General features: G+C 48.7%; 234 protein-coding genes, 5 tRNA genes and 1 pseudogene (2 of these 240 only partly in view). 110 read left to right on the top strand and 130 right to left on the bottom strand.

The features are described 5' to 3' along the window. Both L0B52_RS07175 and tyrS read right to left on the bottom strand, forming a co-directional pair. On the bottom strand, window positions 1-437 hold the 5' portion of the coding sequence (locus L0B52_RS07175; RefSeq protein WP_235064050.1) for a serine protease. 895 nt of this gene lie to the left of the window's left edge; 437 of the gene's 1,332 nt are visible here — the first part of the coding sequence; its start codon is at window positions 435-437; its stop codon lies beyond the left edge, outside the window. Further along, window positions 434-1,630, bottom strand: a complete 1,197-nt coding sequence (gene tyrS / locus L0B52_RS07170; RefSeq protein ID WP_235064049.1) for a tyrosine--tRNA ligase — start codon at window positions 1,628-1,630, stop codon at window positions 434-436. Before tyrS ends, L0B52_RS07175 begins: the two co-directional genes overlap by 4 nt. Window positions 1,631-1,690: 60 nt before the next feature. On the opposite strand from tyrS, the gene L0B52_RS07165 reads away from it, so the two are divergent. Genes L0B52_RS07165 through L0B52_RS07155 form a run of 3 tightly spaced genes read left to right on the top strand, consistent with a single transcriptional unit; the run spans window position 1,691 to window position 4,398 of the window. Continuing rightward, a complete protein-coding gene (locus L0B52_RS07165; protein ID WP_235064048.1) occupies window positions 1,691-2,809 on the top strand; it encodes a M23 family metallopeptidase in 1,119 nt (372 codons plus the stop codon). Continuing rightward, a complete protein-coding gene (locus L0B52_RS07160; RefSeq protein ID WP_235064047.1) occupies window positions 2,806-3,888 on the top strand; it encodes an anhydro-N-acetylmuramic acid kinase in 1,083 nt (360 codons plus the stop codon). Before L0B52_RS07165 ends, L0B52_RS07160 begins: the two co-directional genes overlap by 4 nt. 9 nt (window positions 3,889-3,897) lie before the next feature. Then, window positions 3,898-4,398, top strand: a complete 501-nt coding sequence (locus tag L0B52_RS07155; protein WP_235064046.1) for a dihydrofolate reductase — start codon at window positions 3,898-3,900, stop codon at window positions 4,396-4,398. A gap of 10 nt (window positions 4,399-4,408) precedes the next feature. Here the strand turns inward: L0B52_RS07155 and L0B52_RS07150 are convergent, their stop codons facing one another. The 3 genes from L0B52_RS07150 to L0B52_RS07140 all read right to left on the bottom strand — a co-directional run bounded on the left by L0B52_RS07150 (window position 4,409) and on the right by L0B52_RS07140 (window position 6,346). Beyond that, entirely contained in the window at window positions 4,409-4,756 is a 348-nt protein-coding gene (locus L0B52_RS07150; protein WP_235064045.1) for a 5-carboxymethyl-2-hydroxymuconate Delta-isomerase, read from the bottom strand. A 9-nt stretch (window positions 4,757-4,765) separates the two neighbouring features. After that, entirely contained in the window at window positions 4,766-5,140 is a 375-nt protein-coding gene (locus tag L0B52_RS07145; protein WP_235064044.1) for a DsrE family protein, read from the bottom strand. Window positions 5,141-5,215: 75 nt separating this feature from the next. Next, a complete protein-coding gene (locus tag L0B52_RS07140) occupies window positions 5,216-6,346 on the bottom strand; it encodes a glycerate kinase (RefSeq protein WP_235064043.1) in 1,131 nt (376 codons plus the stop codon). Window positions 6,347-6,463: 117 nt separating this feature from the next. Between L0B52_RS07140 and L0B52_RS07135 the strand changes: the two genes are divergently transcribed. The 3 genes from L0B52_RS07135 to L0B52_RS07125 all read left to right on the top strand — a co-directional run bounded on the left by L0B52_RS07135 (window position 6,464) and on the right by L0B52_RS07125 (window position 9,457). Then, window positions 6,464-6,655, top strand: coding sequence for a DUF2892 domain-containing protein (locus L0B52_RS07135; RefSeq protein ID WP_235064042.1), 192 nt, complete (start codon window positions 6,464-6,466; stop codon window positions 6,653-6,655). 50 nt (window positions 6,656-6,705) lie between these two features. Then, window positions 6,706-7,023 (top strand): helix-turn-helix transcriptional regulator, encoded by a 318-nt coding sequence (locus tag L0B52_RS07130; protein WP_235064041.1) that lies wholly within the window; start codon window positions 6,706-6,708, stop codon window positions 7,021-7,023. Window positions 7,024-7,282: 259 nt separating this feature from the next. Beyond that, window positions 7,283-9,457, top strand: a complete 2,175-nt coding sequence (locus tag L0B52_RS07125) for a malate synthase G (protein ID WP_235064040.1) — start codon at window positions 7,283-7,285, stop codon at window positions 9,455-9,457. A gap of 103 nt (window positions 9,458-9,560) precedes the next feature. Here L0B52_RS07125 and L0B52_RS07120 read toward each other — a convergent pair whose 3' ends face one another. From L0B52_RS07120 to cysK, 25 genes are all read right to left on the bottom strand, one after another. After that, window positions 9,561-11,153 (bottom strand): DUF945 family protein, encoded by a 1,593-nt coding sequence (locus L0B52_RS07120; protein WP_235064039.1) that lies wholly within the window; start codon window positions 11,151-11,153, stop codon window positions 9,561-9,563. 171 nt (window positions 11,154-11,324) lie between these two features. Continuing rightward, a complete protein-coding gene (locus tag L0B52_RS07115) occupies window positions 11,325-12,905 on the bottom strand; it encodes a DUF945 family protein (protein WP_235064038.1) in 1,581 nt (526 codons plus the stop codon). Between the two features lie 61 nt (window positions 12,906-12,966). Continuing rightward, on the bottom strand, window positions 12,967-13,593 hold the full coding sequence (locus L0B52_RS07110) for a pseudouridine synthase (RefSeq protein ID WP_311195333.1): 627 nt from the start codon (window positions 13,591-13,593) through the stop codon (window positions 12,967-12,969). Beyond that, on the bottom strand, window positions 13,586-14,581 hold the full coding sequence (locus L0B52_RS07105) for an NAD(P)H-dependent glycerol-3-phosphate dehydrogenase (protein ID WP_235064037.1): 996 nt from the start codon (window positions 14,579-14,581) through the stop codon (window positions 13,586-13,588). The genes L0B52_RS07110 and L0B52_RS07105 overlap by 8 nt, the downstream gene beginning before the upstream one ends. A 1-nt stretch (window position 14,582) precedes the next feature. Further along, a complete protein-coding gene (secB, locus tag L0B52_RS07100; RefSeq protein WP_235064036.1) occupies window positions 14,583-15,068 on the bottom strand; it encodes a protein-export chaperone SecB in 486 nt (161 codons plus the stop codon). Between the two features lie 99 nt (window positions 15,069-15,167). Continuing rightward, window positions 15,168-15,254: transfer RNA gene (locus L0B52_RS07095), tRNA-Leu, on the bottom strand. Window positions 15,255-15,387: 133 nt separating this feature from the next. Then, window positions 15,388-15,660, bottom strand: coding sequence for an HU family DNA-binding protein (locus L0B52_RS07090; RefSeq protein WP_235064035.1), 273 nt, complete (start codon window positions 15,658-15,660; stop codon window positions 15,388-15,390). Between the two features lie 249 nt (window positions 15,661-15,909). After that, on the bottom strand, window positions 15,910-18,315 hold the full coding sequence (gene lon / locus L0B52_RS07085; protein ID WP_235064034.1) for an endopeptidase La: 2,406 nt from the start codon (window positions 18,313-18,315) through the stop codon (window positions 15,910-15,912). A gap of 8 nt (window positions 18,316-18,323) precedes the next feature. Further along, the gene (clpX, locus tag L0B52_RS07080) at window positions 18,324-19,619 is read right to left on the bottom strand and encodes an ATP-dependent protease ATP-binding subunit ClpX (protein ID WP_235064033.1); all 1,296 of its coding nucleotides are present in this window, start codon (window positions 19,617-19,619) and stop codon (window positions 18,324-18,326) included. 3 nt (window positions 19,620-19,622) lie between these two features. Beyond that, on the bottom strand, window positions 19,623-20,234 hold the full coding sequence (gene clpP / locus L0B52_RS07075) for an ATP-dependent Clp endopeptidase proteolytic subunit ClpP (protein WP_235064032.1): 612 nt from the start codon (window positions 20,232-20,234) through the stop codon (window positions 19,623-19,625). Window positions 20,235-20,463: 229 nt separating this feature from the next. Then, window positions 20,464-20,823, bottom strand: coding sequence for a PilZ domain-containing protein (locus L0B52_RS07070; protein WP_235064031.1), 360 nt, complete (start codon window positions 20,821-20,823; stop codon window positions 20,464-20,466). Beyond that, window positions 20,820-21,758, bottom strand: a complete 939-nt coding sequence (locus L0B52_RS07065; RefSeq protein ID WP_235064030.1) for a DNA polymerase III subunit delta' — start codon at window positions 21,756-21,758, stop codon at window positions 20,820-20,822. Before L0B52_RS07065 ends, L0B52_RS07070 begins: the two co-directional genes overlap by 4 nt. Further along, entirely contained in the window at window positions 21,755-22,363 is a 609-nt protein-coding gene (gene tmk / locus L0B52_RS07060) for a dTMP kinase (protein WP_235064029.1), read from the bottom strand. Before tmk ends, L0B52_RS07065 begins: the two co-directional genes overlap by 4 nt. Continuing rightward, complete coding sequence (mltG, locus tag L0B52_RS07055; protein ID WP_235064028.1) at window positions 22,360-23,397, bottom strand: endolytic transglycosylase MltG; 1,038 nt, start codon at window positions 23,395-23,397, stop codon at window positions 22,360-22,362. Before mltG ends, tmk begins: the two co-directional genes overlap by 4 nt. 2 nt (window positions 23,398-23,399) lie before the next feature. Then, window positions 23,400-24,662 (bottom strand): beta-ketoacyl-ACP synthase II, encoded by a 1,263-nt coding sequence (gene fabF / locus L0B52_RS07050; protein WP_235064027.1) that lies wholly within the window; start codon window positions 24,660-24,662, stop codon window positions 23,400-23,402. A gap of 89 nt (window positions 24,663-24,751) precedes the next feature. After that, window positions 24,752-24,988, bottom strand: a complete 237-nt coding sequence (acpP, locus tag L0B52_RS07045) for an acyl carrier protein (RefSeq protein ID WP_235064026.1) — start codon at window positions 24,986-24,988, stop codon at window positions 24,752-24,754. A gap of 93 nt (window positions 24,989-25,081) precedes the next feature. Continuing rightward, a complete protein-coding gene (gene fabG / locus L0B52_RS07040) occupies window positions 25,082-25,819 on the bottom strand; it encodes a 3-oxoacyl-ACP reductase FabG (RefSeq protein WP_235064025.1) in 738 nt (245 codons plus the stop codon). Further along, window positions 25,816-26,748: an ACP S-malonyltransferase gene (gene fabD / locus L0B52_RS07035; RefSeq protein ID WP_235064024.1), complete on the bottom strand. Its 933-nt coding sequence runs from the start codon at window positions 26,746-26,748 to the stop codon at window positions 25,816-25,818. Before fabD ends, fabG begins: the two co-directional genes overlap by 4 nt. Before the next feature lie 29 nt (window positions 26,749-26,777). Beyond that, window positions 26,778-27,746: a beta-ketoacyl-ACP synthase III gene (locus L0B52_RS07030; RefSeq protein WP_235064023.1), complete on the bottom strand. Its 969-nt coding sequence runs from the start codon at window positions 27,744-27,746 to the stop codon at window positions 26,778-26,780. Next, a complete protein-coding gene (gene plsX, locus L0B52_RS07025) occupies window positions 27,743-28,795 on the bottom strand; it encodes a phosphate acyltransferase PlsX (RefSeq protein WP_235064022.1) in 1,053 nt (350 codons plus the stop codon). The genes L0B52_RS07030 and plsX overlap by 4 nt, the downstream gene beginning before the upstream one ends. An 11-nt stretch (window positions 28,796-28,806) precedes the next feature. Further along, window positions 28,807-29,010, bottom strand: coding sequence for a 50S ribosomal protein L32 (gene rpmF, locus L0B52_RS07020; RefSeq protein ID WP_235064021.1), 204 nt, complete (start codon window positions 29,008-29,010; stop codon window positions 28,807-28,809). Beyond that, the gene (locus tag L0B52_RS07015) at window positions 29,010-29,537 is read right to left on the bottom strand and encodes a DUF177 domain-containing protein (RefSeq protein WP_235064020.1); all 528 of its coding nucleotides are present in this window, start codon (window positions 29,535-29,537) and stop codon (window positions 29,010-29,012) included. The genes rpmF and L0B52_RS07015 overlap by 1 nt, the downstream gene beginning before the upstream one ends. Window positions 29,538-29,613: 76 nt before the next feature. Then, window positions 29,614-30,492, bottom strand: coding sequence for a serine hydrolase (locus tag L0B52_RS07010; protein WP_235064019.1), 879 nt, complete (start codon window positions 30,490-30,492; stop codon window positions 29,614-29,616). A 33-nt stretch (window positions 30,493-30,525) separates the two neighbouring features. After that, window positions 30,526-31,125 (bottom strand): 1,6-anhydro-N-acetylmuramyl-L-alanine amidase AmpD, encoded by a 600-nt coding sequence (gene ampD / locus L0B52_RS07005; RefSeq protein ID WP_235064018.1) that lies wholly within the window; start codon window positions 31,123-31,125, stop codon window positions 30,526-30,528. A 413-nt stretch (window positions 31,126-31,538) separates the two neighbouring features. Further along, entirely contained in the window at window positions 31,539-32,486 is a 948-nt protein-coding gene (cysK, locus tag L0B52_RS07000; RefSeq protein WP_235064017.1) for a cysteine synthase A, read from the bottom strand. 160 nt (window positions 32,487-32,646) lie between these two features. Between cysK and L0B52_RS06995 the strand changes: the two genes are divergently transcribed. From L0B52_RS06995 to L0B52_RS06920, 16 genes and pseudogenes are all read left to right on the top strand, one after another. After that, the gene (locus tag L0B52_RS06995) at window positions 32,647-33,618 is read left to right on the top strand and encodes a LysR substrate-binding domain-containing protein (protein WP_235064016.1); all 972 of its coding nucleotides are present in this window, start codon (window positions 32,647-32,649) and stop codon (window positions 33,616-33,618) included. After that, a complete protein-coding gene (locus L0B52_RS06990; RefSeq protein WP_235064015.1) occupies window positions 33,606-34,184 on the top strand; it encodes a 5-formyltetrahydrofolate cyclo-ligase in 579 nt (192 codons plus the stop codon). The genes L0B52_RS06995 and L0B52_RS06990 overlap by 13 nt, the downstream gene beginning before the upstream one ends. A 6-nt stretch (window positions 34,185-34,190) precedes the next feature. Further along, window positions 34,191-35,648 (top strand): pyruvate kinase, encoded by a 1,458-nt coding sequence (gene pyk, locus L0B52_RS06985; RefSeq protein WP_409202330.1) that lies wholly within the window; start codon window positions 34,191-34,193, stop codon window positions 35,646-35,648. Next, complete coding sequence (locus tag L0B52_RS06980; RefSeq protein ID WP_235064013.1) at window positions 35,645-36,124, top strand: hypothetical protein; 480 nt, start codon at window positions 35,645-35,647, stop codon at window positions 36,122-36,124. Before pyk ends, L0B52_RS06980 begins: the two co-directional genes overlap by 4 nt. 111 nt (window positions 36,125-36,235) lie before the next feature. After that, complete coding sequence (gene putA, locus L0B52_RS06975) at window positions 36,236-39,952, top strand: bifunctional proline dehydrogenase/L-glutamate gamma-semialdehyde dehydrogenase PutA (protein WP_235064012.1); 3,717 nt, start codon at window positions 36,236-36,238, stop codon at window positions 39,950-39,952. A gap of 141 nt (window positions 39,953-40,093) precedes the next feature. Further along, entirely contained in the window at window positions 40,094-41,644 is a 1,551-nt protein-coding gene (locus L0B52_RS06970; RefSeq protein ID WP_235064011.1) for a TolC family protein, read from the top strand. Next, window positions 41,637-42,620: an HlyD family secretion protein gene (locus tag L0B52_RS06965; RefSeq protein WP_235064010.1), complete on the top strand. Its 984-nt coding sequence runs from the start codon at window positions 41,637-41,639 to the stop codon at window positions 42,618-42,620. The genes L0B52_RS06970 and L0B52_RS06965 overlap by 8 nt, the downstream gene beginning before the upstream one ends. Then, window positions 42,617-43,816 carry an ABC transporter permease gene (locus L0B52_RS06960; protein WP_235064009.1) on the top strand — a complete coding sequence of 400 codons (1,200 nt, stop codon included), beginning with the start codon at window positions 42,617-42,619 and terminating at the stop codon, window positions 43,814-43,816. The genes L0B52_RS06965 and L0B52_RS06960 overlap by 4 nt, the downstream gene beginning before the upstream one ends. Beyond that, window positions 43,816-44,979, top strand: a complete 1,164-nt coding sequence (locus L0B52_RS06955) for an ABC transporter permease (RefSeq protein WP_235064008.1) — start codon at window positions 43,816-43,818, stop codon at window positions 44,977-44,979. The genes L0B52_RS06960 and L0B52_RS06955 overlap by 1 nt, the downstream gene beginning before the upstream one ends. Before the next feature lie 113 nt (window positions 44,980-45,092). Next, the gene (locus L0B52_RS06950) at window positions 45,093-45,383 is read left to right on the top strand and encodes a hypothetical protein (RefSeq protein WP_235064007.1); all 291 of its coding nucleotides are present in this window, start codon (window positions 45,093-45,095) and stop codon (window positions 45,381-45,383) included. Between the two features lie 453 nt (window positions 45,384-45,836). Further along, window positions 45,837-47,408: a type I restriction-modification system subunit M gene (locus tag L0B52_RS06945; RefSeq protein ID WP_235064006.1), complete on the top strand. Its 1,572-nt coding sequence runs from the start codon at window positions 45,837-45,839 to the stop codon at window positions 47,406-47,408. Between the two features lie 2 nt (window positions 47,409-47,410). Next, window positions 47,411-48,631, top strand: a complete 1,221-nt coding sequence (locus tag L0B52_RS06940) for a restriction endonuclease subunit S (RefSeq protein WP_235064005.1) — start codon at window positions 47,411-47,413, stop codon at window positions 48,629-48,631. Between the two features lies 1 nt (window position 48,632). Beyond that, window positions 48,633-49,742 carry an AAA family ATPase gene (locus L0B52_RS06935; RefSeq protein ID WP_235064004.1) on the top strand — a complete coding sequence of 370 codons (1,110 nt, stop codon included), beginning with the start codon at window positions 48,633-48,635 and terminating at the stop codon, window positions 49,740-49,742. A 97-nt stretch (window positions 49,743-49,839) separates the two neighbouring features. After that, window positions 49,840-49,941 (top strand): annotated as a pseudogene (locus L0B52_RS09710) (restriction endonuclease subunit S); the annotation flags it as partial. A gap of 1 nt (window position 49,942) precedes the next feature. Then, window positions 49,943-50,950, top strand: a complete 1,008-nt coding sequence (rhuM, locus tag L0B52_RS06925) for a virulence protein RhuM/Fic/DOC family protein (protein ID WP_235064002.1) — start codon at window positions 49,943-49,945, stop codon at window positions 50,948-50,950. 9 nt (window positions 50,951-50,959) lie between these two features. After that, window positions 50,960-54,055 (top strand): type I restriction endonuclease subunit R, encoded by a 3,096-nt coding sequence (locus L0B52_RS06920; protein ID WP_235064001.1) that lies wholly within the window; start codon window positions 50,960-50,962, stop codon window positions 54,053-54,055. Window positions 54,056-54,232: 177 nt separating this feature from the next. Here L0B52_RS06920 and L0B52_RS06915 read toward each other — a convergent pair whose 3' ends face one another. From L0B52_RS06915 to L0B52_RS06900, 4 genes are all read right to left on the bottom strand, one after another. Further along, window positions 54,233-54,406 (bottom strand): hexameric tyrosine-coordinated heme protein, encoded by a 174-nt coding sequence (locus tag L0B52_RS06915; RefSeq protein ID WP_235064000.1) that lies wholly within the window; start codon window positions 54,404-54,406, stop codon window positions 54,233-54,235. A 55-nt stretch (window positions 54,407-54,461) separates the two neighbouring features. Then, window positions 54,462-55,163 (bottom strand): DUF6977 family protein, encoded by a 702-nt coding sequence (locus tag L0B52_RS06910; protein WP_235063999.1) that lies wholly within the window; start codon window positions 55,161-55,163, stop codon window positions 54,462-54,464. A gap of 96 nt (window positions 55,164-55,259) precedes the next feature. Next, complete coding sequence (locus tag L0B52_RS06905; RefSeq protein ID WP_235063998.1) at window positions 55,260-56,360, bottom strand: DarT ssDNA thymidine ADP-ribosyltransferase family protein; 1,101 nt, start codon at window positions 56,358-56,360, stop codon at window positions 55,260-55,262. Window positions 56,361-56,578: 218 nt separating this feature from the next. Next, complete coding sequence (locus tag L0B52_RS06900) at window positions 56,579-57,178, bottom strand: class I SAM-dependent methyltransferase (protein ID WP_235063997.1); 600 nt, start codon at window positions 57,176-57,178, stop codon at window positions 56,579-56,581. Between the two features lie 175 nt (window positions 57,179-57,353). Between L0B52_RS06900 and L0B52_RS06895 the strand changes: the two genes are divergently transcribed. Then, window positions 57,354-57,839: a DUF4442 domain-containing protein gene (locus L0B52_RS06895; RefSeq protein ID WP_235063996.1), complete on the top strand. Its 486-nt coding sequence runs from the start codon at window positions 57,354-57,356 to the stop codon at window positions 57,837-57,839. Window positions 57,840-57,844: 5 nt separating this feature from the next. Here L0B52_RS06895 and L0B52_RS06890 read toward each other — a convergent pair whose 3' ends face one another. Beyond that, the gene (locus L0B52_RS06890; RefSeq protein ID WP_235063995.1) at window positions 57,845-58,705 is read right to left on the bottom strand and encodes an alpha/beta fold hydrolase; all 861 of its coding nucleotides are present in this window, start codon (window positions 58,703-58,705) and stop codon (window positions 57,845-57,847) included. Between the two features lie 261 nt (window positions 58,706-58,966). On the opposite strand from L0B52_RS06890, the gene L0B52_RS06885 reads away from it, so the two are divergent. The 8 genes from L0B52_RS06885 to nagA are packed head-to-tail and all read left to right on the top strand — an operon-like array spanning window position 58,967 to window position 66,028. Further along, window positions 58,967-59,743: a DeoR/GlpR family DNA-binding transcription regulator gene (locus tag L0B52_RS06885; protein WP_235063994.1), complete on the top strand. Its 777-nt coding sequence runs from the start codon at window positions 58,967-58,969 to the stop codon at window positions 59,741-59,743. A gap of 4 nt (window positions 59,744-59,747) precedes the next feature. Then, window positions 59,748-61,034 (top strand): class II D-tagatose-bisphosphate aldolase, non-catalytic subunit, encoded by a 1,287-nt coding sequence (locus L0B52_RS06880; RefSeq protein ID WP_235063993.1) that lies wholly within the window; start codon window positions 59,748-59,750, stop codon window positions 61,032-61,034. Then, a complete protein-coding gene (locus tag L0B52_RS06875; RefSeq protein ID WP_235063992.1) occupies window positions 61,031-62,200 on the top strand; it encodes an SIS domain-containing protein in 1,170 nt (389 codons plus the stop codon). Before L0B52_RS06880 ends, L0B52_RS06875 begins: the two co-directional genes overlap by 4 nt. Window positions 62,201-62,213: 13 nt before the next feature. Next, complete coding sequence (gene agaV, locus L0B52_RS06870; protein WP_235063991.1) at window positions 62,214-62,696, top strand: PTS N-acetylgalactosamine transporter subunit IIB; 483 nt, start codon at window positions 62,214-62,216, stop codon at window positions 62,694-62,696. Window positions 62,697-62,698: 2 nt separating this feature from the next. Next, on the top strand, window positions 62,699-63,496 hold the full coding sequence (agaW, locus tag L0B52_RS06865) for a PTS N-acetylgalactosamine transporter subunit IIC (RefSeq protein ID WP_235063990.1): 798 nt from the start codon (window positions 62,699-62,701) through the stop codon (window positions 63,494-63,496). Further along, window positions 63,496-64,416, top strand: a complete 921-nt coding sequence (locus L0B52_RS06860; protein WP_235063989.1) for a PTS system mannose/fructose/sorbose family transporter subunit IID — start codon at window positions 63,496-63,498, stop codon at window positions 64,414-64,416. The genes agaW and L0B52_RS06860 overlap by 1 nt, the downstream gene beginning before the upstream one ends. Window positions 64,417-64,473: 57 nt before the next feature. Continuing rightward, on the top strand, window positions 64,474-64,905 hold the full coding sequence (agaF, locus tag L0B52_RS06855) for a PTS galactosamine/N-acetylgalactosamine transporter subunit IIA (protein WP_235063988.1): 432 nt from the start codon (window positions 64,474-64,476) through the stop codon (window positions 64,903-64,905). Continuing rightward, a complete protein-coding gene (gene nagA / locus L0B52_RS06850) occupies window positions 64,892-66,028 on the top strand; it encodes an N-acetylglucosamine-6-phosphate deacetylase (RefSeq protein WP_235063987.1) in 1,137 nt (378 codons plus the stop codon). The genes agaF and nagA overlap by 14 nt, the downstream gene beginning before the upstream one ends. 13 nt (window positions 66,029-66,041) lie before the next feature. On the opposite strand, the gene L0B52_RS06845 is transcribed toward nagA, so the two are convergent. Continuing rightward, entirely contained in the window at window positions 66,042-66,443 is a 402-nt protein-coding gene (locus tag L0B52_RS06845) for a methylglyoxal synthase (protein ID WP_235063986.1), read from the bottom strand. A gap of 249 nt (window positions 66,444-66,692) precedes the next feature. On the opposite strand from L0B52_RS06845, the gene L0B52_RS06840 reads away from it, so the two are divergent. The 4 genes from L0B52_RS06840 to betT all read left to right on the top strand — a co-directional run bounded on the left by L0B52_RS06840 (window position 66,693) and on the right by betT (window position 73,070). Continuing rightward, a complete protein-coding gene (locus tag L0B52_RS06840) occupies window positions 66,693-67,478 on the top strand; it encodes a class I SAM-dependent methyltransferase (RefSeq protein ID WP_235063985.1) in 786 nt (261 codons plus the stop codon). A 334-nt stretch (window positions 67,479-67,812) separates the two neighbouring features. Further along, entirely contained in the window at window positions 67,813-69,252 is a 1,440-nt protein-coding gene (betB, locus tag L0B52_RS06835) for a betaine-aldehyde dehydrogenase (protein WP_235063984.1), read from the top strand. 39 nt (window positions 69,253-69,291) lie between these two features. Then, window positions 69,292-70,950 carry a choline dehydrogenase gene (betA, locus tag L0B52_RS06830; protein WP_235063983.1) on the top strand — a complete coding sequence of 553 codons (1,659 nt, stop codon included), beginning with the start codon at window positions 69,292-69,294 and terminating at the stop codon, window positions 70,948-70,950. A 107-nt stretch (window positions 70,951-71,057) separates the two neighbouring features. Beyond that, the gene (gene betT / locus L0B52_RS06825; RefSeq protein WP_235063982.1) at window positions 71,058-73,070 is read left to right on the top strand and encodes a choline BCCT transporter BetT; all 2,013 of its coding nucleotides are present in this window, start codon (window positions 71,058-71,060) and stop codon (window positions 73,068-73,070) included. A gap of 79 nt (window positions 73,071-73,149) precedes the next feature. On the opposite strand, the gene hslU is transcribed toward betT, so the two are convergent. The 5 genes from hslU to L0B52_RS06800 form a co-directional block, all read right to left on the bottom strand. Next, entirely contained in the window at window positions 73,150-74,511 is a 1,362-nt protein-coding gene (hslU, locus tag L0B52_RS06820) for an ATP-dependent protease ATPase subunit HslU (protein ID WP_235063981.1), read from the bottom strand. Further along, window positions 74,508-75,053: an ATP-dependent protease subunit HslV gene (gene hslV, locus L0B52_RS06815; RefSeq protein ID WP_235063980.1), complete on the bottom strand. Its 546-nt coding sequence runs from the start codon at window positions 75,051-75,053 to the stop codon at window positions 74,508-74,510. Before hslV ends, hslU begins: the two co-directional genes overlap by 4 nt. A gap of 225 nt (window positions 75,054-75,278) precedes the next feature. After that, complete coding sequence (locus tag L0B52_RS06810) at window positions 75,279-75,593, bottom strand: YegP family protein (RefSeq protein ID WP_235063979.1); 315 nt, start codon at window positions 75,591-75,593, stop codon at window positions 75,279-75,281. A gap of 19 nt (window positions 75,594-75,612) precedes the next feature. Further along, window positions 75,613-76,401: an enoyl-ACP reductase gene (locus L0B52_RS06805; RefSeq protein WP_235063978.1), complete on the bottom strand. Its 789-nt coding sequence runs from the start codon at window positions 76,399-76,401 to the stop codon at window positions 75,613-75,615. A gap of 48 nt (window positions 76,402-76,449) precedes the next feature. Further along, entirely contained in the window at window positions 76,450-77,256 is an 807-nt protein-coding gene (locus tag L0B52_RS06800) for an undecaprenyl-diphosphate phosphatase (protein WP_235063977.1), read from the bottom strand. A 61-nt stretch (window positions 77,257-77,317) separates the two neighbouring features. Between L0B52_RS06800 and L0B52_RS06795 the strand changes: the two genes are divergently transcribed. Then, a complete protein-coding gene (locus L0B52_RS06795) occupies window positions 77,318-77,557 on the top strand; it encodes a glutaredoxin family protein (RefSeq protein ID WP_235063976.1) in 240 nt (79 codons plus the stop codon). A 45-nt stretch (window positions 77,558-77,602) separates the two neighbouring features. Here the strand turns inward: L0B52_RS06795 and azu are convergent, their stop codons facing one another. The 5 genes from azu to corA form a co-directional block, all read right to left on the bottom strand. Beyond that, the gene (gene azu, locus L0B52_RS06790; RefSeq protein ID WP_235063975.1) at window positions 77,603-78,052 is read right to left on the bottom strand and encodes an azurin; all 450 of its coding nucleotides are present in this window, start codon (window positions 78,050-78,052) and stop codon (window positions 77,603-77,605) included. Between the two features lie 85 nt (window positions 78,053-78,137). After that, window positions 78,138-79,046 (bottom strand): tyrosine-type recombinase/integrase, encoded by a 909-nt coding sequence (locus L0B52_RS06785; RefSeq protein WP_235063974.1) that lies wholly within the window; start codon window positions 79,044-79,046, stop codon window positions 78,138-78,140. Continuing rightward, window positions 79,043-79,855, bottom strand: coding sequence for a diaminopimelate epimerase (dapF, locus tag L0B52_RS06780; RefSeq protein ID WP_235065476.1), 813 nt, complete (start codon window positions 79,853-79,855; stop codon window positions 79,043-79,045). Before dapF ends, L0B52_RS06785 begins: the two co-directional genes overlap by 4 nt. Before the next feature lie 20 nt (window positions 79,856-79,875). Then, window positions 79,876-80,127, bottom strand: a complete 252-nt coding sequence (locus L0B52_RS06775; protein ID WP_235063973.1) for a GlsB/YeaQ/YmgE family stress response membrane protein — start codon at window positions 80,125-80,127, stop codon at window positions 79,876-79,878. Window positions 80,128-80,135: 8 nt separating this feature from the next. Then, complete coding sequence (corA, locus tag L0B52_RS06770; protein ID WP_235063972.1) at window positions 80,136-81,110, bottom strand: magnesium/cobalt transporter CorA; 975 nt, start codon at window positions 81,108-81,110, stop codon at window positions 80,136-80,138. 107 nt (window positions 81,111-81,217) lie between these two features. On the opposite strand from corA, the gene bioB reads away from it, so the two are divergent. From bioB to L0B52_RS06755, 3 genes are all read left to right on the top strand, one after another. Further along, the gene (bioB, locus tag L0B52_RS06765) at window positions 81,218-82,231 is read left to right on the top strand and encodes a biotin synthase BioB (protein ID WP_235063971.1); all 1,014 of its coding nucleotides are present in this window, start codon (window positions 81,218-81,220) and stop codon (window positions 82,229-82,231) included. Between the two features lie 68 nt (window positions 82,232-82,299). Beyond that, window positions 82,300-82,845, top strand: coding sequence for an isochorismatase family protein (locus L0B52_RS06760; protein WP_235063970.1), 546 nt, complete (start codon window positions 82,300-82,302; stop codon window positions 82,843-82,845). A gap of 26 nt (window positions 82,846-82,871) precedes the next feature. Then, window positions 82,872-83,840 (top strand): DUF2804 domain-containing protein, encoded by a 969-nt coding sequence (locus L0B52_RS06755; protein ID WP_235063969.1) that lies wholly within the window; start codon window positions 82,872-82,874, stop codon window positions 83,838-83,840. Between the two features lie 46 nt (window positions 83,841-83,886). Here L0B52_RS06755 and fbp read toward each other — a convergent pair whose 3' ends face one another. Further along, complete coding sequence (fbp, locus tag L0B52_RS06750) at window positions 83,887-84,906, bottom strand: class 1 fructose-bisphosphatase (RefSeq protein ID WP_235063968.1); 1,020 nt, start codon at window positions 84,904-84,906, stop codon at window positions 83,887-83,889. Window positions 84,907-85,030: 124 nt separating this feature from the next. Then, window positions 85,031-85,717 carry a YoaK family protein gene (locus L0B52_RS06745; RefSeq protein WP_235063967.1) on the bottom strand — a complete coding sequence of 229 codons (687 nt, stop codon included), beginning with the start codon at window positions 85,715-85,717 and terminating at the stop codon, window positions 85,031-85,033. A gap of 259 nt (window positions 85,718-85,976) precedes the next feature. Here L0B52_RS06745 and L0B52_RS06740 point away from each other — a divergent pair, with 259 nt between their 5' ends. The 4 genes from L0B52_RS06740 to L0B52_RS06725 all read left to right on the top strand — a co-directional run bounded on the left by L0B52_RS06740 (window position 85,977) and on the right by L0B52_RS06725 (window position 89,875). Then, the gene (locus tag L0B52_RS06740; protein WP_235063966.1) at window positions 85,977-86,762 is read left to right on the top strand and encodes a hypothetical protein; all 786 of its coding nucleotides are present in this window, start codon (window positions 85,977-85,979) and stop codon (window positions 86,760-86,762) included. A 208-nt stretch (window positions 86,763-86,970) separates the two neighbouring features. Then, window positions 86,971-88,092, top strand: coding sequence for a Re/Si-specific NAD(P)(+) transhydrogenase subunit alpha (locus tag L0B52_RS06735; protein WP_235063965.1), 1,122 nt, complete (start codon window positions 86,971-86,973; stop codon window positions 88,090-88,092). An 86-nt stretch (window positions 88,093-88,178) separates the two neighbouring features. Next, window positions 88,179-88,505, top strand: coding sequence for a proton-translocating transhydrogenase family protein (locus tag L0B52_RS06730; RefSeq protein WP_235065472.1), 327 nt, complete (start codon window positions 88,179-88,181; stop codon window positions 88,503-88,505). Beyond that, window positions 88,502-89,875, top strand: a complete 1,374-nt coding sequence (locus L0B52_RS06725; RefSeq protein WP_235063964.1) for an NAD(P)(+) transhydrogenase (Re/Si-specific) subunit beta — start codon at window positions 88,502-88,504, stop codon at window positions 89,873-89,875. The genes L0B52_RS06730 and L0B52_RS06725 overlap by 4 nt, the downstream gene beginning before the upstream one ends. Here the strand turns inward: L0B52_RS06725 and L0B52_RS06720 are convergent. Genes L0B52_RS06720 through mbhE form a run of 7 tightly spaced genes read right to left on the bottom strand, consistent with a single transcriptional unit; the run spans window position 89,872 to window position 95,572 of the window. Beyond that, on the bottom strand, window positions 89,872-90,255 hold the full coding sequence (locus L0B52_RS06720) for a monovalent cation/H(+) antiporter subunit G (protein WP_235063963.1): 384 nt from the start codon (window positions 90,253-90,255) through the stop codon (window positions 89,872-89,874). The two genes, L0B52_RS06725 and L0B52_RS06720, sit on opposite strands and share 4 nt — an antisense overlap. Next, window positions 90,255-90,518 carry a monovalent cation/H+ antiporter complex subunit F gene (locus L0B52_RS06715; RefSeq protein WP_235063962.1) on the bottom strand — a complete coding sequence of 88 codons (264 nt, stop codon included), beginning with the start codon at window positions 90,516-90,518 and terminating at the stop codon, window positions 90,255-90,257. Before L0B52_RS06715 ends, L0B52_RS06720 begins: the two co-directional genes overlap by 1 nt. 16 nt (window positions 90,519-90,534) lie before the next feature. Beyond that, entirely contained in the window at window positions 90,535-90,900 is a 366-nt protein-coding gene (locus tag L0B52_RS06710; protein WP_235063961.1) for a Na+/H+ antiporter subunit E, read from the bottom strand. Continuing rightward, window positions 90,900-92,363 carry a complex I subunit 5 family protein gene (locus tag L0B52_RS06705; protein ID WP_235063960.1) on the bottom strand — a complete coding sequence of 488 codons (1,464 nt, stop codon included), beginning with the start codon at window positions 92,361-92,363 and terminating at the stop codon, window positions 90,900-90,902. The genes L0B52_RS06710 and L0B52_RS06705 overlap by 1 nt, the downstream gene beginning before the upstream one ends. After that, a complete protein-coding gene (locus L0B52_RS06700) occupies window positions 92,356-92,787 on the bottom strand; it encodes an NADH-quinone oxidoreductase subunit K (RefSeq protein ID WP_235063959.1) in 432 nt (143 codons plus the stop codon). Before L0B52_RS06700 ends, L0B52_RS06705 begins: the two co-directional genes overlap by 8 nt. Next, window positions 92,784-93,230 carry an MnhB domain-containing protein gene (locus tag L0B52_RS06695; RefSeq protein ID WP_235063958.1) on the bottom strand — a complete coding sequence of 149 codons (447 nt, stop codon included), beginning with the start codon at window positions 93,228-93,230 and terminating at the stop codon, window positions 92,784-92,786. Before L0B52_RS06695 ends, L0B52_RS06700 begins: the two co-directional genes overlap by 4 nt. Further along, window positions 93,227-95,572: a hydrogen gas-evolving membrane-bound hydrogenase subunit E gene (gene mbhE, locus L0B52_RS06690; protein ID WP_235063957.1), complete on the bottom strand. Its 2,346-nt coding sequence runs from the start codon at window positions 95,570-95,572 to the stop codon at window positions 93,227-93,229. The genes L0B52_RS06695 and mbhE overlap by 4 nt, the downstream gene beginning before the upstream one ends. 170 nt (window positions 95,573-95,742) lie before the next feature. Here mbhE and dapD point away from each other — a divergent pair, with 170 nt between their 5' ends. The 4 genes from dapD to L0B52_RS06670 all read left to right on the top strand — a co-directional run bounded on the left by dapD (window position 95,743) and on the right by L0B52_RS06670 (window position 98,761). Further along, window positions 95,743-96,567: a 2,3,4,5-tetrahydropyridine-2,6-dicarboxylate N-succinyltransferase gene (gene dapD, locus L0B52_RS06685; protein WP_235063956.1), complete on the top strand. Its 825-nt coding sequence runs from the start codon at window positions 95,743-95,745 to the stop codon at window positions 96,565-96,567. A gap of 123 nt (window positions 96,568-96,690) precedes the next feature. Then, entirely contained in the window at window positions 96,691-97,635 is a 945-nt protein-coding gene (locus L0B52_RS06680) for a zinc ABC transporter substrate-binding protein (RefSeq protein WP_235063955.1), read from the top strand. A 50-nt stretch (window positions 97,636-97,685) separates the two neighbouring features. After that, window positions 97,686-98,345: a fumarylacetoacetate hydrolase family protein gene (locus tag L0B52_RS06675; protein WP_235063954.1), complete on the top strand. Its 660-nt coding sequence runs from the start codon at window positions 97,686-97,688 to the stop codon at window positions 98,343-98,345. Between the two features lie 86 nt (window positions 98,346-98,431). Beyond that, window positions 98,432-98,761 carry a zinc ribbon domain-containing protein YjdM gene (locus tag L0B52_RS06670; RefSeq protein ID WP_235063953.1) on the top strand — a complete coding sequence of 110 codons (330 nt, stop codon included), beginning with the start codon at window positions 98,432-98,434 and terminating at the stop codon, window positions 98,759-98,761. A gap of 10 nt (window positions 98,762-98,771) precedes the next feature. On the opposite strand, the gene L0B52_RS06665 is transcribed toward L0B52_RS06670, so the two are convergent. Together L0B52_RS06665 and L0B52_RS06660 are read right to left on the bottom strand one after the other, a co-directional pair. Further along, window positions 98,772-99,989, bottom strand: coding sequence for an aminoacetone oxidase family FAD-binding enzyme (locus tag L0B52_RS06665; protein WP_235063952.1), 1,218 nt, complete (start codon window positions 99,987-99,989; stop codon window positions 98,772-98,774). Further along, window positions 99,950-101,530, bottom strand: a complete 1,581-nt coding sequence (locus L0B52_RS06660; RefSeq protein ID WP_235063951.1) for a DUF945 family protein — start codon at window positions 101,528-101,530, stop codon at window positions 99,950-99,952. Before L0B52_RS06660 ends, L0B52_RS06665 begins: the two co-directional genes overlap by 40 nt. A 190-nt stretch (window positions 101,531-101,720) precedes the next feature. Between L0B52_RS06660 and L0B52_RS06655 the strand changes: the two genes are divergently transcribed. The 4 genes from L0B52_RS06655 to ptsP all read left to right on the top strand — a co-directional run bounded on the left by L0B52_RS06655 (window position 101,721) and on the right by ptsP (window position 105,071). After that, a complete protein-coding gene (locus L0B52_RS06655) occupies window positions 101,721-102,185 on the top strand; it encodes an S-ribosylhomocysteine lyase (protein WP_235063950.1) in 465 nt (154 codons plus the stop codon). Continuing rightward, complete coding sequence (locus L0B52_RS06650) at window positions 102,182-102,880, top strand: 5'-methylthioadenosine/adenosylhomocysteine nucleosidase (protein WP_235063949.1); 699 nt, start codon at window positions 102,182-102,184, stop codon at window positions 102,878-102,880. Before L0B52_RS06655 ends, L0B52_RS06650 begins: the two co-directional genes overlap by 4 nt. Before the next feature lie 118 nt (window positions 102,881-102,998). Further along, window positions 102,999-103,259, top strand: a complete 261-nt coding sequence (locus L0B52_RS06645) for an HPr family phosphocarrier protein (protein WP_235063948.1) — start codon at window positions 102,999-103,001, stop codon at window positions 103,257-103,259. Between the two features lie 93 nt (window positions 103,260-103,352). Next, on the top strand, window positions 103,353-105,071 hold the full coding sequence (gene ptsP, locus L0B52_RS06640; protein WP_235063947.1) for a phosphoenolpyruvate--protein phosphotransferase: 1,719 nt from the start codon (window positions 103,353-103,355) through the stop codon (window positions 105,069-105,071). Between the two features lie 72 nt (window positions 105,072-105,143). Here the strand turns inward: ptsP and L0B52_RS06635 are convergent, their stop codons facing one another. After that, window positions 105,144-105,887 (bottom strand): copper resistance protein NlpE, encoded by a 744-nt coding sequence (locus tag L0B52_RS06635; protein ID WP_235063946.1) that lies wholly within the window; start codon window positions 105,885-105,887, stop codon window positions 105,144-105,146. A 180-nt stretch (window positions 105,888-106,067) separates the two neighbouring features. On the opposite strand from L0B52_RS06635, the gene L0B52_RS06630 reads away from it, so the two are divergent. Together L0B52_RS06630 and L0B52_RS06625 are read left to right on the top strand one after the other, a co-directional pair. Beyond that, window positions 106,068-107,531, top strand: a complete 1,464-nt coding sequence (locus L0B52_RS06630; protein ID WP_235063945.1) for a sodium:alanine symporter family protein — start codon at window positions 106,068-106,070, stop codon at window positions 107,529-107,531. 173 nt (window positions 107,532-107,704) lie between these two features. Then, window positions 107,705-108,574 (top strand): DMT family transporter, encoded by an 870-nt coding sequence (locus L0B52_RS06625; protein ID WP_235063944.1) that lies wholly within the window; start codon window positions 107,705-107,707, stop codon window positions 108,572-108,574. 84 nt (window positions 108,575-108,658) lie between these two features. Here L0B52_RS06625 and L0B52_RS06620 read toward each other — a convergent pair whose 3' ends face one another. The 3 genes from L0B52_RS06620 to L0B52_RS06610 form a co-directional block, all read right to left on the bottom strand. Further along, the gene (locus tag L0B52_RS06620) at window positions 108,659-109,393 is read right to left on the bottom strand and encodes an FKBP-type peptidyl-prolyl cis-trans isomerase (protein ID WP_235063943.1); all 735 of its coding nucleotides are present in this window, start codon (window positions 109,391-109,393) and stop codon (window positions 108,659-108,661) included. 63 nt (window positions 109,394-109,456) lie between these two features. Further along, window positions 109,457-109,942 carry a hypothetical protein gene (locus L0B52_RS06615; protein ID WP_235063942.1) on the bottom strand — a complete coding sequence of 162 codons (486 nt, stop codon included), beginning with the start codon at window positions 109,940-109,942 and terminating at the stop codon, window positions 109,457-109,459. Then, window positions 109,939-110,400 carry a universal stress protein gene (locus L0B52_RS06610; protein ID WP_235063941.1) on the bottom strand — a complete coding sequence of 154 codons (462 nt, stop codon included), beginning with the start codon at window positions 110,398-110,400 and terminating at the stop codon, window positions 109,939-109,941. The genes L0B52_RS06615 and L0B52_RS06610 overlap by 4 nt, the downstream gene beginning before the upstream one ends. Window positions 110,401-110,493: 93 nt before the next feature. On the opposite strand from L0B52_RS06610, the gene L0B52_RS06605 reads away from it, so the two are divergent. Next, a complete protein-coding gene (locus tag L0B52_RS06605; RefSeq protein WP_235063940.1) occupies window positions 110,494-111,762 on the top strand; it encodes a YihY/virulence factor BrkB family protein in 1,269 nt (422 codons plus the stop codon). A 25-nt stretch (window positions 111,763-111,787) separates the two neighbouring features. Here the strand turns inward: L0B52_RS06605 and L0B52_RS06600 are convergent, their stop codons facing one another. From L0B52_RS06600 to cysS, 5 genes are read right to left on the bottom strand one after another with little or no spacing between them, the layout of a single operon-like run. Further along, the gene (locus L0B52_RS06600; RefSeq protein ID WP_235063939.1) at window positions 111,788-112,444 is read right to left on the bottom strand and encodes a thiamine diphosphokinase; all 657 of its coding nucleotides are present in this window, start codon (window positions 112,442-112,444) and stop codon (window positions 111,788-111,790) included. Continuing rightward, window positions 112,444-113,151 (bottom strand): class I SAM-dependent methyltransferase, encoded by a 708-nt coding sequence (locus L0B52_RS06595; RefSeq protein WP_235063938.1) that lies wholly within the window; start codon window positions 113,149-113,151, stop codon window positions 112,444-112,446. The genes L0B52_RS06600 and L0B52_RS06595 overlap by 1 nt, the downstream gene beginning before the upstream one ends. Continuing rightward, window positions 113,151-114,671 carry an amidophosphoribosyltransferase gene (purF, locus tag L0B52_RS06590; protein ID WP_235063937.1) on the bottom strand — a complete coding sequence of 507 codons (1,521 nt, stop codon included), beginning with the start codon at window positions 114,669-114,671 and terminating at the stop codon, window positions 113,151-113,153. The genes L0B52_RS06595 and purF overlap by 1 nt, the downstream gene beginning before the upstream one ends. A gap of 55 nt (window positions 114,672-114,726) precedes the next feature. Continuing rightward, the gene (locus tag L0B52_RS06585) at window positions 114,727-115,386 is read right to left on the bottom strand and encodes a nuclease-related domain-containing protein (RefSeq protein ID WP_235063936.1); all 660 of its coding nucleotides are present in this window, start codon (window positions 115,384-115,386) and stop codon (window positions 114,727-114,729) included. 18 nt (window positions 115,387-115,404) lie between these two features. After that, complete coding sequence (gene cysS / locus L0B52_RS06580) at window positions 115,405-116,790, bottom strand: cysteine--tRNA ligase (protein WP_235063935.1); 1,386 nt, start codon at window positions 116,788-116,790, stop codon at window positions 115,405-115,407. 66 nt (window positions 116,791-116,856) lie between these two features. On the opposite strand from cysS, the gene L0B52_RS06575 reads away from it, so the two are divergent. The 6 genes from L0B52_RS06575 to L0B52_RS06550 are packed head-to-tail and all read left to right on the top strand — an operon-like array spanning window position 116,857 to window position 121,057. Then, entirely contained in the window at window positions 116,857-117,435 is a 579-nt protein-coding gene (locus tag L0B52_RS06575; protein ID WP_409202291.1) for a peptidylprolyl isomerase, read from the top strand. After that, window positions 117,432-117,926, top strand: a complete 495-nt coding sequence (locus L0B52_RS06570) for a peptidylprolyl isomerase (protein WP_235063934.1) — start codon at window positions 117,432-117,434, stop codon at window positions 117,924-117,926. The genes L0B52_RS06575 and L0B52_RS06570 overlap by 4 nt, the downstream gene beginning before the upstream one ends. 54 nt (window positions 117,927-117,980) lie before the next feature. Next, entirely contained in the window at window positions 117,981-118,724 is a 744-nt protein-coding gene (locus tag L0B52_RS06565; protein WP_235063933.1) for a UDP-2,3-diacylglucosamine diphosphatase, read from the top strand. Then, window positions 118,724-119,197, top strand: coding sequence for a CBS domain-containing protein (locus tag L0B52_RS06560; RefSeq protein ID WP_235063932.1), 474 nt, complete (start codon window positions 118,724-118,726; stop codon window positions 119,195-119,197). Before L0B52_RS06565 ends, L0B52_RS06560 begins: the two co-directional genes overlap by 1 nt. 16 nt (window positions 119,198-119,213) lie before the next feature. After that, on the top strand, window positions 119,214-120,545 hold the full coding sequence (locus tag L0B52_RS06555) for an SLC13 family permease (RefSeq protein ID WP_235063931.1): 1,332 nt from the start codon (window positions 119,214-119,216) through the stop codon (window positions 120,543-120,545). An 8-nt stretch (window positions 120,546-120,553) separates the two neighbouring features. Further along, complete coding sequence (locus tag L0B52_RS06550) at window positions 120,554-121,057, top strand: hypothetical protein (protein WP_235063930.1); 504 nt, start codon at window positions 120,554-120,556, stop codon at window positions 121,055-121,057. Here L0B52_RS06550 and tatC read toward each other — a convergent pair. From tatC to L0B52_RS06515, 7 genes are read right to left on the bottom strand one after another with little or no spacing between them, the layout of a single operon-like run. Next, window positions 121,054-121,821, bottom strand: coding sequence for a twin-arginine translocase subunit TatC (gene tatC, locus L0B52_RS06545; RefSeq protein WP_235063929.1), 768 nt, complete (start codon window positions 121,819-121,821; stop codon window positions 121,054-121,056). The genes L0B52_RS06550 and tatC overlap by 4 nt on opposite strands. Next, window positions 121,818-122,234 carry a Sec-independent protein translocase protein TatB gene (gene tatB, locus L0B52_RS06540; RefSeq protein ID WP_235063928.1) on the bottom strand — a complete coding sequence of 139 codons (417 nt, stop codon included), beginning with the start codon at window positions 122,232-122,234 and terminating at the stop codon, window positions 121,818-121,820. Before tatB ends, tatC begins: the two co-directional genes overlap by 4 nt. Before the next feature lie 12 nt (window positions 122,235-122,246). After that, window positions 122,247-122,480 (bottom strand): twin-arginine translocase TatA/TatE family subunit, encoded by a 234-nt coding sequence (gene tatA / locus L0B52_RS09625; protein ID WP_260088284.1) that lies wholly within the window; start codon window positions 122,478-122,480, stop codon window positions 122,247-122,249. Between the two features lie 7 nt (window positions 122,481-122,487). Further along, window positions 122,488-122,814: a phosphoribosyl-ATP diphosphatase gene (locus tag L0B52_RS06530; protein WP_235063927.1), complete on the bottom strand. Its 327-nt coding sequence runs from the start codon at window positions 122,812-122,814 to the stop codon at window positions 122,488-122,490. Further along, on the bottom strand, window positions 122,804-123,190 hold the full coding sequence (hisI, locus tag L0B52_RS06525; protein WP_235063926.1) for a phosphoribosyl-AMP cyclohydrolase: 387 nt from the start codon (window positions 123,188-123,190) through the stop codon (window positions 122,804-122,806). Before hisI ends, L0B52_RS06530 begins: the two co-directional genes overlap by 11 nt. Continuing rightward, the gene (gene pta / locus L0B52_RS06520; RefSeq protein ID WP_235063925.1) at window positions 123,183-125,288 is read right to left on the bottom strand and encodes a phosphate acetyltransferase; all 2,106 of its coding nucleotides are present in this window, start codon (window positions 125,286-125,288) and stop codon (window positions 123,183-123,185) included. Before pta ends, hisI begins: the two co-directional genes overlap by 8 nt. A gap of 3 nt (window positions 125,289-125,291) precedes the next feature. Then, window positions 125,292-126,482: an acetate/propionate family kinase gene (locus tag L0B52_RS06515; RefSeq protein WP_235063924.1), complete on the bottom strand. Its 1,191-nt coding sequence runs from the start codon at window positions 126,480-126,482 to the stop codon at window positions 125,292-125,294. Between the two features lie 144 nt (window positions 126,483-126,626). Here L0B52_RS06515 and rlmH point away from each other — a divergent pair, with 144 nt between their 5' ends. Together rlmH and L0B52_RS06505 are read left to right on the top strand one after the other, a co-directional pair. Further along, the gene (gene rlmH, locus L0B52_RS06510) at window positions 126,627-127,097 is read left to right on the top strand and encodes a 23S rRNA (pseudouridine(1915)-N(3))-methyltransferase RlmH (protein WP_235063923.1); all 471 of its coding nucleotides are present in this window, start codon (window positions 126,627-126,629) and stop codon (window positions 127,095-127,097) included. A gap of 2 nt (window positions 127,098-127,099) precedes the next feature. After that, window positions 127,100-128,047, top strand: a complete 948-nt coding sequence (locus L0B52_RS06505) for a nucleoside recognition domain-containing protein (RefSeq protein ID WP_235063922.1) — start codon at window positions 127,100-127,102, stop codon at window positions 128,045-128,047. Here L0B52_RS06505 and L0B52_RS06500 read toward each other — a convergent pair. The 10 genes from L0B52_RS06500 to lptF all read right to left on the bottom strand — a co-directional run bounded on the left by L0B52_RS06500 (window position 128,044) and on the right by lptF (window position 138,781). Then, window positions 128,044-128,709: a sulfite exporter TauE/SafE family protein gene (locus L0B52_RS06500; RefSeq protein WP_235063921.1), complete on the bottom strand. Its 666-nt coding sequence runs from the start codon at window positions 128,707-128,709 to the stop codon at window positions 128,044-128,046. The genes L0B52_RS06505 and L0B52_RS06500 overlap by 4 nt on opposite strands. A 5-nt stretch (window positions 128,710-128,714) precedes the next feature. Then, entirely contained in the window at window positions 128,715-128,897 is a 183-nt protein-coding gene (gene ccoS, locus L0B52_RS06495; RefSeq protein ID WP_235063920.1) for a cbb3-type cytochrome oxidase assembly protein CcoS, read from the bottom strand. Continuing rightward, complete coding sequence (locus tag L0B52_RS06490) at window positions 128,894-131,278, bottom strand: heavy metal translocating P-type ATPase (protein ID WP_235063919.1); 2,385 nt, start codon at window positions 131,276-131,278, stop codon at window positions 128,894-128,896. The genes ccoS and L0B52_RS06490 overlap by 4 nt, the downstream gene beginning before the upstream one ends. Then, entirely contained in the window at window positions 131,275-131,769 is a 495-nt protein-coding gene (locus L0B52_RS06485) for a FixH family protein (protein ID WP_235063918.1), read from the bottom strand. The genes L0B52_RS06490 and L0B52_RS06485 overlap by 4 nt, the downstream gene beginning before the upstream one ends. 4 nt (window positions 131,770-131,773) lie before the next feature. Then, window positions 131,774-133,138: a cytochrome c oxidase accessory protein CcoG gene (gene ccoG, locus L0B52_RS06480; RefSeq protein WP_235063917.1), complete on the bottom strand. Its 1,365-nt coding sequence runs from the start codon at window positions 133,136-133,138 to the stop codon at window positions 131,774-131,776. A gap of 115 nt (window positions 133,139-133,253) precedes the next feature. After that, window positions 133,254-134,159, bottom strand: a complete 906-nt coding sequence (gene ccoP, locus L0B52_RS06475; protein WP_235063916.1) for a cytochrome-c oxidase, cbb3-type subunit III — start codon at window positions 134,157-134,159, stop codon at window positions 133,254-133,256. A gap of 186 nt (window positions 134,160-134,345) precedes the next feature. Further along, on the bottom strand, window positions 134,346-134,951 hold the full coding sequence (gene ccoO / locus L0B52_RS06470; RefSeq protein ID WP_235065469.1) for a cytochrome-c oxidase, cbb3-type subunit II: 606 nt from the start codon (window positions 134,949-134,951) through the stop codon (window positions 134,346-134,348). Window positions 134,952-134,977: 26 nt separating this feature from the next. Further along, on the bottom strand, window positions 134,978-136,444 hold the full coding sequence (gene ccoN, locus L0B52_RS06465; protein ID WP_235063915.1) for a cytochrome-c oxidase, cbb3-type subunit I: 1,467 nt from the start codon (window positions 136,442-136,444) through the stop codon (window positions 134,978-134,980). Between the two features lie 238 nt (window positions 136,445-136,682). Next, on the bottom strand, window positions 136,683-137,735 hold the full coding sequence (gene lptG, locus L0B52_RS06460; RefSeq protein WP_235063914.1) for an LPS export ABC transporter permease LptG: 1,053 nt from the start codon (window positions 137,733-137,735) through the stop codon (window positions 136,683-136,685). Further along, complete coding sequence (gene lptF / locus L0B52_RS06455; RefSeq protein WP_235063913.1) at window positions 137,732-138,781, bottom strand: LPS export ABC transporter permease LptF; 1,050 nt, start codon at window positions 138,779-138,781, stop codon at window positions 137,732-137,734. Before lptF ends, lptG begins: the two co-directional genes overlap by 4 nt. 170 nt (window positions 138,782-138,951) lie before the next feature. Between lptF and L0B52_RS06450 the strand changes: the two genes are divergently transcribed. From L0B52_RS06450 to glmU, 15 genes are all read left to right on the top strand, one after another. Continuing rightward, the gene (locus L0B52_RS06450) at window positions 138,952-140,427 is read left to right on the top strand and encodes a leucyl aminopeptidase (RefSeq protein ID WP_409202329.1); all 1,476 of its coding nucleotides are present in this window, start codon (window positions 138,952-138,954) and stop codon (window positions 140,425-140,427) included. Continuing rightward, on the top strand, window positions 140,427-140,825 hold the full coding sequence (locus L0B52_RS06445) for a 16S rRNA (guanine(527)-N(7))-methyltransferase RsmG (protein WP_235063911.1): 399 nt from the start codon (window positions 140,427-140,429) through the stop codon (window positions 140,823-140,825). Before L0B52_RS06450 ends, L0B52_RS06445 begins: the two co-directional genes overlap by 1 nt. Continuing rightward, window positions 140,809-141,063: an RsmG family class I SAM-dependent methyltransferase gene (locus tag L0B52_RS06440; protein WP_409202290.1), complete on the top strand. Its 255-nt coding sequence runs from the start codon at window positions 140,809-140,811 to the stop codon at window positions 141,061-141,063. Before L0B52_RS06445 ends, L0B52_RS06440 begins: the two co-directional genes overlap by 17 nt. Beyond that, the gene (locus tag L0B52_RS06435; RefSeq protein WP_235063909.1) at window positions 141,056-141,820 is read left to right on the top strand and encodes a ParA family protein; all 765 of its coding nucleotides are present in this window, start codon (window positions 141,056-141,058) and stop codon (window positions 141,818-141,820) included. Before L0B52_RS06440 ends, L0B52_RS06435 begins: the two co-directional genes overlap by 8 nt. Window positions 141,821-141,832: 12 nt before the next feature. Then, window positions 141,833-142,705 carry a ParB/RepB/Spo0J family partition protein gene (locus tag L0B52_RS06430; RefSeq protein ID WP_235063908.1) on the top strand — a complete coding sequence of 291 codons (873 nt, stop codon included), beginning with the start codon at window positions 141,833-141,835 and terminating at the stop codon, window positions 142,703-142,705. 61 nt (window positions 142,706-142,766) lie between these two features. Beyond that, window positions 142,767-143,126, top strand: a complete 360-nt coding sequence (locus L0B52_RS06425; protein ID WP_235063907.1) for a hypothetical protein — start codon at window positions 142,767-142,769, stop codon at window positions 143,124-143,126. A 9-nt stretch (window positions 143,127-143,135) separates the two neighbouring features. Then, complete coding sequence (gene atpB / locus L0B52_RS06420) at window positions 143,136-143,930, top strand: F0F1 ATP synthase subunit A (RefSeq protein WP_235063906.1); 795 nt, start codon at window positions 143,136-143,138, stop codon at window positions 143,928-143,930. Window positions 143,931-143,975: 45 nt separating this feature from the next. Next, window positions 143,976-144,254 (top strand): F0F1 ATP synthase subunit C, encoded by a 279-nt coding sequence (gene atpE / locus L0B52_RS06415; RefSeq protein ID WP_409202328.1) that lies wholly within the window; start codon window positions 143,976-143,978, stop codon window positions 144,252-144,254. Between the two features lie 31 nt (window positions 144,255-144,285). After that, complete coding sequence (locus L0B52_RS06410; protein ID WP_235063905.1) at window positions 144,286-144,756, top strand: F0F1 ATP synthase subunit B; 471 nt, start codon at window positions 144,286-144,288, stop codon at window positions 144,754-144,756. 3 nt (window positions 144,757-144,759) lie between these two features. Continuing rightward, on the top strand, window positions 144,760-145,308 hold the full coding sequence (locus tag L0B52_RS06405; RefSeq protein ID WP_235063904.1) for a F0F1 ATP synthase subunit delta: 549 nt from the start codon (window positions 144,760-144,762) through the stop codon (window positions 145,306-145,308). Window positions 145,309-145,318: 10 nt separating this feature from the next. Further along, the gene (gene atpA / locus L0B52_RS06400) at window positions 145,319-146,860 is read left to right on the top strand and encodes a F0F1 ATP synthase subunit alpha (protein ID WP_235063903.1); all 1,542 of its coding nucleotides are present in this window, start codon (window positions 145,319-145,321) and stop codon (window positions 146,858-146,860) included. A gap of 13 nt (window positions 146,861-146,873) precedes the next feature. After that, complete coding sequence (gene atpG, locus L0B52_RS06395; protein ID WP_235063902.1) at window positions 146,874-147,743, top strand: F0F1 ATP synthase subunit gamma; 870 nt, start codon at window positions 146,874-146,876, stop codon at window positions 147,741-147,743. A 19-nt stretch (window positions 147,744-147,762) separates the two neighbouring features. Beyond that, window positions 147,763-149,148, top strand: a complete 1,386-nt coding sequence (gene atpD / locus L0B52_RS06390; protein WP_235063901.1) for a F0F1 ATP synthase subunit beta — start codon at window positions 147,763-147,765, stop codon at window positions 149,146-149,148. 22 nt (window positions 149,149-149,170) lie between these two features. Beyond that, window positions 149,171-149,593, top strand: coding sequence for a F0F1 ATP synthase subunit epsilon (locus L0B52_RS06385; protein WP_235063900.1), 423 nt, complete (start codon window positions 149,171-149,173; stop codon window positions 149,591-149,593). 94 nt (window positions 149,594-149,687) lie between these two features. Then, the gene (gene glmU / locus L0B52_RS06380; RefSeq protein ID WP_235063899.1) at window positions 149,688-151,061 is read left to right on the top strand and encodes a bifunctional UDP-N-acetylglucosamine diphosphorylase/glucosamine-1-phosphate N-acetyltransferase GlmU; all 1,374 of its coding nucleotides are present in this window, start codon (window positions 149,688-149,690) and stop codon (window positions 151,059-151,061) included. A 161-nt stretch (window positions 151,062-151,222) separates the two neighbouring features. On the opposite strand, the gene L0B52_RS06375 is transcribed toward glmU, so the two are convergent. After that, on the bottom strand, window positions 151,223-152,638 hold the full coding sequence (locus L0B52_RS06375; RefSeq protein WP_235063898.1) for a surface lipoprotein assembly modifier: 1,416 nt from the start codon (window positions 152,636-152,638) through the stop codon (window positions 151,223-151,225). Between the two features lie 310 nt (window positions 152,639-152,948). Continuing rightward, window positions 152,949-154,886, bottom strand: a complete 1,938-nt coding sequence (locus L0B52_RS06370) for a transferrin-binding protein-like solute binding protein (protein ID WP_235063897.1) — start codon at window positions 154,884-154,886, stop codon at window positions 152,949-152,951. A 458-nt stretch (window positions 154,887-155,344) separates the two neighbouring features. Between L0B52_RS06370 and L0B52_RS06365 the strand changes: the two genes are divergently transcribed. After that, window positions 155,345-157,903 carry a TonB-dependent hemoglobin/transferrin/lactoferrin family receptor gene (locus L0B52_RS06365; protein ID WP_235063896.1) on the top strand — a complete coding sequence of 853 codons (2,559 nt, stop codon included), beginning with the start codon at window positions 155,345-155,347 and terminating at the stop codon, window positions 157,901-157,903. A gap of 126 nt (window positions 157,904-158,029) precedes the next feature. Here the strand turns inward: L0B52_RS06365 and L0B52_RS06360 are convergent, their stop codons facing one another. Beyond that, on the bottom strand, window positions 158,030-158,755 hold the full coding sequence (locus tag L0B52_RS06360; RefSeq protein WP_235063895.1) for a molybdopterin-binding protein: 726 nt from the start codon (window positions 158,753-158,755) through the stop codon (window positions 158,030-158,032). Window positions 158,756-158,870: 115 nt separating this feature from the next. On the opposite strand from L0B52_RS06360, the gene rmuC reads away from it, so the two are divergent. The 4 genes from rmuC to L0B52_RS06340 are packed head-to-tail and all read left to right on the top strand — an operon-like array spanning window position 158,871 to window position 162,412. Further along, window positions 158,871-160,319 carry a DNA recombination protein RmuC gene (gene rmuC / locus L0B52_RS06355; protein WP_235063894.1) on the top strand — a complete coding sequence of 483 codons (1,449 nt, stop codon included), beginning with the start codon at window positions 158,871-158,873 and terminating at the stop codon, window positions 160,317-160,319. 48 nt (window positions 160,320-160,367) lie between these two features. Further along, window positions 160,368-161,081, top strand: coding sequence for a (2Fe-2S)-binding protein (locus L0B52_RS06350; RefSeq protein WP_235063893.1), 714 nt, complete (start codon window positions 160,368-160,370; stop codon window positions 161,079-161,081). 57 nt (window positions 161,082-161,138) lie between these two features. Further along, entirely contained in the window at window positions 161,139-161,834 is a 696-nt protein-coding gene (locus tag L0B52_RS06345) for a YeeE/YedE thiosulfate transporter family protein (protein ID WP_235063892.1), read from the top strand. A 2-nt stretch (window positions 161,835-161,836) separates the two neighbouring features. Continuing rightward, entirely contained in the window at window positions 161,837-162,412 is a 576-nt protein-coding gene (locus L0B52_RS06340; RefSeq protein ID WP_235063891.1) for a DUF6691 family protein, read from the top strand. Window positions 162,413-162,517: 105 nt separating this feature from the next. On the opposite strand, the gene L0B52_RS06335 is transcribed toward L0B52_RS06340, so the two are convergent. From L0B52_RS06335 to L0B52_RS06310, 6 genes are all read right to left on the bottom strand, one after another. Continuing rightward, entirely contained in the window at window positions 162,518-163,378 is an 861-nt protein-coding gene (locus L0B52_RS06335) for an alpha/beta hydrolase family protein (protein WP_409202289.1), read from the bottom strand. Between the two features lie 201 nt (window positions 163,379-163,579). Then, window positions 163,580-165,292, bottom strand: coding sequence for a D-lactate dehydrogenase (gene dld, locus L0B52_RS06330; protein ID WP_235063889.1), 1,713 nt, complete (start codon window positions 165,290-165,292; stop codon window positions 163,580-163,582). An 88-nt stretch (window positions 165,293-165,380) separates the two neighbouring features. Further along, window positions 165,381-166,511, bottom strand: coding sequence for an NnrS family protein (locus L0B52_RS06325; protein WP_235063888.1), 1,131 nt, complete (start codon window positions 166,509-166,511; stop codon window positions 165,381-165,383). A gap of 83 nt (window positions 166,512-166,594) precedes the next feature. Continuing rightward, window positions 166,595-167,287: an ABC transporter ATP-binding protein gene (locus L0B52_RS06320; protein ID WP_235063887.1), complete on the bottom strand. Its 693-nt coding sequence runs from the start codon at window positions 167,285-167,287 to the stop codon at window positions 166,595-166,597. A gap of 3 nt (window positions 167,288-167,290) precedes the next feature. Further along, a complete protein-coding gene (locus L0B52_RS06315; RefSeq protein WP_235063886.1) occupies window positions 167,291-168,094 on the bottom strand; it encodes an ABC transporter permease in 804 nt (267 codons plus the stop codon). 6 nt (window positions 168,095-168,100) lie between these two features. Further along, window positions 168,101-169,087: an ABC transporter substrate-binding protein gene (locus tag L0B52_RS06310; RefSeq protein ID WP_235063885.1), complete on the bottom strand. Its 987-nt coding sequence runs from the start codon at window positions 169,085-169,087 to the stop codon at window positions 168,101-168,103. 123 nt (window positions 169,088-169,210) lie between these two features. On the opposite strand from L0B52_RS06310, the gene L0B52_RS06305 reads away from it, so the two are divergent. After that, on the top strand, window positions 169,211-170,446 hold the full coding sequence (locus L0B52_RS06305) for an aromatic amino acid transporter (RefSeq protein ID WP_235063884.1): 1,236 nt from the start codon (window positions 169,211-169,213) through the stop codon (window positions 170,444-170,446). A gap of 4 nt (window positions 170,447-170,450) precedes the next feature. Next, window positions 170,451-171,818, top strand: coding sequence for an SLC13 family permease (locus L0B52_RS06300; RefSeq protein ID WP_235063883.1), 1,368 nt, complete (start codon window positions 170,451-170,453; stop codon window positions 171,816-171,818). A 75-nt stretch (window positions 171,819-171,893) separates the two neighbouring features. On the opposite strand, the gene mscL is transcribed toward L0B52_RS06300, so the two are convergent. Together mscL and L0B52_RS06290 are read right to left on the bottom strand one after the other, a co-directional pair. Beyond that, window positions 171,894-172,289: a large conductance mechanosensitive channel protein MscL gene (mscL, locus tag L0B52_RS06295; protein ID WP_235063882.1), complete on the bottom strand. Its 396-nt coding sequence runs from the start codon at window positions 172,287-172,289 to the stop codon at window positions 171,894-171,896. A 152-nt stretch (window positions 172,290-172,441) separates the two neighbouring features. Next, the gene (locus L0B52_RS06290) at window positions 172,442-173,689 is read right to left on the bottom strand and encodes an aromatic amino acid transporter (protein ID WP_235063881.1); all 1,248 of its coding nucleotides are present in this window, start codon (window positions 173,687-173,689) and stop codon (window positions 172,442-172,444) included. 71 nt (window positions 173,690-173,760) lie between these two features. On the opposite strand from L0B52_RS06290, the gene L0B52_RS06285 reads away from it, so the two are divergent. Beyond that, window positions 173,761-174,639: a LysR family transcriptional regulator gene (locus L0B52_RS06285; protein WP_409202327.1), complete on the top strand. Its 879-nt coding sequence runs from the start codon at window positions 173,761-173,763 to the stop codon at window positions 174,637-174,639. Window positions 174,640-174,701: 62 nt separating this feature from the next. On the opposite strand, the gene L0B52_RS06280 is transcribed toward L0B52_RS06285, so the two are convergent. From L0B52_RS06280 to L0B52_RS06225, 12 genes are all read right to left on the bottom strand, one after another. Then, a complete protein-coding gene (locus L0B52_RS06280; protein ID WP_235063879.1) occupies window positions 174,702-175,280 on the bottom strand; it encodes a hypothetical protein in 579 nt (192 codons plus the stop codon). A gap of 57 nt (window positions 175,281-175,337) precedes the next feature. Continuing rightward, window positions 175,338-175,655: a DUF1820 family protein gene (locus L0B52_RS06275; RefSeq protein ID WP_235063878.1), complete on the bottom strand. Its 318-nt coding sequence runs from the start codon at window positions 175,653-175,655 to the stop codon at window positions 175,338-175,340. After that, window positions 175,652-176,443, bottom strand: coding sequence for a 3'-5' exonuclease (locus L0B52_RS06270; RefSeq protein WP_235063877.1), 792 nt, complete (start codon window positions 176,441-176,443; stop codon window positions 175,652-175,654). The genes L0B52_RS06275 and L0B52_RS06270 overlap by 4 nt, the downstream gene beginning before the upstream one ends. 9 nt (window positions 176,444-176,452) lie before the next feature. Further along, the gene (locus L0B52_RS06265; protein WP_235063876.1) at window positions 176,453-177,049 is read right to left on the bottom strand and encodes a YdbL family protein; all 597 of its coding nucleotides are present in this window, start codon (window positions 177,047-177,049) and stop codon (window positions 176,453-176,455) included. Between the two features lie 71 nt (window positions 177,050-177,120). Next, complete coding sequence (gene efp, locus L0B52_RS06260) at window positions 177,121-177,690, bottom strand: elongation factor P (protein WP_235063875.1); 570 nt, start codon at window positions 177,688-177,690, stop codon at window positions 177,121-177,123. 22 nt (window positions 177,691-177,712) lie between these two features. Next, window positions 177,713-178,804 (bottom strand): redox-regulated ATPase YchF, encoded by a 1,092-nt coding sequence (ychF, locus tag L0B52_RS06255; RefSeq protein WP_235063874.1) that lies wholly within the window; start codon window positions 178,802-178,804, stop codon window positions 177,713-177,715. A gap of 89 nt (window positions 178,805-178,893) precedes the next feature. After that, window positions 178,894-179,457 (bottom strand): aminoacyl-tRNA hydrolase, encoded by a 564-nt coding sequence (gene pth, locus L0B52_RS06250; RefSeq protein WP_235065466.1) that lies wholly within the window; start codon window positions 179,455-179,457, stop codon window positions 178,894-178,896. A gap of 10 nt (window positions 179,458-179,467) precedes the next feature. After that, window positions 179,468-180,148 carry a 50S ribosomal protein L25/general stress protein Ctc gene (locus tag L0B52_RS06245; protein ID WP_235063873.1) on the bottom strand — a complete coding sequence of 227 codons (681 nt, stop codon included), beginning with the start codon at window positions 180,146-180,148 and terminating at the stop codon, window positions 179,468-179,470. 64 nt (window positions 180,149-180,212) lie between these two features. Then, on the bottom strand, window positions 180,213-181,151 hold the full coding sequence (locus tag L0B52_RS06240) for a ribose-phosphate pyrophosphokinase (protein WP_235063872.1): 939 nt from the start codon (window positions 181,149-181,151) through the stop codon (window positions 180,213-180,215). 46 nt (window positions 181,152-181,197) lie between these two features. Next, window positions 181,198-181,273 (bottom strand) — tRNA-Gln (locus tag L0B52_RS06235). A gap of 140 nt (window positions 181,274-181,413) precedes the next feature. Then, a complete protein-coding gene (locus L0B52_RS06230) occupies window positions 181,414-181,950 on the bottom strand; it encodes a lipoprotein insertase outer membrane protein LolB (protein WP_235063871.1) in 537 nt (178 codons plus the stop codon). 13 nt (window positions 181,951-181,963) lie between these two features. After that, the gene (locus L0B52_RS06225) at window positions 181,964-183,652 is read right to left on the bottom strand and encodes a tetratricopeptide repeat protein (RefSeq protein WP_235063870.1); all 1,689 of its coding nucleotides are present in this window, start codon (window positions 183,650-183,652) and stop codon (window positions 181,964-181,966) included. Window positions 183,653-183,714: 62 nt separating this feature from the next. Here L0B52_RS06225 and hemA point away from each other — a divergent pair, with 62 nt between their 5' ends. The 4 genes from hemA to prmC are packed head-to-tail and all read left to right on the top strand — an operon-like array spanning window position 183,715 to window position 186,919. Next, window positions 183,715-184,839, top strand: a complete 1,125-nt coding sequence (gene hemA, locus L0B52_RS06220; protein WP_235063869.1) for a glutamyl-tRNA reductase — start codon at window positions 183,715-183,717, stop codon at window positions 184,837-184,839. Next, complete coding sequence (locus tag L0B52_RS06215; RefSeq protein WP_235063868.1) at window positions 184,770-185,009, top strand: hypothetical protein; 240 nt, start codon at window positions 184,770-184,772, stop codon at window positions 185,007-185,009. Before hemA ends, L0B52_RS06215 begins: the two co-directional genes overlap by 70 nt. Window positions 185,010-185,018: 9 nt before the next feature. Then, window positions 185,019-186,098 (top strand): peptide chain release factor 1, encoded by a 1,080-nt coding sequence (prfA, locus tag L0B52_RS06210; RefSeq protein WP_260088244.1) that lies wholly within the window; start codon window positions 185,019-185,021, stop codon window positions 186,096-186,098. Then, a complete protein-coding gene (gene prmC / locus L0B52_RS06205; RefSeq protein ID WP_235063867.1) occupies window positions 186,095-186,919 on the top strand; it encodes a peptide chain release factor N(5)-glutamine methyltransferase in 825 nt (274 codons plus the stop codon). Before prfA ends, prmC begins: the two co-directional genes overlap by 4 nt. Window positions 186,920-186,937: 18 nt before the next feature. Here prmC and L0B52_RS06200 read toward each other — a convergent pair whose 3' ends face one another. The 7 genes from L0B52_RS06200 to L0B52_RS06170 all read right to left on the bottom strand — a co-directional run bounded on the left by L0B52_RS06200 (window position 186,938) and on the right by L0B52_RS06170 (window position 194,854). Continuing rightward, window positions 186,938-187,318 carry a hypothetical protein gene (locus tag L0B52_RS06200; protein WP_235063866.1) on the bottom strand — a complete coding sequence of 127 codons (381 nt, stop codon included), beginning with the start codon at window positions 187,316-187,318 and terminating at the stop codon, window positions 186,938-186,940. Window positions 187,319-187,321: 3 nt separating this feature from the next. Further along, on the bottom strand, window positions 187,322-187,951 hold the full coding sequence (locus tag L0B52_RS06195) for a SatD family protein (protein ID WP_235063865.1): 630 nt from the start codon (window positions 187,949-187,951) through the stop codon (window positions 187,322-187,324). 128 nt (window positions 187,952-188,079) lie between these two features. Next, window positions 188,080-189,933: an MFS transporter gene (locus L0B52_RS06190; protein WP_235063864.1), complete on the bottom strand. Its 1,854-nt coding sequence runs from the start codon at window positions 189,931-189,933 to the stop codon at window positions 188,080-188,082. Continuing rightward, window positions 189,933-191,042, bottom strand: coding sequence for a DNA polymerase III subunit beta (gene dnaN / locus L0B52_RS06185; RefSeq protein WP_235063863.1), 1,110 nt, complete (start codon window positions 191,040-191,042; stop codon window positions 189,933-189,935). Before dnaN ends, L0B52_RS06190 begins: the two co-directional genes overlap by 1 nt. Window positions 191,043-191,247: 205 nt before the next feature. Next, a complete protein-coding gene (gene dnaA, locus L0B52_RS06180; protein WP_235063862.1) occupies window positions 191,248-192,552 on the bottom strand; it encodes a chromosomal replication initiator protein DnaA in 1,305 nt (434 codons plus the stop codon). Continuing rightward, window positions 192,549-193,004 (bottom strand): low molecular weight protein-tyrosine-phosphatase, encoded by a 456-nt coding sequence (locus tag L0B52_RS06175; RefSeq protein WP_235063861.1) that lies wholly within the window; start codon window positions 193,002-193,004, stop codon window positions 192,549-192,551. Before L0B52_RS06175 ends, dnaA begins: the two co-directional genes overlap by 4 nt. Further along, window positions 193,001-194,854, bottom strand: coding sequence for a sodium:proton antiporter (locus L0B52_RS06170; protein WP_235063860.1), 1,854 nt, complete (start codon window positions 194,852-194,854; stop codon window positions 193,001-193,003). The genes L0B52_RS06175 and L0B52_RS06170 overlap by 4 nt, the downstream gene beginning before the upstream one ends. A gap of 547 nt (window positions 194,855-195,401) precedes the next feature. Between L0B52_RS06170 and L0B52_RS06165 the strand changes: the two genes are divergently transcribed. The 8 genes from L0B52_RS06165 to L0B52_RS09615 all read left to right on the top strand — a co-directional run bounded on the left by L0B52_RS06165 (window position 195,402) and on the right by L0B52_RS09615 (window position 203,938). Beyond that, window positions 195,402-196,718 carry a Na+/H+ antiporter family protein gene (locus L0B52_RS06165; RefSeq protein ID WP_235063859.1) on the top strand — a complete coding sequence of 439 codons (1,317 nt, stop codon included), beginning with the start codon at window positions 195,402-195,404 and terminating at the stop codon, window positions 196,716-196,718. Window positions 196,719-196,889: 171 nt separating this feature from the next. Continuing rightward, entirely contained in the window at window positions 196,890-197,597 is a 708-nt protein-coding gene (locus L0B52_RS06160; protein WP_235063858.1) for a DUF4198 domain-containing protein, read from the top strand. 223 nt (window positions 197,598-197,820) lie between these two features. After that, on the top strand, window positions 197,821-199,545 hold the full coding sequence (locus L0B52_RS06155; RefSeq protein WP_235063857.1) for an ABC transporter ATP-binding protein: 1,725 nt from the start codon (window positions 197,821-197,823) through the stop codon (window positions 199,543-199,545). A 25-nt stretch (window positions 199,546-199,570) separates the two neighbouring features. Continuing rightward, window positions 199,571-201,118: an ABC transporter substrate-binding protein gene (locus L0B52_RS06150; protein WP_235063856.1), complete on the top strand. Its 1,548-nt coding sequence runs from the start codon at window positions 199,571-199,573 to the stop codon at window positions 201,116-201,118. A gap of 61 nt (window positions 201,119-201,179) precedes the next feature. Next, entirely contained in the window at window positions 201,180-202,160 is a 981-nt protein-coding gene (locus L0B52_RS06145; RefSeq protein WP_235063855.1) for an ABC transporter permease, read from the top strand. After that, entirely contained in the window at window positions 202,157-203,101 is a 945-nt protein-coding gene (locus L0B52_RS06140) for an ABC transporter permease (protein ID WP_235063854.1), read from the top strand. The genes L0B52_RS06145 and L0B52_RS06140 overlap by 4 nt, the downstream gene beginning before the upstream one ends. Before the next feature lies 1 nt (window position 203,102). Further along, window positions 203,103-203,552, top strand: coding sequence for a penicillin-insensitive murein endopeptidase (locus L0B52_RS09620; RefSeq protein WP_260088232.1), 450 nt, complete (start codon window positions 203,103-203,105; stop codon window positions 203,550-203,552). Beyond that, a complete protein-coding gene (locus tag L0B52_RS09615) occupies window positions 203,510-203,938 on the top strand; it encodes a penicillin-insensitive murein endopeptidase (RefSeq protein ID WP_311195353.1) in 429 nt (142 codons plus the stop codon). The genes L0B52_RS09620 and L0B52_RS09615 overlap by 43 nt, the downstream gene beginning before the upstream one ends. Before the next feature lie 52 nt (window positions 203,939-203,990). Here the strand turns inward: L0B52_RS09615 and ahpF are convergent, their stop codons facing one another. Together ahpF and ahpC are read right to left on the bottom strand one after the other, a co-directional pair. Then, a complete protein-coding gene (ahpF, locus tag L0B52_RS06130) occupies window positions 203,991-205,553 on the bottom strand; it encodes an alkyl hydroperoxide reductase subunit F (protein ID WP_235063853.1) in 1,563 nt (520 codons plus the stop codon). A gap of 129 nt (window positions 205,554-205,682) precedes the next feature. Beyond that, window positions 205,683-206,249 carry an alkyl hydroperoxide reductase subunit C gene (gene ahpC / locus L0B52_RS06125; protein ID WP_409202326.1) on the bottom strand — a complete coding sequence of 189 codons (567 nt, stop codon included), beginning with the start codon at window positions 206,247-206,249 and terminating at the stop codon, window positions 205,683-205,685. Window positions 206,250-206,393: 144 nt separating this feature from the next. Here ahpC and L0B52_RS06120 point away from each other — a divergent pair, with 144 nt between their 5' ends. Genes L0B52_RS06120 through grxB form a run of 3 tightly spaced genes read left to right on the top strand, consistent with a single transcriptional unit; the run spans window position 206,394 to window position 208,653 of the window. Continuing rightward, a complete protein-coding gene (locus L0B52_RS06120; protein ID WP_235063851.1) occupies window positions 206,394-207,299 on the top strand; it encodes a hydrogen peroxide-inducible genes activator in 906 nt (301 codons plus the stop codon). Beyond that, complete coding sequence (cysZ, locus tag L0B52_RS06115) at window positions 207,299-208,009, top strand: sulfate transporter CysZ (RefSeq protein WP_235063850.1); 711 nt, start codon at window positions 207,299-207,301, stop codon at window positions 208,007-208,009. The genes L0B52_RS06120 and cysZ overlap by 1 nt, the downstream gene beginning before the upstream one ends. Continuing rightward, on the top strand, window positions 208,006-208,653 hold the full coding sequence (grxB, locus tag L0B52_RS06110; protein ID WP_235063849.1) for a glutaredoxin 2: 648 nt from the start codon (window positions 208,006-208,008) through the stop codon (window positions 208,651-208,653). Before cysZ ends, grxB begins: the two co-directional genes overlap by 4 nt. Here grxB and L0B52_RS06105 read toward each other — a convergent pair. The 5 genes from L0B52_RS06105 to dapA all read right to left on the bottom strand — a co-directional run bounded on the left by L0B52_RS06105 (window position 208,650) and on the right by dapA (window position 214,335). Then, a complete protein-coding gene (locus L0B52_RS06105; RefSeq protein ID WP_235063848.1) occupies window positions 208,650-209,417 on the bottom strand; it encodes a sugar nucleotide-binding protein in 768 nt (255 codons plus the stop codon). The two genes, grxB and L0B52_RS06105, sit on opposite strands and share 4 nt — an antisense overlap. Window position 209,418: 1 nt before the next feature. Continuing rightward, window positions 209,419-210,369: a tRNA (adenosine(37)-N6)-dimethylallyltransferase MiaA gene (miaA, locus tag L0B52_RS06100; RefSeq protein WP_235063847.1), complete on the bottom strand. Its 951-nt coding sequence runs from the start codon at window positions 210,367-210,369 to the stop codon at window positions 209,419-209,421. Then, entirely contained in the window at window positions 210,366-212,171 is a 1,806-nt protein-coding gene (gene mutL / locus L0B52_RS06095; protein ID WP_235063846.1) for a DNA mismatch repair endonuclease MutL, read from the bottom strand. The genes miaA and mutL overlap by 4 nt, the downstream gene beginning before the upstream one ends. A gap of 98 nt (window positions 212,172-212,269) precedes the next feature. Continuing rightward, window positions 212,270-213,430, bottom strand: coding sequence for an outer membrane protein assembly factor BamC (bamC, locus tag L0B52_RS06090; RefSeq protein ID WP_235063845.1), 1,161 nt, complete (start codon window positions 213,428-213,430; stop codon window positions 212,270-212,272). 14 nt (window positions 213,431-213,444) lie between these two features. Next, window positions 213,445-214,335, bottom strand: a complete 891-nt coding sequence (dapA, locus tag L0B52_RS06085; RefSeq protein WP_235063844.1) for a 4-hydroxy-tetrahydrodipicolinate synthase — start codon at window positions 214,333-214,335, stop codon at window positions 213,445-213,447. 195 nt (window positions 214,336-214,530) lie between these two features. Between dapA and L0B52_RS06080 the strand changes: the two genes are divergently transcribed. Genes L0B52_RS06080 through L0B52_RS06070 form a run of 3 tightly spaced genes read left to right on the top strand, consistent with a single transcriptional unit; the run spans window position 214,531 to window position 217,125 of the window. Further along, the gene (locus L0B52_RS06080; protein ID WP_235063843.1) at window positions 214,531-215,013 is read left to right on the top strand and encodes an RDD family protein; all 483 of its coding nucleotides are present in this window, start codon (window positions 214,531-214,533) and stop codon (window positions 215,011-215,013) included. Window positions 215,014-215,043: 30 nt separating this feature from the next. Then, entirely contained in the window at window positions 215,044-216,222 is a 1,179-nt protein-coding gene (locus L0B52_RS06075; RefSeq protein WP_235063842.1) for an amino acid aminotransferase, read from the top strand. 60 nt (window positions 216,223-216,282) lie between these two features. Beyond that, window positions 216,283-217,125, top strand: coding sequence for an HlyC/CorC family transporter (locus L0B52_RS06070; RefSeq protein WP_235063841.1), 843 nt, complete (start codon window positions 216,283-216,285; stop codon window positions 217,123-217,125). On the opposite strand, the gene L0B52_RS06065 is transcribed toward L0B52_RS06070, so the two are convergent. Beyond that, window positions 217,122-218,291 carry a benzoate/H(+) symporter BenE family transporter gene (locus L0B52_RS06065; RefSeq protein WP_235063840.1) on the bottom strand — a complete coding sequence of 390 codons (1,170 nt, stop codon included), beginning with the start codon at window positions 218,289-218,291 and terminating at the stop codon, window positions 217,122-217,124. The two genes, L0B52_RS06070 and L0B52_RS06065, sit on opposite strands and share 4 nt — an antisense overlap. A 137-nt stretch (window positions 218,292-218,428) precedes the next feature. On the opposite strand from L0B52_RS06065, the gene L0B52_RS06060 reads away from it, so the two are divergent. The 4 genes from L0B52_RS06060 to hemN all read left to right on the top strand — a co-directional run bounded on the left by L0B52_RS06060 (window position 218,429) and on the right by hemN (window position 222,309). Then, entirely contained in the window at window positions 218,429-218,671 is a 243-nt protein-coding gene (locus L0B52_RS06060; RefSeq protein WP_235063839.1) for a succinate dehydrogenase assembly factor 2, read from the top strand. Next, the gene (gene xseA, locus L0B52_RS06055) at window positions 218,672-220,015 is read left to right on the top strand and encodes an exodeoxyribonuclease VII large subunit (RefSeq protein WP_235063838.1); all 1,344 of its coding nucleotides are present in this window, start codon (window positions 218,672-218,674) and stop codon (window positions 220,013-220,015) included. Continuing rightward, complete coding sequence (locus L0B52_RS06050; RefSeq protein WP_235063837.1) at window positions 220,012-220,842, top strand: NlpC/P60 family protein; 831 nt, start codon at window positions 220,012-220,014, stop codon at window positions 220,840-220,842. Before xseA ends, L0B52_RS06050 begins: the two co-directional genes overlap by 4 nt. Window positions 220,843-220,932: 90 nt before the next feature. Continuing rightward, a complete protein-coding gene (gene hemN / locus L0B52_RS06045) occupies window positions 220,933-222,309 on the top strand; it encodes an oxygen-independent coproporphyrinogen III oxidase (RefSeq protein WP_235063836.1) in 1,377 nt (458 codons plus the stop codon). Window positions 222,310-222,347: 38 nt separating this feature from the next. On the opposite strand, the gene L0B52_RS06040 is transcribed toward hemN, so the two are convergent. After that, window positions 222,348-222,647, bottom strand: a complete 300-nt coding sequence (locus L0B52_RS06040; RefSeq protein ID WP_235063835.1) for a hypothetical protein — start codon at window positions 222,645-222,647, stop codon at window positions 222,348-222,350. 70 nt (window positions 222,648-222,717) lie between these two features. On the opposite strand from L0B52_RS06040, the gene L0B52_RS06035 reads away from it, so the two are divergent. Continuing rightward, on the top strand, window positions 222,718-223,602 hold the full coding sequence (locus L0B52_RS06035) for a DUF368 domain-containing protein (RefSeq protein ID WP_235063834.1): 885 nt from the start codon (window positions 222,718-222,720) through the stop codon (window positions 223,600-223,602). A gap of 27 nt (window positions 223,603-223,629) precedes the next feature. Further along, window positions 223,630-224,808 (top strand): mechanosensitive ion channel family protein, encoded by a 1,179-nt coding sequence (locus tag L0B52_RS06030; protein ID WP_235063833.1) that lies wholly within the window; start codon window positions 223,630-223,632, stop codon window positions 224,806-224,808. A gap of 57 nt (window positions 224,809-224,865) precedes the next feature. Here L0B52_RS06030 and L0B52_RS06025 read toward each other — a convergent pair whose 3' ends face one another. The 8 genes from L0B52_RS06025 to L0B52_RS05990 all read right to left on the bottom strand — a co-directional run bounded on the left by L0B52_RS06025 (window position 224,866) and on the right by L0B52_RS05990 (window position 230,196). Beyond that, a complete protein-coding gene (locus L0B52_RS06025) occupies window positions 224,866-226,293 on the bottom strand; it encodes a DUF945 family protein (RefSeq protein ID WP_235063832.1) in 1,428 nt (475 codons plus the stop codon). 88 nt (window positions 226,294-226,381) lie between these two features. Next, entirely contained in the window at window positions 226,382-226,927 is a 546-nt protein-coding gene (locus L0B52_RS06020) for a DUF2062 domain-containing protein (protein ID WP_235063831.1), read from the bottom strand. A gap of 16 nt (window positions 226,928-226,943) precedes the next feature. Then, entirely contained in the window at window positions 226,944-227,771 is an 828-nt protein-coding gene (locus L0B52_RS06015) for an RsiV family protein (protein WP_235063830.1), read from the bottom strand. A gap of 113 nt (window positions 227,772-227,884) precedes the next feature. After that, window positions 227,885-227,961, bottom strand: a tRNA-His gene (locus L0B52_RS06010). Window positions 227,962-227,980: 19 nt separating this feature from the next. Further along, a tRNA-Arg gene (locus tag L0B52_RS06005) sits at window positions 227,981-228,057 on the bottom strand. A 19-nt stretch (window positions 228,058-228,076) separates the two neighbouring features. Then, window positions 228,077-228,153, bottom strand: a tRNA-Pro gene (locus tag L0B52_RS06000). A gap of 76 nt (window positions 228,154-228,229) precedes the next feature. After that, window positions 228,230-229,600: a magnesium transporter gene (gene mgtE, locus L0B52_RS05995; RefSeq protein WP_235063829.1), complete on the bottom strand. Its 1,371-nt coding sequence runs from the start codon at window positions 229,598-229,600 to the stop codon at window positions 228,230-228,232. A gap of 236 nt (window positions 229,601-229,836) precedes the next feature. Next, window positions 229,837-230,196 carry a hypothetical protein gene (locus tag L0B52_RS05990; RefSeq protein WP_235063828.1) on the bottom strand — a complete coding sequence of 120 codons (360 nt, stop codon included), beginning with the start codon at window positions 230,194-230,196 and terminating at the stop codon, window positions 229,837-229,839. Between the two features lie 217 nt (window positions 230,197-230,413). Here L0B52_RS05990 and L0B52_RS05985 point away from each other — a divergent pair, with 217 nt between their 5' ends. Further along, a protein-coding gene (locus L0B52_RS05985) for a DUF488 domain-containing protein (protein ID WP_235063827.1) crosses the window boundary here: on the top strand, window positions 230,414-230,686 show its 5' portion. 96 nt of this gene lie beyond the right edge of the window; the window shows 273 of its 369 coding nt (coding positions 1-273); the start codon lies at window positions 230,414-230,416; its stop codon lies off the right edge, out of view.

The raw sequence follows: 230,686 nt of genomic DNA, 5'->3' as shown, positions 1-230,686 counted from the left end.
GGAATCGGCGCAAACTCAAACGGCTTGCCTAGCGAATCCTCCGCCTTAACAATGGCCAAATCATGCACCACATCAACGCCCAATAGCGTGAGTTTGCCTTCATTGTCCTCATGATCAACGTAGCGCAAGCTGTGGTTTTCTTTTTGCACCGCATCAGAGACCACATGATAATTGGTCGCGAGCAAACTGCCATCACCGACCACAAACCCCGAGCCAATCGAGGTTTTTTGTCCGGTTGCCTGGTTAATCACACGGATTTGATAAATACTCGGCTGATATTGCGCGAACAGATCGCTGGCATTGAGCGCTGCGCTACCTCTATTCACTTCAGACTGTGGCGCACTAGGCTGTGCACTAGGTTGCTCGCTACTGAGCATCGGTTGTGCCGATGCCGCACAAGCAACCGACAAGCCTAACAACAGCAGTATGTGTTTCATGTTAAAACAACATTCGCAATACGCCGTTTACCGACTGAAACCACCGCATCAAAGCCTGCCTCAAGCAGTAAATCTTTATCGCTGACTTTTTCGCCATCGATTTTTACTGCGCCTTGTTTGATCATCCGCAAGCCTTCTGACGTGCTCGCCACCAATCCAGCATCTTTAAGCACGTTAGCAATCGGCAAGCCACCATCGGCTGACAAACTCACCGTCAGCAAGTCTTCAGGCACTTCATGCTTTTGAAAACGCGCGACAAAAGCTTCTTGCGCGTCAACCGCCGCTTGCTCATCATGAAAACGACTAATCAATTCGTGCGCCAATTCAAATTTCACATCACGCGGGTTACGCCCTGCGGCGACCGCTTCTTTTAACCCGCTAATCTCGCTCAACGGTCGGAACGACAGCAATTCAAAATAGCGCCACATCAAATCATCAGAGATCGACATGATTTTGCCGAACATCTCGTTCGCCGGCTCGAAAATACCGATATAGTTACCGAGTGACTTACTCATTTTTTGCACGCCATCTAAGCCTTCCAGGATCGGCATAGTGAGCACGGTTTGTGGGGCTTGTCCGTATTCGCGCTGAATATCACGCCCGACTAAAAGGTTAAATTTCTGGTCAGTACCGCCTAATTCCACATCGGCCTGCATCGCTACCGAATCATAGGCCTGAGTAAGCGGGTAAAGGAATTCATGGATCGCGATTGTGCGCCCTTCTTTGTAGCGCTTATTAAAGTCATCGCGCTCGAGCATCCGCGCGACGCTGTATTGCGCGGTCAAACGGATCATATCCGCTGCGGTCATCGCGTTCATCCACTTAGAATTAAAGCAGATTTCGGTTTTATCCGGATCAAGAATTTTAAACACTTGATCGGTATAGGTTTTCGCGTTTTCTTCGATTTGTTCGCGTGACAGCGGTGGGCGCGTGGCGTTCTTACCCGAAGGATCGCCAATTTGCGCGGTAAAATCGCCAATCAAGAACAACACTTTATGCCCTAAATCTTGAAATTGGCGCATTTTATTGAGCACCACGGTATGGCCAAAATGCAAATCTGGCGCGGTTGGGTCCATACCTAATTTGATGCGCAGTATTTTGCCTGCTTTAAGCTGCTCAACCAGCACATCTTCACCAATCAATTCGTCCACGCCGCGACGAATCACAGCGAGTTGTTCTTCTAACGGAATCATAATAATGCGTTCCTTGGTTAAAATCGTTACAATGTCACGTTCATTTTAATCACAACCGGCATGCCTCATAATAAAAATACCGACCGCGCCGTCAAACGCATCCTACCTTGGGTGGCTTTGCTCGGCATCAGCGCTTTAGTCGTTTTTTGGTATGCGCCTGTTTGGTTTGGCGCAGCGTCAGAAAGCGAGAGTAGTCGTGATGAAAGCGCCTATGATACCGCAAGCGGGGAAGACTTCCCAACCTCTGATACGCAATTTGGCGAGTCCAGTCCACCCGAGACAGATCAGCTCGATAACGAACACATCACTGGCTCTGATCCAGAAGGCAAACCAGATCAATCAGGTGCCAAATCCGGGTCGCCAGAAAACCAACCGCTGCAAGGCTTTGTTAAAGCACAGCGCACCTTTACCAACGCCAATAATTTTTGGAACGCCATTTCTAACAGCGATTTTAACCCGGCGCTGGTCGAGCAATTAGTGGATTTAAAAAAGCGCTTAGCACAAAGTGGGCTAAGCTCTGTAGACGTACTGTATTCAGATTATTACGATCAAGGTAAACCCAGCGCAGAGAACAGCAAAATCCTCATGGTGCGAGGCAATGCCAGCGGCAAAGGTTGGACGTTTTATGCCTACGAACGCAACGGCAAAATCTTTTTTTATGATGAATACGGTGATGCCCCTGAACCGTCGATGGATCGTACGCCTATTCAATATACCCGTATCTCTTCGCCCTACAACCCAAACCGTCGCCACCCGATCACCGGACGCATTCGCGCACACGAAGGCGTCGATTTGAAACAGGCCTACGGCACACCAGTCAAAACAACCGGCAATGGCGTCGTAACCTTTGCTGGCGCGCAGCGTGGCTATGGTCGCTTAATCATCATTCATCACGCCAATGGCTACGAAACTCGCTACGCCCATCTATCAGCGATTGGCGTCAAAAAAGGACAGCAAGTCAAACGTGGTGAGGTGATCGGTAAATTAGGCAACTCCGGTATCTCAACCGGTGCTCATGTGCATTATGAAGTCCGTATTAACGGTGTAGCGCAAAACCCGATGAAGGTTAAGCTCCCCTCGTACAATCCGCTGCCGCGAGATTATATGCAGACCTGGCAGTTCCGCACCGCGCAATATCGTGAAGAAATGGGCAAATTGCGCCAAAAAAGCACGATATGAGCACCCCTCAATACTTCATCGGCATCATGAGTGGCACCAGCTTAGACGGTGCGGACAGTGCCTTGATGTGTGTCGACGATCAAGGCTGGCATTATCTCGCCCACCATGAAGAACCGATGCCTGCTGATTTAGCGCTTGCTTTCGCTTCGCTGAACCAGCCAGGCGATAATGAATTGCAGCGAAGCGCGCTGGCAACTGATCGATTGATGCGCTTATACGCACAAAGCGTTCGTGCCCTACTGGCTAAAACACAACTTAGGGCTGATGACATTCGCGCCATTGGTATTCATGGACAAACGGTCCGCCATTGCCCGAACCACGAACCAGCTTACACCATCCAACTCGCCAACCCAGCATTGCTCGCCGAGTTGTGTGGCATTGATGTGATCGCTGATTTTCGCCAACGCGATATCGCAGCCGGTGGTCAAGGCGCCCCGCTTGCCCCATTATTTCAGCGTGATGTGCTACAGATTCAACAAGGCTGTGTGGTCAATATTGGCGGCATTGCCAACCTGTCGATCTATCAGCCTGATGGCGTGTTTGGTTTTGACAGCGGACCCGGTAATGGTTTGCTCGATGCCTGGATTGGCGCACAGCTCGGTAAATCGTATGATGAACACGGTGCTTGGGCTGCCAGCGGGCGTATTTTAGAGCCATTATGTGAGCGCTTACTCGCGGATGCGTATTTCGCGAAAACACCACCAAAAAGCAGCGGCCGCGATTATTTTGATTTATCTTGGCTACACAGGCATCTTAGCGGTGATGAGGCTGCTGAAGATGTGCAACGCACGCTGTTAGAACTCACCGCGCGCAGCATTTGTGACGCCGTCAAAGCACACAGCGCCGCTAAAGACGTCATACTGACCGGCGGTGGCGTGCGTAACCCTCTATTAGTTTCCACGATTGCCGAGCAGCTTGGTCCAAGCCATCAGCTGATTGATTGTCCGATTGACCCACAAGCAATCGAAGCCGCCGGATTTGCATGGCTCGCCGAAGCTTTTCTACGTCAGCATGCGCATGATTTATCCACGATTACTGGCGGCAAAAAACGCGTCCTCGGCGCGCTGTACCCCGCTTAAGGAGCATTGATGAAACGCCCAGAAATTAGCCTGATTGTCGCACAAAGCAACAACCGCGTGATCGGTCGTAACAACACCATGCCATGGCACCTGCCCAAAGACCTCAAATGGTTCAAAAGCCAAACTGAGCAGCATGCGATTGTCATGGGCAGCAACACTTACCGTTCCATAGGCCGCGCCCTACCCAAGCGACGCAATATTGTGATCAGTAGTGCACCAGCAGCGGAGTTTCCTGATGCTGAAGTGGTGCGCAGCCTGGATGAGGCGATCGCGCTGCTTAGCGAAGAAGCACGGATTTTTATCATCGGCGGCGCGCAGCTTTATGAAAGTGCCATTGAGCGCGCCGACAGCTTGGTGGTTACCCATATCGATACCACGATTGACGATGGCGACCGGTTTTTCCCAGCGATTGATCCAAATGTCTGGCATTGCACGAGCGAAGAATCCACTCCAGCTGATGAGGCCAACCCGTATCATTTGCGTTTTTGCACCTATCGCCGCATCAAATAACACGCAGAGCTCAGGCGTAGGTATTTTGTCGGTAGGTTTGCTGGTTAATCTCTACAGGATTGACACTAACTGATAATGGGGTGCCAAACGTTGTGAGCAGCGCTGCTTCAATCGCCTGGGCAAACGCTTCACGCTGCGCCTCATCACGTCCAGCGAATAAGTACGCCTGTACGTGCACAAACGGCACATCGGCTTCACCACCAACCAGCGCCTCATCATAAGCAATAGCGCGCACACGAATGCTCGGCTCTTTAAATAAGGCTGTACCCAATACGGCCTGATGTAGCGCCTCACAAACCTGTTTGATACTGGTGCGCGATTCAAGCGATCGCGCATATTCAATAATACAATGTGGCATAACTGTCCTTTAAGTGAGCTGTAAGCTGCCCTTAGCGTTCATCAACAAATCAATCACATCATCAGCGGTAATCACCACAAAACGTGAATCAATTTCCTCTTTATGCACGCTATTATGCTGCATACACGCAGAACACACCACCACTTGCCCACCATCAGCTAAAAACGCTTCCAGCAGCGCTTTTGCCGGTTCAAAAGGTGCGCCAATATCGATCCCCTCTAACGCATTTTCGCGCGCTAAATAAACCCCATCAACCATCAACATCACCGTTGCAGAATGGCCTTTTTTCAACGCTTGTACGCCCATCTTGAACGCTACAGTGATCTTATTCGGGTTCGAATGATCATCAAACAGTGTGCTGACATAATCGGTGTATTTAAGCATAGCGGACCCCTTTATTCATGAAAAACTGATGTATGATTGTAACGTAAATCCTTGCTGTGCGTTTGAAGAACGCCATCACCCAAACCGCTGTAATAAACGCGCGAGCTGTTTCGCTGTACGCCTTAAGTTAGCTGGACCTTGCTGCAACAACGCTTTAGGCTCGGTATGTTGCGCAATGATCGGAAGAATCGCTGTATAACCCGCTTGATCAAGCACCATATTATCCGCATCTAATACCCCACAGAGCGCAATCACTGGCGCACCGTGACGCTGGGCAATCTCTAGTACCCCATGTGGTACTTTTCCACCAGCCGTTTGTCCGTCCATACGCCCCTCACCGGTAATCACTAAATCCGCTTGGGCAATCGCTTGCTCTAACCCGACCGCTTCAGCGACCAATGCCACCCCGCTACATATGTCCGCTTGTAGATACGCGCATAAGGCAAAGCCCAAACCACCTGCCGCACCAGCACCCGCCTGCTGATCAAAGCCATAGCCTACATGATCAGCGCTTAATTGCGCAAAATGGCTTAACGCCTGATCGAGCAGTACGATATCTTGATCACTAGCACCTTTTTGCCGCGCAAATACAGCGCTTGCCCCACGTTTACCAGTAAGCGGATGATCCACATCACAAGCCACAGTAAAATGTGCTTCATGCAAAGCACGATGTTGTCCTTGCGCGTCGATGTGCGCCAGCTTAGCCAAAGCTACACCACCTGGGGGCAATAGCTGATCGTGCGTATCGTAAAACCGCCAGCCAAGCGCTGAAAGCATGCCAACGCCACCATCATTGGTCGCACTCCCGCCGAGACCAATCATAATCTGACGACAGCCTTGATCTAGGGCATCAGCAATAAGCTCCCCTACGCCATAGGTATCAGTATAAAGCGGGTTGCGCTCATCCATCTTAAGTAAATGCAGCCCTGCTGCTGTGGCCATTTCAATCACAGCACACCCATCATCAAGCAAGACATAGCGAGCGCGAATAGGACGACGCAAAGGATCACACACAGTAATTTCACGCCATCTTCCGCCCAGTGCGTCTAATAAGGTTTGCGCGGTTCCCTCGCCACCATCAGCCATCGGGTAACAGTGAATATTGGCCTCCGGAAAACCTTCAGCAAAACCTTGTGTTATGGCTTGCGCTGCCTCGACAGCACGCATGCTTTCTTTAAATGAATCTGGCGCAATGACAACGTTCATAAGATCAATCACTTATTAAAATTCATGAATTTATTTTTCTTGACTTTAATGGCTGTTAAATATTATATTGATGAAATATGACGTATTTATTACATCATAACCTGACAGGAGGTTCCTATGAAAAAGAACGTAGGTCAAATTGATCGGATCATCCGTATTGTCATTGGCGCATTATTAATCATCTTAGCACTCGCTGGTGTCATTGGTTGGTGGGGTTATCTTGGCGTCATCCCTTTAGCCACAGGTCTCACTTCCTTCTGCGCGCTTTATTCATTACTCGGCATCAACACCTGCAAGATCAAAAAGTAACATCCATATAACCAAAGGCTCTTGGAGCAGAATGAACAAGGATAACAAATATGGATGATTTATTTGAAAAATGTGGTGAGGCAACCTTCTTTTTGAAGTTGATTGCTAATGAAAATCGACTCGCGGTGTTGTGTTCTTTGCATGATCAACAACGCAATGTCTCGCAATTAAGCGAATTGGTGGGTATACCACAAGCCGCGATGTCAGGCCAACTCGCCAAGCTTCGCGAAGCGGGCCTGGTTGATTGCACTGTAAACCACCGTGAGCGCCTGTATTTTATTGCCGATGAGCGGGTCAGAGACATTATCGGCTTATTGCATGATTTATTTTGCGACCAGGCGAGTGAGGCTAAGCGACATATTGCCTAAATGGCGACCCCATCCCCTTTAGACATTCAATTCAGCGCGCCATAACGCCTATCTCAGCGCTTCACTGCGTACACAACCAGCTTAGGCTAGCCCACAAAGTGCACTCGTCTTTTGAGCCTCAATCTTCGACGGTGAAAATACATCTTTTAACCCCCTATTTATCCATAAATTCAATTTATACAATCTATAGTGCGCGTTGATAATGGTTATATAACATCTATGCTAAGATGAAAATCTCCCTCTTATTTAAGGCACGATCATGACGCAATACATCACAGCTAGCGAACTACAAATCGAACAAACGCTTTATCGGTTCATTGAAGAGACCGTGCTTGCTGAGCATCCTAAGCTGAACAGCGCAGTATTTTGGCCCGGTTTTAAGCAATTACTGAGTGAATTCACACCACGCAATCAGGCGTTACTCGAAAAGCGCGAGGCGTTACAGCGCCAATTAGATGATTGGCATCAAGCCCATCCGGGGCGTATTGAAGATCTCTCTGCTTACCAAGCATTTCTGCGTGAGATTGGTTATCTGGTTGAAGAGCCCGAAGCCTTTGTCATCAGCACCGAAAACATCGATCGTGAAATTGCCGAACAAGCCGGTCCACAACTGGTGGTACCAATCATGAATGCTCGCTATGCTTTGAATGCCGCCAATGCACGCTGGGGATCGCTCTATGACGCCCTTTATGGCACAGACGCCATAGATCAATCGGGGGATTTGGCGCCTGGCAATGCCTACAACCCTAAGCGTGGCGATGCTGTGATTGCTTTTGCCCGCGATGTGCTCGATCAAAGCCTGCCGTTAGTTGAAGGTTCGCATCATGACGCTGTCGCTTACCGTGTAAATGATGGCGCATTGGAAGTCACGCTTAAAGATGATAGCCGGCAAGGTTTAAACAACCCTGATTTATTGATCGGTTATAACGGCGAACCCTATGCCCCATCATCGCTGCTGTTTCTCCACAATGGCCTGCATATTGACTTGCTGATTGATAAAAACAGCGCCATTGGCAAACAAGACCCTGCCGGGGTTAAAGACATCATTATGGAAGCCGCGCTATCCACGATTATGGACTGTGAGGATTCGGTTGCCGCAGTCGATGGTGAGGATAAAGCGCTGGTGTACGGTAATTGGCTCGGACTGATGAATGGTACGCTCACCGAAGAAGTCGCCAAAGGCGGTCAAACATTCACCCGCCGCATGAATCCTGATCGTGAATATACGCGCGCCGATGGTTCAGGCACCCTGACCCTTGCTGGTCGCTCGCTGATGTTTATTCGTAACGTGGGTCATTTAATGACTACCCCGGCAATACTCGATAAAAACGGCAATGAAATTCCTGAAGGGATTTTAGACGCAGTAATGACCGCATTGATTGCCCCGTTTGACCTAAAGCGTACCGAGAATAAAAACAGCCGTAGTGGCAGCGTGTATATCGTTAAGCCCAAAATGCACGGACCAGAAGAAGTTACCTTTGCCAACGATCTATTTGCTGCTGCAGAGGATCTAGCAGGGCTTGCGCGTAATACCCTGAAAATGGGGGTCATGGACGAGGAGCGCCGTACGACAGTTAACCTGAGAGCGTGCATTCATGCGGCACGTGAGCGTTTGGTGTTCATCAACACCGGCTTTTTAGACCGTACGGGTGATGAAATCCACAGCGCGATGCAAGCTGGTGCGATGATTCGCAAAGGTGATATGAAATCGAGCGCTTGGCTCGGCGCGTATGAGGCCAACAATGTGCAGGCAGGACTGGCCTGTGGCCTGCCTGGCAAAGCACAAATTGGTAAAGGGATGTGGGCGGCACCCGATTTGATGGCCGATATGCTCAAGCAAAAAATTGCGCACCCACAATCGGGCGCAACCACTGCCTGGGTACCCTCACCTACTGGCGCTACCTTACACGCTTTGCATTATCATCAGGTCAATGTTTTTGCGCGCCAACAAGCGATTAAAGCAGCCGGCTTTGTCGCCACCTTGGACGATATTCTCACTGTTCCAGTGGCTACAAACACCAACTGGTCAGCCGAAGAAATTCAACAAGAATTGGATAACAACTGCCAAGGGCTGCTCGGCTATGTGGTGCGTTGGGTAGAACAAGGCGTTGGCTGTTCTAAAGTCCCGGATATTCATGATGTTGGTTTAATGGAAGACCGCGCTACGCTGCGCATTTCCAGTCAGCATCTCTGTAACTGGTTAAGCCATGGTGTGATTGATAAAGCGCAAATTCGCGCCACCCTTGAGCGGATGGCCAAAGTCGTTGATGAACAAAACGCAGGGGATCCGGCTTATGTGCCGATGAGCAGCCGTTTTGATCAATCTCCGGCTTTCCAGGCCGCCTGCGACCTGATCTTTAAAGGCGAGAATCAGCCTTCGGGTTATACTGAACCGCTCCTGCACCACTGGCGTCGTGTGGCCAAAGCGCATTAACACTTATCTGCCTCACCCTGAGACTAAAGATTTACGAATCGTGAACACAAAAAAGCTGGGCTAAACCCAGCTTTTTTAGGTGATGTTCAAAGGTAACCGTCGATTACCTTTGCGGTAATGGAATCGCATTGCCATTAAGCTTAATGCCATCACCTTTGCTTTCAAGATGAATGCTATAGGTACCACCTTCTTGAACAACATAACCCACCGTCATCGCCATCATATCGCGTAAACCAAGTGCATCAATAATGTCTTGCGACACGCTCCCTTTCAGGTCGAAGTTAATGCTTTTCTCAAGTAGTGAGATAAATAGCCCCGGACCTTCTGCTTCAGTAGCGTCTTTCCATGCCTGCACATCGGAGACCGCATCTTTTTTGACTGTCACATCGCTAGCAAACGTTGCTGATCCTTGATCGGTATCGATACCCAGCTTAATCTGAAGCGCACCCTCGGTACGCGCCAAATCGCTAAGCAAGGTTTGTAACGCCGTTTTAAAGGCTTCCTCACCATCTTCAGCCGCTAAAAGGCCAAAGTTATTCATCTCTTGATAAGCATCCGCACTAATCCGCTGCGTTGTGCCTGAGAATGTGATCGTATTGACCTGTAAATTAGGCAGTTGCGTGAGGCTACTGAAGCTTTCTGCATCAAGGTCAACAACAAGCTCTGATTCTGTATTATAAAGCGCGTTTTCTTTAGTGATGTCATAGCTGAAGTCAACGCTATTAGCGATAAATGCTTTATCGTAAATGAGGTCTTGGATAGATACGTTTTCAGCACGATAATGCTGTTTTCCAGTAAATGTGGCAATATCTTTATCAAAGAATACTTCACTACCTTCACCCGTAATGCTATCAATATTGAACAGCATATCCTCGTATGCATCAGTTACGGCTAAGGTGAGGGTTGAAGCGGCAAAAGTTAAATCACCGTCTTTGGTCAACGTTATATCGCTGGTAAAAGGCTCTAAAGTTAGGGTATCACGTTGTACATCTATCACTTCCCCCTGATCCACCTCGTACTCATTAACCACCGACAGTTTCTTCACATCAAGATGCGCAGCGCCCGCAGCATATAAAATATCGGCTTCATTGCCAGAGCTATCAAACGTCAGCCCCTGAAAATCGATGGTCTCCCCATCTTCGCTAACGTTAAATGGCTTCACCGCAATGTGGTTGGTATATTCCCCTTCTGGCAGCAATTGACTTTGGATGTCAACATATTCCAAGGCTTCTTTGAGTGTATTGAGGTCTTCATCATCAATATCTGCCAACTGCTGAAATGCTTCATCAGTCACCAAGGTCGTTTTGATATCAGCGATCACATCTTGGCTCAATAGATCATCGTTATAGGCAATGTCATTATCAAGATTCAACGTGATGACCTTAGGGATGTCTCCGTTTTTAACAACCACTGGGTTGAACTCAAGCGTCAGCGTCGTCATGGCTTTTGCGCCACTTTCATTACGTTCATAACTGGTGACTTCATGGCTCACGCGCTCAACCATAGCCTCTGAGCCAAGTATCAAATCATAATATTCACTATTAAGCTTGATGAGGTTATTAAAGCGCGATTCCACAGTGCTTGCGAGCGCTTCCTGCTCCATACTGATTGCTGCAGCCGCCGGCTGAATCAATAAAGGCACACTAACGCTTCCCAGAGCCAGGGCAATCGCTAAAGTGAGATGTCGAATAGGCATAAGTAGTCTCCAGTTGACGATTTATAGACGCTATTATAGCTTGATTTTTCACCATAACTGCTAAAAGGCGAAATAATCGTCTCTTCACAATGAAGTACTTAGCAAGCCTAGTGCATAAAAAAAGCTGGGCAAACCCAGCTTTTTTGTTTGATGATCAAAAGCGATCGTCGATTACATTTGCGGCATTGGGATGGCATTGCCATTCAACTTAATGCCATCGCCTTTGCTTTCAAGATGAATGCTATAGGTATCGCCTTCTTTGACAACATAGCCAGTGGCCATACCCATCATCTCGCCTAAACCAACCGCATTGATAATGTCCTGTGGTACTTCCCCTTTAAGGTCGAAGTCGATACTTTTCTCGAGCAATGAGATAAAGACGCCAGGACCCGCTTCAGCAAAGGCATCTTTCCATGCTTGCACATCAGTGACCGCGTCTTTCTTGACTTTAACATCGCCAGCAAAGGTCGCTGATCCTTGATCAGTATCAACATTAACGTTCACCTGCACAGCGCCTTCAGTGTGTGCTAAATCAGTCAGTACGGTTTGCAACATCGTATCAACCGCAGCGTCATTATTTTCAGCCGCCAACACACTGAATCGATTCATTGCACGGTAGGCATCCGCGCTAATACGCTGTGTATCGGCTGAAAACGACACCGTATCCACCTTCAAATTAGGTAGCTGCATGAGTTTAGCGAAACTCTCTGCATCAAGGTCAAAAACAAGCCCTGATTCAGTGTTGTATAACTCGTCTTTTTTATAGATATCATGACTGACTTCAGCGCTATTCGCGATAAGTGCTATATCGCCAGCAAGATTCTTAATGCTTAAGTTTTCCGCTTGATAATGCTGTTTCCCGGTAAAGGCAGAGATGGCTTTATCAAAGAAGACCTCACTACCTTCACCGGTAATGCTATCAATATTGACCACCATATCGTTGTATTCATCGGTTAAGGTGAGTGTCGAAGACTCAAACGATAAATCACCGTCTTTTGTCAGGGTTAAATCGCTGGTAAAGGGATCGAGGGTTAAGGTCTCGGTTTGCGGATCAGAACCATCTGCTGCTTCGTATTCGTTAACCACTGTCAGCTTCTTCATATCAAGATGCATAGAGCCAGCGGCACTGGCGATATCCGCCTCATTACCTGAGTTCTCGACAGTCAGGCCTTGGAAATCAACTTTTTTGCCATCTTCTTCAACGTTAAACGGCTTCACTTCAACGTGGTTAGTGTATTTACCTTCTGGCAGCAATTGGCTGTTGATATCAACATTCTCCAACGCATCTTGTAGCTTATTGAGATCTTCATCATCAATATCTGCCATTTGTTGCAACCCTTCATCAGTGACCAAAGTGGTTTTGATGTTTGCGATCACATCTTGACCCAATAACTCATCGTTATAAGCGATGTTATTGTCAAAATTCAAGGTGATCGTTTTAGGCACGTCTTGGCCTTTAAACGCTACACGGTTAAGGTCGATATTCAGAGCAGTCGTCGCAGTCGCTCCTGCTTCACCACGCTCATAGCCAGTCACCTCATAACTCATACGCTTAACCATCGGACTCGCGCCAACGACAAGGTTGAACCACTCACTATTAAGGTTAATGATGTTATTAAAGCGCGATTCTACCGTATTGGCGAGCTCTTCCTGCTCCATGCTGATTGCCGCTGCTGCTGGCTGAATCAACAATGGTGCGCTAACAGTCCCCAAACCTAAGGCAATCGCTAAAGATAAATTTCGAACATGCATAGCTACTCTCCGGTTGCGATTAATAATAGCCATTATAGCTTATCTTTTTCATAATGATAGGTTAGAACGGTGTGGGCGCATATAAGTTCAGCAACTCCCCTTCCGGTGTATAGAGGCTAAGCGCCGCTGCATGCAGCAATAATCGAGGGCGAGCTGGATGATTACCATCATATAATTCATCGCCAAGTATTGGATATCCTAAGGCGCTGAGGTGCACGCGCAGCTGATGAGAGCGGCCGGTATATGGGTGTAAGCGCACGCGCGTACCCTCTGGTTGATAGCAAACCACCTGATAATCGGTTTGTGCGGGCTTACCGTGCTCATAACAGACTTTCTGTTTTGGACGATTGGGCCAATCACCAATCAACGGCAAATCGATAACCCCATGATGAGGCCACAAACGCCCATGGGTAATCGCAAAATAGGTTTTTTGCACCAGGCGCGCTTCGAACTGCCGTTTATAATGCCGTTCAGCAACTTTGTGTTTAGCAACCAGCATCAATCCTGATGTACTCATATCCAAACGATGGATAGCGTTAGCCCCTGGAAAACGCTTGGCGACGCGTGTTTGCACACTATCGAATTTATCCTCACCACGTCCGGGCACAGACAACAGCCCTGCGGGCTTATCGACCGCAACAATCGCACTATCTTCATAGATTACGCTGAGCGGCGCGCTTTCAGGCATGTTCTGTTTTAATCTCGCGTTTTAACATGCTCGCAAAAGCCTGTTCGATGTTCGCCTTGCCACTTAAGATGGCGTGTACATGTTGGGTAATCGGCATACGGATATGGTGCTGCTCGGCAAGTACCCAAGTATCAAACGTTGCCCCTTCACCTTCAACCACCTGACCAATGTCAGCCTTGGCCTGTGCAGGGGTTAACCCTTGACCCAAAGCCAAGCCAAAACGACGATTGCGTGATTGGTTATCGGTTGCCGTAAGCACTAAATCACCCATGCCTGCCAAACCGCTCATCGTTTCAACCTCACCACCGAGCGCTACAGCCAAACGGCTAATTTCGCGCAAACCTCGAGTAATCAATGCTGCACGTGCATTCGCCCCACAGCCAATCCCATCGGCAATTCCGGTGGCAATCGCAATCACATTTTTCACCGCCCCGGCAATTTGCACACCGATCAAATCGGTGCTGGTGTAGCACAAAAACGCCGAGCCATGAAAAAAGCCAGCAAACGATTCAGCGAGTGTCGCATCAGGTGCGGCAATCGTTACAGCAGTTGGTTGGTTAGCCGCCACTTCGCGGGCAAAGCTTGGTCCAGCAAGCATCGCATGCGGATGCTGCTGGCCAATGATTTCGGCAAATACATCGCTCAATAAACGACCGGTATTTGCCTCAAATCCTTTAATCGCCCACATCAACGGGCGCTCGGCCAAATGCGGTTTAATCGCACGCAACAAATCGGCAAACGCGTGCGACGGGACTACCACCAGCACCATCTCACTGCCGGTAATAGTTTCAGCTAATTGATCGCTCAACGCGAGGTTGTCAGGAAAGGCAATGCCCGGCAAATACCGGGCATTCATTCGCTCAGCATCAAGTGCTGCGATATGTTCGCTGTGGTGGCCCCACAGCGTCACCTGATGGTTATTGCGTGCCAGCTGTAACGCCAGTGCTGTTCCCCAGCTACCCGCGCCCAACACCGCAACACGTGCCATCTTAGTTGAGGTCTTCAGGATCAGCTGGTGCTGCTTCCTGAGTTTTTTGTTGGGCTTCTTGCTGCAATTTTTGTTGGAATAGCCCTTCAAAATTGACTGGTTGTAAGAACAGCGATGGGAAGCCGGCACGGTTGATCGCAGAAGAGACCACTTCGCGTGCGTAAGGGTAAAGCAAAGTAGTGCAATAGACGTTCAACGCGTGACGCAATTGCATCTCTTCTAAACCAGCAATTTCAAAGATCCCACTTTGTGCGACTTCAACCAAATAGATTACTTTATCACCGCTTTTCGCAGTCACGGTTAAGCTGAGTTTTACTTCGTAGAAGTGCTCCGGCGGCAACTTTTGGTTTTCAAAAGCCACATTAAAGCTGATTTCAGGGTTCAATTCTTCATTGAAAATCTCCGGTGCACCCGGAACTTCCACCGATAAATCACCGACAAATAATTTACGAACTTCCAACGTTACTTGTGGTTTTTCGTCGCTCATGGGTTCTCCTTATCAAGGGTTTAAAACGCCACAAAGTATACCATTGTTGGCGCCATTGCGCAGCGGCTTTATATAAAGGAGGAAGGAGTATAAGAAGGATGGTGCCGAAGGAGAGACTCGAACTCTCAAGGTGTTACCACCGGCGGATTTTGAATCCGCTGCGTCTACCAGTTCCGCCACTTCGGCATAAAGTGCAGAAGGCGCATTATACGCAGATAAGGCTTTGTTGCAAGCGTTTTTTAGCTTTTTTAACGGCCTGAATTTAGGGCATAAAAAAAGCGGCTGTTGGGAAAGCCGCTTTTTTGCTCACTGCGTGCGCTTAGTTCAACGCATCTTTGAGTTTTTTACCCGCTTTGAATGCAGGAGTCGTGCTCGCAGCAATTTTGATCGTTTTACCGGTTTGTGGGTTACGACCAGTGCGCGCAGAACGCTCACGCGCTTCAAATGTCCCAAAACCAATCAAAGTGACTTTATCGCCTTTCTTCAAGGTGTCGGTAACACCATCGATGAATGCATTCAGAGCTTTTGCTGCTTGCGCCTTCGTGATATCAGCAGAATCAGCGATTGCGTCGACCATTTCTGTTTTATTCATAATATTGACTTACCTTCTTCGTTGAATGTTGAGGAATGAGAAACACAAGATTGGCTTCTTCGGTTAAAATTTATACAGGCCAAACGCGGCGCTGTCAAACTATTTTTTTACTTCAAGCGCTTAGCAGCGCGGCTTTTTGGCGATTTGCTCACAAAGTGCACTTTATGCTTATTTATTAAGCTTATGAAATCATTGTACTATTCTTTTATGCCTCTCAACCGTTACAGCATAGCGGCTCTGTAACGGCGATTAGCAATGTTTATCGGACAATGGCGCGGCTGGAGGGCGTGATACCGGCAAAGGTATGCCTTGTCTTTGCGCAATCCGCTCATTAAGTGGCAACTGACTGCCCTCAAGCGCGTGATCAAACACCTCTTCAACCTCTTGTACTGGGATGATCTTAAGCGCTTCTTTAACCTCATCAGGAATCTCACGCAAGTCCTTAACGTTTTCTTGCGGAATAAGCACCGTACGAATCCCCCCACGCACCGCAGCGAGTAATTTCTCTTTCAGCCCACCGATTGCCAGCACCCGACCATGCAAGGTAATCTCACCGGTCATCGCCACATCGCCGCGTACTGGAATCTGGGTGAGCGCAGAAATCAACGCTGTGGCCATACCAATACCAGCGCTAGGGCCATCTTTCGGTGTTGCCCCTTCCGGTAAGTGCATGTGGATGTCATGGTCGTTAAAACGGAACGTTGGATCAGCACGATCAATCACCCCACGCACCACAGACAATGCAGCATGCACCGATTCTTTCATCACATCACCCATTTGCCCGGTAAGATTGAGTTTTCCTTTACCTGAAAATACTGCCGTTTCAATTTGTAATAGCTCGCCACCGACTGAAGTCCATGCTAACCCCGTCACACTACCAATCTTATCAGCCAAATCTTCTGCGTTACGACGATATTTCGCCACCCCAAGGAAATCCTCAAGATTCTCACTCGTCACGTCAATACGCTTCACCTTAGGATCGAGCAAGCGACGCACGCTTTTTCGCGCCAGTTTACCCAGCTCACGCTCTAAATTACGCACCCCAGCTTCACGGGTATAGTTCTCAATAATCTCTTCAATGACGCCATCGGCGAGTAAGAACTCTTTTTTGCTTAATGTGTTGTCTTTCATTTGCCGCGGCACAATGTAGCGTTCAGCGATTTCACGCTTTTCCTTTGTGGTATAGCCTGGCAGGCGAATAACTTCCATACGATCGAGCAACGGACTTGGGATGTTGAGTGTGTTCGCGGTTGCAATAAACAACACTTTGCTCAAATCGACCTCAAGCTCTAAGAAATGATCGTTAAAGGTATGGTTTTGCGCCGGATCGAGCACCTCTAGCAGTGCAGCGGCCGGATCACCGCGGTGATCCATGCCAATTTTGTCGATCTCATCGAGCAAAATCACCGGATTATTCGTACCCAACTTACTCAGCTTCTGTACGATTTTGCCGGGCAATGCGCCGATATAGGTACGACGATGCCCGCGAATTTCCGCCTCATCACGCAACCCACCGAGGGCAATCCGCTCAAAATCACGACCGGTAGCTTCCGCAATCGATTTACCCAAGGACGTTTTACCCACCCCTGGCGGGCCAACCAAACAAATAATCGGGCCTTTATTTTTGCCTTTGCTGCGCTTTTGTACCGCTAAATACTCAATAATACGTTCTTTAACATCTTCCAGGCCGTAGTGATCACGCTCCAAGACTTTTTCGGCACGCTCAATATTGTATTGCGCACGCTTTTTCTTCGACCAAGGAAAATCAATCAGCCATTCCAGGTAGCCGCGTATCACGGTTGCTTCAGCAGACATTGGCGACATCTGCTGGAGTTTTCTCAGTTCTTTAAACGCCTTTTCTTCAGCATGTGGCGCCATTCGTGCATCAACGATATCGGCTTCCAACTGCTCAAGGTCATTGCTCGCCTCATCCATATCGCCAAGCTCTTTTTGGATGGCTTTGATTTGCTCATTTAAGTAATACTCGCGCTGGTTGTGCTCCATTTGCTGCTTGACCCGCTTACGAATCGACGCATCAAGCTCCGATTTTTCTAGTTCTTTAGCCAGCAATACCTGCACCTGATGCAAGCGTTTACCGATATCAAGCGTCGCCAATAGCTCAACGCGCTCACCCATATCAAGATCGATATGGGCGGTAATGCTATCAGCCACCCGTCCGGCGTGATCAAGCTCACGCAGCGTTTCAATCAGCTCATCGGCACCTTTATCGCTCACTTTGAGATACTCAGTAAACTGATCGATTGCGGTCGCAATCATCGCTAGCAGCTCATTATGATCGCTGTTATTTTCTTCTTTGAGCTCAACCACCTCTGCTTGTATGCACGGCTTCGCCTGAGTAAAGCGCGTCACACTAACCCGTTTTAGGCCTTCCACAAGCACTTTCACTGTCCCATCGCTCAGTTTTGCCATCTGCACAATGCGGCCAACGGTGGCGACGGTGTGCAAATCATCACAGCTCGGTTCACGTTTTTTCGCATCCAACTGCGGCACAAGCAGTAATTCTTGCGCGTTATCCATCGCCTCATCAAGCGCGGCGATCGATTTCTCACGCCCGACAAACAGCGGGATAATCACATGTGGATAGACCACTACATCACGCAGTGGTAAAACAGGATAAGTGGTTGCTTTACTCATAGTTCCTCTTAGGCAGCACGCTTAACCAATTCGGGTGCGCGGCCATCATTAATCGTGTGTTCATCGACGATCACTGTCGCGATATTTTCTAAATCTGGCAACTCGAACATCGTATCGAGCAAGGTTTGCTCAACAATCGAACGCAGCCCACGCGCGCCGGTTTTACGCGCAATCGCTTTCTTCGCCACCGCTTTGAGCGCCTCATCAGTAAATTGCAGATCGATCTCTTCATAACCAAACATCGTTTGGAACTGGCGGACAATCGCATTTTTCGGTTCAGTTAAAATCCGTACCAAGGCTTCTTGATCCAAGGTTTCCAGCAACGCAGTAATTGGCAGGCGACCGACAAACTCTGGGATCAAGCCAAATTTAACCAAATCTTCCGGCTCGAGTGCGTGCAATAGTCGGCTGTCTTCCAGACCGGCCGCTGATTTACTGCGTACCTGCGCGCCAAAGCCAATACCGCCTTGATCGGTGCGCTGAGCGATAATCGTATCGAGACCGGCAAACGCGCCCGCACAAATAAATAAAATATTGCTGGTATCAACCTGAGTAAGCTCTTGCTGCGGATGTTTACGTCCACCTTGTGGTGGCACCCCAACGACCGTACCCTCAATGAGTTTCAGCAGCGCCTGTTGCACGCCTTCACCGGATACATCGCGGGTGATCGAAGCGTTATCGCTTTTGCGGGCAATCTTATCGATTTCATCGATATAGATAATGCCACGCTCGGCTTTAGACACATCGTGATCGCAATTGAGCAACAGTTTCTGCACGATCGTTTCCACGTCTTCACCAACATAGCCGGCTTCGGTTAGGGCGGTGGCATCAGCGATCGCAAACGGCACATCCAAACGCCGCGCGAGCGTTTGCGCGAGTAGCGTTTTCCCCGAACCGGTTGAACCAATCATCAAAATATTACTTTTGTTGATCTCGACGCCGTCATCAGCTTGCCCAGCGCCTTGTTCATCGCGAATCCGCAGGCGCTTGTAATGGTTATAAACCGCAACCGCCAACGCTTTTTTCGCTGGATCTTGACCAATCACATAATCATCAAGAAAATGTTTGATTTCGCTCGGTGTCGGTAAGCGTTGTGGTGCTTCGTCTTTAGCATCGGTTTGTGTGTCGTCAGTCGCGACTTCTTCATCCTGCGAATCTTCTTCCTCGACCATCACGCCGAGTAAATGTGCGCACGCCTCAACGCATTCATCACAAATCATCGCGCCGTCTTCGGCAGAAATTAAGCGCTTAACTTCAGCTTCTTTACGGCCACAAAATGAGCATTTTGATGCTTGATTGCTCATAACTTACTCCACGCCTCTGTGGCGTTCATTAAGAATCTCATCGACTAGACCATATTTCAATGCCCGTTCAGCGCTCATAAAATTATCACGCTCGGTATCATGGCAGATGGTGTCGTAATCTTGTCCAGTGTGTTCGGCGAGCAAGCGGTTCAAGCGCTCCTTAATAAATAAAATCTCGCGTGCATGAATATCAATGTCGGTTGCCTGACCCTGATAGCCACCAAGCGGCTGGTGGATCATTACCCGTGAATTAGGCAGTGCAAAGCGTTTGCCTTTGGCGCCCGCTGAAAGCAAAAATGCCCCCATGCTCGCCGCTTGACCGAGCACCATCGTGCTCACATCTGGCTTCACAAAATTCATTGTGTCATAAATCGACATCCCAGCAGTTACCGAACCACCCGGTGAATTAATATAAAAATGAATATCTTGATCAGGGTTTTCTGCTTCTAAAAACAGTAGCTGCGCGACCACCAAGTTGGCTGTCGCGTCATTGACCGGACCGATTAAAAAAACAACGCGTTCTTTAAGCAAGCGAGAATAGATATCGAAGGCTCGCTCGCCACGTCCAGTTTGCTCCACCACCATCGGGATGGGAATGTTGTTAAATACATCCATTGAAAACTCCTAATTATGAATGAGGTAAGTGGGGACAAGGTGCATTTTTTCAAGGGCTAGCTTGTCCCATCATCGCATGATTGATCAGAAAATACGATGAATGATAGATTAATGATTGAGATAGCCCTACTCACCAGGCCTGTGAGCGGCATAGGTTTACCCAGAAAAAGCGGTTATCTAATGGCGTTAAGACTCAGTAACACAAAGCGGGTACGGATAAAAATCTCGCTTAAAGGGTCATCGTTGGCAGACCGCTATCGCCCATTTTGCCGATTGCGCGTTCGATGGTTTCACGAATTTTTGACACGTCACGACCAGTCAATTGAATACCGATACCCGGCACACGTTTACCCGATTTTTTGGGTGGGTTTAACCAAGCCACCCGCCCGGAAACGGCAAATTTACCATGGTCTTCGGGGAGCTGCAAAAACACAAACACCTCTTGGCCGAGTTGATAGCTGTCCTCGGTCGGATAAAACATTCCACAACCCTCAATAAAGGGCATATACGCCTGATAAAGATTGCGTGTGTCATTAATATTCAGGCGAATCACGCCTTTTTTAAGTTTAGATTGCACGGCATCATTCATAGGTTGATGGCTCCTTTTTGCGCATATTCGAGCAAGCAATGCTTGATGTTCATCGCTTTATCAATTTGTTGGCGGTCAGGGCGATACAATTCGCACACTCTCGCATATAATCGATGCAGGCGATGCACATCTAAGGCCTCAATCGCTTTACGGTGAGGCTCCAGTAGATTGTGCCAATATTCGTCGTGGCTGTCTAGCTGGATAAAGGTAATGATCGCGCGCAGTTGCGCAGCCACGCTATCAAGTACCTTTTCTTTTGCTAGCCCATCAACCACCTGCAAATACGCAAGTTCGTGCTGTGGGTGGGCGAGAAACAACACACATTCGTTGATTGAGGCGGCAGGGTCGGGATGCTCAGAAGCACTTAGTGCACGAAAAGGGTCGCCTTGGGCAAGTATCAACGCTTGACGCGCCTGCTCAGGTGTCCATTGATGCATCTGCACCAACCACTGCTCGGCAGCTTCAACATCAGGTGAGACAACCTGGATCATCTGACAGCGACTAACTACTGTCGCCTTAACTGCACGGCGATTCGCCGCACTCAAAATAAAATGGGTTTGCTCTGGCGGTTCTTCGAGCGTTTTGAGTAGCGCATTCACAGAAGGGATTAAATAGCGGTCAAGCTCACCGAGGATCACCAAGCGCCTTTTACCAATACTCGGTGTGTGCTGCACTTGTGCGTTCAGTGCACGAATCTCATCAATCGCGCACGCCTGCTCATAAACCTGTAAATCCGGATGGGTGTCCTGGCTGACTAAATGGCACGATTTACACTGCCCGCACGGCGCATCTTCTGACAAACACAGGGCTTTTTGCGCCAGATAACGTGCTAACGCCTGCGCATTTCCTCGCTGAGGGTCTATCAGCAGCAGAGCATTTGGCAACGGTGCATGACAAACAGGGGCGTTTAGATCAAGCCAGGGAAGGGTGTTCATAATGCCTCAATCGCCTGTTTAATCTGTGCAAATACAGCTTGTGGACTTACATTCGCGTCAATCCACAGCGCGTTACCCACCTCGGCGCGCACACGATAGCCCTCGCTCACCGCATCAAAAAATGCGTGACGTTCTTGTTCAAAGCGGTCTCGATAATCGTTACGCCCGGCCAAGCGCGCGCGTGAGCCCGCAGAATCCAAACCCAAAATAATGCGCAAATCCGGTTGAAAATCGCCTTGCATCCAATTCTCGAGCGCCGCAATGCGCGAGCGGTCAATCCCACGCGCCCAGCCCTGGTAAGCATAGGTCGCATCGTTAAAGCGATCACTCACCACCCACTGTCCACGCGCCAAACGCGGCTTGATTTCGCGCGTGATATGCTCACAGCGTGCCGCCATAATCAATAGTAATTCACTATCAGAGCACGCCTCGGTCTCGGGGTCGAGCAATAATTCGCGCAAACGTTCACCCAGCGGCGTGCCACCAGGCTCACGGGTAAACCACACATCAACACCTTGCTCAGCAAACCATTCACGTAACAAGTTGATCTGTGTCGATTTTCCCGAGCCTTCAGTGCCGTCTAATGTGATGAATTTAGGGTTCATTGCTCAGCCCGCTTGCGTGAAATCAGCTGTTGCACCGCTTTTTTATGCGCTTCATAGGTTTCGGTAAAAGTATGCCCACCATTGCCAGTGGCCACAAAAAATAACGATTTACCGCTATCAGGATGCAAAGCCGCGACAATCGATGCTTTACTCGGCAAAGCAATCGGCGTTGGCGGCAGACCATGTCGAGTGTAGGTATTATATGGGGTATCGGTGCGCAAATGCGCTCGAGTGATATTGCCGTCAAAATCAGGAATCCCATAAATCACTGTTGGATCAGTTTGCAAGCGCATGCCTTTTTTCAACCGCCGGTTAAACACCCCAGAAATAATATTACGCTCATGGTCTAAAGCGGTTTCTTTTTCGATGATTGAGGCGAGAATCAACGCTTCGTACGGGGTGCTGATTGCTAAATCAGTCGCACGCCCTTGCCACGCTTCATCTAAAGCATGAGTGAGCTGCTTATGTAGGCGCTTGAGCATGGTGAAGTCGCTGTCTTCACTGGTGTAATGGTAGGTGTTTGGCAAAAACTGCCCTTCCAATGAGCCCTCAATACCTAAGCGCTCGGCCAGTTCTTCATCGCTCACCCCATCAAGGGTTTGCTCCAGGTCATCAGCAGCGCGCAGGCTACGACGCAAATCCGCGTACGTTGACCCTTCGAGAACTCTTAGCGAACGGATAATCACCTTACCATCGATCATATCCTGGTACAGGGCCATGATATTATCCCCTGGCCTCATACGATAATCGCCTGCTTTGATTTCCCCTGCATCACCACGCCATTTGCCGTAAACCAGTAAAGGCCATTGCATCTCAATGACCCCACGGCGTTTTAATTCCGCGCTGATCGCTTTAAGTGAAGACCCGCGCGGTACATGCAAGACATCACTACCCACATGCAAGACAGTACGGCCGTATTCACCACCCAATGGGCGGTGCATGGCCTTAAAATATTGCCAGTAGACCACACCAGCTGCAACAGCGCTAAGCACAAGCACCAGCAACACAAAGCGGCGCAGCAGTTTAGCCAACATCGCTAGACCGTTTTGAAAACCAAACTGGCGTTAGTACCGCCAAAGCCAAACGAATTCGATAACGCCGCACGAATCGGGCGCTCTTGCGCCTGATGCGCAACATAGTTCAAATCACAGTCTTCGCCTGGGTTATCGAGGTTGATTGTCGGTGGGGCGACTTGATCACGCAAAGCGAGTAAGCTAAATACTGCTTCTAGGCCACCGGCAGCACCGAGTGCATGGCCGGTCATCGATTTAGTGCTACTGATCGCCAGATCATAAGCGTGCTCGCCAAAAGCTCTTTTCACCGCCAGCGTTTCAGCGGTATCCCCTGCTGGGGTCGATGTGCCGTGCGCGTTGATATAGTCAATATCTTGCGGATTAAGCGCCGCATCACGTAAGGCCAGGCTCATGCAGCGCGCTGCCCCGCTGCCATCAGTCAGCGGGGCAGTCATATGATACGCGTCAGCGCTCATACCAATCCCTGCCACTTCGCCATAAATTGTTGCCCCACGGGCCTGGGCGCGTTCTAAGGTTTCTAACACCAACACCCCGGCACCATCGCCGAGCACAAAACCATCGCGGTCTTTGTCCCAAGGACGCGAAGCAGCCTGTGGATCATCGTTGCGTGTCGAAAGCGCTTTGGCGGCCGCAAAACCGGCAATCCCCATTGCATTCCCTGCCATTTCCGCACCACCTGCGATCATCACTTCCGCGTCGCCCATCTGGATCATCCGTGTCGCTTGCGCGATAGAGTGCGTGCCTGTCGCACAGGCAGTCGCTGTAGCAAGGTTCGGGCCTTTAATGCCGTAGCGGATTGATAAATTCCCCGAGATCATATTGATGATATTTTTCGGCACATAAAAAGGCGAAACCCGACGTGGGCCTTGCTCTAAAAATGATTTGTATCCTTCGAGCACGCCCGGCAGACCGCCAATTCCCGAACCAATAATAATCCCGGTACGCTCGGCTAACGCCTCATCGCTAAAATCCAAACCACTATCGTTAATCGCATCAATACCGGCTGCCACACCATAGTGGATAAAGGTGTCCATTTTGCGCGCTTCTTTAACGTCGAAGTAGCGCTCAACCTCGAAATCAGCGACTGATCCACGAAAGCGCACGGCTAACTCGCTCGCATCATAATCGGTGATCGGACGAATGCCGCTTTTGCCGGCTAAGATATTACGCCACGCGTCTTTGAGGTTAGAACCGACCGGGCTAATAATACCCATACCAGTAACCACCACGCGGGCAACGGATTTTAAAAGGGTTGTTTCACTCATAATATGCTCGTTGACTGGTTAATCTGACCACTAATAAAAAAGCCACAGCAGTACGGAACTACTGTGGCTTTGTACAAAGCCGAAAGCGTTTAGCTGTTGGCTTTAACGTAATCAATCGCCGTTTGAACGGTGGTGATTTTCTCTGCTTCTTCGTCAGGAATTTCACAATCGAACTCTTTTTCCAGCGACATCACTAATTCGACCAAGTCGAGTGAGTCAGCGCCTAAGTCATCGATGAAATGGGCTTCTGGTTTAATTTGCGCTTCGTCAACGCTTAATTGTTCAGCGATCACAGCGACAACGCGTTGCTCAATACTGTTGCTCATGCTATCTATTTCCTTTGTTGGGATGAAAAATACCTATTGTAAAAGGTTTATGGGTGAATTGCCAGCTTGCGGATTTTTGCCCACAAACTGGGACTAAATCATATACATACCACCGTTAACGTGCAAGGTTTCACCGGTAATATAAGCTGCTCCAGCCAAAAATACAGCGGCATCCGCAATATCTTCGACCGCGCCAAGTTTTGCCATAGGCACATCTTTAATGAGTTGCTGCTTTTGTGCTTCGGGCAATTGCTCGGTCATATCGGTGGCGATACAACCTGGGGCAATCGTGTTCACGGTAATCCCGCGCGAACCAATCTCGCGCGCCAGCGATTTAGAAAAGCCGATAACGCCCGCTTTTGAAGCTGCGTAGTTGGTCTGACCGGCATTGCCCATCACGCCAACAACTGATGTGATGGTAATAATCCGACCAAAGCGCGTTTTCATCATATCGCGCATCACCGCCTTACTCAGGCGATAGACGCTGTTTAAGTTGGTATCAATCACCGCGTCCCACTGTTCTGGCTTCATACGCATCAACAGGTTATCTTCGGTAATGCCTGCATTATTAATCAACGTGGTTAATGCGCCAAATTGTTCACGGATGGATTTAATGGCAGCATCGATGGCTTCCTGGTCGTTAACGCGTAACGCCATACCCGTGCCTCGCCAACCATTATCGGCAATATGCTGACTGATCGCCTGCGCTCCGGATTCACTGGTCGCTGTGCCGATGACTGTTGCCCCACGGGTAGCAAAAGCATCTAAGACACCACGGCCAATCCCGCGACTGGCGCCGGTAATCAGTACAATTTGTTGGTCGATGTTCATTCTCTCTCTAAAGCCTCGTTTATTGCACTCAAACCATCCTTACTATCCAGCGCCAAGGTGGTGAGTTTAGAATTAATGCGCTTATTCAATCCGCTAAGCACTTTACCAGGTGCGGCTTCAACGCAGAGACCTACGCCCTGCTCAACGAGCGCCTCAACACAAGCTACCCAACGTACTGGTTTATAAAGCTGTGCGCCAAGCGCTGATTTAATGCCGTCGATATTATGGCGAGGTTGCGCGTCAACGTTATGAATCACTGGGATAGAAGGCATTTTCCAATGGGTGTGGTCTAAATACAGACTCAGTTTAGACGCTGGGGAGCGCATGAGAGTGCAATGCGAAGGTACGCTCACTGGCAGTACAATCGCGCGTTTCGCGCCGCGCGCTTTCGCCTCAGCAACCGCTTTTTCCACGCCAACCGTTTTTCCGGCAATGACCACCTGCCCTGGCGCATTAAAGTTCGCCGCTTGAACCGACTCACGAATACCCGCGCAAATCTCAACCACTTCCTCGTCATCAAGACCAAGAATGGCCGCCATTGCGCCGCTACCGTATGGGACAGCGTCTTGCATGAGCTCACCACGGTGATGCACCAGATCAATCGCTTCAGCAAAAGTTAGCGAACCAGCGGCGCATAAGGCAGTGTATTCGCCTAATGAGTGGCCGGCGAAATAAGCCGGTTTAATATCGGTTTCGGCTTTAAGAATATCGTAGCTTGCGATACCGGCAGCCAATAAAATCGGTTGGGTAATCGCTGTGGCGTTGAGTAGCCCTTTGGGGTTGGTTTGCGCAATATCCCAAAGATCTTGTTTGACCACTTCAGAGGCTTCAGCAAAACGTTCTTTAATCTGTGGAAACGAGCCAGCCATCTCAGCCAGCATACCTTGGCTTTGTGAGCCTTGTCCGGGAAAAATAATCGCGCTGCTCATCACGTTCTCCTTATATACCTAGTGATATTTTAGTAGGTCAGTATACAACCACCCCAGGTAAATCCGCCACCAAAGGCCTCTAATAATAAGTTGTGGCCACGCTGGATTTGCCCACTGCGCACACCATGATCGAGCGCTAAAGGCACTGATGCGGCAGAGGTATTGGCGTGCTTGTTAACGGTTACGATGACTTTTTCCATCGGTAAATTCAAATGCTCGGCTGTCGCGCTGATGATGCGCAAATTTGCCTGATGCGGCACCAGATAATCGATATCGGCCGCGTCAAAATCACAATGCTCAAGCAACTCCCCAACCAAGCTGCTCAAAGAGCGCACCGCGACTTTGAACACATCGCGCCCTTGCATCTCGATAAAGCGACCACGATTCGGATAGTCTTCAGCCGAAGAACCCGGGCCTTGCGGCGCCCACAGAAGCTCTTTATAGCCACCATCACTGTGCAGCACACTGCCATAAATGCCTGGCTCTTCTGATGGGCCAACCACGACCGCACCGGCGCCGTCGCCAAACAAAATCGCGGTGGTGCGATCTTCCCAATTCAGCGCATTAGTGAATAATTCCGCACCAAGAACCAGAATACGCTGATAGCCACCGCATTTAATGAATTTATCGGCAGTCGAAAGCGCATAAACAAAGCCTGAACATACCGCCTGCATATCAAAAGCAGGAATCGTGCGGCAGCCTAAGCGCGCTTGTAATTGGGTGGCGTTACTCGGGAATAAATGTTCCGGTGTTGAAGTCGCGCAGATAATCAAATCAAGCTCTTCGCCGGTCACGCCCGCGCTTTCCATCGCTCTTCTTGCTGCCTGCTCCGCCATATCCACACTACTCTCATTGGGCGCTGCCATATGACGCTGTTCGATGCCGGTGCGTGCGCGGATCCACTCATCAGTGGTTTCCATGCGCTCACTAAGTTCGTCATTAGTCACAATGCGTTTTGGCAAATAGCTGCCGGTGCCGAGTATTTTAGTATAGGTCATGGCGTTGGTTCTTCTTCAGTGGTGGAGTGTGCGTCGGCGAGTTGTTGTAAATGTTGGCCTATACGACCAATCACGCCGTTTTCTATTTCTAAGCGTGCGATATTTATCGCATTCGCAAATGCATAAGCATCTGCATTACCGTGACTTTTAATCACAATGCCTTGTAGGCCCAGCAAGCTTGCCCCATTATAGGTGCGTGGGTCAACCGTTTTACGCAGGCTTTTAAATACGGGTAAGGCGACCAAGCCAGCAAACAAGGTAAACGGATTACGCTTAAACGCTGCCTTGGTTTTAATTTGTAAGAATTTTGCGATCCCTTCAATGGTTTTTAAGGCAACGTTGCCAACAAAGCCATCGCAGACCACCACATCGATCCCTTCTTTGAGGAAAATATCATTACCTTCGACAAAGCCAATGTAGTTGAGCTCGCCTTGTTCCAAGCGTTTACCGGTTTCTTTAACCGTATCGTTGCCTTTGATCGCTTCTTCACCAATATTGAGCAGCCCGACGCGTGGCGAAGGGTTGTCATCAACGGCTTTAGCGAGCTCACTACCCATCACAGCGAATTGTTCTAATTGTTCAGGGCGTGCATCAACATTGGCGCCTAAATCGAGCCAATGAACGTGACCATGTGCGGTAGGAAGAGTGGCACAAATTGCCGGACGCGAAATGCCAGGCAACATTTTTAAGATATAACGTGCAGACGCCATCAACGCACCGGTGTTACCAGCGCTGACACAGGCATCCGCTTCGCCTTCACGCACCAAGCTAATCGCTTGCCACATCGACGAATCGTTTTTATTACGTAGAACGTTTGCTGGTGATTCATCCATCGCCACGATTTGCGAGGCGTGATGGACACGCATTCTTGATTTATCTAGCGAGGCAAACGCTTTGTGTGCGTGAATAATCGCCTCATCACCAACAAGAATGAGTTGTAAATCCTGGTGCTGCTTTTGCGCATGCGCCGCAGCAACTAAGGTGACGTCCAAACCGACATCGCCGCCCATCGCATCAATGGCAATGGTCGGCATGTTGTGTTTAGTCATAACTTAGGAATTTACTCGTCGTCTTCGAATTCAACAACGTCAGCAGGGCGAACGATTGCCTGACGACCACGATAAAAACCGTCTTTACTGACGTGGTGGCGCAGGTGACGTTCACCGCTGGTGCCATCAGTAGAAACCGTGGCATAACCCAAAGCGTCGTGAGTACGGCGTTTGTCGCGCTTCGACGGAGTTTTGCGATTCTTTTGCACAGCCATTATGAATGCTCCTTGGAATTAATTAATGCTTTTAATGCCGCAAACGGATGTTCAGACGCCTCCTCTTCTGAAGGGTCTGATTCAGCCGTATTGATCGGCGGTTCACAGTCATCATGCTTGGCAATCATTGGCATCGCCAGCAAGACTTCCTCTTGTAAAAACCATGCAACATCGAGTATTTCGTTGTCGCAGATTAACGTTTCTGCCCCGCCTTCAACGCGGTCTTCTAACGCTTGAGAGCGAATCGGCACATAGGCAAATTCGCGCTCAACAGACATAACCAGCGGTTGCAAACACCGTTGGCACTGCATCTGTAAATCGATATGCAGCGAACCTTGCAAGCAAGGCTGCTGATAATCATCAATCGCACCTTCTAAATGGGCGGTTAACGGATGATTATCCGTTGTCCATTGCTTCAACGCAGGCAAGTCTTTGCGTGAAAGCTCACCGTCAGCTAATTGTCTGGCCCGGGCAAACGCCCAAGGGTCAATTTCGCGAGGCAGAGTGTCAATTGGATGGCGCATCATACGCTTAACCTGTTTGAGTGTCAAAAAATCGTATCATATTCAGCAGGCAAAAAGTGATTTTTGCATGTCGGAATCGTCATGTCAGCGGATAACGCTGCGCAAAATCAAGATACACCAAGTCGGAAATAGAGCGCATCACATCGCTTCTATCGCTAATCCAGCTACTATAATTCGCAGCGCGACGCTTTTTCTCAATAATGCCGGTAAAGGTGTAGGCAACCGAATTCCCATTACGGTCTTTGCATTCAATAATCCCGGTATTACCGCAGAGCATCGCGGTTGAGCCTGTTTTATCGTACACCGTCGTCGCGGCGTTTTCGGTCACAAAGCGCGTATTGCTGCGAATTCGGTCGTGATTGGGGATAACCATCATTTTTTTCAAAATCTCTGCGCCAGGCAACTGATTGTGCCAAAGCGCGAGCAAAAATCGGTCGTAGTCGCCGCCGCTCGCGCGATTGAGATAGGTTCGACCGTTCTCCGGAATATATTCAACGATGTGGATGTCACGAAACACATTCGGCGCTTCTTTTTTTAACATCCATTGCACCCCTTCCGGACCGCCCAAACGCTTAATAATATGGTTGGTAAATTCATTATTACTATGCACAATCATATCGCGCATTTCATTCATCACCCGTGGGCTTAGCGGATAAAGCTTGGCATCTTTGGTGAAATGGCACATCAAATACGCCTGAATGACCATATGCTTGACCATACTCGCGCATTGCATCGCCACCGGCTCATTGATTGAAACCAACTTTTGCCCACGGTTAATATCGGTCACCACCCAAGAGGTGCGTTCATCACTGGCGATTTGTCCGAGCGCACGCAGCTCTTGTATTTTGCGGTTAACGAGACCTTCAACCGTGGTCCCCACCGCGCCAAAGCTGGGCGTAACCAGACTACCAGCACCCAATAGCGCGGCACGAGAAAGCAATGAACGACGATTAAACATAGATAAAAAGGTTAAGTAAGCAAGAGCGCTATTCTAACTGCGATAGGCAGCTGATTCAAAGTAGATTGCTTGATCAAGCATACGAAAAAAAACCGCTTCATTAAATGCCGGCCCAGGATCGGTTTTACGGCCTGGCGCAATATGGGCGTGGGTGGTGATGCGTTCGCGCGTGATGTGTGGATGACGCTGCATCAGCGCAAGCGTTAAGCGCACCAGCGCCTGATATTGCCGTAAGGTGTAAGGGATATCATCCGCGCCATTAAGCTCAACACCCACCGAAAAATCGTTACACCCCGTCTGCCCGGCAAACTCAGACACCCCTGCATGCCAGGCACGATCTACACTCGCCACGTATTGTGTGACCGCGCCATCGCGCGTAATCAAAAAATGTGCCGAAACACGCAAATCCATAATGCTATCGATAAACGGATCCTCACCTCGATGCTCGGAAAGTGTGCCTAAAAACAACGCATCCACATAGTTTTGCCCAAAAACCTTCGGCGGCAGGGAGATATTGTGGATGACTAATGTATTGATCACCGCATCTTGCGGGCGCACGTCATAATGCGGACTTGGACAGTGCGTGACACCGCTCAACCAACCATTGTCTTTAATAAACCAGGGCGTATTCATTGCACTATTGTGACAAAAGCCATGATAAAAAGGAATACGCCGACTGCTTGATTGGCTTTGTCACAGGCCGGTTAGAGAGAGGCTTTTTTGACCAATAATTTCCCGCTTATTTAGCGCTAAACAGGTTGATAAATCGCGCTAAGTTATACACAAACCGCATGGTTACGCGCCTTTGGCAAATAGCAAGGGTAAAAAACGCTACAATTACAACGATTTCTACTATAACTCTGTTTTTGCTGACTTTATTATTTTAACAACAAGTAATGAAATGGTTAACTAACCGCGTGAGAGCTCTGTGTTAGCAATAGTTTGCGCGGTTATGCACATTTTTATCCACAGGCCATGTGGTTAACTTTTTAAGGTAAAAAAACGGGCGAATTAATCCGCCCGTCACCACTTGAATATTGGCAAGTTTACGGCAGCAAATGATCGTCTGAGCCTTCATTAATGCTTTCGAATAAGAACGTTGACATATAACGCTCTGAAGCATCAGGCAGCATCACTAAAATGACCGAGCCTTCTTCAGCTTGTTGGGCAAACTGCAACGCCGCATTAAACGTCGCCCCACCAGAAATCCCGGTGAGAATACCTTCTTGTTTGGCAAGCGAGAGCGCTGTATCGCGCGATTCTTCATCGCCAACCGCAATCAGGTGATCATAAATCTCACGGTTCATCGTTTCAGCAACAAAATCCGGTGTCCAACCTTGAATCTTGTGCGGCTGCCACTCTTTGCCCGCGAGTAATTGCGCATTGAGTGGCTCGGTTGCGACAATTTCCAGATCAGGACGCGCCGCTTTTAACACTTCACCAGCGCCGGAAATCGTGCCACCTGTGCCGTAGCCGCTGACAAAATAATCCAAACGTTCACCTGCAAAATCGCGCAAAATCTCTGTCGCGGTGGTTTCGCGGTGATATTGCGGGTTTGCCGGGTTCGCAAATTGATTAGCCAAGAACCAGCCATTTTTCTCAGCGAGCTCTTTCGCTACACGCACCATGCCAACCCCTTTTTCTGCCGCTGGCGTCAGGATAACTGTGCCACCTAAGCTACGGATAAGCTTGCGGCGCTCCACGGAAAATGTTTCAGTCATCACCGCGACAAATGGATAACCTTTCGCCGCACAGACCATCGCTAGCGCGATACCGGTATTGCCCGAGGTTGCCTCAACCACCGTTTGCCCTGGTTTTAAGGTTCCGCGTTTCTCAGCATCGGTAATAATCGCATAAGCCAAGCGGTCTTTAACCGAACCACCCGGGTTAAACGATTCCACCTTAACGTACATCGTGACATTTTTTGGTGCAAGACGGTTAATGCGTACCACCGGTGTATGGCCGATCGCTTCAAGAATATTGTTGTATTTCATGATGGTTCCTAAGTTAGTGAATGTTGGGTCAGTGTAGGGCAGCGCGGGTGATAAATTAAATAGCCGTTGGTTATAACGTGATACGATGCGGCAATATGCAACGTTTATAAGACGTAATAACCCAAGCACCCGATAAAACTCATGCGGAGGACGATAATCTGTGAAGCTCAAGCAGTTTGAATGTGTGTTGGCCGTGGTACAACAGGGCTATAGCGTCACCGCAGCGGCACAAAAGCTGTTTATGTCGCAGCCTGCAGTCAGCAAACAAATCAAATTGTTCGAAGAAGCGCTCGGTAAACCGATTTTCCGCCGCCAGAGTAAACAATTCGTTGGCTTAACCGAAACCGGTGAGGCCTTACTCCCCGAGCTAGAGCACATTGTACAAGCGGTAAGCCGCGTGCGCGCACTCGCCCACGACCCGCATGCGCGCAACATCCAGACCCTGACGCTCGCCACCACCAACACACTCGCCACCTACCGCCTAGCGCGTTTATTGCCAACCTTGCGCGAACACCACCCGCAGCTGCAGCTCAACATCATTGAGGGCAGCAACGCACAGAATATCCAAATGGTGCAGGAATACGAGGCAGATTACGCGTGGTTCTCGGCCACAGATCTCACCCCATACAGCACGGCGCTGCGTGGTTTACTGGTGCTGGAAACCGAAGCGTGGTCGCCACTGTTGGTGGTTCCTAAAGATCATCCGTTTAACGAGCAGCCTTTTGATCATCTAAGCCAGCTCGCCGATTATCCGTTAATTACTTATGTCACCTCACACAAAGGGCAATCGGGGCTGGCTGCAGCGATGAGCGCGCATGGCGCGAACGCACAGGTTGTGCTGACCGCGCGCAACGCTGACCTGATTAAAAATTATGTGCGCCAAGGCCTTGGCCTCGGGGTGATCGCCGATATGGCGTTTAACGATGAGCAAGACAGCGACTTACGCACCTATCCGCTCACACCGTGGGTGGACCCGTTTAATACCTACCTGGTCTGGCAGGCCGAGCGCCATCTGCGTCAACACGACGAACAGTGGATCGCCGCACTATCTCCAGGCACAACCCGCGCAGAGCTCCGTAAGCGTTTGGCCGATTATCGCCGCGCGCAAGAAGACAACACATGGACGATCTAAACGCCAAGCAGCGCCAAGCGTGTCGTGCGGCACGTCGGCTAATCACTGGCGAGCAACGCACACAGGCGAGCAAAGCAATTGCTAAGCGCGCACTCAACTGGCTCGACAAACACCCAGCGACTTCTATCGGTCTCTTTTTATCGCTCAACGAAGAAATCGACACCACCCCGCTACTCCACGAATTGTGGGCAAGGGGCCGCACAGTCTATTTACCCGTCGTGCGCAAGCAAAACGCACCGCTTGTTTGGATGCCCTACCAGCAAGGCGATGCATTAAGCAAAGATTCGCTCGGGATCGCTGCACCAGCGTATAATCCGAAATACGCACAAGAAGGTATGCATCTTGATGTGGTGTTTACCCCGTTAGTGGCCTGGGATCAAAGCGGCCAGCGCATTGGTATGGGTGGTGGCTTTTATGATCGTACGTTTGCGGCTAAAATAGCCGGACAGGCGCCATTACTCATTGGCTTGGCCTACGCCTGTCAAGAAGTCACTCGTATTCAAGCCCGGCCGTGGGATATTCCCATGGACGGCATTATTACTGAGCAAGCGCTTAACATTATTTAGGATCTAATCATGGCTAAAAATCGAGATCTCACCCGGATTCATCACCACACAAAAATCATTGCTACCCTCGGCCCGGCCAGCAATTCGCCGGAAATCTTGGAGCATATGATTCGCGTGGGCTTAAACGTCATTCGCCTGAATTTCAGTCATGGCACCCCGGAAATACACGCTGAAAACGCGCGACGCGTACGTGAGGCTTCCGAGCGCGCCGGACGCGAAGTGGCGATTATTGCCGACTTACAAGGGCCAAAAGTTCGCGTCGGCAAAATCAAAGGCGACAAGGTGGAGCTCAAACAAGGCGACAACTTCATTTTAGATGCCGCCTTTGAAGGCGAAGGCAGCGCAGAACGCGTCGGACTCGATTATCGTGCGCTGCCGCGTGATGTCAAACCCGGCGATGTGTTATTACTCGACGATGGTCTGTTGACTGTGACAGTCACCAGTGTTGAAGGCGATGAAATTCACACTGAAATTCAAAACGACGCGGTGCTGAAAAGCAATAAAGGTATCAACAAACAAGGCGGCGGGATTTCTGCCGGCGCGCTCACCGATAAAGACCACGAAGACTTAAAAACCGCGGTAGAGATTGGCGCCGATTACCTCGCAATCAGCTTTGTAAAATCCGCTGCTGATATGGATTTGGCGCGACGTTTACTCGCTCAAGCCGCACACAGCTACCATCGCCCAGGCCTGATTGCCAAAATCGAGCGCACCGAGGCGATCGAGAATCTCGAAGAAATTCTTTATTTATGTGATGGAGTGATGGTCGCGCGTGGTGATTTGGCGGTTGAAGTCGGCAATGCGGCGGTTCCTTCACTGCAGAAAAAGATCATTAAAAAAGCGCGCGCCATGCGCCGCTTCACGATCACCGCCACGCAAATGATGGAAAGTATGATCACCAATCCTGTGCCAACCCGCGCCGAGGTGAGTGATGTTGCAAACGCCGTGCTTGATGGCAGCGATGCGGTGATGCTGAGTGCAGAAACCGCAGTCGGGCAGTATCCATTTGAAACCGTACGCAGCATGGCGCAAATTTGTTCAGCCGCCGAGCAGGCGCAAGACCCACTGACCGGCGCGGATATCCATGTCGAAAACACCTCGCGCATTGATCACAGTATCGCCAGTGGCGCTGTATTCACCGCGCGTCAGCTCAACGCCAAAGCAATTGTCGCGCTCACTGAAAGTGGCAGCACCGCGTTTCATATTAGCCGTTTTGGCATTAATATCCCGATTTACGCACTCACCGGCAACCGTTTGGTGCAGCGCAAAATGTGCATGTATCGTGGGGTGCGCCCGTTGATGCTCGATACCGGGCTTGATCACCAAACCGCGATTCAAGAAGCTGAAGCCCATCTGCGTTGGCGTGGTGTGGTCGATAGCGGCGATCTGTATGTAATCACCAGCGGTGTGACCATGGGCAAACCCGGCTCAACCAACACCCTGCAAATCTCGCGCGCGCAATGATCCGAGCGATTTTTATTACGGCGACATTGGCGAGCGCTGCGGCGTTCGCCACCAACGATGCGCATCTTGAGGCGATGATGCAATGGGATTATGTTGATGACTCACGCTGTTTTATCAGCTATAACGATCAAGTGCTGCCGATACTGCCGCAGTTAATCGCCAGCGATGGCCTGCCAGGTGTTGGCCATGAAGATGTGCTCGCGGCACTCGATGCTGCGCTGGCGCGCGGTTGTGACATTCATCAGCCTGATCAATACGGACTATCGCCATTAAATAACGCGATCATTTTCGCCAATGCGTCGTTGATTCGCTATTTAATCGATCACGGCGCTGACCCCCATCAGCCAATTACCGACAGCAGTAAACCGGAGCTTAACGGCTTAGATAGTCTAGCGCTGCTCAAGCTAATCCAGTTAAGCAGCGATCAACCCTTACATTGGTCAGACGCTGAAAAAGCCTTATTAGAAAAGTATTAATAGAATTTTTGTATCATCTTGTTTAGAAAAACTAACGTAGATACTGTTTTATCGTATCGTATGCGTTACACTACATAACCCATCATTTTTGAACCAATTCAGGAGTTAACATTGAGTGATTTAGCGACATTTCGGCAGTGGTACCTAGCAGACGAAGCTAAAGCGGTACAACGTTTATTAGAGGCTGCTGCTTGGCAAGAAGGCGAACTTGATCGAGTCAGCGAGATTGGTCGCGGCTTGATTGACGCGATTCGCGCTGGTGAAGGTGTCGGTCTTCTCGATGCGTTTTTACAAGAATACGCCCTGTCGAGCGAAGAAGGCATTGCCTTGATGTGTTTGGCCGAAGCGATGATGCGTGTGCCCGATTCTGACACACTCGATGAACTGATTTACGACAAATTTGGCCGCGCAAAATGGCGTTCGCACGTCGGTAAAAGCGATTCATTTTGGGTCAACGCGGCCACTTGGGGCATGCTCTTTACCGGCAAAGTGGTAAATTTTGGTCGTGAAGACGAGGAACGCTTTGGCAACACGCTACAGCGCTTGATGCGTAACTCCAGCGAACCCGTGATCCGTAACGCCGTCCGCCAAGGGATTAAAATCATGGGTAAACAATTTATCCTTGGTGAAACCATCGAAACCGCGATGAAGCGCGGCAAAAAAATGCAGGAGCGCGGCTACCGCTATTCCTTTGATATGTTAGGTGAAGGCGCGCGCACCGAGCGCGACGCTGAGCGCTATTACCAATCGTATCTCAATGCGCTTGAGGCGATCGGTATGGCGCAAAGCCAGGGCAACCCGATTGATAACTCAGGCCTGTCGGTCAAATTATCCGCGATTCACCCGCGTTATGAAGTAATGACCGAAGATCAGTGTGTGCCTGAGCTAATCGAGCGCATGCTTGAGCTCTGTAAACGCGCGAAAAAATACAATATTGGTTTAACCATTGATGCCGAAGAAGCGTGGCGTTTAGAACTGTCGATGGATGTGATTAAAGCGCTGTGTGAAGACGAATCGCTCAAAGACTGGCAAGGTTTGGGGCTAGCCGTTCAAGCGTATCAAAAGCGCTGCCCGGAATTGCTCGATTGGTTGATTGCACTTGGCCAAAAGCATAACCGTCGCTTTATGGTGCGCCTGGTTAAAGGCGCGTATTGGGATAGCGAGATCAAATGGTACCAAGAGCAAGGCCTCGCGGGCTATCCGGTCTTTACCCGCAAAGACAATACCGATGTGTCGTATTTAGCATGTGCACGCAAAATGCTCGGCGCACAAGATGAAATCTTCCCGCAATTCGCCACCCATAACGCGCACACCGTGGCTGCGATCTTAGCGATCACCGCTGATAAAGATCTCGAATTCGAACTCCAGCGCTTACACGGCATGGGCGAAGTCCTGCACGCAGAAGTGGTCGAGAAAGGCGAGCGTAAAGTGCCTTCGCGTATTTATGCCCCGGTCGGCACCCATAAAGACTTACTCTCCTATCTCGTTCGCCGCCTGTTAGAAAACGGCGCCAACTCATCGTTTGTTAACCACATCAGTAATGATGAAGTCAGCGCAGATCAGCTATTGACCGACCCGGTAGCAAAAGTTGCCGCGCTGGATAATGTTACTAACGAGCATATCCCGCTACCTCGCGACATTTACCCAACGCGCACGAACAGTAAAGGCTTTGACCTCACCTTCCCACCGGTGATCGAGCATTTCCGCAACATATTAAAAGAAAAGCCGGATTGGCAAGCCGCCTCACTAGTGGTCGATTATCAACCGGATATGAGCCAGGCCAAAGACGTCAACTCACCAGCAGACCGCAACCGCCGCATTGGCACAGTGTGCGAAGCTGATGAAGCCTTAGCCAAACAAGCGATCACCGCTGCCGAACAAGGCTTCAGCGCTTGGTCGCAAACCAGCGCCAAACACCGCGCCGCCCTTACTCGCGCACTCGCTGATCAATACGAGGCACACATGGATGACTGGCTGCGTTTGTGCATCTTTGAAGCTGGTAAAATGTGGGGGGACGCGGTCGCTGAAATGCGCGAAGCGGTTGATTTTTGTCGTTATTACGCTGATGAAATCGAGCGTATCGACGCCGAAGGCGGCATGAGCGCACAAGGTGTGTGGGTGTGTATCAGCCCTTGGAACTTCCCACTGGCGATTTTCACCGGACAAATCATCGCCGCTTTGATGGCCGGCAATACGGTAGTCGCCAAACCCGCCGGACAAACCCCGATTATCGCTCATTACGCCGTAAGCCTGATGCACGAAGTTGGCTTCCCACGTGAGGCCATCCAATTGGTGATCGGTGGCCCAGAAATTGGTGCAGCATTGACCAGCAACCCGGCGATCTGTGGTGTGGCGTTCACTGGCTCAACTGCAACCGCGAAAATCATCCAGAAAAGCTTGATGGCTGATGGCCAAGAGCGCACACTGATTGCCGAAACTGGCGGTCAAAACGCGATGATTGTCGATAGTACCGCGCTACCAGAGCAAGTGGTTGATGCAGTCATGATGTCCGCGTTTCAAAGCGCGGGCCAGCGCTGTTCTGCGCTGCGCGTCCTGTGCATCCAAGAAGATGTGTATGAAGAAACGCTGTCGATGATTAAAGGCGCGCTACGTGCTCGTCAAATTGGCGATACCGTGGCGAACAATATCGACGTTGGCCCGCTGATTGACGAAGCGGCGCGCGATAAACTCGAAGGGTATGTGCAAGAGCATGCTGAGCAAGTGCTGATTCGTCACGAAGGCGAAAACGGCTTGCCACAAACCGGGGTGTTTTTTGCGCCAACGATCATCGAGATTCGCGATATCAAAGAAATGGGCGACGAGCAGTTTGGCCCAATCTTGCATGTGCTCAAATTCCCATCAGGTGGCATTAGAAAATTGGTCGAAGGCATCAATAATCTCGGCTACGGCTTAACTGGCTGCTTACATTCACGCATTGAAGAGCGCCAGCACTGGTTTGCGCAACATCTGCACGTGGGCAATATTTATGTTAACCGCAACCAGATCGGTGCGATTGTCGGCTCACAACCTTTTGGTGGCCATGGCCTCTCCGGCACCGGTCCTAAAGCCGGCGGCCCACAATACGTCTATCGCTTTATGCAGGCTGACACGCCAGAATATCAAGGCTCAGGTGATACAGCAGCAACGCTTTCTTCGGAAATTACCTTTGACGAAGCGTTTAAGCACGCCCAATCGCTAGCGCGCATTTGGGACGTTAAAGCCGCTAAACAAGCGCCTGAGATTGCTGAACAGCTCGCAAACTCGGCTAAAACGCTGAATCTTGGTAACGATGAGTCATTTGCGCAAGCAATTCACGCACTGAGCAAAACTGCCGCAAAATTGCGCACCCTAGTTAAGATGCCCGGTGTGACTGGTGAGAACAACGAATGGCGCTGCTATGCACGTGGCGTTATCTTACAGATGCACGAGCAGCCCGATACACAAGCCTTGCTGCAAATCGTGGCTGCCGTCTTGTCTGGTAACAGCGTACTGGTCACCGATTTACCACAACAATGGGCAGATTGGTTCGCTAAAGCCGGCATCGATGAAGACGTTGTTCAAGGCATCTCAAGCAAAAACGTGAACCTCAACCACCCTGGCTTAAGCGCTTTGATGCTCTCTGGCAGCAAAGCTTGGCGCGCGAAACAACGCGAGCAATGGGCACAGCGCGAAGGCGCCATCTTGCCGTGCTTAACTGAATCGCCAATCAGAACAGGCAGCCAAGGTATCGCGGCGAACCCGAATGTGCTCGCACACTTGCTCTTTGAGCAGAGTATTTCGGTGAATACCGCAGCCGCTGGTGGTAACATCGAGCTACTTTCGCTCTAAAGCACCCCGTTAGCGCGGTAATCACACACCTTTATGTGATTACCGCGCTGCACTTTAATCGCTAACTTCGAGCGCCCGTTGCGCTCGTTTAACCATCTGTCACTGCCCTAAGTCGCTTTATTTGTTAAAATAAACGATTGTTTGTTATTTATTCGTATCATGTCGTTTCGCACCCTTGTTTTTTTCAGCACGTTGTTACCACTTGCTGCATTGGCTGACTGGGGCAGCTTGGATTACGCACCGCCTGCGGGAGAGACCGCAGAGGCGTTTGTGAGCAGCGCAGCACCTGTTAGTCGTTCCACCCTCGCGCCCACGCCACGATTAACCACGCTAACCTTTGCCGATGCGCTCGCACAAACCACCCAGCAATCACCATCGCTGCAAGCCGCACAAGCTGATGTGGCTGCGAAAACACTACAAAGTGAAGCACTCGATGGCATCAACAAACCGTGGGTTTTTGTCAGCGCCACTGCCGCGCGCTATCGTGTGAATGCCGATTTAGACACCAGCGATGTGCAAAACCGCATCAACGCGCTTGGCGGACAAGTTGATCAATTCTTAGGGCAACTGCCACCAATCCCGGGCTTATCGTTGCCGGATTTTTCACAAGCGGGCAACCTGCTACCCAACCCGATCGACCTGCAACGCGAAGACACCTACACCAACGCTGCATTAAGCGCGGTGTGGCCAGTCTATAGCGGTGGCCGTTTAGAAGCGATGCAAGACTTAGTTGGCGCGCGCGCAGAAGAAGCGCAAAGTAACCTTGCCAGCGTGGAACAAGGGCTGCAGCGCACCTTAATTGAGCGCTATTTTGGCTTGCAACTGGCGAAAATGGCGCTGCGCGTACGCGAACAAGCCAAGCGCACCATCGCCGGACACGACCACATGGCGCAGCGTTTTTACGACCAAGGCATGATCGCGCGCAAAGAGCGCCTGGAAGCTCAAGCAGCGCTTAGCGACGCACAAATGGAGGTTGAGCAGGCGAGAAACCGCGTCGCGCTGACAGAAGCCGGCTTAGCAGCCTTAGTGAATCAGCCCGACATTCAGCCGGCCAACGCGATTTTTGTCGACCGCACCCCACTACCACCGCTGCAATTCTTCCAAGACCAAGCAATCAGCCATTTCCCGGGCTTTGCGAAAATTGACGCCAAAGAGCATCAAGTCAGCGCGATGAAAGATTTTTCCGAAGGGGCGTTTAAGCCGTCAATCAGCGTACTCGGGCGACACGACATCCGCGCACACGACGCCGATTGGATGGTCGGGGTTAATATGCGCTATACCTTGTGGAGCGGTATTGATCGGCAAAAAATGATCGAAGCCGCGGATATACAGCAACAGCAAATCAGTGCGGTGCGTGCGCAAGCGCAATCCGATATTCGTCTATTGGTGAAAAAGCATTATCTCGCGGTCGAAGATGCACTCGCACGCTTTGCCGCGCATTCTGCACAACTGCCACTGGCGCGTGAGCAAGCACGACTAGCGAGCCGTGGGTTCGCTGAAGGACTCGCTACCGCACAAGATGCGATTGACAGTGAGACCAACCTTGCGAAAGTGCGCACCGAGCGCGCACAGTCTGCCTATGATTATTTGCTCGCCTTAGCCGATTTGCTTGATAGCGCAGGCATTCCTGAAACCTTTATTGACTATCAACTGCGTGCCGATGTGCGCATTGATGAGGCGCTCTATGATTAAAAAAATACTCGCATTCACCCTGCTCACCGGGCTGATTATTGCAACCATTTATGGCTACACCGTCGCTACACAACCGCAGCCTGTGGTCTTTCAGGGTCAGCTTGAAGCCAAAGAAACGCGCGTTGGCGCTAAAGTTCCGGGGCGCATTGGCGAACTGTTAGTGCGCGAAGGCGATCAAGTCGAAGTCGGCACACCGATCATGCGCTTAGACGCGCCAGAGATTGATGCCAAAGTCGCCCAAGCGCAAGCTGGCTATGACGCGGCACAAGCGTTAGTTGATAAAGCAAAAAGCGGTGCACGACCGCAGGAAATCGCGATGGCTAAAGCACAACTCGATCGCGCTCAAGCCGGCGCGACCTTTGCCGAGCAATCATGGGCTCGGGTGAGCGCCTTGGCCGATGAAGGACTGATCAGCAAGCAAAAACGCGACGAAACCTACGCACAATACCGCAACGCCCTCGAGCAACGTGACGCCGCACAAGCGCAGTACGACATGGCGCGCGAAGGTGCACGCAGCGAAGATATCGCTGCCGCTGAAGCGCAAGCCGCATCAATCGCCGCACAAGTCGCACAAGCAGAAGTTGCACGCGATGAAAGCCGGCTGCGTAGTCCAGTTGCCGGCGAGATTAGCGAAGTGATCCCTGATGTGGGTGAGATCGTTGCTCAAGGCGTGCCGATTGTGAGCGTGGTTGATCTCAGCGATCAATATCTGGTGCTCAATATTCGCGAAGATTATATTCGCCACTTCGCCTTGGATAGCGAATTTAACGGCGAGATCCCAGCGTTAGAGAACCGTAAAGTGCGTTTTCGCGTGTACACCAGCGCCGTCATGCCGGATTATGCGATCTGGCGCCCCACGCGCAACAGCGAAGGCTATGATATGCGCACCTTTACCGTTAAAGCGCGTCCGCTTGAGCCAATCAAAGATATGCGCCCGGGTATGAGTGTGCTGGTTAATCTGCCGGATACCCCTTGAATACATTTTTCCGCAGCGCGATCTTAGAATGGCGCTCATTCGAGCGTAACAGCTGGGATCAAGCGATGGTTTTATGGCTGCCGCTGCTGGTGGTCGCCCTGCTTTGGTGGACGTTCTCAGCAGGGCTCACCCATAAATTACCCATCGCTGTGCTCGATCAGGACCATAGCAGCGCTTCACGCGAGCTCACGCGGATGCTCGATGCCGCCCCCGGCATGCATATCGCGCTGTCAGCGAGCGATGCCCGTGAAGCCGAGCAGGCGATGCAAAGCACAGACGTGTACGCGATCATCACCATCCCGCACGATTTTTCACGCAACATCATCGAAGGTAAGGCCTCACCAGTGCTTGCCGATATTAACGCCCAATACGGCACCTATTCTGGCGTCATCCAGCGCGATGTACGCCAAGTGGTCACCACCTTTTCTGCCGGTGTGCAACAGCAGCTCATCACCGCACAAGGCATGCCGCCACAAAACCTCATGCCGGCGATTATGCCGCTGACCAGCGATAGTCAGATGGCGTTTAACCCCACTACCAACTACCAATCCTTCATCGCCGCCACCTTAATCCCTGCACTGCTGCATATTCTCGCCACGGTTGCCGGTGCGTATGGTTTTGGCCGTGAGCTGCGCGACAAAACCCTGCGCACGCGCTATTACGGCTCGCTTGGCTCAGCGAAACATCAACCGCATAACGACTACCTCGGGATGATGTTTGCCTTGCACGGCAAGCTGTTTTGGCCGATGATCGGTTACACCATCTGGGGTGCATTTAGCCTATCGCTGATTAGCGAACACAGCACCATCAGCCCGATCGCGTGGTGGCTGTGTTTTCTCGCCTACTACCTGCTGATTTCCATCTCGCTGTGGCTCGGTGTGCTGCTCGCAGCCACCCCGATTTCACTACGCATGGGCCTATCGAGCGCGGCGCTGATTACTGCGCCAGCGTACGCTTTTAGCGGCATGACGTTTCCTCTGCCAATGATGCCTGAAGGCGCGCAAAACATCGCCAACGCCCTACCGCTCACCCATTATTTACATATTCAAGTGATGCTGCTTGAGCAAGGCTCGCCCTGGCAAGCGGTTTTGCCAATCTTAGCGGGGCTCATTATCGCCAGTATTGTGTTGATGCTGCTCAGCATCGCGATGTGTTATCGCGCATTAGGGCACCCTGAGCGCTGGGGTGGCCGCTAATGACCCGTAACGGTTTCCGCGCCAGTTTCATCCACACCTTAGGCCTGATCGCGCGCGACAAGGCGATGATTTTGATGCTGATCTTAGCGCCCATCCTCTACGGCTTTTATTACCCTTGGCCGTATTCCACCCAGCTGATCTATGAAACGCAAATCGGCATCGTCGATCAAGACAAATCCACACTTTCACGACAAATCCAGCGCTTTATCAACGCGAGCCCATACACCGAGCTGCAACCGCTTAACGACCAACGCAGCGCCTATCAAGCGCTGGTTCGGCGCGAGATTGACGGCTACGTGGTCATCCCAAGTGGTTTAAGCCGCGCGATTACCCTCGGCAACCCAGCAGCGCTTGAGGTGAACGTGAATTCGGCATATTTATTGCTCGGTAAATCAGCGCTCACCGGTATTCTTGGCGCGACTGGCACAGTATCTGCCGGCATCGAGCTCACGCGCTTTGCCGCCCAAGGTTTGAGCACAGCGCAAGCCAATGTATTGCGCGATCCTGTACCGCTAATAATCAATCCGCGCTACAACCCCAATGAAGGCTACGGCAATTATGTTGTGCCTGCGGTGTCCTGGCTGATTTTGCAGCAGACGCTGCTGATTGGTGCGGCGCTCTTTATCGGTACGCTCACCGAGCAACGCCGCGTGACCGCCACGCCCTCAGGCTGGGCAGGACGCATCGCTGCGCTATCAATCATTAATATGATTATGGTGGTGTTTTACACCGGCTGGATCTTTATGGTCCAAGGCTATGCTCACGGCGGCAATCCGCTCGGCAACCTGCTGCTGATTACCCTATTCTCACCAACGGTCGCCTCCCTCGGCTGCCTGCTCGGCTTATGGTTTAAGGTGCGCGAGCGCGCGCTGCAAATCCTCACCTTCAGCTCGCTGCCACTGTTCTTTTTAAGCGGCTATTCCTGGCCGCTGGAAGTCATGCCCGACGCGCTGCTGATTTTGCGTTGGCTGACCCCAAGCACCGCAGCGATTCAAGCCGGCGTGCATTTTAACCAAATGAACGCACCGATCAGCGCCAACCTGCATTATCTATTTGCGCTCGCCGCCCTTGGCTTAGCCGCGTATGTACTGCTGATTTTCACCGGACGCATCAAGCCCGAAAACGAACAATCATCCGACACAGACACACATAACGCCGCTTAAGCGCTAAATATGATTACACCCAGCTGTGTCGTACAGATTGCCTTTTTTTCATCGTCTAACTCATTACTTATTAAGCTATAATTTAGCATTCAAGCAAAAAGGAAATAAAAATAATGCAGCTCTCTAAAAATCTACTATTTAGTATCGGCATTCTTGGTATGACAACAGCGCTACCAGCACACGCCCATATAGTCACGCCAAGCCACACATGCTTTGAGCCCAATAAACCTTATCAATTTGATACACAATGGCAAGAAGATCGATTCAATTCAGAAGTTGAAGACTATCTCTCTTGCATTAATCGCTTTATCGAAGAGCAACAAGAAGCTATCGCTAACCACAAAAAGGCAGCTCAAAATGCCATCAATGAGTGGGACGATTTTGTTCGACGGAAGCTAGATTAAACGTTAATGAGCACGTTTGGCACTGGATCTGTGTAAAACCCAATCAAACCACCATCTTTTACTAAAAAATTAGCGCTCGTATCATCAATACAAGCGCTAATACAAAATTCTGCCATACATGTGGCGTAGAACTTAAAAGCCAACTGTGACAACGCCCGGCTGTGCCGCATATAGCTTCACCCAATCATGCACAAACCGGAGTAAAGCGTCTTCTGATGTATCTGGTGTGGGTTTGATGAGCATCGCGCGATCTTATCAGTTATTGAGCCTCACATATTGGCAGGCAATGCGCGCAAAGTCCACTGCGCCGTCTTTGCCATGAGGCGCTTAAAAGATTGCTATCTCAAGACGTTAATTGATGCCCGATATGCTACACTCTAGGGCAATAAAATGCGCTTAAAAACAGCGCTCGTGAATAATCAGCTTAAGCTGCAAAACGAATAAAGGATCGCCATGACCAGCACCCAACAACGCGACGCGCTGCAGCGTCAAATATGGAAAATCGCCAACGACGTTCGTGGTTCAGTCGATGGCTGGGATTTTAAGCAATATGTGCTCGGCACGCTTTTTTATCGTTATATCAGCGAGAATTTTGCCACCTATATAGGCGGCGGAGACGCGGCAATGTACGCCAAGCTAAAAGACGATGACAGCCGACTGGAAGCGATCAAAGATGATGCGATCAAAACCAAAGGCTATTTTATTTACCCATCGCAGCTTTTTGCTAACGTTGCCGCGAGCGCGAATACCAACGACAACCTCAACACCGACCTCGCCAACATCTTTGCCGATATAGAAAACTCAGCCAACGGCTACGCATCTGAAACCGACATCAAAGGCTTATTCGCCGACTTCGACACCACCAGCCGACGCTTAGGCAACACAGTCAAAGACAAAAACACCCGCTTAGCCGCAGTGCTCAAAGGCATCGCTGGCATTGATTTCGGCGATTTTGAAGCCAATGAGATTGATCTCTTTGGCGATGCGTATGAATTTCTGATTTCAAACTACGCATCAAACGCCGGCAAATCCGGTGGTGAATTCTTCACCCCACAGCATGTCTCTAAACTGCTCGCTCAGATTGTGATGCACGGCCAAGAATCGATCAATAAGATTTATGATCCAGCCTGCGGCTCAGGCTCGCTGCTCTTACAAGCGAAAAAGCATTTTGACCACCACATCATCGAAGAAGGCTTTTTTGGGCAAGAGATCAACCACACCACGTATAACCTCGCGCGTATGAATATGTTTTTGCACAACATCAACTACGACAAATTCAACATCCAGCTCGATAACACCTTGCTTAACCCGCATTTTGCCGCTGACAAGCCCTTTGATGCAATCGTCTCCAATCCACCTTATTCGGTGAAATGGATCGGCAGCGACGACCCCACGTTGATTAATGACGAGCGCTTTGCCCCAGCTGGCGTATTAGCGCCCAAATCAAAAGCCGATTTTGCCTTTGTGCTGCACGCGCTGAACTACTTATCCGCTAAAGGACGCGCGGCGATCGTTTGCTTTCCCGGCATCTTTTACCGCGGCGGCGCTGAGCAAAAGATCCGCGAATACCTGATTGAAAATAACCACGTTGAAAGCGTGATCTCACTCGCGCCGAATCTCTTTTTCGGCACATCAATTGCGGTAAATATCTTGGTGCTCTCGAAAAAGAAACCCGACAGCGATACCCTGTTTATTGACGCCAGCGGCGAAGACTTTTTCAAAAAAGAAACCAATAATAACGTTCTCACCAACGACCATATCGCACGCATCTTAGCGCTGTTTACCGACAAAGAAGACGTTAATCATATCGCGCAATCGGTCAGCCTTGAAACGATTAGAGATAACGACTACAACCTCTCAGTCAGCGCCTATGTTGCGCCGAAAGACACCCGCGAAAAAATTAACATCACCGAACTCAATGCCGAACTTGCTGAAACGGTAACCAACATCAGCCGACTGCGCAGCGAAATTGACGCAATCGTTGCCGAGATCGAGGCCGCTGATCGCAGCAGCATAGAGGGTTGAGCATGCAGACCTTAGGATTTTTAGATCGGCTACTTGAGGGTGTTAAGGTTGAATGGCAACCCGTTGAAGAAATTTTTAATTTAAAAAATGGCTATACACCATCTAAGAAGAAAAAAGAATACTGGGAAAATGGCACAATCCCTTGGTTTAGAATGGAAGATATAAGAGAGAATGGCCAAATATTAAATGACTCTACTCAGAAGGTTGCTGAAACTGGCATTAAAGGTGGAAAGCTGTTCCCTGAAAATTCAATAATCATTGCTACTTCTGCAACTATAGGTGTTCACGCGCTTGTTACAGTGCCATATTTATCGAATCAAAGATTTACAAATTTAAGTTTAAAAAATAAATACAGCGAACAATTTGTAATTAAATTTATTTTTTATTACTGCTTTAAACTTGCTGAATGGTGCAAAAGGAATACGACACAATCTAGCTTTGCCTCAGTGGATATGAATGGCTTTAAAAAATTTGAAATCCCCATCCCACCGCTTGCTGTCCAAGAAGAAATTGTGCGGATTTTGGATACCTTTACCGAGCTTACCAATGAGCTTACCAATGAGCTTACCAATGAGCTTAGCGCACGCGAAAAACAATACAACTACTACCGTGATAAATTACTTACCTTTGAAGATGATGAGGTCGAGTGGAAAACTTTGGGGGAAGTAGCTAAATACTCAAAAGACCGCATTAACTTTGAAAAACTTAATGAATCTAACTATGTAAGCGTTGATAGTCTTCTACAAAATCGAGCTGGCAAAAAACCATCTGAACACGTTCCTACTAATGGTAATTTAACTAAATACAATACCGAGGATATTTTGATAGGGAATATCAGACCTTATTTAAAGAAAATATGGCAAGCAGATCGTGAAGGCGGTACAAATGGTGATGTGCTCGCTGTTCGCGCCAAAGATCCATCCATTATTCCAAGCTATCTGTACCAAGTCTTAGCTGATGATAAGTTTTTTGCGTACAACATGCGCCACGCTAAAGGTGCAAAAATGCCTCGTGGAAACAAACCCAAAATAATGGAATACCGCTTTCCAGTTCCTTCCATTTCTGAGCAACAACGTATTATTTCCATCCTAGACAATTTCGACACCCTCACAAACTCCATCAGCGAAGGTTTACCGCGAGAAATCGAGCTGCGGCAAAAGCAATACGAATACTACCGTGATGCGTTATTGAACTTCCCTGAACCTGAGAAAATAGAGACGTAAAATGAGCAGCACACTAAAGGAAATTGCACAGCAACTAAGAAACTCAGACAAAAAAGTACAGCTTATCTATGCTTTTAACGGCACAGGTAAAACACGGTTATCGCGTGAATACACAGAACTTGTTGCGTCTAGGTCATTGGAGTCTAATAATAATGAGTTGGGGTATCGTAACATACTGTATTACAACGCGCTTACGGAGGATTTATTTTATTGGGATAATGACTCGGCTTCACCTCTGCTAAAAATTCATCGCAATATTTTTACGCAATGGATGCTCAAAGATCAAGGGCTAGATCAAGAAGTTGTTAATAATTTTCAGAAATATGTCGATAAGAATTTAACGCCACGCTTCAATGATGATTTTTCAGAGGTAACCTTTACACTGCAACATGGTGATGATGAGACATCTGACGACCTAAAAATCTCTAGGGGTGAAGAAAGTAATTTTATTTGGAGCTTTTTTTATACGCTACTAAGTGAAGTTATTAGTGTGTTAAATAAAGAAGATGAAAGGGGGACAAGTCAGTTTGACCATCTGGAGCATATTTTTATTGATGACCCTGTGAGTTCGCTCGACCAAAACCATTTGATCGAGCTTGCATTTAATCTGTCAGAAGTGATTAATTCATCTCAATCTAGGTTAAAATTTTTAATCACAACACATAATCCACTATTCTACAATGTACTCTATAAAGAGCTGGAGCTAAATAAAAAAGGGAAAAAAGAAGGGTGCTATTTGTTAGAGCGTCATGCAAATGGTACATATGAACTTAATACAAAATATGGTGATTCAAACAAAAGTTTTTCTTATCATTTACATTTAATTAAAATACTTAAAAAAGCAATTTCAGACAACGAAATAGAAAGATATCATTTTATATTGTTGCGCAATTTGTATGAAAAAACTGCGAGTTTTTTGGGATATCCGAAGTGGTCTGAGCTATTGCCAGATGATAAAAATAATTACTACAATCGCATCATCCAATTTACAAGTCACTCTACATTACCCAGCGAAACACCAGCTTCGCCAAGTGCTCCAGAACAACAAATAGTTAACTTTTTGCTGCAGCACTTGTTAGAAACGTATAGTTTTTGGCATAACATGGAGTAGCACTATGGCAGATACTGCAATAGCGATAGTCGAAACTAAAATTGCGATCACTTTAGCTAAGCATATGAGGCAATTGAACGCGAAATACGCTTACCAAAATGAAGGTTTACCGCGAGAGATCGAGCTGCGGCAAAAGCAATACGAATACTACCTCGATGCGCTGTTGAGCTTCCCAAAACCTGAAGAAGCAAAGGCATAGGATGAGCACTCTAAAAACCCATGTTGAGCAGGTTGAGATTTTTACCAGTGACGATAACCAGGTTGAGCTAAAAGTTGCCTTTAATGATGATACGGTGTGGCTGGCACAAGACCAACTGTGCGAACTGTTTGGTCGTGAACGCTCGGTGATTACCAAGCATATCAATAATGTCTTTAAGGAAGGTGAGCTAGAGCGTCATGCAGTATGTGCAAAATTTGCACGTACTGCTGATGATGGTAAAACCTATCAAACGCAGCACTATAATCTAGATGTGATTATATCGGTCGGCTACCGAGTAAAGTCGGCTTTGGGCGTGCAATTTCGTCAATGGGCAACACGCATTTTGAAGCAGCATTTGGTTGAGGGTTATACGCTCAATCAGCATCGCTTAAAAGAGCAAGGGATCGAGTTTGAACAAATTGTTAACTTACTCAGGCAGACTTTAGCTAACCAAGAGCTGGTCAGTAACGATGGTGCGGTGGTGCTGTCGGTTATTAGCGAGTATGCACGCAGTTGGAGTTTGTTACAGCGCTATGACGAGCAAAGTTTATCTGACAATAACACCCAACACACAAGCATGTGCGCCATTTCTTATAATGATGCTTTGGCTGCTATTGCCAAGTTAAAAAAAGACTTAATGGCTAAAGGTGAAGCTTCTGAACTGTTTGGGCATGTGCGTGGTGATGGTTTAGCCTCCGCCATGGCAAGCATAGAGCAAGGTTTTGCTGGCGAATTATTCTATCCCAATATAGCAAGTCGAGCGGCACATTTGCTGTATCTTGTGATAAAGAATCATCCACTTTCTGATGGCAACAAACGCAGCGGTGCTTTTTTATTTTTATGGTATCTACAGTTAAATCGGCAGTTTTTAGCCAAGCCAGTTGAGCAGCTTATTAATGACAACACATTGGTTGCGCTTGCGCTATTGGTTGCTGAAAGCTTGCCCAAACAAAAAACATTAATGATTCGGCTCATAGAACATTTTATTTTACTAAAAGAAGATGAGTGATACAGACCTATGTATAGCTACAAAACCATCGCGGAAAGTAATCAGTTTATTATTCTCGATCGCTACGAGCGCGATTGGCAGGCGCAAGAAACGTATCAAAACGAGGATCAGCTTGAGCGCGAGTTTATCGCGGATTTGCAGCATCAAGGCTATGAACAGGCAAACATCAAAACCCCACAAGAGATGCTTGCTAATGTGCGCGTGCAGCTTGAAGCGCTGAATAAAGTACGCTTTAGCAACAGCGAATGGCAGCGCTTTGTGGTTGAGTATTTAGACCATCCCAGCGATGGTATCGTTGAGAAAACGCGCAAAGTGCATGATAACTATATTCATGATTTTGTGTTTGATAATGGGCGAATTCAAAACATTTATCTGTTCGATAAAAAGAGCCTGGTGCGCAATAAGCTGCAAGTGATCAAGCAGTTTGAGCAAACCGGCAGCTACGCTAACCGCTATGATGTGACGATCTTGGTCAACGGCCTGCCTTTGGTGCAGATTGAGCTGAAAAAACGCGGCGTGGCGATTCGTGAGGCGTTTAATCAGATTCACCGCTACAGTAAAGAGAGCTTTAATAGCGAGAATTCGTTGTATAAATTCCTGCAGGTGTTTGTGATCTCAAACGGCACAGACAGTCGCTATTTCGCCAACACCACCAAACGCGATAAACACAGCTTTGATTTCACCATGAATTGGGCGAAATCGGACAATAAGCTAATTGTCGATTTAAAAGATTTTACCGCGACGTTTTTCCAGAAAAACACCCTGCTCAATGTGCTGTTTCAATATACGGTGTTTGATGTGAGCGATACGCTTTTGGTGATGCGGCCGTATCAAATTGCCGCTACTGAGCGCATTTTGTGGAAAATCAAAAGTGCGTACGAGGCGAAAAAATGGCGCACGAATGAAGGCAGCGGCTATATTTGGCACACCACAGGCAGCGGCAAAACGCTCACCAGCTTCAAAGCAGCAAGGCTTGCCACCGAGCTGGAGTTTATTGATAAGGTGTTTTTTGTGGTCGATCGCAAAGATCTCGACTACCAAACGATGAAAGAATATCAGCGCTTTTCGCCCGATAGCGTGAATGGTTCAGACAGCACCGCTGGGCTGAAAGCGAATCTGATGAAAGATGATAATAAGATTATTGTCACCACCATCCAAAAGCTCAATAATTTGATGAAAAGCGAAAAAAGCCTGCCGGTGTATGATCAGCAGGTGGTGTTTATTTTTGATGAATGCCATCGCAGTCAGTTTGGCGAGGCGCAGAAGAATTTAAAGCAGAAGTTTAAACAATTCTACCAATTTGGCTTTACCGGCACGCCGATTTTCCCTGAAAATGCCTTAGGTAGCGAAAGCACAGCCTCGGTGTTTGGTGAACAGCTGCATAGCTATGTGATCACCGATGCGATCCGTGATGATAAGGTGCTGCGGTTTAAGGTGGATTATAACGATGTGCGACCGCAGTTTAAGCAATTTGAGCAAGAGCAGAATGTTGAAAAATTAAGCGCGGCTGAAAACAAAAAAGCACTGCTTCATCCTAAGCGGATTGAGGAAGTCTCGCAGTATGTATTAGCGAAATTCCGCCAAAAAACGCACCGTTTAAACCCTGGTGCGAAAGGGTTTAACGCGATGTTTGCTGTGAGCAGCGTTGAGGCGGCGAAGCTGTATTATGAAACGCTACATAGGCTGCAACAAGATAGCGATAAGCCGCTGAAAATCGCGACCATCTTTTCTTTTGCCGCGAATGAAACGCAAGATGCGATCGGCGATATACCCGATGAAGGCTTTGAGGTTTCTGCGCTCAATAGCTCGAATAAAGAGTTCTTAAGCAAAGCGATTAATGATTACAACGAGATGTTCGGCACAAGCTATAGCGTTGATAGCAAAGGTTTTCAGAATTATTACCGCGATCTGGCGAAAAAGGTTAAAAACCAAGATATTGATTTGCTGATTGTGGTCGGGATGTTCTTAACTGGCTTTGATGCGCCGCAGCTAAATACCTTGTTTGTCGATAAAAATCTGCGCTATCACGGCTTGATTCAGGCGTATTCGCGCACCAACCGCATTTATGATGCGACCAAGAGCTTTGGCAATATCATCACCTTTAGGGATCTTGAACAAGCGACCGTTGACGCGATCACTTTGTTTGGCGAGAGCAATACGCGAAATGTGGTGTTAGAAAAGCGCTTTGAAGAATACATCAAGGGCTTTACCGATATCGCGACTGGACAAGCCAAGCGTGGCTATACCGAGGTGGTCACAGAGCTGACAAGCCGATTCCCTGATCCGAGCGAGATTGAGAGAGAAAAAGACAAAAAAGCGTATGCCAAGCTGTTTGGTGAGTATTTGCGCATTGAAAATATCTTACAGAACTACGATGAATTTACCAGCTTGCGCGCGCTGCAACGCGTTGATTTAGACGATGCAAACGCAGTGGAGGCTTTTAAAAACGAGCATTATTTGGAAGATGAAGACCTTGAGAAGCTGAAGGTTATTCCGGTGCTTTCTGAGCGTGCGCTGCAGGATTATCGCTCTAGCTATAACGACATCCGCGATTGGCAGCGTCAGCAAAAAGCGAATGAGGCTGAAGGCCAATCTAGCCTGGATTGGGATGATGTGGTGTTTGAAGTGGATTTGCTGAAATCACAAGAAATCAACTTAGACTATATCCTTGAGCTGATTTTCGAGCATAACAAAGCGCTCAAAACCAAGGATGATTTAAAAGACGAAGTGCGGCGCATTATCCGCGCCAGCTTAGACAACCGCGCGAAAGAAGATTTGGTGATGGCTTTTATCAACCAAACCGAGCTTGATGCGCTAGAAGATGCTGCGAGTGTGATTGATGCGTTTTACACCTTTGCCCAAGGCGAGCTGAATGATGAGGCGCAAGCCTTAGTGCAAGAGAATGATTTAAATGATGACGCAGCTAAGCGCTATATTTCAGCGTCGCTGAAAAAAGGCTATGCCAGCGAAAACGGCACCGCGCTGAATAAAATCTTGCCAAAAATGGGCCCGCTTGATCCTGAGTATTTAACCAAAAAACAAAGTGTGTTCGAGAAAATCGCCGCTTTTGTCGATAAATTTAAGGGCATCGGCCGCTGGCAGTAGACGTGTTTTCTCGCCCTTCAGATGTTTATGTGAGTGCACTTTTACCTAGCATCCGTTAGAGCAAGCCTAACCAAAAAGAACCCAGCGTCTGTGTACTGGGTTGCTCATCTTATTTTGTTATTAATCGCGCCAGTAGTTATTGGCTGCCGCAACGGTTTGGAAATTAATGGCGATGACTTAAGAAGACCATATTAAGCTGTCTGCATCTTCGCCATAACCTGGTCTTAGTTTGTCGCGAATTTCTGCTGAAGGTTGGGTGTATTTCACGCCCATTCGCGCTAATTTGATGGCTAATTCATAGCCTTGCTGTGGACCATCGGTTATTAAACTATCTAACCATTGTTCTGACATCGTCGACTCCTCATTTGATGATTCCTATGTACTATACTCACAACGTCTATTAGACTTATAGTAGTCCAGGTTGTTTCTGTGTATTTTCAATTGCATTACTTACTGGCCATTTTTTAAGAATATCAAAATATGCCTTACTGTCACCGAGAACATCACTTATTAAATTACGCATCGTTAATGCCCTGAAAAGTGCAACCGAGTAGGCTTGACAGTTTATAGATTTTTTGGGGTTAAATTCTATATCTGTAAAGGCGTCATATTGTTCTAACTGCTCTACAAGGTCCTCATTTTTTGCCAAGGTATTAATGTAAATCCAGTCATAAAATGCTGTTTTTGGTTCAAGAGGCCACTTTTCATTAAACAGATCGAATTCAATAAGTCTTCCCGATTCCTGTAAACGTTTATCTTTTTTTGCTATTCTTGAACTTGCATTTAAAAGATCACGATACGGTCCCCCTTCCTCAAATACTTTGCTAGATTGAAATAATGACTCTACCGTGAATGCTTTTTCTCGCTTTTTTGTTGTTCCTTTTAAGTTGAACGCACTTAAATTTACACCGAGATCGTTCTTAGATTTACTCGATATTTCAAGTGGCTTTGTACAAATATTTAGGCGCATAGCTGCATCATGCAGTGATAAAATAGATTTTTGCTTTTGACTCACAGCCATCCCTGGACTCCATTCAAAATCCACGTATTCTGTACTTACTAGCAAATTTCCTGATGCTTGCGGTATAAAAATTGGTCTGCTGGCCATAATATATTTCTATGTGTTGATTATGTTATAAAAGTCGAAGTTATTTCACCGTTCGATGTTCGATCATCTCCCCAATATTCGAAGTCTTCTCTATACTTAAAAGTCGGGCATGTTATCGTCCGATATTTGATCATTTCTCCAATATTCGAAGTCTTTCCTGTACTTAAAAAGTGACTCGTCGTGTCGGATTTTAAAATGATGTAAACCAGGCAAATCCTCTATAGTTTGCCAGCTTCGTATACTTTCTTTATTATGAATTTTACCTTCTTCTTTTACAAAGATATCTAAAATGTAATTTGGGCTAACCGGTTCTAAAATAAGAACTTCAGCTTGTGGATCAGTAGGATAGTTATCAGGAATACCCAAGTCACTACGTTTAATATTTGGTGGCCTATCCTCAAACATCGCAGCAAATGAATTAAAGCTCTTTCTTTCTTCGATAGGTATTTTATTTACTTTACTTGATGCCGCATTAGTGACACAAAATGCACAAGGAATTTCCCATAAGATCCTAGGATCAAGCTTTAGCACTGCCCAATCCTTCTCTCGATTATTTTTTTGAAGCTTAAAGAACATTTTATAGTTAGGGAACGATATAGAAGTACACACAGCATCAGCCACACCATCATAACGATGTGGGTCATTAGATACTGAATACAGCCCTCTCTTTGCTATAGTTTTCTTCCCAAGGATTCCATGATTTATGATCCCATCCACATTATCGAATGTTGTAAAGTGGATCAACGATGAAATCCCACATCTTTTCACAAAATTTTTAATTTCATCAGCATCAGGAATAGGATAAATTGGGCGGTTTGCTACCATTGAAATATCAACAACTTTCCCTTTATTAATGACGATTCTCGGCCGGGGTTCGTCTAACGGCTCAAAGCAGTCTAAAAAATAATCTATACTATTTTCTTTTTGTTCCTCAATGACCATTTCGCCTGTGTACCATTCAGCCAATATAGGCTCTCCGTCTTTTAGAGTGTAGTTGCCCCCAAGATCAACAAGGTATAACCCCCCATTTTTTATCTCCCAAGTCCCAATATATTCTCGCCAGCAAAATGAAGCAACTCCGTATTTTGCGGAATATAAAATTCGGGGATGATTTTTAGGCAACTCAGGGCATAAACCAGCATCTACACCTATTTTCTTTCCATCTATAATAAATATCTCTGAGCTTTGAAACGTCATAAAGTTCCTCACAGTGATCTAGACAAATAACAAACCATTCATAGGCACACACTACAACATCCCTATAATTCACTTGTTAACAATTATTTATAACACCAAGCCTTGCTGGTTTCAATTTTTATCGATAGATTAATTTGGACAGACACCAAAATATTTTTCATCGGAAATCTTAGGGTTTTTATATTATATACACTATCAATTAAAACACTGAATACAGTTTAGTCTTTGCGTGCAACCACCTGCACCACGGCGCTTTCGCCATAATGATTAGTCCCTTCGTTGATTGTGCGCTCAACTTCTGCGCCGATGATAAATTCTAAATCTTTTAGCTCTTCTTTTAGGTCAGCTAGCGACATTAAGTAGTCCTTATTCTCAGCCGGTGGCCCACCAACGCCGCTCATGGTTAATTGGCGCTCGGTGTAGGCCTCTAATAAAAACACCCCGTCTTTTTTTAATCCACGAATCGCGCGTTGATGCAGGTCTTGACGCACCTTGGGCGGTACATGAGCAAAGATCGAAACAATGCCGTCCCAGGCGTTATCGCCCAAATCATAATCGGCGAGATCGGAAATTTTGGTGATAATGGTTACGCCGTTTTCTGCGGCTAATTTTTGCGCCTTGTTTAAGCCAACCGAAGATTGATCCACCCCAGTGACTTGATAGCCAAGTTTGGCGAGAAATACAGCATTTCTGCCCTCACCTTCGGCCAAACAAAGCACACGACCACCTTTAGGAATGTGTGCATACTCAGCTTTTAGAAAATCATTCGGTTCACGTCCATAGACGTACTCATCACCACTAAATCGTTGATCCCACATAAGGTTTATCCTTTTATCAAAAATTTATTCACCGCGATAATCAAAGCAGTGTAACAACAAGTCAGAGATTATTTTAGGCGTTATTACGCAGTATGGACATTTATACAGGCATGTTTTACTGATTTAGCGTTCGTTCACGCTATAATGCGCGATTGATTCAAACGATTGTCTGATAATGAAAGCTTGGTTGTTTCGTCATCCTAACGTGCTGCGTTGGGTGTTTAATTTTTGGCCGCCTTTTTTGTTCACTGGGATTTGGGTGGAGGCGATCAATCGCGAGTTTACCTACGCTCGTGTGCGTTTGCGCTCATCGCCCTTTACGCGCAACATCAACGGCAGCCAATACGGCGGCAGCTTGTTCTCAATGACCGACCCGGTTTATGCGACTTTAATGCTCGGCGTGCTCGGTTGGCAGCGCTATTACATTTGGGATCGCGCGGCGACGGTTGAATATATCGCCCCTGGGCATGGCCCGGTCTTTTTTGAGGCGAAGATCAGCGAAGCGTTTATCGAAGAAGCGTGCGCGGCCACAGAGAGTGGCGAAAAATACGAACCGATCATTCACGGACAGATTGTTGATCGCAAAGGAACAGTGGTTGCCGAGGTGACGCGTACGCTATACATTCGTCTGCGGCCTAAATACCGCCCGAATAACGATTAAGCGCTCTAAATATGCTTTTCAAGCCACTCGGTGAGCAGTGGCCAAAGCGTGTCGCGACTTTTACGGCTGAAAAAACGCATATGCCCGATATGGGAAACACCATAATCCTTAGGCTCAAGACGTGTTGTGGTATGCTCGGCGGCGCTAAACACACGCTGCATATCAAACACATTCGCCTCACAAGCAATCTCATCATCGCTGAGATAAATCCATTGTATCGGCAGGTTCAGCGTGTGATAGCTGTGCTCGAATACCGTTTTATCAAACGCGGTTTCGACATATCCACGACCGTTGCACCATGTCGCCCACTGCGCAGCTACGGCTTTAGGCAGCGGCTCACCCATGCCAACCCAGGATGATTGGGTGTAGCCAAAAATCGCGTTGCTCAGCGGAATAAAGCCATTCATAAAGAAATGCGCTTTGGCTTTGAATGGCTGGTCCATGTTTTTTAAGCAGCCTGATGAACTCGCGACCAAAAACGCCGAATTCAACGCCTGCGCACCTTCCATCAAGCCGAGCAATTGCCCACCCGCGCTATGACCAATCAGATGGTACGCACAATCAGGAAACTGCTGTTTCAGCGCGCGAAAAACAGCACTCATGTCTTGCCTGCCCCAGCTCTCTAAACTTGCCGGACAACCCTTCAGACGACCAGATAATGACTCACCGATGCCATGGTTATCAAAGGTGATCACCCCATAGCCCACTTCGGCCAGCCAGGTAGCGATCGCTTGATAGAACGTGCGCTTGATGCCAGTGGCTGGCGCGATCATCAGCGCCGTTTTTGCCTGAGTATCGGGGCGAAACAGTGTAGCCGCTAAAAATAACCCATCGCCGGCATCAATGGTTAAGGGTTCGATGGTCATAACGCACCTCAAAAATAAGCAGGGTTTATTATAATCATCAAACGTTTGTTCGTCAAAAGCCTCTTTTACCAATCATAGTGTGTCTTTTAGTCACCTAAGTGACTTATTTTACGCGACTTTATGAACGTAACACAAAATTGATAAGCAAAACCAATTGTGTCAATTGGTGTGTGGATTTATTTGTATTTCACACATAAATTAACATATAATAACAACTATATTTTTATTTCCACATTTTTCAACATGGCGCATCTAACCTCTGTGAGTCGACGCGAACTCATCCAAAGACGTTTACTGGATGAGGGTAGCGTGTCTTCGGCAGCGCTCGCTGAAGAGTTTAGCGTCTCTTTGATGACGATTTATCGTGATCTTGATTACCTACAAACCTTAGGGCTCGCCAAGCGAAAATCTGGCGGTGCTGTGCTGCGTCAGCGGTTTTTCACCGCCGAACAAGACAGCGAAGACACGCCGAATATTCAAAGCGCCAAAGAACGCATCGGGCATTACGCCGCCCATCATTTAGTCGATGGCAAAGAAGGCGCCATTATTATTGGTGCCGGCACAACCACGCTAGAAATGGCACGTGCCCTGCCTGATCTGCCGATTAATGTGATGGCGAACAGCCTCGCAGCCCTTGGTGCGCTGAGTTTGCACCAACACACCAAACTGTATGCCCTAGGCGGCGAGCTGCGTAAAGACATTATGGCGTTTGGTGGCACCATGGCGCACGCCAACCTAAAAACCTACCATTTTTCTAAAGCTTTTATCGGGATTGACGGGATTGACGCCGATGCCGCGCTCACAAGCGGCAACGAACTCAACGCCCGGCTAACTGAATTAATGGCTGAACATGCTGAGGAAGTGTATTTGCTGGCCGATGTGCGCAAATTCGGACAGCGCGCATTCCGTCATGTGCTCTCTCTCAGCCAAATCAACGGCATTATCACTGATCAAGAGATTCCTAAGCCCTTTTTGGAGCTTTGCGAAGAACATCATGTACAGGTCATGATTGCCGATTCAACGAATAAAGAGGATTAACACTGTGTGCGAAAACAAACTTCAATCCATTATTGGCGAACACAAACGCAGCGGCAAAGGCGGTGTGGTCTCGGTGTGCAGTGCGCACCCGATGGTCTTACGCGCAGCGGCTGCCAGCGCTAAAGCCTATGATGCGTTGTTGTTGATTGAATCAACCTCCAACCAAGTCGATCAATTTGGTGGCTACACCGGCCTAACTCCGAGCGAATTTATCACGCAAACGCGTGATGCCATGCTGAATGAAGGTGTCAGCGAAGAACGGCTTGTATTCGGCGGCGACCATCTCGGTCCCAATGCCTGGCAAGATAAACCAGCAGACGAGGCGATGGATTTAGCTGAAGAGCTGATCCGTCAATACGCGCAAGCCGGCTTTGCGAAAATCCACCTCGATTGCAGCATGAGCTGTGCGGATGATCCTGTGCCGCTGGATGATGTTACGGTTGCCAAACGCGCTGCGCGCCTGTGTGTGGCGGCTGAAGAAGCGAGCAAAGACAGCCCTTACGCTGGGAAGATTGTCTATATTATTGGCACAGAAGTGCCTGTGCCCGGTGGTGCGCAAGAAGATCTTGATATACTCACGCCAAGCAGCGCTGATGATGCACGTCAGACGTACCGTGTGCATCAAGACATTTTTGCCGAACACGGCTTAGAGGCGGTTTGGTCGCGCGTGGTCGGTTTGGTCGTTCAACCCGGTGTGGAATTTGATCACCATCAAGTCATCGCCTATCAGCCAGAGGCTGCCCAGGAATTGGTCGCCTTGGCTGATGAGTTTGACCATGCGTTATTTGAAGCGCATTCCACCGATTATCAAACCCCGAGCGCATTCAAAGCGCTAGTACGCGATCATTTTGCGATTTTAAAGGTCGGCCCGGCACTCACCTTTGCTTACCGTGAGGCTGTTTTTGCGCTTAGCCGCGCGTTGCGCGAATTTCGCCCTGAAGCTAGGGTCGACGTTGAGGCGGTGTTAGAGGCGGTGATGTGCGCCGAGCCTAGTCGTTGGCAAAAGTACTACCACGGTAATAAGCATGAGCTGGCACTACTGCGCCGCTATAGTTTGTCTGATCGCGCGCGCTATTACTGGCCAAATGACGCGATTCAAGCTGAGTTGGCGCGGCTGGTTGAAGCATTCAACGAACAGCCTTTGCCTTATGGCGTCTTACATCAATATTTGGGACAAGCACTAGAGGCTTGTCATGAACAAGGGCTAAACCCTAATGCTGAGCAGTTGATCATCCAACACATTCGTTTAGCGCTCAACCCTTACTATCAAGCGATTACGGAGGCCTTATGATCGGCGCTTATGATGCAACCTATTTTGCCGAAAAAGGCGCAACGGCCACCGCACGAGAAATCGCCGGACAAGGCACACAGTGGCGCAAAATTACCGCCCTTTTAGAACGCGATGAGGCTGCGATTAGCCAGCTTGCCGGCGTGCTGACTGACGCGAATGCGTTGATTGGCTTTAGCGGCGCTGGCACATCAGCGTATGTTGGCGATATCGCTGCGGCTGAAGTGAGCACATTCTCACCAGCGCACTGTCACTCAATAGCGAGCACAGATCTCGTCAGTCGGCCTAGTGCTTGCCTGCCTCACGATGCACATGGGCTGTTTTTTGCCTTCGCACGCTCAGGCAACTCACCAGAAAGCTTAGACAGCATCGAGAAAATCGCTCAGATCGCGCCAGATATGCAGCCTGTAGCGGTTACCTGCAATCCTAACGGCAAACTGGCGAAAGATACGCGTGCTTACAGCCTGTTGATGCCACCAGAAACACATGACGAAAGTTTTGTCATGACTTCAAGCTTTTCAACAATGACGCTTTATACCACGCAATGTTGCCGTAAAGCCTGCGGACAACCGTTGGCCGACATTGCCGCACTAGCCGATGTCAGCGACGCGATCAACAAGACCGGCTACGACAGCCCTGCTTTTGATGCCCTCACCCAAGCAAAACGTTTGATTTTCCTCGGCAGCAACACACTATATGGCGCAGCCAAAGAGTCTGCACTGAAGATTCTTGAGATGACCGCTGGCGAGATCCCAACGATGGCGGAAACGTCTTTGGGCGTGCGCCATGGGCCTAAATCATTGATCAATCAAGATACAGTTGTCACGGTATTTGCCAGCAATGATGCGTACACGCAGCAGTTTGATGCCGATATTATTCATGAGCTCGCTGAAGATCAGCAGGCGGCTAAAGTTGTCGTGATCGCGAGTGAAGCATTTTTCACCCGCTACCCTGCGCTGCGTGAGCATCCTCGCGTTGCAGCCCTCACCCACCCTCAGGCAATCAATCAGGCCGCTGATGATGGATTGGCGGTGTTAGGCGTGCAATACGCGCAGCTACTTGGTCTGCGCCGCTCAATCGCGCTTGGTATTTCCCCAGATAACCCTTGTCCGAGTGGACAGGTTAATCGCGTCGTACAAGGCGTAACCCTTTACCCCTATCACATCTAACCCAGGAGTCGCTATGCCCAATATTTTACTCACCCGTATAGACAACCGTCTGATCCACGGACAAGTCGGCATGACTTGGACGAATTGGTTAGGCGCTAATTTAGTGTTGGTCGCTGATGACTTACTCGCTGCTGACGAAACACAGCAATCTTTAATGGACATGGCGATTTCAGGGAGCGCAGAATCGCGTTATTTCACCCTGCAAAAAACGATCGACGTCATTCATAAAGCGGCTGATCGACAAAAGATTTTTATGGTGGTTCGCACCCCACAAGCGGCATTGCAATTAGTTGAAGGCGGTGTGCCGATTCCAGCAATTAACGTGGGCAACCTGCATTATGCCGAAGGCAAAAAACAGGTCACGAAAGTTATTTCTGTGAGCGAAGATGACATTCGTTGTTTCCGCGCATTGGAAGAAAAAGGCGTTCATTGCACAGCACAAGGTACGCCTGATGACAAGAAAACCCCTATCCTTTCTTTAATCAACCAGGAGTAATCATGGAAACCTTAGCAGATGTCACCTTATGGCAAGCCTTAGGCGTCGCCATTTTTGCAGGGATCGCCGGGATCGATTTATTTAACGTGCTCACGCACATTCACCGCCCGATTATCGCCGGCCCGATTGTCGGCCTCATCTTAGGCGACCCAGAAAAAGGGCTGATCGCCGGTGCAACATTTGAATTGATGTGGATGGGCTTGGTGCCGCTTGCTGGCGCACAACCACCAAACGTGGTGCTCGGCGGAATTATCGGGACAGCGTTTGCGATCGTTACCGGACAGACCGCTGAACAAGCAATTCTCGTTGCCGTACCATTCGCGATTTTTGTGCAAATTTGTATCACCTTCCTATTCACAGCATACTCGCCGCTGATGAGTGTGGCCGATCGCTATGTGAAAAACCTCAATTTTGCCGGGATCGCCAATTTGAACTACCTCGGCATGACGATTCTCTTTGTGTTTTATTCAGTCATCGCTTTTTCGGTGATTTATTTTGGTGCTGATGCCGCGAAACAGTTAGTCACCTTGATTCCTAAATGGATCACTGACGGCCTGCAAGTGGCTGGTAGTTTAATGCCGGCGATTGGTTTTGGTATTTTGCTCAACATCATGCTGCAGCGCCAATACATCGCCTACTATTTGCTAGGCTTCCTGCTCGCTGCTTATTTCCAGCAGCCGTTGTTAGCGATTGCTTTGGTCGGGTTGGTCTTTGCGCTGATCGAATACTATCTGCGCGACAGTGCGCCAGAAAAAGCCACTGCTAATAATACCGTCGTCGAAGAAGAGGAGGGCATCTAATGACTACACAACAGCAAGATATGATCAATAACGACGTTTACGAAGATCAGCAAACCCCACAAGTCATCACGCCTAAAGATATTCGTCGCATGGCGTGGCGCTCGTTGTTCTTACAAGCTTCGTTTAACTACGAACGTATGCAGGCTAATGGCTGGCTTTATACCATCATGCCAGCTCTGCGTAAGATCCATAAAAACGAAAATGACCTGAAAAAATCAATGGGCATGCATTTGGAATTCTTCAACACGCACCCATTCCTGGTCACCTTTATCTCTGGCTTGGTGCTGGCGATGGAAGAAGCTAAAGAGCGCATTGATACCATTCGCGCGATCAAAGTCTCGACTATGGGTCCAGGCGGCGGTATCGGCGATGCGGTGTTTTGGTTAACCTTGCTATCGATTTGTGGCGGGGTTGGCGCATCGTTCTCGTTGAATGGTTCTTGGTTAGGGCCAATTTTCTTCCTCGTTTTATTTAACCTAGTGCATTTCGGTATCCGCTTTGGTTTGGCGTCATACGGCTACAAAATGGGCGTATCAGCGATTAAAACCTTAAAAGACCAAACGCGTAAACTCGCGCACGCCGCGTCAATTGTCGGGTTAACCGTGATTGGGGCGATGACCGCCAGCTATGTTAAGTTAGACTCTGGCTTGCAGTTGGTGCGCGAAGTTAAAGGCGCAGACGAGCCGTTTGTTTACACCTTGCAAGGCAGCTTGATCGATCCGATCATGCCGGCATTATTGCCACTGCTTTGGACGATGTTTATCCTCTGGCGCATCAAGAAAGGCAGTTCACCACTGCGTTTGGTGCTTTGGACGGTTGTTTTTGGTCTGTTCTGCACCGTCTTACCCGTCGTGGTTAAGATGGTCTTCGGTTGGGATATTATCGATCCTGCCGTACTCAGCACCCGTATGGGCTATTAACAACCATTATCGGGTTCGCAGGCAACTGCGAACCCAAGCTAATCAATAGGAAAAACCATGATTCAACTCATAGTAACCGGGCACGGCGAGTTTGCTGAAGGCCTGTCTTCAGCCGCGCAACTGCTTTGCGGTGAGCTAAGCGATTGTCAGGTGATTAATTTTTCAGAAGGCATGAGCGGCGATGATTTCAGCGCAGCACTGAACAAAGCTGTTGAGTCGCTCGGCGAATCGCCAGTGTTATGCCTGACCGATATCCTTGGTGGCACGCCGTTTCGTGAATGCGCCAAAATCGCTATGGCACGAGAGGATTGCGAAGTGATCAGCGGTGCAAATGTGCAAATGCTGGTTGAGGCGACGATGGAGCGCGAAGACGAAGCGGATGTGCATACGCTCGCGACTATGTTGGTAGAAAGCGCTCGCGAAGGACTCACCACCCTCTCTGAACAATCTCAACAAAAAAAATCACACACTTCTGATGACGGCATCTGAGGACACGATGCAATACTACCTCCCCAATCAACTTTTTGACCGCGGCCGCTTATTAGAAGATAGGGTGCTCGCGGTGAAAGACGGCGTCAGCCAGGCGATTATCCCACGGGCGCAGCTTGATGATGCCTGCGAAGTGATTTCTGTTAACGGCACACTAAGCCCCGGCTTTGTCGAAACACAGGCTAACGGTGGTGGCGGGGTGTTATTTAATGATTCACCAGACCGTCAAGGCATTGAAACGATGCTTGCGGCGCACCGTCAATACGGCACTGTCGCGATGCTGCCCACCTTTATCACCGATACCCCCGAGCGCTATCATCAAGCGATTGCCGCGATTGCTGAAGGCGTCGAAGCAGGCATACCCGGACTGATTGGTGGACATTTCGAAGGACCGTTTCTCCATCCTGAGAAAAAAGGCACCCACCAACAACGCTTTTTCCGCACCCCGGATGATGCGGATTTTGCCTGTTTTGCCGAACATCAATCGGCCCTACAGCACAGCATTATCTCGCTTGCTCCAGAACGCCTCCCAGCCGGCACGGTCAAACGATTTCACGAGCTCGGTTTGCATATCAATATGGCGCACAGCATGGCAACTCATGACGATTTAATCGCCGCAAACAGCGAAGGGTTAACCGGCATTACCCACCTTTATAACGCGATGCGCCCGATGCAAGGCCGTGATCCTGGCCCGATTGGCAGCGCGGTCTCACTCGATTTATACGCCGGCATTATCGCTGATGGCGTTCACTCACATCCGTTTGCCTTGCGCAGCGCTTATCAGCTGCTTGGTGCTGAGCGTTTGATGCTGGTGACCGATTCTATGCACACCATCGGCACTGATATTAAAGAGTTTATGCTCACTGGACAGAAAGTGTTTGTGCGCGAAGATCGATTGGTAAACGAAGCTGGCTCGCTCGCTGGCGCACATGTGACGCTGTTGCGCTGCTTGCATAACGCCATCCGCTATATGCACGCCGATTTAGAAAGCGCACTCAAAATGGCGGTCAGCACCCCGGCAAACTATCTCGGCAGAGCCGATCTAGCCAGCATTAGCCACCGACGCTGCGCTGATATTATTTGTTTAGATGATCAGCTCGCGCTCAAAGACTGGTATCAATAGCCCTTCTTAAGAGTTATTCTTGGTCTAACGGCCGCTCCTGTAACAAGCCACGCATGATCAAATCCGCGGTGCGCTCATTATAGGCGGCCGCGATTTGATAGAGCGTCGAGATACGCAGCAGCGCTTTAACATCGACATCATGCGGCACAGCGGTCATCGGATCGAGGAAAAACACCATGCCATCGAGCTTACCTTCGGCAATCATCGCCCCAAGCTGTTGATCGCCGCCGAGCGGACCGGATAATAAGCACGTCACCTTCAGCCCGGTTTCATCAATAATGCGTTGTCCGGTGGTACCGGTGCCATAAAGTGTGCAGCAGGCGAGTAGGTCGCGGTGTTTCTCCACCCATTCAAGCATTGCTGCTTTGCGTGCATCATGGGCTACTAAGGCAATACGCGGCGCACGGTCTTCCATATCATCATTCCTTGTTCATAAAGTTAGTCGATACCATAGCAAATAATCGTCTCATAGTTATGTCAATAAGATTGCGTTATATGTGATTACACCATCATAATGATAACGGTTATTATTTGTATTTATTTTCGGTACTAAACCTCTTATACTGCGTTTATTTTCTAACTGGCTGTTTATAAATCAAACCGTTACTTACAGGGATAAACCGATGGCTAAAAAAATCCAAATGTTAAAGGCGTCCCCGAAACCATGTTATGGACGCTGCATAACCGCGCCAGCGAAGCAATGCGTAAAGACGGCTGCATTCGTGATGAGATGTGTTTAGCAATTTATCGCGCTCTGGATTATGACTACACACGGCATTTTGGTGAGGCAGATGGCAGCCACGGTGTACGCTCGCAGCTTTTTGATGACAAAATTCGCGAATTCCTCAACCTACACCCTGATGGCGTGATTGTGAATTTAGGTGAAGGATTGGAAACCCAGCGTTACCGTATTGCCAGCGAAGACGCATTATGGATTAGCGTCGATTTACCAGAGGCAATCGCCCTTCGTGAGCGTTTTATTCAACCCGATGCACAGCATCTTCATATCGCTAAGAGTGCGCTTGATACCGCCTGGTTTGATGCCGTACCACCTGATCGTGCCGTCATGATTACGGCACAGGGTTTATTCATGTATTTTGACGAATCGCAATTGCATAAACTCTTTGCCGCGATTGCCGAACGCTTCCCTAGGGCGCTAATGATGTTTGATTATCTCAGTGTGTCGCTCTCAAAGCGTTCTATCAGTGAAAAAGGCTGGATGAAAACGCCGTATTATCGTACGCCACCGATGCCATGGGGTGTTAACCGCAACCATCTTGCATCCACTCTATCACGCTGGGTAGGAAAAGCAGTCACGCCTATTAATGTGACTTTTTTATACCCGCGCGGTATGTTGCGCTACATTGTTCCAATCTGCGAACATCTTCCACACATTCGTAACATAATGCCCGGAGTATGTTTTTGCCATTTACCCGCGCGTTCTGTGTAATCAAGGCTATCCATTAACGTATATAAGAGGTGTACGATGCACGTCGCATCATCCCCTAGCTTATTCATAAACGTCACAGACGCCATAGCAAACAATAACCGCACCATGTGGTTGATCGCGACTCCCATTTCCCAGCAAATCAAACAATCATCTGTTCACTATAATGGCTTTTACTGGCCAAAACGCGTATAATGCACAACTTTTTTTTGAGCGGTGTCCTATTGGTTAGGGCGCGAAGACCTGCCCTATAGCACATAAGCCACACACAATGAATTTAGCGCAGTTTGATGCGACAACACCGCGTCAGCTGTTACATTCGACGGAGGAAGCACATATGTTAACATCTTGGATAAATGGCGCCTACACGCCTGAAAACAGCGCAGACGGTGAAGTAATCAATCCGGCTGATGGCAGCGTTATTGACACCATGAGCTACGCCAGCGATACACAGCTAGATGAAGCGGTTACCGCCGCAGCCAAAGCGCAAAAAGACTGGGCAGCGCTCTCTGGATTTGAACGCGGGCGTATTTTACATCGTGCAGTGGCGATCCTTCATGAGCGTAACGACGAGCTCGCGCATTTAGAAACCCAGAATACCGGCAAAGCGCTTTCAGAAACACTCGCGGTTGATGTGGTCACTGGGGCTGAAGTGCTGGAATATTACGCTGGTTTAGCGCCAGCCATTGAAGGCAAACAAATGCCTTTATCGGAAGCCTCTTTTGTTTATACCCGCCGCGAGGCTCTTGGTGTCGTCGGGATGATTGGCGCTTGGAATTACCCCATCCAAATCGCTTTGTGGAAATCCGCACCAGCACTCGCTGCAGGCAATGCGGTGATTTTTAAACCCAGCGAAGTCACCCCAATCACCGCGTTAAAACTCGCCGAAATCTACCAACAAGCCGGCTTACCTGACGGGCTATTTAATGTGATCCTCGGCGATGGCAAAATAGGTGCTGCGATTAGCGAACACCCAGAGATTGAGAAAATCTCGTTCACTGGCGGTGTGTCAACCGGTAAAAAAGTGATGTCCAGCGCCGCACAAAGCTCGCTCAAAGACGTCACCATGGAGCTTGGCGGCAAATCACCGCTGATTATCACCCACGATGCTGATATTGGCATGGCGGCAGATATTGCGGTGATGGCGAACTTTTTCAGCTCAGGTCAGGTATGCACTAACGGCACACGGGTGTTTATCCCCAAAGCTTTGCAGGCTGGTTTTGAAGCTGCGGTGCTCGAGCGCGTCGCACGCATTCGTGTGGGTGACCCAATGGATGAGGACACCAATTTCGGGCCTTTAGTCAGCGCCGCACAATTAGACAACACCCTCGCCTACATCGCCTCAGGTAAAGCCGAAGGTGCGAAACTGCTTTGTGGCGGTGAGCGTATTGGTGACAGTGGCTTTTACGTCGCACCAACCGTGTTTAGCAATTGTGATGATTCAATGCGTATTGTTCGCGAGGAAATTTTTGGCCCAGTGATGAGCATCCTGGCCTACGACAGCGAAGCAGAGGTGATCGAGCGCGCCAACGATACGCCTTACGGCCTGGCTGCGGGCGTAGTATGCCCGGATCTCAGCCGCGCGCACAGCCTCATTCATCAGCTCGAAGCCGGCATTTGCTGGATCAATACCTGGGGCGATTCTCCGGCGGTCATGCCGGTTGGTGGCTATAAACAATCGGGCGTGGGTCGTGAGAACGGTATTGAAACGCTCTATGCCTACACTCGCAACAAGTCTATTCAAGTTGCGCTAGCACCGTTTGAGGCAGCTTTTTAAAGCCAAGCGCACAACTCACCTTATAACCCAAGGATAATCATGAACAGAAGCTATGATTACATTATTATCGGCGCGGGATCAGCGGGCAATGTGCTCGCTTCGCGCTTATCAGAAGATGCCGGGGTTTCGGTATTACTACTCGAAGCCGGCGGCCCGGACTATCGCTTTGATTTCCGCACCCAGATGCCGGCAGCGCTTGCCTACCCATTACAAGGCACACGTTATAACTGGGCGTTTGAAACCGATCCCGAGCCGTATATGAGCAATCGGCGCATGGATTGTGGTCGCGGCAAGGGCCTTGGTGGCTCGTCGCTGATTAACGGCATGTGCTACATTCGCGGTAACGCGCTCGATTTCGATCATTGGGCGAAACGCGACGGGCTGGCTGATTGGACGTATCACGACATCCTGCCTTACTATCGCAAATCTGAATCGCGCGATATTGGCGGCAATGCCTATCATGGCGGCGATGGTCCGGTGAGCGTCACGACACCCAAACCGGGCAATAATGAATTATTTGCAGCGATGATCGAGGCTGGCGTACAAGCCGGTTATCCACGCACCGAGGATCTCAACGGCTATCAGCAAGAAGGCTTTGGGCCAATGGACCGCTTTGTTACGCCAAAAGGACGACGTTCTTCAACCGCGCGTAGCTACCTTGATCGCATCAAACACCGCAAGCATCTCACCATCACCACCCACGCGATGGTCGATCGTATTTTATTTGACGGCAAACGCGCGATCGGCGTCGATGTGTTCATCAAAGGCGATAAACATCGCGTTTATGCTGAGCGTGAGGTAATCCTCAGCGCAGGCGCAATTCAATCACCCCAACTCCTGCAGCGTAGCGGTATCGGCCCTGGCGACTGGTTGCGTGAAGCCGGCGTTGAAATGGTACACGAGCTCGATGGCGTAGGCAAAAACCTACAAGATCATTTAGAGCTCTATATCCAATACGAATGCAAAAAGCCTGTCTCGTTAGCGCCAGCGTTGAAATGGTGGCGCCAACCACCAATTGGTGCTGAGTGGTTATTCTTTGGCACAGGGATTGGTGCGAGTAACCAGTTTGAAGCTGGCGGCTTTATCCGCAGTAGCGACGAGTTCGCCTGGCCAAACATTCAATACCACTGCCTGCCGGTGGCTGTCAGCTACGATGGGCGTAACGCCATTGATGCACATGGTTTCCAAATGCATATGGGCTCGATGCGCTCACCTAGCCGCGGTCGGGTGAAGCTAAAAAGCCGCGATATGAACCGCGCACCAAGCATTTTGTTCAACTATATGAGCCATGAACAAGATCGCCAGGAGTTCCGCGACGGCATCCGTATCACGCGAGAAATTTTCGCGCAATCTGCGCTAGCCCCTTATGCGGGTAAAGAGATTTCCCCGAGTGCTGATTTGCAAAGCGACGCTGAGCTCGATCAGTTTGTGCGTGAACACGGCGAAACCGCCTATCATCCTTGTGGCACATGTCGAATGGGTGAAGGCGATGACTGTGTAGTTGACGGACAAGGTCGCGTCCACGGTATGAGTGGACTACGCGTGGTTGATGCCTCGTTGATGCCACGAATCATCACCGGCAACCTTAACGCCACTGTGATCGCGATGGCAGAAAAAATCGCTGATAATATTCGTGAGCGCGCGCCACTGCCAAAATCAGATGCGCCATATTATATCGCCGGACAAACCCGCAATTAATGCTGGTTAACCCCTCTAACTCGGCAGCTTTGCCCAACAACCATCAAGCAAGGTGCTCATAGAGCGCCTTGCTATGACTCTCACATATAACACAAAGGAATTATCCCTTGAGTACACAAAACGCTGATGCACAACTCAGCACCAACACCCAACTCAATAAAATCGTTTTTTATGTCGCCACTGCCGTGACAATCTTTTCGGTCATCTTCACCATGGCATTCCAAGAACAAAGTGGTGCCGTCTTGGCAACCATGCAATCGTGGATTTCAGACAAGCTTGGCTGGTATTACATGCTGGTCGTTGCCGCCTATTTAATCTTTATGATCTATATCGGCCTGTCGCGGTTTGGCGATATCAAGCTGGGCCCCGATCACGCCAAACCGGATTTTCCTTTTATCACCTGGGCATCGATGCTCTTTGCCGCAGGGATTGGTATTGATTTGTTGTTTTTTGGGGCTTCTGAGCCACTCAGCCACTTCTTAACCGCCCCGGGCGCACGTGCTGAGGAAATCAACGCCGCGCGCATCGCGATCACCCAAACCTTTCTCCACTGGGGGATGCACGGTTGGGGGATTTATGTGCTCATCGGCATGGCCTTGGCGTATTTTGCCTACCGTAAGCGTCAACCGCTTGCGCTTCGTAGCGCCCTGCTGCCGCTAATCGGTGCGAAGCGTACCGCTGGCTGGATGGGCGATGCGGTTGATATTTTTGGTATTGTGTGTACCGTTTTTGGGATCGCCACCAGTTTGGGGATTGGCGTTTTACAGGCTAACGCAGGCCTAGACCATATTTTTGGCATCGCACCCAGCAAACTCATTCAAACAATCATTATTGTGCTAGTCATCACTATAGCCGCTATTTCTGCCACCACCGGCGTTGAGCGCGGTGTACGACGTTTATCTGAGATCAATATGGGTATGGCCGCGCTGTTGTTAGTTGCGTTACTGGCCATGGGACCCACGCTGTTTTTGCTCGACGCTTTTGTGCAAAACGTTGGCGATTATTTCCAAACTGTGATCGGTAAAACCTTTGATGTCTATGCCTATCAAGGCGAAGAAGGTCAGGCCTGGAAATCTGGCTGGACGGTGTTTTTCTGGGCCTGGTGGGTTGCATGGGCGCCATTTGTTGGCATGTTCATTGCGCGTATTTCACGTGGGCGTACGCTGCGTGAGTTCGTGTTTGGCGTGCTCTTTATTCCGTTGGGCTTTATTTTTGCCTGGTTCTCAATCTTTGGTAACAGCGCTATCGACCTTTATCTTGGCGGATTCAGCGAATTAGGCAATATCGCGATCAACGATCCAGCGATGGGCTTATTCGCCCTCTTAGACCAGTATCCTTTAGCGAAATTCTGGGCATCGGTTGCCGTCATTATCGGGCTAATTTTCTTTGTCACCTCAGCAGACTCTGGCGCCTTAGTGCTGGCGAATTTAAGTATGAAAGGGTTAACCCCGGAAGAAGACGCGCCGATTCGTCTGCGTTTGTTCTGGGCAGCACTGATGGGGCTGATCACTTTAGGATTGCTCTTTGCTGGCGGTTTTGGTGCCTTGCAGGCGGTCAATGTGATCGCGGCATTGCCGTTCTCAGTGGTGTTATTGCTCTATTTATGGTCATTAAACCGCAGTTTGCGCGAAGAAATGAACAAAAAAGACGCTGAACAGCTCGATTTCGCTGCCGCACCAACTGCTGGCGGCTTAAACTGGCGTGAACGGGTCAGCCGCATTATCAGCTATCCAAGTCAACGCAAAGTCACTCAATTTATCGACCAACGCGTGCGTGAGGCGATGGGCTCGGTGAGTGCGGCGCTCAAAGAAAATGGCGTCACCTCAAAGATCGAAGCGTCACAAGAGCAAGACAGTATCGCGTTCCGCGCTTTTCACCACACTGAGATGGATTTCATTTACCGCGTCGTGCCAGCGAGCGCCCCAACGCCTGTCTTTATGTACGGACAAGGCGGCTCAAAGGCGAAAAGCAAAGGGGATGATCGCTATTGGCGCGCGGAAGTGTATTTACGTGAAGGCGGGCGTGGTTATGACATTATGGGTTATACCACCGAGCAAATCATCAACGACATCTTGAACCAATACGAACGTCATATGCACTTTATCCACGGCGATAATTAAGCACCCATGAAACCCCATCAGCCATTGATGGGTTTTTTCAGCACTGGCTAAGCTAGCATTTTTTATGGCCCGCTAATTATTATAAAACAAAGCGGCTGAGGTCTTCATTGGTTGAGAGCTCGCCGAGCGCTTGTTCCACATAAGCGGCATCAATGCGCACCGTCTCATCATTGCTGCGATCAGCCGCGTCGTAAGATAGATTATCGGTGAGACGCTCCATCAGCGTATGTAAGCGACGCGCACCGATATTCTCGGTGGTTTTATTCACGTGATAGGCAATCTCTGCCAAACGTGCAATCCCATCCTCACTAAACTCTAACGTAAGGTTTTCGGTGGCAAATAGCGCGGTATATTGCTTGATCAGCGACGCATCCGGTTCAGTAAGGATACGCTTGAATTCTTCCACCCCGAGCGCTTTCAGCTCAACACGCACCGGCATCCGCCCTTGCAATTCCGGTACTAAATCAGAAGGTTTGGCCAGATGGAACGCACCCGAGGCGATAAACAAAATATGATCGGTTTTGATCATGCCGTATTTGGTAGAAACCGTTGAGCCTTCGACTAACGGCAGCAGGTCACGCTGCACCCCTTCACGAGATACTTCACCACCGCCGGTTTCCGCGCGTTTGGCGACTTTATCAATCTCGTCAATAAAAACAATACCATTTTGCTCGGCGTTACGAATCGCCTGCTGTTTGATCTCATCGTCAGAAACCAGATTGTCGGCTTCATCTTCGGCAAGCGCGACTAAAGCATCAGCAATCGTCATCTTTTGCGTGGTTTTCTTCGCTTTGCCAAGGTTTTTGAACATATCAGAGAGCTGACTGCTCATATCTTCCATCCCCGGCGGCGCCATCACTTCAAACGACGCGCTGGTTTGTTCGCTGACCTCAATCTCAATCATTTTGTCGTTGAGCTCACCACGTAAAATACGCTCGCGGAAGGTTTTGCGCGCTGGGTTATCGTCGCTGCGTTGTGCCGTATCATCGCTCCAAGCGGTTTGCTTTTTCGCCGATGGCACCAGCACATCGAGCACGCGTTCCAACGCGGCTTCACGTGCTTTACTTTGCACCGCTTTACGCGCACGTTCGCGCTCGAGCTTAATTGAGGTTTCCGCCAGATCACGAATAATCGAATCAACATCGCGGCCAACATAACCGACTTCGGTAAATTTTGTTGCCTCAACCTTAACAAAAGGTGCTTCGGCGAGTTTCGCTAAACGGCGCGCGATTTCGGTTTTACCAACCCCGGTTGGCCCGATCATTAAAATATTTTTCGGGGTGATTTCGCTACGCAGCGGCTCTTCAATCTGCCGACGGCGCCAGCGGCTACGCAAGGCGTTCGCCACCGCGCGCTTCGCTTCACGTTGTCCGACAATGTGCCGGTCTAATTCTTCGACGATTTCACGCGGGGTCATATTTAAATCGCGGTATTCACTCATGATGGGTCCTTTAATTCATCAACAATAATATTGTGATTGGTATACACACAAATATCGCCAGCAATATGCAGGCTTTTCTCCGCGATATCGCGTGAGTTCATTTCGGTGTTGTGATAGAGCGCGCGCGCCGCAGAAAGCGCATACATCCCACCAGAGCCAATCGCGGCAATGCTGTCTTCAGGCTCGACTACATCGCCGTTACCGGAAAGAATCAGCGTGGTTTCCCGATCGGCAACAATCAACATCGCTTCTAAACGACGTAAGGCACGATCGGTGCGCCAGTCTTTCGCCAGCTCAACCGCAGCGCGCAATAATTGTCCGTCTTGCTCTTCTAATTTGGCTTCAAAACGTTCAAATAGGGTAAAAGCATCCGCTGTGCCGCCGGCAAATCCGGCAAGGATTTTGTTGTGGTACAACCGGCGCACTTTGCGTGCGTTACTTTTCATCACCGTATCGCCAAGTGAGACTTGTCCGTCGCCAGCAATCGCAACATGGCTGCCGCGGCGGACGGATAAAATCGTGGTGGAATGCGCATCAAACATAAAGCTTCCTGTAGTCAATGAACCACAGAAATGGGGTTTAAATACAGATATTCAAGCCTGAATCCGCAAATACGGGTTATCTCAGGACTTTATGAGGGCAACGTAATCTTTAGCCTTACGTCAAAAAACAGGAATCCTCTATGCCACAGTGCAGGTCTACGTGTGACATAAAAATCTCTGCCCTGCGCACCGGGTGGCACGCAGAGTCAGAAAACACAGGGGCCGTTAAGCTTCGACTGTTTTCGCTTTTGCGGCTTTTTTGCAGCTTTTAACCACAGCGTCGATGTCATCAAACATCATGCTGGTGGCGATCACCTGACCATTGCTGGCTTTCAAGTTAAAGTATTTTTTACCGTTAGACGCGGTTTTGTGCTCGTAACGCTTGTCTTCGCCGCAGTTCTTTTGTACAGACTCGATGCCGTTCTCGCAAGAACGCTTTTGCGTGTACATCTCGCTTTTTACGAGCACTTTGCCATTTTCAACCAGGTTGAAATAAAACTGGTTGTCTTTACTGGTTTTTAACTCAAAGGTTAAGCTCATGGTTTTCTCCTTATGCTGACTAATCGTCGAGGATGGGTGAGGAAAGGATGTTATAGCCGCCGTCCACGTAGGTGATTTCACCGGTGATACCAGAGGCCAGGTCAGAACAGAGGAACGCAGCCGCATTGCCGACTTCCTCTATGGTTACGCAACGCTTCAGCGGTGCGGTTTTCTCAAAGCCTTTGAGCATCGAACGGAAGTTCTTGATGCCCGAGGCGGCAAGGGTACGAATTGGACCAGCAGACACACCATTGACGCGAATGCCATCTTCGCCTAAATCAGCGGCCATATAACGAATTGAGGCTTCAAGCGAGGCTTTTGCCAGTCCCATGGTGTTGTAATTCGGGATTGCACGCACTGCGCCAAGATAGGTGAGCGCTAAGGCGGCAGCGTTACGTCCACGCATCATTGGATACGCGCCTTTCATCAGCGCCGCAAAGCTATAGGCGCTGATTTCATGAGCCAGCGAAAAATTCTCACGGCTCACGCCATCTAAAAAACGTCCCTCAATCGCCTCGCGCGGGGCAAAGGCAATCGCGTGAATCAAGCCATCTAAGCCGTCCCAATGTTTGCCGAGTTCTGCAAAGACCGCTTCGATTTCTTCATCACTCGCCACATCACAGGGTAAGAAAATCTCGCTGCCAAATGCTGCGCCCATTTTTTCTACGCGCGGTTTGAGTTTTTCGTTTTGATAGGTAAATGCCAGCTCTGCGCCCTCGCGGTGCATGGCTTCTGCGATACCGTAGGCAATCGATAGATTACTCGCAAGCCCGGTAATTAAGATTTTTTTGCCTTGTAAAAAACCCATAGTGTCCTCTTTTTTGGTGTTATGTTTCTCTGCGTATTGTAGCGCCAATTAAATAAATACCCAAACCAGCACAGCGGCCAGCAAGATTCGGTAAATCACATAAATACCCATGCCTGTGCGCTCGAGTAATTTCATGAAAATCGCAATACAGGCGTAGGCTGATAGCGCGGATACGACAAACCCAACCACTAACGGCATCACCGCCACCGCTTCGGGTTGTTCGATCAATTCTTTCAGCTTTAGCCCACCGGCCAGTACGATAATCGGGATCGACATTAAAAACGAAAAACGCGCCGCTGCTTCACGGGTAAAACCGAGCATCAGCCCGGCGGTGATGGTGATCCCCGAGCGTGATGTGCCGGGGATTAAGGCAACTGCTTGCGCAAGCCCGTATATCATCGCCGCTTTAACCGTGGTTTGTTCAATCGCTTTGCGCCGTTTGCCATAGCGATCCGCCCACCATAGCGCCAAAGCAAAAACAAACGTTGCCCCGGCAATCACCAAAGGGTGACGCAAAAGACCATCATCAAGATATTGATTGATCACCAAACCGATCAATCCGGTTGGAATCGTGGCCAAAATAATCAGGTTGCCTAAGCGTGCGTAGCCTTGAGGATCGTGATGATCGCGTTTGAATTGTTGAAACCAATGGACGATAATTTGCGCCAGGTCACGACGGAAATACGCAAGCACCGCGGTGAGTGTCCCCACATGAACAATCACATCAAACGCCAAGCCCTGGTCGGCCCAACCCAGCAATTTTGGTACTAGGATCAGATGTGCTGAGCTGGAAACAGGCAAAAATTCGGTGGCGCCTTGCACCAAGGCAAGGATGGTGGCTTCAAAAAGAGTCATAGTCAGATGTTTATGATGAATAAACATCTATTGTACGGTGTTCAATAAGGATAAAACAGAGATGCGCGAAAAAACCTTACAACTCATGAGCCGCCAAGGCTGCCATCTGTGCCAACACGCAGAACATATGTTGCGTGCACAAAATGCCGTATTCACTGTGCTCGATATCGATCAAAGCAGTGCGCTACAAGCGCGTTATGGTGTATTGGTCCCAGTGGTTTATTGTCCAGAAAGCGATCAAGAGCTGCTCTATCCGTTTAATACTGAGCAACTCGCCGTCTGGTTAGCCGAGCAGGCATAAAAAAACCGCAGCGAACACTGCGGTTTTTTTATCAAGGCTAGCCTCTTATTTAACAGTAACGGTACCGTTCATAATCGCGCTGTGGCCAGGGAAGCTACAGAAGAAGGTGTATTCACCGTCTTTTGCCAACGCTTCAGTTGAGAAGGTGATTTCGGTTGACTCGCCACCACCGATCAAACCGGTATGTGCGATGATGCGATCATCTTCTGGCTTGATGTAATCGTGGTCAACGCCAGCTGCGATACTATCGTTAGCAACCGCTTGGAAATCTTCTGTTTTAGAGATAACCACGTTGTGGCCCATTGCTGCTTTAGGCAGTGAACCAACGTGCTTCAGTTCAATGGTGAACTCCGCACATGCTTCAGTATCAATCTCGAAGTTATCGATGTTGTACTGCATAGAATCGTTACCTTCGATAACGACTTTACATTCATCAGCAGCATAAGCACCAGCAGATAATGCAGCAACAGCTGCCAAAGTAAGTAGTTTTTTCATAATTGCCTTCCAAAAGTTGGTTAAAAGCTCGCATTTAATATAAAGATTTCGTGGAGTAAATGCAAATAAGTGCACCGCGGGGTGATTACTTCTTCTTAATCTTTGCCCGTGCGCGTGGATGGCTTTGGTCATAAACCTGACTAAGATGTTGAAAATCCAGATGGGTATAGATTTGTGTGGTGTTCAGACTGCTATGGCCAAGCAACTCTTGAACCGCGCGAATATTTTGACTCGATTGCAACACATGCCCGGCAAAGCTATGGCGCAACATATGCGGGTGTAGCGGTTGATCGGGTAAAAATTTCTTCCCATAGCGCACGATGGCCTGCTGGATACCACGGTGTGTCAGGCGTGTGCCACGCTGCGAAATAAAGAGCGCTGATTCTGCTCGCTCCGGTGCCAGCCAGCCTTCGCGTACCTTTAACCAGCGTGCTAACGCTTGATTTGCCGCCTGACCAATATAAATATTGCGTGTTTTATCGCCTTTACCACGAATCGCAGCGCTGGTTTTGCCCGCTATAGAAGCATCAAGCGCGGCAAGCTCTGCTAAACGCAGACCGCTGCTATAAAACAACTCGAGGATGGCATGATCGCGCAAATCCAGGGGTTCATCATCCGGTGGAGGGCGCAGCAGGTTAGCTATTGCATCGGGAGAAAGCGCTTTGAGTAATGGCTTATCACGCTGTTTGGGCAGCACCAGCGCTTCGGCTGGATCGGTTGCCATATAACCACGTTCGCACAACCAGCCGTAGAGTCCTCGCCAAGCGGCACGATGCTGATTGAGCGTGCGCGACTTCATGCCGCACTGATGCGCGCGGTTAAGCAAGCGTTGTAAGGTTTCTTGATCCACCTCATTCAGCGGCTGTTCTAGCTCGTCGAGATGCGCTTCAAGGAGGCGTTGGTAGGTCGTGATCGTGCTACGAGCCAGCTGACGCTCATAACGCAGCACATCTAAAAAGGCGCTTAATAATTGGTGATTATCTGCACCTCTCATAGCAGCTCGCCATGATAAACCGTCTCGGCCGGACCGATCATCATCAGCGGATGGCCCACTCCTTGCCAAAAGATCTCCAGCGAGCCACGCAGCAGGTCAACACGCACGCATGAATCCAAATCTCCAGCAGCAATCCCGGTGGCCACAGCGGCGCATGCGCCTGTTCCGCAGGCCTGAGTTTCCCCTACGCCACGCTCAAAAACGCGCAGGCGAATATGACCTCGATCAAGCACCTGCATAAAGCCAACATTAACTTGTTCTGGAAACAGGCTATGATCTTGCAAAGCGGCGCCAACCGTTGCCACAGGCGCTGTATCAACGCTCTGACAGCACAATACAACATGCGGGTTACCCATCGAGACAATCGCCCCTTGTTCGTTGCGCCCACCAACTGTAATCGGCTGCTGTAATTGACTGGTTTGTTGCGCACTTAGCGGCGTAAAATCAGGCTCACCCATATCTACGCGGAAATAATCCACTTCGTCGCGCGTGTCCACATAGGCAATCTCAATCGTGCCTTTTTTTACCGCAACGCGATAGTTTGTACGCTCTGGACACAAGCCTTGATCGCGTACGAACTTACCAAAACAGCGCGCGCCATTGCCACAGTGCTCAACCTCACTGCCATCGGCGTTAAAAATCCGATAGGCAAAATCGAGGTTTTCTTGTTCGGTTGGCTCAACAACCAACAGTTGGTCAAAGCCAATCCCGGTATAGCGATCAGCCAATGCAGTAATTTTTCCTGGTGACCAGTCAAACGGCTCGCCTAAGGCGTTTAGGACAACAAAATCGTTACCCAAACCGTGCATTTTGCTGAATTGGCGAATACTCACCGAGGGTTTTTCACTTTGTTATAAATGAACAAAATCAAAATCGCGCCCAGCACCGACATGATAAAACCAACCGGCTCACCTTCGCTGTACCAACCGAGTCCTCGACCAATAAATCCTGCAACAAACGAACCGGCAATACCCAAACCAATGGTTAAAAAACAGCCTAATTTGTCATCGCCAGGAAAAATCGCCCGCGCGAGCAAACCCGCGATAAACCCGATCACCAACATAGCGAGTAAATCCATCATAGTTTTTCCTATAACCAACGTTTTCGACGAAATAACCACAATAATACCACGACAATCGATAGCATCACCCCCAGCACCACAAAATACGCATAACGCCACTGTAGCTCAGGCATATAAGCAAAATTCATCCCATAAATACCGGTAATCACCGTTAGTGGCATGAATAAAATTGTGATCACCGTCAGCAAGCGCATTTGTAGATTCAGCTGATTCGATTGAATGTTGAGATAGGTTCCAGCGAGTGAGGTGATTGTGTCATTCGCGCCTTCCAGGGTATCAAGCATCTGGATGCTATGATCAAGCACATCGCGAAAATAGGTTTTATTATGCGCGTCAATCAGCGGATGTTCGCTACGCATCAGCTGCATCACCGCATCATGGGTGCGACGAATGCTACGCCGCAGCTTACCAGTATCTAAGCGTAGCCGATGCGCTTTATTGAGCGTATTTTTGCCCGTTGCTGAAAACAGTTTGAGGTCTGCCTGTTCGATTTTATCAAGCAGCTTCTCGATCACTGCAAAATAATCATCCACCAGGCAATCAAGCAGGCTATAAGCCAAAAATCCAGCATTGAGTTTCTCTGATTCGCGTGGCGAATGATCAAATCGCGCAGCCATTGGTGCAAAAACATCGATTTTCCCGCTACGGAAGGTTAGTACCACATGCTCTTTAATCAAAAAGGATACCGCTTCGCTGGTGAGTTTCGACTCGCGATACTCCAAAGCGCGTGATACTAAAAACAGCGCGTCATCATAACGCTCGGTTTTCGGTTGCTGACGTGGATTACAAATATCTTCAAGCACCAATTCGTGAATCCCCAATGGGGCTAATAGCGTGCTTAGGGTGTCATGCGAAGGTACGCCAGAGAAATCCAACCAATGCAACGCACCATCACTCATATCCGGTAAAACGCTGGCTTGTGGATCGAGCGCTTGCCGCTCAAGGTCATGTTCGCTATAGCGGGTGTGAATTATTTGGCTCATCACTAACTTTATTTTTGGATGTGACTGCTATTTTCACCCAGTTTAATCCACTTGTCGATGTGAGATGAAGTGATAAGATAGCGCGCACAAAATAGAGGAAAAACACCATGAGTCAAATACCTTGGGATGTCGCACAAGCTCGCAAGCTATACGAGCTACCTTTTATGGATTTGGTTTTCCAAGCCCAACAAGTCCATCGCGCCCACCATGACCCCAACGCCGTACAAATCAGCACCTTGCTGTCAATAAAAACCGGCGCCTGCCCTGAGGATTGCAAATATTGCCCGCAAAGCGCGCGCTATCACACTGGCGTTAGCCGTGAGGCGCTGCTTAAAGTCGAGGAAATTATCACCGCGGCCAAGCGTGCTAAAGAGCAAGGCGCAACGCGCTTTTGCATGGGCGCTGCATGGCGTGACCCTAAAGATAAAGACATGCCGTATTTGCAAGAGGTCATCCATGCAGTTAAAGATCTGGGTATGGAAACCTGCATGACTTTAGGCATGCTCAACGCGGATAAAGCGCAGCAGCTCGCTAACGCTGGGCTCGATTACTATAACCATAACCTCGACACCTCGCGTCGCTACTATTCAGAAATCATCAGCACGCGTAGCTACGATGATCGCCTTGATACGTTAACGCATGTGCGCGAGGCGGGGATGAAAATCTGCTCAGGCGGTATTTTAGGCATGGGGGAAGAAGAGGACGATCAACTAGCGATGCTGGTTGAGCTAGCGAACCTCAATCCGCCACCAGAATCGGTACCGATTAACCAGTTAGTGCGTGTCCAAGGCACACCGCTTGCACAAGCCGATGACCTTGAACCTTTTGATTTTATTCGTATCATTGCCATCGCACGTATCATGATGCCGCGCTCGGCTGTGCGTTTGTCTGCTGGGCGAGAACAGATGAATGAGCAAATGCAGGCGCTGTGTTTCATGGCGGGTGCGAATTCTATTTTTTACGGTTGCAAACTGCTCACCACCGCGAACCCCGAAGAAGACCGCGACAAGCAATTATTTAACAAGCTCGGCATTAACCGCTCAGTGGTGCACGACCCCGCCCCTAAAGCAACGCCGGAGCAAGCGCCCATCGGTATGTATTACCCGCAAACAGCGCTGTAAGCAATCCACAAGCTGTATTTGCATCAACCCCATATTTGCGGCACAGTAGCAAAAAAGAGGAGAACATCATGCAACGTATTGAACGCACGCAAACGCTCGCTTTATTGATTGATGTGCAAGAGCGCCTGACCCCGCATATTCATGAACATGAACGCGTTCTTGCGCGCACAAAAATCTTACTCGAAGGGCTGAACGCACTTGATGTGCCTGTGATGCACAACCAGCAATATAAAAAAGGGCTGGGTGAGACGGTTCAGGCATTACTACCGCTGCTTAAAGATGCGCCAACTTTTGAAAAACGCAGCTTTAGTGTGTGCGATAACGAACCGTCTATGGCCTTCATTGATGAGCAACAACGCCCGATTTGCCTACTGTTTGGCGTCGAAACGCATGTCTGCGTGTTACAAACTGCGCTCGATTTAATCGATCATGGCTATCAACCGGTACTGATCACTGATGCCTGCTCATCACGCAACCCCAGCGATCACGAAACCGCGCTCGCGCGTATGATCAGCGCTGGCGTGCGCCTGGCAAGCGTCGAGTCGATACTCTTCGAACTGACTCGCACCAGCACAGACCCCGTATTCAAAACGATCAGCGCTTTAGTGAAATAGCAACCATGAGTCCGGGATAGCCACTGATGGATTGGGATAAACGCCCGAATAATCTCAGCGCACCATCTGGTCGCTTTGAAGGCGCGATAGATACGCTCTCAACCAAAACTTGGGATAGTTGGTGGCGTCGCCGTCTGCAACGCAAAGCCTGGGTCTATGCCGGGGTACATACTGACACCTTAAGCATTGGGTTTTCGATTGCTGATGCAGGTTTGCTCGGCAACGCCTTTGTTTATGTTTATGAGCGTGAGCACGGCCTACTCACCGAGCATCAATTGATGCGCCCGTTGGCTTTTGCCAGCAATTTTGCCCCCACACCTCATGCACCTTGGCAGCTCAAGAACCGCCAGCAATACTATCGCTGGCAGCCCACCGATGACCACAGCAGTTATCTTGCAGAATTTAGCGGTGACAACCTCACACTGCACTGCGAATTGACGCAAAATAATCGGCAGATAAGCGCGCTGAATCGCTTACTCGACAGGCCGTTTCAGTACACCGAAAAAAATATTGGCTTATCCAGCAAAATCACACTGGACGTTAATGGCCGGCATTATGAGTATTCGAGCAATCATGGTGTTCTCGATTTTAGCCTCGGCTATCCGCCACGCCATACCCATTGGCAATGGGTATGCTTGAGTGGCACAGCTTCAGACGGACGCACGGTCGGCATCAACGCAGTGGCGCAATTTTTTAACGGCTTGGAAAACACCCTGTGGCTTGGAGATGCTCCGCCCAAGCCTTTGCCACAAATGATCTTTCACTATGATCCAAACGCCATTTTAGACCCTTGGCGTATGCACAGCGCAGATCAACGCCTAGCGCTTACGTTTTACCCCGAAGGCATGCGCGAAGAATCGATTCAACTCGGGGTGTTTAGCAGCCATTTTCAACAACCTTTTGGCTATTTTACCGGCGAGTATATCAATGACGACGGAGCAACCCTATCGATCAGCGGCTATGGCGTGGTCGAGCAACACCGCACAGTTTGGTAAGCACTAACAGCTCGCCCGACCCAAACCAATGACTGCTAAAACTGCGCTACGGTGTGAGACCTTCATCAGGATAATCGCTCATAAATTGCATCGCCGTTTCAACCATATTTTTAGAACCGACAAAAAACGGAACGCGCTGGTGTAACTCAGTAGGTTCAATATCCAAAATCCGTTGATAACCATCGGTGGCCAGTCCGCCGGCCTGCTCAGCAAGGAACGCCATCGGATTACATTCATAAAGCAAGCGCAATTTACCATTCGGGTAGCTGGTCGCGGATGGATAAATATAAATCCCGCCTTTAATCATATTGCGGTGAAAATCAGAAACCAACGATCCGATATAGCGCGATTTATACGGCCGATTGGTCGCTTCGTCTTCTGCCTGACAGTATTTGAGGTATTTTTTTACCCCTTGCGGAAATCTGAGATATTGCCCTTCGTTGATCGAATACAAAGTGCCGTCTTCAGGAATACATACCATTTCCTGCGACAAACCAAACACCCCAACCGACGGATCAAAGGTAAAACTGTGCACACCGTTGCCTGTGGTATAGACCAGCATCGTTGACGAACCATAAACCACATAACCAGCAGCAACTTGCTGGTTGCCCGGTTGTAAAAAGTCTTCCAGAGTGACCGGCTCACCGACGGGTGAAAGTCGACGATAAACCGAAAAAATGGTCCCCACTGCGACATTCACATCAATATTCGACGAACCATCGAGCGGATCGGTAAGAATCACGTATTTCGCGTTACGCCCTTTCTCACTCTCGAAAATCACAATATCGTCTTCTTCTTCGGATGCAAATCCGGCGACGTCATCGCGTGCGAGGAAGGCTTTTTTCAGCGTGTTATGGGCAATCACATCGAGTTTTTGCTGGTTCTCACCCTGGATATTCTCAGAACCGGCTTCACCTAAAAAATCTTGAATCAATCCCGCTTTATTGATGTCCCGATGAAGAAATTTTGCCGCCAAACGCAGTGCTGACAAAATCCCGCTCAAATCGCCTTTGGCATCCGGGTATTGCGCCTGCTTATCAACAATAAATTCACCCAAGCTTTTCATGATTACTCCCCACTCGATTAGTGTTCTATTATTAACGCGATTTTAACAGAACCGACGCGTCATCGCCTTTTCTCATCTTGATCTTCTTTTAACGCATTGATACCGCGCGCTAACGCATCGGCGTTTACAGCTCATAATTGGCCAGATGATGCCGCCGAGCCTGCTGTCGCGATAGCCAAACATAGGCGCCTGCACAGAACAGGGTAATCACAATCGGCAAGATCAGCGTCCAATAGTTATATTTGGCAAACAAATAGGCGCCAACCGCACCACCGCCACAAAACGCGTACCAAATCATCGCCTGGAAAATAACCGTCAGCTTATCCATGCCGCGTCCAGCCAGCCAATTTCCTAAAGCGGCGCCAAGGTCCGAGGTCAGGCCGGTCAAATGCGTGGTACGGATAACCGCACCACTATAGGTAGCAATCATCGAATTCTGCAATCCACAAGCCATAGCCGCACACAGCTGCCCAAGATAAAGGTCGTTATGAAACAAATAAAAGCTCAGCACCAACAAACCTGCCTCAGCAAGCAGCGCCATACCATAGCGCCGCCCGAGCACCAGCGAACGCTGGCCAACAATCATCCCGCTAATAATGGCACCGGCTAAAAACGACAATAACGATGCGCCAATAAACAGCATATCTTTATAATCACCATGCGAGATCGCGGCAGAAAATAACGTCACATTACCGGTCACATGTGAGACAGAGAGGTGGGTAAAACCCATCAGCGTCGTACTGTTGATACACCCCGCACTAAACGCCAAAATCCCGCCGCCCCACAAAATCCATTTGGGCAAACGCTTCATAAATACTTAGCTCATGAGTTTTTAACAAAACAAGTGGGTTATGGTAGCGAAAACTCGCGCAATACGCAGCAAAACATTTTAAACCCATTGCTTGGCAAGGCTCATTCAGCGCAAAAGCGTACAAACACCTGACCTTATATCACTTTTTTTATGTTTTGACTGATTAAATCAATTACTTGAGTAAAAGTATTTACTTAAGCGATTAATCTGCGCTAGTATGATTTATGTTGTTTTATCAATCAGTTGGTTGGAGGCTTTTATGTTCCGTTCACCTTATACTGCGCTAGCAACCACAGCAGCATTATTTATTGCAGGTTGTACCACACAACCGCCTGGTGCGCATCACACTGAAATGCGCTCGAGCGAACCGGCAGCACAGAAAGCTCTAGCTGTTGCTGACACGCGCCTGGGCACGCAATGGGGCGAAAGCCATGTTTCACACACGCGCAACGTTTCCGGCACACGCCTGTCTGATAAACCCTTCGACCTCTATACGATTAATTATTCAGCCTATCCATACCGTGGTGAGGCATTAACCACCGCACTGATTGCCGATGGGCGAATCCGCTTTTCAGTGCTCGATGGCCGCGGACGAACGCAATCCTTTGTGCGCAACCAAAGCGGTGACCATTTACTCGGTAAAGAAGGCGAGCGCTATCAGCTGCACTATGAAAACTTGAGCAATAGCGAGAGTTATGAAGTGGTCGCTGCGGTTGATGGCGTTGATGTCATTAACGGCAAACCAGCCAGCGTGCAGTATCGTGGCTACTTACTCAGTCCACGCGCCACACTTACCATCGAAGGCTTTCGTGAAAGCGCGGACAGCATCGCGGCGTTTCGTTTTGCCAAACCTGATGATGCTTATGCAGCCAACAGCGACAAAAATAGTATAAACAACGTTGGCATCATCGCAACCGCGGTCTATCGTGTGGCCATTCAAGGCATGCCAATGCCTATCACGGTCAAGCCGCAACCGCCACGTCCTAACCCGTTCCCTGCAGATCCACCTGGGCAATATGCAGAGCCTCCTCGCTATGACCGTTAAGTTAAAAACTTAAACCCCACTTAAAAGATTCGCTACCGGTTAGCGAATCTTTTTTATGACTCACTAAAACATATTTTATCCACGCCTATTTACGCATTCACCCATAATGCTTTATAAAGGTGGATATATCTTAAGTTTATGTTAAGGTATATTGTTCAAACAACTGTTTTACGTGTGACAATCAGCACGTAGCTTTGCTGGAGGCATTATGCGGATTGGGATAGCGAAAGAGACCGCCGAATACGAACGACGGGTAGCAGCAACGCCAGCGAGTGTGAAAAAACTCGTTAAAGAAGGCCATAGCGTGGCCGTGGCGCGTGGTGCTGGTGAGGCGGCAGAATATTTTGATGAAGCCTATGTGGAAGCCGGTGCAACATTGGTTGATGATGTGTTTAGCGAATCGGATGTGGTGTTTGTTGTACAAATGCCTGAGGAAAGCGCGCTAAAATCAATGCGCAAAGGCGCGCTACTGATGGGTTTACTTGACCCTTACCGCAACACACAAATCGACACCCTCATAAGCTCCAGCATTACCGCATTAGCCCTAGAGTTACTCCCACGGCAACTTTCGCGCGCACAAAATATGGACGCACTATCCTCGCAAGCCAACCTCGCCGGCTATAAAGCGGTGATTCTTGCCGCCAACCAATATCCGCACCCTTTGCCGATGTTTATGACCTCAGCCGGCACAGTGAAACCGGCAAAAGTGGTTGTGCTGGGCGTAGGCGTTGCCGGTTTACAAGCCATCGCCACCGCCAAACGCTTAGGTGCAGTAGTTGAGGCAAGCGACCTACGCCCGAGCGCGGCAGAACAAGCGCAATCGGTCGGCGCTAAATGGCTTGACGTGCCAATGAGTGAAGAAGAGCAAGCCAAAGCGAAAGACAGCGGTGGCTACGGCTGGAAACCTTCCGAGCAGTACATCAAAGACCAGGCCGCAGTGGTCGATAAAGCGGTACGTGCGGCTGATATTGTGATCACCACCGCGCAAGTCCCTGGTGGTCAAGCGCCAAAACTGGTTCATGCAGAAACGGTCGCTGCGATGCGCGCCGGCTCTGTACTGGTTGATATGGCGGTGACCAGTGGTGGTAACGTGGTCGGTTCTGAAGTGGGGCAAACGGTGCGTACCGATAATGGTGCTTATATTATTGGTGAAACCAATATTCCAGCAACGCTCGCCACGCAGGCCTCAGCACTCTATGCCAACAACCTAGTTAATGTGTTATCGACGCTGGTTGATGAGGATGGCAAGCTTAAGATTGACTTAGAAGATGAAATTCAACACGCACTAACCATCACCCACGCTGGCGAACGGTTATTGGCGCAGCGCTAAAGGAGAAGAATATGTCTGTCACACTCAGCAATATCGAAGCCGCACAGGCAGCTGCAGAAACCGCGCAACAGGCAGCGGTTAGCGGCATGCCTTTTGTCGGCATTTTCACGATTTTTATTTTAGCTATTTTTGTTGGTTATTATGTGGTTTGGGGCGTCACCCCAGCACTACATACGCCGTTGATGGCAGTCACCAATGCGCTATCAAGTATTGTGATCGTTGGTGCGATGCTACAAACGGTCGTCACCCATAGCGATGGCGCACCGCATAGTCTGACATGGACGAGTATCCTTGGGGCTTTTGCCGTATTTCTCGCGTCAATTAATATTTTCGGGGGCTTTGCGGTAACCGAACGCATGCTCAGTATGTTTAAAGGAAAAGATAAAAACTCAGCAAAGGGGCCTAAAGCATGATGGCAGAATACGCGAATTGGCTCTATTTAATCGGCGCCGTATTATTTATCCTCACCTTACGCGGCTTATCCGGGCCAAAAACAGCGGTACGCGGCAACCGCTTTGGCATGATCGGGATGGTTGTGGCTGTGATCACCACCTTTTTTGTCGCCGATGGCCCGATTCTGTGGTTGATACTTCCGGCGATGATTGCCGGCGCTGTGGTTGGTCTGTGGCGCGCACGCACCGTCGCGATGACGCAAATGCCGGAAACGGTGGCGCTGATGCACTCATTGGTCGGTTTGGCAGCGGTGGCGATCGCTTTAGCAACAGTGCTAAATAGCGACCATAGTCATGGCACAGTGGCGCGCATTGAGCTGTTCATCGGCTGCTTTATCGGTGCGATTACCTTCTCAGCTTCTGTGTTTGCGTTTGGCAAATTGGCCGCAAAAAATTGGGCGAAAACGCTCGCTGGACGCAAAATCAACGTCATTCAAGCGGCGTTATTTATCGCCATGTTAGTTTTCGGTATTCATTACTTCATCAGCGAAAGCCTGTTCTCGTTTATTGTGATGACTGTGCTCGCAGTCGCTTTTGGCTGGTTCTGGATTGCACCGATTGGTGGTGGCGATATGCCGGTGGTTGTGTCACTACTGAACTCATTCTCTGGCTGGGCGGCAGCTGGTATCGGCTTTACCCTTGGTAACAGTATGCTGATTATTGCCGGCTCACTGGTCGGCTCATCAGGGGCAATTCTCTCCTACATTATGTGTCGGGCGATGAACCGTTCGTTGCTCAATGTGTTATTTGGCGGGTTTGCCAGCGCGGGTGCGAGTGGTGCCAGCGATGATGGTGCCAATAAAACGTATAAAACCGGCTCTTCTGAAGATGCAGCGTTCTTGATGTCTAATTCCGATAGCGTGGTGATTGTGCCAGGTTATGGTATGGCGCAAGGTCGCGCGCAAAATGCGGTGAAAGAGCTGTATGAGGCGTTAACCGAACAAGGGGTTAATGTCCGTTTTGCGATTCACCCCGTTGCTGGACGGATGCCCGGACATATGAATGTACTGCTCGCTGAAGCCGATGTGCCGTATGAGGCGATTTTTGAGATGGATGAAATCAACTCCGATATGGCAGGTACCGATGTTGTGCTGATTATCGGCGCCAACGATGTGGTTAATCCAGCGGCAAAAGAAGACAGCAGTTCGCCAATTTACGGCATGCCCATTATCGAAGCGCGCAAAGCGCGGACTGTGATGGTGATTAAACGCTCGATGAATACCGGTTATGCAGGTCTCGACAACAGCTTGTTCTATATGGATAAAACGATGATGATCTTCGGCGATGCGAAGAAGATGGTTGAGAATATGATCGCCAATATCGAAAATTAACCTTTCGCTTTATCTGCTTCAGCGTCACTATCGTTGTTTTTACGGATAAAGCAACGATAGTGCACCACATCAGGATGTTCACGGTCATGAATTAACCCGCGCCCGGCCACGGCCGCGCGTGCGAGCACATGCGAGGCAATCGGCATCGTGCACAGCATGAAGGTGACAATCATCAACAGCCGTACGCTCCAGCCCCAATCATGCATCCATAAGCCAGCGCCCAAGGCGAGTAACATCACCGCAAGGGTGGTCGCCATCGTGGCGGCGTGCTGTTTTGAGAGCATATCCGGCAACAGCAGAACCCCAAAAGCCGCTACCACTAACACAATCACTCCGGATAGCAGCAGTACGGCACATAAAACCTGATAGATAAGCGCCATCAACCTTCCTCCCGATCTCGTCGTTCACGCCGCGCACTGCGCTCAAGCACACCAGCCCAGCCAACGGTGCCGATAAAGCCTACCAGCGCCAGACCAATCGCCACATCAATATATTCTGTACGCTGACTTTGTAGCGCGGCAATAATGCACAGCATGATGCTAGCGGTGAGCAAAATATCGAGTGCAATCACCCGATCAACGTCTAAAGGCCCTTTAAAAACCCGCCATATCGCGAGTATGACTGCGAGCAAAATGCCTGCCATAGCCACTATCCATATACTATTCATCAGTCTCTTCCTCAGCAAACAGCGCCCATAAAGAAGGGATAAATTTCCGCTGAATCGTGGCAATCACCTCATCTAAATCGCGGGCGTCTAACACATGCAGCAATAATTCGTGGTTATCCTGATCAATATCAATCGTCGTGGTGCCCGGTGTGAGGGTAATCATCGCGGCGAGCAACGACATGCCGATATCATCCATCGGCGAAACCTCTAAACGCACAAAGGCTGTTGGTGGATAATCGCGCTTAGGCCGCCAGTAGCGCAGGATAATCACCAGCGTTCCGACCCCTGAGGCGATCAGCACTTCAAAGAAGTTGATGATGAGTTGCACACTAGCCTTAAATCGATGGAGTCGTTGCATCAGGGCCCTCCTAAGCTGCGCGCGGCTTGTTCGCTAAATTGATAGAGCGTATTGGGGAATAAGCTGATCCACAAGGTAAGCAAACCAAGAATACTCGCGGTTATGAGCGCTGGATTCATGCGCGTTTCATGCGCTGTCCAGGGTTGGTCTTCGGCTGCTTGCGGATGGGCCTTACAAAAGGCCTCAAACCAGATTTTCATCATCGAATACATCGTCAGAATACTCACCACCACCGCAGCAATCGTCCACAGCATATAGCCACCGGCCACGGTTTCCTGCAAGATGAGTAGCTTTGCCCAAAATCCTGAAAATGGCGGAATGCCAACCAGTGACATCGCAGGAATAGCAAAGAGCACCGCAAGCAATGGTTTGGCGTTATACAACCCACCGATATTACGCAGATCATAACTACCGGCATAGACACAAATAATCCCGGCAACAAAAAACAGATTCGCTTTAACAATAATGTGGTGCACAGTATAAAACACCGCAGCGCTATTGCCGGCGACCCCACCAAGGGCGACCGCTAACAGGATATAACCAATTTGCGAGATGATGTGAAACGCCAGTATGCGTCGCATATCCCAATGATACGCGGCCCCTAGTACCCCAAAGACCATCGTCGCCACCGCAATACAGGCCAATGCGTCTTGTAAAACATCAATACTCGGCACAAAGACATCGCCTAAAGAACGCAGCAATCCATAAACCCCAACCTTGGTCAGCAACGCCGCAAATAACGCGAGTAGCGGTGAAGGCAAGGTATGGTAGGAAGCAGGTAGCCACGCAAAAACGGGAAACGCCCCGGCTTTGACCAAAAATGACACCGCGAGTAAGGTCAGCAACCATAAACGCGTCCCATCCGGCAATCCTACCATCGCCTCACGCAGCGCCATAAAATTCAGGTGCCCGGTAGCGCCATAGATCATCGCCACCGCAAACAGCATCAGCAATGTACCAAACAGGTTGAGCGCCATATATTTGAACGCCGCATCAAGGTGTGCACCGCGTCGGCCGATAGCGAGCAGGCCCAACGAACAAATGAGCATCACCTCAAACCACACATACCAGTTAAATAAATCGGCAGTGATAAACGCACCATTGACTCCAGCAATCAAGCCAAAGACCAGCGGCAAAACCAGTGGATGGTCATCGGAATACACCCGAGAGCGCATATAAATCAAGGTCACCAGCAGCATGATCGCGGTAATAATCAACATCGCGATACTCAAGCGATCAATACGGAACATAATCGCATAAGGCAGCGCCCAGCTACCAAAGCCATCAGACAGCGCATCGTGCTCGATGACGCCAAACAATAACCAGATTGCCAGAACCAACAGCCCGAGCGCGCCAACGAGCGAGAGGTTATGCTGCAAATGTTGTCGTTTACGCAGCAGTACAGCCACCGCGGCAAACATCAGCGGCAGCATAACGGGCAAAGCAACGGCATTATTAACCATGCTCACCACCTCTAGCAGACGATTCTTCGCGATAATGTTCAAAGTACGCTGGCGTTGGCTCGCTGCGATCAGCATAGCCTGGTTCAGCGCTACGCCAGCTATCAATATCATCGCTACCCAAGCGCCTGATCAGCTCAATCATCAGCACCACCGCAAAATACGTCAGCGCAAAACCAATCACGATTGCGGTTAAAATCAGCGCCTGTGGCAGCGCATTCGCTGCGGATTCGCTGAGTTGCGTGGTCCCTTCGGTAATAATCACTGGCTCTTGTGAGGTGACACGACCGGCGAGCAAAATCGCCAAGTTGACCGCGTTACCGGCGAGCATCAGCCCCACCACCACACGCAACGCCTCGCGAGAAAGCAGCAAATAAACCGAAGCAGCCATCACCGCCCAAAAGGCTAATAGAATCAGACCATTCATACGCCACCTCCGCGTCCACTGATACGCAGCAGCGCCAGCGCATAACCGCTTACCGCCCCCCAGACGCATAAATACACCCCGGTATCAAAAATCAACACCGTTGAGACGGCATAATCGGTAAAGACCAGCGGTATGGTTAACCAATAATGAGTTAAAAAGGCTTTGCCGAAGATCAACGCGGGAATGCCCGCTCCAGCAGCAAATAACACCCCTAAGGCCGCAGCATTTTGTGGATTCGACAATGGCAGACGTTGCTGGGCCGCACCGGGTGAAAACACAAGCGCCCATAACACCGTTGCTGATGAGGCGAGCAAGCCGCCAATAAAGCCCCCACCTGGCGCGTTATGGCCGCGCAATAACACAAAAATAGAGATCAAAAGCAACAGCCAGTAAAGCGGCCGGGCAATCGTTGCGAGCAGAACTAAATATTGTTGGGTTCTCATAAATGCTTACCCTGTTGCTTCATTTGCGCTAAACGCTTGCCCCGGCGTCGTAGCGATCGCAATAACGGCCACGCCGCCAATAGTGAGAGCAATAAGACGCTCGCTTCACCAAAGGTATCCATTGCGCGAAAATCAACCAAAATCACATTCACCACATTCAAACCATGCGCGCTGACATAGCTTTCTGCGGCAAAAAACTTCGTCAGGTCCGGATTAAACGGTATCGCTAGCATCAGCGCGATCGCGACCGTTAACAGTGTCGCGACAACCAGTGCAAGAATAATAATCCCGGTTTCGCGAACATCGCCTTTATGATGGCGATAAAACTGCGCATCACTACGTCTTAACATCAGCAAAATCGACACCAAGACAATCACCAAAATGGTCTCAACGACAAACTGAGTCAGCGCAACATCAACCGCACCGCTAAAGACAAACACCAGCGCCGAACCATAGCCCACAAGGCCTGAGGTGAGGATCAACACAATCGAGCGACGCGCACGCGTAGTCAAATAAGCGCCAGCGATCAATAAAATAACCGCCACCGATAAGCCAATCCCTGGAATAGGCCCAAGCGCTGCCCAATCTGGCCAGGCAATATCACGCACCACCAACCCGGCCCACAATAAAGCCGCGCCTAAGGTGGTGATCGTGAACATGATCAACCAGCTGGCATAAATTGACAGCGAACCATGTTGCACACGGCGGGTGATTTCTGCGGTGGTCGCAGGAATATTGCCCACCACACGATCATAAATATCCCCACCACCAAGCTTCGGCAGCTTGGCTAAAAAACGATCAAAACCACGATGCAAGATATCCCAGCCAAAGAAAACCGCCGCGCCGAGCAATAAGGTATAGGCAATCGTCGTTGCCGATGAGCGCACCAGCGCCACATCGAGATGTAAATCGACTGCGAGATTTTCTTGTCCTAAAATTGCTTGCGCCGCACTTTGCAGTACGCCCGAAGGGATTTGCGGGAAAATACCAAATAACAGGCCAAGTGCGGCGATGGTTAGCGGTGGAATAATCATCGCTTTGCTGACTTCATGCACATTAGGTGGAGTAATAATCACCCCAGGACGACGCCAGAAAATACGAATCGTTGCCACGCCGGCAACCGCCACTGCGATAATACTAAATACTGTATTCGCACCAATGGTTAGGGTAAGCGTTTGTTGGCCACTTTTTGCCGCAATCAGCACTTCTTTAGCAATGAAGCCAAAAGAGAGTGGCATACCGGCCATCGAAATCCCGGCGAGCGTCGCCGCAGTTGCGGTCCATGGCATCACCCGACGTAGACGCCCCAAGCAATCGATCACCCGCGTCCCTGTGCTGTGATCGACATTCCCGGCCACGAAAAACAGTGGTGCCTTATACATTGCATGCGCGAGCAAGAATGCCGCCACCCCAAGGGCTGCACGATCACCAGGCAAGCCAATTAACACCACTAGCGTACCCAAGGTAGCTACCGTTGACCAAGCCAAAATCCGCTTTAAATCACGCTCTTTGAGCGCCAATAAAATCCCCCAACCCGCAGTCATTGAGCCAATGGTTTGCAAGCTGATTTGCCAAAAAGACCAGTCGCTTAAGCTCACATCAAAGCGCGCGAGTAGATACACCCCGAGTTTGACCATCGTCGCCGAGTGAAGGTAGGCAGAAACTGGCGTCGGCGCTGCCATCGCATTCGGCAACCAGAATTGAAACGGGAATTGTGCACTTTTGGTAAATGCGCCGATCATAATCAGCGCCATCGCCCAAAGCAGTGCGCCGTTATTCAGGTATTGTGGCAACACAGCGGTAATTTCAGAAAGGCGTGTGGTGCCGGTGAGTTGCCCTAACCAAATTGCGCCCACCAATAAACACAAACCACCACTACCGGTCACCAGCATCGCTTGTTTGGCGCTATCGCGCGCGCCGGAATCAAAAAAGTTAAACCCGACCAGTAAAAAAGAGAGCACACTGGTGAGCTCCCAAAAAACAAAAAGTAGAATCAAATCATCGGCCAGCACACAGCCGACCATGGTTAAGGCAAAGGCGCACAACAAAATATATAAGCGGCGTAGCTGTGGATGGTCACTAAGATAACCGGCGGCATAGAGGAACACTGCACTACCCACACCAGTAATTAAAAAGAGCATCAGCAGGGCGAAGCCATCAACGCGAAACGCTAAATCAACGCCGATACCGCTAAACCACGACCACTGCCAGACATAAGGCGCGCTAAAATTCGCCCATGTCGCAAGTACAGCTAATAAGCCGAGCACAGGGAGCGCGCACCATAGTGCTTTTTCGATGTTCGTTAGCGGTGTGCCGTGCAAACGCGGATCAACCCCTGCCATAAGCCTCTCTTGTCATCTTTTTTATGTGAAATTGTTTTTTATCATAACATCGCACACGTATGCTGCGTACCTCTTCCCATTTGGATGGTAATAAATGATAGCCAGCCGACATTTTGCCGTTCGCCGGGCAATACGGCATAATGGATTGTTTTATTTGACCAGAAAATACTATGAGTTTACAACAGCAGATCGAAGCCGCCTTTGAACAGCGCAACGAAATCACTCCCAACAATGCTGATCCAGCACTGCGTCAAGCAGTCAACGACACTTTAAAACAGCTCGAATCCGGTGCACTGCGTGTAGCGGAACCCACTGACAACGGCTGGCAGGTCAATGAATGGGCGAAAAAAGCGGTACTGTTATCGTTTCGTTTGAACGATAACCAGTCGATTGACCATGGTTATACACGTTATTTTGATAAAGTCGCCAGCCGATTTGGCGAGCATAGCGAAGAAGACTTCCGTCGTGAAGGCGTGCGTGTTGTACCACCAGCGGTGGCGCGTGCCGGCAGTTATATTGGCAAAGATGTGGTGTTAATGCCTTCTTATGTCAATATTGGCGCCTATGTTGGCGATGGGACAATGGTTGATACCTGGGCTACCGTCGGCTCTTGCGCGCAAATCGGTAAAGGCGTACACCTTTCAGGCGGTGTCGGTATTGGTGGCGTCCTAGAGCCACTACAAGCCGCACCAACCATTATTGAAGATGGTTGCTTTATCGGTGCACGCTCTGAGATTGTTGAAGGGGTGATCGTTGAACAAGGTGCGGTCATTTCTATGGGTGTGTACATCGGACAAAGCACGAAAATTTATAACCGCGAAACCGGTGAAATCACTCGTGGTCGCATCCCGGCAGGTGCTGTGGTTGTACCAGGTAGTTTACCGGCAAAAGACGGTTCACACAGCCTGTATTGCGCAGTGATCATCAAACAAGTGGACGCACAAACGCGTGCAAAAACGAGCATTAATGAATTGTTGCGCGGCGCAGACAGCTAAACAGCAACCCAATCCATAACGCACTGATGAACAGTCAACAGCGTTATGATTTTATTAAGCACGCAAGCCTTGCCATGATACCTACTTGCAAGGCTTGTTTTACCGACTAACCGACAGAACCTTATGACAAAGCGTTTTCTACTGATAGTACTGGCTGCCTTATCAACAGCCGCTTTAGCCACCCCAAACGTGGTCACTACGATTAAGCCCCTACATTCCTTGGTCTCTCACATCACAGATGGCGTAACAGAACCCACCTTATTGATAGAACAAGGCTCACCACATGGCTACCAACTTAAACCGAGCGACACACAAGCGCTCTCAGCCGCACAAGTGGTGGTTTATGTTGACGACGCTTTAGAGGTTTTTTTACCCGACGTGTTAGCAAAGACTGCAGGTGAACAACAGGTGATTCGCTGGTCACAGTTACCCGATGTCACCCTACTCGATGCTCGTGAAGGTGGATTGTGGCCCGAGCATCACCACGATGATCATGCCGAAGGGGACCACCACGATGACCATACAGAAGCAGATCATCAACACGGCGAACACGATCTCCATGTATGGTTAGATATCGCTAATGCACAAGCGCTGGTTAAAGCACTCACGCAAACCCTGAGCAAGCTAGACCCTGAGCACAGCGCCCAGTATCAAGCAAACCTTGAGCAAACGCTCAACGAGTTAACAGCGCTTGACGGGTCGATCAAACAACGTTTGATGCCAGTCAAAGATCAGCCGTTTATGGTCTTTCATGACGCCTATCAATATCTTGAACACGCCTATGACTTACGCGCAATTGGTGCAGTGCGTGTATCACCAGAACACGAGCCCGGTGCAAAACGTGTTGGTGAGATTCGTCAACTGTTAAGCAAGCAGCAGGCGGTGTGTTTATTTAGCGAGCCACAATTCCCGGCCAAATTGACCAAAAAATTATTAAGTGGTACGGACGTACGCGAGGGTATTCTCGACCCGATTGGTGCAGACTTGCCTTCAGGAAAAGACCTTTACCCCAAGCTGATGGACAATCTCGCACAACAATTAGCATCGTGTTTGGCTGCGCCTCTATAGGGCTCTTGGCTAGCTAGAGTTTTTATCAAATAAACGGCAGCGGAGGAACAATGGGCAAATTATTTTTTAGTGATGGTCGCGAGCTCGCCTTAAACAGCATTTTTTGCATTGGGCGGAACTACGCTGAACACATCGAAGAATTGGGCAATGAGCGCCCGGATGCGCCGGTTGTTTTTGATAAACCAGCCGCTGCACTATTACACGATGGCGGCACAATCACCTTGCCCAAAGGCAGCGAAGATGTACATTATGAAACCGAAGTGGTGGTTGCCTTGGCGAGCGGTGGGCGTGATTTATCGCAGGAAGAAGCGCGCCAAGCGATTGCTGGCTATGCCGTTGGTCTGGATTTGACTGCCCGCGACTGGCAAAGCGTGGCAAAAGCAAAAGGATTGCCTTGGACATTATGCAAAGGCTTTGACGGCGCGGCTTGTGTGTCCACCTTTTTACCCGTTGATGAATGCCCTGAACCGCAAGCGCTAAGCTTTTCTATGTGGCAGAACGGTGAGCTACGCCAGCAAGGCGAGACGAAGATGATGCTCTTTCCTATCGCTGAACTGATCGCCTACATTAGTGAATATTGCACGCTATCAGCAGGAGACATCATCTACACCGGCACACCGGTAGGCGTTGGCCCGTTGGCTGCGGGCGATCACTTACGCCTAAACCTGCTCGATAAAATCAGCGCTACTTTTGAGGTTTCTGCCAGCTAATCTGGCTTTTAGGGGTAGATATCGTGCAATTTTGCGCGAAAAAGCTATAATCACCACCAATCATGAATAATCTTGAGGTAAGGAAAATGAGCGAATTAGTATGTCCAAAATGTCAGTGCGATTATTGCTACGACGATGGGATGAATTTTGTGTGCCCAGAATGTGCGTTTGAATGGAATTCACAAACTGAGTTAGACAGTGGCACAAAAGTGCTCGATGCTAACGGCACCGAGCTCAGCGATGGCGATACCGTCACCCTGATTAAAGCGCTTAAACTCAAAGGCAGTTCACAGTCCCTCAAACAAGGTACAAAAGTGAAGAATATCCGCCTGGTACCAGATGGCGATCACAACATCGACTGCAAAATTGACGGCAGCGCAATGATGTTGAAATCCGAATTCGTCAAGAAATCTTAAGCGCTCTTTTCTAAGTACTTTTACCTAGGGCTTGGGCACAGCACCAAGCAGACGACCAAGCCCACTGAAAATTATACCCCCCAAGCCAACCGGTCACATCGACCGCCTCACCAATCGCATAAAGCCCGGGGACAGATTTAACGGCAAAACTGCGTGGGTCGAGCTCGCGCGTATCAATCCCACCAGTACATACTTCAGCTTTACGCATTCCTTCGCTGCCACTTGGCAAAAATGGCCACGCATGCAAGCGAGCGTCGTATTCAGCAAGTGCGCGATTGCCAACATGCTGCAATGGTTGTTCACTCATTTCTTGGCCAAGATAATTCGCTAACGCATTGGGCAGGTGCGCACGCAGCACTTGAGCAATCGTTTGCTGCGGTTGACGGGCTTTCGCCGCCTGTAAAATCTCGCGCTGACTGGGTAAAAAATCAACCGTAATCGTCTGTCCTTTACGCCAATATGACGATATTTGCAGCACCGCCGGCCCACTTAACCCACGATGGGTAAACAGCAGTTGTTCACGAAAATGTGGCGCGCCACCACAATGAATAACCACTTCCGTACTCACACCACTAAGCTCGGTGAGTGGTTCTGACAACGTTAATGGTACGAGCGCTGGACGAAAAGGGATATTACGCAAGGCGAATTGTTTGGCCAATCTAGAGGCTAAATCACTGCCGCCCAATTTCGCAAATGAAGGCCCACCGCAGGCAATCACCACCTGATCAGCCATCAGTTCACTGTGTGACGTGGTGATGCGAAAACCAATGCTAAGCTGTTCAAGGGTTGCTAGCGGTGCTTGGTCATAAAACACCACACCATGCACGTCCATCGCATCGCGTAACGCAGCGATCACTCCGCGGCTACGTTGATCACAAAAGAGTTGCCCCAGCGTTTTTTCATGATAGCTAAGCCCAGCGGCATCAAACCACGCCAAAGCATCCCATTGTGTGTAACGCGCTAACGCGGAGCGGCAAAAATTCGGATTATCGGAGAGATAAGCACTCGGATCAATATACAGGTTACTGAGGTTGCAGCGCCCGCCGCCAGAAACGCGAATTTTTGCGCCAATATCACTGTTTTGCTCAATCACTGCCACGCGCAAACCACGCGCCGCCGCGTGAATCGCACAAAAACTCCCCGCGGCACCACCACCAATAATGACAACATCAAAGCATTGTTGGTTCATCAGCGTGCAGAGATCGGCTGTTCCTCGCCGTTTAGCCACGGCTTACCGTCTTCGATCCTGCCATCAAGTCGGTACTCGCCATCTTGCAACACAAACGGCAGCGGTAAGCGCTCTATACTGTTATCTAAGCGCGACAGGGTCGAGACAATCGCTTCACTGATACGAATGCTGCCATAGCTGCCATCCATCAGCTTGAGTCTGTCGTGTTGTTCACGCTCACTCAGCTCGCCAACATCAGCATTTAACAAAGCCATCTCTTCTTGACTTTCTACATGCTCTAGCACTTCACCAGCGAGCAATACATGGTTTGTTTGATTAAGCAGCTTAATCGATCCACTAACGCTCAACTCTTCGTTGATGATATTTTCTTCTAAAACAGGTTGCAGGTTTTCAGCCCATACTCGATCCCACTGCTCGTTACGTTCCTCATCATCAAGCGCTACCTTGCTATAATCGAGCATCTCGTTAATCGCCTCATAAAACGCGACCACGGTCTTCTGATTAAGCCCAGATAAGGTAATCGAAGCATTAATATCGTTAGGCACCAGCCCCGCATACATCGCAATCATCGGCGCTATTACCTCAATCTCGTTCATGTTCAGCTCATAAGACAGGCGATAAAGCCCTTCTTGCTCGTTGTCTTCATATAAGCGCAGATACGAGCGATAGCTATTGGTGCTCAGTTCCACCATCGGCGGTATGGTTCCGACCACAAACCGATTAACACTTGCCTCAATACCGGCAAAATGCGGCGTTTCATCGATGAGGATTTTTGGCAGATTAAGCACATAATCCTGATAGCTTGCCTTCATCGTCACCGACACATTATCACCATAAGAAGGACGGAAGGTATTCTCGGTCAGGGTCAAACGATAGCCAATCTCTGGGGAAGATACCCGAATACCCGTTTCAGGATGGATGCGAACGTTCAACGTAAACGGTGAGATGTGGAACCCACTTAAACCATCACGAAAAGTGAATTCAGAAAACGCTAACACTCCATCGCTTTCCCAAGGAAATGAGTCAGCCGGACCGGAAAGTGACCAGTTAATCCCATCATGAACCAGCAGCGTTTTGTATCGATCCTCAAAATCATCTTCAAGTAAAACACTATCCGGCAGGATTCTTCCACCGAATGTCTCTTCAGCAATTGCACGGTAGCCTTCATTATCTGTTAAAGGCGGATAATCCTGGCCAACGCGTAGTGTGTTACCCAAAGACAACGCAACATCAACCGGTGGCATATCAGCAAAGGCCTCATCATCAACACGCAAAGTGCCGCGTATCCAATCGCTTCCACTACGGGTAAACGGGGCATGCACGGTATCGATGCGAACCACCACCGGTTTATCGCTATCGTCTTCGGTTGAGGTCATGCGCACCTCAGCTTGAGAGCGGAAAAAACCGCGCTGATAGTCGCTAACCTCTATGATGACCGGTAAGTTTCTTTCATCAAGAAACACCTGCACACGCGTGACTTGCTCATTGATAAATGCTTCTGTTTTATGCCCGGCCCAGAAAGGCAGCAGCATCAAAATCACTGTGATGACTAACAACGCCAGTAAAATAATTTTTTTCATAAATCCCCATCGGTCAACCGTTGCGCAGATTATGACAGAAAATCAGCCAATAATATGGGCTTATTTACCCATGATTAACTAATGATTGATATCAGCTGTTAAAGAGATGCTCATTCCGCAACATGGTGATAGCTGCGTTTTTTCGTTATAGTGCCACACATTATTGAACTGGAACTTAAGGAAAACGCTGATGAATAAAACAATGAATGTCGAAAGTTTTAACCTTGATCATACAAAAGTCAAAGCCCCTTATCTGCGCCTCGCAGATAAAAAACAGGGTGAGCACGGCGATGTGATCTATAAATACGATTTGCGCGTCAAACAACCGAACCAGGCGCATATGGAGATGCCTGCGCTACATTCCTTAGAGCATTTACTCGCCGAACTCGCGCGCAATCATAGCGAGCATGTGCTCGATATTGGCCCAATGGGCTGTCAGACCGGGTTCTACATTTCATTGATCAACGAACCAGAATATCAAAGCGCTTTAGATCTGATTGAAGCCACATTAAAAGACGTGCTTGAGGCAGATAAAGTGCCAGCGTGTAATGAAGTGCAGTGTGGCTGGGCGGCCAGTCACAGCTTAGAAGGCGCTAAAGCGCTTGCCCAAGAGCTGCTAGATCAGCGTGCGGCATGGACGGAAATATTTGCATGAGTGCACAACCGATTGCGATTATCGGCGCCATGGAGCAGGAAGTGGCGCTGCTCGCTGCCGAACTCAAAAAAGCCAAACAAGAAACGATTGCTGGCATCACCATACACAGCGGTAAGCTGAATGACGTTTCCGTGGTCATCATGCAGTGCGGGATTGGTAAAGTGAACGCCGCAATCGGCACCACCATCCTCATTGAGCGCTACCAGCCAAAAGCGATTATCAATACCGGTTCAGCCGGCGGTATTCAACCGCAGCTTCAGGTTGGCGATGTCGTGGTCGCTAAGCAAACCTTACATCATGATGTTGATGTGCAGGCCTTTGGCTACGCACCAGGGCAAATGGCGCAAATGCCTGAAACTTATACCAGCGACGCGTCGCTGAATCAAAAAGCCTCTATTGCTGCGGGCGTGTTTTCCAGCATTGTCCACCAAGGCACAATCGCCAGCGGCGATCAATTTATTCATGGCGGTGAGGCCTTAGCGCGCATCAAAGAGACCTTTCCTGATGTACTTGCCATCGACATGGAAGCCGCAGCGATTGCGCAAACCTGCTATCGCTATGATGTCCCCTTTAGCGTCATCCGCGCGATTTCAGATAACGCTAGTGAAGAGGCCTCGCAATCCTTTGAGGTCTTTTTAGAACACGCCGCCAAGCAGTCAGCGAAAATGGTTGCCGCAATCGCCCTGACGGCGTAAAACCGCGGCCGCTCATTGAGCTGAATTAAGAAAAAATGGTATTTTAGACCTATCTATACGAAAATAAAGTGTGCAATAAACCGCCACCCTTTTTATAGGAGATTTATAGGAGATTTTTATGCAAGAACAACAGCTGACCTTAAAAAATGCCTCAGGACTCCACGCGCGTCCCGCGAGAAATTTTGTCCGTCAGGCCAAGAATTTTGCGAGCAGTGTCGAAGTGATTAAAGCTGGCAACAGCTATAACGGCAAATCGCTGATGAAATTACTCCAAGCTGGCCTAAGCCAAGGCGATAGCTTAATCTTACAAGTTTCAGGTGAAGACGAGAACGAAGCGCTTACCGCCTTAGTTGCGTTTATCGAAAACCTCGACGAGTAAGGGTCAAGCCACATTTTTAGACTTCAATTGAATCATTGCTTTTACCAGGAGCAATCCAGAGAAATTACCCAGACCAACGATTAAGGAGTTCGCATGCAAACGCATCAAGGTCTAGCCGCATCGCCCGGCATTGCCAGCGGTTCACTGTGGTTTTTCCGCCCGACACAGCCTGATATAGACACTCAGCCGATTGCTAAAGAACAGGCCGCTGACGAGCAGCAGCGCTTTCATGCTGCGCGGGAAAAAGTTGATGCGTATTTAGCACAAGTATTTGCGCGAGTGCTTGCCGAACAAGGCGAAGAAGAGGCGGAAATTTTTGCTAGCCACCGCGAACTCCTCGATGATGAAGAATTGATTGGCGATATTGAAGCGTTGATTGCTGATGACTGCGTCAGTGCAACTGCAGCAGTCAAGCAATACCTTGATGAGGCCGCAGAGACCATGCGTGCCCTCGATGACCCTTATTTGCGTGAACGCGCTGCCGAATTTCTTGATATTCAAAACAACCTGTTGCTGGCACTCAACGATCTACCGTTTGCTTCGCTTGTCGATGTGCCTAATGACAGCATCATCGTTGCCGAGGACTTAAGCCCTAGCCAAACCGCACAGCTTGATATCAATCATGTTCGTGGTTTTGTTTTAGAAAAAGGCGGCCTAACCAGTCATGTGGCGATTTTAGCGCGCAACATCGGCCTGCCTGCGGTGATGGGGGTCAAACAGGTGATGGAAAGCGCCCAAGATGGCGACAGGGCGCTGATTGATGGCGCCACCGGAACGTATATCGTCGCCCCTGATGCCGGGACCAGCAAATACTATCAAGCGTTGGCCGATGAACAACACCGCCGAGAAGCGCAATATGCCAAACTCTACGGCAAACCGGCCATCACTACCGATGGCAAACACTTTGCGCTATTCTCTAACATCGGCTCCGATGCCAACCTGCATTTAGTTGAGGACAACGGCAGCGAAGGGATTGGCCTGTTTCGTAGCGAATTCTTGTTTATGGAAGCCGCCAGCGCCCCCGATGAAGAAGCACAATACCAAGTCTATCGCAAAGCCATCGAACACTTAGACGGCCAACCGGTTATTCTGCGCTTACTTGATATTGGTGGTGATAAACCACTGTCTTATATGGACTTTCAGGATGAGGATAATCCGTTCCTCGGTTGGCGCGGCGTCCGTCTTTATGCGGATAACCGCGAGATTTTCCACAGTCAGATTCGTGCCGCACTACGCGCAGGTGTGCATGGCAACTTACGTATCATGATCCCGATGGTCGATAATGTAGGTGAAATTCATTTTGTTAAACAAGCGATTGCTGAGCAGCGTAGCGCCCTCGAAAAAGCAGGCGTTGCTGTGGCACAAGCGCTGCCTGTAGGTATTATGGTAGAAACGCCAGCCGCAGCACTGATTGCCAAACAACTGGCGCGTCACGCTGATTTCTTCAGCATCGGCACCAATGATCTGACCCAATATACGCTGGCCGTCGACCGCGGCAATACCCGCATTGCTTCACTTTACGACAGCTTACATCCAGCCGTATTGCGTTTGATGGATGAGACATGTCGCGCTGGACAGGCGGCAGGCATTGAGGTTGGGGTGTGTGGTGAAATGGGCGGACAGCTTGAAGCCACGCCGCTATTAGTCGGCATGGGTTTGGATGAATTATCGATTTCGGGCTTAGGATTGCCTGCAGTGAAATACGCCATCAACCAGTTGTCTTATAAAGAATGCCGCGCGCTACTCGATCAAGCACTCGAATGTGAGGACAGCGCGGCAGTGCGCGCACTCGTCGAACCGTTTATCAACTAGCGCACAGCTGTTCACATCAAAATAAAACTCAGCTATAACGCGGCAATACCGCGCTATAGCTGGTGGTTTGGATTATTGTGCTAATTTTAGACGATAGTTACCTTGTAACATACCTTCAATAGCTGCGACATTTTCTTCAGTAATCAGGAATGCTTCACTATCTTTTTGATAAAGGTAGCGCTTCTCGCCAGCGTCTTTACTGTTGGTTAAGGTGATCACAGCGCCATCTTGGGCGTATTGCCCTTGACTCGTAAACGTACCTTCTTCACCTTGACCCTGATAGATCTCTTCTAAAGCGTAGCTGCCATCAGCATTGAGTGTTAGCGTATATTCAATACCGCTACAGCTTGCACACGGTAACACCCCTTGATAAACCTGATTGCCTTGTTGAGCCGCATTTTGTGCCAGGGTGGTCAGCGCACTGGCCTCTTCTGCCGCAGTAATCGAAAGATCCATACTAAAGGCTTGCGGGTTAGTGTATTTACGCGCATCGTTACGCGTTAGGCCAACGCGCAGCTCATATTGTCCTGATTCTGGCAAGATAAATGGCTGGTCGTCACTAAGCGCTTTTGAAACAGGGCGGTATAAAAAAGCTTGTGTACGATTCCCTTCAGCAAACGATACGTTCAATTGCTGGCCTTCTTTAGCGCGAAATGTGTAGGTGCAAATTTCATCACCGGCAACCTCGCCTTGCAACTGCGTACTGCTCATGCCTTTAGCAAATTGTACTTCACCACCACACTGCGCCGCTTGTGCGATCGATCCCACGCTCAAACCTGCAGCGGCAAGTAATAAACCATAGTGTGTTTTAAACATTATTTTCTCCTTAAGTTAACGTTAGGTGCAGCATAGCGTAGGAAAAGACCGCGAATAATTAACGCTTAGTGAGCTAAATGAGAATTAACTCTCTTATTTTTCGCCCATTTATTTAATGACGTAACATGAATAAACTGTTATATTGCCGCCTTTCTATTAGAACCATACAGGAGAGTGACCATGGCGGATTTCATTGCCTCAATCCATGGATACGTCGATATCGCAAACGGACTACTTTGGGGAAAAGTACTGATTGTATTATTGATTGGTGCAGGTCTGTATTTTTCAGTTCTCACCCGTTTTGTACAAGTACGTATGTTTGCGCACAGCATTGGCCTAATCAAACATAGCCGTAGTGGTGGTGGCTTAGAGCACGGTGTGTCCTCATTCCAAGCGCTGGCAACTTCCTTAGCCGCACGCGTTGGTACAGGGAACCTCGCAGGGGTTGCGATCGCGATCACTCTTGGTGGCCCAGGGGCCGTATTCTGGATGTGGATTACCGCTTTGGTCGGCATGGCAACTGCGTTTATCGAATCGACCTTAGGTCAAGTCTATAAAGTGGCTGGTGAGAAACCCGGACAATTCCGCGGTGGACCAGCTTATTACATCGAGCGTGGACTGAAGCAACGCTGGTTAGGGATTGTGTTTGCGATTTGTCTGTTGATCGCATTCGGCTTTGCCTTTAACGCCGCACAAGCGAACACCATTGCCGATGCGCTCAATGAAACCATGGGCTGGGACGTTAAATGGATCGGTATTGGTTTGGTGTTACTCGTTGCGCCGATTATTTTCAGCGGTGTACACCGCGTTGGGCAAGTATCTGAAGTGATCGTACCGTTGATGGCCTTAGGCTATATCTTAATCGGCATGTTTATCTTGATCACCAATTTGGACAAAGTGCCGGGCGCATTAATGGTTATCTATAAGAGCGCATTTGGTTTGGATCAAGCCGTTGGCGGCTTTTTCGGTGGCCTGGCTGCTGCGATGCTTAATGGTATTAAACGTGGTCTATTCTCTAACGAAGCCGGTATGGGTTCTGCACCAAATATTGCCGCAGCCGCAACCACTGTGCCAAAACACCCAGCCGTGCAAGGCTTTATGCAAATGTTTGGTGTGTTTGTTGATACGCTGCTGATTTGTACCGTGACCGCTGTGATCATCATCCTTGCTGGCCCAGAATATTATGTAGCCGAAGGCGTGAAAGGTATTACACTGACGCAAAATGCACTGTCATCATTTATCGGCAGCTGGGGCGCACATTACATCAGCATCGCACTGTTCTTCTTTGCTTTTACCTCTGTGTTAGGTAACTATTCTTACGGTGAATCGAATATTGCTTATATTGCTGGTGAGCGAAACGCTAATGTAGCGGTGATTATTTTCCGTTTCCTCGTACTCGGCGTGGTTTATCTCGGTAGTGTTGCTGACCTATCGCAAGTCTGGGCTTATGCTGATCTCGCGATGGGTATGATGGCTGTGATCAACTTGATTGCGATTCTCTTGCTCGGTCATCTGGCGCTACGTGTACTCAAAGACTACGAGCGACAAATCCAAAGCAAAGGGATTATGCAACTCGATTTCAATCCAGCTAACTTCCCAGTGATTGGCAAAGGGGTTGATCCAAAAGCCTGGCCAACGCTCTAAACACTGGCCTCTGCCAAACAAGCCCCAGCCATCGGTTGGGGCTTTTTCGTTGATCGCCGCGCGCTAGGCAAAGCAGCCGCACATCACTGGGCATTTTGGCGTATCATAGACGCGTTTTTATTGATAAATCATCCATGTCACACATTCATCGTCCGCTTCAAGGAGCGCTATGGATGATGACGGCCGGCTTAACGTTTGCCATCATCAACACCTCCTTACAATACCTCGGCATCAATCACCAGATTAACTCTGGCTCGGCTGTGCTCTATCAATACGGCATCGCCTTATTGCTATTTGTGCCGTTAATCAAAAAAGGCGCGATTCGCACCGCGATGAGCTCTGATTTTCGCCTGTTACACGTGTTACGCGTGGGTGTGTCGGTCATTGGCATTCAATTATGGACTTGGGCGCTCGCCTATCCTGTACCGATCTGGCAGGGGATTGCGCTACTTATGACCTCGCCCCTATTTGCCACCATTGGCTCGGGCTTATTACTGCGCGAATCAGTCAGCACCGTCCGCTGGTTCGCCACCTTAGTTGGTTTTGCCGGCGCAATGCTGATTTTAGAGCCTTGGTCAGATGCGTTTATGTGGGCGAGCTTACTGCCATTAGGCGCGGCCTTTTTTTGGGCATCAGCATCGCTGCTGACCAAATTTACCGTCAGCCGCGACACCCCAACCACGATTGTTTTTTATCTTTTAGTGCTTATGCTGCCGTTTGACCTGATTTTTGGCCTGCCACATTTGGTCGTACCCAATACCTGGCAGCCATGGACATTACTCATCTTAATCGGGATGCTGACCGCCATCGCTCAATGGGCGATTGCTAAAGCGTATTCAGTGGCTGATGCATCGTTTGTCCAGCCTTTTGACCACGCCAAGCTTCCGTTAAATGTACTCGGTGGTTATCTGGTCTTTGGCTGGGTACCGCCGGGTCAATTATGGATCGGATCAGCGATGATTATCACTGCAGTCGCCTTTGTGACCCATTACGAGCGACGTCGTAACCCGATCGAAGTCCTTTGGGAAGAACACGATAAATAACCTTATCCCTGCTTCATTCATCGCTTAAAAGGTATAAAAAAAGCGGTGGTTTAACACCGCTTTATATCGATCACGAATAGACGTTTATTTCGCCGCTTCTTCGCTAACTACTTCTGCATCCGCTTGCACTGAGTTAACTGAAATCAGCTCAACGTCAAAGACTAAGGTTGCATTTGGTGGCACTTGCGCACCCGCACCATTTTCGCCATAGGCTAAATTTGATGGGATAAAGAAGGTATATTTGCTGCCTTCTTTCATCAACTGCAAGCCTTCTTGCCAGCCAGAGATGACACGATCCAGGGTAAAGCTAACCGGCTCACCGCGCTCATAAGAGCTATCAAAAACCGTACCATCAATCAAGCGACCTTCGTAGTTCACCGTGACGTCAGAAGCTGGATCAGGTTGTGCCCCTTCGCCTTCTTCAAGCATTTTATACTGCAAACCAGACTCGGTAACTTCTACGCCTTCTTTCTCTTTGTTTTCTGCTAAAAAGGCCTCACCTTCTTCGCGGTTTTTCTCAGCAATTTCGGCAACTTCTTTTTCCATTTCTGCCATGCGTTCTTCACCAAAAGCCTTAATCGCGCCTTCCATCTCTTCAGGTGTCAAAGCCAGGTCTTCACCTTTATAAGACGCACTAAGACCAGCAGTCACTGCCTCAATGTCGATGCTGCCGCCACCAAATTCCTGTAGCGATTGCCCCATATCTGCACCAATCGCATAACTGGCTTTTTGGGTATTGTTGTCTAAGCTGAGCGCATTGGCTGCACTCATGGTAGCGGCCAAGGCTACTGCCGCGCTTAATCGCATCGTATAATTCATTATAGGCTCCTTGTTAATTAATGAATTCGTTGCGCAGTATGGCATACTGCGCTGTTCACTACTTTAAGATTGCGTAATCAGCTGCTCATCGTGCGTGAGCATATTTCGCTCAACTAACCATGCTCGAGCGTCTGCAGCGTCTCCTTTCAACCAAGCTTGCACACTGCCCTCACGGTAGCTGTAACCCCAGGCATTCATATCATCGAGCATACGCTTGCGGCCAACGCCTTCTAACTGCTCAGCGAGCAAAATCTGCACATAATTGACTGCACATTCTTCCAAAACTGTCCCACCAGCATCAGTATGCAAGCCAGCGCGACGCGCCTCATCCATACAAATCCAATGCCCGGCTTCATGGAGTGCAGAATGCACCGGTGTATCGCGACGGATATAGAGCGTATCAGTAATCAAACCGGCCTCTGGCTCGCCCCAATACGTGCCGGGAATCGCCGCGCCATCGGCAACTAAGCTGACGCACAAACCAAAACGCCCGAGCAATTGCTCAAGCGCTTTGAGGTTGATTTCAGCCATTAATTGGACGTCGCTCAACTTGGCTCGCCTAAATAAACCACCAGCACATCACAATCCACACCGGGTAAAATATCATCAGCTGTAGCGCCTAATAATGAGGCAAGCCCTGTGCGTTTATGGCGACCAATCACAATCAAATCAGGATGGTTATTTTCAACATAATCCAAAATACCACGACGCGTTGAGAGCGCGGTTTCGATGTTAATATCGGCTGTTTCAATACCGTGGCGATCAAGCAAAGCTTGGATTTTTCCCCTCGCATCACTCACCATTTCCATTTCGTTGCCCACTGGGACAATTGGCACAATCTCATAACCAGCGGTGAGCACCGTTTCTTCCACCACATGTAGCACACTCATCTGCACACTATCCGCTGCGCGAATAACTGCAGTGGCGCGATCAGCCACCAAATCACAATCATCACCTAAATCAGTGACCAACAATACGTGCTGATATTTGCCTTTTTGCGTTACCATCGTAACCTCCGTCAGGATAAATAGAGCACCTTTCACTCAAGAAAGGATTACTTTATTATAAACCTTGTTTAGCACATTCTGCAGGAGACTTTTATGGTGGGCATCAATGAGACATGGCAAAAGTGGTGGCAGGAGCGCGGCCCTATCTCATGGCGCTGGGCTAAATTCTACCCTTTTGCCCTGTTGCGTGCCTACACCAAAGAACGCCTGCCGAGCGAAGCGCAGGCGATGGTTTATGTCACCTTACTCACCTTAGTGCCCCTGCTCGCGGTTGCCTTCTCTTTACTTCGTGGTTTTGGTGTCAATGGCGTGATTGAGCCTTGGCTGCGCAATATGTTCGAGCCCATGGGCGATGCCGGCAGTGAAGTAGTCGATCGCCTGATTCAATTCGTCAGCCAAACCAGTGCCGGCGGACTTGGCATTGTCGGGGTAGCAGTTTTATTTATCTCAGTGATCAACCTTGCACAGAAAATCGAAACCACGCTGAATCGTATCTGGCGGGTGGAAAACGAACGTGCACTTAAAGCACGCATCAGCGGCTATGTTAGCGCGGTGTTGCTCGCGCCATTATTAATTGGCGCAATCATGTCGACGATGCTCGGCATGAAAGACGCCGCGTGGCTGCAACCTTATCTTCATCTACCAGGCGTCGGTACACTATTTAGCTTGCTCACCGGACTACTGCCTATGGTGATTGTTTTTCTCATCATGGCGAGCAGTTATGCGTGGATCCCTAACCGCAGCGTGAGTCTCAAAGCAGCCTTTACCGGTGCAGCATTCTTCTTGTTGCTTTGGTATCCGGTCTCCTGGCTATTCAGCCGTTTTATTGCCGGCTCTGCGAACTATTCTGTGATTTATTCGAGCTTTGCAAGCATGATCATTTTGCTGCTTTGGTTATATTTCTTATGGCTATTATTCATCATGGGCGCGAAAGTGGCGAGTTTAATCGACCTCCCAGATGCGCTCTCACCGTACGATGAACACGAATGGTACGCCGATGAGCAAATGGCGCTCGGCATCGCCGTGATGACCGAGATTGACCACCGCTTTGCCCATGCCGAAGAAGCACCGAATATTGAGGAATTGAGCAAAAAGCTCCACAGCTCACCGCAAAAAGTCAGCTTCCTGCTCGATCGCCTGCATCAGGGCAAACTGATTCGCGCCACAGACGACAGCCCTGCGCGCTATATGCTCAGTAAAGCACGCAGCCTCTACACACTGCGCGACATCTACCAAGTGCTGGCCATGCCAAAAGACACCGTCAACCTCAATCGAGGAGCCTTTGCTGAACTCGAGCGCAATATGATCGCGCAAATGGATATCCCATTGATGCAATGGCAAGAGACGACGAAAAATAGCTAAAGCAGATACTTAAAACAGCAAGCCATCATTTATTGGCTAGGTGATCGATCGTTAGCGCATCCAATGGTGCGTTAATGATGACCAGCCCATCGCCGCTGTGCCAGCCAATGTCGATATTCGCTTGGGTATTATGGTTGCGGCTGGCAAGCGCACTAAATGGCTCTATTCCTGCTTGTGGTGCTGGCCAGGCCAGCCCTTCGTAGTGCACATCACGCAGTGGGGTTAGCGCAAAGACGCTGATCGTACTGCCTAGGGCGAGTTCTGCGCACAAATGAGCGTGCGCTGGTAAAAAAATCACTTGCTGCGCGCGACCCCAAAAAACCGCCGGCAAGCCAAAATTCGGTAAAACCCAAAGGTTGGCGAACACATGATCAAGCTCATCGCCAAAGCCGCCGACAATGCTTAATTCCTTCGTCTGTGGGTAATCGCGGCGCACCACAGACAGCGCCAGCTCGCCATCGGTTGCGTCTTTATTTTGTGGGTGGCGCTGTTGCGGGATTGCTGCGTATTGACAGAGCAACGCTTCATCAGTGCTGTCAAAATCGCCAATCCAACAATCGGGCGTCACAGCCAAACTTTGTGCATGGCGTATACCACCATCAACCGCCACCACACGATCTTGCGCGGCCACCTGCCATTGTGGGCGCGCGTAATCACCAGCCAGGAGTAACCATGTGCGCATTAGGTGTGTCCCGGTAAATAAATATCGTAGCGCGTGTTTGGGGCGTTTAGACTGTGATGTGGCGCCATATCGCCAACAAAAGGCGCACCTTGCGGGCGCTTAACCACCACACGCTGCATGGCCACCTTGCGCGCCGCTTCTAATAATGCACCACCATCGCTTTCTTCGCCACCAAGCAGCACGTGTAGTGCCTGCATGTGTTTTTTCACCTTGGCCTGTTTGCGTCGCTCAGGAAACATCGGGTCAAGATAAACTGCATCGACTTCACTAGGCAAAGCGACACGCCCGTCATCATGCACCAAGCTCAGGCGTGAAGCCACCTCACTCAGCGCTGCATTGGCTTGCGCTTGATCGAGCGCTTGTTGGAGTAAAAAAGCAAGATAAGGATTACGCTCAATCATCGTCACGTTAAAGCCACGATAGGCGAGCAACCAGGCATCGCGCCCCCAGCCAGCGGTTGTATCGGCAATCGTCGCACCCGTGAGCCCTTTAAAGGCTTTAGGTAAGTATTCTTTTCCCCCACGAAACCGATAATATGCATCGGCAAAATCGATGCTTAGCGGTGGGTAGCGCTGCTGTTTGTCGTATAAGGCATAAGCGCCGTCAGCGTATAAGCGCAGATAATGATCTTGTGGCACGTCATCGACGCTATCCACGCTATTTTTTGCCTGTGACGGCGCTTGTCCGACAAACCAGCAATCAGTCATCAGTCGTTAGCGTTTTGCATATCAATTGGCTTGTTGCCAATCGGGCTGACGCGCGCACCTTGCCCCGTTTTACGCTCTTCAAGAATCCGCGCGAGATACGCCTCATCAATATCGCCGGTCACATAACAGCCGTTAAATACCGAACAATCAAATTCATCAGGCAGACAATGGCGCGTTTCTTTACACGCATCAATCAAATCACCCAACGTCTGATAAATCATTCGATCGGCGCCAATCGCTGCCGCCACTTCCGCTTCTTCGCGCTGGTAGGCGATCAACTCTTCGTGGGTTGGCATATCGATACCATACACATTTGGAAAACGCACTGGCGGCGCGGCTGAAGCAAAATACACTTTTTTCGCACCGGCATCACGCGCCATTTGAATAATTTGCTCGCTGGTCGTCCCGCGCACAATCGAATCATCGACCAACAACACATTTTTATCACGAAACTCCAAATCGAGCGCATTAAGCTTTTGGCGCACCGATTTTTGTCGCAGCGCTTGTCCTGGCATGATAAACGTACGCCCGATATAGCGGTTTTTCATAAAGCCTTCGCGGAATTTAACCCCTAAAGCATTGGCTAATTCAATCGCTGAACTGCGGCTGGTATCAGGAATCGGGATCACCACATCAATGTCATGTTCCGGCCATTCACGTAATATGCGTTCGGCGAGTTTTTCGCCCATGCGTAGACGCGCTTTAAACACGTTAATTCCATCAATCGTCGAATCAGGACGCGCAAAATACACGTATTCAAACAGGCATGGTGCACGACGCGTTTCTTCAGCGCATACTTGGGTGAATAATTCGCCTTCTTTAGTGATCACCAATGCCTCACCCGGCTCAACATCGCGTACCAAGCGATAGCCTTGAGTATGCAGGGCGACGCTTTCTGAGGCGACCATATACTCTTTGCGTCCATTGGCATTTTCACGTACACCAAAAACCAACGGGCGAATACCGTTCGGATCACGGAACGCCACCAAACCATAATCGCTAACCAGCGCCAAAACCGCATATGCACCACGTATGCGTTTATGCGTTTGCGCGACGGCATGGAAAATCATCTCAGGATTCGGGCGCAGTTGCTGCTGAATTTGCATTTCATGAGCGAACACATTGAGCAGCGCTTCGGAGTCTGAGCGGGTGTTGATATGGCGCAAATCGCTGGCGTAAATTTCTTGGATGAGTTCGCTGGTATTGGTCAAGTTGCCATTGTGTGCCATAGCAATGCCATAGGGGGAATTCACATACAGCGGCTGCGCTTCGGCCGCACTCGATGTACCGGCGGTCGGGTAACGAATATGACCGATCCCATAATGACCGACCAAGCGTTGCATGTGTTTTTCGCGAAACACATCACGCACCAGACCATTACTCTTACGCAAGTAAAAATGTCCGTTATCGCAGGTGACAATCCCTGCCGCATCTTGCCCACGATGTTGTAACACCGTCAGCGCATCGTAAAGTCCTTGATTGACGTGTCCTTGTCCTACAATCCCGACAATTCCGCACATAAATGTCGCCGCCCTTTGAGTAAAAGACGCATTATATCAAGGTCAGCGCCGTTGACTAGAGATGCTTGCGATGTTTATCGCGTAAATGCGATACATGTTTACGGTGTGTTTCACGACTTACTTCAAGACGTTCTTTATTTAATATCTGGCACGCCTGCTGAACCTGTTCATCACTCAGTAATCGCTCTTGGAATGACCGGATATACGCATCGAAATTTTTTAAAGTGCATACGTTTTTGGGTAATTCCGTTTTAAACGTTGCACTGCCAGTAAATACAATGACTGAATGAAAAGTAGTCTCGGCAATATTTAAACAAGCCTCGAGTGCTTTAATGTGGCGATAATTTTGGCGTAGCGGGTTTTGAAAGCGTGATTTGCGCCCACGAAGTGTTTGTGTCCAGTATTTATCTGAAGCACGCGCAAAAATCCAACCTTGATAATTCTTTGTTTCAACAACAAAAATACCAAATGGTGAAACATAGACATGGTCAATCTGGGTTGTACCTGATGCATCTGCCAATGTTAGGTTGTGAAAAGGTCTATAGGTGCCAGGGGGCAGCGTTTTGACCGCTTTCTTTTCTACCCATTTTTCGCCAAACCAGCCTTTAACACCTGGTAATTTAAGAATTGCCACAATGAGTAACAAAGGTAAGAACCACAAAAAAGGTTTTAGCCCTTCAACAAGGGTCGCTAGAAACTCAAAATTAATCATCATGACGCCTTCTATATTTTATTACTGATACCGCCACTCTGTGCCCTCAGGGGTGTCTTTAATCAGCACGCCTTGTTCAGCGAGTGCATCACGAATAGCATCGGCTTTTGCGAAGTCTTTCGCTTGTTTGGCTTGTTGGCGTTCAGCAATCCGTGCCTCGATGGTTTGTGCATCCAGGCCATCAGATTGTTGTTTGCCTTTAATCACTTCTGCAGGGTCGCGGGTTAATAAGCCCAAGCGACTGCTTAAAGCGCGCAAAGTCGCGGTCAATATGGCTGCCTCATCACCAGTGGCTTTATTCAAGGCGCGCGCCAAATCAAACAACACCGAAAGCGCTTTTGGGGTATTAAAATCATCATTCATCGCCGCATCAAAATCTGCCACATAGCGGGAATCAGCATCCAGCGAACCTCGCTGCTCAGCATACGGCGCTATAGCGGCATACAGTCGGCTTAGCCCTTTTTGTGCTTCGCGCAATCCCGCATCACTATAGTTCAGCGGCCCACGATAATGGCTGGCGAGCATAAAATAACGAATCACTTCGCCGTCGAATTGCGCTAGCACATCGCGCACGGTAAAGAAATTGCCCAGCGATTTAGACATTTTTTCGTTATCGATTTGCACAAAGCCATTATGGATCCAGTAATTAACACTTTTGTGTCCACAAGCGGCGTCACTTTGCGCGATTTCACATTCGTGGTGCGGGAATTTCAAATCCATACCGCCACCATGAATATCAAATTGAGTGCCAAGCTGATGCGCGCTCATCACTGAGCATTCAATATGCCAGCCCGGGCGACCTTCACCCCAAGGTGACGTCCAGCTAGGCTCATCAGGCTTCGCGCTTTTCCACAGCACGAAATCGAGCGGATCACGCTTATCTTCATTGACATCGATGCGTTCACCGGCGCGCAAATCGCTGATTTTTTGATTCGCCAATGCACCATAGCTCGCAAACGAATCAATCGCGTAATACACATCGCCCTGTGCGCCAACATAGGCATGGCCTTTGTCAATCAGCGTAGCAATCATCTCAATCATCTCGCTGACATATTGTGTGGCGCGTGGTTCGTGATCAGGCAACAAGCACCCCAGCGCTTGCTCATCTTCATGCATCGCATCGATAAAGCGCTCAGTAAGGGTTGCAATCGATTCGTTATTTTCGCGCGCACGTTTGATGATTTTATCGTCAATATCGGTGATATTACGCACATAATTGAGCTCATATCCGCTGTGGCGCAGGTGCCGCGCGATCGTATCGAACACCACCATGACCCGCGCATGGCCAATATGGCAATAATCATAAACGGTCATTCCGCAAACATAGAGACCTATTTTGCCGCTAACCAACGGCTGAAAAGGTTCTTTTTTTCGGCTTAAGCTATTATAAAACTGCAATGCGCTCATGGTGGCTCTTTTCATGGGTGTAAACTCTGTTAGTATAAGTCCTCTTTAAGCAGAGGCAACCCTCACATGCGTTATCTGATTTTTTTTGCCGCCCTTGTGCTCAATCCAGCGTTTGCCTCACCGTGGGCGACGATGACAACCAATCAAGGTGCGATCATTATCGAACTCAATGAAGACCAAGCGCCGGCAACGGTCGATAATTTTCTGCGCTATGTTGAAGATGGGTTCTATGAGGGCACCATTTTTCACCGTGTGATCCCAGGCTTTATGATTCAAGGCGGCGGCTACGATAGTGCTTTACGCGAACAAGCCACTCGTGCGCCGATTGCTAACGAAGCACATAATGGCTTGAGTAATGCGCGTGGCACGATTGCCATGGCGCGCACAGCCAACCCCCATTCCGCCACCGCGCAGTTTTTTATCAACTTGGTCGATAATGCGTTTTTAGATAAAGGCGCAAATGATCCTTATGGTTATGCCGTATTCGGTCAGGTGATTGCCGGCATGGATGTGGTCGATGCCATTAGCCAAAGCAAGACCGGCGCTCAGGCGCCGTTTAGCCAAGACGTCCCGCGCACCCCAATTATCATTAAATCGATAGAAATTAACGAAACCAACCCAACTTTACAGGAGAACCCAGCATGATTCGTTTTCATACCAACCACGGCGTGATTGACATTGAGCTTGACCATGAGCACGCCCCAAATACCGCACGCAATTTCCAAAGCTATGCCGAAGAAGGCTTTTTTGATGGCACGATTTTTCACCGCGTCATCCCAGGCTTTGTGTTACAAGGCGGCGGTATGCTGCCGGGATTGAAAGAGAAATCTACCCGCGCACCGATCGAGAACGAAGCCGATAACGGTCTTAAAAACGAACGTGGCACGCTATCGATGGCGCGCACACAAGACCCACACTCAGCAAGCTCACAATTTTTCATCAACTTAGTCGATAATGACTTTTTAAACCACAGCGGCAAAACGATCAGCGGCTGGGGTTATGCCGTATTCGGTAAAGTCGTTGCCGGGATGGATGTGGTCGATGCGATCGCCAAGGTCTCGACCGGACGCTTTGCCGGACACAGCGATGTGCCTAAAGAAGATGTGGTGATCGAGCGCAGCGAAATCGTTTCTTAAGTAGCAATACCCGTGTTGGCAAGCCATAAGCTTGTCAACACAGAGCAAAAGCCCATGCACACTTATCCTGCCGATGCCACGCTCTATTTTCTCGCTGACAGCCATTTAAGCGACACACAGCCTGAGATTAATGCTGCGTTTATTGATGCGCTTAGCGCGTTAAAAGATAGTCCGCCTGATGCGCTTTATATTCTTGGCGATTTATTTGATTATTGGTTAGGTGATGATCTAGCGAATCCATACCAGCAAGAGATTGCGGCAAAAATTGCCGAACTCGCTGCCTATTGTCCGATTTATTATCAGCACGGCAACCGCGATTTCTTGCTTGGTGAGGCGTTTGCCGCGTGCTGCTCGATGAGTCTTCTCCCTGAACGTGAAGTGATCGAAGCAGGTAAAGAGCGCATCCTGATCGAACACGGCGATTTATTGTGTCTTGATGATGTCGGCTATCAACGTTTGCGTCGCGTGCTGCGCAGCAAGATCACACAAGGCCTGTATCGTCTGCTACCTAAGCGCGCAAAACAAAGTATCGGGGCACGGTTGCGCCAGGAAAGCCGTGAACGGGGGGCGTTAAAACCCGAGCAGATAACCGATGTTCAATCGCAGGCGGTTCATGACACCATGCGTGATTATGGTGTCACCACCCTTATTCATGGACATACCCACCGCTGTGCAAGCCATAAAGAAGAGAAAGGGATGCGTTATGTGTTGGGAGATTGGCATCCTTGCGGTATGATGTTACGTTATGCTAACAATCACATGAGTTTTGTTTCATCCAATCAACTGAGGAATTGCTGATGAGAAGTACCTGCCGCGATATCATGACCGCAAACCCGACTACGTTGCACCCAGATCAAACGCTCTATGAAGCGCTTGCGGCGGTTCACCACAGCGGTAAACGCTATCTGTCGGTGGTTGATGAAAATGGCTATTTTGTCGGCATCTTTTCCTCGATGAACCTACTTCGTGCACTTTTACCTCGCTCCATTTCGATCAACATGGGGCGCAAAATGGTTGATCTTAATTTCATGAAAACCAACGTCGAAGAACTACAAGAAATGCTCGACAAGATTGGCCATGAACCGGTCAAAGACCATTTGATTAACCGTAAAATTCCGACATGTTCGCCTGATGACTCGATTATGGAAGCAATCTTCTTGCTCCACCAGCATCATGCGCATGTCATTGTTGCCGAAGAAGACAGCCAACGTTTTCTCGGCATCATCAGCATCAATGGTCTGCTTGATCACGTCAAACCTCAATCCACCTAATTAGCTAGTTTTCATCATGAACCACGAAACCGCTCAAGCCATTTTTGGCATAGACCCCATGTGGCTATCCGCGATCATACTGATCGCTGTTTATATTGTTTTGATTAGCGAAAAAATCAACCGCGCCGTCATCGCCTTACTCGGCGCTTTTTTAATGATCTACTGCGGCCTGCTCAACCAGGCACAAGCCGTAGACAGCATCGATTTCAATACCATATTCTTGCTCATCGGCATGATGATGCTGGTGAATATCACCGCAAAAACCGGCGTATTCCAATACGTCGCAATCAAATCAGCGAAGGTCGTGCGCGCAAGCCCAACCGGTATCTTGCTGATGTTATGCATCATCACCGCCGTATTCTCGGCCTTGCTCGATAACGTGACGACCGTGCTGTTAGTCACCCCGGTCACGCTGCTGATTACTGAACAACTCGGCGTCCGCGCCTTTCCTTATCTTTTTGCAACGATTATTGCCTCAAACGTAGGCGGTACCGCAACCATGATCGGTGACCCACCGAATATCATCATCGGCTCTGCCACACACCTCTCGTTTATGGACTTCTTAGTGCATATGGCGCCGGTAGCAATCATGATCATGGTCGTGGTGCTTTTATTATTTTGGCTAACCATGCGCAAACGTCTGAGCGCCAGCTTGAAAGCCCGCGCGCGGATTATGCGCTTTGACGAACGCGATGCCATCACAGACATCGGCCTGCTGAAAAAATGTGCCGCGGTATTTAGTTTGGTGTTATTCGGGTTTTTCGTCGGCCATCAACTACATATTGAACCAGGCACCGTTGCCCTTTCTGGCGCTGCACTGCTGATGTTGATCGCTTATGGCCATAAACCGGCGGAAAAACAAACTGACCATGTGCATCACACCTTTGCCGAAGTGGAATGGATCACCATTTTCTTCTTCCTCGGTTTGTTTATCATTGTTGGCGCGGTAGAACACTCCGGCTTACTCAGCGTAATGGGGCAGAAATTGATTGCTGCGACTAATGGCGATCCGCAGAATATGGCTTTTGCGGTACTTTGGGTCTCGGCGATTTTATCCTCATTCTTGGATAATATTCCGTTTGTCGCGACAATGATTCCACTGCTTGAAACCGCCTCAACTCACGTTGGTGGCGATCAATTTGGCCCGGTGTGGTGGGCGCTGGCATTAGGCGCTTGTTTGGGCGGCAACGGAACACTTATTGGCGCGAGCGCCAACCTGACTGTCGCAGCATTTGCTGAAAAAGCCAAGCAACCGATTGGTATGGTGCAATTTGCTAAATGGGCGTTCCCATTGATGCTGATCACCGTATTGATTGCCCACTTCTACCTGTGGATTCGCTACTTTTAAAGGCAAATATGACCATACAGACGCTTATCTCTGCTCTGTGTGCGATTGGATTACTGTCTGGCTGTGCTCAAGTGCCGTTGCCACAGCAACCAGAAGTGCTTGCTGCACAAAATGGCAGCAGTGCCACTGAAAAAACCGCAGCCGCTATAAGCGATATTCATCCTTTTATAGTGAATTATTTCAAAGAAATACAAGATTTCGAAAAAGAATTTTGTGATTCGCTTCAATACAAAGACCCCATGGCATATTGTTATGGGGAGCTTAATATGGCCTATATTAAGCCAAGAATCGCTTATCAAGATGAAGACGTTGCTTTATTGACTTCCGAAGGGATCAAAGAAATGGAAGGTAGTGGCGGTTTTGGTGGCGATGTTTTGTCGCTACACAGCAATAAAATACTTTACGGCGATCTAGGCTATTCGTTTAGCGCAAAGCGCCAAGACAATACACTAATCGTGACTTACGAAGGTAGAGACGGTTTAAACAAAGAAGTGGTGCCTCTGCCGCTTTAAACGTCAGGATCTTCGTGCTCAGTTTTTGCTTGCACGCGTTTAGCAACAAACAAACCAATTTCAAACAAAATCAGCAACGGCAGCGCGAGCAAGGTCTGCGAGATAATATCCGGTGGGGTAAGCACCATACCAATCACAAACGCTGCAAGGATAATATAAGGGCGTTTTGCTTTTAGCGATTCAATGCTCACCACACCCATTTGCACAAGAATGACTGTGGCGATCGGTACTTCGAACACCACACCAAAAGCGATAAACAGGCGCAGACTGATCGACATATAGTTGGTGATATCGGGCATAAACGCCACGCCTTCGAGCTGCACACCGCCTAAGAATAAAAACAACAGCGGTAGAATGACAAAGTAGGCGAATAACACCCCAAGATAAAACAGTATCGTGCTTGAGGCTAAAATCGGCAGCATCAGGCGTTTTTCATGACGATACATCCCGGGAGCAACAAACGACCAGATTTGATAGAGCGTCCACGGCATGGTGACCAGCACAGCGAGAAACAAACACACCTTCACCGGGGTTAAAAACACATCAATCGCATCTTTGGCGAGCATCGATTGTCCAGGCAATAAATTGCTCAATACCGGGCGGGCAAAAAGCGTATATACCTGGTCATAAAACGGCAATAGCGCCACAAATATCACAGCAACGGCCAGCAGCAGACGAATCACGCGACTGCGTAACTCGACCAAATGCTCGACCAAGCTCATTTCACGATCGTCTTGTTCGCTGTCTTTATCTTCGGCGTTCATTCAGGTGAATCTTTGCTGTCTTCTTCAGCTGTAGCGGGTTTGGCTCGCATCCGCTCGGGTAGCTCTTCCACCCCAGTATCAGCGAATTCATCGGCATTATGCGACGGGCTTTGTGTGTCGCGCAGTTCGGCATCGAGTGCGTCGAACTCATCGCGTACCTCGCGATCCATATCCATCACCGATTGATTAAGCTTTTTAATATGGTCTTCGACATCAAGGTCGTGGATTTGCGAGCGCAGGTTATCCAGATCGAGTTCGTGCTCGATATCGCTTTTTACATTATGAAACGTACGGCGCAATTTGCGCAGATAAATGGCGATCGTGCGCACCACCTCTGGCAGGCGGTCCGGTCCAACCACCACAATACCAATGATCGCGATCGTCGCTAGCTCCCAAAACCCAATATCAAACATGATGGGCGAAGTTTAGTGGGTATGGTCTTCTTTTTTGACCTCACCTTCGATCACATCGTCGTCGGTTTGATCATGACGGACGCGCTCCTGCGCTTTCGTTTTTGCTTCTTTGTCTTCTTTGTTGACTTCTTTGAACCCTTTAATCGCGTGCCCTAGATCCGAGCCCAGACTACGTAAGCGCTTGCCGCCAAAAATCAACACGACAATCACCAACACGATCAACAATTGAATTGGACTAATCCCCATATATTCCTCACTCGCTACGTTGTGCTTTTTCCGTCAGTCCGGATAATCCGAAGCGACGTCCTAATTCTACAAAAATTTCCTCGACTGCGATACCATGACGCGCCAGCACAACCAAGAGATGAAACAGCAAATCCGCGCTTTCATAGACGATTTCATCGTGCGTACCGCCTTTAGCCGCGAGCACCACCTCGGTCGCCTCTTCGCCGATCTTTTTTAATAATTTATCTTCATGTCCCTGCAATAATTTTGCGACATAGCTTTCATCAGCGCTTGCTTGCGCGCGCTCAGCGACCACTGCTTCTAGCACATCAAGTATTGCGGCTTTATTGTCCATAAATATCCTCACTGGCTTTGAGCACCGGCGACTCTTCTAACCATTCCCCATCCTCTAGACGGCGATAAAAACAGCTCTTATGCCCGGTATGGCAAGCGATTCCACCACGTTGGTCCACTTTAGCGATAATAGCATCACCATCACAATCAAGCCACAAACCAAGTACGCGTTGCGTATGGCCTGAGGATTCGCCTTTTTGCCAGAGTCGCTGACGTGAGCGACTATAATAAACCATCTCGCCGTGTTTAACCGTCTCTTCTAATGCTTCTCTATTCATCCACGCCTGCATCAGCACGCTATTATCGTGAGCATCAATCGCAGTCACACACACCAACCCTTGGTCGTTGAACGTGACCGCATCAAGCCAATCAGCCATTGCTTCTATCCTGCGCCTGCTGTGCTTGTACTGCAGTGATTGCAATGGTGTAGAGAATATCGTCGATTAACGCACCTCTTGAGAGATCGTTCACCGGCTTGCGCATCCCTTGCAGCACCGGCCCCATCGAAATCGCATTCGCCGAACGCTGTACCGCTTTATAGGTCGTATTACCGGTATTGAGATCCGGGAAAATAAACACCGTTGCACGACCAGCCACCGGACTGTTTGGCGCTTTTTTCTCACCAACAGAAGCAATTGCTGCTGCGTCGTATTGCAAAGGACCATCAACGAGGATATCCGGACGCAATTCACGCACTTTATCGGTCGCCGCTTTCACCTTTTGCACGTCTTCACCAGCGCCAGAGGTCCCAGTGGAATAGCTTATCATCGCCACCTTGGGATCAACGCCAAAGGCTTTAGCTGTATCGTGTGATTGAATGGCGATTTGCGCCAACTCATCAACATCTGGGTTGGGGATAATCGCACAATCACCGTAGACCAGCACTTGATCGGGTAAACACATGAAAAATACCGATGAGACCACTGATGCACCAGGCGCTGTTTTGATAATTTGCAGCGGCGGGCGGATGGTGTTCGCCGTGGTATGAACCGCACCGGAAACCAATCCGTCCACTTCACCGGCTTCAAGCATCATCGTGCCGAGCACCACATTATCTTCCAGCTGTGAACGGGCCAAGGTTTCGTTCATCCCTTTATGCCCGCGTAACTCAACCAAGCGATCAAGGTATTTATCGCGCACCGCTTCAGGATCGATGATTGAGATATTATCCCCCAAACTCACGCCCTGTTGTTTTGCTACTTTACGCACACTATCTGGGTTAGCAAGCAATACACAGCGCGCCATACCACGCTCTGCACACTGACTCGCAGCAACAACGGTGCGCGGTTCATCGCCTTCAGGTAAGACAATCGTTTTATCAGCGGCAACCGCCTGCTGAACGATGTTATAGCGAAATGCGGCTGGTGAAATACTAGAAGCGCGTACTTCGGTTAAATACGCATCAACCCAATCGCTTTTAATATGTTCGGCAAAAAATTCTTTGGTGTGCTGAATACGGTGCACATCATCATTGGGAATATGGTGATTAAAATCATCCATTGCCCGTGCGGTTTTCCAGCTATTGGTCGAAATCTGCAACACAGGCAGGCCGGAAGCTTTTAACAATGGCCGGCATAATTTCATCACTTTTTCTGACGGACTGGTGGTCCCGGTTAAAATCAAACATGCCAAATGATTGCCGGCGGTCGCAGAAATGGTCACCGCCATCAAAGTGTCATCGCGATCACCGGGTGAAAAAATGCAGTAATTCGGTTTGAGAAATTCGATGGCGTTAGGTACTGTGCGCGCGAACATCACATAATCACGCACCCGGCGCGTCTCCATCTCACCAGGAATCAACACTTCAGCATCAAAATGGCGCTGCAGGTCGAGCACACGCGGTGAGGCAATATCGCTTCGTGCTGGCACCATACCGAGCAGCTTAAAGCGTTGTCCAAAGCGCTGTGAACTGAACACGGTATCGCCGTCTAACGCTTCATCGCCACCCACATGGTTGACAATCGCACCGAGTAAATTATCGCGCTCATAACCGCCAAAACCGCTGACTGAGAAATCCAAGCGATGTTCCAGGCGTGACAAGGTGGGCACTTGAGCGCTGGTCACAAACACCACATCGGCACTGAGCGCACGAGCAATTTTCTGATTAATCCCGTTGGCATAAGGCACATTCGGTGTTTCCAGCAACCCTTCCATCACCACAATATCAGCATCACCCTTGGCCGCGTCGAATTGCTGAATGACAAACTCCATCAATTCATCGACATTTTTCGTATCGAGCGCTTTTTGCACTTTTTCAGGGCGAATCGATAATGTTTCATCTTGTCGTCCACGGCAATACTGCGCCATCATGCGGCTGCTAAAATCCACATTTCCTGAGTCATTACTGTATTGCAGCACTGGCTTATGAAAGCCGACTTTCATGCCTTGGCGTTCCAAAGCGTGGTACAAACCGAGAACGGCCGAGGTCAACCCCGAGCCTTTATGTGTTGAGACGACTAAAATCGATTTCGTCATGTTTTATCCTTGTTCCATCAAACGGACGGTATCGCGGGCAATCATTAGTTCCTCATTCGTTGGAACCACCCAAACCGGCCTACTCTGTGCGCTGGCGATATTTGCTTCTGCCCCACGGTTGGTAGCTTCATTTTTTGCGCTATCTAGCGCAAAACCCATAAAGGCGAGCAACTTAACCACTTCTGCGCGCACATACGATGAATTCTCACCAATGCCACCGGTGAACACCAATGCATCAGTGCCACCAAGCGCGACCATTTGTCCGGCAATGTGTTTCGCCAGGCGATAGATATAAACATCGAGCGCACGTTTTGCTGCTTCATTACCTTCATCCATCGCTTGTTCTAGCGTCCGACAATCATTGGAAAGCTCTGAAAGTCCTAACAATCCCGATTCCTTCCACAACATATCATTAACGGCTTTTGCGTCCATCGCAAACTGCTCTGTGAGGAGATAGGGGATCGCTGGGTCGATATCGCCACTGCGTGTGCCATGAACCAAGCCTTCTAAAGGGGTAAGCCCCATCGTGGTATCCAAAGAATGCTCCCCATCAACCGCAGCCACAGAACCACCATTACCTAAATGCGCGATCACCAATTTAGCGTTTGCGTTATCCAGTAAGGTTTGCGTGCGTACCGCCACGTAGCGGAAGGATGTGCCATGAAAACCATAGCGGCGAATCCCATGCTCGCGATACATCTCATAAGGCAGGGCGTATAAATAAGCATGCTCTGGCATGTATTGGTGAAATGCGGTGTCAAAAACGGCCACCTGCGGCAGGTCGGGAAAAGCCGCTTTCGCTGCATCAATACCGATCACATGCGCCGGATTATGTAGTGGTGCCAAACGAATACAGTCAGCGATCTTATCGCGCACATTCTCATCGATGCGTACTGAATCGGAGAAATACTCGCCACCATGAACCACACGATGCCCCACAGCAACCACTTGCTCCAGCCAGCCGAGACTGTGCAGTTTTTCAACGATATCAGCCAACGCCTGTTCGTGCTTGCCATCGGGCAAGCTGTGGCGCTCTTTTTCATCTCCGTATTGGTAGGTGATTTCGCCAGCTTGACTGCCTTGGCCTAAGCGTTCGGCAATCCCATGAAACGATTCATTGCCGCTCTCAGGATCGACCAGTGCGAATTTAACACTCGATGACCCACAATTAACGACCAATACCCAATTTGACATGCTCAATCTTCCAAGCTAAAACAACGCACAATATGTTAGCACAGATACAAGATGCTCTGATTAAAACACGTGTTTTATAACCCTCGCTGATTGGTGAAGGGTTTTATGCGACAATTAAATGATTTTTAAACATCGGTGATCGCTATGCACATCCATTTAATCGCTGTGGGGCACAAAATGCCGGCATGGGTCAGCACAGGGTTTAATGAGTATCAAAATCGCCTAAAAGGCGATCTCACCCTCTCGTTAAGCGAAATCCCTTTACAAAAACGCAGCAAAGCCAGCCAGCTCGCCAGTGCGCGCGCAAAAGAAAGCGATCAGGTGATGAGTGCGCTTGCCAGCGCTGATTATGTGGTAAGCCTCGATATTCCCGGAAAAGTGCATTCCAGTGAATCGTTAGCGTCGCGTTTAGCGTTCTGGCAAGAGAACGTTCGTGAATTGGCGCTGGTGATTGGTGGGCCGGAAGGACTGAGCGATGAGGTTAAAAAGCGCGCGGATGAATCCTGGTCGCTAGGTAAACTCACCTTACCCCATCCATTGGTGCGTATTATCGTCGCTGAAGCGCTGTATCGTGCGTGGTCGATCAACCATAACCACCCTTATCATCGGGCGTAAAAATGTTTCGGTTACCTGCCGCGTGGCGAGAATACATCTGGCGATTAGGCCAAGAGATTGTGCTGATTAGCTGGGCGTTATTTAAGATTCTTATCCCGGTGTTGATCTTGGTGCGCCTACTCACGCAATGGGGCGTGATCGATATTTTAGCGGAAATCAGCGTACCAGTAATGCAATGGATAGGCCTGCCCGGTGAGGCATCGCTTACTTGGATGGTCACTATGGCGGCCGGGATTTACCCCGGTATGGCGGTATTTTTCAGCTCGGAACTGCCGTATCAATTAAGCGTGGCGCAAGTCAGTGTATTAGGCGCTCTGATGTTAATCAGCCATTCACTACCAGTTGAAGGCGCGATTGCACGCCGCGTTGGCGTGCGCTGGTCGGTGACCTTATCGCTGCGGGTAATTGGTGGGCTGTGTTATGCCGCATTACTGCACTTTATGTATCAGCTCAGCGGCTGGCTTGACGGGCCTAATACGCCGGTGGTGCCCAAAATAGCGGCCGAGCTGAATTGGCGCGAATGGCTGATTACGCAATTGCAATCGCTATGGTGGATATTCTGTGTCATCAGCGCGTTAGTGGTTGCTTTGCGCCTATTACGCTTTCTTGGCATAGAGCGATTGATTGCCTGGCTGCTTGGGCCTTTACTGCGCCTGCTCGGGATTGGTAAAAAAGCCACCGACATTACCCTGATTGGCATCACCCTGGGTTTGTCTTATGGCGGTGGATTATTGATTCGTGATGCCGATTCTGGGCGCATTCCGAAGCGCGATATCTTCACCAGCATGTGCTTGATTGGTCTGCTGCACAGCTTAATCGAAGATACGTTATTAATTTTATTGATGGGCGCTGATTTAAGCGCGGTCGTTTATGGACGCCTGCTATTTGCCTTTGTCGTAATCGCTCTGTTATCGCGCTGGATCAACCGGGATCAGGCTAGCTCAAGCTAGAACGTTTGCCACAACGACCACAAGCCAAGCAGAATAACCAGCACACCCAGCGCGCGTTTACTCGTCTCATGAGTCAGCGCTTTAATAATCGTGCCAGAGAAGACCGTTACGCTAAGCATTGAGGGCAGCGTTCCCACGCCGAAGGCAAACATCACCAGCGCCGCGCTGATCGGGTTCGCACTGCCAATTGCTAAGCCAAGCGCTGAGTAGATTAACCCACAGGGTAGAAGCCCCCAACACAGGCCAAGAATAAAGGCATCGCTATGGCTACGTGTCGGGATAAACGCGCGCGTGAGACGACTAATCGGTCGCCACAGAGCAAAACCATATTGCTCTAAGCTGCGGAGCGGGTTACGCGGCAGGAGCATTTGCAGGCCGATCAGGATAATGAGCGCCGCGGTCAAACGTCGCACAATCATCCCCCACTCGGGCAATGCTGCGTTGATGCCCAATAAAGGCAACACACTGCCGAGAATTAAGCCAAGCAAGGTGTAAGATAAGAGGCGTCCGCCATGATAGCTGATCAGATAGCGTTTGCGTGTGGCATTAAGCCCCAAACTCGCGCCAATACCGCCACACATCCCTAGGCAATGTGCACTGCCAGCAAGTCCTGTAGCGAGCGCACTCAAAAGTAAGGTGGCGAGGCTTAATTCACTAAACACCCGCGTTATTCATCCTGTATTTGTGCTTTTTTCTGTGCGCGTTCTTCTTCTGTATCATCCAAAAGTGGAATCATCGACGGCGAATCAAGATCGTCAAATTGATCGTTTTTTAACGCCCAACGAAAGGCGAATACGGCAAAAATCACCAAGACTAGCGACAGCGGAATCAGTAAAAACAGTATATTCATTCAAGTGTCTCCGGTGGCGGGGTTCTATTAACCCGCAAAGCGTTGAGTACCACCAATAATGAGCTGGCGGACATGCCAATCGCAGCAATCCAAGGGGTTAAAAAACCAAAAATGGCTAATGGCAATATCGTGAGATTATACGCTGCTGCCCACCAAAGGTTTTGGCGAATAATCCGTTCACAGCGTTGTGCCAGATCAAATAAAAAGGGCAGCGCCTGCGGTCCGTGGCCGAGCAAAACAATATCGGCATGGGTTTGTGATAGCGGGCTGGCCTTACCAACTGCCACAGACACATCGGCTGCGGCGAGTACAGGCGCATCATTGATCCCATCGCCAATCATCAAACTCGGTGCATCGATCGATTCTAAATAGGCAAGTTTCGCTTCAGGGCTCAGGCCACCATGATAGTCATCGATACCCAGCTTACCTGCAATCGTGGCAACATTTTCCTCGCGATCACCACTAGCGATATGCAGTTGATAACCGTTAAGCTGGCTCAAGGTGCGTGCTAATTGCGGGCGCAGCGGATCAGCGAAGCTAAATTCGGCTTGTATGCCACTCGTATTAGCAAGATACACATGATTGGCGTGGTCATTCGGTGGTGAGACTGACCAGCCATGCGTGTTCATTAATGCCGCGCTACCGATATACCAATCTTTGCCGTCTACCTTACCCCACACGCCTTGGCCACTTAAGTATTCCACGCTTTGTAATGAGGCTTCGCTCACGTCTTGTCGGGCGAAAAACCACGCAATCGGGTGATTACTATTCGCTTCGAGTGCTTTAGCGATTTGCCAAACCAACGCAGGATCGCTGTGCGTAATCTGACTATCAATCAGGCTCAAATGACCGTCGGTCAGCGTACCGGTTTTATCGAAAATAATATGTTTAATACACCGGAGTTTGTGTAGTGTATTACTGTCTTTGATCAGGATGCCATGCGCGTTTGCGTGGTTCATTGCACTGGTCAATGCTGTCGGCGTCGCGAGTGATAAGGCACAAGGGCAAGTCGCCACCAATACCGCCAATGCCACTTCAAACGCGCGTCCGGCATCAATAAATTGCCAGGCGATATAACCGGCTAACGCAAGAACGATCACCGCAATAATCGTATGTTGGGCGATCTGCTCGTTTCGATCAATCAGTGGTGAGCGGTGCTGCTCGGCGCGTGCGACCAAACGGCGAATCCCAGCAAGTGTAGTGCGTTGTCCGGTTTCGACCACGCGCAGGGTGATCGGGCTTGCAAGATTATTGCTGCCTGCCAACACGCGGTCCCCAATCCCTTTACTGAGCGGCGTACTTTCGCCACTGAGCATCGCTTCATCAACACGGCTGCTACCGGCGATAACCTCACCATCCACGGGAATAGTGTGCGTGGCGCGAACGATGATTTCATCGTTAGGTTGTACGGTAGTCAGCGGTACCAGCTGCACCTCACCATCGATACATTTCTCCACCGCGTCCGGCAATAATTTAGCGTAGCGGATGTCGTTAAGCCGCGCGCGGCGGCGTGCCATAAATTCCAAAAATCGGCTGATCGATATAAAGAAAATAAACATCGTCACCGAATCAAAATAGATCTCGCCTTTACCGATCACCGTGTGATAGACACTCGCGGTATACGCACCCAGCGTGGCGACCGCAATCGGCAAATCCATATTGGCTTTCTTAATACGCAAGCCCTGCCACGCGCTAGTGAGAAACGGCCAACCGCTATAAAACATCACCGGCGTGGTCACCAACAGGCTAATCCAGCGCAGCAGCTCAGAATATTCGCGGTCGATGCCAAAAAAAGCCCCGGTATAAAGGCCTGTGGCGAACATCATTACCTGCATCATGCCCAGCCCAGCAACGATTAAACGCAACAAACTTTGATTGCGTGCTTGATGTTGCTGCTGTTCGTCTGCTTGTGGGGTAAACAGGTTTGGCGTGTAGCCAAGTTTGGCGATGGTGGCGAGAATGTCGCTCAGTTTACTGTCTCGCCAGCGAATTTGCGCACGACCAGTGGTGGTATTGACTTGTACATCTTCAACCAACGCTTCTTTATTGAGCGCGCCACGAATCAACCAGCTACAAGCGGCACAGTGAATGCCTTCAATATACAAATGAATTTCCTGGTCGCTGTCTTGCGAAAAAACATACTGCGCAGCGATTTCCGGAATATCGTAGGCCTGCCAATGCTCGGCGTTGTAATGTTGATCAGGGCGAGGGGCGATATTGTCGCGAACCTGATAATAGGCGCTCAAGTCATGCGAGGCAATCATCTCTGCCACGCCAAGACAGGCATAACAGCAAAACTGCTGCTCTTGTCCGTCAAGGGTGGCGTGGATATCAATGCCTTGGGGAATCTCCAAATGGCAGTGATAACAATGTTGGCTCATGGCAAAGTTAAGCTGATACTAGGCTCGGCATCTGAATGACGGTTGTCGCTTTGCCCCACCATTTCCCATTGTGGATCGTTGCTTGGATGTACTTTGACGTACCATTTGTTACCTTTGATATCCTCAACTGTACGATCGCTAATCGGATACACGTTCGGCGAAAAAGCGTTTAACGTTAACTCTTGATCTAGATTAGCACGTGTCGCGTGCTCCAGAATCAAGGTGAGCGGTTCTTCAATCGCAGGATCCGTGGTCAAGGTTAATGCCCCATTACTGATATCGCCAGTAATCGCAATCTCATTCGGATAAACACTACGCTTACCGGGCGTGAGACCTTGTTTTTGATAGGTTTCAATCACCGCTGAATCTTTACTACTTATCGCGAGATAAATCGTAAACATGCTCCCCGCTACAGTCAGTAGGGGAATGCTGATCGCGAGGATGAGAATGTAGTTTTTATACCACGGTATCTGGGTTTGTTCTCTGCTCATTTATTTACAATTTCAAGAATTTAGATTCAATACTGACCGCATCATCCGCATCATCATCAGGCGTCACCGTAAAGAGAATTTCTTGACTTGGCATACTCAATGAGGCTTTTGGGATATTCACGCGAATGGTTTGATCTTCGACTTGCGCCGCACCCACATCATATTCAGTTTTGCCGTCAATGACAGCCCCTTCAATCCCACTGACGCTAAGCACATAGCTGCGTGCGCGCTCGGTTTTGTTCATAATATTAACATTGTAAATGTTTTGTATCTGATCGCCAGCAATTTCTCGCGATAACACATTACGATCACGCACAATACTGAGATCAACATTACTCTTGGTCACAATCGCGAAAATAAACAGGGTGAACGCGACAGATAACACCAAACCATAACCAAAGGTTTTGGGTCGCAGGAATCGTGTTGTACCACCTTCAAGTGACTTAGTTGACGTATAACGAATCAGGCCACGTGGCGCGCCAATCTGATCCATCATCCCATCACAGGCATCAATACACAGCGCGCAGGCAATACACTCTAATTGCAAGCCATCACGAATATCTATCCCAGTAGGGCAGACTTGTACACACATTGTACAATCGACACAAAAGCCCAGATCTTCAGGGTTTTCACGGTCTTTACGCTTCAGACGACGACGCGGTTCACCACGCTCTTCATCATAGGCAATAATGAGGGTATCACGATCAAACATCGCACCTTGAAAGCGCGCGTATGGGCACATGAATTTACAGAACTTTTCACGCATAATGCCGGCTTGCATATAACAAAAGCCACCATAAAATAAAATCCAAAAATAGCCCATCAAAGGCAACGAACCCGTAAAAAAGTCAGGAATCAATTGGCGAATAGGATAGAAATAGGCCACAAAACCAATCCCGGTAATTAAGCCCACCAGGATCCATGCCCCATATTTGGCTACGCGCTTAACAATTTTGTTAAAACTCCAAGGCGCACGAACCAGTTTAAGTTGCTCAGAACGGTTACCTTCTACCGCTTCTTCAATCCACAAAAACACTTCGGTATAAACGGTTTGTGGGCACGCATAGCCACACCAAACCCGCCCAAGTAAAGCGGTGACAAAAAACAGCACCAGAGCTAAGCCGAGCAAAATAAAGGTCAGCAAGATAAAATCTTGTGGCCAGATATTGAGATCAAAAATATAAAAACGACGGTTCGCTAAATCAAACCAGATCGCCTGTCTACCATTCCATTGGAAAAACGGTAGGGCATGAAAAATCAACAGCAAAACCACCACTGCTGTTTTGCGCAAAGTCTGAAAACGACCTTTAACCGGTCGTGGGCGAATTTTAACGTGCTTATCGTAAGCTGGTGCTTGTGGACGCGCCATAGCAATACCTCATGAAGCAATGATTTTTTTATTATAGAATAAATTTTATATTAGCTTTTATTGGAATAAAAAGCAATAAAGCCCGCCTCTACGGCGGGCTTTAAGTTAGCAACGATTATTGTGATGAATGGTCGCTTAGTGAGTAGACATAAGCGGCAACAACCTTGATTTTTTGCTCGCCTAAGCCTTCTTTCCATGCCGGCATCTCGTGATTTTTCGGACTAACCATCTGACTGACAATATCATCAATTGTCCCATTTTGACTATAGAGCCAGATATCATCGGTGAGATCTGGTGCACCTAGCATTTCGTTACCGGTACCATCCGCACCGTGACAGGCAATACAGCTCTTGTTATAAAGATCTTTACCTTGCGCTGCTGCAGTAGCATCAGCATCACGTCCACCGAGCTCATGAATATAATTAGCAACAGCCACCATCTCTTCCTGGCTTGGTTCAGCAAGCGCACCATATTGAGGCATGTTACCCTTACGACCGTTGGTGATGGTCTGTACGATTTTATCGCTACTGCCACCCCACAACCAATCATTGTCAGTTAAGTTCGGATAGCTTCCAGGGGTACCGGCTGCATCAGAACCATGACAAACCGCACAGTTTTGTAAGAAGATGCGGTGCCCAGAGGCCAACGCCTGCTCATTTTGCGCGAGTTCTTCAACGGTTTTGGTGTCGTAGAATGAAAAATACTCTTGCGCTTTGGCATCGGCTTTAGCGCTCGCTTCTTCAAACTGCCCAATCTGTGTCCAACCCAAAACGCCTTTCCATACGCCTGGATATAACACCAAATAAACACCCGCAAAAACAATCCCTAAATAGAAAAGAACAAGGATCCAACGTGGTGACGGGTTGTTATATTCTTGGATACCATCCCAAGAATGATCGATAATCTCACCTTCTGGTGCGTTATCGCTCGGTTGTATGCGGCTTGTCCACATGACGAAGACAACGTAAGCCACAAGGTGTCCAATCGAGATGATTGCAACTAATAATGCAATGGTAGACATGATTTACCTCTCATGATGTTCTGTATTATGCCGTGGGTTAATTAGCGCGTCGTCATCTTCTTTAAGCGCCAATTTCCCAGCATCTTTATAAGGCTGATTGCGTCTTGGGTAGTACAGGATGATGCCCATTAGAATGAACGCCACAAACAGTACTACCGTTATAAGACTTTGCCAAAAAGCCATGGCTTACCGGTTCTCCTGGAACGCCACACCTAAACCTTGCAGGTACGCGACCACAGCGTCCATTTTGGTTTTTCCTTCCAATGCGGCAGCTGCTGCTGCAATGTCTTCTTCGGTGTAGGGTTCGCCAAGTGCCATCTTGGTACGCATACTTTTCACAGTACGCTCAACATCAACCGGTGTTTCAGCTAACCATGGATAAGCCGGCATATTAGATTGCGGTACCACATTACGTGGGTTGAGCAAGTGCAGAACATGCCAATCATTAGCATATTTGCCGCCGATACGTGCTAAATCAGGGCCAGTACGCTTCGATCCCCACTGGAATGGGCGATCATAGATGGATTCTTCAGCCACTGAATAGTGTCCATAACGCTCAGTTTCCCAACGGAACGGACGAATCATCTGTGAATGACAGCCATAACACCCTTCTTCGATATAGGTGTTAAAGCCTGCTAAACGCAATGGATCATATGGTTTAACGTATTCTGAAGTTGTCAACGTCTTGTCAAATGGCAGGGGAAGAATTTGTACAATCCCACCCCAAATTACCGCCAACAAGATCAACAATCCCATTGTAACAATGCTTTTTTCTACAAATGCATGACCTATGGTTTTCATGATTCCTCTCCCTTATGTTATGCAGTTTGCGGTTGACTAACAGATGCTTCTTTAGCTGGCTTGTTTTTGAGTGTCATCAAGCAGTTATAGAACATCAACACCATGCCGCTGAGGAATGCAACACCACCTAAGAAACGTACCAAGACGAAGATGTATTTCTTCTCAAGGATTTGCGCGAAGGTGTAAACCAATGTGCCATCAGCATAAGTTTCACGCCACATCAAGCCTTCCATGATGCCGGCTACCCACATAGAGGTTACGTAGAGAATGATACCGATGGTTGCGAGCCAGAAGTGAACGAAGATCAAGTTACGGCTGTACATTTCGGTTTTACCGTACAGACGCGGCAACATGTGATAAATCGAACCCATGGTGATCATCGCTACCCAGCCCAATGCACCAGAGTGTACGTGACCAACGGTCCATTCGGTGTAGTGCGAGAGTGCGTTGACTTCTTTGATCGCCATCATCGGACCTTCGAAGGTCGACATACCGTAGAACGATAACGCCACGAACATGAAGCGAATAATCGGGTCAGTAATCAGTTTGTTCCATGCGCCTGAAAGCGTCATCATACCGTTAACCATGCCACCCCATGATGGGATCCACAGAACCACTGAGAACACCATACCTAAAGTTTGTGTCCAGTCTGGTAACGCTGTGTAATGCAGGTGGTGCGGGCCCGCCCACATATAAATCGAAATCAATGCCCAGAAGTGCATGATTGACAGGCGGTATGAATAAATCGGACGTTCTGCTTGCTTAGGCACGAAGTAATACATCATCCCCAAGAACGCTGCAGTCAAGAAAAACCCTACGGCGTTGTGTCCGTACCACCACTGAGTCATCGCGCCAGTAGCGCCTGAGAGCAATGGATAAGAGTGCAGCCAATCAACAGAAGCGAGCACACCCATAAAGCTGCCTGCCTGATAGTTAGCTACTGGAATTTCAAGGTTATTGAAGATATGCAGTAATGCAACCGCAATAATATAACCGCCGAAGAACCACAAACCGACATAGATATGCTTTTCTTTACGCTTACCAATGGTAAAGAAGAACACGATGGCATAAGCCACCCAAACGACCGTGAGCAAGATATCTAATGGCCAGATTAACTCAGCATATTCTTTACCTTGGGTAAAACCGAATGGATAGGTTAATACCGCGCCAAGAATCACGAGGTTAAAGCCATAAAACGTAAACGCTGCAAGCTTGTCTGAAATCAACCGTACGCCACAAGTGCGTTGTACGGCGTAATAAGATGTCGCAAACAGGGCATTACCACCAAACGCGAAAATTACTGCGTTGGTGTGCAATGGACGCAGTCGTCCGTATGCTAAAAATGAAATGCCTTCGGTCATATCAGGCCAGTATTGTTGAGCAGCGATAAACACGCCAACCAACATCCCGATGACACCAAAAACAATCGCCGCCCAAGTAAACTGTTTGACGACACGGTAGTTATATGTGGTATCCGCTGTCATATTATTGCCTCTAAAAATTAATAGACGATGTGCGCAGGGCTCATCCCCAGCGGATATACCTTAATATTTTCGCAAGGAATTAGCAATAGGTATAGTTTGTTACTAACCTAAATATTTTTAATTAGCACAACGGTTTATAATGGACTCGGTCAGTTCGATATAATAGAGAAATAAAAATTTGTTAAGTAATTTATAATGTTATCATTAAGATTAATTTATAAAAATCTAACCTCAGACATTATCGATGTAATAAATAAATCGGTAATAAGGCAAAAAGTGTGATCGGCAACAGTGCGCCAAGTAGCGGTGGTGCGCCCAATAACAAACTTAAATTACCGGCAATCCCTTCAACAACGTAATAGCTCACCCCGATCAAAATCCCCACGACCAATCGCGAACCTTGATTGGCGCTGCGTCCATGGTTAAACGCAAACGGTAAAGCGAGCAGGAGCATCGTACAAGTAGATAAAGGCAGCAGCAGTTTCTGCCATAACGCCAAGCTTTCAGCGCGATAATTTAGCCCATTAGCGCGCAAGAATTGCGTTTGTCGGTAACGCTCACTCAAGCTGGGAAATTGGTTTTGTTCGGCGAGCAAACTTAAATCTTTCGGCTGCAGGTTGGTCTGCCACGTGCTTTGTGCAGGTAAAGCATCCATCGCTTGCGGATCAAGGCGACTGCCACGATAGTCGTTAAGCTGCCAACCCCCGTCTTGATAGGTTGCGCGCGAGGCTAAAGCAATCTGAATGCTATTGCCTTCTTCACGCTGGAAAAAGGTCAGACGACCCAAACTGCCGTCTTCGTTGAGTTTACCAATGCGCGTGATGACACCACTGCTGTTTAGCCACAGCCCTTCATCACTACTCAAAGCAGCGCTTCGCCCAAGCGCCTGAGCGCGCAACAAATCACCTTTCGCGCTCGCCTGTGGCGATAGGGTTTCCCCAACCACCAACAACGCCATACCAAGCAAAGCAGCCAGCAGCAACCCACTACGTGCCAAGCGCAGTCGCGAAACACCACAGGCCTGCACGACGGTCAGCTCATTCTGGCTGCCGAGCTGTCCCAAGCCCATAATGCCGCCAATCAGCACTGCGGCTGGCGCAAACAAGACAATGCGTTGCGGCAGGTTATAGAGCTGAACCAGCAACATCGTCCCTACACTGTATTGCCCTTTGCCGATATTATCGACGTCATCAGCGCTCTGAATAAGGATATCGATGCCGAGTAAGAAAATTAAGGCAATCGCTGTCGCACCAAGCAAAGTGCGCAATACATAACGGTCAAAACGATTCATGCACGCCTCCTTGCATAGACTAGCCACACGAAAACGAGCAACCCGACAAGGGCGATATGCAGCCACAAACTACCAGGCCACGGACTGATCGCACCTTTTTCCACCGCTTTGCTGATAAATTCCTGCACATTAAGATAGAGCGCAAACAGCACAAAAATGGGGATCAGGCGTTGGTAGCGACCGCTACGCGGTGCGGTTTGGGTGAGCAGCGGCATCAGCAAAACAAAAATAAGCAAAGCAAACGTCGGGTTCAGACGATTTTGCAGCTCAGCAATGTGCGCCGGGCTGTCATCCAAGGCATGCGTGGGCACATTGCGCAGGCGATGGCTGGCGGCAGCTGTTTGCTCTGGTAAACGTAAAGTGGCTTCGCTAAAGGTCGTAAAATTGCTTTCTTCAGGATTTAGTGCGCTATCCCAGGTTGTACGAAAGCCATCATATAAATGCAGGTGCCGTACGCCGTCTTTAGCGCTTAACTTACCTTCTGGCGCCACAATCGCACTGGGTTCGCCCTGGGTTTGTCGATAGACAAAAAAGCCGCCAAGTTGATCACCACGCGCTAACTCTGCATATACGACACTGCCATCAGCCAGGCGCCGAAATTCATTAGGCTGAAACAACAGCATCGCCGCTTCTTGCTGGGCTTGATCATTAACGCTGTCTTGTTTTGCCGACACATAGGGCAATAAATACACATTACCCAGCGTCATCAACAAGGCCAGCGGCAATACAATCCACAGCAGCGCGCGACGAATATGCGCACGACTCATGCCGCAGGCAAATGCTGCATAAAGCTCTTGTTCATTATAAAGTCGCCCTAGGGTTAGGGTGATCGCGATAATCAGCGCCACTGGCATCAAGGTGAGCAAAAAACGGATACTCATTAACACGATGACCTGCCACACCGCTGCCAAAGAAAGATCACCAGCAGCAGCGCTGCTTAACAGGCTCGATAAGCGAAAACTGACAATAATCGCCAACAAGATAAGACTGGTGGCGAGAAAAATACGCAAGGTCTCACGGGCGATGTAGCGATGCAGTATAGGCATTGGATGGCGTTTGATTGGGTCGTTAACAGACGATTATGATGAAAAAACAGGCATTATATCGGAAACCGTTTATGGATTTACACCTAAAGCAAGGAATGTTCACCATAGGCATGATATCCTAACGCTTTGTTGCCCTGCTTGGGTTATTCTGTATTTTCTGGAGAATGATGATGAAGTATGACGTACGTTCTGCCTCAGCAGCAAATATTGAGGCAGATGTGGTAGTGGTTGCGCTTAATGAAGCCGGCCAATTTTGCCGTTCACTCACCGCGCTTGATGAAGCCAGCAATGGCTATTTCAGCCAGCAACACGAACAAAGCAACCTCCCGGAAAGTGCTGGTGAGACAATGGTCTTTGTTGATGTGAGCGGTATCGCTACTTCGCGTGTGCTGGTGGTGTGCGCTGAAGATTCTCGCCAATCCCTAGAAAAAGCAGCGAATGCTGTGTTTAGCAAACTCAGCAAAACCCACTGGCATAGTGTGGTTATGACCTTACAAGAAGCGTGCGCTGACGAACTTCAAGGCTTAGCTCGCGTGACGCGCGCCATAGCCAACGCCAACTATCGTTTTGATGCTTATAAGACGCAAAAAAACAAAAAAGCGAAAAAACAAGCTGTGCGACATTGGACGTTTACCACCGAACGCAAACAAGTCAAAGCCTTTGAAGAGACTTTAGCGCATATTGACGCTTGGGCTAAAGGCAGCGCTTTAACGCGTGATTTAGGCAATTTGCCACCCAATGTATGCACGCCGAAATACCTTGGCCACCAAGCAGAAAAACTCGCCGAACAGTACAGCGCGTTAAAAGTCGAGGTACTGAAGAAAAAAGCAATCAAAGAACTCAAGATGGGCGCACTACTTGGCGTTGCCCAAGGCAGTAAAGAAGATCCACGCTTTATCATCATCGAGCATAAGCCGAAAAAAGCGGTGAATAAAAAGCCGATTGTGCTGGTTGGTAAAGGCGTCACCTTCGATAGCGGCGGGATTTCACTGAAACCCGGTGCGGCGATGGATGAGATGAAATACGACATGGGTGGTGCTGCCGCGGTTTTCGGCACGATGAAAGCGCTGTGTGAACGCGCATTACCGCTGCATGTCGTTGCCCTGATTCCGACGGTTGAAAATATGCCTGATGGTGGCGCGACTCGCCCTGGCGACATCTTAACCAGCATGTCGGGCAAAACGATCGAAGTACTTAATACCGACGCGGAAGGCCGTTTGATTCTTTGTGATGCGCTAACCTATGCCGAACGCTACGAGCCACAGGCAGTCATTGATATGGCAACCTTGACTGGCGCCTGTGTGATCGCGCTTGGCTCGCATCGTGCCGGACTGATGGGCAACGATGATGCGCTGCAATCGGCACTATTTGACGCTGGTGAGCAAGCAGAAGACCCCGTATGGCGCCTACCGTTAGATGCAGAATACAAAGCACAACTTGAAAGTCCATTCGCCGATTTACAAAATATTGGTGGCCGTGAGGCGGGCACACTCACCGCTGGTGCATTCTTAGGCGCTTTTGCGGAAAAATACCCTTGGGCGCATCTCGATATCGCCGGTGTTGCCTGGCGTAAAGGTAAAGCGAAAGGGTCCACAGGGCGTCCTGTCGGCCTGTTGTTAGCCTACTTTAGCGCTTTAGCCAGCTAATGCCGCTGCCTGCTGACGCACAACGCGCTTTGGATGAAGGGATTGCTGCGCTACCGTTGTGCATCAATCCCACACAGCGCGCACAGCTAGAGCGTTATTTAGCGTTGCTTAACCAATGGAATCGGGTGCATAATCTGACCGCGATACGCGAGCCACGCGAACAAGTCATTGTTCATCTACTCGATTGCTTGGCTGTCTTGCCTGAGCTGGCAAATGACGCACGCACGGTGGTTGATGTTGGCAGTGGCGCAGGCCTGCCAGCAATGGTTATCGCGATTATGCGCACAGAGACCCAAGTGTATGCGGTCGAGGCAAATAAAAAAGAAGATTGCTTTTATGCGTCATTGTGCCACGCAGCTCAATTTGCCCAACCTGCATACCGTGGCACAGCGCATTGAACACTGGCAAAGCGATGACGCGGTCGATGTAATTATCAGCCGTGCGATGAGCTCTGCCGATGATTTACTGCGTTTAAGCGAACATTTAGGGAATGCCCACACACAATGGATGATTATGAAAGGTCGTGAACAAGAGTCGCTAACCCAGCCAGGATTTCGTTTAACCGACGCACAGGAGATTGATGTGCCGTTACTTGATGCCACACGACGCCTGCTCAAGGTGGTACGTGATGACTAAAATTATTGCGGTAACCAATCAAAAAGGTGGGGTTGGTAAGACTACGACTGCCGTTACTATGGCAGCCGCTTTAGCTGAACGTGGCCATGAAGTCCTGTTGATCGACCTTGACCCTCAAGGCAACGCAACAGTCGCCTGCGGCACCAGCAAACGCGAGCTAACCCATCAGATCATGGATGTGATGCTCGGCGAACAAGCCGCTGAAGATGTATGCATTCATTGTGAGCAAGCCAACTTGTGGCTACTGCCGGCTAATGACGAGCTAGGTGCTTTTGAGCGCGCCATCGACGATCATCCGCAGCGACATAAGATGCTCGAAACTTATACCAGTGGCTGGATTGACCGCTTTGATTATGTGTTAATCGATTGTCCACCCACACTGAATTTATTGACTGTGAACGCGTTGGTCTCAGCAGATTATGTATTGGTGCCGATTCAGTGTGAGTATTTTGCGCTTGAAGGGGTGAGCAGCCTACTCGAAACCATCGGGCAAATTCGCCAAAGCGTCAACCCGGAGCTAAAAATCGCCGGATTTATCCGCACGATGTATGATTCGCGCTCGAAACTCACCCGCCAAGTGTCAAAAAGCTTATTCAAACATTTAAAAGACACCATGTTTAACACGGTTATTTCACGCAACATCCGCTTGGCAGAGGCACCTAGCTACGGCTTACCGGTCACGATTTACGATCGCCACGCCAAAGGCGCCAAAGAATACCGTAAAGCAGCGGCTGAACTGATCAAACGAATTGGATAAAAGGAGAGCAATGTGAGCGGGCAAAACAAACGTGGACTCGGTAAAAGCCTAGACGCACTCATTGGGGATTTAGGGCAATCAGTGCTCGATCAACCAGAATACGAAGTCTTAAAACACATTGAGGTCGGTCGCATTGAGCCGGGCAAATATCAACCCCGCAAACGCTTTGATGATGAAGCTTTGAGCGAATTAGCGCACTCGATTGCCGAACATGGCATTTTACAACCCCTGGTCGTGCGCCCGATTGGTAGCGATCGCTACGAAATTATCGCTGGGGAACGACGTTTCCGCGCAGGACAACAGGCGGGGCTGACCAATATGCCGTGCGTGATTAAAAACTATTCCGACAAAGAAGCGCTCGCGGTTGCTTTGATCGAAAACTTACAGCGCAATGACTTAAACGCGATGGAAGTCGCGCAAGGCTTACAGCGTCTGGTGGAAGATTTCAGCTTAACCCATGACCGTGTCGCGCAATTAGTCGGGCGCTCACGCTCATCAATTTCTAACACCCTTCGCTTACTCGAGCTTGGCGAGGTAGCCAAACAAGCGCTGACTGATGGTGAGATTGAGATGGGGCATGCGCGTGCGATGCTGCCACTCGGCGATAAACAGCAGCAGGCGTTGCTTGGCGAAATCAAACAAAAGCACTTGACCGTTCGCCAAACCGAGGCCAGGGTGCGCACCCTGTTGCAACCAGAAGTCCCAGCTGAAAAACCCACTTCAGATACCAACATCGAAGATTTGCAAACGCGTTTGAGTGATTTTCTACAAACCAATGTGTCGATTAACCATAAAAAGAAAGGCAACGGAAAGGTCGTTTTAAAATACCGCGACCTTGATGAACTCGATCAGTTGCTCAATAAATGGGGTTTTAAAGAGGTATGAGCGACTTTTTCGTTGACCCCCTTATGACAAACTCATATAATCGCAGGCCAGATTTGCTGTCATGCAACAGCATTTAAAGCGATTATTGCGCGTGCAAGCGTGGATTTGGCTGCTCACCCTGTTAGTAGCTGCGTTGATAGCGCAATTCCATTTGCTTGCAGGTATTGCCGCAGGTGGATTGCTCGGAATCAGCGCCACACTTGTTGCAATGATGATTTTTCGCCGCATGCCGGAAGTGGTGAGTGCGAAAACATTTTTTAGCGCAATGGTAGTTTATGAATTAGCGAAATGGCTGGTGATTGCCACATTGGGGATTGTGTTGATGCAACAAACAGCATTCGCCCCGCTAGGGTTAATCATTGGTTTTTTTATGGTTCAGATGGCGTATTTCTGGCTGATCATGCCAGGCAAGCACAACTAGAGGGACAACATGGCGGCAACAGGCGGCGAACAAACCAGCGCTGAATTTATTCAGCACCACATGACCAATCTCAGTATCGGTGAAGGCTTTTGGACGCTACACATCGATACCTTGCTGTTTTCCATCGGTTTAGGCGTTGTATTCTGTTACTTTCTCTGGCGTATGGCAAAAAAAGCCGACACCGGTGTGCCATCGTGGAGCGTTAACCTCGCTGAAATGGCCTTTGAATTTATCGATAATACGGTTAAAGATTTCTTTGGCGAATCGCGCCGCGATATCGGTTCATTAGCGCTAACCATTTTCCTTTGGGTGCTGCTCTGGAACACTATGGACTTGATTCCTGTGAGCTTACTTCCTGATATTGCAGGGCAATTTGGCGTACCCTATCTGAAAATCGTTCCTTCTACGGACGTTAACGCGACCTTTGCGTTATCGATTACCGTAGTCAGCTTGATGTACATTTATGCCTTTAAAGCCAACCATGGGTTTTTCGGTTTGATTAAATCGATGGGCACGCATCCGTTTGAAGCACAGTCACTCGTGCTGAAAATCATTTTGTTCCCAATTAACTTCGCGCTGCGTATTATCGAAGACTTCGCGAAAATCATTTCATTAGCACTGCGTTTATTCGGCAACCTGTTTGCCGGTGAGCTGGTGTTTGTGTTGATTGCTCTACTGCCGTTCTACATTCAATTTATCCCGGGCGGTCCTTGGGCAATTTTCCATATTCTTGTGGTTACCCTGCAAGCGTATATTTTCATGATTCTTACCGTCGTATATATGTCGATGGCAGAGTCACACTAAACTTCCATTCTATTGTTTATTTTTTAGGAGGCTACTATGGAAAAAATGGAAATGTTGATGGCGATCGCCGGTATTCAAGGCCCTTCAGCGATTGCTGCTGGCATCATCCTCGGCTTAGCTGCTTTAGGTACCGGCATTGGCTTCGGTCTGCTCGGTGGTAAATTCCTCGAAAGCAGCGCTCGTCAGCCAGAGATGATGAACCCATTACAAGGTAAATTCTTCATTATCGCGGGCTTGCTTGATGCGGTTGCGATGATCGGGGTGGTTGTTGCGTTGATTATGGTATTTGCTAACCCGTTGTTGGGTTCAATCACCAATCTGTAACCAACCCAAGCTATTAGGAGGTGCCTAAACGATGAACATTAATCTGACGTTGATTGGCCAGATAGGCACGTTTCTGGTGTTTTGGTGGTTTCTCTATAAGGTCATCTGGCCTATTTTCGCCCGTGTTGCTGACGAACGCCGTCAGAAAATCGCCGAAGGGTTAAGCATGGCTGATCAGGCCAAGCACTCAATGGCAGCGGCCGAGGAAGAATCCAGAGAGATGGTGAGCCAAGCCAAAACACAAGCGACGGATATTGTCGGTCGTGCGCACAAACAAGCCGATCAAGTGATCAGCGAAGCGCGCAACGAAGCTCAAGAAACTGGCCGTCGTGAATTAGAACATGCACGCGAAGAGATCGAACAAGAAAAACGCCGCGCCCGCGAAGAATTACGCGCGCAGCTGGCGGGTTTAGTCATCGAAGGCGCCGAACAAGTTATTGGTCGAGAGATTAAAGCCGACGATCACAGTCGATTGTTGCGTGAACTCAGCGAGAAACTCTAAATCATGGCACAACCAAAAACCATCGCCCGTCCTTACGCTAAAGCTCTGTTTGCGCTTTCTAGCGACGATAGCGCTGCACAATCGCAGTGGCAAACGTTCCTAGATACCGCAGCCGAGATGGCTGAGGATCCGGAGATTATGTCTAGCCTCAATCATCCTGACTTTTTCGCCGAGTTACAAACTTGGCTGAATGAATGGCTGAAGAAGGCACGTAAAAACGAGCTTAGCGACCAGGAACGCAATTTCTTGCGTCTGTTAGAAGAGCACGATCGCTTGGTTGTGCTACCAGAAATCGCTGCCGTTTATACCGAGCTATGCTCAACCAGTCAGAACACGACGATTGTTCGTGTCCTAAGCGCTCAAGCAATGGACGATAAAGCGCAAGACGCTTTAAGCAAAACAATGCAAGAGCGACTGGGCAAAGCAGTACAGCTGGAGATCGAAGAAGATCCCGAACTGATAGCCGGTGTGGTTATTGAATATGATGGGCAGGTAATCGACCAATCCATGCGCGGTCGCTTACAGCAATTTGCCCGCAAACTCGACGATTAGAGGAACGAACATGCAATTGAATCCCGCGGAAATCAGCGGCTTTATCAAAGATAAGATCGCGGATTATGAAACGAAGGTAGAAAGCAAAGCCGAAGGTACGATCATCAGTGTGTCTGATGGTATCGTACAAATTCAAGGCTTGCGTCAAGTGATGCTCGGGGAAATGATTGAGTTTCCTGGCGGCGTTTTTGGCTTGGCTCTGAACTTGGAGCGCGACAGCGTTGGTGCGGTTGTACTCGGCGCTTACGAACATTTATCTGAAGGCGATAAAGTCACCTGTACTGGTAAGATTTTGGAAGTACCGGTTGGTCGTGGTTTGCTTGGTCGTGTGGTTAACTCATTGGGTGAGCCAATCGACGGTAAAGGCGCGATTAAAGCTGATGGCAGCGCGCCGATTGAAAAAATCGCCCCGGGCGTTATCGAGCGTCAATCAGTCGATCAGCCGCTACAAACCGGCTTAAAATCAATCGACTCAATGGTACCAATCGGTCGTGGCCAGCGTGAGCTGATCATCGGTGACCGTCAAACGGGTAAAACAGCGATTGCTGTTGACGCGATCATCAACCAGAAAGACACTGGCGTTAAATGTATTTATGTAGCAATCGGTCAGAAGGCCTCCTCGATTGCTGCTGTAGTACGTAAGCTCGAAGAACACGACGCGCTGAAACACACAATTATCGTTGCCGCTGGTGCTTCTGATTCTGCAGCGATGCAATACATCGCACCATACGCGGGTTGCTCGATGGGTGAATTTTTCCGCGACATCGGTGAAGACGCGCTGATTATTTATGATGATTTGACCAAGCAGGCTTGGGCGTATCGTCAAGTATCACTCCTTTTGAAGCGTCCGCCAGGTCGTGAAGCTTATCCTGGTGATGTGTTTTATTTGCACTCACGCTTGCTTGAGCGCGCCTCACGGATTAACGCCGATGAAGTCGAGCGTTTAACTGAAGGAAAAGTTAAAGGCAAAACCGGTTCCTTAACCGCCCTGCCAATTATCGAAACCCAGGCCGGTGACGTATCAGCATTCGTTCCAACCAACGTGATCTCGATCACCGACGGTCAGATCTTCTTAGAAACCGATTTGTTTAACTCAGGGATTCGTCCTGCGATTAACGCCGGTTTGTCTGTCTCTCGTGTTGGTGGTGCCGCACAGACCAAAATCATCAAGAAACTTGGTGGTGGTGTGCGTTTAGCATTGGCGCAGTATCGTGAATTGGCAGCGTTTGCCCAGTTTGCTTCTGATTTGGACGAAGCGACACGCAAGCAGCTCGAGCGCGGTCAGCGCGTCACTGAATTGATGAAACAGCGTCAGTTCAGCCCAATGAGTATTGCTGAGATGGGTGTATCCTTGTTCGCGGCCGAAAACGGCTTCTTAGATGAGATTGACGTGGATAAGATCATGGATTACGAACAGGCTTTGATTGCTTATATGCACAGTGATCACCAGGAATTGCTCGATGAGATTAGCGCTAAAGGCGACTTTAACGACGAAATCAGCGACAAAATCCACGCGGCGGTGAGCACGTTTAGTAAGCAAGGCGCCTGGTAAGCGAGGAGTCATCATGTCCAACGCGAAAGACATACGCGGACAAATCAAAAGTATTAAAAATACGCAGAAGATTACCAAGGCCATGGAAATGGTTGCGGCATCAAAAATGCGCCGGGCACAGAATAATATGCGCGAAGGTCGTCCTTATGCGGATAATATTCTGCGCGTCGCGGCGCATTTAGCGAGCGCGAATACCGAAGGCGATCATCCGTTTCTCACCGAGCGTGAAGAAATTAAAAAAGTCGGTTATGTGGTGGTTAGCACCGATCGTGGCTTGTGTGGCGGTTTGAATATCAATTTATTTAAAAAATTGCTCAAACACATTCGCCATCAACAAGAGCAAGGCCGTGAGGTTGAAGGTAGTGTCTTTGGGCGTAAAGGTGCGGGCTTCTTAAGCCGCATTGGTGTACCGTTGATGTCTTCGGTTGAAGGCTATGGCGACCAGCCTGCGCTGCACGAACTGGTTGGCGGTATCCAATCGATGATCCAGGCCTTCCGCGAAGGCAAGATCGATAAGGTCTATTTGGTGAGCAATGTATTTGTGAACACCATGACCCAAGAGCCGCGCATCCTCCAGCTTTTACCAGCCTCCATTGGTGCTGAACAAGCAGAGATGCCAAATCATAGCTGGGATTATGTCTACGAACCGCAGGTCTATTCCTTATTAGGCATGATCGCCGAGCGCTATACCGAATCATTGGTCAAACAAGCTGTGGCGGAGAATATTGCCTGCGAAATGTCTGCGCGAATGATCGCGATGAAAAATGCATCGGATAACGCAGGTGGGCTGATTGATGAATTGCAGTTGAAATACAACAAGGCGCGTCAAGCCGCCATTACCCAAGAATTGACCGAAATCGTTGCTGGCGCAGCGGCCGTTTAAGAATTGAGAGAGGTTTTACATGAGTACAGGCAAAATTGTCCAAGTTATCGGCGCGGTCGTCGATATTGAATTTCCCCTTGGTGCGGTTCCGAACATCAACGATGCGTTGATTTCTGATAAAGACGGCATCACGTTTGAAGTCCAGCAGCAGTTAGGCGACGGTGTCGTTCGCACTATCGCTATGGGATCATCTGAAGGTTTGGTGCGTGATACTGAAATCCGCAACACTGGCAAAGCAATCAGCGTTCCGGTCGGCACCAAAACCTTGGGGCGTATTATGAACGTTCTTGGTGAGGCGATCGACCATCAAGGTGATATTGACGCCGAAGAAACCTGGCCGATCCACCGCAAAGCCCCTGCCTACGACGAATTATCCAACTCAACCGAACTCCTTGAAACCGGGATTAAAGTCATCGACTTGCTTTGCCCGTTTGCTAAAGGGGGTAAAGTTGGTTTGTTCGGTGGTGCCGGTGTTGGTAAAACCGTAAACATGATGGAGCTGATCCGTAACATCGCGATCGAGCACAGCGGCTATTCTGTCTTTGCTGGGGTTGGTGAGCGTACTCGTGAAGGTAACGACTTCTACTACGAGATGAAAGAGTCTAACGTACTTGATAAGGTATCGTTGGTCTACGGCCAGATGAACGAACCAGCGGGTAACCGTTTCCGTGTCGCACTGACTGGTTTGACGATGGCGGAATATTTCCGTGATGAAGGTCGCGACGTGTTGTTCTTCGTTGATAACATCTACCGTTATACCTTGGCCGGGACCGAAGTTTCTGCATTGCTTGGCCGTATGCCATCAGCCGTAGGTTACCAGCCAACGTTGGCTGAAGAAATGGGCCGCTTACAAGAGCGGATTACCTCAACCAAGACTGGCTCAATCACTTCGATTCAGGCGGTTTATGTTCCAGCTGATGACTTGACTGACCCATCGCCTGCGACCACGTTTGCTCACTTAGACGCAACCGTTGTACTGTCACGTCAAATCGCAGAGCTCGGGATTTATCCAGCGGTAGATCCTCTGGATTCCACCTCACGTCAGCTTGACCCTTTGATTATCGGTGACGAACACTACAACACCGCACGCGCCGTACAGAACGTGTTGCAGCGCTATAAAGAGCTGCGCGACATCATCGCGATTCTTGGTATGGATGAGCTCTCTGAGGAAGATAAACAAGTGGTTTATCGCGCACGTAAAATCCAGCGCTTCTTATCACAGCCGTTCTTCGTGGCAGAAGTCTTTACCGGTTCACCAGGCAAATACGTACCGTTGAAAGATACCATCAAAGGCTTTAAAGCGATCGTTGACGGCGAATACGACCACTTGCCAGAACAGGCATTCTATATGGTCGGTTCGATCGAAGAAGCGGTTGAACGCGCCGAAGGCATGAAGCAGTCATAACGCCGTCAGGCAGGAGCAGAGAATGGCTAAAACCTTTCACGTCAACGTCGTCAGCGCAGATCGCCAGCTATTTAATGGCGAAGTGTCGATGATTGTTGCTACAGCAGTCGGTGGTGAGCTGGGGATTTTACCTGGCCATACGCCGATGCTCGCGGCGCTCAAACCTGGACAAGTGCGTTTGTATCTTGATGAAGACCGTAAAGAAGATGAAGTGATTTATGTTTCTGGCGGTTTTATCGAAGTACAGCCGCATGAAACGCTGATTCTTGCTGATGAGGCCAAGCGCGCTGAACAGCTCGATCCAGAAAGGGTCGAGGCAGCGCGTCGCCAAGCTGAAGAGCGCATGAAAGACAGTTCGCAGAACAAGATTGATCATGCCAAAGCGCAGATTGAATTGATGCAAGCCGCAGCGCAGTTGGCCGCTATCCGCCGCAGTAAAAAATAATCCGGTAGACAGTTCAATGCGTCGTGCATTGCTGTGTGCCCATTGATAAAACAATAGCCGACACCATGTCGGCTATTTTTGTTAGGAGATTGCCATGAACCCACGTATTTTAGCCATTATCCTTGCTGCCGGTGAGGGAAAAAGAATGAACTCGGCGCGTAGCAAGGTACTGCAGCCGATTGGCGGTCGCCCGATGCTTAGCCATATACTCGATAGCGTAGCGGAACTCCCAGAAGCACAACCGGCAGTGATTTACGGCCACAAAGGTGAGGCGCTGAAAGACGCAATGAGCGCTGATTACCCACACATCACCTGGATTCACCAAGCACAGCAACTCGGCACCGGTCACGCCGTGCAACAGGCACTACCACAGATTGCAGCGGCAGAGATTGTTTTGGTGATTCTCGGCGATGTGCCTCTGATCCGCGCGAATACGCTAGCAAGGCTCGCCGAGCGCGCTCGCGAGCATGGCTTTGCCTTATTATCTACAGAACTCGATAACCCTCATGGCTATGGGCGGATTGTGCGTGATGAGGCCGGAGGCGTGGCACAAATTATTGAAGAAAAGGACGCCAACGAACAACAACGCGCGATTCGTGAGATCAACAGTGGCATTATGGCGTTTACTGCCGAGCGATTGCAGCAACATTTACCTAACTTAACCAACGATAACGCACAACAGGAATATTACCTCACTGACCTAGTTGCGATGTCGCATGCAGCTAACCAACCGGTGATCGCGGAAATCGTGAAAGATGACGCAGAAGTGATGGGGGTCAATAACCGCTCACAACTCGCTCAGGCAGAAGCCTTCTACCGTCGCCGACAAACCGACGCGCTACTCGAAGCGGGCGCAACGCTGATTGATCCCAGCCGGATTGATGTCCATGGACGGGTTCAGGTGGGACGTGACGTATTAATCGAGCCTGGGGTGTTTTTCAAAGGCAATGTCGTTTTAGGCGATCATGTGGTGGTTGAAGCGAATAGCGCGTTAAAAGATTGCTCGATTGGTTCTGGCTCGCAGATCTTAAGCCACAGCGTCATCGACAGCGCAATCATTGGTGAACACGCAACGATTGGTCCGTTTGCACGGATCCGTCCTAAAACTGTGTTGGCTGATCACACCAAGGTTGGTAATTTTGTGGAAACCAAAGCCGCTAATATTGGCTATGGCAGTAAGGTGAATCATTTAAGCTATATTGGTGATGCGCGAGTTGGGGAGCAGGTAAATATTGGCGCGGGCACGATTACCTGCAATTACGATGGAACAAATAAGCATCAAACGGTCATCGAAGATGGGGTTTTTGTCGGCTCTAACAGCGCTTTGGTTGCTCCGCTAACGATTAATAAAGGTGCAACGGTTGCCGCTGGCTCGACACTCAATAAAGATGTGAGCGCGAACAGTTTGGTGATTACCCGTGTGAAACCGAGAGAGATACCCAATTGGCCTGGACCTAAGAAAAAATAGTCTGTTAGTGCGTTTAAGCGCCCCATGATAGTCATATTCGGATAATCGATAAATGATTCATGGGGAGAATTCTATTGAATAGAAATGATAGACGCGTTTACCAAGCTATTTAACATCAATGGATGCTCGTCCACTTAAAAGGATGAGGAAAACCTTCAACCTCACCAATCCCGCTTTAACTCCAGCATCACCCGATTTTTTTCGCTTTGTCGGAAGAAATCATTACTCCGCACTTGTTGTTTACTCAATAATAAACGTGGCGTCATCCCGTTCCATTGCCAATTCTCTTTCCAAATAGACAAACTCACCATCCGCTCTTTATCTTCGCGATTTTGCCCCTTACTGAACAAGGAAGGGCCATCATAACGGCTTTTGCTTTGTGCGACCGACAGTTGCGTATGGATATTCTGAGGCCAGCGCTGCCCCCATACCAAGCGGAAATTAGAGCGTCGGAAGCTATCATCAGCATCTCGAGTACCACTTTCGCGCGTGTAGTCAACGCCACCGAGCCAATATTGGTTTGCGCTATGTTGATAAAGTAGTGTTCCACCTAAGTTAAGGTTATTATTATTCAAAAATCCTCGCTCATCGTGAGTCTGCCGCCCATATTCAACGCTGGCAATAGACTGAATCTGAGGTGTCCAATTGTATTTCCAGCGTGTCGAGATACCCACATTGAGCGAGTAAGGACGGTTCGCAAACCAGCGCCTCTCAACAAAAGGACCCACCTGCCATTCACTACGCCAGTTAGCACGACCAACAGCAGGTGAAACCCTTAGCAATAAATCATTATATTGGCTGTAGCGGAAAAAGTACTTTCCTTGGACATCAGCGTCTAAAGTGGCGAAAAAACCCTCTTTCCATAGCCATTTTTTTCCACCACCAAACTGATAACCCACCCCTCGTCCCTGAATGGGTTGATCAAAAACCCATCCACTATACTCATACTGACGCGTTCTCGGGTTATAAACTAAGGCACCAGCCTGACTTTGCTTGGGTGCATTGTTGATGTTTTTATCGTTGATAAAGTGAAAACCGGCATATCCTCGCCACTTGCTTTGCGCTGAGATAGCATTGCGATAAACCGTTATTTCTTCCTGCAATGGTGTTGGTAACGAAGCTTGCTGTAAGCGCGACCACTGTTCATCCGCTTCACTGTATTGACGATTGGCTTGCAGTGCTGTGGCCAATTGAAAACGGATTGTTTCGGCATCGGGGCGTTGTTGCAAAATATTGCGCAGATGATGCGCTAATTGCCCCGGCTGGGCATCAGCACGAGCCAGTATCGCCTGCGCCAGCTCAACCACAAGCATATCGCGCTCCGGGTATTGCTGATACACGGGCAATAAAGCGCGAAGACCTGCAATATTTTGTGTTTTAATCGCAGCGGTGATGGCTTGTTCTAATAGAGCCGGTTGCGTTAACAAAATGGCAGGATCTTCTATTTCTAATGGTTGCGCACCATCATCAGCAGTATTTTGTGTGCCCGATGCGATTTTTTCTTCATCGGTTAATTCTGCGAGGGGTGTCGCTCTATCTGGGGTTGGCGCATATTTTTGATGGATCTCTTGAGACATATCGGCTGCTAACGCTAGCGATAGATTGCCTAAAAAAATAAAACCACCCATCTGATTAAATGTATGCGTATCGCCAGCACTTTCTGAAAAAAATGGCTTAATAAAAAGAAGTGCCAAAATAAGTGGTCAGTGAGAAATTTACGCCTAATTGCGCGTTGATCATGTGCTCTGTGCATAGGATATTATTTTTATACCGCGTTAATAGCTTATTGAGGAAGTATCATTTACGATGTACACCACAAAAAAATCACCACCTCAAAATGGTTAACCCTATTTTGAGGTGGTGAGAATAATGTTTTACATCATCAGATTAATTCGTCGCCTGCTTTTTGCCCGCAAAAACGACACCGGTTTTGCCATCGGTAGAGGTCATTTGACCACCCAACTCTGCCGCTCCCGGACCATATAAGCCGCCTTTTACTTCATTAAAGACAATAGGCTCTATCGGTTTGTAGGCAAGTCCATCATCAATCTGTTGCGATTTCGGCATGACCGCCGTACCGACAAACTGATTGCCTTTGATATCCGCTTTGATATTAATCCACGGAGTAACGCCAGATTGAACTTCACCCTGAGGGGTTAACCCTGTTTCGCCTACTAAGGCACCAATCAATTCTTTCTTGCCAAAATCAACACGATAAGTGGCATCATAATTGATGTCGAAAGGAACATCGGCACCACTATTAATAGCAGTGGACTGAACCAGTGTACGCATTTGCCATTTACCAACATAGTGCGCCTGCCCTGTGGTTGGCACTTCTGCAGGTGGCGTTAACTCACCTTGAACAAATAGCGATTCTGAAGGTCTGCCAAGTGCTTTGCCATCAGGACCTTTCTTCGCCTGGCTAAGTGTTCCGAAGCGCAAGAACTGGTAATTGTCACAACAGGCATTGGCTTCATAGAGCATATCATCGATGGTCTGTGTGTTTTTATTATTCAAATCAATCACTACTCGCTTGCCATCATGATTCAAGGCGAGTTGCTTGATGTTATCAATAGCACCTAAGTCGGTCACACTCACTTCGGCATCAGCTTCTGCCCATGATAACAAAGTACCATCACTTAACTTAGCGGTTGTCCCCACATCAGCAGCGTTATTTTTAGCAATAAACGCCACAGCTAACGTTTTATCACCATTAGGCTTGCTCTTATCGGCCAAGGTGTAAAATCCACCACCCAGCTCTTGTCCTTTATCACCGTAAAACCCGCCAAATAACGCATCAGAATCATTACTCAACGCCTTACTTAACTCGTTGTCCTGACCTTGTTTAGCCACTGCTTTGCCTGAGAACTGATTACCCTGTATGTTGGCATTAATCCCAAAATACTCGGTTTCCGTTCCATTTGTGCGGGTTTTTAATGTTCCATTGAGCTTTTTCTCAGCAAAATTTACGTCAAATTCAGCCACAAAAGAGCTTTTAGAATGGCCTAAACTCAGATTACCCCCTCTCCCTGTCGTGCCAGTCTCTCTATTTCGCGCTGCGTAGTACGTCATAGGAACCATATAGGCCCAGTTACCGGTGTAGCGTGCACTACTCGTTACAGGCAGGCTTTGTGCACGATTGATACCGCGATAAAACAAGGTAGCATTGGTATATTCATGATCCATAAAATGATTCGTGTAGTTATACCCAACAAAACCCATCTGAGTATAATCAAAGTTCAATATGGCTCTTAAATCCTCTTCATTTACATAGCCATCATCATCCAAATAGCGCATAAAATCGCCATATTTCTCCCAGCGAGAGCCGGTCGTCGTTAACCCAGTGATTGTTTTATCGACCATCTTAATGTCACTCGCTGATTTCGCAGGTTCCCAATAAGTGGCATGCTTAAAGGTGATCGTATCTAACGACGTGCTTTCATCCAATGCATAGCTGTTTTCTGCACGGATATTCATCAACGTATTGCGAGCTTCTTGTCTATTTTGTACATTCGAATAATCATCCCCCTTCACTAAATGAATGGCCTCAATATACTTAAAGAGATAGTGTCTGCCTGCTCTGTCCTCTACAAAACGCGTTGAAGGGTTTTTAAACGCAAAGCCATTTTTCGGCAAGCCATCTTCTCTAGGCGCTACCTCTATAACCTCATCCTTACTGGGCTTTGGTGGTGCAGGTTTATCAATAACTGGTTTGGTATTTATGCGAGTCAAATCAACATTACCACCAGTAACACAACCAGACAAAGCGAACATCAAGAGTGACCAACATAGCCCTTTGACTAATTTTGTTTTCTTGTGTTTCATATCTCATTATCTCCAAAACTGATCATGTCATTTAATGCATTATTATAAATAGGTTAAAAACTTCTTCGGCCAAGCGCTACGCTTCTTGGTCTAATAGGTTAAGATACCGCGTGCGTATTAACCCGACCTCCCTATATACCTAACCGGTTAATGGCAACTTACCGAATAATACGAATAGTAATTATTTAGATTGGCATTCTAAATTTTCGCAGTATAATACACTCTATTATTAAAAAGTAATAGTTATTTTGATGATAGGGTGCACATCACAACAATAATAAATCACTGTAAGGAACGGCTGCGCAAAAGCCGAGAGACAAAAATAGATTAATGTATTCAAAATAATACCAAAAGAAATCAACAAGCCTTTAAGTCCCTCCTAACGTTATGCCTAACCTGCTTCTAATCAGTTATTTTGTATGGATGTACATAGACAGTTTATTTATAGGGAGAGTGTTTTGTTTTCGAAATATCCATTAAGGCCTTTGGCTCTAGCAATCAGTGGGTTAATACCCTCTCTCACATTGCTCAACAGTTACGCCGATGAAGAGGGGGAATTACAAACCATCGAAGTAGAAGGAACTGCCAATATCCCTGAACCCAATAAAGTTCAAAAAACCAGCGAAACTATCGATAAAGAGCAGGTTGCCAATATCCGCGACCTGACCCGTTATGATCCGGGTATCTCTGTAGTGGAACAAGGTAACGGTGCAACTAAAGGTTATGCTATTTATGGTGTAGATCGTAACCGTGTAGCGATTAATGTCGACGGCCTGGCTCAGGCAGAATCATTCCAATTAGATCGCCAACCAACCAGTGGTGCGCGTCTAGAGGCAGAATACGAACACATCACTGAGGTGGATGTGACCAAAGGATCTGATTCGGTTACCAATGGTAGTGGTGCTTTAGGTGGTGCTGTATCCCTGCGCACCAAAACAGCCAGAGATATTGTCTCAGAAGGACAAACATTTGGTGGACGTTATAAAACCGGCTATTTCACTAAAGATCAGCAAAGGCTAAATAGCCTTTCTCTAGCGTTAGATAACGACAACTTTGACGCCGTACTGATGCATACCCGGCGTAACGGCAACGAATATCAGGCTAATACAAGAAACGCGCCCGGGCAAACATTTCGCTATCTTAAACCTATTCCAAAGCCTGGGGATGACTCTTATATGGTTAATGGATTTAATCTTCAAAGTGGAAGCCTAAATCTTTCACCACAAGATATTGTAGGTAAAGACCGTCTGTTGCCGGATCCGATGACGATAAAATCTGCCTCTACGTTATTTAAAGCCGGCATCAAAATTGGGGAAGAAAAAGAACACTACCTCGGAATAGTCGCCGAACAAGAGAAAAAGGACTATAACATCCACCTTAAAAGTGAATCGGAATTTTGTGAAGCAAATGAACGATTTGATAGCGTTGTCTGTGAAAGTAGAAAAGGTGGAACACAGCCAAGATGGAGTATTGCCTCTCAGAGTTTTAGCAATGAGATACACACAAAACAACGCTTCGGTCTAGAGTATGTTTATCGTCCCGTAGATTTGGATGCCGCTTGGGTTGATCGTGCCAAACTGACCTTAACCCAACAGAATTTTCGTGTTGACTTAGACAATAGTACTCGTGACTGCAGCCTGGCACCTTTTGCCGATCCCAATTGCAAACCCAATTTTTGGGGAGAACGTTTAAGCCAAAATGGTTTTGATTTTAAGCAAAAGCAAACTAGTGCTAACCTGGAATTAGATAAATGGTTTGATACCGAATGGGGGGATCATGATGTCAGGCTTAATGCTGGTGCCAGTAAAGGCAATTATGTATTTAATTACTATCGGAATGCGTACGATACTGAATATGTATACTCAGCTCCGAGGGCATCGCATAAAAATTGTGAAAGCCGAAAAAACAAACATGGTGAAACCGTCTTAATTTGCGAAAGCCAACGAATTAATTTTAATGATGATAGTCCGCTAATTAACCAACGAAAATTTTATTTGAGCCTAAATGATCAAATTGAATTTAACCGTTGGTTGTCTGCTGATCTAGGCGCGCGCTGGGAAATCAATCGTTTTGATTCCGAAGAAAAACTACTCCCTTTTGACAACTACAATAATAGCGCCTACCGCTTGGGTCTGAATATCCACCCTACCGATTATCTAACCTTTGGTTATAAATACGCTACCGGCTTCCGCTTGCCCTCAGCAGGTGAAATATACGGTGCACCCGATGAAATAGAAGATAGAGCGCAAGCTGATAGTTTTATTGATATGAAAAACAGGCTGCAGCCGGAAACCTCACAAATGCACGAGTTATCCGCTCGCTTGAATACGTCTTGGCTAGACGCCAACCTGGCTTTATTTACCGTGAACTACGACAATTTGATTGGCCGAGGGATAATGTGGCGTTCACCACTTCCTGCAACAGGTATTCAAGTTTTTAATGGACGCAATTACAACTTGCAACAAGCCCGTGTCAATGGCGCCAGTATAGATTTACAGGCAGACTTAAATAGTGCTTGGGGTAAAATGCCTGAAGGTCTAAGCGCCGTTTTCTCGGCAACAGCTACTAAGCAAGTAAGCTCTACGGTACCTAATGCTGACGCCTACAGCAGTTACCTCACCTATCCTCTTGATTCCTTACAGCCTTTAAAGATTGTCTATGGCTTTGACTACAATGCCCCTAACGGTAAATGGGGACTAAGTAATCGTGTGACTTTCTCTAAAGGGAAAAGAGAAGAGGAACTACTTACCGAAGGTAAATTCTCTGGTAATACGGTAAGAAACAAAGCTGTGGGTCAGTATTTGAGTAAAGAATGGACTACGGTTGATCTTTTTGGCTACTGGAAACCGTATAAAAATCTAACCCTCAATGCTGGGGTATACAATATATTCGACTACCAATATACCAACTGGGAGTCGGCACGACGTACCGTAGGTGCATCTAACGACGATCTCGGTGGCAAGGTATTGCTGGCGCCAGGCAGAAGTTTTGCCATAACGGCGGAATTAACCTTTTAGCTTCTACCCTTCGTTTCAGACCATTGTTCTCTGACGTAACTTTGGTTTGAAACGAAGCCAAATTAAGATATGTAGAATAGGCGAGAGAATATCTCGTCAATTTTACAACTAACCATACACGTCATACTAAGGCTTAAAATTGTAGTGGTGTGCTCTGAGCCACTGTTGTGCAGCGGCTTGCGCCTGTAACACTAAGGATTGCTCTCCATCAAAACCGATTTCTAATTCATGATGGAGCTGTGGCAAACAGGAAATAGAGAGTTCAGGAAACTGCGCTTCAAGCAGTTCAAGCATCGCAATCGCCTCACTCTCAGCGAGAAAGGCATGAAACGAGTGATAAACCCGCTTATCAACCAGCGCCGATAAGCGATGCGCTAATACCCACTCAATCATTGGCTGCGCCATTTGCGGAAATCCCGGCACACAATAGTGTTCGTGGATATAAAACCCGGGAATTCGGTTGATCGGGTTAGGAATGAGCTGAGCACCTTGGGGAAAGGTCACTAAACGTTTTCGCTCATCACTCACTGTTCCGGCAAATTTTTCGTCTAAAATAGCCATCCCCTCATCGTGAAGCGTAAGCGGTACACCGCAGGCTTGCGCCATGGCAGCGCGTGTACGATCATCGGGTGTGGCACCAATCCCGCCAAAACTGAGCACCGTTTCTTTATTATGCAGGGTTTGGGTGAATAGTTCACACAGCTGATCATGATCATCACCCAAATAGTGCACCCGCTTTATAGGTATATCGCGCGCTTTACACGCTGCCAATGTGTTAGCGAAATGACAATCCTGTCGTCGACCACTAAGAATTTCATTGCCGATAATCACTAGCGTGATGCCCTGATTCATAAATCCATCCTAAAAAACCATCCAGCCATCATAGCAAAATTGCCAACGTTAACGCGCTTTTTACTCTGTCGTGTTTTACCGTACAATGCTTGTTTTATCTGTTGCTGGAGATGACATGCAGCTACCCTGGTGGATCGAACAACCTTGGCCATTACAAGCCAAGATAGCCTTGCTGGCGCTGATGCCGTTGGTGTTATTTACCTTGTGGGCAGTTGTTGCTTGGCACACTGCGCGCAAGGCGAAACGGCAAGCAACGCAGGCACTCACTGAAGCAAAGTCAGAACTAGCAACAATCCATGAATCCTTAGATCAAGCCAATATTGCTCTTGCTCGCGCTCAAGAGCGCGATCATGCTTGGCAGCAACAGGTAAACCAGCTGCACAAACAATGGCAGATGCTCAACGACGAATATCGTTCATTACAGCAAGAACATCATCATGTGCAAACGGTGCTGGCGACCACACGTGAATCCGCAAACCTCACCCAGCAACATAACCAAGAGAAAATCGATCTATTAAATAGTAATAAAGAGCAGCTGATGCACGAATTCCAAGATTTGTCGCAAAAGCTGTTTACGGTGAGTGCCGAACAAAGCAAGCAAAGTATCCACGCCTTATTGCAACCTTTTTCACAGCAGCTCACCGGACTCCGGGAAAAAGTGGAGCATTTACATGTTGAAGACAGCAAAGACCGCGCGACCCTTAAGGCACACATTGTTGAGCTTCATCAGCTCAACCGCGAAATGAGTGACGAAGCGCATGCTTTATCCACCGCGCTACGCAGCGAACACAAAACGCAGGGTAATTGGGGTGAACTGGTGTTGCAGCGTGTGCTTGAGCGCAGTGGCCTGCGTGAAGGCGAAGAATTTACGCGCGAAAGTGTTTATTACAGTGAGACCCAACGCTTGCGGCCAGATGTGGTCGTGCATTTGCCCGATGAACGCCATATTGTGATTGATAGCAAGGTATCGTTGAACGCTTATAGTGACTACGCCAACGCAGAGAACGATGAAGCGCGCGATCGGGCTTTGAAAGCGCACATCAGCGCCATTCGTCAGCATATTAATGGACTGGCGCAAAAGGCTTATCAACAACTTGAAGGTATCCATTCCCCCGATTTTGTGCTGCTCTTTATTCCGATTGAACCGGCATTTAGTGCGGCATTCGCCCACGATCAGAGCTTGTTTGACGAAGCCTTTGATCGACGAATTGTTGTCACCTCACCAACCATTCTCCTCGCCAGTCTGCGCACTGTATCGAGCATCTGGGCGATTGAGCGACGTAATAAAAGTACCGAACAAATTGCTCAAGAAGCCGGCAAAGTGTATGACAAATTAGCGCTGTTAATTGAACGGATGGATAAGTTAGGTAAGCAGCTCGACACAGCACGAAAAACCTATGATGAAACCTGGCATGGCTTAACGACCGGTCAAGGCAATCTGGTCAATACCGTTGCACGCTTCCAGGAAGTTGGCATCCGCACAAAAAAAATAATCGCGCGTGAGGTGACTGATTTAGCCCGTGAAAGCGATCCTACAACTGATTCTAAAAGTGACGAGCAATGATATGTTTCACGTGAAACATAGCAACTTCCGCTTAAAAAGTGTGCACTGATGGACTACCAAACCCTATTAGCCTTGTTTACTGAAGACGCGCAGAAAAATATTGTCAGCGATCTGCGTGCGTTCAAACCTGCCCAAAACTGTGGCATTTCCCTAGATGATGTACTCCAATATCCGCAATATACCAGTCAATGGATTGTTGATGAACAAAGGAAACTGGGCACTCGTCACAGCATGATCGCCACTTCGTTGATGCATAAGAAACTCATGAAAGCTGTGTTAACGCCTTGGGTAGCAAGTTATGTATTGGGTGAACAGCCGCCGACCAGCAATCTATCGCTTGCTGAAAATCAACCATACACCATCATTTTTCCTAAAGAGACAGCACACTATAGTGGCAAGATGTGGCTTAATGAGATGAGTGTCGCATTCGCTGAACATATGGCCTTTTTTCATCGCCTATCGCCAGATATCAGCTACGGTAACGCAGCGCTAGCCATTGCCCAGCCTTGGATCATTCTCGCCAAACATAAAGCTCATGGACAAGAGGTTGCTCACTCTGTGCAGGCCTTTTTCCAATCATTTAGCGATCCTTTACGTTTCGCGCTCGATTGGTTCGTGGTTGAAAAACACACGCTAAGTGGCGCTTTTCCCCACCGCAACAGCTGTTGTTTGAAATATCGCTTGCCCAACAAAGAGCATTGCTCCACTTGCGATAAGATTGCGCTCAGCGAACAGCAACACAATAAATACCAAATCCTGTAACACTTAAACCACCACAGACCTTCCATATTCCTTTTTTCTGATATAAACTATTCATTAGTGATTAGCGTTGCGTGCATCGTCTTGAGTTATCGCACCGCTTCAGTACTAGAGTGGCTCGGTAAGATTATTCATCAGAACCATAACCAAAGGAGAATGGACGGTATGAAATACTTTATTTTTGCGCGTCAATGGGGTTGGCTAACCAGCGGTATCGCCTTGGGGCTTACCTTCTTGCTCGCAGTGATGATTATAAAACCCATGGGGGTATCAACCCAGTTTGTTATTTTTGATGGCATCGTATGGAATAGCGTCGATAGCAGCCTCATTATTGAAAACACGGCGCAAAAGAGTGGCTACGCGAGTGACAATGCGTATTTGAATAAAAGCGGTGGTAAATATGCAGCCAATGTGGCTAACCCGCTTAATTATAGTTTTATCTTCGTGATCTCGATGTTCTTTGGTGGTTTTTTAGCGAAAAAACTCCAAAAGCCCACCAGTAGCACCGATAAACAAGCGCGCATCGCACCACCAGTTTGGCGATCACGCTTCGGGGATAGTGCACTGAAGCGCTATAGCGCCGCATTTATCGGCGGGGTACTTGTGTTATTTGGTGCGCGCTTGGCTGGTGGCTGCACCAGTGGGCATATGATGAGTGGAATGATGCAAACCTCATTAAGTGGCTATTTATTCGCACTAAGTGCATTCCTCATCGCCATCCCTACTGCACTCATCCTGTTTAAAAAAGGCGCCTAACGATGAACATTATTCTCGCTATCGTGCTCGGGACTTTATTTGGTTTTGTGTTGCAGAAAGCTGGTGCGGCAAACCCACAAAAAATCATCAATATGTTGCGTTTGAAAGATTTTCACCTAATGAAAGCGATTCTTTTAGGCATTGGCCTGAGCAGTTTGCTGCTGTTTGCTTTACTGACTTTAGGTTGGATTCCAACAGCGCATCTAAGCGTTAAGAGCAGCTATGTCGGCGTGATCATTGGTGGCTTAATTCTTGGTTTGGGTTGGGCGATTGCTGGCTATTGCCCTGGCACAGGTGTAGTCGCCGCTGGTGCTGGGCGCCGCGATGCGCTGGCTTTTCTCTTCGGCGGTTTGCTGGGTGCGTTAGTATACATGCTGGTTTATGGCTATATAGCAGACAGCTTCTTATTCAACTCCATCGCTGGTGGGAAAACAACGCTGGTAGACACTCACAACGAAAGTTACCACGTATTGATTGAAAACGTATCACCCATGCTGGTGGCTGGCGGTATCGCTGTTATTTTTATCATTATCGCTTTTCTATTACCGAAATCTCAGGGTGAAGATAACGCCGAATAAAGCAGATAAAAAAAACACCGTAACGCGTTGATTCGTTGCGGTGTTTTTTTATTCAATCACAATCTAGCCTTACAACGCTAGCTAACTGCGCATTAGCGATCATCGTTACGGCGCGATAGGATGCTTTTGTTCTGGATCTAACAGTTGTTCAACAAAACCGACCAGCGCTGAGCGTGCTGCTGGTAAGTTAAACAGTGTATGTGGGGCTTTAGGAATGAGCAATACCTCAAAAAACTCCGGCAATTCATCCCCATAAACCACACTACAGTTCCCTACAGGCTTATCAATTCCAACAAAATCGTTCTCATCAGAGAAATACTTATCTTGCGAACTGATGATGTTTAAGGTTGGCGTTTGTTTGGTACTGGTCATATCATCTTTGACGAAATAATTGTCTTCACACGACCATGAGTAGATGATTTTACCGATAAAAGCCTCTTCATCATAGCGCGCCACGCTTACCGCACCTTCGCTTGTCCCAGCAAGAATCAACGCCTCAGCGTCCGCCCATGATGTTGCTTTAATCGCGTTTAAAGCAATATCAATTTCGCTGGCGCGTAGTTCATGAATTTTCTCATACGTTTCAGTATCAACCGGCGATTTATAGGTAATGCGATCATCGAGTTGCATGCCATCGAAAATAAAGCTGGCAATGCCTTCGTTAGCGAGGTGTTTCTGCCACGTGTCATACCCGAGTTTGGGGTTTATCCCTGATGATCCGTGAAGCATAATCACCGTAGGGACACGCTCACCACTCAGTTTTGGCGTTTCATTAAAATCACCATAGTAGGTTTCACCATCAGCCGTTGCCTTTGCTGGCAATGCGACATCGCCCATGCGAATCCCTTGCTCGATGGAGGTTGGGGTGTGCGTATATTCGCTTCCACTGACTTCACCTGTTGCGGCCTGAGCTGCAGATGCAGCAGCCAGTGCACTCGCACACATTAGTGTTTTCTTCACGTTCATTCCTTAACTACTTGCTAGATCAGGCTTATTCTAGCACCAGCTTGGCAACTAATCACCTTTAACAGGCATTTGCGCCTTTGCTATCGTTTAATGATTGGTGTGTCAAAGCCTCGAAACGGTCGCTGGTGGTTACAATACTCTATGGTTTTAAAGTGAACACGTCGCCTAAATAATGGGCAAAAGCAGTTTTAACGCCGAGCTTTAGTGCTCATCCACCTGCGCTACAACCTCATCTGCCCAATATTTTAATTTTGCGGTTTTACCGATCCCCGGGTTAAGCGAGTTGGTTGGATCATTGTGTTTATAAAACGCTTTCAAATCTGCTTTAGCGTAGTATAGATGACCGACGTTATGTTCAGCGGGATATTGCGCGCCGCGCGCATCAAAAAAGGCCAGAAGTTGATCTTTTAGCTGTTCCGCATCAACACCTTTTTTCAAGATATAGTCTTGGTGCATGACATGACAGAAGAAATGCCCACAATAGAGTTTATCTTCAACCAGCGCGTCAATTTCTTCCGGCAACGTTTCAAACCACTGCTCTTCGTTACGTCTCAGCGCAATATCAAGCGCTAAGATCGCGCCCACTTTTTTATGTTTCATCGCATGAAAGCGCTTTGCTGCGCCAGCTGCTGCGAAGCGGTGCAAAATAGCCGCATCGCCTTCTTTATTAGTGCAGGCATGATAGCCGCCTTCACGATCTTTGAAATAATCATCTAAAAAAGCCTTCGCCTGATCAATGCCATCGTCAGCCATTTTTAAAATCAAATGGTGTTCGTAGCGATCACGGTATTCACGCATAATCTTCGGCAAATGCGACGGAAGAATATCAGTTGTCCATTGCATCACCCGATCAGAGATATATTTTGGCATAAACGTAAATTTGCCACAGAAGCGATCCACGGCATTTTTCATCGCAAAAAATCGTGGGATATATTTTGTTCCTAATTTGTCGATGACTAGAAAGGTATCGCGGCCATAACGCTCACTGACATTAAAGTAATCACGGTGTAAATACTCGCCAGAAACCGGTAGCTCGTCAAAGTGCTGCAAGATATGCCGACGAATATCAGTTAAATGCGTTGTATCATTGGTGCCGATATAAAGGACTTGTTCGCGTGGCGGCTTGCTGAATGTGTCAATGCGCACCGCAAAAACGAGCAAGCGCCCAGCCGAACCCGAAGCCTCGTATAAGCGTCGTCCGTCATTATTAAACCGTGATGGGGTGTCTGCGTCAACATCACGCACGCGTGCGCCATAATCCGCATCTGAGGCTTTTTTCGCCAGTTGCTGAACATCTTCAGCACGGTAATCACCTTGTTCTAAACGTTGTAAAATCACCTCTGGGTCATCGCCTAAATCCAAGCCAAGATGGTTATAGAGCTTGAGTTCACCGTGTTCATCGAGTTGCGCATAGAGCGCCATTTCGGTATACGCTGGTCCACGGCGGACTAACGCCCCACCAGAATTATTACAAATCCCACCCACAATCGATGCGCCAATACACGATGATCCGATCACAGAATGTGGTTCACGACCATGTGCTTCGAGCACATCTTCGAGTTCGAATAACGACGCACCAGGCAAGGCAATCGCCTGTTTGGCATCGTTGATGAGTTGGATGCCTTTCAAGCGAACGGTTGATAAAATCACCAACGGGCGGTCATAGTCGCCAAAAGGTGTAGAGCCACCGGTTAAGCCGGTATTAGCCGCTTGAGCCAAGATAATCACATCATGAGCCACACAGGCTTTCGCGATCTGCCACATCTCTAACAGGCTGCCCGGCTGAATGACTGCCAGCGCCGAACCAATACCAAAACGAAAACCTTTGCAGTATTTAGCGGTTTTTGCCGGATCGGTGAGCACATGCTTATCGCCAACAATCGCACGGGCATCTTGAATAATGGCATGGGTCATAATGAGTCTCGCACAAAACAATCAAAAGACTATTATATCAATAATGGGACGCCATGCTTAATCGATTGTTTACCAGGCGCTTAGGATCTTAGCGTGGCTCATGATGACGAAAGATCGCTTGATAGCGTGCTATATAAATAATAAACGCGAGAGATAGTGCAACGCTTGGTATCGTATAAAGCGTCATTAAGCTTGGATAATATATAACCAAGACACTCCGCGACAGAGCCGCAACCACAACCAGCAACATCGCCAACTGAGTATCAAAATAAAAACGCAGTTTTAAGCCACTATGACGCAGACCAACAATCGACATAATCGTCAGCACCATCAATAAATACACCGCAATCGCTAGAAAATGCCGGACAAAACTAAAGAGTTGAGGGGCTGTGAGCAACACCAATCCAAGCGCCATATAACCAAACGCCATACTTAGACTCACTGCATAATATACCCGTATATAAGCGCGCTTTAGCAGGCGACTATCATGCCAATCTTGTAGGCGTGCGGCAAAACTCATCCCGACAGCGAGATACAGCCAGCCTTGCACGGCCTCACTCGCCAGTAGGCTTAAGCTAGCAGCAAGCATCAGTAACAACGCGGAAATATTTTTATAAAAGGGATTGGGGATAAATTGCTCATCATCGATCCCACTATCTTCTAAAGCCTGATTACCCAAGACGCGACCGACACGAAAATTGGCTAACGCAATCCCAATAATCATCACATCCACACTGGCATGCAGCCATTTCGCCTGAGGATTAAGGCTATAGGCGATGCTTAACGCAGCAATTGCGGAAACTACGCCGATAAAGCTCGCATGATGCCAGCTGCGTGTGTGCACGATATAGCGCGCAGCCAGGCCCAATAAATAGAGCCAAAATCCATTAATCAGGATGCTGCTTAGCCGCGGCCAAGGAAGACAAATGAGAGCTACGCCCAACAACAAAACAAGTAGGATGCTATGGTAGCGTAGAGGCGGTCGGTAGCTACACCAAGACGGTAGCGCCGTCAGCAAAAAACCAGCAAATGCTGCGCCACCGACCAATTCAATAAACGCAAAGGCATGCCAGTGCAGCGGAAAATGGCCTGCGTATTGTGGGGCAAAAGACACACTAAACCACGGCATCAAGGCAACGATAATACCGGTAATTGCCAAGAGGAAAAAAAGGCGGAACGGGTGTTCTAAATTTTGCCTTGTCTTAAAAGAACCCAACATCAACACTCCCACAATCTATTATCGTGCCCATAAACCAACTTTGCTGCGTACCATAATCTATCCATTCTAGCGTTAACCATCGCTTATGCCGCTTCAATTTCAGCAAAAATCCGGTGGTGTAAATAGTCGCGAACAAATTGATCATCACGTGCATGATAAGGGGTGGGTAAATCGAGCGTATGCTCAAGAACCGCAGGTTTACCACTAATGCGAATAATGCGTTGTCCAAGCAGCAGCGCTTCTTCACGATCATGCGTCACCATACACACCGCAAGCGAATGATCTTCAATTTGGCTGACAATGAGTTTTTGTAAGCGCCGGCGCAATTGATGATCCAGCGCAGAAAATGGCTCATCCATAATCAGCATATCTGGCCTAACAATCAGTGCGCGCGCTAAAGCAACCCGTTGTTGCATGCCGCCCGAGAGTTCATGGGGAAATTTATCCATATCTTCTCTCGCCAAACCCAGTATGTCAAACCAGTCATAGACGGCTTCCAGATCGTTATTTGGCGCCACGATACGCACGTTTTCAGCCGCACTATACCAAGGTAACAATCGTGGCTCCTGGAACAAATAAGCCAATCGTTGAAAAGTGCATTCTATCTGACCTTCTTTAATATCGATCAAGCCACTGATCGCGCGTAATAGAGTCGTTTTACCGCCCCCTGATGGGCCAACGATACACACGCAATTTCCTGGCGCCAGCGCCAAGGAAATATCCTCAACAATCGGCACCATCATCAGGTCAATTTGGATATTTTCAGCGTGTAACATGTTTCACGTGGAACGTTGTGGTAATAATAAACGCTTGAGTGGTTCAAGCACCCCGTATTCAATCAGCATAATAATACTAACGATGATCACCACATACGCCATCACATCGGTGGTTTCGAGCATCGCACGTGCATTAGCGAGTTCAGAGCCAATCCCCTCATTGCTGCCGAGCAACTCCGCCATAACCGTAATCTTAAGTCCGGTACCAAAAGCGACTATAATCGCTGGTAACAGCTGCTGCGTGAGATGGGGTACATACAAATGGCGAATCCGCTGGGTAAGCGGCAAACGATAAATGCGCAGCATTTCCTTTAATGGCTCACTCACACTCATCATCCCCATCATCGCCGCTGCAAAAACCATCGGCAATACACTAATCATCACCGTAAAAACGGTGCTCGCAAAGCCCATGCCAAACCAAAACAGCGCAAGCACCACCCAAATAATTGGTGGCGTACCAAGCAGCATCGTAATCAACGGACGCAGTAATAGCGCCAGTGTTTTACTCACTCCTGCCAACAAACCACCACCAATACCAATAAATAACGCGAGAGCGATACCGACGGCGCCTCGCGCCAAAGTGGTGAGAACCGTCTGCTGTCCTGCATGGCTGTAGAGAATTTCATAGGCGCGAGCAAGCACTGTCTGTGGCGAAGGCATCAACATGGCACCCAATACTTGATGAGCGTACTGCCAAAGCGCCATAAACAAACAAATGCTCGCCAATGCCGGAAAAACACCCCAGCAATAATCAATGATACGCCACGGATAATCCCGCTCGAGTTTTTGACCCTGCTTAAAAAGCATGTCTAGTTAGGCTGGCATCGACCAGATCAAATCACTATCAGCTGCTTTACCACCAAGAATTTTTGGGTTGAGCTGATAAAGCACATCAAAAAATTCCAGTATCTCTTCGCTAATTTCACTTGCATGGGTGATCGTCAAATTCGCCTGCGGAATAGAAGCCGCCATGACCGGAACAGGTGCTTTCAATATATCTGCGGTTCGTTCAGCAGCAAGCTGTGGGTTCTCGTCACACAAGTTTAACGCACGCTGCAACGGCTGGTGAAGCGCTTGTAAAAATGGCTGCTGTGTTTCATAAAATTCACGGGTCACCATCAATCCTGCCTGTGGGATACGCGCCTTCGTTTCCATATATGATCCCCATAATTCCTGAATATTGAGGCGACGCTGAACATCCATCCCTAAACCTTTCGCTTTAATTTGCGCCATACTGACTGCCGGTTCTGGCAATAATGCGACATCGGCTTTACCGCTTAAGAACAGCATCAAAGCTTCCGGTGGTGTGGACGTATATTGAATCGTGACTTGATCTTGATCGATGCCGGCTTTTGCAAGTAGGGTCTGCAAGACCAAATCAGGCATGTCCTGCTTAAACGGCATCACCAACGTTTTGCCGATCAAATCTTCGAGTGAATTCACTGAATCATCTTTACCGATTACATAAAGTAAGCCAAAAGTCATAATATTGAGCAAGCCAACGTCACGACCCTGGTTGCGGAAATTTGCCGCCACATAACTCGGCACCATCACCAATGGCATCTCACCATTCGCCAGTCCTGCACGTAATTGATCTGGCGTTGCCCAGGTTTTCGCGCTGATCCCTGGATAGACTTCCTGAAGTGCCTCATCTTGCGCTGCCAAAGAAAGCAACGCCGTTGGTGCTACCGGTGGCCCCCAAAGGGTGATTGGAGAAGCATTTTGTGCTAAAACGGGTGATAGCGCAGCAGCAGAAGCACTCGCTAAAGCAAATTGGTTAAAGCGGCGGCGAGAAAGCATAAGGTCTTCTCCTAGATAAGAATAATGTTGATTATCATATACTAAATCATAAAACACCACATTGACATACGTCAATAAGCTGCCTGGCGTGGTACAGTAGCGCTTTAGGTATAAAATAATTGTATGAGCTCCATCAAACATATCGCGGCATTCATTGCCGCCACCTTTATCGTTATTGGGACTGCCGTAGGCGCAGGAATGATTGCCATACCGACTGCGACCAGCGGCCTGTGGTATGGGCGTTCATTAATTATCCTGTTTATCACGTGGCTGGTGATGATGACCACCAGTTTGATGATCTTAGAAGCCAGCCAAGGCTTTGATCGCCGCGCACATTTCCCAACCATGGTAAAACAATTACTGGGTAACCGCTGGGCACTGCTTAACAGCTTATCACTGGGTTTTGTGCTCTATATCTTGGTCTATGCTTATATCGCGGTCGGCGGTGATATTACCAGCGCTAATATCGCCTCACTCAGCGGCCACGACACACCGATTTGGGTCGGACAATTGATTTTTTTCGCCGTTTTAGGACTCGTTGTCTGGCTATCACATCATTGGGTCGCTCGATTTAACGCATTGATTTTAGGTGGGTTATTGCTGACCTTTTTCTTAGCCAGCGGTGCCTTACTACCGAGCGTGCAGCTAAACACCTTAATCCCTGAGCAAGATGTCGGCAATTGGCGCTATGTGTGGTTATCGCTACCAGTCGTTTTAACCTCTTTTGGCTATCACATCAACGTGCCAACGTTACGGGTATATTTAGCCGATCGCACCTCACAGATCGCCTGGGCATTAATCATAGGCAGTTTTTCTGTGCTACTGCTCTACATACTTTGGCAAACGGCTGTACAAGGTAATCTACCGCGTAGTGAGTTTGCCCCTGTTATCGCCTCTGGAGGACAAGTCTCGCAGCTCATTGATGCGATGCGGCCTTATGTACTGGCGCCTTCGGTGGTGGGTTTATTGGCGTTATTCAGTTATTTCGCCATCGCCACCTCGTTTTTAGGCGTCGCCCTAGGCCTTTTTGAATTTATCAGCGATTTTTGCCACTTTAACGATAGTCGCGGCGATCGTTTTAAAACCGCGATCATCGCCTTTGTCGCACCGCTCGCTTTATGCCTGTGGCAACCCTACGGGTTTGTCAGCGCCATTGCCTATGCCGGGGTTGCCCTAACCATTTGGGGGATCATCATCCCGGCGCTGATGGTGCGCAAAACCCGAGAACAGGGTAATAGCGGTCGTTTTCGCGTGCCTGGTGGCAAGTTAGTAATACTGTTAGTGATCATTTTTGCTGTGCTCAATATCTTAGCGCAAGGGCTGGCTGATTTAGGCCTCGTGGCTAAGTTTAGCGGATAAAGCGATGCGCACATCCACAGCACATTCACCATCACGATTACTGCTTTTCATCATCTTTGCTGTGGTGCTCGCACAAACTGTATTCCCGCTGTCGCAAAGCCAGCGCGCCGGCACGGTTATCGTGTTAACCATTGGTTTATGGGCGAGTGGACGCTTACCGGAATACTACACCGCGCTGCTATTTTTCCTCTTATGTGTAATCGGTCAGGTCGTGCCGCTGGATATCCTATTCTCTGGCTTTGCCTCACCAGCCGTGTGGCTCTTTTTCTCGGGTGCTGTACTTGGTATGGCGATCAACCATACCGGGCTTGGCGCTTATCTTGCGCGTTGTATCGCGCCATTGCTTGCCCGCTCGGTCTATCACGCACTCGCCGGCAGTATGCTACTCGGCAGTGGCTTGATGTTCATCATGCCCTCCGCGATGGGACGTATTTTATTGTTACTGCCCATTGTCGCTGCTTTGGCTCAGTCGTTAGGCTACCAGCGCGAGGATCGTGCTTATCGTGGCATGTTACTAGGGATGGTTTTTGCCACATTTCTACCCGCGTTTACGGTATTACCGGCCAATGTTCCAAACAACATCTTAATCGGCATGATGGATAGCTTATTTGCTAACAGTCCAAGTTATTTGCAGTATTTAGTGCTGCATTTTCCGCTGCTCGGGCTGTTAAAAATGCTGATTTTATGGGCGATATTGTGTATTTTTTATCGTGATAAAGCGCCACTACGCCAACCATTAGAAGCTGCACCATTGAGTCGATCGGCGAAACAACTGGCTTTGTTACTGACCGGCGTTTTAGGTTTATGGTTGAGCGAAGACATACACGGTATATCTTCTGCTTGGGTCGGTATGATCGGTGCGTTGTACTGTTTGTGGCCAGGTAGCGGTTTGCTCGGTGAACAACCGATTCGCCGGATGAATTTAGAACCGCTTTTCTATGTAGCCGCAATTGTCGGCATGGGTGTGGTTGCTTTCCACAGCGGTCTCGCCACACAAATGGTCGATGCCTTATTGCATATTGCGCCTTTATCCCCAAAGGAACACGCGACCAACTTTGCCACCATTGCCGGCCTATCAAGCCTAACAGGCATACTGGCCACCTTAGCCAGCATTCCAGCGATCCTCACGCCGATGGGTACCACTTTATCTGAAGCTAGTGGCCTATCAGTTGACGCGATAGCGATGATTCAGGTGCTGGGTTTTTCAACCGTGTGGCTGCCTTATCAGGCGCCACCTTTGATGATTGCCATCCAATCAGGCTATGTGAGCCATAGAGACGTTACCCATCTGTGCCTGATACTTGCCGTAATCAGTGTCGTAGTGCTTTGGCCGCTGGATTATTTATGGTGGCAGCTCTTAGGCTATCTTTAATCAATCGTGGGGAAGTCTATAGAGACAAAAAAGCCCACCAAAAGGTGGGCTTAATTCATCGCATACTAACGTGATTTAAACTTTGTCTGATTTCGCTAATTGATCACGAATTTCACGCAACAACACCACCTCTTCTGATGGCTCTGCTGGCGCTTCTTCGGCTTCTTCTTCTTTTTTCATCCGCGCGTTCAATTTGTTCATTGGCATAACAATAAAGAAATAAATCGCAAAGGCCACGAGTAAGAAATTAACCAATGCGGTAATGATTTGTCCGATAGGGAACAGTACACCATTAAGGGTAAAGCCGATATCATCAAAATTAGGCTCGCCAGCAATTACAGAAATCAGTGGGTTGATAAATGTCTCTACTAAGCCAGTAACCACAGCGCCAAAAGCCGCACCAATCACCACACCAACCGCCAAATCAATCGCGTTACCGCGAGAAATAAACTCTTTAAACCCTTTAAACATAAATGAACCTCCAAGTAAATGTTATTACAGGGCGTAAAAACACCCTGCATTCATTGATTTTATCTTAAAAATTATCTTCAAGTATCTTTTTTCAAATAATAACCAAATCAAGGACTTCATCAACGCGGGAACTCATTTTGCCCTAAATTCAACTAACTGGGCATATATTGTGCGGCAATCCCGAACTGCGCTAAAAAATGCGCAGCGATGTTTAACACCCCAAAAAGCATCACGATTGCTAAGGTGACAACCCCACCTGGAACACGAAAACCTTGCTGGTTAAAGCGTCGTCGTGCAACATACACCATCAGCACCGGAATAATTGCAACCCAGATGGTTGCCGCAAGCCCTGCGTAACCAATCGCGCTGACAAACCCATACGGCTTCCATAAGCAAAAGATAAAGGGTGGCAAGAATGTGACGGCTGCCGTTTTCGCTTTGCCGAACGCGCTATCATCCCAAGAGAACAAGTCGGCAATAAAATCAAACAGACCTAAAGTGACGCCTAAAAAGGATGTGGCAATCGCGAGATAAGTAAATAATGATAACAGCGCCATCGCGTTGCCTGTCTGGGTATAAGCACTCAGCGCATCAATTAAGCTCGAGAGCTGTCCGTCATCGGCGATCACCGGACTAAACGCCACTCGCGGTAAATTCCCTTGCACCGCAATCTGCCAAAACACATACACCAACAGCGCCAAAAAGCTGCCGCTGATTACCGCAATCGTGACTCGACGTGCATCGCCTTGAAAATAACGTCGCAAACTCGGCACATTACCGTGAAAACCAAACGAAGCGAGCGCGACGGTCAACGTCGGCCAAATATAGCCCCAATAACCAGCTTGAGCACCGCTCTCATTGGTTAACACCGACCAAGAAGCAGTAGGCACCATACCGCTACACGCCGCGACAAAAGTAAGCACCATCCCGCCAATCAAGATGGCATTGAAGCGTGTCACCCACAGGGTAGAAAACCACACACAGCCGGCCAAGACAATAAAAAAGACCGTTTGTCCCAACCAATAAGGGACTTGATCACTGCCTAATAAAGCATTGAGATTATGGCGGGTTAAATCGCCTCCGGCAGAAATATAGGCATAGGTCAGAATATAAAGCACAAAAGCGAGTGACAAGCCGTTGAGCACATACCAAAAAGGCCCCAATAGATCTTTAACCATCGTCGGGAAACTGGCCTCGAGCGAGTAATGGGTATTGGCTTCTAAAATCAGCAGTCCTGAAGTCATCATGCACAGCCAGGTGAGCGCCAATAAAATCAAAGAAGGATAGAACCAAATACCTGCGGTCGCGGTCGGGATGGCGAGCATCCCTGCGCCCATAATGGTTCCGGTAATAATAAGCGTGCCACCGATGAGAGAGGCTTTGCTGTGCGCGAGTGACATGGGTTTTCCTTGTGTCAAAGCAAAAGAGCGCCTATTGTATGTCATATATTTACTTAACCCCAACGCCATTTATGCTCGAACGCCATCATCTCGCCATTATCCGCGCCGTGGTCGACCAGGGAACGCTCACTCAGGCAGCAAACACCCTACATTTAAGCCAATCGGCGCTAAGCCACACGATTAAAAAGCTTGAGGATCATATTGGGGTGCACGTCTGGCAAAAAGACGGACGGCGCCTGCGTTTAACGCGTGCGGGTGAGGAATTACACGAAATGGCTTGCCGTTTATTGCCACAGTTTGAGCACGCCGAAGCCGAGCTTCAGCGCTATGCTAAAGGACGAAGAGGCAGCCTGCGTATTGGTATGGAATGTCATCCCTGCTATCGCTGGTTGCTGACCATCGTTCATCCGTATTTACAGGCTTGGCCGGAAGTTGATTTAGACGTCAAACAACAATTCCAATTTAGCGGCATCAACGCGCTGATTAATCATGAAGTTGATGTCCTCATCACGCCCGACCCTGTGCACACTGATGGGCTGACGTTCTCACCGGTGTTTGCCTATGAACAGGTGCTGGTGGTAGCAAATAACCATCATTTAGCCGGTAAAACACAGATTGACCCACACGATCTCAGCACAGAAACCTTGCTCACCTATCCCGTACCCAGCGAACGCCTGGATATATTCACCCAGTTTTTACAGCCTGCTCACACAAGTGTCGCCGCGCACAAAACGATTGAAACCACAGAAATTCTCCTGGAGTTGGTCGCGGCCGGTCGAGGGGTTGCTGCGATGCCCCGTTGGCTGATTGAACAACATGAACACTTAGCACTGCGAAGCCTGCGCTTAGGCGATCAGGGGATTCATAAATATATCTATCTCGGCGCACGTAACCTTGATTTATCGATCGACTACCTAACCGCATTTATTGAGTTAGCAGCCACACAGTAACCGCCAAATTCAGCGCATAAAAAAACCCACGCCAAGCGTGGGTTTGTATAAGCTAAGAAAATTTAGTTGCTTTGTGTTGAATTAATAGCATCCTCAGCAGCTTTCTTCAACTCTGAAGCTTCAGTTTTAACGTCTTCAACCGCTTCTTCAGCCGCATTCTTAACGTTTTCTGCGCCGGCTTCAGCTTGCTGTGCTGGTGCAGATTGAGCCGCGTCATTGGCGGTCTCTTTCGCGCCAGAAATTAACTCTTCAGCTTTTGCTTTGGTCGCATCAACCGTTTCTTCGGTTTTTTCAGCGATCGCATTACCAGCTTCTTCTAGTTTTTCACCAACAGCTTGGGTGGCATCTTTAGCGCCTTCAACCATTTCCTCGGCTTTCTCTTGGACAGCAGCGCCTGCTTCTTCTAACTTCTCACCAGCAGATTCAGCCGCATCCTTAGCTCCTTGGATCGCTTCGTCAGCTTTATCTTTGGCCGCATCCATAGCGTCACCAGCTTTTTCAGCTGCCGCGTTGCCCGCATCTTTGACTTCTTGCGCCGCAGAATCAGCCGCTTCCTTAGCTTTTTCTTGTGTGTCGTCTGAGCATGCGACCAGTAAACCTGACGCAGCAAGAATTGACATTAATAATGTTGTTTTTTTCATCACTTTCTCCTGATTGATTGAAAGAAAAGAACCAGTTTATCATAGATCAAACGCTCATTACACAAATCGTGGAAAAGCTTTAATCTTATCGTTTTTCTCTAATGTTTTCGTTTGCGATTCACCCGCTTTTGACACTTGATCGATGCGAATAATCTGATGATACGGGATAAAAGCCGTCTCAACGTTAGCAAACTCATGACTGAGTTTTTCCATCCGCGGGTCAATCAGCAACTGCGTTTCTTCCTGAAATAGAAACCCTTCAATACAAATAAAACCCGGCATATCGGATGGATAGACATGACGCACGTAAATATCGTACTGTATCTCAGCGTGATGGTATTGCACGCGGTAAATCACCTCGCCTTTATCGCTCATCTTTGTCTTGCCATCCAGGCGTGTAAAAAGGCTTGGAAATGCGCTTTATCGCTGTTATTGAGGAAGGTTTGTACTTCTTGAATGGCTTGATCGCACGCTGTTTTATCGAGATTGCCGCGTAAGACTTCAAAGCGCAGGTAAACAAGATACGTATTTAACACATCGGTTTCGCAGTAATTGCGGATATCTGCCACATTCCCTTCATCCCAAAGCTGCTGAACCGCCGAACCATCGACATCGAGTTTGCCTGGAAACCCACACAGCTTGGCAATATCATCGAGACTTGCGACAGCACGCGGCTGAAAGCCGGATAAGACATCCATCATATCGATATGACGCCAATGAAAACGGGCGAGATAGTTGTTATAGCGAAAATCGCGCTCGTCATCGCCAATCTCAAAATAGCGCCGCGCATTAATACCATGGAATAACGCCCGGTATTGCAACACAGGCAAATCAAAGCCACCACCATTCCAGCTGACCAGTGTTGGGCTAAAACGATCAATACCTTGGAAAAAGCGATTGATCAGCTCATATTCACTGCTTTCCTCATCACCAAGCGACCAGACTTTCAGCTCACCGGAAGCGGTTTTCATCACCGCAGAAATGGCAACGATTTTATGTAAATGGTGACGCATAAATGTTGAGCCAGCTTCGCTTAAGCGTTCACTGGCCATCAAACGATACACATCACCATCATCGAGCTCGGTCAACCCACCATTGAGCGCGCGATACGCATCGATATCAGCGATGGTTTCAATATCAAAAACGAGGATATTCTGTAACAACGCGCTGCCTTATTTTTGTTTCCACTGACCATTAGACTGATACCACCAGCCGCTAGGTGCTTGGGAAATCCAACGCTGGGCGAAGGTTTCTTGAATTTGCGCGAACCAGCTTGGCTGATTATTCGCCTCAGCAATCGCTTGATAAAGCGCTTTGCGGTCAGCGTTTTCAGCATTCACCCATTGGTTCATTTGTCCACGCTGGGCCATTGGCGCTGCTTGAGCATCACGAATCGCCACATACCCATCTCCAGTCAAGCCAATCGCACCACTGGCAAACAGCGGTTTCATTTGACTAAAGCGAGTGCCCATACGCGATTTAATTTGCTCAATTTTTGGCGAGCTGGCGTTAAAATCAACGCTTTGCGCCTGAGCATCAGCGCTGATTACATTCAGCAGGCCCACCAATAATTCACGTGAGGCAGAATACGTGCCCAATTCAACTACCGGTGCGTTATTCGGCACAACCATCGCAGATTCATTCCATACATCATCAATAATGCTGTCTGCGGCTTTTTCTGCCGCCGCCGCCGGAAAATAAATATTCACAGTCACACAAGAGGCCAGCGCCAGTAAGGCCACCAGCCAAGTACTACGGGTTAAGATCATGTTATTGCTCCTCTTACGAATGTTGCGCCTATGATTATAGCCTAAGCCATAGCCAAGAGGGTATCGCACGCTTAGTCTTTAGCGCGCCCCAGGTATTCGCCACTACGCGTATCCACGCGAACCACCTCATCAATCGATAAGAACAGTGGTACACGCACCACAGCGCCGGTTTCTAGCGTTGCCGGCTTACCGCCGCCACCAGATGTATCGCCGCGTACGCCCGGATCGGTATCAACCACCCGTAATTCAACGAAATTTGGCGCGGTGACGCTAATAATATTGCCATCCCATAATACCACCGTGCACAGGTCTTGCTCGCGAATCCATTTTTCTGCATCGACTAAGGCACTATTTGGCGCCGGTAGCTGTTCAAAGCTTTCCAGGTTCATGAAATACCAATTGTCTTCATCTTTATAGAGGTATTGCATCTCAGTTTCATGAACATCAGCGGCTTGCACGCTATCACCCGATTTAAAGGTGCGCTCAATCACACGACCGGTTTTTAAATTACGCACTTTAGTGCGGTTAAACGCCTGACCTTTACCTGGTTTGACAAACTCATTTTCGACGATGGTATAAGGGTCTCCATCGAGCATGATTTTCAAACCACCACGAAATTCACTGGTTGAATAATTAGCCATTATTTGTTCCTCGTTATTACGATTAAACGTTAAAGCGGAAATGAATCACATCGCCTTCTTTAACCCGATATTCTTTACCTTCTAAACGCCATTTACCGGCTTCTTTAGCACCTTGCTCACCGTTGCAGGCGATAAAATCTTCATAAGCGACCACTTCAGCGCGAATAAACCCACGCTCAAAATCGGTGTGAATCACCCCGGCTGCTTGTGGGGCTGTGGCGTTTTTAGGCATCGTCCACGCGCGAACTTCTTTAACGCCCGCAGTAAAATAGGTGCCTAAATCGAGCAACTCGTAACCAGCACGAATCACTCGATTGAGCCCGGGCTCATCGAGCCCGTATTCGCCAAGCAGTTCCAATTGTTCTTGCTTATCAAGCTGCGCTAACTCAGCTTCAATCGCCGCACATACGGTGACCACCACTGCGTCACTGTTTGCGGCTTTTTCGCGTACTACGGCAACGTAAGCGTTATCCTCAACGCTGTCTTCATCGACATTGGCCACATACATCATTGGCTTCATGGTGAGCAAAAATAAATCGCGTGCGGCCTCGCGCTCTTCCTCGCTTAAATCGCAAGTGCGTGCAAGCTTACCATCTTCTAAATGCGGTAAGAGTTTGGCGATCACATCTAACTTCAGCTTCGCATCTTTATCGCCACCTTTAGCGATCCGTGTCAGGCGTTGCTGGGCTTTTTCCAACGACACCATATCCGCTAAGATCAGCTCCGATTCAATGACGAGAATATCGGCCAGTGGATCAACTTTACCGGCCACATGCACTACATCATCGCTGTCAAAACACCGCACCACCTGGGCAATCGCATCCGTTTCGCGGATATTAGCCAAAAACTGGTTGCCCAGTCCTTCACCTTGAGCAGCACCGGCTACCAGACCCGCAATATCAACAAACTCCATGGTCGTGGGCAGTACGCGTTCAGGCTTAACGATAACCGCCAGCGCATCTAGGCGCGGATCCGGCATCGGGACAATCCCCGTATTCGGCTCGATGGTACAAAACGGATAATTTTGCGCCTCAATACCGGCGTTGGTCAGCGCATTAAAAAGCGTCGATTTACCGACATTCGGCAAACCAACAATCCCACAGTTAAAGCCCATGGAACCTCCTGATTATCTATTGAAATGGCGCGTATTATAACGCATGGAAGGCTGTGTAGCCCAAGACAAAGATGTTGTGCTGAAAAATTTTAGCGTGTGTGTAAGCGGTTCATCGCTTTTTCAGCACCTTCGCTCACCAGAACGGGTAACACATCAATCGCCGCATCAATCGCGCGGTCAATCTCAATGCGTTGTTCTTTGCCCGGTGGTTTAAGCACATAGTTAATCACTTCACTGCGATCACCTGGGTGATCAATCCCTATACGTAGACGATAAAAGTCTTTGCTATCAAGCGCTTTGATGATATCACGCAAGCCATTATGCCCACCGTGTCCACCGCCAAGTTTGAGTTTGACGCTACCAGCAGGTAAATCGAGCTCATCATGAACCACGAGGATTTCTTCCGGGGTAAGATCATAAAATCGGGCAATCGCAGCCAGCGATTGACCACTACGGTTCATAAACGTTTGTGGCTTTAATAAATGCAGCGGTTGTGACTTCACAAACACTTTTGCGTATTGGCCAAAAAATTTAGCTTCTTCGCGCCAAGCGCTGTCACAATTTAAGGCATCTAATAGCCAAAAACCCGCATTATGGCGGGTTTTGGCGTAGCGGTCTCCGGGGTTGCCGAGACCAACGATGAGCTTAATCATCGCTTGAGGCTTATGCTTCGTCGTTCTCGTTGGCGTCATCTTCGCCTTCTGCCGCATCTTCTGCGTCATCAGCTTCAATGCCGTCTTCTGAAACGTCTTCTTCAGCACGTTGTGGGTAAACCACTTGCGCCACAGCAGTTTCTTCAAGCTCTTCTTCCTGAACCAGACGGACGCCTTCTGGCATAACCAGATCACTTAAGTGAATGACGGTACCCATTTCAACCTCACCCATATCCACTTCAATGTATTCAGGTAAGTGACGCGGACGACAAACGATATCCACTGAGTTGAGGTAGTGCGAAATAATCCCGCCTTCGTCTTTAACCCCAGGGGCAGTTTCTTCGTTGATGAAGTGCAATTGTACGGTTGCATAAAGCTCTTGACCGCGAACAATGCGCTGGAAATCGAAGTGTTGGAACAACGGCTTAAATACATGATGCTGGACATCACGCACGAGGATTTCTTGATCATCCTGTCCGTCGATTTTCAAATTAATGATTTGTGAATAAAAGCTGTCATGCTTGGCGTTTTTCACCAATTCATCTTGCTTAACAGCGATCGACAAAGGCTCACCTTCGCCACCATAGACAATAGCCGGAACCCATCCTTCACGACGCAGGCGGCGGCTCGCACCTTTCCCATTGTCCTGACGGATCATACCGTGCAGTTCATATTTATAGTCTTGAGACATTTTTCTCTCCAGTTAACAAAAAAGAGCGCTTGCGACCAGCGCTCCACAAAAATCGCCGTTGGTTTTAATCAACAAACAGCGATGAAATCGATTCTTCAACGTGAATACGGCGAATACTTTCGGCAACCAGGCCGGCAATCGACAGCACACGAATTTTCTCACACTTTTTCGCGTCTTCACGCAGTGGAATAGAGTCAGCAACTACCAACTCATCAAGTCCTGAGTTTTTCACATTATTGACCGCATTACCGGATAATACCGCATGCGTACAATACGCGGTGACTGTTTTCGCGCCACGCTCTTTAAGCGCAGATGCCGCATTACCCAAGGTACCAGCGGTATCGACGATATCATCAACAATCACGCAGTTACAGCCGCTGATATCATCACCAATAATATTCATCACTTCTGATTCGTTTGGCCGTGGGCGACGTTTATCAATAATCGCTAATTTAGCATCAACCCGCTTAGCAGTTGCACGAGCACGAAGTACGCCACCGATATCTGGTGAAACAACCACTAAGTTATCATGGTTTTGCGATAAAATATCGTTTAAGAAGATTGGGGTTGCGTAAATATTATCCACGGGGAAATCAAAAAACCCTTGGATTTGATCAGCGTGTAAATCAAGCGTCATCACACGATCAATACCGACGCTGGCGATCATATTCGCGACCACTTTAGCCGAAATCGGCACACGCGCTGAACGCGGGCGACGGTCCTGTCGTGAATAGCCATAATATGGCATGACTGCGGTAATACGGTTCGCTGACGAACGACGTAACGCATCGCTGAGCACCAAAAGCTCCATGATGCTGTCGTTGGTTGGTGTACAGGTCGGCTGGATGATAAAAACATCCTTACCGCGTACATTCTCATTAATTTCTACTTGTACTTCGCCATCAGAAAATTGATTGACGGAAGCATTGCCTAATGGCAAACCTAAATGTTGAACGATTTGACGAGCAAGCTGCGGATTAGCGTTACCCGTGAAGACGGTCATACTGCCTCGTGACACGGCATTCACCTTAATAATCTTCTTAAGAAAATGGCTGGGGTGGAAGGATTCGAACCTACGCATGCCAGGATCAAAACCTGGTGCCTTAACCACTTGGCTACACCCCAAATGAACATTTTTACCCGAAATTTATCGGGAAAGCGCGTATTATACGGATATTTTCTGCGCTAGCAACCTTAAAAAGCAATTTTTTATTTCGTTAGGGTGTCAATGGGTTCATTGAGCACCATTTAGCCTGTGCTACAGGCTATAAAGAACGCATCTCATCAATCAATAATCGTACCCGATAATCTTCACGCGTCATATCCAAACGACGGTAATAACTCCCACGCCAATCGCTGACCCGGACCTGCCAACCCGCTTCCCGCCACTCTGTCTGTGTTTTTTCCTCACGCAGCCAAGTTGCAACATCAGCCAGCGGCAGCGGTAGGCCTAAGCGCGAAGTCAGTTCATCAACGCTTAACCACTGTTCTTCTTGTCCTTCGCGTACCCGTACCTGATCGCCTTGATAATCGAGCTGCAGCTGCGCCTGTCCGCTGGGGTCAAATAGCGTGAGGGATTCATCTGCATCCAAGTGGCGCCAGAAAAATGCCGCATTCACCGCGCGCGGTTCACAAGCTTGATACTCACGACAAAACGGGTATTTGAGCGCCATTCGGCCATCTGCTGACCATTGTGCGGTGCTGATCTGCTCATTGATCGGTGCGGTGCTCACACAGCTCAAAGCCAGCATCGCCAGCGCCAACACAGCATAGTGGTGCTTTTTCCGGAAAAAAGTCATCATAGTTGATACCCCTTTAGGGACTATTAACGCTAAATTCATAACGTGCACCGAGTGATTCGAGTTTTTGCGGCTCTTTCGCTGCGCCATATTCATAGCGATAGACTTCTTCGGCCAAATCGCGTTTGTCTGTGGCCATCAAAACGTCAATATAATGCGAGACGATATCGGTACTGCGATACCCAGCATAAGCTCGACGTAACCAAATTAGTGCCTCTTCAGGCTTGCCTTGCTGGTATAACAGCCAGCCGTAGCTGTCTTGAATCGCTGGCGAGTCAACGTATTGCGCGATCGCCTGTTTGATCATTTGTGCGGCTTCTTCTTGGCGGTCGGTTTGGGTAAGCAGCAAGTAGCCATAAGCATTGAGCGCATCGATATTAGCCGCATCTAAGCTCAGTATTTGCCGGTAATACGCCTCAGCGGCAACGGTATTGTGCTGTGCGCTTTCATGTTTGGCTAAAGCGTACAGCACATCGACTTGATCGCCATAACGTGCTTTGGCCTCAGCAAGCAATTGATCGCCTTCAGCCCAAAGCGCTAAGCGATCAAGCTGATTCGCCTCAAGCAAATACATCTCCAACGCATAATCAGGAAATTCTTGACGCAGCGCAGCAAAACGCTTCTGCGCCCGCTCAATATTGCCTGCTTGAAACACATTTAGAGCAATTTGCTGTAACGCTAGTAGGCGTAACACCGAGTTTTCCGGTACTTGCGCTAATAAAGCCACCGAAGTCGCCATATCATTCGCGTTACCATAAACCTGTGCGGCACTAAATAAATATTGATCGTAACCGAGCAAGCCCTCATCTAGCAAAGCACGGTATTCCGGCAACGCTTTTGCCACCTCACCGCGTTGACCGTAAAGCCAGGCGAGTAGCTGACGCAGCTCGACTGACTCCGGATTGACAACCCGCCAGCGTTCAGCCAAGGCAATCGCTTCCGGCCACTGATAATGGGCAACCAACATATCAATATAAGCAGATAAGAGGTATTCATCATCGGGGTTTTTCGCCAACAAGTTGTCCATAATCTCGCTCGCGCGGCTAAGTTGCCCGATACTCGCTAACGATTTAGCCTGCATTTGTAAAAGTTGTGGCCAATCGTCTTCAAGCGCTAAAGCCTGGTTAAACGCAGCGATCGTTTCAGCGATTTTGCCTTGCTCTTTGGCCATAATGCCAATGTAATAATAAAGGTAGGCATTATCTGGATAACGTTTTGAAAGACGTTGTAACAAAGCAAGTCGCGCATCACTATCGGGCAGTTCGGTAAGATAGCGCGATAATTGCGCAACATGATGTGGCGTATCATCAAGATTAAAAATCAGGCAAATTTCGTCAAATGCCTCGTCAACCTGTTTGCTGGCCAGTAAGACTTGTACCAGCGACCAATGCGCGGATAAATCCTCATCAAAGGTTGCCACCCACGAACGCGCGGTGCTCTCTGCCTGCTGATAATTGAGCACATCCATCGCTAAATTGAAGGTATATTGAAAGCTTTCGTATTGTTTACTGTCGGCCGAAACGCGCGCCATGGTGTCCATTGCCGCTTGGTAATTACCACGTTGGTCGTCAAATTCCGCGGTTAACACATCATATAATCGCTGCGCGTCTTTATCCCATGGCGCATTATCAGCATAGGCTTGCGCCGACGTCTGCCCTAACACAACGCCAAGTATGAGCCACGATGGATAACGAAATGCCGACAAAATATCCCCTAAACCTTAAAAGCCAGCGTAAAATGCCTTAGAATAACACGATATTTTTTATCATGATGGCAAACTTGGCTGACAATCATTCACAATCAAACACGCTTTACGCCTATGGCATTAGCCATCAAACGGCGTCGGTCGCGCTGCGCGAGCGTCTGGCGTTTACCCAGCAGGAGGGCGAAGCGCTCTTAAGTGCCGCGCGCCGTTTGCTTGATGTTAATGAATTGATTTTGGTTTCGACGTGTAACCGCACCGAACTATACGCCACTGCCAGCAAACCACCAGCCTTTAGTCGCGTGCTCGCTGAGCTCAAAGGCCTGGATCCGCAAGAACTCGCGCAAAGTACTTTTATCTACCAACAGCGCGAAGCCATCCATCACCTGTTTCGCGTTGCCTGTGGGCTGGACTCATTAATTTTAGGTGAGCCACAAATCCTCGGCCAACTCAAAGATGCGTATCGTCTGGGTAAGCGCTCAGGTTCGGTGGGTTCGATCCTAGACCGTCTGTTTCAACAAAGCTTTGCGATTGCCAAACAAGTTCGCCACAACACCGCGATTGGTGAAAACCCCGTATCCGTAGCTTATGCCGGGGTTAAGCTAACCCGACAATTCTTTGACGATCACCAGCGGCGCAGTGCTTTAGTCATTGGCGCTGGTGATACAGGACAACTCACCGCAAAATACTTACGTGATGCCGGTATTGGACATCTAATCATTGCCAACCGCACCCTGCAAAATGCACAAATGTTGGCTGAAGAAACCGGCGGTTATGCAATCTCTTTGACGCAGCTCTCTGACCACCTGCACGAAGCGGACATGATTTTTGGCACCGCACGCGCAGATTATGCACTCATCACTCGCGATCACGCCAAGCAGGCGATGAAAAAACGCCGCAATAACCTGCAAGTGTACGTCGATTTAGCGTTGCCACGGAATTTTGATAGCGACATCAATACGCTTTCTCAAGCCTTTACTTACGGTATCGACGACCTCGAGCAAATCATCGATGACAATATGAGTGCGCGTAAAACCGCTGCTGGTGAAGCTGAGGTGATGATCCATCTCTACAGCGATGATTTCCTCGGCTGGCTGCACTCAAGCCCCAGCAACAAATCGTGCGGCGAATTCGCGAAAACGCCAACGATCTGCGCTTACAGCTGTTACAAGATGCGTATCGCCGCCTAGCCCATGGTGATGATCCAGCGATTGTCCTCGAACAAATGAGCTATAAATTAACCAATAAGCTGCTCCATAACCCCAGCGAACTGATCAACGCTATTCCGCCAGATCATAAAGACTGGCTTGCCATTGTCGCCGATACCTTTAACGTCGATAACAACCATTCCAACTCATAACCATTATTCATGCACGCCACGATTCTTGCCAAACTCGACACCATTGCTGAGCGCTTAGAAGAGCTCAATGCGCTACTCGCTGACCCGGAAACCGCCGCTAACCCCGATAAATTACGCGTCTATGGTCAGGAACACGCACAACTCACACCAGTTGTGCAAAATATCCATGAGCGCTCACGTATTCTGCGTGAGCTTGAAGATCTTGAGGATATGGAAAATGATCCCGAGATGGCTGAACTCGCCAAAAGTGAGCGCGAAACGCTTGAACAAGGCCTAATCGCCTGCGAAGCACAGCTGCAGCGGCAAATGATCCCCAAAGATCCACTCGATGAAGCCAATGTGTATTTAGAAATTCGCGCCGGTACCGGTGGTGATGAAGCTGCAATCTTTGCTGGCGATTTATGGCGTATGTACGCCAAATTCGCCGAGAGCAAACGCTGGCAGATCGATATCTTATCCGATAACGCGGGCGAACACGGTGGCTATAAAGAAATCATTGCACGCATCAGCGGTAACCAGGTGTATTCGACCTTAAAATTCGAATCCGGCGCCCACCGCGTGCAGCGCGTTCCGGAAACCGAATCCGGCGGACGTATCCACACTTCAGCCGCCACCGTTGCTGTGCTACCCGAAGGTGAAGACGTGCAAGCCATTGAGATTAATCCGGCGGATTTACGCGTTGATACCTATCGCGCATCAGGCGCTGGCGGGCAGCACATCAACAAAACCGATTCCGCCATCCGTATCACGCATCTACCCAGTGGTGTGGTGGTTGAATGCCAGGAAGAACGTTCACAGCATAAAAACCGCGCTAAAGCGATGAGCCTCCTACAAGCGCGCCTGCTCGATGCCCAACGACAAAGTGCGCAAGCCGAACAGGCTGCTGAGCGTAAAAGCCTGGTCGGTAGTGGCGATCGATCCGAGCGCATCCGCACCTATAATTATCCGCAAGGGCGTGTTACCGACCACCGCATTAACCTCACCCTGTATCAGCTTGATGAGATACTCGAAGGAGCGTTAGATGCGATTATCGAACCTCTGCAACAAGAGCAGGAAACCAATGCCTTGCTCGATTTGCAAAACGCATGACCCTCAACCAATGGTTGATTGCCGCCTGTGGCAAAATCGACAGCGATGAGGCGATGGTTGAGGCACGCTGGTTACTTGCTTATGTGACCGGCCTCAACCCAACCCAACAGCGCATTCACGATCCTGAGCTGAGTACCAGCCAACAGCAACACTTAAATCAATTGCTCGCTCGACGATTAAACGGCGAACCCTTGGCTTATTTGGTCGAACACCAGCCATTTTATACCTTAGATCTAGCGGTCAATCAACACACGCTCATTCCACGCGCCGATAGCGAATGTCTACTCGAAACCACGCTTGGCTGTTTGAAAGGTTGTCCCACACCATTAGTTGCTGATTTAGGCACCGGTAGCGGCGCCTTAGCGCTCGCTGTGGCACAAACCCGACCCGATGCACAGGTCATCGCCAGCGACCGCAGTTTAGAAGCCCTGCGCGTAGCCAATATAAATGCAGTGCGCCACCAAATAACGAATGTGGCTTTTATACTGGGCGATTGGCTTGAGCCATTGGCTGATAGTGCCTTCGATGTGATTATGAGTAACCCGCCTTATATTGCCGATGATGACCCACACCTCACATCACTTAGCTACGAACCTTATAGCGCGTTGGTTGCCGCAGAACAAGGCTATGCCGATTTGAAGCATTTAATTGATCACGCTGCGCGCGCGCTCAAACCTGGCGGCTGGTTATTACTCGAACACGGTTTCGAGCAAGCAGCAAAGCTGCGCGAATTGGCGCAAAACCGTGCGCTTTGGCAACAAATTAGCACCGTACAAGACCACGGTGGACGCGACCGCGTTACCCTGATGCAGCGCAGCTAAATACTGTGACAGAATAGATTAACTGACTAAAGAAATAACGTATTTGGCGATAAAAGCGACCATTAAACTGGCGGTAAAATTAACCATCGTGCCGACCAAAAAGAAGCCGGCATTGCGTTTAATATCTTCCTGTCGCACCAGGTTTTTCGCCGCAAAAATCAACGCCAAACCAGTAATGGCGTCGCTAAGCACTAACGTCACAATAATTAAGTTTTCACATTTGCCAATAATATAGCCATTGCGAATGATTTGTTGATCCTTTTGATCGATATCGCCATCACGATTAACATCAACGCTTGTCGAAGATGGGTGATTGTTTGTAGAAACGAGCGTTTTGATTAAATAATTGCTTAATTGCCAAGCAATTACATAAGCACAGAGCATAATGAATAAAGCCATCAATCATCCCCCATTATTTAAAGCAATCAGACGCAATAAATCCGCTTGGCAGGTGTGAATGAGGCGCATATTTGATGCGATCATCAATTTTGACACATATTGTTGGGTGATCCCTAAGGCTTCAGCAATCTCTTTTTGTTTGCATCCCTTTAGGTGATACGCATTGGTTGCCCACGCCTGCACTGACCAGTCTTTTCTTAGCGCAAAGATCAGATTAATCATACCTTCTATCGCTAAACCCAGCGCTTCATCCGTACAGTGAATAGAAAAATGTTTGCCGGTTTTTTTGAGCTGATTAATGCAGCGATTAGCCACCAATAGGGCATCACCATGAAGCTCGTTAAAATTATCAGCCTTAGCCTGATTAATTTCACCACAAACAATCACCACCCGAACCTCAACCGGTGCAAGTAACCCTTGTAAGCGCTGAACCAGCGTCACAGCATCCGCTAAATCGTTAACCACGGCGCCAAAACCGTCTCCGGCAACTATAGAAAAGGGCATCGTAAAAGCAGACGCGTAGCGTTGATTGAGCTGATCAAGCGCAGAAGATAGCTTATCGACCCATATTAAAGGTTCTTTCTTAGAACCAATAATATCGCCTTGTATCAGTATCGATGGGGTGTGATTCATAACTTCTTAAAACAACCATTAAGGTTGTTAATATTAAAAACACCTGTTTTGGTTGTCAATAAATATTGACCTATTTTAATCGATGAGCCCTATAAAAGCGAATGTGATTAACGACTTACTGTACGTTTTTAATGCGTTTGCTCAGCTAATAATGCCGCAACACGGTTTTGCATCTCTGCCGCTGAGGTGGTTGCGGGTAACGGCTCAGCGATGGTTAGCGGAATTTTTGCCATCCATTTACGCGGCAAGCTACGGAATAATCCATTATGACGACTGAAAAAACAGCCCCATAGATTCCCAAGCGCCATCGGCACAATTGGCACCGGATCGCGGGCAAGCATGCGTTCGATACCTTCACGAAACGGCTGCAAGCTGCCATCAGGGGTAATTTTACCCTCAGGAAAAATACCCACTAATTCGCCATTTTCTAACGCTTCATGCACGGTTTCCATCGCTTGCTGATACGTTTTTTCACATTCATGTCTTGGTGCCACAGGGATCGCACGAGCGGTTTTAAACAGCCATTTAAGCACTGGTACGTGGAAGATTTTATGATACATCACAAAGCGAATTGGTCGACGGCTCACCGCCATTAAAATCAGCGGATCAAGATAGGTCACATGATTGCAAATCACAAACGCTGACCCTTCTTGAGGAATATTATCGCGCCCACTGTCCCGTAAACGATACATCAGGGTGCAAATCGTGATCACGATCAAACGGAAAATAAACTCCGGCACTATGGTGAAGATATACGCACACACCAATAAATGCACCACTAATAGGATGCTAAATAGGGTTTGGAACGACCAACCAATCACGCTGAGAATTAATAGGGAAAATACGCTGATGATCACTAAAAACAGCGCATTGAGAATATTATTCGCAGCGATTGTTTGCGATTTGCGACCAGTTTCAGCACGCGCTTGAATTAAGGCATACAGCGGTACAACATAGAGCCCACCTGCAAAGGCTAAACAGAAAAATGACAAGCTCGCTGAAATAAACGCGCCTTCACGAACAAACTCAGCAAAACCATAAAGCGTTTTGGTTTGCGTCTGATCAATCGCAATCACGCCTGCCAAACCCAGCGCAAGTAAAAAACCACCAAAAGGCACCAACCCTGGCTCGATTCGCCCATGGGAAAAAAAATGCGCTGCCAAAGAACCTATGCCAATACCTAAAGAAAAAAGCACCAATAAATAGGTGGTCACCGATGGATCACCACCAAGAACGTCCCGGCTATATTGCGGAATTTGCGTTAACAGCGCACCACCGAGCAACCAAAACCAGGATATCGCTAAAATACTTTGTAATATAATTTTTTCTTTAGCGGTTTCTTTGAGCAAATCACGGGTTTGCTGCCAGGGTTTAAACGGCGGTAGCTCTATTTTAGCGCTTCCTTTATTGCCCTTAGGAATGAACCAGGCGGCAAACAGTCCTATGAACGCTGTGAGGCACATAGTGGCAAATAACAGCCATTGCATCGCCTCTAAACTGACTAGATACGCGCCAAGTAAGGTTCCGGCAAGAATAGCGAGAAATGTGCCCGCCTCAACCAGACCATTACCTAACATCAGCTCATCTTCACGCAGACGCTCAGGCAAAATTCCGTATTTAATCGGTCCAAAAAAGGTTGATTGCAGGCCTAAGAGACATAACACCAACAGCATCATCCAAACTTGTTCGCTGATAAAGCTCATGACGCCAAGGCCCATAATCAGCACTTCCAGCCATTTAATTTTGACGATTAAGCCTTGTTTTTCAAAACGATCGGCAATCAACCCCGACCAGGCTGAAAATAAAAACATCGGCGCTATAAACAGCGCCATCGCTAAGTTTGAATATAAGCTCAGTTCACGGCTCGAGGAAACGGTGAGGGTTAAATAAACCAACAACGCGTTTTTAAACAGGTTGTCGTTAAATGCCCCACCAAATTGGGTGATAAAAAAAGGAAAAAACCGCCGTGAAGATAAGAGCATTAATTACCCATTGGCATAATCACATAGCGTACTTGCGGGTCTTCCTCGCTAGTAATCAAGCAGGCGCTTTCACCACTGCTGATATGCATGAGAATATTTTCTCCTTCAATATGGCTTAAGGCTTCGATTAAATAATTGATGTTAAAGGTGGTTTCTAACAGCTCAAAGCGGTTGTTAATTACATCAAGGGTCTCATTAGAGGTTTCATTATCTTGGTTTCGCGCTGCCAGTCGTAATACATGCTCATCAAAGGTGAGACGAATACCATCATGACGATCAACCAACAAGACTTTTGCCCGTTGTAAGGCTTCGATAAACACTTCACGCGCGATAATAATCGGTTGCTCTTGTTTGTCAGGAATCGCATTTTCATAATCTGGATAATTGCCTTCAACCAGGTTGGTAGTAAAGGTATAGTTGGCTAAATGCAGGGTTAATTGCCGTTGACTGATACCAAGACTCAGGCTTTGATCAAAACGACCGGTTAATTTCGCTAATTCATTAACTGCTTTTTTCGGCAAAATAATACCGTGTTCGCTTTGTTCGCTATTTTCGGTTTGCGCACCCGCACAAGAAAGTCGGTGTCCGTTAGTCGAAACCGCGTGAATGCGGTTGCTTTCACCCAAAGTATGCAAATACAGGCCGTTCAAATAATAGCGTACATCTTGAGTGGCCATTGAAAAACGCACTTTCTGCATCGCTTCATGTAGCGTCATACTATTAATCTGAATGCTGTAGTCACTGTCGCTGACTTCTAATACTGGGAAGTCCATCGACGGTAAGGTGACTAGGTTGAGCTGGCTGTTGCCAGCGCGAATAACGAATTGTGCTTCGTTAAGCTGACAATCAATAAACACACCATTAGGCATGCTCTTAACCACGTCAGCAAATTTACCCGCAGGAACGGTAATAGACCCTTCTTCACGAATTTCAGCGGCGATATTGGCTTTTAAGGTGACCTCGGTGTCAGTTCCTGTTAGATAAAGTGCGCCATCTTTTGCTTCGATTAACACATGGGTGATGATGACCGAAGGGGATTTGCGTTCGACAATGCCATTGATGTCATTCAGCGCATCAAGCAACGTTTCTTTCACAATCCTAAATTTCATAAATACCTCTTTTTATATCTCGTCTTCGCCGTAAGTCTTGTGGATGAGTGGATAAGTGTATCAACTGCTTATTTTACTAGAAAAAATGGGTTTAGCGTGATTGGATGAACTTGTGCACAGTGTGTGGATAAAAAGGGATAACTCAATGGTTTTTTTTATCCCATAATTGTCCACAACTTATCCTAGGTTTATCCCAGGGTTGTGCTCATCCGGTAATCGACATCCGTAACCCTCTATATTCTTCATTAAAATCAGAATCTTCTTTACATAACTGTTGAATCTTTTTATACGCGTGCATTGCTGTGGTGTGGTCGCGGCCACCAAAAGCCTGGCCAATCTCTGGATAAGAATGTCGTGTCAAATCTTTTGCTAATGCCATCGCAATTTGTCGTGGTCGGGTAATCGATGCCTTACGGCTTTTTGAGTGCAGCTCGTCGATGCTCACCCGGTAAAACTGCGCCACCAGCTTTTGGATGTTATCCAAGCTGATTTGTTTGTTTTGTGCGTTAATCAGATCATTGAGCGCTTCGCGGCTTAATTCAATGGTCGGTGTTGCTTGGCGGAATTCACACAAGGCAAATACACGGCGCAGTGCGCCTTCTAATTCACGAACGTTAGACACCACATGACTGGCAATAAAAAACGCCACTTCATCAGAAAGCGACAGATTAATATTGCGTGCTTTGGTTTGTAAAATCGCCACTCGGGTTTCCAGCTCTGGAGGAATAACCGAAACCGCCAAACCCGAACCAAAGCGCGATTTTAAGCGATCTTCCAAGCCTTCAATTTCTTTAGGGTAGCGGTCGCAAGTGAGAATAATTTGTCGTTTATTATCAAATAAACTATTGAAGGTGTGAAAAAATTCCGCCTGAGAACGGTCTTTGCCGCCTAAAAATTGCACATCATCGATCAATAAGGCATCGACGTTGCGGTATTGATCGGCAAAATCACGCATATTTTTACTTTTATCGTTAATCGCGCGAATAAAGTCGTTCACAAAGGTTTCAGCGGTTAAATACATCACCCGGCTATTACCACGCGCGCGCAAAGCATTGCCGGCCGCGTGCATCAGGTGGGATTTACCTAAACCGGTACCACCATAAATGAGCAGCGGATTGTAATCGAGGTATCCCTCACCGACACGTTGTGCCGCAGCGTACGCCTGGTCGTTAGACGGGCCAGGGACGAAATTATGGAATTGGTAATCTGCGTTAAGGTTGCTTTGAAACGCTTTACGCGCCGGTTTCTTTTTGCGCGGTAAAAACATATCCCGTTCTTCATACTGGATGTCGAACTGATGGATAGAAAATTTTTTTAGCGCCTCGCTAATAAAAGGTAAATATCTATTTTCAATGGTTTTTTTTGCAAATTTATTGGTTACAAAAATCGTCCATTGTTGATTTTCGTATTGCAATTCCTGGGCACGCAACAGCGTAATAGCTTCATTGTCTAAGATCGCCGATAAATTTGCGATAATGCTTTGCCAAATAGATTCGCCGTCTTGATTCATAATGCTTTTAAATACGTATCTAATGAAGTGTAGAGTTGTTGGTAAACTCGCTCAAATCCATCATCGCCCCCATAATAAGGATCGATCACATCTTGATCGAATAAATGCGGATGATAATGGAGCATTTTAACCACTTTTTCTCGCTGTGTGTCATCTTCAGCCAGCGCTATGATGCGCGCATAATTATGTTCATCAGCCACCATAATCTGATCAAAAGACTGAAAATCGTCAGCTGAAAACGCGCGAGCGCGTAACTTACTAATATTATGACCATGTTTGGCCATGGTTTCCTGGGCACGACGATCAGGGGCTTCACCGACATGATAATCATGGGTTCCGGCAGAATCTACCTGTGTATTTTTGACGTCGTATTGATTGATTAAATCGCGGGCGATTCCTTCAGCCATCGGCGAACGACAAATATTGCCCATACAGACCATCAGTATCTTCATGAGTTATCCTTGTTCGTTTGGGTATCTTCAGCGCGGCGACGTCCATTTTTCTCTTGTCGCTTGGCAATTTTTTCCACTTCCTTTTCTTTGGAAAAAGGCAGCATAAAAATGACTTTCCAGCCTTTATCTAATTTAAAGTTTGCCTGTGAGGAAAATAAATGGATTTTTTTCGTCGGCGATATAGCAAACAGCATCACCGCTTTAGGATTTTCAGCGAGCAGCTGATCAAAGCCATAGCTTTCGCTGATATTGGTACTGCGTGTTTGTGCGCCACCGCTGACCATCATGGTCAGTTCACTATAGGTATATTCAGGCGAAAATAACCATGCGCTATCCCACTCTTGATAGGTATTATTGCGCTGGTTGTCGTTTCTGCGCGAAGAAACTTTGATGCGATACACTCGATGATGACCAAACTCACTACGATAGCGCAGGGTCGCCAGCATATTTTGCTCATCGCGTTGGTGAAGCGCTAAAAGATGACCGTAGCCAACCAGACTGAGATGACGATCCGCATGCTCTGAAACCAGATCACCATAATACACGCTCATCCCTTCCATGCGCGCTTTGGCCGTTTGATCATAGCTTGAGCTGGCTAACATCACATCAAAGCCGTTTTCTTTAATCGCTTTGCCAAGAAGTAAGGAAAAAGGGTTAATCCCGGAGATTAAAACCCCGTTCGGGTTGGGATCAGCGACTTTAAGCCAATTGGCTAGTGGTTTCGCGGTTAAGCTTTGTACCATCACCGTACCGATAATAATCGTGAACACCAAAGGTACTAACACATCATGGCCATCAATCTCGCCAAGCTTAAGGACAAACAGCGATGAAACAGCGGCGGCGACAATCCCACGCGGGGCAATCCAGCTGATCAAGAGCTTTTCATTGGTCGATAAATTCGATCCTAAGGCGGAAACCCAGACTGATAACGGTCGGGCAACAAACATAATGATGAGTAAGATTAACACCCCTTTCCAGCCCATTAGTTGGAACCCATCGAAGTTAATACGCGCGGCAAGGATAATAAAAAGCATCGAAATAATGATGATCGATAAGCTTTCTTTGAAGTCTAAAATATCGTCAGTGGGTACGTTTTTCATATTCGCTAAAGCCATACCCATAACCGTTACAGTGAGCAGTCCAGATTCTTCAATCAGCGCGTTCGATAGGGCGAAAATGAGTAACACTAAAGCCAGGGTGAAAACGTTATGCAAATATTTCGGCACCCAATGCTTTCTCAATAGCTGGGCAAGCACATAGGCGCTCAAGCTACCTAACAGCAGCCCTAAAACAATGGTTTTGGCAAAGATAAGCGGTGAATGACCGGCGATGATGTATTCATAAACCAAAACCACCAACAAAGCACCGATGGGGTCAATCACCACGCCTTCCCAACGCAAAATATTGCTGATGTTTTTATTAGGACGAACGCTACGCAGCAGCGGCACAATCACCGTTGGCCCGGTGACGCACACCAGCGCGCCAAAAAGCAGCGCCAATCCGAAGCTCATGTCCATAATCCACAAGGCAGCGACGGTTGCGATGGCAATCGTGATTAACACACCCACAGTCACGAGGTTGGTCACGACGCGACCATGGCTTTTAATTTCCTGGAAGTTCAGGGTGAGCGCGCCCTCAAAAAGGATGATCGCGACCCCAAGCGAAATCAGCGGAAATAACCATTCGCCTAAAACTTCATCAGGGTTAAATAGCTGCAGGGTTGGACCGAGTATGATGCCCATCAGCAGCAGATAAATAATGGCTGGCTTTTTCGTGGACCAGCCAAGCCACTGCGCAGCAATCCCTAAAGCCAACAAAGAAGACAACATTAAAGCGGGTTCGTTGAGCATCGTACGTCTATTTTTACCGATTAGAAAAAAGAAAGCAGTTTAGCATAATCGTTGGTTTACTTGCGGTTTTGCCAAACAAAGATCGGGGCATAAAAAAACAGCGCTGACGCGCTGTTAGGAGATGGAGGATTGTTTGTATTTTTTTAGTATTATTGCGCATGCGCAATTGTGTCACTTGCCATTGGCGGACATTATAGACATCAAATTTATTTTATGCAACCATAAAATCGAATAAAAACAATATAGTATGTTTCTGGTACTGATTAAATAAAAGCATAATGAAATAAGCGCTTGACAAGCATATTAGGAATAATTATCATTACAGTCGATGGAGCGCGAAAGCAATCTGTCACATTGCCTCATGATGATTTGCCCCAAGCCGTGCTTGGGGCTTTTTTTATCTGACTAATAGAACAATACCAAAAAAAGCCCGGTCGCTTTTTTCTCTAGCCAGCCAGCTACGGCATCTTTTTAAGAAAAACAAAAGATTGACAACAGGTGGCCAGTTCATTACCTTCCCTTTTTTTATGGATTGTGAGAGAAGCTTATGAATGCGATTGTGCTCGCTGTGTTGCTGATGGTTGGCTTGAGTGTGGCTCGGGTATCAGTGGTCTTTGCGTTGATTGTCGCCGCGGTAGCTGGTGGCCTATATGCTGGTATGCCGATTGAAGAGATTGTTGAGGCATTCAACAATGGCCTTGGTGATGGGGCAACGATGGCTTTAGCTTATGCCGCATTAGGTGCCTTTGCTGTGATTCTTGCGCGTACCGGGATTACCCAAAAGCTCGCAGACATCTTACTCAAACGTATCGATGGGAGCAGCAAGCGCCTTGGCTTGATGGTGTTGATATATGGCGGTTTGATTATTGCCGGGATTTTTTCGCAAACACTGATTCCGGTGCATATTGCCTTTATTCCTATTTTAATCCCACCATTGTTGCATGTGCTTAATCGTCTTCAATTAGACCGCCGTGCGGTGGCGTGTGCGATTACCTTTGCGATAACGACCACCTATTTTACTTTACCGGTTGGTTTTGGCAGTATTTTTCTTAACGATGTTTTGATTGGCCAAATCAACAGTTCGGGGATGGATGTCGATCGCTCTATCGCCGCACCAGCGATGTTGGTTCCGGCAGCAGGCATGGTTTGCGGGCTATTGTTTGCGCTTTTTTTGAGCTATCGCAAACCGCGCCAATACGCCGAACAAGCGATCAGCGGTGAACGTAAGGCACAAAATAGTGCTTTAAAACCTTGGCAAATTGCGATGATTGTACTGGCGATTTTATTAGCGCTGGGGGCGCAGCTTTACACCGGGTCGATGATTTTTGGTGGTGTGGTTGGCTTTGCCTGTGTAGCGGCAACCGGGGTCATTCGTTGGCATGAGCAAAATGATGTCTTTTTACAAGGCATGCATTTAATGGCGATGGTGGGATTTATTATGATCGCGGCAACCGGCTTCGCTTCGGTGATGAAAGCGAGCGGGGAAATACCGGCTTTAGTGGAAGCATCATTAGCGATTATTGGTGATAATCGCGCGTTTGCTGCGCTGATTATGCTGGTGATTGGTCTGTTTATCACTATGGGTATTGGTTCGTCCTTTTCGACAGTGCCGATTATCGCGACAATTTATGTGCCGCTGTGTTTACAGTTTGGTTTTTCACCAATGGCGACTGTGGCGTTGGTTGGTTCTGCGGCGGCGTTAGGCGATGCCGGTTCGCCGGCGTCCGATTCTACGCTTGGCCCAACCTCGGGGCTCAACGCGGACGGTCAGCATGATCATATTCGTGATACGGTGATCCCTACCTTCCTCCATTTTAATATTCCACTGATATTTAGCGGCTGGATCGGCGCTATGGTGTTATAAAAAAACCATTTTTTATCAAAGAATAGCCGCATATAAAACAGAGCCCAGCAGAAAAAAGTTAACAAAAAGATAGTATTTTCGATAAATAATCGTGTTGATAAAACTTATTTATCAACATAGAATGCGTTTTGTTTTCAATTAGAAAACACTCTTAACCATCGAGGATTATCTATGAAAAAAATACTGTTATCGGCATTTTTGTTGACTAGTGGCGCGGCGCTTGCGCATGGCGTATGGGTTGCACCACACTATGGCGAGTTAGGGATTGTTTATGGGATGGGCGCTATTGACGACCAGTACAGCCCAGAGAAAGTCCAGAAAGTCATGGCTTATGATGCGAACTTCCAACCCGTTAGCGTTGAAGTTGTTGGCCAAGGTAACCACAGTGCGGTGAACCCTGCAGAAGATGCTGCGGTGATTACCGCATCTTTCAATAATGGTTATTGGGAGAAAGGTGAGACGGTTAAATGGCAGGCAGTCGATAAAGCGGCAATCAGCAACCCAGCCGATACCTCGACTTCGCTCAAATACAACATTAGCCTGATGAAGCCTTACCAGGGTGAGATGGTGCCTTTTGACTTACCGGTACAAGTTATCCCTGAGACCGATCCATCAACGCTTGCCCAAGGCGATAGCCTCACGGTAACGGTTTATGTTGATGGCGAGCCACAAGCAGATGTGCCGGTAACCGCGGATTATGTCGGTGATGCGAAAAACCAACAAAAAACCAATGCGGAAGGACAAGTTACCCTGACCGTGCGTAACGCCGGACTCAATGTTGTGACTGCACTGGTAAATCATCCGACACCTGATGATGAATACGCGCATCTTCAGCGTAGCGTGGCGACATTATCATTTAAAAGCGCTGCCAAGCACTAAACAGCCGCTTTAGAGTCAATAAAGAGCCACCGCAAGGTGGCTCAAACGTTTGTTTAATCAAACAGTTAAGCCAGATAATTCATAATAATTGTCATTCTTAACAATCACTTAAATAGTCGCACAGCGTTAGTGCTGAGCGACAGAAAAAAGCGCACGCTTATTGCATAAAGCTACACTGCCATATAATATGGGTCGTCTATGATTATATGGAACGGAAGCTTTCATGAGCGCAACGCCGCTACTTAGCGTGTCAGATTTGCACGTAGTTTACCCTTCTCGTCATGGCGATTTTACCGCTGTGGATCATGTTTCTTTTGAGCTTTATCGTGGTGAAATTCTCGGGATTGTTGGTGAATCCGGCGCTGGAAAATCGACCATTGGTAATGCGATTGCCGACCTACTCACCCCGCCAGGCTACGTTGCTGGTGGCGAAGTTAGCCTTGATGGAAAAGACCTCCGCGCCTTATCAAGCGATGAGATGCGTCGCTTACGCGGTAAAGATATTGGTTTTATTTTCCAGGACCCAATGACCTCACTCAATCCACTGCTCACCATCGGTGAACAGCTGATGGAGCCAATGTTTGCGTATTTAGACGTGAGTCGCAATGAAGCGAAAAAGCGCGCGATTGACCTGCTTAATGCGGTGGGGATTGCCGATCCTGAGGTTCGTCTGCGTCAATATCCGCATCAATTCTCTGGTGGTATGCGCCAGCGTGTAGTGATCGCTATAGCTTTGTCAACCGAGCCTAAATTTATTATCGCCGATGAGCCGACTACCGCACTCGATGTGTCAATTCAGGATCAAATCTTGCAGCTACTGCGGCAATTATGTCGTGAAAAAGACGTTGGCTGTATGCTGGTGACCCACGATATGGGCGTAGTGGCTTCGGTCACCGATCGTGTGATGGTGACCTATCGTGGCAAACGGATGGAAATTGGCAGCACCGAACAAGTGCTGCGCCAGCCAGAAAATGAGTACACCAAAAGCCTGATTTCCGCCGTGCCACCATCGAACATCAAACTCGATCGCTTCCCACTGGTGACTTATATTGAAGAGGCCGGTGAGCGCGCAAATTTGGATTTAAAAACCCATTGGTTGGGGCGCCAGCAGGAAATTCCTCAATACGATGGACCGATTTTGCGCGTTGAAGATATTTCGCTGCGCTTTGTTACCCGACAATCGGTTTTTAAACACCTGCGCCGTTATGTTCAAGCGATTGACCATGTCAGCTTTAATATTGAAGTGGGTGAAACCTTTGGTTTGGTGGGTGAATCTGGCTCGGGTAAATCAACCACTGCACGCGCGATTACCGGTTTGCACCCACCACAAAGCGGCAAGATCTTTTTTGAAGGACAAGATTTAACTGCGCTGACCTGGGAAAAAGCGCGTCTGCCGATGCGCCGGCAGATGCAGATGGTGTTCCAGAACCCGTATTCATCGGTCAATCCGCGGATGCGGGTTAAAGACATCATTGCTGAGCCGATTCGCTTTCATAAGCTCGCTGATTCACCGCAGCAAGTGCAGAGCATTGTGCGTGATTTGATTGAGCATGTGGGGCTGGCGCGCGATGCGGGTGATAAATTCCCGCATGAATTCTCGGGTGGGCAGCGACAGCGAATCTCGATTGCGCGCGCACTCGCTACACGTCCACGTTTGCTGATTTGTGATGAGCCAACTTCAGCGCTTGATGTATCGGTGCAGGCACAAATCTTGAATTTACTTAAAGATTTACAAGCCGAATTGAATTTGACGATGCTGTTTATCAGCCATGATTTACCGGTGATTCGTCAGATGTGTGACCGTATTGGTGTGATGCGACAGGGGCAATTGGTAGAAGTTAATGATACCAATCAACTCTTTGAGCACGCCAGCGATCCTTATACCCGTGAGTTGATTGAGCTGATGCCACGTTTTGATCGTGTGCCCGGCACAACGTCACTTGCTTAGTTTCCCCAACCCAAGGAGTCTATCCATGATGAAGAAAACCCTACTCGCTTTAGCCATGACTGGCGCGATGGCGACAATGGCGCAAGCTGCTGAGATTAAGGTGGCTTTTGACGCTGATCCGGTATCGCTTGACCCACAAGAGCAGCTCTCAGAAGGGACGCTACAAATGGCAAACTGGTTGTTTGACCCGATTGTACGTTTTGATGAGAACTTAGAAATTGAACCTGTACTCGCTGAAAGCTGGGAACAAATTTCACCAACAGTGACGCGTTTTAATCTGCGTAAAGGCATCAAATTCCACAGTGGCAACGATATGACCGCTGATGATGTGCTCTTTACTTATCAACGTATGCTTACTTCCGGTGATTTTAAAGGGTTGTTTGCGCTCTATGAAGGGATTGAAAAGGTTGATGACTACACCATTGATGTGGTCACTAAGGAACCTTACCCCTTGGTTTTGGCTAATATGACCTATCTCTTTGTCATGGACGAGGATTTTTATAGCGGCACTGATGAGAATGGTAAAGACAAAGCGCTGATTGAGAAAAGTACTGGAACTTATGCGTCAACACATGTTTCTGGGACTGGCCCGTTCACCATTGAAAGCCGCCAGCAAGGGGTGGAGAGCGTATATGTGAAGAACCCTGATTACTGGGGTGAGACGGGTAATGTGGATAAATTCACCTTAGTACCAATCAAAGAAAATGCCACCCGTGTGTCGGCGCTGCTCTCTGGTGGGGTTGATTGGATTTACCCTGTGCCACCAACCGACTTGGACCGCGTTGAATCAAATGAAGCTTTTGAGCTCTACAGTATCCCAAGTGATCGCATCATCACCTTCCAAATGAACCAAAATGTGGCCGAACCGTTTAAAGATGCGCGTGTGCGCCAAGCGGTGATTTATGCGGTAAATAATCCAGGGATCGTTGAGAAGATCATGCGTGGTTTTGCGACTGCGGCTGGACAAAACTCACCAGAAGGCTACAGTGGTTATAACCCTGATTTAACCCCTCGCTATGATCTTGAAAAAGCTAAAGAGCTGATGAAAGAGGCTGGCTATGAAGATGGCTTTAGCGTGACGATGATTGCGCCGAATAACCGTTATGTGAATGATGAAAAAATCGCCCAAGCAGTAGCTGCGATGTTGGCAAAAATCAACATCAAAGTGGATTTGACCACCATGCCGAAAGCACAATATTGGGATGAGTTCGATAAATGTGAGGCCGGCATGCCGATGATTGGCTGGTCTTCTGATACGGGCGATAGCGCTAACTACAGCGAATACTTGACCATGACCCGTGACGCGGACAGTGGTGTGGGGCAGTACAACTGTAACGGCAATAGCGCGCCTGAGCTTGATGAGCTGGTCAATAAAGCGAACACCATGGTTGATGGTGAAGAGCGCAATGCGCTGCTTCGTGAGGCGAGTAAGATCGAATACGATGAGGCGATCTTTGTGCCACTACATTGGCAGAACTACAACTGGGGCTATACCAAGCGGATTACCAACTTCCCAGAAACGGTTAACCTGAAAAACTTCCCAATTTTCAGCAAACTAGTCGTGGAAGAATAAACCATTAACCCACCCGGTGCTGCTGCGGCACCGGGTGCTTTTTGTTTAATATTAAAGATTTATGCTTACTTTTTTTATCAAACATTTTTTTCAGCTGATTCTGGTTATGCTGGTTATTTCTTTAATTGCTTTTGCGGTACAAAGCAAACTCGGTGATCCGGTGGCGCAAATGACCGCGATGAGCGCCTCTGCTGAAGAAAAAGCGGCATTGCGTGAATCGCTTGGTCTGAATGACCCGTTTTTTGTGCAATACGGACGCTATTTGTATAACGCCGTACAAGGGGATTTTGGCACCAGCTATTTCTTCAAACGCCCGACCATCGAGGTGATTCTTGAAAAACTACCGGCCACCGCAGAGCTGGTTTTTGCCTCAGCGTTAATCGTGATTGGTTTGTCGATTCCGCTTGGTGTCTATACCGCGATTCACCCGCGCAGTTGGCTCACGAAAATCATCATGGGCGTGAGTATTGTCGGTATTTCGATCCCGGTTTTTTTAACCGCGATTTTATTGTTGTATGTGTTTTCGCAGTGGTTAGGCTGGCTACCGTCTTATGGGCGTGGTGAGGTTATTAAATTTACATACTGGTCAACCGGCTTATTCACCATCAGTGGATTGAAGCATCTCGTGTTACCAGCGGTTGCCTTATCATCGATTATGTTGCCGCTCTTTATTCGTTTAGTGCGTGCGGAAATGATGGAATCATTAGGACAGGAATATATCCGTTTTGCCCGCGCTAAAGGCCTGTCGAAGCGTGAGATTCGCTATAAGCACGCATTGCGTAATACGATGCTGCCAGTGATTACTGTTGGTGGCGTGCAAATCGGCATCATGCTCGCCTACACTATCCTCACCGAAACGGTATTTCAGTGGCCGGGTATGGGCTTTATGTTTTTAGAGGCGGTGAACCGTGCCGATATTCCGCTGCTCACCACCTATATTATTTTTGTTGGTTTGATCTTTGTGGTAACCAACACGATTGTTGATCTGGTTTATGGGTTGATTGACCCACGCGTCAATCTCTCTGGAGGGAAAAAGTCATGAGTGTACCGGTAGAAATGGGTAATCCCTCACGATTTCAGCGCTTCCGTCAGTCTGATTTTTGGTACTACTTCAAGCGCGATAAAGTGGTGATCGTTTCGTTCCTCATTTTTTGCGTGTTTGTGCTCGCAGCGTTATTCGCGCCGTGGTTAGCGCCAAATGATCCTTATGATCTCGCCTCGATTGATATCATGGATAGCGAACTACCGCCGGTGTGGATGGATTATGGCGATCCACGCTTTTGGTTAGGCAGCGACGAACAAGGCCGGGGGATTTACTCCACCATCTTATACGGTTTGCGTACCTCACTCGCGATCGGTATTTTTGCCGTTTCTTTGCAGATGATGATTGGTGTGGTGGTTGGTCTGGTCGCTGCTTTTTATGGTGGTTGGTTAGATAACCTGCTGATGCGTATCACCGATGTTCAACTGTCATTCTCGACCCTGATGGTCGCGATCATTATTTCAGCGCTGTTTAAAACCGCTTTTGGCGCAGAATTTTTTGCCGCTAATGCAGTATTGATTCTGGTGGTGATTATTGGGGTGGCAGAATGGCCACAATACGCACGCACGATCCGCGCAACAGCGCTTTCGGAAAAATCGAAAGAATACGTTGAAGCTGCGCGTGTGATGGGTTTTAAGCCCATCCGCATTATGTTTCGTCATATTTTACCGAACTGCCTGTCGCCGATTTTGGTTATCTCTACCGTACAAATTGCGAACGCGATTATGAGCGAAGCGGCGCTATCATTTTTAGGTCTTGGCATGCCGCCAGATAAGCCGTCACTCGGCTCGCTGATTTCCAACGGCTTTGAATATTTAAGCTCCGGTTCTTGGTGGATTACCCTATTCCCAGGCTTGGTGCTCGTGATCCTCACCTTGGTGGTTAACTTGCTCGGCGATTGGTTACGCGACGTGTTTAATCCTAAGCTGTATAAGGGCTGATATGGGTCGTGGGTTTTTGTTACTCGCTTTGATCGCTTGTCAAGCGGTGTTCGCTGCTGAGGAAAACCCCTGGAGCCGAGTGACCCACCCGACCCTGCAAGCGCCACAAGCGATTGGCAGTTACGCAAATGGCTGCCAACAAGGCGCGCAGGTGCTCCCTGAAGAAGGTCGCGGATATGTAAGTATTCGTCGTTTTCGTAACCGGTTTTATACCCAACCGATTACCCTTGGTATGATTGATCAGGTTGCGAATACCTTAGTCGATACCTACGGGCAGCGCATTTTGATCGGCGATCTCAGCCAACCGATTGGCGGAAAAATGCCTTACGGCCACAGTTCACACCAAAATGGCTTAGATATCGATATCTGGTTTTATACGGTGGCTGAGGGGGGGTACCACCCAATGATATTGAGCCCCCTTCACTGGTTGATAAAGCAGCCGGTCGGTTAATCGCTGGGCGCTGGCAGGACGCATACACGACAGCGATCATGACCGCTGCCGCACACCCTGATACCGCGAGAATTTTTGTTAATCCAGTGATTAAAAAAGCTTTGTGCGAACAAAGCTACGCGACAGATCCTGCCGAGCAATTACGGAAAATCCGTCCATGGTGGGGACACGATGCGCACTTCCATGTGCGCATGCATTGTCCACCAGGCAATCCTGATTGCCAAGCACAGGCACCGATTCCATCCGGTGATGGCTGTAATGCAGATTTAGATAATTGGATCGCTGATCAAAGTGATGCGATTTTGCATCCTAAGCCCCCGCGACCTTCTAAACCCAAGCCACTGATTCCTATTCACCCGCGCTGTGCGTCCTTGCTTGGCTCTTAAATATGCCAGCTTGTGTCATCCCTCCTAGATGACACAAGCCGACACAGCTCGCTTATAAACGGATTAAATAATCAAATGCCGATAAGGCGGCTTTCGCACCTTCACCCATCGCCACCACGATTTGCTTATACGGGACGGTGGTGACATCGCCGCAGGCGAATATCCCCGGGACGTTGGTTTCGCCTTTAGCGTTGATGCTGATTTCACCAAAACGGGTTTTCTCTACCCCGCTTTCTTCACCGACGAATTCGCTATTCGGCACCAAGCCGATCTGCACGAATACCCCATCGAGTGCTAGGGTTTTATCTTCACCGCTGTCGCGGTCTTGATAGGCGAGCTCGGTGACTTTGCCGTTTTCGGCATGAATCGCTTTGGTCGCCATATTGGTGTAAACGTCGATATTGTCGCGTTTGCCCATCGCATCAACCAGTACCTGGTCGGCTTTGAGCTGTGGCATAAACTCGAATACGCTCACATGACGCACAATGCCGGCCAGGTCTAATGCGGCTTCAACGCCGGAGTTCCCACCACCGATAACCGCCACATGCTTGCCTTTAAAAAACGGCCCGTCGCAGTGCGGACAGTAGGCCACACCGTTACCGAGGTTTTCTTTTTCACCCGGCACACCCAGCTCGCGCCATTTTGCGCCACTGGCGATAATTACCGTTTTGCTGTCGATCGTCTCACCCGTACTGAGCGCAATCTGATGTTGCTTATCACCACGGATCAGTTTGGCCACGCTTAAATTCTCACGAATAGTGACTGGATATTCCTGTAAGTGAGTATGCAATTTGCCTGCAAGCTCTGGACCAGTAGTTTTAGGCACCGAAATGAGGTTTTCAATGTCCATGGTGTCTTTAACCTGGCCACCGATACGATCAGCCACTAATGTCACGGCTAGGCCTTTACGCGCGGCATAAATTGCTGCTGCGACCCCAGCCGGGCCGCCGCCGATCACTGTGACATCCTGTAGTGGTAAGGCGTTATCTTGATGGCCGTAATCTTTAATTTCCGGGTACAGCGACAGCAGTTTGTCTAACAGTTTGGCGGTGTCGATTTTGCCGTTGGCAAATGGTTCGCCATTTAAAAAGACGGCTGGAACGCCTTGGATATTGTTCGCATCAACCTGCTCTTGGAATAATGCGCCATCAATCATCTCACTTTGGATATGCTCATTTAACAGGGCAAACTGGTTGAGCGCCTGCACCACATCCGGGCAGTTATGGCACGAAAGCGAGACATAGGTTTGGAACTTCAGCTCGTGATCAATACCGGCAATCAGCGATTGGATCGATGCGTCAAGTTTCAGCGCGCTACCACCAGCCTGCAGAATCGCCAAAATCAGTGAGCTGAATTCGTGCCCGCCAGGAATCCCGCTGAACACAATCCCGGTATCGCCGTGTTGATTGTCCAGGCGAAAGCTGATCGGACTCGGCAGGCTGCTATCACCTTCAGCATTGAGCGTGAGCTTATCTGATACACCAACAATAGCACTAAGAAAATCGTGCAGCTCGCCGCGCTTCTCGTGCTCGCCTGCGCCAAGTACTAAAGTAACTTGTTGTTCGAGATTGGCCGTATATTGTTTTACTGCGTCTAATGTAGATTGATCAAGCATTGATTTTTCCTATTATACTGGGTTTTAAAAACCGGTCGTTGACCGGCTTTCGATGGTTGCACATCAGCAAGATGATAGGCGTGGGCGGAGGGCGTTTAATCCGTCTTACCCACGCTATCTAGGCAATCCTTAGATTTTGCCGACTAAATCTAAGCTTGGCTTGAGTGTTTGCTGGCCTTCTTCCCAAGCCGCAGGACACACTTCACCATCATTGTTGCGAACATACTGTGCGGCTTTAACTTTGCGCACCATGTCTTTCGCGCTACGGCCAATACCGCCATCGTGCAATTCGGCAACTTTAACCAAACCATCTGGGTCAACCAGGAAGGTGCCACGTTCTGCAACGCCGTCTGCCTCGATCATTACATCAAAACCACGTGCTAACACGCCAGTTGGGTCAGCAAGCATTGGGTATTGGATTTTGCCAATCGCATCAGAAGTGTCGTGCCAGGCTTTGTGTACGAAATGCGTATCACAAGAAACGGAATACACTTCAACGCCCAGCTCTTTAAGCGCATCGTATTGTTTTGCCATATCTTCCAGTTCGGTTGGGCAAACAAAAGTGAAATCTGCTGGGTAGAAAATAAAGATCGCCCAGTTACCTTTAACATCATCGCTGGTGACGGCTTTGAACTCGCCATTGTGGAAAGCTTGGACGCTAAACTCAGGGATATGTTTGTTAATAATAGACATTATGATACTCCAGTTGATTAAAAGTTAATGGATTAGCTGCGCATTATACACAGCTTCAATCATTAGCAAAATTTCAAAGTATTTAGGTTTGAATTTTATTTTGCTTAATATAAAATAATCACTTCTATCATTAAAAAAGGAAAAAGTATGATTACCTTACGCCAGATTCAGTTTGCCTTAGCCGTATCACGCCACCACCATTTTAAGCGTGCGGCTGATGAGTGCAAGGTGTCGCAGTCGGCGCTGAGCCTTGGGATTGCTGAAATGGAAAAAAATCTTGGCGTAGCTTTGTTTGAGCGCAACAACAAGCAGGTTGTGGTGACCCCGATTGGGGTGGAATTGCTCGAACGCGCGCAACGGATTTATCTTGATGCCCAGCAATTAGAAGAACGCGCTAAGGCGGGTACCGGCGATTTGAGCTTTGCGATGTCGATTGGCTTTATTCCGACCATCGCACCGTATTTATTGCCAGCAGCTTTGCCAGCATTGCGTGAACAACATCCGGATTTTGCGATCAATATTCATGAAGACACCAGTGAGCGCTTACTTGATAAAGTGCGCAATGGCACGCTCGATGCGGCGTTAATCGCGCTACCTTATGACACAGAAGGTTTGGATGTTCTCACCTTCTCTGAAGAGTCTTTTTATGCGATGGTGCCTAAAGGCCATGAGCTTGCCGATAAGAAACAATTGACCAACAAACAGCTGCAAAACGCTAAAATGCTGTTACTCGGCGAAGGTCATTGCTTGAAGGATCAGATTGTCGAGTTATGCCAGTTTAATACCAAACATGGCCATGATTTTAGCCGCGAAGCAAGCCTGAACACCTTAATTCAAATGTCGGTGAATAATATGGGGCTCACTTTTGTCCCAGAAATGGCGCTGCCGTATTTAACTTACTTACAAGATAAAGTAAGCTTTGTGCCGTTAGCGGCAAAAGGGCCACACCGCCGATTTGCTTTAGCGACGCGACCAAACTATCCACGCATTAATGAGTTACAAACGCTTTCTGAGCTCTTTACCCAAGTGATTGCTGAGAACCTTAAAGCTTAATGCGTGCCATCAACACCTTACTCGAAGGCTTCAGGTGGCTTTCAAGACCCGGCTTGCGCCGCTATGTCTGGGTGCCACTGTCGATTAACATCGTGGTTTTTGCTTTAGCGACCTGGGGCTTTGTTCATTATCTGAATGTGGTGATGGAGCATTTTTTGCCAGCCGATTCATGGCTGAGTTATTTGCGCTGGGTGTTGTGGCCGTTGTTAGCGGTCTTGTTTGGTTTGATTGTCTTTTACACGTTTAGTTTGTTAGCAAACTTGATTGCTGCTCCTTTTAATGGTTTTTTAGCCGCGGCGGTTGAGCGCTTAGAGACTGGGGTAACGCCTGATTCAGGATTAACCTTAGCCCAGGAAGCACGAGCAAGTATTAGCCAGGAAGTGCGGAAAACGTTCTTTTTCCTAAGCCGCGCGGTTGTGTTGCTGATTCTTAGCTTGATCCCTGTGCTCAATTTGATTGCGCCATTTCTTTGGTTTGCTTTCTCAGCGTGGGTGGCGTATTTGCAATACATGGATTACCCGATGGCCAACCACGGTATTCGTTTTGCTGAACAACGCCGTCGGCTGCGTGGTCGTCCGCTCGATACCTTTGGTTTCGGCGGGTTGGCGACGGTGATGATGATGGTGCCTATTTTGAATTTATTTGCCATGCCGGTGAGTGTGATTGGTGCAACGCTGCATTGGTGTCGGCATATTAAGGAGGAAAAATGAAGCTTTATTATTATGATCATTGTCCGTTTTGCACGCGTGCGCGCATGGCGGCTGGCCTGCTCAACCTAAACGTTGAGGGCATTATTCTTGATAACGACGATGAAGAAACGCCGAACGCGCTAATCGGTAAAAAAATGTTGCCGATCTTGGTCAAAGAGGATGGTGAAGCAATAGGTGAAAGTCTTGATATTGTCGATTATTTCTATCAAGTCGCTGGACACACACTGGATAAAACAGTGCGTCCAGAAATTAAGGCTTGGCTGGAAAAAGTCGGTGATTATGCTGCGCACTTAGTGATGCCGCGCGTGGTGGAAGTTGGCTTTGAAGAATTCGCCACCCAAAGTGCGATCGATTATTACAGCGTGAAGAAAAGCCAAATGGTGGGTGATTTTGCCGATAATATCGCGCGTAGCGATGAATGGCTGGGTCGGATTAATGCAGATCTTGAAACCTTAGCGCCACTCATAGGTTGTGCTGAAGCAGTCAATGGACAGGCGTCGAGTCTGGAAGATATTCTCCTCTTTCCGATTCTGCGCAATCTTAGTATCGTTAAAGGCATTGATTGGGCGGAGAAGGTGCACGATTACGTGGTGCAGATGGGGCGTGCGACAGATATCACCCCATTATTCGCTAACGCTATTTAAGCGCTAAAGTACGCGCCAAGCGAGGCCTGTGCGTAGTTAAAGTCCGTCTGTTCGGTGATGCGCTGACCGCTGATGATGCGGTCAGCATCGCAGGTATGATTACTAAACTGTGGCTCAGCTTGACCGGAGACCTGCGCCATCAAGCGATAAAAGTCGTGACGCAGGATGTGATCAGGGTGGGCGATATTATACGTTGCGCCTGCTTGAGGACGGGTTAATAAGCCTATAATCGCTGCCGTGACATCACAATGGTGGGCGAGGTTCAGTCGTCCATTGGCTTTATCACAGACAGCACCAAAAAATCGCACGCCAAGCAATCGGTCTGTACCGATTAAGCCGCTACAACGCAAGATCATCGCCTGAGGACAGGCTTTGCGCAGCGCTTGTTCGCCTTGATAAACCGCACTATTGGGATCGGCTGCGCTGTCTTCGTCATATACACCGGCTTTGCTCGGATAGACGCTTGAGCTGCTGATCAAGATGATCGGGTTATCGTTGGGCAGTTGCTTGGCAAGACGTGCAAGATGCGCGCCGTAGTGTGCGTAGCCACCAGCGGTCGGTGGAATCGCAATCACAAAATGGCTGGCATCGAGCAATGGTGCGGGCAAATTATCTTTTGTCCAATCATAGACAAAGCTGGCTACAGGGAGCGCATCAGCGCTGCTTTGATGACCGGTTGTGGCGCTGATTGACCATGGTTCTGGCATGGCGCAGATCAAATGGCGCCCCAACCAACCGCAGCCAATGATGGCAAGATGGCGCATATTAACGCGCCAAAAACTGTTGGGTTTGCGTATTTAGCTGGGCTAAATAATTGGTCTGCATCGGGTCGTGCAGGGTGAGGTCTAAGTGCTCACGCAGACGATTGCGCATCCAGGTGATCTGACGTTTAGCGAGCTGGCGGGTGGCGATAATGCCTTGTTCGATCGCTTGCTCACGGCTGCTATTGCCCTCTAAATACGCCCAAATTTGCCGATAACCGACCGAGCGCATCGACGGGTGCTCAGCGCTTAATGTGGCGCGCGAGCGTAACTCGGCAACTTCTTCGATAAATCCTTGTTCGATCATCTGCTGAAAACGTTCAGCAATGCGCTGATGCAACAAGCCACGTTCGGGCAGTAGTCCGTGGGCGAGCACACGCCAGCTAGGACGTTGTGCGGCCTGTTCAGCAAATAATTCATGAGGCAGCTTGCCAGTGAGGCGAGTGAGTTCGGTAAAGCGGATGATGCGCTGACGATCGCCGGCTTTGAGCTTTTCCGCAGCGTAAGGGTCGTTGGCGATAAGGTATTCATAAAAAGGCTGCAAGCCTTGCTCGCTGATCTCGTCCTCAATCTGTGCGCGGATTGCTGGGTCTGAAGCTGGCAGGTCAGCAAGTCCACCAAATAAAGCGTGGTAGTAGAGCATGGTGCCGCCAACCAAAACCGGAATACAGCTTTCGCTATGGGCTTGCTCGATTAGAGTGGTGGCGTCTTGGCAAAACTGCGCTGCACTATAGGTTTCTTCGGGGTTGATGATGTCAATCAACGCGTGTGGGTAGCGCGTGAGCGTTTCTTGATCAGGCTTGGCGCTGCCAATATCCAGACCACGATAAATTTGTGTCGCATCCACGCTGATTAAACGACACGGCAGTTGGTCAGCAAGATGAAACGCTGCGGCGGTTTTGCCGCTGGCCGTTGGCCCTAATAAGCAAATAACCGGTTGTGATGCGGCGTTCATTGTCCGCGCATGAACAGCTTATCGAGTTCATCGATGGAAAGCTGTGTCCAGGTCGGTCGGCCGTGGTTGCACTGCCCGGACGACGGGGTTTGCTCAATATCGCGCAGCAGCTGGTTCATTTCGTTGATGCTCAAGCTGTGGTTGGCACGAATCGCCCGGTGACACGCCATTGATGAGAGGATTTCGTCTTCCATGCGCTTGAGTGCGGTGGTCGATGGGTATTCACGCAGCTCTTCAAGAATCAGCGCTAACAGGTCAGCAGCAGCGACGTGTTTGAGGATTGCTGGCAGCGCATTGATATTGATATGGTTGGCTTCGAGGGTGAAATAAAAACCCAACCGCTTCAGCCAATCTTGATGGGCGAGCAAAATATCGTGATCAGCACCATTGAGGTTAAAGCGCTGCGGCATCAGTAAGCGCTGTGAGCTGGATTGTTCGCTGCTTAATTGTGCTTTAAAACGCTCATAAAGAATGCGTTCGTGGGCTGCGTGCATATCAACCAGCACCAAGCCTTGCGCGTTTTGCGCCAAGATAAATAAGCCATGTACTTGAGCTAAAGCATAGCCCAGAGGATGTTCCGTGGGCTGTGGTTCATTAGGCGCTGTTATTGGCTGTGATGGCGTTTCAGGGGCATGAGTCCACTGATAATAGCGTTCAGTTTCGCGGGCATTGCTGCGTGATGGACTGGGTCGGTGTTGTCCGCCAGCCATAGAGGTTTGAAAACGCAGCGGCGTTTGCGCACGCTGCGCACTCGATGGCGCGGCAGTTGGCTGCATACTTGGGGGTGGTGCGACTGCTTGCATCTGCTTAGGTCGGTGCGCGCGCAGGGCGTGGTTGAGGGTGGAGAAAATAAAATCGTGCGTCAGACGCGCCTCGCGAAACCGCACTTCATGCTTGGCAGGATGCGCGTTGACATCAACCAAAGCCGGATCTAAATCGAGATGCAAGACAAAAATCGGATGACGACGGTTATACAGTACGTCTTGATAGGCCTGACGAATCGCATGCACGATGACTTTATCGCGAATCATCCGTCCGTTGATGAAAAAATGCTGCTTGTCGGTTTGGCTGTGGTTATACGTTGGCAGCCCAACCCAGCCCCATAGACGCATCTCTTGGCTACTGGCATCAATCGGTACCGCTTGCTCGAGCAGTTCGTCGCCCATGACGCTTGCCACGCGTGCTTCTGGCGTATCGCCGCCGTACTCACCAATCGTTTTACCGTGCTGGCGTAAAATAAATGTCGCCTGTGGACTGCCCAGTGCTAGTCGTTGAATGAGTTGTTCAATATGAAAACGCTCGGTGCGCTCGCTTTTCAAGAATTTTTTACGCGCCGGGGTGTTATAAAACAGGTCGCGGATCTCAATCGTCGTCCCTGGTGGATGGGCGGCTGGAGTGGTTTCTAAGCTTAGGTGCGGGCTGATCTGCCAGGCATGTTCGCTGTCTTTGCTGCGGCTGGTCAAGGTGGTTTTGGCTACTGAACCAATGCTTGGTAGCGCCTCACCACGAAAGCCTAGGGTGCGCACATGCTCAAGGTCGTCAAAGTTGCTGATTTTACTCGTTGCGTGGGTGGCAAAAGCGAGCGGCAGGTCGTCTTGATAAATCCCGCAACCATTATCGCGCACACGGATGAGCTTACTGCCGCCGTCTTCGATATCAATTTCAATACGGGTTGCGCCTGCATCAAGCGCGTTCTCAACAATTTCTTTAACCACAGATGCCGGACGCTCAATGACTTCGCCGGCAGCAATTTGGTTGATCAGTTCGTTTGGTAGTTGTTGGATGCGCTGGCGTTCGGTCATAGTGGTTGGCGAGCAAAAAAGTCTACAAGAATGGCTTTAGGACAGTTTGATGCCCTAAAGCACGGTTAGGTTTAGCTTTAGCGCAGTGCTAAACGTGCTTATAGCACCGCGTAAAGTGATTCTAAGACGTTCTGTGCAGCGGGCGTTGGTGCAGGGGCGCCATTTTCGGTTTGCACCACTGCAACGCTTTGTTTGCCTTGATCAGCAAGGCGTACTAAGAAATAAGGGTTGGCAGGGGCTTGTTCGCTGGGCTCACTACCCCACAGGCGAGACCAAAATCCCGGATCTTGTTGCACCTCTGACTGCGGTTGATACTGCACTAAATAGCTGCCGCTCGTATAGTCTGCTTTTTCAATAGCAAAGCTTGCTTTATCCAAGGCAATGCCCAGTACGCGCCAAGCTTGTTGGTAAGGGCTATTAAACACTAGCGCGTTAGTGCCGTCTTGAAGTTGGCCTAATTGCACGTTCACCGCGGGTACAGCATTACCTGCATCTTGCGCCTGCTCAGGCTGAGAACGCTTGAGTTCGTTAGCGATAAACAACGCGATACGGCGTGTCATCTCTAGCTGCAATTCTGGATTATCGTTATCGCTGAGCGTCCACTTAAAGCCCGCAGGTTCTTTACCCGATTGCAGATCGTAATCCGCTTTTTCCACCGATTGTTGGTAGAGCAAAGTGACAGAAGTTTGCTCACCAGCCTCGCGGCCAAAGCGAATGCGGTAGCGATCTCGCGTGCCGCTATCAGAAACAAAGCTCAATAAGCTATTGAGGATGCCGCTGATGCCGGTTTGTGGCAGCTCGGTTTCGTCAACTAACCAATCGGTTTCCATCAGGCCAATCGCTGGTTCGTTAACCGTTAAGCGAATGCCGTTGCTGCTCCAGTAGCGACGTACCGCTTGCCAGACTTTTTCTGGTGGCGCATTAACCACGATATAAGGCAATTGCCCTGGGGTCTCAACAACATCCACCCCTTCAAGCTGCGGTAATACCGCAATATAACCGCGTTGATCGCGGGTCACATTTTCGGCCGCATAAGCGTTGTAAGAGGCGATCGCTGAAGGATTGAGGTCTGGAATGGCGAGTGTGTTGTCAATCGTCGCACCGGTCAAATCCGGGGGAACTTCCAGCGCGTTGACCATCGATGAACTACGGTAGTCGGGGCGACGGTCAGGGATCAATTCGTTAAGGTTGCCTGAGCTACAGGCGCTTAGCAGCAAAGCGAAGGTGACGGCCAAACCTGAATAAATACGCGGTTGCACGATAAATACCTCTTTTAGTCAATAAAGCCGAGCTGCTGTAAGGTCTCTTCCAGCTTGGCGTGATAGGATTCATCCAGCGCTACCAGCGGCAGGCGGATGCCATTGTTGATTTTACCCATACGCGTGAGCGCCCATTTACACGGAATCGGGTTAGACTGGCAAAACAGCGCACGGTGTAATGGCGCTAGCTGTTCGTTAATTTGCGTGCAGCCTTCACGATCACCACGCAACCCTGCTGCGTTCATTTCATGCATCAAACGTGGGGCGACGTTTGCGGTCACAGAGACCACCCCATCAATAAGCCCTTCACAAAGCGCTTGCGCGGCTAAACCGTCTTCACCAGAAAAAATCAGAAAATCGCGTTTTCCGTTTTGCGCAAAGAGGGCGTTTAGCGCGAGTAAACGCTCATACGTACTGGCTTCTTTAATGCCGATAATTTTATCAAATTTGCTCAGAGCGGCAACCGTATCCGGAAGAATGTCGCTCGAAGTGCGCCCAGGAACATTATAAAGCATCATCGGCAGCGGTACCGCTTCGGTAATCGTTCTAAAATGCTCGTATAAGCCTTTTTGTGGCGGTTTATTATAATATGGCGCGACTTGCAGCATACCATCAACGCCGCTTTGATACGCTGAAATGGATAGTTCTAACGCTTCTTTAGTCGCATTAGCACCAGCGCCAGCAATCACAGGAATACGCTTTTTGACCATCTCAACCGTAAAACGTGTGACGGCCTTATGCTCGTCGTGACTTAAGGTAGCAGATTCGCCAGTGGTGCCTACTGAGACAATCCCATCAGTGCCTTCGGCAATATGCCATTCAATGAGCTGTTCGAGGCGCGGCCAATCAACAGCGCCATCTTCATGCATCGGTGTGACCAAAGCCACCATCGAGCCTTGAAACATAATTGTTCTTCTCCGGATACTTGTGCGCCCATAGTATGCGCTTTAATGACTGAAAATCAAGTGCGTTAGGGCGAATAACCCTCACAAAAAGAATCTGAGAACAGCATAAATAGAGTGGTTATTTACGGCGCGCTGACTAGCCTGGGCGCCTGATAACGTTTACAATCTTTTCTTTATTTGGCATGAGAGGTAAGGATGTCAGCGAAGCCTATTGAGGTATCGGCTAAGCCACCGTCTGTCCTGCGTATTTTAGCGGCGATGTTTTACGATGGATTTTTGGTACTGGCGTGCATTATGGTGTTCGGTTTTGCGATGGTGGCGATCAATAGCGTGATGGTCGGTGAATTGCACGAAATTGAACCCCAGTCGTTGATGGGCTACCTGTTATCTTTTGGCATGCTCGTCATCAGCGCATTATTTTTCACCTATTTTTGGTCACGGCAAAGTCAAACGCTCGGCATGCGCGCTTGGCGATTAATCGTGGTCAATGAACAAGGACAATCGCCAACGCTCACTCAAGCTTTTATGCGCTGGATTTATGCACTGATCACTTTACTACCGGCTGGTTTAGGGCTGTGGTGGCGCTGGTTTGATACTGATCGGCGCAGTTTATACGATCGACTCTCGCGCACCCGGCTCTACCGCCTAAACCGCAACCCCTATCCTAAAACCCAGTAATGTACACGAATAATTCACACGGAGTAACCGATGCATTTTAACGCCATTGAAGCTTTACCTGATGATCCAATACTAAATTTGTCACGCCAATTCCGCGAAGATCCACGGGAAAATAAAATCGATGTTGGGGTTGGGGTGTATCAAAATACCTCGGGTGAGACGCCAGTGATGCGTGCGGTGAAAGCAGCTGAAGAACGCCTTTATCAGCAGCAGTCGTCGAAAAAGTATTTAGGGCTGACTGGTAATGAGGCGTTTAATCAGGCGATGACGCGTTTAGTGCTCGGTAACGATTTTGATCCCAGCCGCGTGCGTGCTAATCAGAGCATTGCTGGCACGGGCGCGTTGCGGTTGATTGCTGAATTGCTCGCCTCACTCAAACCCGATGCCACCGTTTGGGCACCTGTACCGACTTGGGGCAATCATATCCCGATTTTCCGTGCAGCTGGATTGCCGGTTAAGCCTTATCCTTATTATGACACTGAGCGTTGCGCGCTCGATCGTGACGGTTTTTTTGCCGCAATGCGTGAGCTGGGTGAGAACGATGTGGTGATCTTGCATGGCTGCTGCCATAACCCGAGTGGTGAAGATTTAAGCGAACAAGATTGGCAAACGCTTGCCGATATCGCCGCCGAACGTGGCTTTTTGCCGGTGATCGATGTGGCGTATTTAGGCTTTGGAAAAGGGCTTGACGCCGATGCCTATGGCCTGCGCCTGCTTGCTGAGCGCTTAGAAAGCGTGTTTATCGGCGTTTCTTGTTCGAAAAACTTTGGTTTGTATCGTGATCGAGCCGGGGTGGCGTTAAGCGTGGGCGCGAATGCGCAAACCGCTGACGCCCTGCAAAGCCATATCAGCGCGCTTAGCCGGGCGATGATTTCGATGCCGGCTGATCATGGCGCAGCAGTGGTTGCCACGATTCTTGATAACCCAGAACTTTCCCAACAGTGGCGCGATGAGCTTGATGAAATGAATCGGAATATCCAACGTCGTCGTCAGGAGTTGAGCGCTGCGTTAAATGCTTATGGTTCACGCGATTGGTCGTTTATTGAGCGTCAGCAAGGGATGTTTTCCCTGCTGCCATTAGGTGAGAAGCGCGTGGTTGAATTACGTGAGCAACATGGCATCTATATGGTTGGCGCTGGACGAATTAACCTCGCTGGGTTACGTAGCATTGAAGCCAGTGAAACCCTGGCGGCAGCAATTCATCGCTAAAATTTGGTGGCGGCGTAAAAAACGCATAGAATAAAACTATCTCAACAAGCTGATAGCAAGATGAACGACGACTCTTCGGAACCGAAAACGGGCTGGCTGGATCGCCTGACTGGGCTTTGGGGCGATTCCAGCGACGATGAAGATCCGCACGCTGCGATCCGTCATGCGCTGCGTGACGCGTTAGAAGCCAACTCTTTAAGCGCGTATAACGTGAGCATGATGGAGTCTTTGCTCGATATCCACGAAACACAGGTGCGCGATATTATGGTGCCGCGCGGGCAGATGACGCTGCTGCAAGAAGATTGGTCGATGGAGAAAGTGTTATCGGTGATCTTGGAATCAGGGCATTCGCGCCATCCAGTGGTCGATGAAGAGCATGAGAAATTACTCGGTATTCTGTTGAGTAAAGACTTATTACCCCAGCTGACCGAGTTAGATAACGAATCCGGGTTTATGCATCTATTGCGCCCGGCAACGATTGTGCCGGAAAGTAAGCCGCTTGATGCGATGCTGAGCGAATTTCGCAGCAACCGTAACCATATGGCGCTGGTGATTGATGAGTATGGCAATTTATCTGGGCTGGTCACGATTGAAGACGTGATTGAAGAAATCGTTGGCGAAATCGACGATGAACACGATGAGATCGAAGACGCCCCGATTATTGCGCTTAATGACGGTACATACCAAGTACAAGCGTTAACCGAAATCGATGAGTTTAACGACGCGTTTCATACCACCTTAAGCGACGAAGACGCTGATACCATCGGTGGCTATGTGTTGCTGGCCTTAGGTCGCATGCCGCATATCGGCGAAAGTATTCACGCCCAAGGACTGATTATTACCGTCAGTAAAGCCAATCAGCGACGCATTATCAGCCTGAATGTTCGCCAAGACGCGTCTTAGTGCGCGCTTTTCTTGGTAATCAGCATCACGAGCAGACCAAAAACAATCCCCCAAAAAGCCGAACCAATACCCCATAGACTCATGCCTGATGCGGTGACGAGAAACGTCACAACCGCTGCTTCACGGTATTCACCATCTTTGCTTGCGCTCCAAAAGCTCGCGGCAATCGTAGGCACGAGCGCTAACCCGGCAAGGACGGCGATAAACACTTGCGGAAATGCGCTAAAAAGCGCGGTAACGGTTGCGCCAAATAGCGCCACCAGTAGATAAAAAATCCCTGACCACATCCCGGCGGTATAGCGTTTGTGCTTATCCGGATGAGCGTCGTCGCTCATCGCCAGCGCGGCGGTAATCGCTGCTAAATTGACTGCAAATGCGCCAAATGGCGCAAACAGTAGGTTCAAGCCGCCAGTGACGCTCATCGCTGCAGAGGTTGGTGGTGGATAGCCAGCCGCGCGCATTACCGTCACCCCGGGTAGGTTTTGAGAGGTCATGGTGACAATAAACAGTGGCAGGGCCACGCTGATCATCGCTTGCAGGCTAAAGCTTGGCATGACCCATACAGGCGCGCTGATCTGCATGTTAACTTCCTCAAGTGGTAAGCCTTGCTGCCACCAAACCCACACCAGCCCAACGATCATCACCAGTAAGATCGTGTATTTAGGGATGATGCGTCGCGCGATCAGCCACACGGCGAATAACACCAGCGGCAGACCACCAAGCTCGAGCGGCATGCGAAAGACATCCAAACCAAAGGTCAGCAAAATGCCACCGAGCATTGCAGCGCTGATCGATTGTGGAATGAGATCCATAAAGCGTGCGAAGATCCCTGTGAGGCCGCTCAATAAAATCAATATTGCGCTGAAAATAAACGCGCCGGTGGCTTCAGCGAGGGTAAAAGGCGCGAGTGCGGTGATGAGTAGGGCAGCGCCAGGCGTAGACCATGCGGTGATAATCGGCATCTTATACCACCACGATAAAGCTAAGGTACTCAGGCCAGTGGCAAAGGATAACGCACTAATCCAACTCGCGACTTGTGTCTGATCAGCGCCAGCGGTGATCGCCGCTTGAAAGATTAATGCCACTGAGCTGGTAAAGCCCACTAAAACGACGATCCAACCAGCAACGATTGCTGAGACACGCGTATCTTTAATCCACTGCGGCATACATTTGTCCAAAAGATAAGCATCATAGACCAAAAACTTGTGACAATGGAAGCGTTTCTGCCCCTTAGAATCAAGGTTAGTCTGGGATGAACGCGTTATCTGCTATATCATAGACACAAACCAGATGAGGACCGATCATGAGCGCTAAAATTAAATGGCTGTGCCGTCGTGGCATGAAAGAACTCGATTTGTTGGTCGATGATTATTATCAGCATGATTACCCACAGGCCACTGCTTCCGAGCAAGCGGCATTTGAGCGTTTGCTCGAATATCAAGACCCGCTGATTGTTGATTTACTCTTTGACCGTTGCCAGGACGATGATCCTGAGATTCAGGCGTTGATTGATGTGCTGAAGGTTAAAAACAGTAATGGCTTATAAATGAGCACGACTTTTAGCGTCAGCGAACTGAATCGCCAGGTGCGCAGTGAGTTAGAGCTGAGCTTTGGCGATGTGTGGGTGGAAGGTGAGCTGTCGAATCTCGCACGCCCAGCCTCAGGGCATTTATATTTCAGTCTCAAAGACAGTAGCGCACAAATTAGCTGCGCACTGTTTAAAGGCAGCCGCTTTGGCTTAAAAATCCCTCTTGCCGAGATAGACAACGGTATTGCGGTGCGCGCGCATGGGCGGGTTAGTCTTTACGAACCGCGTGGGAATTATCAGCTGATTATCGATCAGCTGGAGCCTGCGGGCGTGGGTGCACTGGAGCAAGCCTTTAAAGCGCGACAGGCGCAGCTTGCCGCTGAAGGACTGTTTGCGGCTGAATTAAAACAAGCGATCCCCACCCACCCACGCGCGATTGGGATTATTACCTCAGCCAGTGGCGCGGCACTGCACGATGCGCTGACTACGCTTAAGCGCCGCCATCCGTTTATACCGGTGATTATTTATCCCAGCCTGGTGCAAGGTGAACGCGCCGCACCGCAACTGATGACACAAATTGAGACCGCAAACCGTCGTCAAGAATGCGATACGTTATTGCTCATTCGTGGTGGCGGCAGCCTAGAAGATTTATGGGCGTTTAATGATCCGGATTTGGTGCGCGCGATTGTGGCGAGCAAACTGCCGATTATCAGCGGTGTGGGGCATGAGATCGATGTGACGCTCAGCGATTTTGCCGCTGATTTGCGTGCGCCAACGCCAACCGCTGCTGCCGAACAAGCCATTCCCGCACTGGCTGAAACTTTAGCGCGTCAACAACAGCGCTTGAGCCACGTTAATCAGCGCGTGCAACGGATCATCAGTCAATACCAGCAACAGGTGCTGCATTTAGGTCATCGCCTTAGCCAACAAAATCCGACGCGACGTGTGCAGCAGCACAGCCAGCGTTGTGATGAGTTGAGCGCACGCCTGCAGCGTAATATGACCACGCGCTTAACTCAACAGCGACAGCGTGTGGCACAGATTCAATCGCGGTTGTCGCTAGTGCCTTTACACAGACGCCACCAGCGCGAAACCCAACATATTAGCGAGCTTCAGCAGCGTTTGCAGCAAGGGGTCGTTCGCGAGCAACAACGCCATATGTCGCGCCTTGAACGCTTGGCCGGTAACCTTAATGCATTAAGCCCGCTGAACGTGTTGGCAAGAGGGTATGCGATGGCCTTTGATGAGCAGCGGCAAATGATTCGTCACAGTGATGATGTGGGCGCCGGGGCGCGGATTCATGTTCGCCTTAATCAAGGGATACTGCATTGTGATGTGGTGCGACGGAGTAAAAAACCATGAACCACGATTTTTTTGACCTCGCTGAGGCGAGTAAGCAAGACACGCGCTTATATCCGCAGGGTGAAACACAAGGTTATGCCAGCGTTTGTGTGGCTGAGGCGTGGGTATTCGCGCAACCTGATGAACACAGCGCGCGGCTAACGCAATTTACCTATGGTGAACCGCTACGTTTATTGGCACAGAACCATGATTGGTGGTTAGCGCAAAGTCTGCGTGATGGCTATAGTGGTTGGTTAGGCAAAACAGCATTTCGCCAGCATTCTTGTATGATGTCACAAGCGACCCACAGTACGCGTTATGCAGCGCCAATAACCGCTGAGCCACACTTTAAAAGCACGCCGATCACGGTGCTTCCACCTGATAGTGTGTTCACCCCCGATGAGGCTTGTGATGGATACTTGCATATTGCTGATCTAGGCTGGGTGCAGGACGTCCATGTGTTGAGTGCAGAGCAAATGATTGCGCCGCATATTACGGCGCATGAATGTTTGGGGAAAACCTATATTTGGGGTGGGCGAAGCGTCGCCGGCCTTGATTGTTCGGCGCTGTCACAGCTGTGTTATCGCCGTGCCGGGCAGCTGATTCCGCGTGATTCTGATTTACAGCTACTGTTTTTGCGTGAACAAGCTCGACGGATTGCGCTCGATGCCGTGCAAGCCAATGATCTGATTTTTCTTCCAGGGCATGTGATGATCGCTATTGATCGTGAGCATGTGATTCATGCCAGCGGTCAACAAATGTTGGTGGTTAAAGAGCGGCTTGATGTGACTTTAGCGCGCTATCAGGAAAAGCTGGCGGATAAGTATTGGGTTGAAGCGTATCGCTAGGCTATACAACCTAGTAACTATTGCGCTGTGTCATGTTATCTGTGGTTTGTTTTGTTAAAATACGCCGACAACTTCAATAAAGAGAACGACATGACGGCATATTTTGACGCAGCACTCATTGATAAATACGCAATGAGTGGTCCACGCTACACTTCTTACCCCACTGCTGTGCAGTTTACCGATGCTTTTGGTAACGACGAGTATATCGCGGCTTTGCAGGCGAGCAATGAAGAAGGGCGTGATTTGTCGTTGTATGTGCATATTCCGTTTTGTCGCCATGTTTGCTATTTCTGTGCGTGTAATAAAATCATCACCCGTAATACCGCACAGGCCGAAGAATATCTACGCTATTTGCGCATGGATATCAAGCGTCAAGCCGAGCATATTGATCGTGACCGCAAAGTTGTACAGCTGCATTTTGGCGGCGGCACACCAACCTTTATCAGTAAAGAAGAACAAACCGAGCTGCTCGGTATGCTCCATGAACAGTTTAACTTCGTCGGCGACGAAGAGGGCGAGTTCAGCATCGAGATTGACCCGCGCACGGTGGATCATGATTATCTCGCCCATTTGCGCTCGCTCGGCTTTAACCGCGTCAGCTTTGGCGTGCAGGATTTTGATCCGGCAGTCCAGGAAGCAGTTAATCGTGTGCAGCCGCTAGAAGATGTTGAGGCGGTGATGCGCTCAAGCCGAGAGTTAGGCTATCATTCGATTTCGGTGGATCTTATTTATGGCCTGCCGCTGCAAACGGTTGATAAATTCCGTCAGACCTTACGCGAGGTGATTCGCTTATCGCCCGATCGGATTGCGGTGTTTAATTATGCGCATATGCCGCACCTTTTTGGCGCGCAAAAACAAATCAACGACGGTGATTTACCTGACAGCGATACCAAGCTGGGGATTTTACGTTCGACGATTGAGATGCTCACAGAGGCGGGCTATGAATTTATTGGCCTGGATCACTTTGCCAAACCTGATGATTCTTTGGTACACCACCAAAAAAATGGCACGCTATACCGTAATTTCCAAGGCTATTCGACGTTTTCTGAATGTGATTTGCTTGGCTTTGGCGTGAGCGCCATTTCGATGCTCAAAAACAGCTACAACCAACATCAAAAAGCGCGCAGCAAATATTACGCTGAGCTTGATGCTGGTGGCTTGCCGGTGGAGCGCGGGGTACCGTTAAGCGAAGATGATCATATTCGTGGTTATGCGATTACCGAAATCATGTGCAACCTAAAACTTTCGCTCGAAGCGGTTTCTGAACGTTTTAATATCGATGCACAAGCGTACTTTGCTGAAGAATGGCAGCGTCTTGAGCCATTTGCTAAAGACGGTTTGATTCGTTTAGATGAAGTGGGACTCACGGTTGAGCCGATTGGTCGCCTGTTAATCCGTAATATTGCGATGATTTTTGATGCTTATTTGCGTGAGCTACCGCAAAAACGCTTTTCTAAAGTCATTTAATCTATATTGAGGATGGGTTAGTGCGCTAACCCACCCGTTTATTCTGCGCTGTCTTCGCTGAAATTAAAGTAGGTATAAAAGTAGCCTGAAGATTCGTTGTGACGAAAGGTAACATCCGAATCTTCATGTACATAGCCTGAGGCGACTACGAGATTGAGCAATTCTTCGTCGCTTTTATCTGCTGCTTCAGCAAGGGACACAATCACACAATCGACGGTGATGCCTTTTCCCGCCACATATAGCCGCTGAAATAACCCGGTGAGGCCGAAGAGTGGAAAAGTGTGTTCGTCGAGGATTTTCGCGCCCGCGACGGTTTCAATATTGTTAAAATCGCTCATGATTTGCTGTCTATAGGTTGTGATAACACGCTAAAATGCGCAGCATAACACACTAACCACAGGAAATTTTATGCTCAGACATTGGCGCGAGCTCAGCGCAACGTTTCTCAGAGGAATGGCGATGGGTGCGGCAGACGTTGTCCCCGGGGTCTCTGGCGGGACGATTGCTTTTATCAGCGGGATTTACCAACGCTTGATCAATGCCCTAGGACGTATTGGACTTCATGCCTGGGCTGTTTGGCGAACTCAAGGATTTGCGGCGCTGTGGCGCTATGTTGATGGCGGATTTCTGCTCACATTATTTGCCGGTATAGCAACCAGTGTGGTGAGTCTGGCTGGGATTATTAAATACTTGCTTACCCATCAACCGGTGCTGATTATGGCATTTTTCTTTGGTTTGGTGGCGGCGAGTGTGTGGGTGCTGCGTCAAGATGTGTCACGTTGGACGCCCAAATTACTCACCATTGCCGCGATTGGTGCAGCGCTGGCGGTGAGTATTGCGCTTTTGCCAAAAATGCAAGGAACGCCAAGCCTATGGTTTCTCTTTTTTGCTGGTGCTTTGGCGATTTGTGCGATGATTTTGCCCGGTATTTCTGGCGCATTTATTTTGCTCATACTCGGTGCTTACGAGCCTATTCTTACTGCGGTGCATGAACGTAATCTTTTGCTTATCGCTGTGGTAGGTGCGGGTGCGATTTGTGGGTTGCTGAGTTTTACCCACGTGCTGAAATGGCTGTTTGCGCACTTTTATCAACCGATGATTGCGCTGTTAACCGGCTTTGTCGCCGGGTCGCTGTTTTTGCTTTGGCCTTGGAAAGACGCGGCTGGCGATAACCTTGCACCATGGGCATATGCTGGAGATGCATCGATTATCGTCGTGTTGTTGTGCCTGTGTGTTGGTGGCGTGTTGGTGTTGATTTTATCGCATCTTGGACGGGAAAAAGCGCTATCATAAAAAAATCACCATGATAAAGAGGTTCTTATGGCAGAATCCGGCAGCACACAAAATACGGATACCGTCCCTGGTGATATTGATTTTACCGATGTTGATGAAGTCCTTGGTATCAATACCTTAAGTGATTTATGGCAGGAACAAGGGGTGCCGATGTTGGCGCAAGCTTGGGATTATCTGCCGTTTATCCTTGCTGCAGTTATTTTGGTGGTCCTTTATACCCTGATTTTCTGGGGATTGCGTCTGGCAAGTTCGACCTTGCTGCGACGGATGATTAAAGATGACGATAAATATAAAGCCGCCAGGCAGCTGAGCCAAACGGTTATCCGCCTCACCTGGCTAATGATTTGTGCAGTGACGGTCTTTGCGCTGATGCCGTTTACTGAAAACTATACCGCGTCGATTGCGCGCGCTTATGCGCTGCTGTTGTTTTTACTGCTGGGGTGGTCAGGGCTACATTATTTTATTCGCCTGCAATCAAGGCGCCATGATTTTGACGAAAGCCTGACCTTGCTGTTGAAAAATATCGTGCGGATTTTGCTCGTGTTGCTCGGGATTTATTTAATCTTTCGTCAGTTCGGGGTTAATTTACTGCCGATTCTTGGTGGTTTGGGTGTGGTTGGTTTGGCGGTCGGTTTTGCTGCACAAGACATCCTCGCTAACTTTATCAGTGGTATTACCTTGCTGATTGACCGTCCGTTTCGTATTGGCGATTGGATTCGCACCAACGACCATGAAGGACGGGTTAAAGGGCTTACCTTGCGCACCACGCGTATTCGTACGCGCAATAACGAATATGTATCGATTCCCAATAAAGATTTGGCCGGCTCGGTGGTTACCAATCTTTCTCATGGTGGGCCGCTGCGTGTCGATATACCGCTTGGCGTCGCGTATAAAAGCGATATTGATCAAGTACGTGAAGTGCTACTAGAGGTGATTGAATCTTTTGAGGTGGTGCTCACACGTCCGGCACCGGTTGTGATGGTCAAGGAATTGGGCGATAGTTCGGTTAATGTCCTGATGCGTATCTGGTTAAGCGATGAAGATCTTGGTCGCTATCCGACGATTCGCATGACCATTCTGGAAGCGGCAAAAAAAGCGCTAGACGCCCATGAGATAGAAATTCCATTCCCGCACCTGCAGTTGCATATCGATGGCGCTAAAGCGTTAGAGCCATTTTTTGCAGCAAAGAAAGATAAAGGTGAATAACGCAAAAAGGGCGCAGTAGCGCCCTTTTTTATTGCTAGATTGGCGGATTCCTGCTTGTTAGAACGGCAGTGGTTCACCATTAAGTGTTGCGGCGTCTGGGGTGATATTTAGCTCAGCATCAAGATTACCATCGTCGTCATAGAGTTTATCTTGCGGCACGCCACTCATCAGCAACGCAAACGATAAACCAGAGTTGCCAACGAATGCTTTGCTCGCCTGTGCTTTAAGGTGTGTACCTGCTAATAAACGACGGATCGCCTGTGGATCTTCCTCCATCGCCCATTGATCTTCTTCACTGCGGATATTCTCGACAAATTCGCCCGCGATATTGAGCATATTCTCATCTTTCTTATCTAGATCGATGTTGATGTTTGCGTGTAGATCTTGTGCGAATAAGTTGCTATCAAATAAGTCTTTGCTAAGCATTTGCAGCGTATATTGATCTAAGGTGCCGATAATAGCGTTCGTCATTAAGCCCTCAGAAAAGGCATTCACGCTGTCGGCGGTAAACGGTGCAACCGAGATGTCTACATCCATTTGATCTGGGATTAAACGCTCGCTCTCTGCAGGTAGGTCATTAACTTTAAATTTACCTTTAGCCGTGATTTGTAAACGATAATCTTCGTCTTCCGGTAAAAAGCCATAGAGCAATTCAAAATCTTTAAACTCTCCACTAACCCTATCCTTGCCTTCTGGGGCGATATTATAGGTTAACTGATCTGCTGATAAACCAAGCGCGGAGGGAAGACCTTCTGAGGTGACGCTAACTTTTTCGTTGAAATCTTTAATGTCGATATTGGCCTTTGATCCAGTTTTTTCATCATTAAAGACAAAATTAAGCGTGTCAATATCAACAGTGGCTGTTCTATCATCAAGATTATAGGCGTGAAGGTTAAAGTCTGAGAGCGTGGCAAAACCATCCTCAGCTTTTATATCTGCCCCAGAAAAAGCGATTTTAATATCGGCTTTTTCGGGATTTTTTCTCGGAGCTTGATAATCAATTTCCGCACCTTTAAAGAAGATAGTGGTGCTGCTATCGTCTTTAGCGGTAACTTCTTTTAGCTCAGTGTGGGATTTAATGTTACCAAAAAACGTATTTTTGGTTTGTGTCATCAGCCAGTCTTTAGGTAAATGCTCACCAACAACGCCGGTTGGCTGCGCAGCCTGGGTAGTTGTTGCAATATGCGTATTCAATCCGGATAAGCTTAATGGCGCGTGGCTGATATGAACATCAAGATCACTTTCATAATAAACCTCATCAAGATATGTATCGGCCCATTTAAAATGAACTTTGGCATCGGAGCTGAAATAACCCCGTTGGTAATCGGTTAACGAAATTTCGATACCTTGTGCTGCTAGCAACCCCGTAGGCATTTCATCAAAATTTTTGCGCACTTGTTCTTCGGTTGCTTTTGAGACAAAATATGGTGCGACTAATGCACCCGCTGCATAGAGCACGGCAACGGCTAACAGAGCTTTTTTCATAGCGTCCTCGTTAAAGTAAAAAACTATTCTATGCTAATTTATTAGTAATGAGAAGCAAATCGGAAATAGCTTGGTGTGACGTCCTCTATCAGTCGTCTTTTTTGATCGTGATGGTGGTTTGTCCACGTTTGCGACGACTGCGTTGGTGGGTTAATAAATGCCAGCGCCACCAACCGATTACCACACCATAGGTAATCGCTGCAAAGACCACACCAACGATTAAAGAACCGGAAAATAAAGGCAGCAGAATATGGCCACCTAAGCGGCTTAACGCCCCCATATTGAACATATCATCATGGAGTGACAGTGGCGTCACATCGAGAATCCAGCAACCGAGACGATACTGGGCATAAAAAGCAGGTGCCATGGTGATTGGATTCGACCAAAAGGTGGCGAGCAGTGCTGCTGGCAAATTAACCCGCGAAAAGATGGCAATAATCGCGGCGAGCAAATTCTGGATTGGTAAGGGTAGCGCGCCACAGAACACGCCAATCGCTAAACCGCGCGCAATATTTTGTCGATTGACCTGCCAAATCGCGGCGTGTTTGAAATAACGCGCCAATGGACGCAATATCCGTTGGCGCATAATAAAATTATGGCTGGGTAAAATCCGCTTGAAGAAAAATTTTGCCATCCTAAACGTAAAAGCGTTAGCGCATCAGCTGCTTTTGTACATCAACCGGCCAACTACGCGCAGCAGTCAATACATCTGGGCGAATGACTCCTTCGAGTTTGTCCGCAGCAATAAAAATCACCGGCATACCGAGTGTGCGTGGGCCAACCGCGTATTGTGGGTAGGAGAAAACCAACCCATCTTGTGATGGCGCCCAATTGTCTGTGCCTTTTACTTCCATCGCAGCGATCATTTCAGCAGCTTGGTTCGCGTTGTAATCGTGTTTTTGTAGCCACGCGCTAAGCGCATCAGCTTGTAGCTGATAAAGTTGCTCACCTTGGCCGCTGACCAACACATCTTCAAGCATCAAACGCGTTTGCGTGGCGTGATCAAACACAGCAAGCTCGCGCCAATTTTCGCCATTAGCGGCTTTGATTGCTATTTTATAGCCTTGCTCGACCAAAACTTGCAATCCACCTTGACGGCCGATGCGTTGCCAGCGAATATTGAGCTCACCGATGCCGTTTTGTGCCACACCTAAAGCGGTTTGTTCACGTACATACGCATCCATGGCATCTTCTAAAGAACCCGATTGGTTATCGATGCCAGTGAGTTGTGCGCGCAAGCTATCAACCAACCATGTGTTGAGCCACGCATCGAGACCTTCCGGGTATTCCAGGGTAACCGCGCTGCAGTCTTGTTCTGCTTGTGAACGAGCTGAGGCACAATATTGTTTATTGAGCGTGCGTTCAACCACCATATTCGCCGGTGGCGAAGGCTCCGGGGTGTCGTGATGCGCGAATACCGGGGGGGCAATAAATATGCCCATCAAGGTGAACAAAACAAACGAAAGAGAAAAAGCCATACGCTGCTCCAGCTAGGTTGACGCTGTAAAGATATCAGAATAGCACGAAACACACACTGACTACTCGGTAATCGAGCGATCATCACGGGGATCAAAAAGGGAATAACATGAAGTGGGGTGGATGATGGGATTCGAACCCACGACCTCCGGAATCACAATCCAGCGCTCTAACCATCTGAGCTACACCCACCATTGAATTTGGCCGCCGTTGGCGCGCCCGACAGGACTCGAACCTGTAACCTACGGCTTAGAAGGCCGTTGCTCTATCCAGTTGAGCTACGGGCACGTAGGATAAAGCGAAAAAATGGTCGGAGTAGAGGGATTCGAACCCCCGACCCCTTGGTCCCAAACCAAGTGCGCTACCAGCCTGCGCTATACTCCGACATGTTGAGAGGCGAGTATAGTAATGATCTTGCTTGAGCGCGTCAAGCAAAAACACGATAAAAAGCGTTTTTTCTTTATATCCACAAAGTGGCCAGACCAAGCAAGACCAGAAAACCAATCACATCAGTGACCGTGGTTAAGATCACCGAGCCGGCCAAGGCTGGATCAATCTTCAATCTTTTCAATAATAAAGGAATACCGACACCAGAAATTGCCGCACATAGCAAGTTGATAAAAATGGCGCACACAACAATCGCAGCAAGGTTGACTTGATCGAACCAAATCAAGGCGATACTCGCAGTGATCACCCCCCACACTAAACCATTGATCACCCCGATAAACACCTCACGCCATAATAGTGACCAGGCGTTAGAGCCTTCAATCTGGCCAAGGGCAATCCCGCGGATGATGATGGTGAGCGATTGTGAGCCGGCAATTCCGCCCATACTCGCCACCACCGGGCTTAGTGCTGCTAAAGCGACCGCTTTTTCAATCGTATCGCCGAACGCGTTGATCACCGATGCGGCGAGCAAGGCGGTAAGTAAGTTAATTCCTAGCCAGATGCCGCGGCTGATCGTGGCTTTGCGAATCGGGGCAAATGTATCAACGTCTTCATCCAAACCGGCGGTATTCATCAACGCACGTTCGGATTCTTCTTGAATAAAATCGACCACATCATCAACGGTTATTCGCCCGACGAGCTGCTGATGATCGTTTAGTACCGGGGCAGATATCAAGTCGTGTTCGCGAAATTGCTGCGCGACCACGAATGCGGTGTCATTCACATTAAAAGCGATAAATTCGCTGTCCATCACTTCAGCAACTAAGGCATCGCTGTTTGCAGTAAGCAGGCGGGTGAGAATCAGCTCACCTTCGAGATGGCCATCGCGATCGACCACGAATATTTTGCTGGTAATATCGGGTAAATCGTCCATGCGTCGCAGATAGCGGATGACCGTTTCGACCTGCACATCAGAGCGTACGCTGATCGCATCGGTGTTCATCATCCCACCGGCGCTCTCATCGTCGTATTCGAGCATCTCGGCCAAGCGTTCTCGTTGAGCAACGTCGAATGAGCTCAATAATTGCAGTGCGGTATCTTCGGGGATATCCTGCAGGAAGTCGACCAAATCGTCGTCATCCATTAACTCGACGGTGTGTCGCAATTCTTCTGGCGACATATCCTCAACGATGTCTTCAAGTGCGCTTTCGCCTAAATGCGCAAGCACATCGCCGTTATAGTCTTCATCGACCACTTCCCAAACCTGTTCACGTTCGTTTGGTGGCAAGGATTCGAGGATACGCGCGATTTCAGCCGGCGCCATCTCATTGACGACCAGTTCCACTTCCTGCAAATTATCTTCGCTAAGCGCTTCGCGAACTTGTGCTAAAGGAGATAGCGTTTCTTGTTCTTCCTCGTGGCGTGGAGACTCGAATTCGCTCATAGTTTTACTCCTTATGATGGTTATCGCTGAACAGGCCGCACAATCGCCCCAGCGTATTAATATCAGGATGAGGTGATGAACAGTAGAGAAGGTCGCGCAAAGGCGAAAATCAGCTTTTATTTTTACCGAATGAGGCTGCCATTGCAAGGCTTAATCGTTTTTTTACCCTAAAAATGTACGCCTTTTACCGGCAGTTGATACCATACATTTTTTGTTGGGATAGCGGGTCGCTCACCTTAGCCCTGAACAAACTTCATAAACCGTTCAAACTCGCGACGAGCCTCGCGAAAGGTAACGTTATTTTCAGCAGCAATCTCTTTTAAGCGTGCCTCAATGGGTCTGCGTAGTTTTAGATATTCGCGGAAATATTTAACGAATGGAATCAACCAAATAATCAGTGCAATGATGGTGATAATAGCGGCGGTAATAATTGGAACACCTGTAGCAAGTAATGCTCGCGAGCCAAAAGCAATCGGCAACCCCATTAAGCCGAAAGTACTAACCTTTTTTTGAGCTAGTTGAGCGAGAAGATGTTGCTCAGAGAGTTGTAGAAAATCCTCCGCTAAGTTTGGCGTGTCCGCTTCATCTTGAGACATATTCTTCTCCTAGTGAGTAGGGCGAAACAATAAAGACAACAATAAGATAACGCATTTTAATATATTAAATACGGTTTATGATGGTTTCAAGAAGAACCATTACAATGGGTATCTAAATCCCTATAAATAGGAGCTACCTTACAACCAGCGAGTTCTAATCACTCGCTGCTAAGCCTTGTATGATGGTATTGAATGATTGAAGTGATGGAGGTGCTTTATGGCAATTCAAACCAAACGCGTTTATGAAGAGGCCGATGAAAAAGATGGTTTTAGAATCCTTGTTGACCGGCTTTGGCCGAGAGGGCGTTCAAAAGAAGATGCACAGGTCGATGTATGGCTAAAATCAATTGCGCCTTCTGATGAACTGCGCAAATGGTTCGATCACGAAGAGGAAAAGTGGCTCGAATTCAAAAAGCGCTATTTCACAGAATTAGATGGCAACCAAGAAGTGGTTGATGAATTGCTGTCTTACACTGATCATAAAACCATC

Source organism: Suttonella sp. R2A3, assembly GCF_021513215.1.
Lineage (GTDB): Bacteria > Pseudomonadota > Gammaproteobacteria > Cardiobacteriales > Cardiobacteriaceae > JAHUUI01.
Note: the sequence above shows the minus strand (reverse complement) of the source record. Positions and strands in the feature narration are given on the sequence as shown.

Excerpts from the sequence above, each read along its gene's own strand:
- azu (WP_235063975.1), bottom strand. The coding sequence starts at position 78,052 with ATGAAAAAACTACTTACTTTGGCAGCTGTTGCTGCATTATCTGCTGGT.
- nagA (WP_235063987.1), top strand. The coding sequence starts at position 64,892 with ATGACGGCATCTGAGGACACGATGCAATACTACCTCCCCAATCAACTT.
- L0B52_RS06020 (WP_235063831.1), bottom strand. The coding sequence starts at position 226,927 with ATGGCAAAATTTTTCTTCAAGCGGATTTTACCCAGCCATAATTTTATT.
- hslU (WP_235063981.1), bottom strand. The coding sequence starts at position 74,511 with ATGAGTGAATACCGCGATTTAAATATGACCCCGCGTGAAATCGTCGAA.
- L0B52_RS06490 (WP_235063919.1), bottom strand. The coding sequence starts at position 131,278 with ATGAGCCAACATTGTTATCACTGCCATTTGGAGATTCCCCAAGGCATT.
- L0B52_RS06310 (WP_235063885.1), bottom strand. The coding sequence starts at position 169,087 with ATGCTTTCTCGCCGCCGCTTTAACCAATTTGCTTTAGCGAGTGCTTCT.
- L0B52_RS07155 (WP_235064046.1), top strand. The coding sequence starts at position 3,898 with ATGAAACGCCCAGAAATTAGCCTGATTGTCGCACAAAGCAACAACCGC.
- L0B52_RS06315 (WP_235063886.1), bottom strand. The coding sequence starts at position 168,094 with ATGCTTTTTAAGCAGGGTCAAAAACTCGAGCGGGATTATCCGTGGCGT.
- L0B52_RS07105 (WP_235064037.1), bottom strand. The coding sequence starts at position 14,581 with ATGGCACGTGTTGCGGTGTTGGGCGCGGGTAGCTGGGGAACAGCACTG.
- L0B52_RS06740 (WP_235063966.1), top strand. The coding sequence starts at position 85,977 with ATGTTCCGTTCACCTTATACTGCGCTAGCAACCACAGCAGCATTATTT.
- dnaN (WP_235063863.1), bottom strand. The coding sequence starts at position 191,042 with ATGAAATTTAGGATTGTGAAAGAAACGTTGCTTGATGCGCTGAATGAC.
- L0B52_RS06610 (WP_235063941.1), bottom strand. The coding sequence starts at position 110,400 with ATGGTAACGCAAAAAGGCAAATATCAGCACGTATTGTTGGTCACTGAT.
- L0B52_RS06360 (WP_235063895.1), bottom strand. The coding sequence starts at position 158,755 with ATGAATCAGGGCATCACGCTAGTGATTATCGGCAATGAAATTCTTAGT.
- xseA (WP_235063838.1), top strand. The coding sequence starts at position 218,672 with ATGAGCACGACTTTTAGCGTCAGCGAACTGAATCGCCAGGTGCGCAGT.
- betB (WP_235063984.1), top strand. The coding sequence starts at position 67,813 with ATGTTAACATCTTGGATAAATGGCGCCTACACGCCTGAAAACAGCGCA.
- L0B52_RS06385 (WP_235063900.1), top strand. The coding sequence starts at position 149,171 with ATGGCTAAAACCTTTCACGTCAACGTCGTCAGCGCAGATCGCCAGCTA.
- L0B52_RS06075 (WP_235063842.1), top strand. The coding sequence starts at position 215,044 with ATGCATTTTAACGCCATTGAAGCTTTACCTGATGATCCAATACTAAAT.
- acpP (WP_235064026.1), bottom strand. The coding sequence starts at position 24,988 with ATGAGCAACAGTATTGAGCAACGCGTTGTCGCTGTGATCGCTGAACAA.
- L0B52_RS06725 (WP_235063964.1), top strand. The coding sequence starts at position 88,502 with ATGATGGCAGAATACGCGAATTGGCTCTATTTAATCGGCGCCGTATTA.
- L0B52_RS06860 (WP_235063989.1), top strand. The coding sequence starts at position 63,496 with ATGACTACACAACAGCAAGATATGATCAATAACGACGTTTACGAAGAT.
- dapF (WP_235065476.1), bottom strand. The coding sequence starts at position 79,855 with ATGCACGGTTTGGGTAACGATTTTGTTGTCCTAAACGCCTTAGGCGAG.
- L0B52_RS07125 (WP_235064040.1), top strand. The coding sequence starts at position 7,283 with ATGACGCAATACATCACAGCTAGCGAACTACAAATCGAACAAACGCTT.
- rpmF (WP_235064021.1), bottom strand. The coding sequence starts at position 29,010 with ATGGCTGTGCAAAAGAATCGCAAAACTCCGTCGAAGCGCGACAAACGC.
- rlmH (WP_235063923.1), top strand. The coding sequence starts at position 126,627 with ATGCACATCCATTTAATCGCTGTGGGGCACAAAATGCCGGCATGGGTC.
- L0B52_RS06015 (WP_235063830.1), bottom strand. The coding sequence starts at position 227,771 with ATGGCTTTTTCTCTTTCGTTTGTTTTGTTCACCTTGATGGGCATATTT.
- L0B52_RS06280 (WP_235063879.1), bottom strand. The coding sequence starts at position 175,280 with ATGAAAAAAACAACATTATTAATGTCAATTCTTGCTGCGTCAGGTTTA.
- L0B52_RS06170 (WP_235063860.1), bottom strand. The coding sequence starts at position 194,854 with ATGCTCAACGAACCCGCTTTAATGTTGTCTTCTTTGTTGGCTTTAGGG.
- L0B52_RS06660 (WP_235063951.1), bottom strand. The coding sequence starts at position 101,530 with ATGAAAAAAATTATTTTACTGGCGTTGTTAGTCATCACAGTGATTTTG.
- lptF (WP_235063913.1), bottom strand. The coding sequence starts at position 138,781 with ATGCCTATACTGCATCGCTACATCGCCCGTGAGACCTTGCGTATTTTT.
- L0B52_RS06040 (WP_235063835.1), bottom strand. The coding sequence starts at position 222,647 with ATGAGCGATTTTAACAATATTGAAACCGTCGCGGGCGCGAAAATCCTC.
- L0B52_RS06145 (WP_235063855.1), top strand. The coding sequence starts at position 201,180 with ATGCTTACTTTTTTTATCAAACATTTTTTTCAGCTGATTCTGGTTATG.
- fabF (WP_235064027.1), bottom strand. The coding sequence starts at position 24,662 with ATGAGTGAAACAACCCTTTTAAAATCCGTTGCCCGCGTGGTGGTTACT.
- atpG (WP_235063902.1), top strand. The coding sequence starts at position 146,874 with ATGTCCAACGCGAAAGACATACGCGGACAAATCAAAAGTATTAAAAAT.
- L0B52_RS06730 (WP_235065472.1), top strand. The coding sequence starts at position 88,179 with ATGCCTTTTGTCGGCATTTTCACGATTTTTATTTTAGCTATTTTTGTT.
- L0B52_RS06285 (WP_409202327.1), top strand. The coding sequence starts at position 173,761 with ATGCTCGAACGCCATCATCTCGCCATTATCCGCGCCGTGGTCGACCAG.
- L0B52_RS06800 (WP_235063977.1), bottom strand. The coding sequence starts at position 77,256 with ATGACTCTTTTTGAAGCCACCATCCTTGCCTTGGTGCAAGGCGCCACC.
- L0B52_RS06120 (WP_235063851.1), top strand. The coding sequence starts at position 206,394 with ATGATTACCTTACGCCAGATTCAGTTTGCCTTAGCCGTATCACGCCAC.
- fbp (WP_235063968.1), bottom strand. The coding sequence starts at position 84,906 with ATGAAAAGCTTGGGTGAATTTATTGTTGATAAGCAGGCGCAATACCCG.
- L0B52_RS06650 (WP_235063949.1), top strand. The coding sequence starts at position 102,182 with ATGAGTGCACAACCGATTGCGATTATCGGCGCCATGGAGCAGGAAGTG.
- L0B52_RS06785 (WP_235063974.1), bottom strand. The coding sequence starts at position 79,046 with ATGAGAGGTGCAGATAATCACCAATTATTAAGCGCCTTTTTAGATGTG.
- L0B52_RS06630 (WP_235063945.1), top strand. The coding sequence starts at position 106,068 with ATGGCGGATTTCATTGCCTCAATCCATGGATACGTCGATATCGCAAAC.
- prfA (WP_260088244.1), top strand. The coding sequence starts at position 185,019 with ATGCACGCCACGATTCTTGCCAAACTCGACACCATTGCTGAGCGCTTA.
- L0B52_RS06515 (WP_235063924.1), bottom strand. The coding sequence starts at position 126,482 with ATGTCAAATTGGGTATTGGTCGTTAATTGTGGGTCATCGAGTGTTAAA.
- secB (WP_235064036.1), bottom strand. The coding sequence starts at position 15,068 with ATGAGCGACGAAAAACCACAAGTAACGTTGGAAGTTCGTAAATTATTT.
- pth (WP_235065466.1), bottom strand. The coding sequence starts at position 179,457 with ATGATTAAGCTCATCGTTGGTCTCGGCAACCCCGGAGACCGCTACGCC.
- L0B52_RS06890 (WP_235063995.1), bottom strand. The coding sequence starts at position 58,705 with ATGACCATCGAACCCTTAACCATTGATGCCGGCGATGGGTTATTTTTA.
- L0B52_RS06505 (WP_235063922.1), top strand. The coding sequence starts at position 127,100 with ATGTTTCGGTTACCTGCCGCGTGGCGAGAATACATCTGGCGATTAGGC.
- L0B52_RS07135 (WP_235064042.1), top strand. The coding sequence starts at position 6,464 with ATGAAAAAGAACGTAGGTCAAATTGATCGGATCATCCGTATTGTCATT.
- L0B52_RS06755 (WP_235063969.1), top strand. The coding sequence starts at position 82,872 with ATGGATTGGGATAAACGCCCGAATAATCTCAGCGCACCATCTGGTCGC.
- L0B52_RS07150 (WP_235064045.1), bottom strand. The coding sequence starts at position 4,756 with ATGCCACATTGTATTATTGAATATGCGCGATCGCTTGAATCGCGCACC.
- corA (WP_235063972.1), bottom strand. The coding sequence starts at position 81,110 with ATGAGCCAAATAATTCACACCCGCTATAGCGAACATGACCTTGAGCGG.
- L0B52_RS06025 (WP_235063832.1), bottom strand. The coding sequence starts at position 226,293 with ATGAAAAAAGCTCTGTTAGCCGTTGCCGTGCTCTATGCAGCGGGTGCA.
- L0B52_RS06030 (WP_235063833.1), top strand. The coding sequence starts at position 223,630 with ATGGCAGAATCCGGCAGCACACAAAATACGGATACCGTCCCTGGTGAT.
- L0B52_RS06910 (WP_235063999.1), bottom strand. The coding sequence starts at position 55,163 with ATGGCCAGCAGACCAATTTTTATACCGCAAGCATCAGGAAATTTGCTA.
- L0B52_RS07090 (WP_235064035.1), bottom strand. The coding sequence starts at position 15,660 with ATGAATAAAACAGAAATGGTCGACGCAATCGCTGATTCTGCTGATATC.
- L0B52_RS07140 (WP_235064043.1), bottom strand. The coding sequence starts at position 6,346 with ATGAACGTTGTCATTGCGCCAGATTCATTTAAAGAAAGCATGCGTGCT.
- L0B52_RS06895 (WP_235063996.1), top strand. The coding sequence starts at position 57,354 with ATGAAAGCTTGGTTGTTTCGTCATCCTAACGTGCTGCGTTGGGTGTTT.
- L0B52_RS06645 (WP_235063948.1), top strand. The coding sequence starts at position 102,999 with ATGCAAGAACAACAGCTGACCTTAAAAAATGCCTCAGGACTCCACGCG.
- ccoG (WP_235063917.1), bottom strand. The coding sequence starts at position 133,138 with ATGGCGCGTCCACAAGCACCAGCTTACGATAAGCACGTTAAAATTCGC.
- L0B52_RS06735 (WP_235063965.1), top strand. The coding sequence starts at position 86,971 with ATGCGGATTGGGATAGCGAAAGAGACCGCCGAATACGAACGACGGGTA.
- atpA (WP_235063903.1), top strand. The coding sequence starts at position 145,319 with ATGCAATTGAATCCCGCGGAAATCAGCGGCTTTATCAAAGATAAGATC.
- fabD (WP_235064024.1), bottom strand. The coding sequence starts at position 26,748 with ATGAGCAGCGCGATTATTTTTCCCGGACAAGGCTCACAAAGCCAAGGT.
- L0B52_RS07015 (WP_235064020.1), bottom strand. The coding sequence starts at position 29,537 with ATGATGCGCCATCCAATTGACACTCTGCCTCGCGAAATTGACCCTTGG.
- L0B52_RS07110 (WP_311195333.1), bottom strand. The coding sequence starts at position 13,593 with ATGCCTGAAAGCGCGCCGCTCAGCGTAATCTATGAAGATAGTGCGATT.
- L0B52_RS06840 (WP_235063985.1), top strand. The coding sequence starts at position 66,693 with ATGTTATGGACGCTGCATAACCGCGCCAGCGAAGCAATGCGTAAAGAC.
- mbhE (WP_235063957.1), bottom strand. The coding sequence starts at position 95,572 with ATGGCAGGGGTTGATCCGCGTTTGCACGGCACACCGCTAACGAACATC.
- L0B52_RS06710 (WP_235063961.1), bottom strand. The coding sequence starts at position 90,900 with ATGCAACGACTCCATCGATTTAAGGCTAGTGTGCAACTCATCATCAAC.
- rmuC (WP_235063894.1), top strand. The coding sequence starts at position 158,871 with ATGCAGCTACCCTGGTGGATCGAACAACCTTGGCCATTACAAGCCAAG.
- L0B52_RS07165 (WP_235064048.1), top strand. The coding sequence starts at position 1,691 with ATGCCTCATAATAAAAATACCGACCGCGCCGTCAAACGCATCCTACCT.
- L0B52_RS06105 (WP_235063848.1), bottom strand. The coding sequence starts at position 209,417 with ATGCGCCATCTTGCCATCATTGGCTGCGGTTGGTTGGGGCGCCATTTG.
- tmk (WP_235064029.1), bottom strand. The coding sequence starts at position 22,363 with ATGAACCCTAAATTCATCACATTAGACGGCACTGAAGGCTCGGGAAAA.
- L0B52_RS06625 (WP_235063944.1), top strand. The coding sequence starts at position 107,705 with ATGATGACGGCCGGCTTAACGTTTGCCATCATCAACACCTCCTTACAA.
- L0B52_RS06805 (WP_235063978.1), bottom strand. The coding sequence starts at position 76,401 with ATGGGTTTTTTACAAGGCAAAAAAATCTTAATTACCGGGCTTGCGAGT.
- rhuM (WP_235064002.1), top strand. The coding sequence starts at position 49,943 with ATGAGCACTCTAAAAACCCATGTTGAGCAGGTTGAGATTTTTACCAGT.
- fabG (WP_235064025.1), bottom strand. The coding sequence starts at position 25,819 with ATGAACATCGACCAACAAATTGTACTGATTACCGGCGCCAGTCGCGGG.
- L0B52_RS07115 (WP_235064038.1), bottom strand. The coding sequence starts at position 12,905 with ATGCATGTTCGAAATTTATCTTTAGCGATTGCCTTAGGTTTGGGGACT.
- clpX (WP_235064033.1), bottom strand. The coding sequence starts at position 19,619 with ATGAGCAATCAAGCATCAAAATGCTCATTTTGTGGCCGTAAAGAAGCT.
- L0B52_RS07130 (WP_235064041.1), top strand. The coding sequence starts at position 6,706 with ATGGATGATTTATTTGAAAAATGTGGTGAGGCAACCTTCTTTTTGAAG.
- L0B52_RS06370 (WP_235063897.1), bottom strand. The coding sequence starts at position 154,886 with ATGAAACACAAGAAAACAAAATTAGTCAAAGGGCTATGTTGGTCACTC.
- tatB (WP_235063928.1), bottom strand. The coding sequence starts at position 122,234 with ATGTTTGATATTGGGTTTTGGGAGCTAGCGACGATCGCGATCATTGGT.
- atpB (WP_235063906.1), top strand. The coding sequence starts at position 143,136 with ATGGCGGCAACAGGCGGCGAACAAACCAGCGCTGAATTTATTCAGCAC.
- L0B52_RS06905 (WP_235063998.1), bottom strand. The coding sequence starts at position 56,360 with ATGACGTTTCAAAGCTCAGAGATATTTATTATAGATGGAAAGAAAATA.
- L0B52_RS06335 (WP_409202289.1), bottom strand. The coding sequence starts at position 163,378 with ATGAACGTGAAGAAAACACTAATGTGTGCGAGTGCACTGGCTGCTGCA.
- cysK (WP_235064017.1), bottom strand. The coding sequence starts at position 32,486 with ATGAAATACAACAATATTCTTGAAGCGATCGGCCATACACCGGTGGTA.
- atpD (WP_235063901.1), top strand. The coding sequence starts at position 147,763 with ATGAGTACAGGCAAAATTGTCCAAGTTATCGGCGCGGTCGTCGATATT.
- bioB (WP_235063971.1), top strand. The coding sequence starts at position 81,218 with ATGAGTCAAATACCTTGGGATGTCGCACAAGCTCGCAAGCTATACGAG.
- L0B52_RS06620 (WP_235063943.1), bottom strand. The coding sequence starts at position 109,393 with ATGAATTATACGATGCGATTAAGCGCGGCAGTAGCCTTGGCCGCTACC.
- L0B52_RS06600 (WP_235063939.1), bottom strand. The coding sequence starts at position 112,444 with ATGCGCACATGGTTACTCCTGGCTGGTGATTACGCGCGCCCACAATGG.
- L0B52_RS06875 (WP_235063992.1), top strand. The coding sequence starts at position 61,031 with ATGATCGGCGCTTATGATGCAACCTATTTTGCCGAAAAAGGCGCAACG.
- pta (WP_235063925.1), bottom strand. The coding sequence starts at position 125,288 with ATGACGAAATCGATTTTAGTCGTCTCAACACATAAAGGCTCGGGGTTG.
- dnaA (WP_235063862.1), bottom strand. The coding sequence starts at position 192,552 with ATGAATCAAGACGGCGAATCTATTTGGCAAAGCATTATCGCAAATTTA.
- L0B52_RS06425 (WP_235063907.1), top strand. The coding sequence starts at position 142,767 with ATGCAACAGCATTTAAAGCGATTATTGCGCGTGCAAGCGTGGATTTGG.
- prmC (WP_235063867.1), top strand. The coding sequence starts at position 186,095 with ATGACCCTCAACCAATGGTTGATTGCCGCCTGTGGCAAAATCGACAGC.
- L0B52_RS06485 (WP_235063918.1), bottom strand. The coding sequence starts at position 131,769 with ATGAGCAGAGAACAAACCCAGATACCGTGGTATAAAAACTACATTCTC.
- mutL (WP_235063846.1), bottom strand. The coding sequence starts at position 212,171 with ATGACCGAACGCCAGCGCATCCAACAACTACCAAACGAACTGATCAAC.
- L0B52_RS06950 (WP_235064007.1), top strand. The coding sequence starts at position 45,093 with ATGCAGCTCTCTAAAAATCTACTATTTAGTATCGGCATTCTTGGTATG.
- L0B52_RS06940 (WP_235064005.1), top strand. The coding sequence starts at position 47,411 with ATGCAGACCTTAGGATTTTTAGATCGGCTACTTGAGGGTGTTAAGGTT.
- L0B52_RS06680 (WP_235063955.1), top strand. The coding sequence starts at position 96,691 with ATGACAAAGCGTTTTCTACTGATAGTACTGGCTGCCTTATCAACAGCC.
- L0B52_RS06410 (WP_235063905.1), top strand. The coding sequence starts at position 144,286 with ATGAACATTAATCTGACGTTGATTGGCCAGATAGGCACGTTTCTGGTG.
- agaF (WP_235063988.1), top strand. The coding sequence starts at position 64,474 with ATGATTCAACTCATAGTAACCGGGCACGGCGAGTTTGCTGAAGGCCTG.
- L0B52_RS07120 (WP_235064039.1), bottom strand. The coding sequence starts at position 11,153 with ATGCCTATTCGACATCTCACTTTAGCGATTGCCCTGGCTCTGGGAAGC.
- L0B52_RS06405 (WP_235063904.1), top strand. The coding sequence starts at position 144,760 with ATGGCACAACCAAAAACCATCGCCCGTCCTTACGCTAAAGCTCTGTTT.
- L0B52_RS06150 (WP_235063856.1), top strand. The coding sequence starts at position 199,571 with ATGATGAAGAAAACCCTACTCGCTTTAGCCATGACTGGCGCGATGGCG.
- hemN (WP_235063836.1), top strand. The coding sequence starts at position 220,933 with ATGACGGCATATTTTGACGCAGCACTCATTGATAAATACGCAATGAGT.
- L0B52_RS06050 (WP_235063837.1), top strand. The coding sequence starts at position 220,012 with ATGAACCACGATTTTTTTGACCTCGCTGAGGCGAGTAAGCAAGACACG.
- L0B52_RS06915 (WP_235064000.1), bottom strand. The coding sequence starts at position 54,406 with ATGTCAGAACAATGGTTAGATAGTTTAATAACCGATGGTCCACAGCAA.
- L0B52_RS06450 (WP_409202329.1), top strand. The coding sequence starts at position 138,952 with ATGAAGTATGACGTACGTTCTGCCTCAGCAGCAAATATTGAGGCAGAT.
- L0B52_RS06300 (WP_235063883.1), top strand. The coding sequence starts at position 170,451 with ATGCGCACATCCACAGCACATTCACCATCACGATTACTGCTTTTCATC.
- L0B52_RS06775 (WP_235063973.1), bottom strand. The coding sequence starts at position 80,127 with ATGATGGATTTACTCGCTATGTTGGTGATCGGGTTTATCGCGGGTTTG.
- tatC (WP_235063929.1), bottom strand. The coding sequence starts at position 121,821 with ATGAACGCCGAAGATAAAGACAGCGAACAAGACGATCGTGAAATGAGC.
- mscL (WP_235063882.1), bottom strand. The coding sequence starts at position 172,289 with ATGTTTAAAGGGTTTAAAGAGTTTATTTCTCGCGGTAACGCGATTGAT.
- ampD (WP_235064018.1), bottom strand. The coding sequence starts at position 31,125 with ATGAATACGCCCTGGTTTATTAAAGACAATGGTTGGTTGAGCGGTGTC.
- L0B52_RS06990 (WP_235064015.1), top strand. The coding sequence starts at position 33,606 with ATGGACGATCTAAACGCCAAGCAGCGCCAAGCGTGTCGTGCGGCACGT.
- agaW (WP_235063990.1), top strand. The coding sequence starts at position 62,699 with ATGGAAACCTTAGCAGATGTCACCTTATGGCAAGCCTTAGGCGTCGCC.
- L0B52_RS06605 (WP_235063940.1), top strand. The coding sequence starts at position 110,494 with ATGGTGGGCATCAATGAGACATGGCAAAAGTGGTGGCAGGAGCGCGGC.
- L0B52_RS07030 (WP_235064023.1), bottom strand. The coding sequence starts at position 27,746 with ATGACCTATACTAAAATACTCGGCACCGGCAGCTATTTGCCAAAACGC.
- L0B52_RS06900 (WP_235063997.1), bottom strand. The coding sequence starts at position 57,178 with ATGTGGGATCAACGATTTAGTGGTGATGAGTACGTCTATGGACGTGAA.
- L0B52_RS06760 (WP_235063970.1), top strand. The coding sequence starts at position 82,300 with ATGCAACGTATTGAACGCACGCAAACGCTCGCTTTATTGATTGATGTG.
- L0B52_RS06340 (WP_235063891.1), top strand. The coding sequence starts at position 161,837 with ATGAACATTATTCTCGCTATCGTGCTCGGGACTTTATTTGGTTTTGTG.
- L0B52_RS06565 (WP_235063933.1), top strand. The coding sequence starts at position 117,981 with ATGCACACTTATCCTGCCGATGCCACGCTCTATTTTCTCGCTGACAGC.
- L0B52_RS06795 (WP_235063976.1), top strand. The coding sequence starts at position 77,318 with ATGCGCGAAAAAACCTTACAACTCATGAGCCGCCAAGGCTGCCATCTG.
- L0B52_RS06245 (WP_235063873.1), bottom strand. The coding sequence starts at position 180,148 with ATGTCTCAAGACTATAAATATGAACTGCACGGTATGATCCGTCAGGAC.
- L0B52_RS06635 (WP_235063946.1), bottom strand. The coding sequence starts at position 105,887 with ATGTTTAAAACACACTATGGTTTATTACTTGCCGCTGCAGGTTTGAGC.
- L0B52_RS06935 (WP_235064004.1), top strand. The coding sequence starts at position 48,633 with ATGAGCAGCACACTAAAGGAAATTGCACAGCAACTAAGAAACTCAGAC.
- hslV (WP_235063980.1), bottom strand. The coding sequence starts at position 75,053 with ATGTTTGATGCGCATTCCACCACGATTTTATCCGTCCGCCGCGGCAGC.
- L0B52_RS06695 (WP_235063958.1), bottom strand. The coding sequence starts at position 93,230 with ATGAGAACCCAACAATATTTAGTTCTGCTCGCAACGATTGCCCGGCCG.
- L0B52_RS06240 (WP_235063872.1), bottom strand. The coding sequence starts at position 181,151 with ATGACCGTCTTCACGGGTAACGCTAATCCGCAGCTTGCTCGTCAAATC.
- ychF (WP_235063874.1), bottom strand. The coding sequence starts at position 178,804 with ATGGGCTTTAACTGTGGGATTGTTGGTTTGCCGAATGTCGGTAAATCG.
- L0B52_RS06920 (WP_235064001.1), top strand. The coding sequence starts at position 50,960 with ATGTATAGCTACAAAACCATCGCGGAAAGTAATCAGTTTATTATTCTC.
- L0B52_RS06080 (WP_235063843.1), top strand. The coding sequence starts at position 214,531 with ATGTCAGCGAAGCCTATTGAGGTATCGGCTAAGCCACCGTCTGTCCTG.
- L0B52_RS09620 (WP_260088232.1), top strand. The coding sequence starts at position 203,103 with ATGGGTCGTGGGTTTTTGTTACTCGCTTTGATCGCTTGTCAAGCGGTG.
- efp (WP_235063875.1), bottom strand. The coding sequence starts at position 177,690 with ATGGCTAATTATTCAACCAGTGAATTTCGTGGTGGTTTGAAAATCATG.
- purF (WP_235063937.1), bottom strand. The coding sequence starts at position 114,671 with ATGTGCGGAATTGTCGGGATTGTAGGACAAGGACACGTCAATCAAGGA.
- L0B52_RS06175 (WP_235063861.1), bottom strand. The coding sequence starts at position 193,004 with ATGAAGATACTGATGGTCTGTATGGGCAATATTTGTCGTTCGCCGATG.
- L0B52_RS06035 (WP_235063834.1), top strand. The coding sequence starts at position 222,718 with ATGCTCAGACATTGGCGCGAGCTCAGCGCAACGTTTCTCAGAGGAATG.
- L0B52_RS06265 (WP_235063876.1), bottom strand. The coding sequence starts at position 177,049 with ATGATCTTAACCCGTAGTACTTGGCTGGTGGCCTTACTGGCGCTGGCC.
- grxB (WP_235063849.1), top strand. The coding sequence starts at position 208,006 with ATGAAGCTTTATTATTATGATCATTGTCCGTTTTGCACGCGTGCGCGC.
- tatA (WP_260088284.1), bottom strand. The coding sequence starts at position 122,480 with ATGGGGATTAGTCCAATTCAATTGTTGATCGTGTTGGTGATTGTCGTG.
- betA (WP_235063983.1), top strand. The coding sequence starts at position 69,292 with ATGAACAGAAGCTATGATTACATTATTATCGGCGCGGGATCAGCGGGC.
- L0B52_RS07070 (WP_235064031.1), bottom strand. The coding sequence starts at position 20,823 with ATGAATGATGCCGTGCAATCTAAACTTAAAAAAGGCGTGATTCGCCTG.
- dld (WP_235063889.1), bottom strand. The coding sequence starts at position 165,292 with ATGACCCATGCCATTATTCAAGATGCCCGTGCGATTGTTGGCGATAAG.
- L0B52_RS06955 (WP_235064008.1), top strand. The coding sequence starts at position 43,816 with ATGACCCGTAACGGTTTCCGCGCCAGTTTCATCCACACCTTAGGCCTG.
- dapD (WP_235063956.1), top strand. The coding sequence starts at position 95,743 with ATGAGTTTACAACAGCAGATCGAAGCCGCCTTTGAACAGCGCAACGAA.
- tyrS (WP_235064049.1), bottom strand. The coding sequence starts at position 1,630 with ATGATTCCGTTAGAAGAACAACTCGCTGTGATTCGTCGCGGCGTGGAC.
- L0B52_RS06555 (WP_235063931.1), top strand. The coding sequence starts at position 119,214 with ATGAACCACGAAACCGCTCAAGCCATTTTTGGCATAGACCCCATGTGG.
- L0B52_RS06715 (WP_235063962.1), bottom strand. The coding sequence starts at position 90,518 with ATGGCAGGCATTTTGCTCGCAGTCATACTCGCGATATGGCGGGTTTTT.
- L0B52_RS06070 (WP_235063841.1), top strand. The coding sequence starts at position 216,283 with ATGAACGACGACTCTTCGGAACCGAAAACGGGCTGGCTGGATCGCCTG.
- L0B52_RS05990 (WP_235063828.1), bottom strand. The coding sequence starts at position 230,196 with ATGTCTCAAGATGAAGCGGACACGCCAAACTTAGCGGAGGATTTTCTA.
- L0B52_RS06845 (WP_235063986.1), bottom strand. The coding sequence starts at position 66,443 with ATGGAAGACCGTGCGCCGCGTATTGCCTTAGTAGCCCATGATGCACGC.
- atpE (WP_409202328.1), top strand. The coding sequence starts at position 143,976 with ATGGAAATGTTGATGGCGATCGCCGGTATTCAAGGCCCTTCAGCGATT.
- plsX (WP_235064022.1), bottom strand. The coding sequence starts at position 28,795 with ATGACTAAACACAACATGCCGACCATTGCCATTGATGCGATGGGCGGC.
- L0B52_RS06445 (WP_235063911.1), top strand. The coding sequence starts at position 140,427 with ATGCCGCTGCCTGCTGACGCACAACGCGCTTTGGATGAAGGGATTGCT.
- ccoP (WP_235063916.1), bottom strand. The coding sequence starts at position 134,159 with ATGTCTACCATTGCATTATTAGTTGCAATCATCTCGATTGGACACCTT.
- miaA (WP_235063847.1), bottom strand. The coding sequence starts at position 210,369 with ATGAACGCCGCATCACAACCGGTTATTTGCTTATTAGGGCCAACGGCC.
- L0B52_RS06375 (WP_235063898.1), bottom strand. The coding sequence starts at position 152,638 with ATGTCTCAAGAGATCCATCAAAAATATGCGCCAACCCCAGATAGAGCG.
- L0B52_RS06810 (WP_235063979.1), bottom strand. The coding sequence starts at position 75,593 with ATGAGCTTAACCTTTGAGTTAAAAACCAGTAAAGACAACCAGTTTTAT.
- clpP (WP_235064032.1), bottom strand. The coding sequence starts at position 20,234 with ATGGATGTATTTAACAACATTCCCATCCCGATGGTGGTGGAGCAAACT.
- L0B52_RS07145 (WP_235064044.1), bottom strand. The coding sequence starts at position 5,140 with ATGCTTAAATACACCGATTATGTCAGCACACTGTTTGATGATCATTCG.
- hemA (WP_235063869.1), top strand. The coding sequence starts at position 183,715 with ATGATGGCAAACTTGGCTGACAATCATTCACAATCAAACACGCTTTAC.
- agaV (WP_235063991.1), top strand. The coding sequence starts at position 62,214 with ATGCCCAATATTTTACTCACCCGTATAGACAACCGTCTGATCCACGGA.
- L0B52_RS07160 (WP_235064047.1), top strand. The coding sequence starts at position 2,806 with ATGAGCACCCCTCAATACTTCATCGGCATCATGAGTGGCACCAGCTTA.
- L0B52_RS07065 (WP_235064030.1), bottom strand. The coding sequence starts at position 21,758 with ATGAACACCCTTCCCTGGCTTGATCTAAACGCCCCTGTTTGTCATGCA.
- L0B52_RS06965 (WP_235064010.1), top strand. The coding sequence starts at position 41,637 with ATGATTAAAAAAATACTCGCATTCACCCTGCTCACCGGGCTGATTATT.
- L0B52_RS07010 (WP_235064019.1), bottom strand. The coding sequence starts at position 30,492 with ATGTTTAATCGTCGTTCATTGCTTTCTCGTGCCGCGCTATTGGGTGCT.
- L0B52_RS06190 (WP_235063864.1), bottom strand. The coding sequence starts at position 189,933 with ATGCTCTTATCTTCACGGCGGTTTTTTCCTTTTTTTATCACCCAATTT.
- L0B52_RS06595 (WP_235063938.1), bottom strand. The coding sequence starts at position 113,151 with ATGACTGATTGCTGGTTTGTCGGACAAGCGCCGTCACAGGCAAAAAAT.
- ptsP (WP_235063947.1), top strand. The coding sequence starts at position 103,353 with ATGCAAACGCATCAAGGTCTAGCCGCATCGCCCGGCATTGCCAGCGGT.
- lon (WP_235064034.1), bottom strand. The coding sequence starts at position 18,315 with ATGAGTAAAGCAACCACTTATCCTGTTTTACCACTGCGTGATGTAGTG.
- L0B52_RS06065 (WP_235063840.1), bottom strand. The coding sequence starts at position 218,291 with ATGCCGCAGTGGATTAAAGATACGCGTGTCTCAGCAATCGTTGCTGGT.
- L0B52_RS06670 (WP_235063953.1), top strand. The coding sequence starts at position 98,432 with ATGAGCGAATTAGTATGTCCAAAATGTCAGTGCGATTATTGCTACGAC.
- L0B52_RS06155 (WP_235063857.1), top strand. The coding sequence starts at position 197,821 with ATGAGCGCAACGCCGCTACTTAGCGTGTCAGATTTGCACGTAGTTTAC.
- L0B52_RS06275 (WP_235063878.1), bottom strand. The coding sequence starts at position 175,655 with ATGAGCGATAAAGGCGAGGTGATTTACCGCGTGCAATACCATCACGCT.
- mgtE (WP_235063829.1), bottom strand. The coding sequence starts at position 229,600 with ATGAGCGAATTCGAGTCTCCACGCCACGAGGAAGAACAAGAAACGCTA.
- L0B52_RS06350 (WP_235063893.1), top strand. The coding sequence starts at position 160,368 with ATGGACTACCAAACCCTATTAGCCTTGTTTACTGAAGACGCGCAGAAA.
- L0B52_RS06305 (WP_235063884.1), top strand. The coding sequence starts at position 169,211 with ATGAGCTCCATCAAACATATCGCGGCATTCATTGCCGCCACCTTTATC.
- L0B52_RS06570 (WP_235063934.1), top strand. The coding sequence starts at position 117,432 with ATGATTCGTTTTCATACCAACCACGGCGTGATTGACATTGAGCTTGAC.
- dapA (WP_235063844.1), bottom strand. The coding sequence starts at position 214,335 with ATGTTTCAAGGCTCGATGGTGGCTTTGGTCACACCGATGCATGAAGAT.
- L0B52_RS06705 (WP_235063960.1), bottom strand. The coding sequence starts at position 92,363 with ATGGTTAATAATGCCGTTGCTTTGCCCGTTATGCTGCCGCTGATGTTT.
- L0B52_RS06745 (WP_235063967.1), bottom strand. The coding sequence starts at position 85,717 with ATGAAGCGTTTGCCCAAATGGATTTTGTGGGGCGGCGGGATTTTGGCG.
- L0B52_RS06720 (WP_235063963.1), bottom strand. The coding sequence starts at position 90,255 with ATGGCGCTTATCTATCAGGTTTTATGTGCCGTACTGCTGCTATCCGGA.
- hisI (WP_235063926.1), bottom strand. The coding sequence starts at position 123,190 with ATGGCTGATTGGCTTGATGCGGTCACGTTCAACGACCAAGGGTTGGTG.
- L0B52_RS06700 (WP_235063959.1), bottom strand. The coding sequence starts at position 92,787 with ATGAATGGTCTGATTCTATTAGCCTTTTGGGCGGTGATGGCTGCTTCG.
- L0B52_RS06140 (WP_235063854.1), top strand. The coding sequence starts at position 202,157 with ATGAGTGTACCGGTAGAAATGGGTAATCCCTCACGATTTCAGCGCTTC.
- L0B52_RS06575 (WP_409202291.1), top strand. The coding sequence starts at position 116,857 with ATGCGTTATCTGATTTTTTTTGCCGCCCTTGTGCTCAATCCAGCGTTT.
- ccoN (WP_235063915.1), bottom strand. The coding sequence starts at position 136,444 with ATGACAGCGGATACCACATATAACTACCGTGTCGTCAAACAGTTTACT.
- L0B52_RS06200 (WP_235063866.1), bottom strand. The coding sequence starts at position 187,318 with ATGGCTTTATTCATTATGCTCTGTGCTTATGTAATTGCTTGGCAATTA.
- L0B52_RS06060 (WP_235063839.1), top strand. The coding sequence starts at position 218,429 with ATGAGCGCTAAAATTAAATGGCTGTGCCGTCGTGGCATGAAAGAACTC.
- L0B52_RS06585 (WP_235063936.1), bottom strand. The coding sequence starts at position 115,386 with ATGATGATTAATTTTGAGTTTCTAGCGACCCTTGTTGAAGGGCTAAAA.
- L0B52_RS06560 (WP_235063932.1), top strand. The coding sequence starts at position 118,724 with ATGAGAAGTACCTGCCGCGATATCATGACCGCAAACCCGACTACGTTG.
- L0B52_RS06195 (WP_235063865.1), bottom strand. The coding sequence starts at position 187,951 with ATGAATCACACCCCATCGATACTGATACAAGGCGATATTATTGGTTCT.
- lptG (WP_235063914.1), bottom strand. The coding sequence starts at position 137,735 with ATGAATCGTTTTGACCGTTATGTATTGCGCACTTTGCTTGGTGCGACA.
- ccoS (WP_235063920.1), bottom strand. The coding sequence starts at position 128,897 with ATGAATATACTGTTTTTACTGATTCCGCTGTCGCTAGTCTTGGTGATT.
- L0B52_RS06530 (WP_235063927.1), bottom strand. The coding sequence starts at position 122,814 with ATGGACAATAAAGCCGCAATACTTGATGTGCTAGAAGCAGTGGTCGCT.
- L0B52_RS06325 (WP_235063888.1), bottom strand. The coding sequence starts at position 166,511 with ATGTTGGGTTCTTTTAAGACAAGGCAAAATTTAGAACACCCGTTCCGC.
- L0B52_RS06655 (WP_235063950.1), top strand. The coding sequence starts at position 101,721 with ATGAATAAAACAATGAATGTCGAAAGTTTTAACCTTGATCATACAAAA.
- L0B52_RS06435 (WP_235063909.1), top strand. The coding sequence starts at position 141,056 with ATGACTAAAATTATTGCGGTAACCAATCAAAAAGGTGGGGTTGGTAAG.
- L0B52_RS06290 (WP_235063881.1), bottom strand. The coding sequence starts at position 173,689 with ATGTCACTCGCGCACAGCAAAGCCTCTCTCATCGGTGGCACGCTTATT.
- L0B52_RS06675 (WP_235063954.1), top strand. The coding sequence starts at position 97,686 with ATGGGCAAATTATTTTTTAGTGATGGTCGCGAGCTCGCCTTAAACAGC.
- L0B52_RS06160 (WP_235063858.1), top strand. The coding sequence starts at position 196,890 with ATGAAAAAAATACTGTTATCGGCATTTTTGTTGACTAGTGGCGCGGCG.
- L0B52_RS06980 (WP_235064013.1), top strand. The coding sequence starts at position 35,645 with ATGATCCGAGCGATTTTTATTACGGCGACATTGGCGAGCGCTGCGGCG.
- L0B52_RS06550 (WP_235063930.1), top strand. The coding sequence starts at position 120,554 with ATGACCATACAGACGCTTATCTCTGCTCTGTGTGCGATTGGATTACTG.
- L0B52_RS06945 (WP_235064006.1), top strand. The coding sequence starts at position 45,837 with ATGACCAGCACCCAACAACGCGACGCGCTGCAGCGTCAAATATGGAAA.
- ahpF (WP_235063853.1), bottom strand. The coding sequence starts at position 205,553 with ATGCTTGATCAATCTACATTAGACGCAGTAAAACAATATACGGCCAAT.
- cysS (WP_235063935.1), bottom strand. The coding sequence starts at position 116,790 with ATGAGCGCATTGCAGTTTTATAATAGCTTAAGCCGAAAAAAAGAACCT.
- glmU (WP_235063899.1), top strand. The coding sequence starts at position 149,688 with ATGAACCCACGTATTTTAGCCATTATCCTTGCTGCCGGTGAGGGAAAA.
- mltG (WP_235064028.1), bottom strand. The coding sequence starts at position 23,397 with ATGTTGGCTAAACTGCTGCGCCGCTTTGTGTTGCTGGTGCTTGTGCTT.
- L0B52_RS06230 (WP_235063871.1), bottom strand. The coding sequence starts at position 181,950 with ATGATGACTTTTTTCCGGAAAAAGCACCACTATGCTGTGTTGGCGCTG.
- L0B52_RS06165 (WP_235063859.1), top strand. The coding sequence starts at position 195,402 with ATGAATGCGATTGTGCTCGCTGTGTTGCTGATGGTTGGCTTGAGTGTG.
- cysZ (WP_235063850.1), top strand. The coding sequence starts at position 207,299 with ATGCGTGCCATCAACACCTTACTCGAAGGCTTCAGGTGGCTTTCAAGA.
- L0B52_RS06320 (WP_235063887.1), bottom strand. The coding sequence starts at position 167,287 with ATGTTACACGCTGAAAATATCCAAATTGACCTGATGATGGTGCCGATT.